Origin of the sequence: Mesomycoplasma lagogenitalium, from assembly GCF_029854295.1 — a bacterium.
In the GTDB taxonomy this organism is placed as follows: domain Bacteria; phylum Bacillota_I; class Bacilli_A; order Mycoplasmatales; family Metamycoplasmataceae; genus Mesomycoplasma_A; species Mesomycoplasma_A lagogenitalium.
This window is the reverse complement of the sequence record NZ_CP122979.1, coordinates 461373-692058: the sequence shown is the minus strand read 5'-3', so window position 1 is coordinate 692058 and position 230686 is coordinate 461373. Positions and strand designations below refer to the sequence as shown.

Sequence of the window (230686 nt, the reverse complement as noted above, 5' to 3'; positions counted from 1 at the left end):
ATTTTCACAGAATCAGTGTAGAAAAAGTTGAACACAATAAACAAAATGACTGTTATTTTGTTTATTTGAATTTTAATGAAGTTTTAGAAATCGATAATTTTAAAAATTTTTATAAAAAAGTTAAAGAAGCGAAATTGAATTTTGATATTATTATCAATTACTTTGATAATTCTAAAATTGAATTTTTAATTAATAAATATTTTGATTATGCTTATTTTTTAACAACGAATTTTAAAAATTTTTTACATAATAAAAAAATCGAGTATAAAAACAATGTTTTTACTATTAATTTTTCAAATGAAATAGAAAAAAATAATTATCTTGAAAATTGCCAAAAAACTTGCGATATATTAAAAAAATGAGGATTTTCTAGTCAAAAAATTGAATTTAAACTTAATTCAGAATTAGAAAATGAAATTATAAAAAAACGCGAACAAGAAGCAATTATTGAACAACAAAAATGAGCAAATGAAGTTTCTGATAATTTGAAAAAAAATAATGGTGAATTTGAAAACTATCGTAAAAGTTTTGATTCATTTAAAAAAAATAAAAGTTATATTGAAATGTCGATAAAAGAAGCGATTTCAACTGAAGAATTTAATATTATTGTTTCAGGAGAAATTTTTAAAAGAGATATTACAAAAACAAAAACAGGTCTTTTAATAACAATTTTAACAATTACAGATTATGAAGAAGCGATTAAAATTAAAATTTTTTCTAAAACAGATTCAGAAAAAAATGAACAAGAAAAATTTACTATTGGAACAGTGATTTCTGTTCAAGGAAACTGCATAAAAGATGAATATTTACGTTCTAAAGTAATTAATGCTAAGACAATTACAATTTTAGATATAAAAAGAGAAACAAGAAAAGATGATGAAAAAGTTAAAAGAGTAGAGTTATATGCAAGAAGTAATATGAGTGCAATGGACGGAATTGCCAGTGCTCAAGATTATGTTAAAGCAGCCAAGTCATTTAATCATAATGCCGTTGGAATTGCTGATCTTGATTCCGTTCAATCTTTTCCAGATTTTTATCATAGTGCTAAAAAAGAAAAAATTAAGGCAATTTATGGTTCCACTTTTAATGCTATTGACTTTAAAAATGATGCTGTTTTAAATTTAATTAATGAAAATGTAACTTTAAAAAATGCTTCATATGTTGTATTTGACTTAGAAACAACTGGTTTATCTCCTCGTTTTGATCAAATAATTGAATTTGGTGCTTCATTTATTAAAAATGGCAAAATTGAAAAAAGTGTACAATTTTTTGTCCGTCCAGATAAACCGCTACCAAAACATATTATTGAAATTACTAAAATAACCGAAGAAGATGTTAAAAACGCTATAAGCGAAAAAGAAGCGATAGAAAAAATATATGAAATTTTAGATAACAATATCGCCGTAGCTCATAATGCTAATTTCGATATAGGTTTTGTTAATGAAAAACTATATAAATACAATTTTAAAAAATTAAATATTTCAACAATTGATTCGTTGGTTGTAGCAAGAATGTTAAATCCTGAATCTAAAAAATTCAGATTAGAAAATTTAGCAACAAGAGTTGGAGTTATTTACGATTCATCTGTTGCCCATAGAGCTGATTACGATGCTGATGTTTTAGCTAAAGTCTGAATTAATTTTTTATCTGAATTAGAAAAGAAAAATATTTTAACTTTAGGTCAATTAGAAAATTATAATGAGCCATCATTACATGCTAAAAAATTTAGTGATGAAATTGTAGTTTATGCAAAAAATCAACAAGGACTAAAAGAATTATTTAAGTTAATCTCCTTTGCTTCGACTGAGAATTTTCATGGAGGTCCAAAATTATTTTTTGATAAATTACAAAAAAGCGAAAATATTTTAATTTCAACAGGAACTTTAAATTCACGATTAATTAAAAAATTAATTTATTCAACTACCGAATCACTTTATCAAGAATTAGATAAATATGATTTTATTATGATTCCGCCATTAAGAGATTTTGCTCATTTAATTAATCGAAATGAAATTGAGCAAAATGATTTAGTATGAGCATTAAAAGATTTAGTTTATAAGGCAAAAGAAAAAAACATTCCCGTTGTTGCAGTTTCTGATTGTCGCTACATAAATGAAAAAGAAAAAATATTTCATAATATTTATATTAATGCTAAGGGATTGGGCGGAGTAAGACATTATCTTTATAAATATAATGAAGAAGATCCAATTTATCCCACTCAAAATTTTTTAACAACTAAAGAAATGTACCGCGAGTTTAATTTTTTAGACGATTTTGAATTAATTAAAGAAATAGTTGTAGATAATTCCAATTTAATAGCAAATTTAATTGAAGATAATATTGAAGTTATTAAATCTAAATTATATGCCCCTATTTTTGATAATTCAAAAGAAAATTTAGAAAAACTAGTTTATAAAACTGCTAAAGAAAAATACGGAGAAATTTTGCCCGAAATTGTCGAAAGTAGATTAAAAGCTGAATTAAATCCGATTTTAAATTATGGTTTTGATGTTGTTTATTGAATCAGTCACAAATTGGTTGCTAAATCATTAAATGATGGCTATTTAGTAGGTTCAAGAGGATCTGTCGGTTCTTCGCTAGTAGCAACAATGGCAGGTATTACTGAAGTAAATCCACTTATACCTCATTATATTTGTAAAAATTGTAAAAAAACGGAATTTTTTACAGATTCACAATATCAATCAGGATTTGATTTGCCTGATAAAAAATGTTCTAACTGTCATATTTTTTATGATAAAGATGGTCAAACAATTCCTTTTGAAACTTTTTTAGGTTTTAAAGCTGATAAGGTTCCTGATATTGATTTAAATTTTTCAGGAGATTACCAAATGTTTGTTCATGATGAAGTGAGAAAATTATTTGGTGAACATCATTCATTTAGAGCCGGGACAATTTCTACTAATGCTGAAAAAACCGTTTATGGTTATGTAAAAAGTTATTTAGAAGAAACTAAAAAAGAATTTTCACCAGCATTTATGGAATTTTTAGCAAGTAAAGCAAGTGGTGTTAAAAGAACAACAGGTCAACATCCAGGGGGAATTATCATAATCCCAAAAGAATTTGATGTTGAAGATTTTACACCAATTAATTTCCCTGCAAATAAAGATTCATCCAACTGAAAAACAACTCATTTTGATTTTAATTCAATTCACGATAATGTTTTAAAGCTCGATATTTTAGGACACGATGATCCTACGGCAATTAAAATGCTTGAAGAACTAACTAATGTAAAGGCTACAGACATCCCTAAATCTGATCCTAAAATTATTTCCTTATTTTCTTCAACAGAGGCACTTAATATTCGCCCTGAAGATATTTCTGGAGAAACAACAGGAGCAATGGGAATTCCTGAATTTGGTACATCTTTTGTTAGAGGGATGTTAAAAGCAGCTAAAGTAAATAGTTTTGCTGATTTAGTAGCAATTTCCGGATTATCTCACGGAACAGATGTTTGAAGAGGAAATGCAGAAGATTTAATAGTTAAAGAAAAATTGTCTTTTAGAGATATCGTTTCTTGTCGTGATGATATTATGGTGTTTTTAATAAGAAAAGGAATGGATCCACTTTTAGCATTTAAAATTATGGAAAATGTTAGAAAAGGAAAATCATTAACACCAGCAGAAGAAGAAGCGGCAAAATCACACGATATTCCTCAGTGGTACATTGATTCGATGAAAAAAATTAAGTATTTATTTCCTAAATCACATGCTACCGCTTATGTTTTAATGGCTTGAAGAATTGCTTATTATAAACTTTATTATCCATTAGCTTATTATGCAACTTATTTCACTACTCGTGCTGATGTTAGTGAAATAAAAACTTTAGTAGCAGGAAAACAGGTTATTAAAGAAAGAATTAGCGAACTAAAAAGACGTGAATTTACTAATAAAGCTGAAGAAGAATTGACCGTTAAAGAAAAAGATTTAATTACTATTTTATCAATAGCTGAAGAAATGTATGCAAGAGGAATGATAATTCAAAATATTAATTTAAATAAATCCAAAGCTAATAAATGGATTTTAGATTATGAAACAAATAGTTTAATTCCTCCATTTTCCGCAATTGATGGATTAGGAATTGTCGTGGCTAATTCAATTGAACAAGCTAGAGATGAAAAATTATTTTCATCAATTGAAGATTTAAAAAGTCGTACATCATTAAATAAAACTTTATTAGAAAAAATGAGAGAAATGGGAATTTTAAAAAATTTAAATGAAACTGATCAAAATTCTCTTTTTTAGTTTATAATTATATTAATATTAGTAATTTATAAATAAGGTTGCTTGTTTGCAACCTTTTCTATATAAAATTAAGGAGAAAAATGACTTTATTTGATAATATAAAAGAAAAATTCCATGAAATTTTAGATATTTACTTTGAAAAAGAAGGAAATTTAAATTTTTTAAGAATTAAAACTAACTTAACTACTTTAGTGGAAATTGAAAAATTATCAAAAAAAATTTCTGATTATTTGGATGAAAATTACGATTCAAAAGAAGAATATTATTTAGATATTTTTTCCAAAGGTGCTGAACAAGAAATTTTGTTAAAAAATTTAAATGATTTTATAAATACAGATTTGCAAATCTGATTTAATTCTCAAGATTTTATATTAGGAAAACTGATTGAAGTTAAAGAAAAATCCTTTATTTTACAAGTTAATAAAAAGGGAAGAATAACAAAAGAAGAAGTTGAAAATGAAAAAGTTCATTTAATTAAAAATTATATTAAATTTTAGGAGGGTGATATATGGCTAGAAAACAAGTTAAAGCAGATACAAGTAATAAACTAAAAAAAGATTTTTTTAAAAATTTAAAAGAAGTTGCTGAATTTAGAAAAATGGATATAAATAATGTTGTAAAAATATTAGAAGATGCATTTATTAAAACGATCACAAAAGATTATGATGCTGATGCTGAAATTAAATTAATTGTTGATTTTGATTCTGAGGATTTTAGATTAGTTAATGAAAATGCACTAGTAGTTTCAGACGAGCAATATAATAATGATATTAAAGAAAATGAAGGAATTCAAACTTGTATAATTTCAGTTTCTAATGCTATGAAACAATATAATAAAAAAGTTGAGGAAGATGATTCGATTCAAATTGATATTTTATTTGAATCATTGCCAAAAAGTGTATTTATTCCAGTACAACAACAATTTAAACAAAAAATAACTGAATTAGTGAGAGAAAAATCTCGTGAAAAATATTTACCATTAATTGGTAGAATTGTTAAAGCAAAATTAATTTCCAAATCACATGCTGGATATTTATATGAAATCGAAGATGAAGATAAAACAAAAGCTTTTATGCCTAAAAATCTATCTTCTAAGAAAAAAAGTGAAATGGGAATTGTTGAAGATGTTTATTTACATGCAGTACTAGAAGAAACAAAAGATACACAAATTATTGTTTCTAATTCGTCTAATAAAATTTTAGAAGAAATAATTAAAAGAGAAATACCTGAAATTAACTCAGGTGAATTAAAAATTGTAAGAATAGCACGTCAAGCTGGTTTAAGATCAAAAGTTGCTATCTCTTCTTTTGAAGATGGTAAAACAATCAATGACATTGGAACTGTTGTTGGTAAAAAGGGAAATCGAATTGAATTGATTTCAAATGAATTAGATAATGAAAAAATTGATATTATTCAATATTCTGATAAATTAGTTGAATTTGTTTCAAATGCACTTTCACCGGCTAGAGTTATTTCTGTTTTACCTTTAAAAGCAAAAAAAATTGACAAGTTTTTAGTAGTTGTACCAGACAGTCAACATACTCTGGCAATCGGTAAAAAGGGTATAAATGTAACATTAGCTGCTGAATTAACTAGATCAAAAATTGATATTATTCCTTATTCTAAATCAATATTAGATAAAATAAAATTAATTTGAAATGGAAACGTTTCTTCAATTGAAGAAATTGATGAAATTGAAAAAGATGCAAAAAATAAATCACAAGATCAAAAAAGAAATAATAAAAAACCTAATATTTATAATAAAAGTGCAAGCAGAAGTAAAAGATCATTGAATTTAATGGAAGAATTTGATCGAGATATTCAAAAATACAACGAAGATTTTGGAAATATTGAAGATCAAAATAATGCATTTTTAAAATCGACAAATACTATGGATTTTAATAATAAAAAACAAGAAGTTTTTGATGTTGATGATATTATGCAAAGTGCAATTTTCAATTTTGAAAATGAAACTAAAAAAACTAGCGAAAATCAAACTTATACACAGGAAGAATTAAAACAGATTCAAGAAGAAATTAAAAACTATAAAATGGACAATGATTTAGCAGCATTTGCTGGATTAAAAGATTTAGATTTCGATATTAATGATGCAGATTGAGACGATGAAGAATAATTATTCAAGAAAATGTATAGTTACAAATGAAATTGTTTTAATTGATAAATTATTAAGATTTGTTAAAACAAAAGAAAATCATATTTTCTTTGATAAAAATAAAGAAATAAAAGGTCGCGGTTCATATGTGAAAAATGATTTACAAATTGTTGAACTTTTATTTGAAAAAAAATTATTAAATCGTGCTTTTAAACAAAATATTACAAAAGAAGTATATGAAAAATTAAAAAAAGAAATTGAGGAATATTATGGCGAAAAAAATTAACAGAAAATCTAATTTAGAAGAAATAAAATCACAACTTGTTTCTGTTAAAACAGAATTGAAAGATGGAATTTTTATTTTTACTGGACCAATGACAATTGCTGAATTTACAGAAAAAATTAAAAAACCTGCAAACGAAGTAGTTGCAATGTTTTTTAAAAAAGGAAAAATGTATAATTTAAATCATTCATTATCTGAAGAAGAAATTGCTGAATTATGTCTAGAATATGGCTTTGATTTTCAAAAAGAAACAGAAATTAATGCATCAAATTTTATGGATGAAATTGAAATTTTTGATGAAGAAAAAGAGATGCAATTAAGAGCACCTATAATTACCATTATGGGACATGTTGATCATGGAAAAACAACCCTATTAGATAAAATTAGAAAAACAAATGTAGCTGATGGAGAAGCAGGGGGAATTACACAACATACTGGAGCTTATCAAATTGAATTTCAAAATAGAAAAATTACTTTCTTAGACACACCCGGTCATGAAGCGTTTACTGAAATGCGTTCAAGAGGTGCTAAAATTACCGATATTGTTGTTTTGGTAGTTGCAGCAGATGATGGAGTAATGCCACAAACAATCGAGGCTATTAGTCATGCAAAAAATGCAAACGTTCCTATAATTGTTTTTGTTAATAAAATGGATAAACAAAATACTGATATTGAAAAATTAAAATCAGAATTATCGGTACACAACATTATGTCTGAAGAATGAGGCGGAGATAATATGTTTATTTATGGTTCTGGTAAAACAGGTAAAGGAATTTCTGAATTATTTGAGGCAATTAACTTACAAGCTGATATTTTAGATTTAAAGGCAAATCGTAATCGTTATCCAATAGGTACAGTTGTTGAATCGAGATTAGATAAAGGTAAAGGAGCGATTGCAACTTTAATTATTCAAAATGGAACCCTTTATCCAAGAGATTTTATTGTTGCTGGATCAAAATATGGAAAAATCAGAACAATGGAAGATTCTAATGGAAAACCATTAGAAAAAGCATATCCGGGAACACCTGTTGTAATTACAGGATTAAATTATATTCCTTTAGCTGGAGACAGATTTTTTGGTTTTACAGATGAAAAATTTGCTAAAAATTTAGCTGAAGAAAAAGCATTTACAGATAAACAAACAATTTTAAAAGAGAGAAATTCTGTATCATTTGAAGATGGAATAAAACTAGTTAATATAATTATTAAAAGTGATGTTTTTGGTACTTCAGAAGCAATTAAATCATCATTAGAAAAATTAAAAAATGATGAAGCAGTTGTTAATGTTGTTCATTCATCAGTTGGAGAGGTAACTAAAGCAGATATTCTTTTAGCTCAAGCTTCAAATGCAATAATTTACGCTTTTAATTCAAATGTGCCAAGTTCTATAAAACAATTTGCTAATCAAGAAAAAATAGAAATTAAAGAGTATTCTGTTATTTATAAAATAATTGAAGAAGTAGAAGCGCTTTTAAAAGGATTTAAAGCACCAAAATACGAAGAGCGAAAAATTGGTGAAGCACTTGTTTTAAAATTATTTTACTATTCCAAAGTCGGATATATTGCAGGTTCTACAATGCTTGATGGTAAATTTAAATCAGGATGTAAAGTAAAAGTTTTAAGAAAAAACAAAATTATTCATACAGGTAAATTGGATTCGTTAAGAAAAGGACCTAATGACGTTAAAGAAGTGGCTTCAGGTATGGAATTTGGATGTCATATTGCTAAATTTGATGACATTCAGGTAGACGATATTATTCAAGCATTTGAGGAAGTATTGATTGAAGAATAAAAATGAATTTAATTAATTTAAGAAAAAAAGAATCACATTATTTATTGCTTCTATCAAAAATAATTGCTGAAGAAGTTACAAATGCCAATGTTATCGGTCCAACTGTAAGTGATGTTAAATTATCAAATGATGGTTCGCATTTAAAAGTTTATTTACAATTTTTATCAAAAGAAAAAAAGGGATTAATAGCAATTGAAAATGCTAAAGGATTTATTAGAAAAAAATTAGCAGAAAGAATTAATAGCAGAACTGTTCCACAACTACATTTTTTTATTGATGAAGTTGCAATTCATGCTCAAAATATTGAAAAGATTTTGCAAAAAATTAAAGAAGAAAAAAAATAAAATTCATTTAAATACAAAAGCATAAGTTTAACTTTTGCTTTTTTTGTTTATTTTTTATAAACTTTCATCAAAGAAATACATTTATAATTACTTTTTTAAAAAATTGTTATAATTTATTTATGTTTAAAGAAAAAAGACAACAAATTACTCTTACTAAAGAACAAACAAAAGTAAAAAATCGTTTATTATCTTATTCTATCGGTTGATTAGCTTTTGGATTATTAGTTACTTTTATGATTGTTTATGCTGTATTAACAATCGAACCTATTAAATTAAGATATTCACTATTAATAAATTATTTTACTGAAAATCCATTTTTATATTTCATTCATTTAATATATTTTTTAATTAATATTTTATTATTCCGTTTTATTTCGTATAAATCATACGAAAAAAATATATTCTTTCTTATTTTTGCATATATATTATTAATTTTGATACAATCAATATGAATTCCCCTTTTTATTTATTCACTTATTGATTATCAAAATATTGAAAAAATTTCTAAAATAATTTTAGCATTATTAATTCCAGTGGCAGCACTTTTAGTTTTTGGTATCCTCGGTTATTTTGGAATTATTAATTTTGTTAAATTTATTGTCCCATTTGCTCTTATAACTTCTATTTCAATCATTATTTTATTTTTTATTTTTCTAGGAACAAGACAAGATTGAATATATACAATAATCATTGTTATTTCGTTAATTTACACATTTACAACTATCGGTTATACCTTTAATAGAATTCAGTATGAAAGTTCCTATTTAATGAGCACTGGATTAGAAGATGGAGATATGAAATTATTAGTAGCAAAAGCCTCAATAAATTATGGATTTTTACTGTTATCAGCATTTATTAGAATTTTTATAGATATTATTATATTAGTAAGAGATTAAAAAATATTAAATAAAAATAAACCGTCATTTTAGCGGTTTATTTTTATAATCTTTAATAGTTTATTAACTTAATTTATCGTTTTCAAATCTAGTAAAAGAGAAATTTTATTTTTGTTTCATAAGTAAATAATTATTATTTTTATTATTTACAATAAAATCAAAAAATTTAATTCTGTTTAATTTTATTAATCCATGAATTTATAGTTGTTTCATCCATATTAACAACTGCATTAAAATCCGGAAGATTTTCCATTTGTTCTTGCTCTGCAATTAAATTTAATAATTCAGATTTTATTTTATAGTTTTCTAGTTGTTCTAAACTCAATTTAGAAAATGTTTCAAAATTTGGATAATTTTTACCATTTTTAGATACTAATTGGTAAAAGAATAATGAATATTGTCATTTTTTTATCTGATTTTTATCAGCACTATAAACTTCTTTTCAATTTGGTATTTTAAATGTTTCATCAACTAAATGTAATGGTGCGATAGCATAATTGCCTAATACATTATTTGTATCATCGACATTTTCTAAAGCATTTTTAAAGGTGAAAAATTGCACGATATTAGGAAGTGATGAACTATTTAAATGTTTTTTCATAATTTGATAAAAATCTTTATTTTCCTTTGTAAATGCTCAAATCAAGAAAGGGATTCCGCCATAGTTAACATTGCCTATATAGCGTAAAATTTTTTCATCCAAATCATTTAAATCTTCTTTTTGTAAATTTAAAATATCTAGTCAATTAAATGGATCTGTAAAATCTTTAATAGAACTTATCATTTTATTTTCTTTTAATATAGCATCCATTATTTTTCTTTTATCACTGAAATTATTTAATTGACTTTCGCTCAAGTTAAACACTTTTTTTCAATCGTCTATAACCAAAAAACCTAAGCATTCTTGTTTAATATTATCTGAAGCATAGTTTAAAAATTCGATTTTTGATTCATAATTTTTTATTTGCTCATCTTTAAAATTAATTATGTCTTTTCAACTTGGCAAAGAAATTGGACTATTTTTAGCTTTGATTGTTAAAACAGAATCTATTATTTTAATTTTTTCATCAATGTTATGTAATTGTTCGTCAGTGAAACTAAAAATTTCATTAGCATTTGGTAAATCATTTTTATTATGAGAACTATAAAATACAAAATTAATTATGATTTTCTTTATTTCTAAATTTTTTAGTTTTTCAATTTCAATACCAAAAATAAATTGGCGATTAGGTAATTTTTGGTTATTTTCCGGTTGTGAGTATCAATTTAGTAATTCAAGCCTTGAATAATATTCATTAATTTGTTTTAAATTCATATTAAAAACTTCTTCTCAAGTAGGTAAAAATGCTTTATTTGTTTGACTTAATATAGATGTTAGCAAACTTATTTTGGCATCTAAATTAGTTAATTGTTGCTCATTTAAATTGAAAATTTGTTTTAAATTTGGTAGATAATTTCTATCTATTTTTATCAATTCATCAAATTTATCAATTTTAAATTGAAAATCTTTTAAATCATTTTCACTCATATTGAAAATTTGCTGTCAAGTTAACAAATTGCTTGGATTTTCCTGTTTTAAAACATAATCTAAAATTTCAGTTTTAGTATCTAAATTATCTAATTGCTCTTTTGTAGAATTAAATACTTCTTTTCAATTTGGCAATAGTGTTTTGTATTTATGATTTAAAACAAATATTAAAAGTTTCTTTTTTTCATCTAAATTTTCTAATTGATTTCCACTTAAGTTAAATACTTGTTGAGAGTTAGGGAGATAAACTTTATCTTTTTGAGATGCAATAAATTCAAATACTTCAATTTTGCTATCTAAATTTTCAAGTTGTTGTTCACTTAAATTAAAAACTTCTTCCTTATTAGGCAAATTACTTTTATCATTTTGAATCGATACTCAATTTCATAATTTATTTTTAGTTTTTATTATTTCAGTATTTTCGTGATTACTAGTTGAATTTCCATTACTATTAGTTCCGCAAGAAATTGCACTATAAAAAATAGAAGAGATTCCAGAAATGGTTATTATATTGAATAATATTTTTCTTTTTATCATTTCTTTATTTTTGTATTTCATACAATAATTATAAAAAAATCGTACTATTTAACAAAAAAAAAAAAAAAAACAAGCAATTTACTACAAAAAAAGATAAAAAATAACAAACTATAGAAAAAATAACATTTTTTCACTTTTTTTAATTTTATTAATTGAATTAAAATTACTTGTTTATTCATCATATATCTTACTAGGAAAAATAATATTTTATTATTATAAAAAATATATTAAAGATTTTTTTATATGAGCATTTATCTACTTTTGATTAAATAAAAAATAGAGATATTTTTTCTCTATTTAATTAATGTTTATTCATTATCATTTTTATCTAAATATTCTAAATTAATATCTTCGTTTTTAAAAATTTGTTTATCTTCAATTTTTTCATTGTCTAAAAAGCGAGCAATTTTTAAACAGTGATGAGCTATTCTTTCTGTCGATCTAAAAAGATTGTATAAATTAAATTGTTTTTCATTCGTTTTTTCGTTATTGATATTATTTCTTGAATTAATGTTTTCTGTTTCTAATTTAATAGCTATTGTTTCAATATTTTCTTTCATTTTCCTAATAAATTCAACTCTTTTTTTATCAGAATTATCAACTTGTTTTACAACACTATCGATTGAATTTTTAATAAATTCAACTACTTGTTTTATTCCGTTTAAATTATGATTATCCAGTTTAAATTTATTTTCTAATTTACCATTTTGAATTTTTTTCATTTCCCTTGCAATTGATAAACAATAACTTAAAATTTTATCTAAAGATCGTGAAGTTAAGGTTAATGATAAATGATTTTTTACTTCATATTTATTAAGTGTATTAGGATTGATTTTCATTAAATACTCATATATTAAAATTCTTGCATTTTCAATATTTTCAAATAAATTTTCCAATTTTTTAATGTATTTTTCATCACCAGTAATTAAATATTTATCTAAAACTTCTACACCTTTTTTTGACATTAATGATTGTTTATATATAGCATTTTTAGCGGCATTTAATGCTAATGAGGAGTTAATTTCAATTAAATTTACTGGCAAATCTATTATAAATTCTTGTTCTACATTTTTATCTTTTACAATTTTGTTAACAAAAATTTCCAGTTGATTAATTAGTCAAATAAAGATTCCAACTAAAATAAAGTTGAAAAATAAATGTGCTAATGATAATTGTAATGATTTACTATCAGTAATTAGTTCAATAAAATTAGAAAAATAAGTTAAAGGTCATAAAAATGGCAGTAAAATTATAGAAATTACTAGATTGGTAAACCCTCAAACAACAGCGATTTTTTTAGATTCGATGTTTTTAGTGGTAAATGAAACAATTAAACCAGTAATTGTTGTTCCTAAATTAGCACCAAAAACTAGTGCGATAGCAGAATTTAATTCTAATGCACTACCGCTAGCTGTAAATACTGTTTGATATAAAGTAATTGTCGCTGATGAAGATTGAAGCAATGAACATAGTAAAAAAGAAAATAAAAAGGCAGATCAAGGATTAATTCCAACAAATGCTAAAATATCTTTAAACACTTGTTCTTCAACTAATCTTTTTGAAGCACTAGACATTAGTTTTAAAGATAAAAATACTAAACCGATTGAAAATAATACTAAAAATAAATTAATTAAATTTTCTTTTTTAGAAAACATTGTTCCAAAAATCCCTAGAACAATTAATAAAATAAATCATTCAGTAAAGGCGAATTCAGATTGGAAAGCAACAACTAGCGATGTAGTTGCTGTTCCTATATTAGCTCCTAATAAAAAGGCAATTGCAACTTTTAAATTAATCAATCGCGCAGCTAAAAGCCCCATAATAATGGCGACAGCACCATCCGATGATTGAATTAATGTGGTTATTAAAATTCCGGTTACCATCGCAATTCATCTATTTTTAGAAATTATATTTAATAATTTTTTGGTTTTTTTATTTCCCACATCTTTTAAAGAAGTTGATAATTTTTTAGTAGAAAATATAAATAGTCCAATTGCGGCAATTCCGCAAATAATTGCTAAACTTAAATCACTAAATTTCATCAATAATAGTTAGTTCATTTAATTATAAATTATTTAAATAAACCGCCCATTCCTCCCATTCCGTTTTTGGACATTTCTTTCATTCTTTTTGATAATGTTTCAAATTCATTTACAAGTTGATTATATTCTTGCACAGTTCTTCCAGAGCCTTTTATTATTCTGTTTTTACGAGAAGTATTTTTTAGTAATTTCGGATTTTTTCTTTCTTGCATAGTCATTGAAGAAATTAAAATTTCATAAAGTTTAATTTTTTGATCTGCACCTTCTACTTTGGATAAATCAATATTTTTAGGCATTCCCGGAATCAATTTAATTAATTTAGAAAATTTTCCCATTTTTTTCATTTGATTTAATGAATTTAATAAATCATCTAAATCAAAATTACCAGACATTAATCTTCTACCAATTTTTTCAGCTTTGTCTTTATCAATAACTTCTTCAGCTTTTTCAATAATTGAAAGAACATCGCCCATTCCTAAAATTCTATTTGCCATTCTGTCTGGATGGAAAAGATCAAAATTGTTGATTTTTTCACCAGTACCAATAAATGCAATTGGAATGTTTAATAATTTGGTAATTGAAAATGCAGCACCACCTCTAGCATCAGAATCTAATTTAGTAATAATTGAAGAAGTTAAATTTAAATATTGGTTAAAAGTTTTAGCGACATTTATTATATCTTGCCCAGAAAGTGAATCGGCAACAAATATTATTTCACTTGGTTTAGCTATTTTTTTAATATCTACTAATTCTTGCATTAACTTTTCATCAATTGATAGTCTACCAGCTGTATCGATAATTACTAAATCATAAAACTCTTCTTTCGCCTTTTTCATTCCGTTTTCAACAATTAATTGTGCATTATTATTGTTTTTTTCAAAATAAACATCAACATTAATTTGTTTTCCCAAAACAATTAATTGATCCATAGCAGCAGGACGATAAACGTCAGCAGCAATCATTAACACTTTCTTTACTTTTTTTCTTTTTAAAAAATAACTTGCTAATTTAGCTGTAGAAGTTGTTTTCCCCGAACCTTGAAGTCCAGCCATCATAATTACTGTTCTTGTTTGTTCTAATTTAATTTCTTTAGTTTTACCTCCAAGAATTTTTATTAATTCATCATTAACAATTTTTACCATTTGCTGACCTGGATTTAATTTTCCAATAATTTCAGCACCAATTGCCTTTTCTTTAATTTCTTTTATAAATTCTTTTACAATTACTAAATTAACATCAGCCTCCAATAATGCTAATTTTATTTCTCTAGTTATTTCTAATAAATCCTCTTCTTTTAAAGAAGTTTTATTATTTGCTTTTTCCATAGCCTTTTGTATTCTTTTTCCTAAAAAATCTATCATATTATGTAAATTATATAATGTTTGTTTTTAATAACAAGTATAAAATCAAAACTATTTAAAAAATTTTTTAGTAAATTTTTATATAATTAAAACTATGAAAAAAGAAAGAGTACAAAAACTCATTTCCCAAGCAGGGATTGCTTCGCGACGAAAGGCTGAAGAATTAATTAAAGAAAAAAAAGTAACTGTTAATGGAAAAATCGTTCAATTAGGCGAATTAGCAAGTTTTGAAGATGAAATATTAGTAGATGGTATTCCGCTTTATAAACAAGAAAAAGTTTATTATTTAATTAATAAACCGGAAAAAGTTATTTGTTCATTAAATGATCCGCAAAAAAGAACTATTATTACAGATTTAATTGATGATACTAGATTTATTTTTCCAGTTGGAAGATTGGATTATAATACAACTGGAACAATGATCATTACTAACGATGGAGAATTAACTCAAAGACTTTTGCATCCTAAATACGAAATAAAAAGAGTTTATCGTGCAAGGTTAAATGAACCACTAACTAAAAAACAACTTGATTTTTTAAATAGCGATAAAGTTATGTTAGAAGGAAAGCAGTCACTTCAAGAAGTTAAACAGGTTGATAATAAATCATATATAATAACTTTATCGGTTGGAACTTATCACCACATTAAAAAATTGTTTGAATTATTTGATTTAAAAGTACAATCTTTAAATAGAATTGAATTTGCTGGATTAAGCCACATTGGCTTAAAAAAAGGCGAATATAGAAAAATGAATATAAAAGAAATTAGATGATTAAAAAAACTTGTTAATCTAATTTAAAAAGGAAAAAATGGGATTTGAAAAATTAAATATAAGCGAAAAAATGCTTGTTTCACTAAAAAAAATGGGATTCGATGAACCGACAGACATTCAAAAAAATACAATTAAATTAGCACTTTCTGGAAAAGATATTATAGGTCAAGCTCAAACGGGAACTGGTAAAACAGCAGCTTTTGCAATTCCGATTATTGAAAACACAGACATTAATAATAAAAAAATTCAGCATTTAGTAATTGCTCCAACTCGAGAATTAGCTACACAAATACACAGCCAATTTGAATTAATTGGTAAAAATGAATTTAATATCAATGTAGGTCTAATTGTTGGTGGTATTTCTTATGATAAACAGCTACAAATGCTTAAAAGTCATCCGCAAATAATTATTGCTACTCCTGGAAGATTAAATGATTTAATTGAAAATACATCAAATAAAAAAATGGATCTTTCAGAAATTAAATCATTAACACTGGATGAAGCTGATGAATTATTAAAAATTGGTTTTTATGATGAAATTGTAAAAATAATAGATAAACTTCCCGAAAATAGACAAAATTTCTTTTTCACAGCAACATTTGATAAAAAAACTAAAAAATTAAGTGAAATGATAACAAAAAATCCTGTTGCCGTTTCCGTTTCTCAAGGATTGAGCACTAGTGTTACCATCAAACAAGAATTTGTGGTGATGAAAGAAAATGCAAAATTAGTAAATTTAATAAAATTTTTAGAATTTAATTCGCCAAAATCTGTTGTTGTATTTGGTAGAACCAAAAAAAGAGTGGATGAATTAAGTGATGCTCTTAGAGAAATGGGTTATAAAGCATTAGGTATTCAAGGTGATATGCAACAAAGAGAAAGAAATTTTGTAATGGATAAATTTAGAAGACAAGAAATTTCGATATTAGTTGCAACTGATGTTATGGCTCGAGGAATTGATGTAGATCATGTTGAATGAGTAGTTAATTTTGATTTACCACAAGAAATTGAATATTATACTCACAGAATTGGAAGAACAGGTAGAGCCGGAAGAGAGGGATATTCTCTATCTTTTGTAAAGTTAAATGAAGTTCTTCATATGGAAAGAATTGCAATTGAAACCAATTCAGTTATTGAAGAAATTGAAATTCCTTCGGATTTACAATTAAAAACAGTGTGAGAAACCAAATTATTTAAAAAGTTAAATTCAATTTTAGAAAAAAATAACAATGCAAAATATACAAACATTCAAGACGATCTTTTTGCAAGATTTTCTCACAAAGAATTAGCCATTTTATTGGCGGAATATATTTCTAATACTAAAAATAATAGACGAGATATAAAATTAACACCAGAACCAAGTGTTGTTTTGAAAAAAATAGAATCGTTTAAAGAAATAAAAACTAAAAGTAAAAAAACAAGAAAAAAAGAAAAATTTATTGATAAAAAAATTAGTTCTATAGGAAAAAATAAAAAAACTAAAAAGAAAGCATTAAAATATTAATATACAATCAAACAGTGAATAACTGTTTTATGGGAGTTTAGTATAATGGCAGTACAATGGATTCCAAACCCATTGGTAAGGGTTCGATTCCTTTAACTCCCGCCATTTGCAAAAGCACCAAAATTAAAAAAGGAGAACTATGAAAACAAAATTTAAGGGAATAGAATATTCTTTAGTAAATGAGCTAATTAGTAAAAATGAAAAAATATCATTATCATTAACAGATATTCATTTTGAAGATGTTCAATTAAATAAATTTGAAAAATTAACAGTAATTTCTGCATTTCCTTCAATAAACACTTCAGTTTGTGATTTACAAACTAAAGGAATTGCAAAATTAGCAAATGAATTTCCAAATGTAAGATTTATTTCAATTTCAATGGATCTTCCTAGTGCAATTTCACAATGAAAAAGCGCAAACGATTTGGAAAATATGGAAATTTATTCTGATTATAGAACAAGAGATTTTGGATTAAAATCAGGTTTTTTAATTGATAAAATATTTTTATTAAACAGAGGATTTTTAATTATAGATAAAGATTCAAAAGTTTTAGAAGTATCAGCAAATAATGATGTTCATGAACAAATTGATTTTGCTAAATTAAAATCTTTAATTATAAAAAATTTAGGTTAATAACTTTGTTATTAACTTTTTATTTATAAAAAAATTTGTAATATATATTTTTTTTAGTATAATTATAAAGTTATGGCGGATGTGGCGAAGTGGCTAACGCATCGGGTTGTGGCTCCGACATACGCGGGTTCGATCCCCGTCATCCGCCCCATTTTTTAAATTTTCTATTTTCAATTAGATAATTTAAAAAATGGTTTTTTTTATTTCGTTTTATAATTAAAGTAATATAATTTGTATGTTAAATATATTTGAAAGGAAAAAAATGAAAAAAATTGCAATTAACGGTTTTGGTAGAATTGGTAGATTAGTTTTTAGAGCAATTCAAAAATTACATAAAAATGAAATGCAAGTTGTTGCTATTAACGATTTAACCGATGCTGCTACATTAGCACATTTATTAAAATATGACACAGCTCATGGAAGATATGAAGGATCAGTTGAAGTTAAAGATGGAAGTTTAGTTGTTGACGGACAAGAAATTAGAATTTTAGCTGAAAGAGATCCAGAAGTATTACCATGAAAAGAAATGGGAATTGATGTAGTTGTTGAAGCAACAGGATTTTTCACATCAAAAGAAGGATCTGAAAAACATTTAAGAGCAGGAGCTAAAAAAGTTTTAATTTCAGCACCAGCTTCAGGGGATTTAAAAACAGTTGTTTACAATGTTAACCACGAAACATTAACAAAAGAAGATAAAATTGTTTCTGCAGCATCATGTACAACAAATGCATTAGCACCAGTTGTTCACTTTTTAGATAAAGAATATGGAATTGAACGTGGATACATGACAACAATTCATGCTTACACAGGAGATCAAAGATTACAAGATGCTCCTCACAAAGATTTAAGAAGAGCGAGAGCAGCAGCATCTAACATTGTTCCTTCATCAACAGGAGCAGCAAAAGCTATTGGGCTAGTTGTTCCATCATTAAAAGGAAAAATGGATGGTATTGCTTTAAGAGTTCCAACAATCACAGGTTCATTTGTTGATTTAGTAGTTGAACTTAAAAAACAACCATCTGCTGAAGAAATTAATGCATTAATGAAAGCAAATGAAAGCGAATCATTCGGATACAATGATGAGCCAATCGTTTCATCAGATATAATTGGAGAAACACATGGATCAATTTTCGATGCTACTTTAACAAAAGTTATGTCAGTTGATGGAAAAAATCTATACAAAATTTACACCTGATATGATAATGAAGCATCATATGTTAATCAATATGTAAGAGTATTGAAATTATTAAGTTCATTATAATAATTTTGGCAATTGAAAAATGGAAATTTAGGTTTCCATTTTTTTTTATTTTAAATAAACTATTGTATATTTTTTATATGTATTAATTAAATGCGAACTATTTTCTTTATTTTCAAAGTCATTTTTAATATTTAGCTAATTATTTAGCAATTTTACTATGTATAAAATAAATTAATATGATTTAATTTTAAAAGATTTAGTTTTTTTATTTTAAAATAATTAAATTGTGCTATAATGATTAATGCCTATAAATAAAATAATAAAAAATAGTTTTGAAATTTAAAAAAATATTATATAATTAATAGGCTTAATATATAGCTAAAGTGCCGATTTAGCTCAGCGGTAGAGCAGCTGGCTGTTAACCAGTTGGTCGCAGGTTCGATCCCCGCAATCGGCGCCATGGCCCATTGGTGAAGCGGTTAACACACATGGTTTTCATCCATGCATTCACGGGTTCGAGTCCCGTATGGGTCACCATTTTCGGAAGATTAGCTCAGTTGGGAGAGCATCGCCCTTACAAGGCGAGGGTCGTGGGTTCGAGCCCCTCATCTTCCACCATGCCGTCTTAGCTCAGCAGGCAGAGCAACTGACTTGTAATCAGTAGGTCGTAGGTTCGATTCCTATAGACGGCACCATTTATGTTTGTTGGAAATTTCTTAGGAAATTCAAGGTTCGATTCCTTGAAAACATACCTCATTATGCGCGAGTGGTGAAATTGGCAGACACGCTAGATTTAGGCTCTAGTGCTTTGCGGCGTAAGGGTTCAAGTCCCTTCTTGCGCACCATATAATTTTAATATTACCTAGCAAAAACATTTTGTTTTTGCTTTTTTAACCCTTTTTTCCAATTTCAAAAGGATTTTTAGGTAAAAATTAAATTATTTTTTACATATAATAATTATGATTAAACTTTTATACAAAGAAAAAAATGTTTCTTCTTTTCAAAAAATAAAAACTTTTGCAAAAGAAAATAATATTAAAAAAATCGGTCATTCAGGAACATTAGATCCGATGGCTACTGGCTTATTATTAATAGCTACTGATGAAGATACAAAATTATTAAATTATATTGATAAGGAATTTAAATCGTATATAACAACGATGAAATTCGGTTTTAAATCAGACACGCTTGATGCTGAAGGGAAAATTGAAAAAATTGTTAATTTTCAAAAAGTAACTTTATCAGATGTTAAAAGTGCACTCAATGCATTTACTGGCAAATACTGACAAACACCTCCGAAATTTTCAGCAAAAAAAATAAATGGAACAAGAGCTTATCAATTAGCAAGAAGTGAAAAAAATTTTTCACTTAATAAAGTAGAAGTTGAAATAAAAAGCATTATTTTTTTAGATTTTAATTTTGAAAAACAAGAATTGAAATTTGAAGTTGAAGTTTCTAGAGGAACTTACATAAGAAGTTTAGTTCAAGATATTGCTCATTATCTTAATGGTGAAGCAATTATGACCGAATTAGAAAGACATAAAATAAATAATTTATCAATTGCTGATTTAAATAAAAATGAAATTAATCCTTTAATTTTGATTAAAAACATAAAAACAACATCAATCAATTTAAATGAATTAATTTTACTTTTAAAAGGAATAAAATTAAATACTGAATTAGATAATCTTGATAATACTATATTAATTTTTAATCAAAAAATTGTCGGTTTTGCAAAAATTGAAAATAAAAAATTAATTAGTACTAAACTTTTTGGAAACAAAATAGAAAAAATATTAAAGGAGTAAAAAATGAAAAAATATAAATTAGTTTCGTTTGACATTGATGGAACTTTATTGCCTTATGCAGATAAAGATTTTTATCCCGAAATAAAAAACATGTTTAAAGAATTGAAAAAAAATGGATATACCGTTGTAATTTGTACAGGAAGAGAAATGGTTACTATCGGTAATCTTTTAGATGGTATTGAAGTTGATTATTTTTTAGGAGCTAATGGTACATTTATTTATGATTGTCATAAAAAAGAAATAATTCACGAAGATAAAATTTTCTATTCAGATTTTATGGTGTTAAGCGACTTTTTAGATAGCAAAAATGTTGATTATAGTGTTATGACAAACAAATATGGATTTTTCTCAGAAGGACATAGTTTTGATAGTTGATTTTTAAGAGATCATACAGATAAATTTAAATGACTAAATGAATTAGATTCTAACGATAGTCTTCATATTATTACTATTAAAACTGAATCACAATCATTAATTGAAGAAACTAGAAAATTTTTAAAAGATAAAAAATTAAAATTAGAAATAAATTCAACTTGATCAAAAGGATTTTTTGTCGGTCCTGTAAATAGCAATAAAGCTAGAGGATTAGAAAATTTAGGAAATATAATCAATGTTTCATTAGATGAAATGATAGCATTTGGAGATAGTTCAAATGACTATGAAATGATTAAAGAAGTTGGTTATGGAGTTGCCATGAGCGATTCTCCAGAAAATATTTTATCTGTTGCTAAAGATATTGCTAAAACCGCAGAAGAAAAAGGGACTTTATTAAAATTAAAAGAATTAGGAATAATTTAAAGTGTCTAACGTTTATTTATATAACGATAATAAAATAAAAATTGAAGATTCAGCATTTATTCTAGGTTCATTTGAAGCAATTCATAAGGGGCATTTAAAATTAATAAATAAAGCAATTTCCGAAAATGAAAAAGTAACCATTTTAATTTTTAAAAACCCAGAAGAGTTGCCAAAAAATAATAACTTGCTATTTATGGATCTTAATTCGCGAATCCAAATTTTAGCCAATTTAAAAATCGATAATATTTTGGTTGTAAATTTTGATGAAAAAATAAAAAATATGTCTGGAATTGATTTTTTAAATTCTTTAAAATTAATGGGGGCACAAAAATTTTATATCGGCAAAGATTTTAAAGCTGGTAAAAATGGTGAATTAAATTCGGAAAAAATTAAATTAAATTTCAATGAAACAGTCGTTGTAGATTTATTAGAAAATAATAATGTAAAAATTAGCACATCGATTTTAAAAGAAAATTTAGTTTTTGGAAATTTTTCTTTTATAAATGAAAATTTAGTGGCTAATTTTTTAATAAAAATACGGATAAATTTTAAAAATCAAATTTTTTTCTTAGAAAAATTTCATAATTTACCTCCTGGTTTATACATTGTAAAATTAATTTATAATAATAAAAAGTATCACGGTTTTATTCATATAAACTTTGATAAAAATATAAAAACTCAACTACATTTATTTAATCAAGATTTTTCAATTGCTGATATTGAAAATTGTTTTTTAGAAATTATTAAAGAACATCGATTCATTATTTCAGAATCAACTAATGTTGTAAACAATCAAGAAAAAAGTGAAATAAAAAAATTCTTTTTGAAATAAAAATATTTTAAATTTTTAACCAATATTTAACTATTTATGGCTGTTTTTTAATAAAATCAATAATTGTATTATAATTTTTAATTATGGAATTAATTAAATATATAAGAGATGTGCAAGATTTTCCTAAAAAGGGAATTCTCTTTAAAGACATTTCTCCATTATTAGCTGATGGAAATGTATTAAGAAGTGTAATTGATCAAATGTCTGAATTGTCAAAAGATGCTGATATTATTATTGGTCCTGATGCTCGCGGTTTTTTGTTCGGAACTCCAGTAGCAGCTATGCTTAAAAAACCGTTTATTATGGTTAGAAAACCAAATAAATTACCAGGACCAGTGATTTCAATGAAATATGATTTAGAATATGGTTCAAATATACTTGAAGTTCAAGAAGGAATGATTAAACCAGGACAAAAAGCTATTATCATTGATGATGTTTTAGCAACTGGTGGTACAACTAGGGCGATTATTAATTTGGTTGAATCTCAAGGTGCTACAGTAGAAAAAATCGTTTTATTAATGGAACTAGAAGAGTTAAAGGGCAGAGAGCTGTTGGCGCCATATAAAGTTGAATCTTTAATAAAAATTAAAAAATAATAATATAAATATCAAAATAACAGATCTTCCAAAAAAAGAAGATCTGTTATTATTTAAATGATTTTTTATACTTTTATTTTATATAAAATAAAATGTTAATAATAAATTTTTGTTTTTTAAAAAATAATATATAATTCAAAAGAGTATTTCTAAAATATCTATACTCCTTGATCTTAAATAGATCCTGATGACCGAAAGGAGCCAAAATGGCAAAATATGAAATTATGTTAATTTTAGCACCAACTGAAGATTTTTCTTTAGCAACAAAACTTGCTAAAGAAGTGTTTAAAGACGGCGTTAAAAAGGCAGAGAAATTAGAAAGAACACATTTAGCTTACCCAATTAACAAATCAACAACTGGTACATATGTATTATTAAATGTTGAATCTGAAGAAAGTGTTATTTCAGAGTTTGTTAGAAAAGCAAATATTCAAAAAACAATTTGAAGAACTCTTGTTATTAATTTAGATTCAGAAAGAGGGTTAAATCGTAAAGCTAAACCAAAAAGAATGAAAAGATCCCTTTCTTCATTTAAGAAAAATCAATCTAATTCTGAAAACTCTTTAACAGAATCGAAAAAAGAAGATTCTGTAGCAACTAAAAAAACTGTTAAAAAACAAAAAACTGTAAAAAAATCAGAATCAACTGAAGAAAGTAAATAAGAAGGTGTTTTATGAATAAAGTTATTTTAATTGGAAGAATTGCAAGTAATATTGAATTACAAAAAACCAAATCCAACATTAGTTATATAAGAATCAATGTTGCCGTTTCTAGAAGATATTCTTCAAACGACGGAAGCGATATTACTGATTTTATTCCAGTAGTTGCTTGAAGAAATACAGCAGAATTTATTGCAAAAAATGCTGCTAAAGGTTCTAGAATTTCTGTAGAAGGAAGTTTTGTAAGTAATAGTTTCACTAATAGCCAAGGACAAAATGTTACTTCTAATGAAGTTTCTGCCGAAAATATTAGTTTATTAGAAACAAAAGAAACTACAGAAAGAAGAAAAAATAATTCTTTTGGACAAAATAGCAATAATTATTCAACACCTAATACTTTTAATGAAAGTCAACCAACATTTTCAACAGTTCAACCTCTAAATGTTAAATCGGAAATAAATAAACAAGAGTTAAATGACGAAGATGAAGCTGATTGAGATGTTGATAGTTTCATTTAATAGAAAGGAAAGATATGATTAATAAAAAAGTTAAAAAACAGTTTAAGAAAAGACCATGCTATTTTTGTTTAGAATCAATTGAATATATTGATTACAAAAATACAGAAGTTTTAGAAAAATTTATTAGTAATCACGGGAAAATTCACCCTTCTAGACTTACAGGTACTTGTTCAAGACATCAAAGATTGTTATCAACAGCGATTAAAAGAGCAAGAATTGTTGCATTATTACCATTTGTTGCTGAAAGAGTAAGAAAATAAATAATTTAAAATCTTTAGTGTTTGAACTAAAGATTTTTTTAAATTAAAAGGAGAGAATATGTCATTAAAAGCAGGAATAGTCGGACTTCCTAATGTAGGAAAATCAACATTATTTTCAGCACTAACTAAAATGAAAGTCGAATCGGCAAATTATGCTTTTACCACTATTGAACCAAATATTTCAATTGTGGAATTAAAAGATAAACGTTTAGACAAATTAGCTGAATTTGTTAAACCTGAAAAAATTTTACCTACGACTTTCACATTTGTCGATATTGCAGGTTTAGTTAAAGGTGCATCTCAAGGCGAAGGGCTGGGAAATAAATTTTTGTCCAACATCAGAGAAGTGGATGCAATTATTCAATTTGTTAGGTGTTTTGACAATAAAGATATATTACATGTGGCTAACGAAATTAATCCTAAAAACGATGTTGGAGTTATTAATTTAGAGTTATTATTAGCAGATATGCAAGTAATTGAAAATGTATTAAAAAGAATTGAAAAAAAGGCATTAAATTCAACTGATAAAAATTTAAAAGCAGAATATCAAGTGGCTTTAAAATTAAAACAAGCATTTAGTCAAAATCAAGCAGCTCGTGATTTATCATTAACTGAAGAAGAGCTGAAAATTATTAAAGGATATCAGTTATTAACCTTAAAACCGATTTTATATGTAGCTAATATTGATCAAAAAGACATTGAAAATCCTTTAAATAATAAACATTATCAATCATTAGTGCAATTAGCAAGTGAATTTAATAATTTAGTTTTACCAATTTCAATTCAATTAGAATATGAAATTAGTCAACTTGAGGATCAAGATAAGCAAATGTTTTTAGATGAATATAAACTAGAATATTCAGGATTGGAAATTTTAACAAGAGAAGCCTTTTTTTTGCTTAATTTAGCAACTTATTTTACTGCCGGGGTTAAGGAAGTAAGAGCCTGAACATTTACTAAAGGAATGTTAGCTCCACAATGTGCTGGAATAATTCATAGTGATTTTGAAAATAAATTTATTAAAGCAGAAATTATTTCTTATGATGATTATGTTTCATCTGGCGGTGAAAAAAATGCTAAAGATCAAGGAAAAATGCGTTTAGAAGGAAAAACATACATAATGCAAGATGGAGATATTTGTGTGTTTAAATTTGGTAAATAATTATGAAAAATAAAGTAAAAGATAAAATTATTTATTATGATAGTGATGATTACCATATCAATAATTTTAAACAAATGAAATTAACAAAGTGAGTTTATTTACCAGTTTTTGGTACAGTACTTTTTTGATTTATATATAAATTATTTTGTGATGTAAATTTAATCGATCGTTTAAGAGCTTATAAAACTAGAACAAAATTTGCAATTTTTTATCTAATCATTCTTGCTATTTTTTTAATATTTATTGCGATGTTATTAATTTCATTTACAACTAAAGTATTTGATCATTTTAATAAGTTAAAATATGTAATTGTTTGCATTCCGTTGTATATAGCTATTTTTGCCTTTTCAATATTGCCTTTAATATTTAAATGGCAAATTAATTGACTAATTATTAGTAATAAAAATTTAGTTGTTAATAAAGATAAAATTTATTATCGTGTGTGAATTGAAAATGATTTAACTTATTTTGAAAATCTTGCTAAAAATATTAATGCTAAATTAACTAAAACTTTTTTAAGTGATAATTTTGAAAAAAATGAAAAAGGGATGATTATTAATAAAACTGGCAAAAGCAGAATTGAAATATTAGAAGAAAGTGCACAAAATATTTTAGATAGTCCTACAATGAATTTTGCTACTGGTGGTTTATTTGGTTTATTAATTTTAAGATTTATAAGATTTTTTGACTACTATTTTAGTTCAATTATTATTTTGCAAAAAATTAAAAATGATCATAAAAAATCATTATCTAGAAAAATTAATTTAATTTTAGCATTTAGTAAATTTTTAACTTGAATAATTTGAATATTTTTTATTACTTCACTTATTTTATATCATCAAAATGAAGGTTGAATTACTAATTTTGATAATTTACAATTTTCTTTATTTTTAATAATTTACTTAACAACATTTGTTTTTATTTCTATATTAAGAGCTCAACTAATTAAAAAAATGATTGTTCAAATGTGCATACATACATATAAAATGAGTTAATTAAATTATGAAAAAGCGAGTAAAAAATAAAAAAATTAGTTATTTTTCTGCAATTATTTTAGTAATGGGCTCATCGATTGGAGCAGGAATTTTTTATAAATCACAAGCAGTTTTAGAAGGAAACAACCAATCATTATTACTTTCGATATTATCGTGAGTTATTGCAACGATTTCGGTAATAATTTTAAGCATTTCATTAATTGATATTACTAAAAAATCAGATAAAAATTCTAATTTATCAATTGTTGGATGAAATAAAATTGTTAATAACGATTTTATCTATAAATTATCAAAAAACTTTTTTATTTATATTAATATTCCCTTATCATTTTTTGTTTTACCTTTATATTCATTTTTATCGATTCAACAAGGTTTAGAAGTTTATAATATTGCAGTGTTTGGCACTAAATATGATTGAATAATTTGACTAACAATTGTTATAATTGTAACTTCTATTATAACAATATTAGGATCATCATTTTTAAATTTTGGTAATTATTTAAATCAAATTACTTTTATTTTTAAAATCATTTCCATTTTAGCAACTTTAATTGTTTCAGTTGCTTTTATGATTAATGAAAAAAGCGAAATTCACTTATTTGCCATAAAAGCTGATGAAATAGACTTTTCACAAAATTTCTATTCTGGATTTAAATTAATTCCTTTTGGCGGTTTAGCAATTTCAATTCTATCAATTTTTTATGTCTATGACGGCTTTTATTCATCATTAGGAATACAATCAGAATTAAAAACTCCCAATAAGGTGCCTTCAATTTTGATTTTAGGACTATCAGGAGTACTAGTTATTAATTTAATTATGGCAACTTTTATGTCATCAAACGGGAAGGCGAATTTTACTGAATTTAGTTATTTTTTAAAAAAACACGATTTAAAATGAATATATTCAACAATAAATTTTGCAATGGGAATCGGAGTTTTAGGGATTGTAAATTCTTTCTTTTTATGAAAGCCACGATTAATTGAAGAGTTAATTATTAATAAAGAAATGATATTTTGAAAGAAATTTATTAATAAAGCAAATAAAAAACGTCCTATTATTGGAGCGATTTACACATTAATTATCGCTATTCCCTTCACTTTATTATTAGGTGTTATTGCTTCTTTATTTTATGTAGGCAAGGGAGATTATATTAATTTAGGTTCAGGTATGGATGGTCTTTATTCATTTGTTGATATTGTCGGTAATTGAACTACCTTATTTATTTTTGGATTTTTAATTTTAGCAATTATAGGTGATTTAATAACTAAATGAAAAAATAAAGAAATTGTTAGTAAAAAACAAAAATCTGCCTTCATTTTACAAGTGGTAGCTACAATTTTTGTATTTTTAATTTTATTAATAAACTTTTTAATGCCTGTTGTTGATTTAGTAATTATAATTTACCAAAAACAATTTGTTAATACTACTTTAAATTATGATCAATATCAAAAGCAATTAATATCAGCAATTACCACAATAATGACAATGATATTAATTTGTTTAATAATTTTTATTCCTTCAATAATAGAATATAAAAAACAAATTAAGAAAAATATCTATTATTAAAATATATAAAAAAAGATTATCTTAAAAAGCGGAGATAATCTTTTTTAATTCATTAATTATTAACTTTCGTTTTATTATTTAAACTCATTATTTAATGGTTTAATTTTTTTGTTCTAACTCAAGCTTTAATAAATATATTTTCCAATCTCATAATTGACTACTATCCATATTAAGAATTTGTTCTCTGTTTGGTAATTTAGTTTTATTCTGTCTTTAAAAGCAATATAATGAAACCATTTTTTTATATCAATTATCCAATTGATCGCTATTCATATTAAGAATCTCTTCTCTACTAGGTAATCCGGTTTTATCATTCTGTCTTAAAATGCGATCTAATAAATTCATTTTTTATCTCAATTATCCAATTGATCTCAATTCATACTAAAAATTTCTTTTCAAGTTGGAAAGTTAGTTTTATCATTCTGTTCTAAAATGCGATTTAATAAATTCATTTTTTATATCAATTATCCAATTGATCGCTATTCATATTAGAATCTCTTCTCTACTAGGTAATCCGGTTTTATCATTCTGTTCTAAAATGCGATTTAATAAATTCATTTTTTCATATCAATTATCCAATTGATCGCTATTCATATTAAGAATCTCTTCTCTACTAGGTAATCCAGTTTCATAACTTTGTCATAAAATGCGATCTAATAAATTCATTTTTTTATCTCAATTATCCAATTGATCTCAATTCATATTAAGAATCTCTTCTCTACTAGGTAATCCGGTTTTATCATTCTGTCTTAAAATGCGATCTAATAAATTCATTTTTTTATCTCAATTATCCAATTGATCTCAATTCATACTAAAAATTTCTTTTCAAGTTGGAAAGTTAGTTTTATCATTCTGTTCTAAAATGCGATTTAATAAATTCATTTTTTTATCTCAATTATCCAATTGATCGCTATTCATATTAAGAATCTCTTCTCTACTAGGTAATCCAGTTTCATAACTTTGTCATAAAATGCGATCTAATAAATTCATTTTTTTATCTCAATTATACGATTGATCTCAATTCATATTAAGAATCTCTTCTCTACTAGGTAATCCGGTTTTATCATTCTGTCTTAAAATGCGATTTAATAAATTCATTTTTTTATCTCAATTATCCAATTGATCGCTATTCATATTAAAAATTTCTTTTCAAGTTGGAAAGTTAGTTTTATCATTCTGTTCTAAAATGCGATTTAATAAATCCTCTTTTTCATATCAATTATCCAATTGATTGCTATTCATATTAAGAATCTCTTCTCTACTAGGTAATCCAGTTTCATAACTTTGTCATAAAATGCGATCTAATAAATTCATTTTTTCATATCAATTATCCAATTGATCTCAATTCATATTAAGAATCTCTTCTCTACTAGGTAATCCGGTTTTATCATTCTGTCTTAAAATGCGATCTAATAAATTCATTTTTTTATCTCAATTATCCAATTGATCTCAATTCATACTAAAAATTTCTTTTCAAGTTGGAAAGTTAGTTTTATCATTCTGTTCTAAAATGCGATTTAATAAATTCATTTTTTTATCTCAATTATCCAATTGATCTCAATTCATACTAAAAATTTCTTTTCAAGTTGGAAAGTTAGTTTTATCATTCTGTCTTAAAATGAGATTTAATAAATTCTTTTTTTCATATAAATTACCCAATTGATCTCAATTCATATTAAGAATTTCATCTCTACTAGGTAATCCAGTTTCATAACTTTGTCATAAAATGTGATCTAATAAATCCATTTTTTTATCTCAATTATCCAATTGATCGCTATTCATATTAAGAATCTCTTCTCTACTAGGTAATCCGGTTTTATCATTCTGTTCTAAAATGCGATTTAATAAATTCTTTTTTTTATATAAATTATCCAATTGATCGCTATTCATACTAAAAATTTCTTTTCAAGTTGGAAAGTTAGTTTTATCATTCTGTTCTAAAATGCGATTTAATAAATCCTCTTTTTCATATAAATTACCCAATTGATCGCTATTCATACTAAAAATTTCTTTTCAAGTTGGCAAGTTAGTTTTATCATTCTGTCATAAAATGCGATTTAATAAATTCATTTTTTTATATCAATTATCCAATTGATCGCTATTCATATTAAGAATCTCTTCTCTGCTAGGTAATCCAGTTTTATCATTCTGTTCTAAAATGTGATTTAATAAATTCATTTTTTCATATCAATTATCCAATTGATCGCTATTCATATTAAAAATTTCTTTTCAAGTTGGAAAGTTAGTTTTATCATTCTGTTCTAAAATGCGATTTAATAAATTCATTTTTTCATATCAATTATCCAATTGATCGCTATTCATATTAAGAATCTCTTCTCTACTAGGTAATCCGGTTTTATCATTCTGTTCTAAAATGCGATTTAATAAATTCATTTTTTCATATCAATTATCCAATTGATCGCTATTCATATTAAGAATCTCTTCTCTACTAGGTAATCCGGTTTTATAACTCTGTTCTAAAATGTGATCTAATAAATCCATTTTTTTATCTCAATTACCCAATTGATCTCTATTCATATTAAGAATCTCTTCTCTACTAGGTAATCCGGTTTTATAACTCTGTTCTAAAATGCGATCTAATAAATTCATTTTTTTATCTCAATTACCCAATTGATCTCTATTCATATTAAGAATCTCTTCTCTACTAGGTAATCCGGTTTTATAACTCTGTTCTAAAATGCGATCTAATAAATTCTTTTTTTCATATCAATTACCCAATTGATCTCTATTCATATTAAGAATCTCTTCTCTACTAGGTAATCCAGTTTTATCATTCTGTTTCAATATGAAAATTAATAAATTCATTTTTTTATCTCAATTATCCAATTGATCGCTATTCATATTAAGAATCTCTTCTCTACTAGGCAATCAAGTTTTATATTCCTGTAAAAACGTGCAAATTCATCGACTCATTTTTTCCTTTCAATTATCCAATTGATCGCTATTCATATTAAGAATCTCTTCTCTGCTAGGTAATCCAGTTTTATCATTCTGTTCTAAAATGCGATCTAATAAATTCATTTTTTCATTTTAATTATCCAATTAATATCTATTCATACTAAAAATCTGTTTTCAAATTGACAAGTTAGTTTTATCATTCTGTCTTTAAATGCGATTTAATAAATTCATTTTTTTACCTAAATCATTCAATTGATTACTTTTAATGTTAAGAATCTCTTCTCTAGTTGGGTATCTAGTTTTATCGCCTTGTTTTAAAATAAAATTTCATAAGACATCTTTTGGATTGTCATTTTTTTATTATTGAGGTTATTTTCAGATTTATCCAACTGATTATTTTTATTAGCATTTTTATCATCTATTGTTTGATTGTTTGGATTTTCCAAAGTTTTATTCGATTTATTATTACCGCTACCGCCGTTGTTATTATCAGCGAGTTTTAAATCTTCATTTTTATCTTCTTTTCCATTAGAAGAAATAGTATTACAGAAGTTGTTATATAAATAATTGGACTAATTGCAGAAATTATTAATCCGTTTAAAATAATTTTCTTTAATTTTATTTTATCTTTCATAATATCTTTCATAATTTAATTATAAAAATAAAATACAGTGAGCAAAAAAAAAAAAAAAAAGACACTTTTATTATAATTTTCTGTGTCTTTTATATATTTTTGGAATTATTTTTTTTAAATGGTAAATTGCTAATTTTTCTATTTTGAATAATATTAGTTATAAGCATTGTTGGAACGGCGATAAATGTTCCTAAAATAATTAAAAATATTCTTAAAATAATTCATTTACCATCTAGCGGATAAGAAATAATTATGATAAATAAACAAATCATAAATGGCAAATTATAATTAAAAAAAGTTATGGGTAAAACTTTTAAATAAATTAATATAAATAAAATTAAAAAAATTAAAATTAAATAACCTATTGATATTAAAATTAAATATTTATATTCAATAATTTCTTTTTTATAAATTTCAGGAGAAAAAGAAATAAAAATTGCTATTGCTGGAAATAATACTATAAAAATAGTGAAAATAAAATTTGGTATTTTAGTATTTTTCATTATTTTTTATAGTGTAATTTATGAATCATTTCTAATAAAAACTCGTTAAATTCAACAGTGTAAGAATTATTTTCTCCATATCTTCTGTAAGTAATATTTTGATTTTTAACCTCTTCATCACCGATGATTATTTGATATTTAGTTTTCATAATTTGTGATTCGCGAATTTTACGGTTAATTCTTTCATCTCTATCATCTAGATCGACATTAAAATTTAAAAAATCTAATTTGTTTTTAATTTTTTTAGCATATTCTAAATGCTTAGCATTTTCAATTGGAATAATTGTAAATTGTCTTGGACTAGCTCAAAATGGTAAATTACCTTTTGTTTGTTCTAAAAGTATAGAAATAAATCTTTCATATGTTCCAATTAATCCTCTATGAATTAAAACGGGAGTTTCTTTTTCATTATTTTCATTAATAAAACTAATGTTAAATTTTTGTGGAAGTAAAAAATCTAACTGTAAAGTTGACATTGTTATTTCGTGATTTAAAACGGTTTTTACTTGAAAATCAATTTTTGGTCCATAAAATGCTGCTTCACCAATTTTTTCTTCATAGTCAATATTAAGTTCTTTTAAAACGGTTTCCAAATCCCGTTCTGCTTGATTTCACATTTGATCATCATTAAAAAATTTTTCCTTATTTTCAGGATCTCTTTTAGAAAATGAAACGTAATCTAGTTTAATATCAAAAAGTGATAAAGTTTCTAAAATCATTTTATATAAATGTTTAAATTCAGAAACAATTTGATTTTTTCTAGCAAAAACATGCCCTTCTGTTAAGTCCATCGCTCTAACTCTTTCTAAACCAGTTAAAGCACCAGATTTTTCATAACGATACAATCTTGATTGTTCGGAATATCTAATTGGCAATTCACGATAACTTCTTTTTTCTCTGTCAAATAAAATAATATGATGAGGGCACGTCATCGGTCTAGCAATCAGTTTTTCATTTTCAACTTCTAGCGGTTTAAACATATCATCTTTATAATGTTCTAAATGACCAGAAATTTCATATAATTCTTGTGCTCCAAAATGCGGTGTTAAAACTTCTTTAAATCCATATTTTTTATCAAAATATAAAATTCTTTCTCTAATTGCATTTCTAATTTTCATTCCATCTTCTAATCAGATAGGAAATCCTTGTCCTGATAAATGCGAAAATGTAAAAATATTTAATTCTTTACCGATTTTTCGATGATCTCTTTCTTTTCTTTCTTTCAATAATTCTAGATATTCATTTAACTCTTCTTTAGTTTCTCATGCTGTTCCATAAATTCTAGTTAATTGCTCATTATCGCTATTTCCTCTTCAATATGCTCCGGCAATTGAAAGTAATTTAAAATGTTTGATTTTTGAAGTTGATTCTTCATGTCCTCCAGAACAAAGATCTTCAAATAAAATTTGATTATTTGAAGGATTTACTAGCGAATAAAAAGTTGCTTCTTGATTTTTTTCAACAATTTCATCGTACAATTCTTTTTTAAATGGTTTATCAGAAAAATCATAATTTTCACCAGCTGTTTTAACCATTTTATACCCTCCGCTAGCGAGGTTTTTCATTGTTTTTTCGATTTTAATTAATTCTTCATCGCTTAATGGTTTTTCAAATTTAAAATCATAATAAAAACCTTCTTGAGTAGCAGGACCAAATCCTAATTTAACATTTGGATATAATTTTATAACCGCTGCTGCTAATAAATGACTTGTTGTATGATTTAATTCTTTGTTAAATTTCATTTTATAATCCCATTCCCTTTTTAATTTCGATAATAGTGTTTTGTGCAATTTTTTGAGCTTTGTTTTGTCCGATTTTTGCTCAATAATTTACTTTTTTTCTTGCTTCTTGATATTTTGATTGTAAATCGGTTAAAAACTCTTTAACCTTTAATGCTACTGCTTCTTTAAATTCTTTATAATTTTTATCTTTAAATAAAATCTCAGTCTCTTCCAATGTGGTGTCAGTTAGGCAACTATAAATAGTTAGTAAATTTAAAATCCCTGGTTTACTTTCGGAAATATATACTTTATTTTCCGAATCAGTTACTGCTTTTAATATTTTTTTATAAGCAACATTAGGATCGTCTAATAAAAAAATTGAATCGTTTAAATTAGAATTTGATTTTGACATTTTTTTAGTCGGATCAACTAATCCCATTATTTTTGCTCCAATTTTAGGTATATGTGTTTCAACATTATTAAAATTCATCTTATATTTTTTATTTAGTCTTAGTGCGATATTTCTTGTTAATTCAACATGTTGTGTTTGGTCAATACCAACGGTTACTACTTTTGGATTATATAGCAAAATATCAGCAGCCATTAAAGTTGGATAAATTAATAATCCTGTAGGAATTGAATATGTTCCATTTTCTAGTTTTACTTTATTAGATTTATCTTTAAATTGTGTCATTCTTGAAAGTTCACCCATCGTTGTATTAACTAAAACATATCAGTTCATAGTAGTATGTTCTTGCACATCTGATTGGTAAAAAATTATACTTTTTTCTGGATCAATTCCACTCGCTAAATAAAGGGCAAAAACTTCTTCGCGATTTTTAGCCAATTCTTCTTTGCTAATAGGTAAAGTTATGGTGTGCAAATCAGCGATGAAAATCATCATTTGATATTTTTCTTGTAACTCTAATGAATTTTTTATTGCACCAATATAATTACCCAAAGTTAATTTGCCTGTTGCTTGTATTCCGCTTACTAATCTTTCTTTCATAATTATTAAAAATTATAGCACATAAATTATTTAATTATAATTATTAAAACAACTAAAAAAATAAGTTTTTTTAATAAAATAACGGAAAATTTAAGAAAGTGTTATAATTTGTAATATTTATATCAAGGAGCGAGAAATGATAGAAGAATTAAGAAATTCCCTTTTAGAAAAAATATCTCTTATTCCAGGTATTTATGGTTTTACTTCGATAAATTCAGATGAATCAGAATTATTAGGAAAAAGTGAATGAGATAAATCTATTATTATCATAAAAGGAAATAATGGTTTGAAAATTAATTTAGCTGTTATAATTCTATTTTCAATCAATACAAAAGCAACTATTAAGGAAGTTAGCTCTCTTGTCGAATATTTTTTAACAAGTAATAATTTAAAATTAGAAAGTTTAAACATTCATGTAAAGGGGGTTAAATTATAATGAAGATTTTAAATGGTGAACTATATGCAAAAATGCTTATTTCAGGAGCTAATAATTTATCTAACTATAAAGAGAAGATCAATGCATTAAATGTTTTTCCTGTGCCAGATGGAGATACAGGAAGTAATATGGCAACAACTGTTACTTCTGGAATTAAGGGAGTATTAGAGTTAAATGATAAAAATTTAGCAAATGTTTCCCACAAAATTTCAAGAAATATGTTACTTGGAGCAAGAGGAAATTCTGGAGTTATTTTATCGCAAATTTTTAGAGGATTTGCTGATTCTTTTTCCAATAAAAATGAAATTAACGGATTTGAATTAGTTGAAGGTTTTAGAAGCGCTACAAATAAAGCATATTTATCAGTTTTAAAACCGATTGAAGGTACTATTTTAACAGTTATTCGTGAAGTTACTGAAAAACTAGAAAAAACTATTACACCTTCAACAACAATGGAACAAATTTTTGAAATTGCAATCGATAGAGCTAGAATAAGTTGTGATAACACCAGAAATTTATTACCAGTTTTAAAAGAAGTGGGAGTAAACGATTCTGGTGGAGAAGGTTTATTTTTAATTTTTCAAGGAATGCATCGTTTTTTAATTGGTGAACCAGTTGAACTAAGCAATGAACAAATTAATATTTCTGATTTTGTAAGTGATACAGAGGTATATGATGGTGAATTCGGATATTGTACTGAATTTATTTTAGAATTAAGTGATCCTAAAAAATTTTCAAAAGAAAAATTAATTAATCAAATTTCTTCAATTGCTAATTCATTAGTTGTTGTACAAGATGAGGATTGAGTTAAAATTCATGGACATGTATTAAAACCGGGTAATTTATTAAATGCGGCTCAAAAATATGGTGAATTTATTAAGATCAAATCTGAAAATATGACAATTCAAGCAAATGAATCTAAAAATTTAGCAAATAGCTCAAAAGACGCAAAAAAAATTAATTCAGGAATTGTTTCATGTAATACAGGTCAAGGAATTATTAACACAATGAAAGAAAATGGGACTCACTTTATAATCGAAGGAGGACAAACAAACAACCCTTCAACAAGCGATATTATTAAAGCGGTTGAAAAAGTTAATTCCGATACTGTGTTTATTTTACCTAATAATTCTAATATTATTTTAAGCGCTCAGCAAGCAGTACAAACAATAACTAATAAAAAAGTTATTATTATTCCGACAAAAACCCAAATTCAAGGAATTAGTGCTATTATGAATTTTAATGAAGATTCAGATTGAGAAGATAATAAAGAATTAATGGAAGATGCAATTAAATCTGTAGGAACCGGAGAAGTAACAGTTGCAAGTAGAACTACAGAAATGAATGGTATAAAAATTAATCAAGGCGATTATTTAGCAATTGCTAATAATAAAATTGTAGCAACGGCACATACATATGTGGATGCAGCTAAAAAAACAGTAGATTATTTAATTAAAGATAATTCAGAATTAGTCACCATTTATTATGGAACCGAATCAACCGAAGTGGATGCTAGTGATGTTGCAAATTACATTGAATCAAATTACGATACAGAAGTTGAAATTAAAAACGGTGAGCAAAAAATTTATCACTTTTTAATAGGAGTTGAATAATGGAACAAAAAATAATTGCTTTTGATTTAATGGGAACAGATGGTGGTGTTAAACCTGGAATTGATGCTACTTTAACATTTTTAAAACAAAATCCCGATTATAAAATCGTTTTAATTGGTGATGAAGTTGAAATTAAAAAAAACTTACCTGCTGATTTTAATAAAAAACAAATTGAAATAATTAATGAAAAAAATGTTGCTAAAATGAAAGATAATAATGCTAGAACATTATTGAAAGAAAATTCTTCTATGATGAGTGCTTTAAATTTAATAGCCGAAAATAAAGCAAGCAGCGTTTTATCTGCTGGTGATTCTGGTACATATTTGGCTCTAGCAACATTAAAATTAAAAAGAATTAATAATGTTTCAAGAGCGGCATTTATGCCTATGATACCTACATTAATTGAAAATAAATATTTTTTACTTTTAGATGCAGGAGCAAATTTAGAAGTTAAACCAGAGTATTTTGAGCAATGAGCATTAATTTCTTCAATTTTTTATAAGTTTTTATTTAAAAAAGAAAATCCTTCTGTGGGAATTATCAACATTGGAACTGAAGAATACAAAGGATTTGAATATCATAAACAAGCAAATGAACTATTAAAAAATAATTTAAATGTTAATTATAAAGGATTTATTGAAACAAGAGATTTATTGCAAGGAAATATCGATATAGCACTAGCTGATGGATATGCTGGAAATATAACTTTAAAAACAATGGAAGGAACTGTTTTAAATTTTTCTAAATTAATGAAAGAAAAATTAATGAAAAACTTTTTTAGAAAAATAGGAGCATTAATTTTAAAATCAGCTTTTAAAGAAGTGAAAGAACGTTTTGATTATCGAAATGTTGGAGCAGCTTGAGTTATTGGAGTAAATGGAATAGTTATAAAATCACATGGTTCTTCAGATGCTAAAGCTTATTTAGGAGCATTAAATCAAATTAAAATCGCAATTGAATCCCAAGTTCTTACTAAAATTATAAAGGCACTAGAATAATGACTAAAATAATTGAGTTTTTACAAAAAAATAATATTAATTATAAAAATTTAGATTTATATATTCAAGCATTTACTCATAAAAGTTATAGTAATGAAAATAGAAATGAAAGCCACTATGAAATTCTTGAATATTTAGGCGATTCATTAATTAATTTTAAAACTTCATTACAACTATATAAAAAATATAAAAATTTTGATGAAGGACAAGCAACTATTAAACGTTCGCAAATAGTTGATACAAATACATTAGCAAGTATTGCATTAAAATTAAATTTAAATAAAATTGTAAGAATATCTAAAGGCGCAAATGAAATTATTAACAATAAAAAATTTAATGCCGATCTATATGAAGCGCTTGTGGCAGCTATCTATTTAGATAAGGGAGAAAAAGAATTAGATATTTTTTTAGAAAAAACTCTTTATAATTTAATTGATAATAATTCAAAAAAAACACAAAAAGATCCAAAATCTGAATTTCAAGAAATTGTTCAGTCATTAACAAAACAAACTGGTACATATAAAGTTTGAAAAGAAAATGATTTATTTTTTGCTGAATTGCATTTTGATGGACAGATTTATGGTAGAGGAAAAGGAACAAACAAAAAAAATGCCGAAACAGAAGCGGCAAAAAATGCATTAAAAATATTTAAGAAAGGTAGTTATGAAGTTAATTAAGGTAGAAGCACAGGGTTTTAAATCATTTGCCGATAAAGTAGTACTAAACTTTGATGGTGGTGTTGTTGGAATTGTTGGTCCTAATGGTTCAGGTAAATCAAATATCAATGATGCTATTAGATGAGTTTTAGGTGAACAATCATCCAAAGCTTTGCGAGGAAATAGCATGGAAGATGTTATTTTTGCTGGTTCAAAAACCGTTAAGGAATTAGACAAAGCCGAAGTTATTTTAACATTTGATAATTCAGATCATGCAGTTTCAGTTCCGCATGATGTTTTTACTATTTCTAGAGTATTATATCGGGGAAAAGGTGGAAACGAATACTACATCAATGGCGAAATTGCTAGATTTAGAGATATAAAAGAAATTGCGATGGAATCAGGAATTTCTAAATCTTCACTAGCGATCATCTCTCAAGGAACAATTAGTGATATTGCAGAAGCATCTCCTGAGCAAAGAAGGGGAATAATTGAAGAAGCTGCTGGAACATCAAAATATAAAGCAAGAAAAATTGAAGCATTAAGAAAATTAGAAACAACCGAAGAAGCTTTAGATAAAGTTAGAACAATTATTTCTGAGTTAGAAAAAAGATTGGTGCCATTAAGAAAACAAGCAGAAAAAGCAAAAATATTTATTGAAAAATCAAACGAATTAAAATCGGTTGAAATCGGATTATTAGTAGAGGATTTAAAATTCTTTAGTGATAAAATGACTTTTTTAAATAACGAGCTTTCATCTGTTAATGAAAAAAAAGATGAATTAGAAGCTAAATTATCTCTTTATTCAGCTTCGATAAAAGAAAATAGTAATAGCAAATTAAAATTAGAATTAGATGCTGATAAATTACAAAGTGATTTATCTAAAATTGAAGAATCGTTGCATCAATTAGAATTAAGACAAACAAGAATTAATCAAAGAAGACAAGATATTCTTAATGGTGATATAAAAGTTACTCCAGAAGAAAAAATTGAAACTTTAAAACAGGAGTTATCAGAGAATTTCGCTAGAATTAACCATTATAAAGCATATGAGGAAAAAGCTGAAGCTGAAATTGCTAAAGCAAAAGAATTATCATTAAATTTAGATAAAGAACTTTTTTCATTAGCTTCTACTAAAACAACAGTTTCTAATCGTTTAGAAACATATAAAACCAAATTACAAGTTTTACAAGATCATAAAAATAATAAAACCAATTTATATAAAGGTACTAAAACTATCGTTGAACATTCATCATTGTTTAAAGGATATAAAGGTACAGTTGCAGATTTAATTCAAGTGGAAAAAGAGTTTGCTAAAGCGATTGAATCAATATTAGCAAGTGCTTTACAACATATAGTTGTAGATACATCAGAAACTGCAGTTAAAGCTGTTAACTTTTTAAAAGAAAACCGTGGTGGATGAGCCACTTTCATCCCTTTAACTTCTATTCAACCAAAAGATATGCGTCAAGATCATTTAATGGCTCTCCAAGGGCAAAAGGGATTTGTTGCACTTGCATCTGAATTAGTTGATACAAAAGAAGAATTTTCAGTTTTAAAAAGATTTTTACTTGGTAATATTGTTGTTACACAAACAATCGAAGATGCTAATAGAATTTCTAAATTATTACAATTAAAATATATGGTAGTATCACTAGATGGTGATATTGTTAGAGTTGGTGGAGTTATGTCTGGTGGAGCGAAAGAAGATAATCAGAATAACTTACTTGAAATTGATAGAAATATTAGTGAATTTGAAAAAGCTATTCCAAAATTAATGGAAGAAAAATCACAACTAGAATTAAAAGAAGTTGAATTAAAAAACAAAAAGCAAGAATCAATTTCTACAATCAATGAATGATCAATGGAATTAAGTAATACAAAATCTAAAAGACTTGATTTAACTGACCGTAATGATGCTTTAAAAGTTCAATATGATGCAGTTAGTTCGCAAGCACTGGAATTTTCAAAAACTGATGAAATTACTGATGAAATTTCTAAACTAACTGAAAAGAGAAATGAAATATCAGCTAATTTAAGAATTAAAAGAACAAGAATCTCTTCTTTAGCTAGTGAAATTGCTCCCTTTGTTAGTCAAAAAACTGAAGTTGAAAATAGTTTATATGAATTAAGTAAAAATCATTCTCAGTTTATTAATGAAAAAAATAAAGTGGAATTTATTTTACAAGAGAATCAAAAAAGATTAACCGAACATTATCAAATGACTTTAGAAATGGCTCAATCATATCAAAAATTAGAGATAGATTTAGAAGAAGCAAGAGTTATTGTTAAAAATTTAAAACAAGATATTAAAGCACTTGGAAATGTTAATCTAGATTCAATTCAAGAATGCGAAGAAGTTGAAGAAAGATACAATAAATTAAAAGAAAATGAAAACGAATTAAGCGAAGCAAAAAATACTATTTTAGATGCTATTGCTGAAATGGATAAAATCATTGTTAATAAAATTCAAGAAACTGTGGATATTGTTAATAAAGAATTTAGATATGTCTTTCAAACTATGTTTGGTGGAGGAGATGCACAAATTCAATATACCGATCCACAAAATATTTTAGAAACGGGAATTGATATTATTGCTCAACCACCGGGAAAATCTGTTAAGAATTTAAAATTATTTTCCGGTGGAGAAAAAGCTATTATTGCTATTTCACTATTATTTGCAATTATTAAAGCTAAACCAATTCCACTATGTATTTTAGACGAGGTAGAAGCTGCACTTGATGAGGCAAATGTTATTCGTTATGCAGAATTTTTACAGTCATTAAAAGACAAAACACAATTTATAGTAATTACTCACCGTCACGGAACAATGACAAAAGTTGATCATTTATTTGGTGCAACTATGCAAAAAAGAGGAGTTACATCATTCTTTAGTGTTGAATTAGCAAAAGCTAAAGAATTGGTTGTGGAAGAAAATAATTAACAAAGTAATTTTATTTAAAAATTATTATAAAAAATAGACCATTTATTTAAAATTATAATGGTCTATTTTTATTTTTTATTAGCAGATTTTTTAATAAATGCATTAAATAATTTATGCGGAGCTAAAGGACGAGCTGTAAATTCTGGATGATATTGCACACCAATATAAAAGTCCTTACTTTTATCTTCGCAAGATTCAACTAATTTAAGTTCAGGATGGTATCCAGAAAAACTAAAATCTTCATCTTCCAAAATTGGAATATATTTTTCTTGCACTTCATAACGATGTCTATGTCTTTCAAAAACATTTGTTGTTTGATAATATTTTGCAATTAATGAATCTTTTTTAAAAACAGTTTCAGATTCTCCTAATCTTAATGTTCCTCCGATTTGATCATCCGCCTTTTTACCTTTAATAAGATCCAAAATATAAGTTTCTTGTTTATTTTTATTTGCAAACTCTTTACTTGTAGCATTTTTAATTCCCTTTAATCTGGCTTGAGCTACAGTCATCGCTTGCATTCCTAAACATATTCCTAAAGTGGGAATATTTTTTTCTCTAGTATATAGAGCGCCTAAAACTTTTCCTTCAAATCCTCTAGCTCCAAAGCCGGGTAAAATAACAACTCCGTGGGCACCATTTAGCATTTGTTTAATATTATTTTCATTTAATAATTCAGCATCAATATAATCTAATTTAATATGATAATTTAAATCAATGGCAGATATTTTTAAAGCTTCATTAATTGATTTATATGCATCAGAAAAAGCTGTATATTTACCCAACATCTTAATATTTAAGGTTTTTTTCTTATCCTTTTCTACTTTATTAACAAATTTAATTCACTTATTTAATTTAGGTTTTCTTTTTTTCATTTTAAAATAATTTAAAATAATACTAGCGGTGTTTTCATTTTCTAAATATAAAGGCATCTGATAAACATTTTCTAAATCCGGAGCAGAAATAACATTTTCTTTATTGATAAAAGTTGCATTTGCCACTTTAATTAAAATCGAATCTGGCAGAAAATGATTTGCTCTTAATAAAATCATATTAGGTTTAATACCCATTCCCTTTAATTTATTAACCGAATCTTGTGTGGGTTTGGTTTTAAAATCTTTTGATGTTTCTAAAAATGGTACATAAGTAACATGAACAAAAAATGTATTTTGTCCATTAAATTCACTACCCATTTGAGCAATAGCATAGATAAAAGGATTAGATTCAATATCTCCTACAGTTCCACCTATTTCAACAATTACAAAATCACTTTGATATTTTTGTTCAATGTTTTTTATAATAGAAATAATTTCATCAGTAACATGAGGAATAAATTGCACTGTTTTACCATAATACAATCCTTTTCTCTCTTTTTCTAAAATATTAGAGAAAATTTTTCCGCTTGTATAATTAGAATCTTTGGAAAAATTTTCATTAATAAATCTTTCATAGTGCCCCAAATCCAAATCAGTTTCTCCACCATCAGCAGTTACATATACTTCACCATGTTCGTAGGGCGACATAACTCCTGGATCTAAATTTAAATATGGATCTAATTTTAAAACAAAAACACTATATCCTCTAGCTTTTAAAAGATTTCCAATTGAAGCAGCAGCTACTCCTTTCCCTAATCCTGAAATAACTCCTCCAGTAACGAAAATAAATTTTGACATTTTTCTCCTTTAAATTAAAATTAATAAAAAATAGATTCCTAACTTTACTAATGGGTTAGAAATCTATTTTTAAGTTTTATTTCTTAAAAATTTTTATAAATTCATCAATTTCATTTTGTTCAATATTTAATACCCCAAAGGCAACCGCTTCTACTCCTGTGTGAATTGCGATTGTATTTGGAATTGTAAATACCTCAATTTTTTGTGATGAATAATTTTCAAATTCATTTTTAATTTCTTCAATTTCTTTGTTTCCTGAATGAATAATAACAGTTTTATAATTTTTAGGTAAACTGTCAATAGTATCTTTATAGAAATTAAATAAAGCTTTTCTAAAAATTCTTCCTTTTCCTTCTTTTTGAAGGGAACCATCTTCTAGTTTTATTACTGGAACAATTTTTAGTAACTTAGCAATTGCCGCAACTGAAGGCGATAGTCTTCCTCCACGAACAAGAGCATCGTTAAATTTAGGAACTAATAAAAATTTTCCTTCATATTCTTTTTCCAACTTAGAAAAAGCTACTTGATAGTCAACTCCATTTTCTATATCTTTTTTAAATCTGATGATATCTAAAACTGTTAATAAAGTCAATTTTTTAGATTTAACTATATCAACATTTTTATAACTTGCAAATGTTGATTTTAAATTCGCATATTGAGAAGAAAGATTATGACTAATAGGATAAATTACTACTTTATCATATTTTTTAACTAGTTGATCAACAACTTCAATTGCTTTTCCAACTGGTGTCATAGAAGTAGAAACTTGTGAATCTTTATCTATATATTTAAGAACTTCTCCAGAATTTAAATCTATACCATCTTCATATTCTTTACCACCAATATTTATATATAGCGGTAAAAAATAAATCCCCATATCTGCACACATTTGTTTTGTTAAACCTGATGCAGAATCTACTATAATTGCTATTTTCATACTTATTATTATATATTAATTTTTTAAAATAAAAATTATCATTAAAATATTTTTAGAAAATAATAATTAAGATTTTAAAATATGAAATAAAAATTTTTGTTTTTTCTTTTAGTTAAATTATTTATAATTTTATTTATAGAAGTGGAGAAATATGAAAAAAAATATTATTAAAGAGTTAAAAGAGCGTGGCATTTTAAATAATATTAGTAATGAAAATAAATTACTAAATATGAATGAAAATGAAGTAATTTATGCAGGTTTTGATCCAACCGCTACATCGCTTCATTTGGGTAATTATATTCAAATTTGCACTTTATTACGTTTGCAGAAAATCGGCATTAAAGTAATTGCCTTAATTGGGGGAGCAACAGGAATGATTGGCGATCCATCTTTTAACGAAAGCGAGAGAAAATTACTCGATTTTCAAGAAGTGGAAAAAAATAAAAATTTTATAAGTCAACAATTATCAAAATTTAATATTGAAATTTTTGATAATTTATCTATTTATAAAAATATGTCAATTTTAACTTTTTTAAGAGAAGCAGGAAAATTTTTAAACATTAATTATATGATAGCAAAAGATTCTGTTGCAAATAGGCTAGAAACTGGCTTATCATTTACCGAATTTTCATATCAATTAATTCAAGGATGAGATTTTAACTATTTATATGAAAATTATAATGTAGTTGGGCAATTGGGGGGCTCAGATCAGTGAGGAAATATTACTAGTGGAATTGAAATAATTAGAAAAAAACACGGAGACAATCACAAAGCATTTGCCTTAACTACTAATTTATTAACCGACAAAAATGGAGTCAAATTTGGAAAATCAACAGGCGGAGGTTCGCTGTGATTAAATAAAAATCTAACTTCTGTTTACAAACTATATCAATTTCTATTAAATCAAGATGACGAAGATGTAGAAAAATTATTAAAATACTTAACATTTTTATCATTAGATGAAATTAAAAATTTAATTAATAAGCATAATCAAGACAAATCACAAAGATTAGCTCAAAAAACTCTTGCATTTGAAATAGTTAAAGATATTCATAGCATAGAAGAGGCGAATAATTCTGTAAAAATAACTGATATTTTATTCAATAAAAGTGATTTTAATCTTTTAAATGCTGATGATTTAAAACAATTAGAAAATTCTGTTCCGTTAATTGAGGTTAATGAAAATGAATTAGTTATTGATATTTTACTAAAAAATAAAATAGTACAATCAAGGCGAGAATTTCGAGAATTTATTACTCAGGGAGCACTATTATTAAATAATCAAAAAGTTTTAAATGAATTTGAAATTATTAAAAATAATCTTTTTGATGGAAAATACGCCTTATTAAAAAAAGGAAAAAGAAATTATTTTGTAATAAAATTTAAAGTAGGAAATTATGAATCAAGAAATTGTTAAACAATTAGAGCAAGAATTAAAAATTAGTGAAATTTATATTAACCGTGTTTTAGAACTTTTAAAAGATGAAAATACAATCGCTTTTATTGCTAGATATAGACAAGATTATACAAACGGATTAGACGAAAATCAAATAAAATATATTTCCGATAGATACGAATATGTTTTAAAATTGGAAGATCGTAAACAAGCAATTATTAAATCTTTAACAGAAAAAGAAATTTTAACACCAGAGTTAGAAAACAGCATTAATCAAGCTACAAAATTGGTTGAATTGGAAAATATTTATAAGCCATATTCAACAGGAAGAAAGACTAGAGCTAATATCGCCATTGAAAAGGGATTAAAACCGCTTGCAGATTTTTTACTAAAACTTAAAGTAAAAGCTGATTTTAAAAAAGAGGTTGAAAAATATATTAATAAAGAAAAAAATGTAAATTCATATGAAGAAGCATTAGATGGGGCGCAAGATATTATAGCTGAAATTGTTTCAAATGATACAAATTCTAGAAATAGTTGAATTGATTTAATTTATAATCATGGAAAAATTGTGACAAAGCTTAAAAATGCTGAAGCTGATACTGAAAATAAATATCAGATTTACTATGATTTTTCTAAGCCGATTAAATTTTTACAAGGCTATCAAATAATGGCGATCGACAGAATTAGTTCTAAAAAAATTATTAGCTATTCCTTTGAATATAAAAGTGAATATTTAACAGATTTTTTAGTAAATAAATATACAAAAAAGGTGGAGTGAGAAGGAAAAATATATATTGAAAATGGAGTTAAAAGCGGATTAAAACGTTTATTAATTCCTAGTGTTGAAAATCAAGTTTATTCTGAAATTTTATTAAAAGCTCACGAAACTAGTGCTCAAATTTTTGCTAATAATTTAACAAAATTATTGCTCCAAAAACCAATAAAAAATAAAATAGTTTTAGGATGAGATCCTGCATATCGAACAGGTTGTAAATTAGCAGTAGTTGATAAAAATAATAAGGTTTTAAAAATCGATGTAATTTACCCTACTAAACCTAGAGACAAAAATGATTTACAATTATCTGAAACAACTTTATTAAATTTAATTAAAGAATATAAAATTGATTTAATTGCCATCGGTAATGGAACCGCAAGTTGAGAAAGCACTCAATTTGTTGCCCAATTAATAAAAAAACACCAATTAAATGTTCAATTTATTATAACTTCCGAATCTGGTGCTTCAATTTATTCAGCATCAGAAAATGCTCAAAAAGAGTTTCCTGATCTTTCTGTTGAACAGAGATCGGCAATTAATATTGCTAGAAGAAATATTGATCCATTAGCTGAATTAATAAAAATTGATCCTAAGAGCATCGGTGTTGGTCAATATCAACATGACATTTCTAAAAAAATGTTAAAAGAAAAGTTAGATTTTGCTGTTTCTAGTTGTGTTAATAAAGTTGGTGTAGAAATTAATACTGCATCAGCAGAATTATTAACTCATATTTCGGGATTGAATTTAACAATTGCAAAAAATATTGTTAATTATATTAATAAAAATAAAATGATTAAAAATCGAAAAGAACTTTTAAATATTAAATCATTTAACGAAAAAATTTATCAGCAAGCAGCGGGATTTTTAAGAGTTAATGATTCTGATGAATTTTTAGATAAAACCTCTATTCACCCAGAAATGTATGAAAATGCTTATAAGATTTTAAAACATTTAAATATTAATGAATTTAATTTAGAAAAATTAAATAAAATTAATTTAAATTCAGAAAATATTGAAAAAATTTCTAAAGAATTAAAAATAGATTTTTACGAAACTAAATTAATTTTGGAAAATTTTCAAAATCCTTTAAGAGATTATCGTGATGATTTAGATGATCCAATTTTAAGAAATGATATTGTTAATTTTGAAGATTTACAAATAAAAATGAAATTCAAAGGTATTGTAAGAAATATTACAGAATTTGGAGCATTTATTGAAATCGGATTAAAAGATGATGCATTTTTACATATTTCTAAATTTACAAAAGAATTAATGATAAATGACATTATTGATGTAGAAATTGAAAGTATTAATAAAACAAACGGCAAAATAGCTGTTGATTTAGTTAAACAATAGAAAAGCATAAAAATGTGCATAAAAGCAAAATAATAAATGGTTAATATTTATTTTTAGTAAAATTAAGTTTATGATTTTGCAAATTAATTTCATTTATTGTATTTTCTAGTTTTAAAAATTTTAATAAAAAATAGACCTTCTAAAAATATTGGCGGTCTATTTTTATTATTTTTTAATTAATTATTACCTTTTAAAACTTGTTCTTTATCTTCTTTTCTAATAGTTAATTCTTCTTTTTTATTATCATCAATTTTCTTTTCAAACTTAATTATTTTATATTCATTACCTCTAATTTTTAAACCATTAAAATCGAATGTAACATTTTTTTTCACATCACTATATGTTATTTCTGAACTATAATCAAAATATTCAATATTACCGTTATTATTTGATTTTTCAACAAAATCTCCACTTACAGTGTTAAATTGTCTAATAGTTAAAATATAAATTCCGTTTTGTTCCAATGAGGTTACAGTTGCAGATAAACTTAAATCTTGTTCTTGACCATCTGCTTCAGGATTTTTATGAACAACGTCAATGTGCGAAATGTATGCAGAAGTTGTATGTCTATTAATTAAATCCAATGATTCGTGTGTTAAATCGATGGCATTTTCTTTGTTTTCGCCAAAAGTAATTTTTGAAATTAAATAAGTTTCTAATGAATTTAAATCATTAAGTTTTAAAATAATATTTGCTTTATCACTGCTGTTTGCAACTAAATCATTATATGAAAATTCATATTCTTTAAAATCTTCAAAATAGATGTATTGTCCATCTTTTAATTTTTGAACTGAAACTCAAATTTTCTTATTAGCAAAAATTTCAGGATTTGCTAATTTTATTGTTACATCCAATTCCTTAGCACCGTTAAATTCTGATTGTTTAACACTGGCATTTTCTGCTACTGGCAATTTGGCAGTTGTAAATTCATATAAACCTTCTTCATTTTCACCAATAACTTTAATTTTTTCATATTCTCCAAATTTTTGTTCATGATCTCTTGTAGAAACAAAAACTCTAAATTGATATTTAGTTTCTGGTTCTAATCCATCAAGTCTTACCACTGATTTATTTTTATGCATTTCATTGGCAACAATTTTCATTTCTTTACCTTGACTAGCAATATCGATAAATTCACTATCAGTAGCTTTTTTGTATTCAAATTTATATTTATTATTTGAATTAAAAACTGCATTAGCATTTTTATCAATTGTAAAATTTAAATCAACAGATCTTGATCATAGATTGGTAGGCGAAACAACAACTGCTTTTTCATTGTCATTAGAACATGAAATTGCATTAGACATTAAAAAAGCAGATGATATTATTGAAACAGATGCTAATTTAAATATTTTTCTTTTTTTCATAATTTTCCTTTAAAATTTATATTAGTATAAATTATATAATAAAAACACTCTTTTTGTTAGTTTTTGAACAATTCTTTACCAATTTTTATGTAATTTTCAATATTTTTTTTAAATTGTTTAAAAGAATTTTGGTAAAAATTATTTTTTGATAAATCAATATTTGAATTTAAAAGAATTTGAAGTGGTCAATCACTACCGCCTTGTGTTAAAAACTTTGTAAAATAATTTTCAATTTCACTAATTCCCTTTTCTTTATATCTAGTGAAAAAATGATTGGCAACAATATAACCAATAGCATATTTATAAACATAAAAATCATAATAAAAATGCGGAACAGCTATTGCAAAAACTGAATTTTTATAATCTCTATTTTTTGACGAAAAATATTGTTTTTCAATTTCGTTGTAAACCTGTTCAAAATCTTTAAAAGAAGAAAGTGCATGATTATTATCGATCAAATTATAAATTTGAAATTCGTAATTCGATCAAAAAGTTTGTTTTATAACGGTAGAAATAAAATCACTAATGCTTTGTTCAAGAACCTTAAATTTTATTTTTTTGTTATTTGAATTATTAAATAAATAATCATTTAACATTAGTTCATTAAAAGTAGAAGCAATTTCAGCTAAAATTATTGGATAATCTGCTAATTCATAAGGTTGATTTTGATTTGAAAAATAAGAATGAAGAGAATGACCTATTTCATGAGCTAATGTAGAAACTGATTCTCAAGTATTATTTCAGTTCATTGAAATATAAATTTTGTTAAGTCCATAAGTATTATCAATTGAATAAGCTCCGCTAGTTTTATTTTCAACATTAAAATAGTCAATTCATCTGTCTTTAAACATTTTTTGACAAATATTTATATATTCTTCTCCCATTGGTTTTAATGCTTTTAAAATAATTTCTTGTGCTTGTTCAACTGAATAATTATTTTTTACTTTAACTAAATCAACGTTCATATCATATGATTTAGGAGTTTCATTAAATTTCTTTTGGTAAAAAAGTTTTTTATATTTATAAAATTTAGTAACTAATGGCTTTAATTTTTTAATGTTTTCATAAAGATTTAATAGAATATCACTATTAACTTTATCATCTGATGTTAGAAAATTAACAGCTGATTGATATTTTCTTTCTTTTGCTTCAACAGAAATTTTTGTAAATTGATTTTTTAAAATTCTCGTTAAACTTTCACGATTTTTATAAAAAGCATCAAGATAATTGTGATAAGTTGTTTTTCTAATTAATTTATCTTTGGATTTTAATAACTGGAAATAATTGCCTTCCGTAATTTTAATTTTTTTGTTTTTTGAAGAAATAGCATAGCCAAAATCCATTTCTACATCGGTCAAAATTTGAAATATTTCGCTAAAATCAGCATCAGCTTTAGCTACTCTTAGTAAATATTCTTCAATTTCATCACTTAATTTATGTTGTTTAAATTCAATTAATGCTTTAATATCATTTCTGTAATTTTTAAATTCGGGTAAATTCATTCATAAAGTTAATTTGTCAATGTTTTTTATAGCACGATTAGTTTCTGAACCTAATTCTTTATTAATTTTATCTAACTCAATTTCAAATTCTTCTGAAATTTTATTAAAATAGGGATCGACATTATTAATGTTTAATTTATTTGAAACATAATTATAAATTTTGTTATATAAAAGTTCATTTTGTTTTTCTATATTTTTAAAATAAAGAAAAGATTCTGCAGTTTCATACTTAGAATCTTTATATTTTATTTCATCTTTTTTTAGAAAAATATATTTTTCAATTAATTTTTCAATTGTTTGATTTTCAAGTAGATCTTCTAAATCAAATTTATATTTTTCTGGAATATCTTTATATTTTTTATAAAGCATTATTTATTTTCTCAAAAGGAATTTAAAACTTCTTGAACTTGTTCTTGATTTTCACATTTTAATGCTTGGTGAACTAACTGGTGTGCATCTTTAAAATTAATTTCGGAAATTAATTTTTTAGCTTCTAAAATACTTGTTGAAGACATAGAAAATTCATCTAATCCCATTCCTAATAACAACGGAATTGCATTAATATCTCCAGCCATTTCCCCACACATTCCTGCTCATTTACCAGCACGATGTGCTCCATCAATTGTCATTTTAATTAATTTTAAAATTGAAGGATTTAATGGTTGATATAAATAAGACACTTTTTCACTCATTCTATCAGCTGCCATTGTATATTGCATTAAATCATTTGTCCCTATAGATACAAAATCAGCATATTTACAAAATTGTTCAGTTAAAACAGCGGCTGCAGGAATTTCAACCATCATACCCACTTCAATGCTTTCTGATACTTGATGACCCTCTTCTTTCAACTGATTGTAAACTTGATCGTAAATAGCTCTTGCTTGCTTAAATTCATCGATAGTTGCGATCATCGGGAACATAATTGCTAAATTACCATATGCCGATGCTCTAATTAATGCTCTTAATTGTGTTACAAAAGTTTCTTTTTTATCCAATGATAATCTAATTGCTCTATAACCTAAAAATGGATTCATTTCTTCTGGGAATTTAAAATATTTTAATGTTTTATCCCCACCGATATCCAAAGTTCTAACAACAACTTGTTTATTGCCCATTTTTTCTAAAACAGCTTTATAACTTTCAAACTGTTCTTGTTCAGAAGGTCAATTTTCTGCATCCATATATAAAAATTCACTTCTAAATAGTCCGATTGCATCAGCATTAAATTTACTTGCTCCTTCAGCATCTGCAACAGAACCTATGTTTGATGCAATTTTAACTTTTTTACCATCTTTTGATGCAGAAACTTTATTTAAAAATTTTTCTAACTCTTTTTTATGATTTAAAAACTGATTATACTCTTCTTGAAATTTTTCAATTTCTTGATCATCTGGATTAATAATCGCCATTCCTGTTTCACCATTCATTGCTACAATATCACCATTTGATACTAACTCAGTTATATTAGTTAATCCCAAAATTGCAGGAATTTCTAAACTTCTTGCCATAATAGCTGAATGCGAAGTTCTTCCACCAATATTAGTTAAAAATCCTTTAACAAAATTTTTATTTAATTGCGCAGTATCAGATGGAGTTAAATCATCGGCAACAATAATAACTTCTTCATCAATAGTTGTTAAATCAGTTGTTTCGATATTTAATATTGCTTTTATAATTCTTGAACTAACATCCTTGATATCAGCAGCTCTTTCTCTCATATATGGATCATCAAAACTAGCAAACATTTGTGTAAGTTGTTGAGACACCTTATCAACAGCATATGCTGCATTGTAATTTTCATTTTTAATTAAATTTTCAACTTCTAATAACATCTCTGGATCTTTAGCCATTTGAATATGGGCATCAAAAACTTCCAATTCTTCTTCACTAAGAGTTTTAGAAGCTACCATTTTGATTTTTTCAATTTGTTCAACTGATTTTTCAATAGCTGAATTTAAAATATTAATTTCTTTTTCTGAATCTTCTATTTTTTTTGAATCTATTTCAATTTCAACATTTTCAATTTTAAAAATTTTAGCTATAGAAACACCGTTTGATGCACCTATTCCATTTATTTTTCTACTCATATTTCCCCTCTTTAAATAATTTGTTATTAAAATTATAATATTTTTATTTTAAAAAATAAAAAAATCGAATTATTTTAAATAAAAAAACAGGAAGTTCCTGTTTTTTTATCTGCTAATTAAATTAGCTTCTTCTAATGTTTCAACAAGTTTTTCAATAGCTTCTTTTTCATCTTCGCCATTAGCTTCTAAAGTAATTTCTTGTCCTTGTTTTGCTGCTAAACTCATAATGTTTAATAATGATTTAGCATTAGCTGAATTGGTTGTTGTTGAAATTTTAATATCAGATTTAAATTTAGCTGCCACTTTTGAAATTTGTGAAGCAGGTCTAGCATGTAATCCAATAGGATCAGAAATTGTAACTGTTACTTTTTCCATTTTGTCTCCTTGTTTATTATTTTACAAAAATAGTAAAATATCAATTATTTTAATAATAAATATTTTAACATAATTTATTATAATAAAGGTTTAAAAATTTCAATAAATATTTTTTTAAAAAAATTGATTTTTTTATTACTTAGTAAAGAAGTTGATAAAATAATTCTTTTTTCTTTTCGATATTCAATGTTTTTTAAAAAAGAATCTACAAATTCACCAGATAATAAAATATTAATTTCAAATTGTGAATATAAACTTCTTATATCTAAATTCATTGTTCCAGTATAAGCAATTTGGTCGTCAAAAATAATTGTTTTAGAGTGACTAAAGGAGTTTTTGTATTTGTATATTTTTGCTCCGTATTCTTCTAGTTGTTTAGCAAAATACAATGTAAATGGTTTAACATAATTTTTATCGTATTTTTCTGGAATATAAATTTCGATTTTTTTACCAGAAATCAGCGACTCTTTTAAAGCTAAAAAAATTCTTGTAGTTGGAACAAAATATGGAGTAAAAATTTTTATCTTTTCTTTAGCATTATATATCATCTGAATTAATGCAGATTCTAATAAAGAAACATCAATTTGTGGACCACCTTCAAAAACAATTCCATAATTGTCTTCCTCATTAATTTCTTGTTTGTAAAAATAATTTTCAATATTTTCGATTTTATCTTTATGTCATCTATTTCAATCATTAATAAATGAAAACATTAAATCTTGAGTAATTTTTCCTTCCATTCTCAAATTTGTGTCAAATCAAAAGCCGTATTTTGAACTAAAATTCGCATATTCATCACTTATGTTATTACCACCGATATAACTAATACTACTGTCAATTATAAAAATTTTTTTATGAATTCTGTAAAAACTACTTGAGGAAATAAAAGGAAAAATTATTTTATTGTATCTTATGAATTTAATATTAGCCTTTTTTAACAATTTTCAATCTTTAGATTTAATTTTAATTGTTCCTCACCAATCTAAAATTAATTTTATTTCTACACCATTTTTAGCTTTATCAATTAAAATATTTTTAATTTTATTTCATATAAAATCGTCTTTAATAATAAAAACCTCAATGTAAATGACTTTCTTTGCATTTTTTAAATCATTTAATAATTTTTTGTAAAATTCATAACCATTAAAAATTGTTTCTTGTTTAAAAAAATTAGCTTCTGTTTTAAAAGTGGAACTAATTTTTTGAAAATAAGGTTCTAAATGAGAAAATTTATTATTTTTCTTAATTGTATTTTTATTTGAATATACCTTCGCTAATTTTAAATATTTTTTTTCTGAAATTCTTGTTTTATATTTTCTACCAAAAATCAAAAATAATATTTGACCTAAAAAAGGCATAAAAATAATAATAAAAACCCAAGAAAATTTTGCATCAATATTTCTTTCTTGAAGCAAAATAAATACAATAAAAATCAAATTAAATAAATAAAAAGAAAAAATAATGATTAGTATTGATTTGTCAGAATGTCCTGCATTAGAATATTTTACTAGCAGAAAAATAAATATCGATAACAAAAGAATTCAAAATGATAAAAATAAAAAATTTAAAAAATTAATAATTCAATTTTTTTCCGACATATTCAGTAAATTATACCAAATTTATAAAATAAAAAAACTGCCAAAAGGCAGTTGTTTAATAAATAAAATATACTGGCGAAGAGGAAACTTTAGTTTCTTTTTGTTGAGGAGAATCTCATTTTTGAACTAATCCTTCTTTTGTTTTGATTTCACCATTTGTGCTAGTTAAAGCTTTAAAAGACCCTACAAGCGATGCTATTCCACTAATAATAACTGGAATATATGGAACTATTGCTGCAAAACCAGCTCCGCCAATTATTTCACTTTCTTGCTCGGAAAGTTTTGTAAATTTATTTGTCATATTTTCCTTTCGTTATTTGTTTTTTCGGAAGAAAATCAAAGATAATTTCATTTTCCTCCACACATATATGTCATTTTTTTGCTATTTTCATCAAAAAATGGAAAAATTTAGGAAAAACAGGCAATTTTTCCTAAAAATTTCGTAAATAAAATCAAATATTAAATAATATTTTTAAAATAAATTTTGATTAAAAAATAGAACCTTTAAATTAGGGTTCTATTTTTTAATCAAAATTTTTATCGTATTTTTTTATATCGTCTTCGTGAAAAGATTTTAGCATTTTTATGTCTTCTTTTATTTCCTTAATATCCTGGCTGTGTTGTGTTTGAACTGCCTTGATTTCTTGAATGTCTTGCCCTTGTTTTATTTGAATTTCTTCAATTTTGTCTAATCTTTTATTTATTTTTTTGATATCTTGGCTATGTTGAGATTGAACTGCCTTGATTTCTTGAATGTCTTGCCCTTGTTTTATTTGAATTTCTTCAATTTTATCTAATCTTTTATTTATTTTTTTGATATCTTGGCTATGTTGAGATTGAACTTTTTTAATTTCTTTAATCTCTTCACCTTGTTTTTGCTGAACATCTTTAAGAATCTTGATATCCTTAGAATTTTCGCTTGTTTGTTTTTGCACATCCAAAAGTACTACTTGCATATTTACAACAAGATCGTAAACTTGCTCAAGTGTAATTTTTTTCTTTCTATTTCTATCTTCTTTCATTTCACTCCCCTCTCCAATAATTATATATTTTATTTGACTATTTTCTAAAATTTTTCACTCAACTTTTTTAAATTTTCGAAGACCTTTTAATGCTTCTTTTTCAGAGATGATAATATTATTTTTGATATTTTTTTCCATTTTTCCTCCGTATATAATGTCAATTTTTTGCTATTTTTGTCAAAAAAAGGAAAAATTTAGGAAAAACAGGCGATTTTTCCTAAATTATTAGATAAAAAATAAAACCATTTTATTTTCAAAATAAATTTTTAGAAAATGTTAAAATTATATTTATGAAAATTATCGATAAAACAAACGCTTTAGAAATTTTAAAAGATCCTAAATATTTAAAAGAAAGTGTTTTAGATCTTTCTTCATTGAGTGAACTAAAAGAAATTAAAGCAATGGCTTTTGCTGGCAAAAAAGAAAAAATAGATAAAATTATTTTCCCTGAAAATTTGCAAAAAATTGGTTTTGCTGCATTTATGGGCAATAAAATAAAAGAACTCATTTTTAATAGTAATTTACAAACAATAGAAGAATCGGCATTTGAAAGAAATGAAATTACTAAAATAGATTTGCCTTTGAAATTAAATGAAGTTTCTTCGTTCGCTTTTGCGCATAATAAACTTAAAAAAGTTAAATTTCATAGGTATATTTCTTTTATTCACGAAAATGCTTTTCTAGAAAATGAAATTAATACAATTACTTTTGATAAAAATGAAATTCTTTTTGATTTCAATCCATTTTGAAATAACAATATTCAAAAAATTATTATAAAATCTAACAATTTAATTAGAATTTCTAATAATATTTTCGAATATCATAAAATTAATATTTTTAAACTAGAAGATTGTTCTATTGAAAGATTCTATGAAATTAAAGATATTGAATTTTCGTTAGTTGATCATTTATTTAAATTTGAAAATTTTATTAATTTAAAACAAATTGAATTAATAAATGATTCTTTTTCTAAAGATAAAACTTTAAATCTATATTTTTACTTTTCGGGTCAAGAATTTAAAATATATAGTCAAGAGGCAATAGAAGAAATTGGCATATAATATTTTTATTATTTAAATTGAAACAAAAAAAAAAAAAAAAAAAGTAGCAGTTTAGTCATTGAATAGTGCTACTTTTTTAGTTAAACTATTTTAATTATTTTTTTTAATCAGTAAACTCTTGTTATTATTCAGATTCTTCATAAGAATGTTTTAGTAATTCTTTTTTTATATTTTTGATATTTATATTTTTTTCAATTTTGTCTTTGAGAATATTGTGATTAACCCCTAATTCTTTCAAAATTAAAAATCTCATAGCTTCATTAATATATTTGCATAAATATATTAGAGAATAAAAATTAAGAATTTTTCCGTTGAATTTTAAATCGTAATGAGTATAAAAATTCCTAGTATTAATAAATTTTTCGATCAAATTATTTATTATATTTTTATTATTTAAAATACCATCGCCTAAATTAGGAAACTTCTTTTGAATTTCTTTAAAAAATAATTTAGTTTGTTTTCTAAAACTCGCATTATTGGAATATTTAAGTTTTTCTTTTAATCACTTTTTATCCTCTTTATTTTGACTTTTCAAAATTCTATTTATTTTTTCATTAAATTTTTTATGATTCTCTTCTAATAAAACATTTCTTGTGTTTCTCATAAAACCTTCGATGGAAGAAGAAACATTTTTTATTAAATCATAACTATTAATATTTTTATTCAGCTTACTTAAATCCGTATAAATAGAATTTATGGAAATTTGAAGTCGATTTTTACATTTTATATAGTTATTATAAACATTTAATAAATCTTTTTTTACATCTTCTAATGAAATGATTTCTCATAATTTTAAATAACTATTTTCTTCGGTCATTCTATAATTAAATTTTCAATTAAAAACTTTCGCTATATTTTTATTTGATGAATTTACAAATGTCATATTTTTAATATCAACATCTTTGTTTATAAATAGCATTAACAAAGTTTGTATGTTGTTAATTTTTTCTAAATTTTTATAAATTAAATCAATCGATATTTTTTGTTTTTGAAAATTAAAACATACTGTGTAAACGAAATTAACTTCCAAAATTTTATTTTGATTTAAATTTGTATGAATATTTTTGTTAATTGAAATTATTTGACCTTTATTAGTTGATTTTCATAAATTTCCGTAATCAAAATTCAATTTAAGGTTTTTTTTATTTTTTTGATATTTTCAGCGATTATTATCGTTAACTCAAAAGTTTAATTTTTCTATTTCAAATAAAACTTTGTCCACTTCTTCATTTTTCTTGTAAATAGATTCGTATTCAATAAGAAATTTACAAGAAAGATGAACTCTAGAATATCCTATCATAAGAAAAGATTCCACTTTATCTAAAAAACAGTCATTTAATTCGTAGTATTTTCCATTTTCTCCCCTACCTTCTAGTTTTATTCCGTCAAATTTAGTTTCATTTATAAAAAAATCAAGATAAGAAAGCTCTAATATTACTATATTTTCATTTCTTTCGTCTATTAGAATTTTCCCGTTTATTAAAGTGTTTTTATCTGGATAGTAAAAATTGCATTTTGTAATTATTATTTTATCTTTTTTCATTTTTTCTATTATTTATAATTTATTTATTTTTTTGCTCAACTTTTCCAATTAATTCAAAAACTTTTGTTACATCATCTATTTTACCTATAAAAGTAATTAAATCTTCTTTTTGTAATTTAAAATTTCCATCAGGTAAATAGTGATTTCCATTTCTTTTTACCATAACAACTATTACATTATTAGAAGTAAAATTAGCTTTTTTAAGTGTTATGTCAAAGTATTTGCTTGAAATTAATTCAGTTGATCCAACAACATATCCACCTCCAAGTTCTTGTAAATCATTTGTATATTTCATAAAACTTTTATTAGTAGCTAATAATGCTGTTCTTATTCCGGCTTCCTCTTCTGGTCTAACGATAATTGGAACTCCGATTTGTTTTAAAACTCTGGCATGACGATGATTGTTAGCTCTAGCGATAATGTTAGTAATTTTTAATTCTAATAGTGCGGCAATAATTTCAATATTTTCAGTTAGAGCAACAATTACAGTATCAATATCATCAATCCCAATTGCTTCAAGTGTTTTTAAATCTGCAGCATCAGCTATATATGTAGATATTGCATAATCTTTAATTGGAAGTAAATTTTTTTCTTCTTTATCAATAACTATAACTTGCTTATTTAATTTATGTAGTTGAGCAATTATTGCATGACCAAATCTTCCAGCTCCAATCACACAAATACGGTCGTTTTTTCTCGCCATAAAATCCCCTTTTATTTTTTTTAAAATTAATTTAATCATTTTGTTATAAAATTATAAAATAAAATTATGAAAAAAAATAAATCAAAATTAAAAAATAAAAAAAATCTGAAAAGCAATTTAAAAAATATAAATGAAAAAATAAAATTTTTTTTCATTTTTCTTGCTGAATTAAAATACAAATTTAATAAAAAAGTAGGAAAAATAGGATATTTATTTATTACTTATTTTTTAATTACAATTATTGGTTCATTACTTTTATATTCAAATTTCTCTCAAACAAAACCCGGGACTATTAACTATATTGATTCGCTTTTCGCTTCTGCATCTGCATTTAGTGATACTGGTTTATCGACGAAAATAACGGCACAAGATTGGACGATGTTTGGTCAAACGGTTATCGCGATTTTAATACTTGTTGGTGGAATTGGCGTTTTTGCTATTAAGGTTTATATTATTAATTATATTTTTGGGTTTAAACTAGGAATTTTTCAAAAGGAAGTTTTATCTCTTGAAAGAAGATCTAATAAAATTGGAGAGCTTAAAGATGTAATTATTGTTTCGATCACAATAATGTTTATTTTAATTGTTTTTTCAACATTTATTTTCTTTTTTATTTTTTATTTTAGTGATGGTAATTTCGAAGTTTATGACAAAAATTTAAATCCCCAATACAATTTTAATTTATCACTAAGATTTGCAACATTTCATTCAATTAGTGCGCTAAATAATGCTGGGTTTGATATTATTGGAAATCATTCATTGGCACCTTATTATTCAAATTATCTTTTACAAATTTGAATAATGATATTATTTATAATTGGTGGAATTGGTTATCCTGTTATTTATGATTTATATCTTTGAATTGTTTCAATATTTAAAAAAAGCGAAAAAAAACACAAATTTTCTTTATTTAGTAAAGTTTCACTAATAACATATTTTACTTTATCGCTTTTAGGAATTATTTTAGTAATTACTTTTGAAACAACAAGCAAAAATGCAAATAATTTTTGAAATTTAAAAACCTCTAATGCAATTTATTGAGGTGATGGAATAAGTAAAAGTTATGATTATGGAAATGGTTTTAACAAAACATTTGCAATTATTTTTATAGTATTTTCTACTAGAAGTGCGGGATTTACAACATTTGATTTATATAATTTAACAGATACATCGCTAGCCATTTTATCAATTTTAATGTTTATCGGAGCATCTCCCGCATCCACTGCAGGAGGGATTAGATCAACCACTTTTGCAATTATTATTTTAAATTTATTTTCTATTATGAGAGGGAAAAAATCAACCCATATTTTTAAAAGAAAAATTAAAGGCGAAACAGTAAATCAAGCATCAATTGTTTTAATTCTTTCAATTTTATTAAATTTAATATCTTTTGGAATTTTAAATACATCATTTATTACTCATGGAGGTAATTTATTAACTCATGATTGAGAACATCAACCCACTGAAAGAGTTTATGGTTCGATTCATATCTTTTTTGAGGTTACATCAGCATTTGGAACTTCAGGATTGACAACAGGAATAACTGATAAATTAAATTATATTAGTAAACTTTCTTTATTATTAATTATGTTTATAGGACAATTAGGAATTTCTTCAACTATACTAGTTTGAGGAAGTAATAACAGCAAATTTTCAAAATATGAATATCTTGAAGAAGATATTGCTATTGGATAGGAGGAAAAATGGAAATATTTTATGCAATTTTAGTTAATGTAGTGGCATTAATTATTTGTTATTTTATAGGTTCTGTTAATGTTTCAATAATATTTAGCAGAAAAAAAAGAAATGAAGATATTAGAAATAAAGGTTCATTTAATGCTGGATCAACAAATGCTTTAAGAGTTTATGGTTCAAAAGTGGCATTACCGATTTTTATTTTTGACATTTTAAAAGCTTATATTGCAATAATTATTGTATGATTAGTGCATCATTATACAAAGGATTCTGTATTGGCTTTTAGTTTTTTAATTCCTCAAGCTGCTGGTTTAGGAATTATAATCGGACATATTTGACCAATTTTTTTCAATTTTAAAGGCGGGAAAGGTGCTGCTAGTTTATTGGGATTATTTTTTGGTTTTAATTTAGTGATAGTATTAATTGGAATAATTATTTTCGTTTTATTGGTATATTTTACAAGATATATTTCTTTAGGTTCGATCGTTGTTCCATTTATTTTAATTGCTTTAGGTTTTATTCCTTGATTTAGTATTGGACATATTTCTTGATTTAATTGAAAAGAAATTGAATATTTATATTGATTAAACCCTTTATTTATTTTAATATCACATATTTTTGTTGTTTATTCTCACAGAAGTAACATTAAAAGATTGATAAATAAAAATGAAAATAAATTTAAATTTAAAAAATAATGTAAAATTAGTTTTATGAAAAAAATATTTAACAATTTAATTAAAAACAAAACAAGTTTAATAATTTTTGTTTTTGGTGTTTTTATTTTGTTAACTTCTATTATATTCATGATTTGAAATATGGTAGATTTTAAAGATAACGTTATCACCGAAAACACAACTAAATTATTAATGAAAGATGTTTTAAAAAACTTTAGTTCATTTTTTTATTTTACTTATCAAAGTAACATTATTTTAGGAATTGCTTTAATTTTAGTTGCATTATTTATAGAAAATAAAAAATATTTAAGATTTTTATTTTCTGCAACAACCTTAATTACAATTACCTTTATTATTTATTGAGCTTTAATTTCTTGAACAAACGATTGAAATGATGTTCCAGAATCAATTAGATCCATAATAACACATGCAATTAATCCGATTTTAGGCTTTGTCGCTTTATTTTTAATTAAAGAAAAAGTGTTGGTAGATCGTAAGTTATTTATTCATACCGGTTTTTATGTTTTAGGATACTTTTTCTTTGGATTTATACTTTATTTTGCTACATATGACTATATTGTTAAAAATACAGGCGCAACAATTTATTCGTTTTTAAATTTTAACAAACCCTTATTTTATTCAGGTGGTAATCTAGCATTAATTATTTTCTTGGATTTAATAATGTTTATCATTGCTTTAACTATTCCTTTTGGATTAGCATACTTTTGAAAATGAGCTTATAAAATTAAAATCGACAATAAAAAATGTTATTTTCTAGATATTAAAAATAAAATGTTTAAAAAATAAATAAATGAATAAAAGAATATCAAGCTATCTTGATATTTTCTTTCATAATTTTTTTAAAAAATGTAAAATATAAATAAATTAATAAAAGGAATTTATATGTTTTTTAACTACAATAAAATTAAAGAAATAAACTGGAAATTACAAACAATCAAATTAATTTCTAATATTAGTGAATTTAAAGGTCGACAGGAACTTTATTTAAAAAATCCTACTGAAAATTTAAATAAATTAATTAAAAATGCCAAAAAAAATACTATTAAAGTTTTTTTAGAAACTAATAATTTTATGATTTTAGAAAAAGAATATAAAAAAATATTAAATAAAAATTATCATAATTTACTAGTGGATGTTTATAAAAATTTTTTAAATCAAAATAAATTTTTTAAAAATACTCCACTAGTATCAAGCGAAATAGTTGAAATTTTTAACTTACTTTTTAAAGATAAAATTAAAGAAAATAATCAAAGGATAAATCCATTTGCATTAGAAGCCTTGTGCGATAATTTAAATGTTTATTGCGAAGATAAAAATATGGAAATTTTAATTTTAATTGCTAATTTTTTATACGACTTTATTTCGCTTAATATTTTTTTAGATAAAACCAAATTTATTAGTGCATTATTAACTAATATTTTACTTTTAAAAAACGGTTATTATATTGGTAAATATATCAGCATTGAAACGAATATTTTAAGTAATTGAAAAATGTTAAATTATAAAAATAAATCTTTAACTGAAATAGATAATCGAATTTTATTTATTAATAATTTATTAAATATTATAAATCAGTGTTATTTAGAATTTGAAAATAAAGTTAAATATTTTGAAAGAAAAATTTCAATTAGTAAAAAGGTTGAAAAAATTATCGCTAAAAAAATTACAAAGTTTACAAAAGGAGATATTTTAAAATTATTGCCAGAAGTTAGCAACTCTTCAATCCAAAAAATTTTAAGTAAATTAGTAAAAGCTAATGTTATAGAAAAATTTCCTAAAGGCAAATATACCTTTTATATTAAAATAAATAATTAATATATCTAAAATAATATTTATTTCTAAAAAAAAAAAAAAAAAGCCGAATTATAGTATATATACAGTATAATTATTATACTTATTTAATTATTTTTAAAATTATGGACTTTAAACATAATTAAATAAGAAAAAAATAAAATGAAAGGAGAAAAATGAGTATAACTAAAAGGGAAAATAAAGTTAAAGTTAACAACAAAAACGGTTCAACTAAATTGAAGTTAATTTTGTCTAAAATTTCCGGAGCATTTATGCTACCAATTGCTGTTATGGCGATTGCCGGATTTTTCTTAGGTGTCGGGGCTACAATAGTTTCACTAGGAAAAGATAATGAAGGCGTAAGAGTATTCGGTTTATTTATTCAAAATTTAGGTGACCCGGTTTTTGGTGCTTTACCTATACTATTTACTGCAGCATTTGTTGTTTCGTTTACTAACGATGCGGGTTCTGCGGTATTTTCCGGAATTGTAGGGTATTTCATTTTTTTAGGACTACAAACACCATTTATAACAGAAGTTAAAGGACCATTATCCGATAAAAATTATGGATATAATGTTCTATTTAGCGCTGGTAGAGATTTAGATGCTTCAAAAGAAATTGTTAAATCACAATTCGGTATCTTATCACTACAAACTTCGATTTTTGGTGCGATTTTAGTGGGAATGATTGTTTCATATTTATACAATAAATTTTATACAATTCAACTTCCACAAATTATTTCGTTTTTCGGTGGAAAACGTTTTGTTCCTTTAATTTCAATAGTTGCAATGATACCATTGTCATTGGTATTTTTAATCTTTTGACCATGAATAGGAACAGCATTAAATTACTTCGGTAATTTATTAAATAGAGCTCCAGGGGGGCTTGAATCATTAGCATTTGGATTTATTGAAAGATCATTAATTCCATTTGGATTACACCATGCGTTTTATGCTCCTTTATGATATTCAGGAGTTGGGGGAGATGTAAATTCTCTATTAGCTCCTAAAATAGCATCAGGTGAGTTTGGAACTATTAACGATTATAATCCTGATGTATTAAAAGATGTATCATATATTACAGCTCATCAATTATTAGATCTAGTTAAATTAGAACCAGAAAAATGACAAGGTGATTCACGTATTTCTAATGCCGCAATTGGGCTAACAGGAAATAACATTGCTTATAATTTAAAAGATGCTTCAGGTGAATTTAAAACACATTATTTACCAGTATTTAAATTCTTCCAAGATGTTTTAGGACTAAAAATCGGAAGATATATGCAAGGTAAATATGCATTTATGCCATTTGCATTACCTGCAGCAGCTGGTGCTATGATAATGGCAGCGCCTAAAGAAAATAGAAAAATGGCAATTTCAGCTGTTGTTCCATCAGCACTAACATCAGTTGTTACAGGAGTTACTGAACCAATTGAATTCACATTCTTATTCTTAGCACCTTATATGTTCTGAGGATTCCATGCTGCTATGGCTGGATTAGCATTTATGTTTATGAACTTATTTGGAGCACATATTGGTATGTCGTTCTCAGGTGGTTTATTAGACTTAATTATTTACGGAATTGTTCCAGTATTAAAAGGAACACAATTCTGATGAGCAGCCGTTATCGGTCTTGTTTATGCACCAATTTATTACCTTGTATTTTACTATGTAATAAAATGGAAAAATCTTGAAACACCAGGTCGTGGATCAAATGTTAAATTATTTACAAAATCCGATTTTAATTCTAAAAAATCTGATTCAGTAGATAAAACTAAAAAATCAAATTTATCAAGTACTGAAAAAGAAATTGTATTAGCATTTGGAGGTTGAGATAATATTACAGGATACAACAACTGTGCTTCTAGATTAAGATACGATGTTGTTGATGTTTCTAAAGTTAACGAAGAAAGATTGAAACACGCAGGTGCCAAAGGTGTTAAATTTGCAGGTGGAAATCATGTTCAAGTTATTTTCGGACCAATTGCTGAGCAATTAAATTCTAAATTAAGTGCTAATAAAGGTGCAGATTTAGGAGAAAGTATTTTTGACAAAAAAGAAGAAACTAAAAAAGTTGAAGTAAATAGAGTAAACTTAGTTCAACAACAAAAAGTTGAAACTAAAGTTACACCTGCTCCTGCTCCAGTTGTTAAAATTCCAGCTGTGCAAAAACCAGTAGCAGAATCTAAACCAGTAGTTGAAACAAAATCTGTAGTTGAATCTAAACCGGTTTCAGATGGAAAAGTTACAAGTTTAAAAGGTGTTACATTTGGAATTGTTAGACCAATTGACAAACTTGAAGACGGAGTATTTTCTGAAAAAATGTTAGGAGATGGAGTTGCTATTTCAGTTCCAAAAAATATAAGAATTGCAAAAATCTATGCACCATTTGATGCGGTTGTGGCTTCAGCATTTCCTACTAAACATGCTTACGGTCTAACTTCAAAAGAAGGAATTGATGTGTTTATTCACATAGGAATTGATACTGTTAAATTAAGCGGAAAAGGATTTACTTCATTTGTTGAACAAGGTCAAAAAGTTTCAGAAGGCGATTTAATTGCTGAAGTAGATATGGAATATGTAAGAAAACATGTACCTGTAACTGATGTAATTTATACAGTTTTAGATAGTTCAGTAAAAAACAAGATAGAAAGTATTGAACAAGGAAGATTAACTCACGATAGAGTGGTAATGAGAGTTAAATAATTTCAGTTAATTAACAAACTACTAATTCATTTGGTAGTTTGTTATTTTTTTTACTATTTGTGATATTATTAAATTAAGAAAGGAGTATACAATATGAAAAAATATAATAAATATAATGAAATACCGGAAAAATATAAATTTGATTTAGAGGATATTTTAAAAAATAAATCTATTGAAAAAATGATAGAAGAATTAGACTTTTACACCGAAAGATTAATTTCTAATAAAGATAAGCAATATGAAAATATTGAAAACTTTTTAGAATATAAAAAATATTATAAAGAATATAAAATTTTCTTTTATAAAATATACAATTATATTTCTAATAAAAAAAATACAAACATCGTTGATCCATATATAAATAATTTATCAGGGATTTTAACAAATAAAAATGCTGAATTTATTAAAAATTTAGGTTCAGAAGAAAATAGATTTTTTCAAAATATTGAAAAAATTAATGTTTGAAAAGAAGATCCAAGATTGAAAATTTATAAAAAGGATATTGAACTTTCAATTGAAAATAAACAATATAAATTAGATGATAAAGTTGAAAATTATTTATCACAAATTTCAAAAGGAGAAATTTCTTTATATGAAACATTTTCAATTTTAAAAGATTCTGAAACTAAATTTAAAAATGTGTTTGTTTCTAAAACTAAAAGTCAAGAATTAAATTTAGGAAATTATCGTCAATTTTTAAAAAATAAAAATGAAGATATTAGAAAACAAGCATATAATAACTTTTTAGATGCTTATTTAGAAAGAAAACAAACATTTGCTTCATTATTAGAACAACATTTAAAAAATCTTTCTTCGCTAGCTTTAAGTAGAGGATTTAATTCATTAGTAGAAAAAGAAATTTATAAAGATAGAGTAAATAAAAACCTTTTAAAAACTGTTTTTGAAGCCGTTCAAAAACATAAAAATTTATATGATAAATACGAAAAAATCCAAAAGAAATTTTTTAAACTTAAATATAATAAAAAAATGCAAAAATGAGATAGTTCACTACCTCTAGTATCGGTAAAGCAAAATTATTCAGTTGAAGAAGCTCAAGAATTATTATATAAAGCAGTTGAACCGTTGGGAAATGAATATTTAGAAAAAGTAAAAAGTGCTATTGAACAAAGGTGAGTAGACTATCTTCCTGTTCAAAGCAAGCGTAGTGGAGCTTATTCAATTGGCGGTCATTATGAAATAGATAAAAAATATATTTTAATGAATTTTGATGGAACATTAGATTCGGTCTCCACTTTAGCACATGAAATGGGACATTCAATGCACTCGTGATATTCAGATAAAAGTCAACCATTTGAATTAGCTGATTATCCAATCTTTTTAGCAGAAATTGCTTCCATTTTTAATGAATTAATGCTTTTTGACTATCTATTTAAAAATAGCAAGAGTGACAAATTTAAATTTTATTTATTAGAACAATCAATTAAAGATTTTCTAGGAACAGTTGTTCGTCAGTGCAAATGGGCTAACTATGAATATAAATTATATGAAAAAATCGATTTAGGTCAATCGGTTAAAGGTTTTGAAGCACTAGAAAAAATTTATGTAAATGTAATGAATAAATATACTGACAATGAAAAAGAAAAAATCGGTAATAAATCTAACATTTATGCTGTGATAGTTCCTCATTATTATTATAATTTTTATGTATATAAATATGCTATTGGTTATATAGTTGCAAATGTATTTTTTCAAAAATATAAAGAAGAGGGACAAAAAGCGCTTGAATTATATATTAATGAATTTTTATCATCAGGATCAAAAGATTTACCTTTAAAAATTTTAAAAGATGCACAAATAGATCTTTATGATCAAAAAATTTATGAAAAAGCTTTTAAAATTTTAAGTGACAAAATTAATCTTTACAAAAAATTAGGTGAAAGAATTTTCAAAAATAAAAGAGGTGAATAATGCAAGATCAATTAATATTAAAATGAACATTTTTTTCAATTTGAATAGCGATAATTTTAATATTTATTATCATCGAACTTTTTACAAGCGGTATATGATCTGGATTAACTAGTTTATCCGCAATTCCTTCGGCAATATTTTCAATTTTTCTACAAGGTCAATGATGAGCCATTTTAATTCAAGTTTTACTTTTTTTAGTTTTATGAGTTTTAATTTACTTTTCATTATATAAATTTTTAAAATCAAAATTAAAAGCAACTAAAGAAAATATTAATCGTTTAAAAGGGTTTGTAAATGGGGAAAAATATAAACTAGTTGAAGATTCGTATGAATTTCAAGAAAGTGAAAATTCATTTGGAAAAATTAAAATCGATGGAAAATATTATCGAACTTTATCAAATGAAGGACAAGGAAAAATTGAAAAAGATTCGTGAGTTATAATAAAACAAGTTAAAGGTAATATTTTATATATAGAAAGGGGATAACATGGGATTAGCATCAATAATAACATTAGCAATTGTTTTATCAATTTTATTAATATTAGTTTTAATAGCAATTATTAAGTCAATTAAAATTATTCCACAATCAGAATTTGCAGTTGTGGAAAGACTAGGAAAGTACCAAAAAACATTAGGAAATGGAATTAATTTTTTAGTTCCATTTGTTGATAAAATTGTATTAAAAGATAATTATAAAGAAAAAACACTAGATTTTCCAGAACAAGATATCATTACTAAAGATAATGCAGGAATTCGTGTAGATTCAGTTGTTTATTTACAAATAACCGATCCTAAATTATATGCATATGGAGCTGAAAAACCAATGAAAGCAATCGAAAATCTTTCAGCAACCACATTGAGAAATCTTTTAGGAGAACTAGAGTTAGATGAAACTTTAACATCAAGAGATACAATTAATTCAAAATTAACATTAGTATTAGATGAAGCGTCAGATTCATGAGGAATTAAAGTTCATAGAGTGGAAATTAAAAATATTACACCACCAAAAGATATTCAAAATGCTATGGAAAAACAAATGCGTGCTGAAAGAGAAAAAAGAGCAAATATTTTAGAAGCAGAAGGTTTAAAGGCTGCGGAAGTATTAAGAGCGGAAGCGGAAAAAATTTCACAAGTATTAAAAGCTGAAGGACAAAAAGAAGCAGAAATATTAAAAGCGCAAGGACAAGCACGTTCAATTGAATTATTAAATAGTTCGAAAATATCCAAAGATATTTTAACTTTTAAATCATTAGAACAATTAGGAAAATTAGGAGACGGACAAGCTACTAAAATTATTATCCCTCCTAATTTAGCAAGTGTCGCTTCATCAATGAGCGTAATTTCTGAACTTTTAAAAGACGAAACTATAAAATAAGTAAAAATGAATAAATTAATGAACAAATTGACCTAAATATCATTAAAAATGGTTCAACTTGTTCATTTTTTTCGTTCAAAAAATTCATTTTATCTTTAAAAAAAGTAATTTTTTCAGTTTTTGAAAAAAATTGCTTTTTTTTTTTTTTTTTTTTGTTTAACAGATAATTAAATTGTATAGAAATATACAAATTAGGAGGAAATAATGGCAAAAAAGATTAAAGGTATGACATGAAAACAATTAATTGCTTTAATTATTTTGGCAGCAGCAGATGTTTTTGTTATTGCAGCGCCTTATTACATTAAAAATATTATACCTAATCTTCATACATATTTACATATTAGAGAAGATCAAGTTTCAAGATTAACCTCAATTATTGGTTATGTTACTCTAATTACACAACTTCCTGGTGGATTTTTAGCAAATAAATTTAGTTCTAGGTGACTATTATTTATAGCTGTATTTTCAACAGGAGTTTTAACATTTTGATTTGGAGGGACAATTTTAAATGCTCAAAATTTAGATCCTGAAAATTTAATGTTACAATATTCATTTATTTATGCACTATGGGGTATTAGTACCACTTTAGTATTTTGAACACCTTTATGAAAATTAGTTTCACAGCAAACAACCAAAGAAAATCAAGGATTTGCATACGGAATTCAAGGTGCTGCCAATGGATTGATTGGGTTAGTTTTAGTATTTTTACTAGGGTTATTAATTACAAATGTTTGATACCCTGCAACTCAAGAATGAGATGAAAATTCTAAAACATTAGTAGGTGGTTCTTCAGTTCCATTTGGTGTTTATGCCTTTTTAATTGGTTCATTTTTAGTAATTACTGCATTTTTAGTTCTATTCTGTGTTCCAGAAAAACCAATGGAAAAAAACACTGAAAAAATTTCATGGGAGAGATTTAAAAAAACTGTTAAACAAGTTTTAAAAGCATCAGCAAATTGAAAATTATGAATGCTTTCTTTATTTGTTATGGGAATGTATACATTCCAAAGTGTTTTCGCTTATTATTTAGTTCAAATGATTAATAATGCCTTTTTAGCACCGGCAATTTTAATGACAGTTCTAGGTGGAATTAGAACTTACGGATTGAGAATGGCAATTTCAACATTTGTAGGAAGATGAGCAGATAAATTTAAATCATATTTACTATTTTTATTATTAACAACAGGAATTGGAATTCTTATAGTTGCAATAATCATCATTCTTCCACTATTTGGATTGGGAGATAGTACTCAACAAAATATTTGAATCATTGTGATTTCATCAATTTTATTTTTACTAGCAGGGGTTTTATCTTGAGCAATGGTAACTTTAAGATATGCACAAATTGGTGAAATTGAAATTGAAAAAAATTCATATGCATCAAGTGTTGGAATTCTTTCTTTTATCGGATTTTCAACCGATGCTTGATTATATGAAGTTACAACCGCAGTAGGTAAAGCATATACTATTGAAGGAGAAACCAATACTTCATTACTTGGATATCAAATAATTTTAATTATAACTTTATCAATTGCACTTTTAGGAGTTATAGCAGGAATCGTTGTACATATTGCAAATACAAAAGAACTTAAAAAATTAGGAAAAACAAATTATAGATGGAGAACATTGGAAAATGCCTAAAAAACAGTTAATTTTAGGACACAGAGGTTATTCTGCAATTGCGCCAGAAAATACAGAATTAGCTTTTGAAATGGCTTATCAATATAAATTTGATGGCGTGGAATTAGATGTTCATTTAACAAAGGATAAACATTTAGTAATTATTCACGATGAAACAACTAATAGAACAGCATTAACAAAAAAAGAAATTGAATTTTCCACTTTAGATGAATTAAAAAAAGATGATCATGGTTTGTTTTTTAAATTGCAAACACAAGTTCAAAAAATTTTAACACTAGAAGAATTTTTAGATAAATATTTAGATTTATATCAAGTTATTAATATTGAAATTAAAACCGATCAAAAGGAATATAAAGGAATTGAGCAAGAATTACATAAACTTAGCGAAAAATATGGTCAAAAATATTTTGATAAAATTGTGTTTTCATCATTTAACTTCCAAACATTAAGAAATATGAGAAAGTTAAATGATAAATATCAGCTAGCATTTTTATTTTGAACAGAAACTCAATTTAATAGTGTTGATTTAAATGAAATTAAAGAAATTTGTCAATTTTTAAATCCATGAACAGTTTTATATGATAAAAATAAGAAAAAATATCAGCAAATCGGTTTACCATTAATGCTTTGAACCTTAAAAAATAAACGTAAATTTGAAGAATATTTAAATGATAAACATGTTTATGCTCAAATAAGTAATTATAAATTTGAAAAGTAATTTTATTAAGGAAAAAATGCACAATCACAAATACGATATAGTAATTATTGGCGGAGGAATTATCGGAGCTTCCATTGCCTATGAATTATCACAATATAAATTAAAAACACTTTTATTAGAAAAAAATCCCGTGTATGCTGATGAAACTTCAAAGGGAAATTCAGGTGCAATTCACGGAGGATTTGATCCAGATCCTGGTAAAATTGAAGCGAAATTAAATGTTTTAGGTAATCAACTTTGAAGAGAAAAAATTTTTCAAGATTTAGATTTTCCTAAAGCACAAGTTGATTCGTTGATTTTAGCATTTAACGAAAAAGAAATGGAACATGTTCATATGCTTTATGAAAGAGGGTTGACTAATAAAGTTCCAAAAGAATTTTTAAAAATTATTTCAAAGGAAGAAGTTTTAAAAAGAGAGCCCAATGTTAATCCTAATGTTGTTGGAGCTTTATTATGTACAAGTTCATGAGCAATTGAACCGGTTCGAGCAACTTATGCATTTTTAGGAGCAAGTGAGCAAAATGGCGTTGAACTAAAAAATAATAGTGAAGTAACTGATATTAAATACGAAAAAGATGAATTTACAATTACATTAAAATCAAATGAAAAAATTCAAGCAAATGTAGTAATTAATGCAGCAGGTCATTATGCAGATGTTTTAGCAGAAAAAGCTGGATATGGTGATTTTAAACAAACAACTAGACGTGGAGAGTATCGAATTTTATCAAGATCAGAAGCTGGAATTGTAAATTCTATTTGTTTTAAAGTTCCAACTATTCATGGAAAAGGTGTAATTGTTGCACCAATGCTTGACGGTCGTGTTTTAGTTGGCCCAACCGCTCAAGAAAATGTTGCTAAAGAAGATACTAGATTAGTGACAAAAGAAAAATTTGATTTAATTGGTGAAATTGGAAAAGAAATTGTTCCATCAATTAGATTGGAAAAAACTGAAATTACTTTAGCAGGTTCTCGTCCAATTGATATAGAAACAAATGATTTTGTTATCAGATCAGCAAAAGAAAATGTTAAATTCATTAATGCAGCAGGAATGCAATCACCAGCACTGGCATCAGCACCAGCAATTGCGATCGAAATTGCAAAATTGGTAGAAAAAGCTGGATTAAAATTAGAGAAAAAATTAAATTACAACCCAAAATACAAAGTTAGATTCTAACTTATATATCTACTCCTTTTTATTTATAAATTATTAATTTAATTAATTTTAAAATGTTAATTTTTCTTTTATCTAATCAAAAAAACCTTATAAAATTTAGGAAAAATCGCCTGTTTTTCCTAAATTTTTTTATTTTTGACAGTTTTTTTAAAAAAAATGACATTTATATAGGGATAAAAAATATTAAGGAGGTAATAATTAACAATAAGTGAAAAAGATTAAAAAAAATTTTAGTTTGCATTTTTTGTCTTACTTTAATTAGTATGCCGGTTTTGTTTATTGTTTTTTCTAATTCCAGAACCAACGTTGACAATTTAAAACAAAATCAAATTCTTGTAAAAGTAAGTGGAGCAGTTGAGCATCCTTCGGAATTATTTTATAAAAAAGGAACAAAGTTGCGTGCAATTTTGTTTAAATTAAAATTAAAAACTTCTGCTAATTTGAAAAATATTGATTTAGATCAAGTTATTAATGAAGATAAAGAAATTTTTATTCCGTTTTTAGATAATTATCAATCAGAAATAAAAAAGAGTTTTAAAAATGTTAATCAAGATGATCTTAAAAAATTAAAAATTCGAAAAAATACAATAGAAAATATTTTACTTTTTTTAAATAAAAATACGGAAATATTAACATGGGAAGATATAGAAAAAATAAATGGAGTTGGTGAAGTTACTTTAAAAATACTTCAAGAAAACTTTATACTTGATTAATTTTGTTATTTTCTATTTTTTTAACTTTACTTTTTTATGAATTTTGAAATTATTGATTTTTAGCTTTAATTATTTTATTTACTATTATTTTAGCTATTTGGAAACAATGATTAAAAATAACTATTTTAATAGTTGCAATTTTAACTTTGACTTTATATTATTTTTTTATATACAAAAACAATGTACTTTTAGATGAAAAAATTGATATTAACACACATTTTCAAAAATTAAATCAATCGGAATTTACTTTTAAATATAAAAATTTTGACATTTTAATAAAAGATAAAAATATTAGCGAAAATTATATCTATAACGGTCAATTTATTATTGAAAAAATTGATTTTAGTTTACAAACAAATAGTAAAATGATGTATTTAAAATCTAAAAATATATTTTATCAAGTACAAAAAATTAATTTTATTAAAGAAATTAAAGTTAATGATTCAATTATTTTAAAAATTAAAAATTTTTTAAATAATGATAAATTTTATTATTCAAAATTTGTACCTCTTTTATTAATTGCTGAATATGGAAACGATGAAAAAGAGCTTTTAGACATTTTGAAAAAAGTAGGAATTTATCATATATTTGTTATTTCTGGTTTTCATATTGTATTAATTAAAACTTTAATTGAAAAATTTTTTAAATTATTAAAAATGAAAAATGGTTATGGATTTATAACATTTACAAGTTTTACTTTAATTTATTTAATAATTTTAAATTTTCCAGTTTCCGCACTAAGAGCATTTATTTTTTTACTTTTTAAGGAATTTAACAAAAAAATTTTAAAAAATAAATTTACAAATATTGAATTATTAACATTTATTGCACTAATATTTTTTATTAATAATATATTTGTTATTTACTCATATTCATTTATTTTAAGTTTTTTTATAACTTTAATAATTTTATTAATCAATCAAATAAAAATTAAAAATAATGTGTTTAAATTACTTTTAATTTCAGTTTTAGCAAGTATATTTTCAACGATAATTTTAAATTATAATTCATTAGCACAATATAATTTACTGTCTTCTATTAATTCAATATTAATAGCGCCAGTTGTTTCAATTTTATATATTTTATGTTTTTTATGTTTTTGATATGTTGATTTTTTAGATATTTTATTTAACATCTTTTTCATTTTTTTAAAATATTATGCAATGTGACAGATATTTATCGATGTTTCACTTCACTTTGTACTTTCTAGCTCGATAATAGCACTATTTTTTATTGCTATACCTTTAACATTGACTATTAATTATGAAAAATTCAATAAAAACATCGATAAAACAATAGCTAAATTCTAAATTGATTTACTAAAATAATTAAATAAATAAATTTTAATATTATGTATAATTTAAATTGATAAATAAGGAGAATTATGAATAAAAAAATTAAAGTAAAAATAGTTGAATATGAACCAAGATTTAAATTTGAAATTTTAGATGATGCAAAAAAAGGTGATTTTTTTTACATCGATGAATATAAAGACGAAGATATTGAAAATTATTTAAGTTCGTTAAAAAATAGTATTGATTCGAAAGTTGCTAAAAATGCTAAAGATATAGCGGTAAAGGAATTTAAAGCAAGCGATGAATATATTAGTGGGATTTCAAAAATCAATGAGCAAAAAATTATTATCGATAATCTAAAATCCGATTTAAATAAAGCGGAAATAGATGCTATTAATAAATTTAAATCAGGAATTGAATATGAAAATAAAAATAAATTAATCGAACAATTAAAAGAAAATATTTTAAAGTTGGAAAACGAAAAAAAAACTTTTGATTTAGAAAAAGAAAAAATTATGCTCGAAGCAGTTAAAGAGTATAAAAAAAGTGATGAATTTTTACAAATTCAAAAAAGTTTGCAAGAAAGCAAAGAAGAAAATATTAGATTAGAAGAAAGTAGAAATAACATTAAAAGTAAAATGTTAGCCGAACATAAATTAGAACTTACTCAACGAGATTATAATACACTTATAAAAATAAGTGAAGCTGAAAAAAAACTTGATGAATTAACTAGAAATCGTTCTTCAAATATTAAATTGATTGGCGAAAATTTGGAAAATTGAATTTTTGCTCAGGTACAAGAAGCAATTTCGTTTGAGGAAAATTGCAATTTTTACAAAGACAATGAAATTATTGAAAACACAAAAGCTGATTTTATTTTTGATGTCTTTAGTAGGAATGATTCTAAAAAGTTGTTAGGTAGAATTTTAATAGAAGCAAAAAGTCAAGGAGAAACTGGTAATAAAAAAAATGTAGATTATTTACCTAAATTGAAAAAAGATAAAGATAAAAAAAATGCCGATTTTGCTCTATTAGTTAGTGAACTAGAGATGGAAAAAGAATTTTTAATTTCTAAAGCTCACAATTATGAAAATATTTATATCATTAGACCAGCATATTTAATTTCTTTCCTTTCAGTAATAAAACATTTTATTAACGAAAGAGAGAAAATAGCTGATGCAGAAATTCTATTTAAAGAAAAAAAGGAAATTTTAGAAGAATTCGATTTATTAAAAACTAGTATTTTAAATAATTCTATTAAACACATTGAAAAACAAGCTAATACTATTTTAAAAAATGCGGAAACAATAATGGAAAAATCAAGGGAAATTAAATCATCCATTTCATTAATAGTCGATACACATTTTGGCACTGTGAAAAATAAAATAGAAAAATTTACAATTCAAAAATTAACAAAAAAAATAGAAAAGCTAAATGATGAAAAATAAAAAAGAATTTAATTTTTATCCAGAAAATTTAAATGAAATAATTGGACAAGAACATCTTAAGTTTTTATTAAAAAAAATTATTGAATTAAAAGATAATACTTCTTTTATTTTTTATGGTGAAAGTGGAATAGGGAAAACTTCTACAGCAAAAGTTGTGGCAACAAATATGAATATGAAATTTGATACTTTTAATGCATCAATTGAAAATAAAGAAAGTTTAATTAGCAAAATCAATGATAATGAAATTTTAATAATTGATGAAATACATCGCTTAAATAAAGATAAGCAAGACATTTTACTTTCTTTTTTAGAAAACAAAAAAATAATTATTTATGCAACTACTACAGAAAATCCATATTTTAAAATCAATCCTGCTATTAGAAGTAGAATGCAAATTCTTAAATTTGAAAAACCAAATCTTAGCGAAATTAAAAGTTCATTATTTAAATTAGTTGAAAAGAATTTTAAAAATAAAATTGAAGAAAATGTTTTAGATAAAATTATTCATTTTTCTAATTTTGATATTAGAAATATTTTAAGTAATTTAAAACTTTTAATGAAAATTTCGGAAAACAAAAAAATTTCAAATGAGTTGATTGAAAAAATAATTCCTAATATTAATTTTTATAGTGATAAAAATGCCGATGCTCATTACAATAATTTAAGTGCATTTCATAAATCATTAAGAGGAAGTGATGTTGATGCATCACTTTATTATGGAATGCTCATTATAAAAACGGGTGATTTTGAAGGTTTATATCGAAGAATTTTATGTGTAGCATATGAAGATGTGGGATTGGCAAATTCAATAATTGCACTAAAGGCAAAAAGTGCAATTGATGTTGCTGAAAGAATAGGTATGCCAGAGGCAATTTTGCCATTGGGAAATATTATTATCGAACTTGCTTTAAGTCCTAAAAGTAATTCTACATACTCAGCTACAAAAAGGGTTTTAGATTTAATTGAAAGTGGCAAAATCTATGATATTCCAAATCATTTAAAAGATGATCATTATAAAAATGCATCTAAATTTAATCACGGTGTAAATTATAAATATCCCCACGATTATGAAGATAATTATATAAAACAGCAATATCTACCTAATGAGTTAACGGATGCAAAATTTTTTGAATTTTCTAATAACAAAAACGAAATGAAAATAAAAGAATATTGAGATAAAATCAAAACAAAAAATTAAATATGTTTATGTTTTAAAATATAAAAAAATATTTTTAAAAATTTATTAATTTTAATTTTTATATTTGTTAAAATTTTTATATAAATTAAATTATAAAAAAAGGAGTAAAAGTGAAAAATCTTGCATATAAGGCATTTTATAGAACATATAGACCAAAAACTTTTTCAGAAGTTCAAGGTCAAGAGTATATTATAAAAACTTTGGAAAATATTATAAAAAATAATCGTTTATCACATGCGTATTTGTTTTCTGGTCCTAGAGGAACTGGTAAAACTTCAGTTGCTAAAATTTTTGCTAATACTATTAATTGTATTCATAAAAATGATATTTTAAAACCTTGCGATGAATGTGTTATTAACATCGATAGAACGCTGGATATCATAGAAATGGATGCCGCTTCAAACAATGGTGTTGATGAAATAAGAGAATTAAAAGAAAGAATACAAAATCTTCCTTCCCACTCTAAATATAAAATTTATATTATCGATGAAGTTCATATGCTTTCTAAATCAGCTTTTAATGCACTTTTAAAAACATTAGAAGAACCTCCTAAACATATAATTTTTATTTTAGCTACAACCGATCCGCATAAAATTCCATTAACTATTTTATCTAGATTGCAAAGATTTAATTTTTCGAAAATTAATAGTAATGTAATTTATAAACATTTAATTAATATTTTAGATAAAGAAAATATAAAATATGAAAATTCAGCAATTTTAAAACTTTCAAAATTATCTGATGGCGGATTGCGTGATGCATTGTCTATGGTAGAACAAGTTTCAATTTTTAATGATCAAAATATTACAAACGAAGCACTTGAAAAAGTTTTCAGATTGGTAGCTCATAGTAATTTAATTGAAATTTTGAATTTAATTGAAAAACAAAATTTTTATAGCCTAATTCAAAAAATTAAACAAATTTTTGAATTAGGAGCGGATATTAATTTACTAGTTAATGATTTAATAACTGCAATAAGAGATTTTTTATTATTTAAAAAGATTAAAAAAGCTGAATTGTCAGAATTGCTTCAAAAAGAAGAGATTGAAAAAATTAATTTATCATCTAATTTTGCATTTAAAATTATGGATATTTTAGTAGAATTGGCAAAGGAATTGCGTTTTTCGGAATTTCCATTTCAATTATTGGAATTATCACTATTAAAATTGGCGGATTTTGAAAAAAGTGGCGAATTATTTATAAAGCAAAGTGAAAATATTTTAAAAGAAAATGAAAATGATTTTACTCAAGAAATAATCGAGCCAAAACAGGAATTAACAATTGATGAAGTTCTAAACATTCCCGAAGTTAATAATGCTATTAATTCGCTTAATCTTAAAAATACAATAAATAATAATATTTTTAATAATGATAATCATAAGAAAGAAAGTGAAGAATTTAATTTAATTGAAAAAAATGAAATAAATGAAAATGTTTTTGAAATTAATGAAGAATTACATCAATTAGATCCTTTATTTGAACCCCCAAAAGAATTGTCTAATGAATCAAATGGAAATAATACAAATTTATTTGAAAAAGACTTTTTTAATACTAATGAAAAAAACATTGTTCAAGAAAAAGAAAAAACTAATGTTTTTGAAACAGAAAATTGAAATACAGGAAATTACAATTTAAATAATTCTGTTGATGAAAATTCATCAGTATTTTCTAAAGATTTATTTGACAGTGGTTTAATAAAAAGAACAACAGAAATTATTACACTAGACAATGATTTTGAGGCAAATAAAGAATTAACCAATGAAAGTTTATTAAATGATAAAAGCTTTGAAAGTGTAAATAAGGATAAAATCTATCAAACTAATCAAATTTTATTAAATGAATCGGAAACAGAAGATAATTTAGATAAGGAAATAATTAAGCCCAATGAAGCACATCAAGAAATGAATGTATCAAATAAACAAACATTGAAACTTGATTTAGACAAAGATGATCTAGATTTAAATTCAATTATCAGTCAAAAACAATTTAGCGAAAGCATTAATAAAGATCAAATTGATAATTCTGTTTTATATTCAGATAGCAAAATAGAAACAAATTTACAACAAGAAGCGTTATCTAGCGAGTTAAATGTTTTTGATGAAAAAATAGCAGAAGAAGATTTAAATGAAACATTTGATGAACCTGAAATTATTAAAAATGAAATAAATGTTTATCCCGATTTATCATATGATACTAACTTAGATAATAAAATAAACAGCGATGATCAAAAGGATGAAATTTTAAATCAAACTATTGATATGTCCCTTTTTGCCTTGAGCGATACACAAGCATTTGGAAATAATGTTTTAGAAGAAGATATTTTAACTGTTGATGAAGTTATTAATCTTTTTGGTTTATATAAAAAAGCTGGAAATTTAAAGGATTTTAAAGAAAAAAGAAAAGAGCAATTAGCTAATTTGGATTTATTTTCTTACTTTCCAGAATATAAAGAATATATCGAATGAATGTCGGAAGTTAAATGTATAACAGCTAGTGAAAATTTTATTTTAGTTTCTACAGAACCTGAAAAATATTTTGCAATTTGAAATTTAAATGCTCATAAACAAGATGTTAATTTTAAACAATTTTTAAAAGTTGTTTTTGGCTCAGAAATTCATTTTTTTGCAATAACCAAAGAATTATTTAAAATTGCATCAGAAAAATGAAAAAGACTTTTACTAACTAAAACACTTCCAGAACATTTTGAGGATTTACCTGAAATAAAACAAAAAACAGAGCATGAATTAAATCAGGAAAAAATTTCGTTTATTTTTGGAGACAAATTTAAAAAATAAATAATATAATTAAAAAGAAAAGAGGTTAATTATGAATATACAAGAAATGATGAAACAAGCTAAAAAAATGCAACAAGAAATCGCAAATAAACAAGATAAATTAAATTCAACAGAATTTACATTTGAAAAGCAAGGTGTTAAACTTGTTGTTTTGGGCAATCGTCAAATTAAATCAATTGAAATAAATGAAGTTTTGGTTGATCCTGATGATAAGGAAATGTTAGAAGATATTATAATTTTAACAATTAATGAAGCAATAAAAGAATTAGATAAAAAACACGATGAACTAATGCCAAAGGGTATGGGAATATAAATGTTTGGACCGGAATTTGAAAAATTAATTGAAAGTTTAAAGAAAATTCCAGGTATTACTAAAAAGCAATCTGAAAAAGTTGCTTTTTATATTTTAAATTTAGATTACCAAACTTTAAATGAACTAATAAATTCAATGAAAACAGTTAATCAAAATCTTAATAAATGCATTACCTGTAATTTTATTACAAAAAATATACAATGTGACATTTGTTTAGATGTATCAAGAACTAAAAAGTTATTATTAATAGAAAGCAATAATGATGTTATAAAAATGGAAAATAATAAAATTTTTGACGGAAAATATTTTATTTTTGATTATAAAAATAGAGAAGAATTAAATCAAAATCTTGAAAATTTATTAAAAAGAATCCAAGAATTTTCTGAAATTATTATTTCATTTTCTCCAACAATGGAAGGACTTACTTTTACTAATTATTTAGCTAAAATTTTATTAGAAAAAACAAACAAGAAAATTTCAAAAATCAGCTTTGGAATTCCAATTGGTTCATCAATTGATTATATGGATGAATTTTCTATAAAAGAATCAATAGACAATAGAAAGGAAATTAAATAATGTTTATAACTTTTGAAGGATTAGATGGTTGCGGCAAATCAACAATAATTAAAATGCTTAAAGAATATTTAGAAAAAAAATATCCAGAAAAAAATTTTGTCTTTACCCGCGAACCGGGAGGAGAATCGGTTAAAGAATCGGAAAAAATTCGTGAAATAATTTTAGATAGTAAAAATGACATTTCAGCAATGGCAGAAACACTTTTATTTGCCGCATCTAGAAGAATCCATTTAGAAAAAGTAGTTTGACCTAGTTTAAAAAATAATAAAATTGTTATTTGTGATCGTTATATTGATTCATCCATCGCTTATCAAGGAGCGGCTGGCGGTGTTGGTTCTGATAAAGTGGAGCAAATAAATGAAATTGCCACCGACAAAACAGAGCCAAATTATACTTTTTTATTAAAATTAACTCCAGAAGAATCTAGAAAAAGATTAATTGCTCAAATTAATCACAATGATGATCGAATTGAAAAAAAATCCACTGATTATTTTCAAAAAATTTATGATCAATATGAAAAAATGGCAAAAAAATACCACAAACGTTTTATTAGTATTGATGCTTCATTAACTCCTGATAAGGTATTTAAAAAAGTGCAAGAAAAAATTGATGAAATTTTAAGTAAAAAAATAGAAAAAAAGGCAATATATTAAAAACTATATGGAATCCAAAAAAATAATTGAAAATGTTTTTAAAAACCAAAAATTTTTTCATTCTTGATTATTAAGTTCTTATAGTGATGAGCAATTATTTGAAATTTTATTTTTTCTTTGTTCAAAAGCCAAAGGTCATTTGATTGATAGTGTTGAAAAATTAAAAAACAATGCTTTTGTTATTGATGGGACAAATGTTCAATTAACAAAAGAAAATATTGAATTAATAATTAAAAAAAATTCATTTACAAATTTTAATGAAAATGATTTTAAACTATTTATTATTTTTGATATTGATAAAGCTCACATCAACGCAATCAATGCTTTATTAAAAACAATTGAAGAACCCTTTTCTAATACGCTAATAATAATGACAACCAAAAATATTAAAAGAGTAATAAAAACAATTATTTCTCGTTCATTTGTAATAAATTGCAATAATTTTACTAAGCTGGAAAAACACCTTAATGAAATGTTAATAAAAAATAATTTTGATAAATATCAAAATTTAATTATAAAATTATCTAATTATGGATTGGAATTTAACGAACAAAATTTTGAGCAATATAAAAATAATATTAATGATTTTATTAATGCAATAGAAAAGGAAAAATGATTTTATTTAAATAATTTTTTAATAAAAAACTGAACTTATGACAATAATGAAATCTTTTTAAAACTAATTTCAATTTTTCTTACTGAAAAATTATTTAATCAAAACATTTACCTTCCTAAAAAAGCTTATAGTTTTATTATGAAAAAAACTTATTTAACTAATCATAAAATTGCAAAAATCTTAGTTGCTATTAATGAATTTGAAAAAAAGTGTGAATATAATATTAATTTTAAATTGCAAAAATCAGCTCTTTTAGTAAAAATAAATAATATTGTTGAGGAAATTAATGAATAATAAAATTTTTGTAATCGGAACTCCGATTGGAAATTTAAAAGATATTAGTTTAAGAGCCTTGGAAACACTTAAAGAAGTTGACATAATTTTGTGTGAAGATACTAGAGTTAGTTTCAAGCTTCTTTCTCATTACGACATTAAGGATAAAAAATTAATTTCTTATCATAAATTTAATGAAAAAGAGATTACAAATAAAATAATAGAATATTTTAATTCAGGACATAAAATAGCATTAATTTCCGATGCAGGAATGCCGAAAATTTCAGATCCAGGGTTTTCTTTAATTAAAAAGTGTAATGAACTAAAAATTAATTTAGAAATAATTCCAGGTCCAACGGCTTTTGTGTCTTCGTTTGTTATTTCACCGTTTGAAGGTTCTTTTACTTTTTTAGGTTTTTTAAAGGATAAAAGTTCACAAAGAATTAAGCAATTAAAAGAATTAAATGAAGGAATTTATATAATTTATGTTTCGCCACATAAATTAATTGCAACAATTAATGATCTGGAATTAGTATTTAAAGAAAAAATAAAAATTTTTCTATCTAAAGAAATTACAAAACTTTATGAAAAGCATTATTATGGAAATGCAAAAGAAATTTTAGAACAACTTCCCGAATCCATTAAAGGCGAATATACTTTATGTTTTAAATATGAAAACGAAAAAATTAAAAAAGAAAAAGTGAATAAATATCAAAAATTTTCAAAATTTTAAATAACATAAATTAGGTAAAAGTAAATATTGATTATTTTAATATTTTATATATTTAATTTTATTTTGATTTAAAAATAATAAACCAGATACTAGTTTACTAGAAAATAAAGAACAATAAAAATTACACACTATAAAAATTATTATTATAAATAACCCTCTAATTAGAGGGTTTTATTAATTTAAAAACAATAAATTTTAAAATAGCTAAATAATTATTTATAAACTTAAAATGTTATATAATTAAATTATGTTTTTTTTATATGGAAATGAAGATTTTTTAATTCAACAAGAAATAAAAAGAATCGCTAAAAAATTTAGCGATTATCAAATTGTTAATGTTAACGAAAATAGTGATTTTATCTCGTTTTTAAGTAATATTGAAAATAATAATCTTTTTAGTAGTAAAGAATTAATAATTGTTAAAATTGATAATTTATTGCTAAAAGAAAAAGAGGAAAAATTAAATTTAATTATTGATTTTTTAAATAAAAATAACCATAATGATAAAAAGTTTATTTTTATAGAAAAAACAGAAGAAAATATTAATAAAAATAAAAAAAATTTACTAAGAAATTATTTATTAAAAAATGCTCAAACACAAGAATTTTTGAGCATTAAAAATAATGAAATTTACAAATACATAATGAAAATTGTCAAATCTAAAAATGGTTTTATTTCGGAAATTGATGCAATAAAACTTTCGACACTATTACCAAATGATTTATACTTTATCACTAAAGAAATTGATAAACTCATTAGTTATAATCCTACAATTAATTTGTCAACAATTGATGCATTAGTTATGAATAATTTCCAAGAAAATGATTTTGCATTTATTGATGCAATTAGCGAAATGAATTTTGAAAGAATTTTATTTTTATATAAAAAAAATGTTTCAATGGGTCAATCCATAAATGTTTTAATTTCACAAATTTTTTCATTTTTTAACGATTGCTTTATAGTTGATAGTTTATTAAAAGAAAAGAAAAACGATTTAGAAATTTCAAAAGAATATTCATTACATATTTTCAGAATTAAAAAAGCTCATATATTTATAAAAAAAGTAGGAATTAGTAGCATTAAAAAATGAATAGAAGAACTTGCGAATATCGATTATGAAATTAAAGCAGGTATACTGGATGAAAAAAATGCTTTTGAAGCGTTTTTATACAAATTTTTAAAATGGAAAGGATAATTATGAAAAAAAATGTTCGAAAAGTTTATTATGAAATTTTTCCTCGATATTTTTATGATTCTAATTCATCAGGAGTTGGTGATTATTTAGGAATTGCTGAAAAACATCTATATTTTAAAGAATTAGAAATTGATAATCTAGTTTTTCCTTCAATTTTAGAAAACTATGAGGAATTAAAGCCAAGAAGTTTTATCCAAAAACATTATGGATCAATTGACGATTTTAAAAAAATGGTTCAGCTTTTAAAAATGAAAGATATTAAAATTAATATGATTTTTGATTTTGATAAAGCAGATTCTTACTTTAAACAATTTGAAAATTTGCAAACTATTTTAAAAAATGATGTTAGCGAAAATGAATTAAAAATAAAAGATGAAACTATTCAAATGGAAAATCAAGATGTAACTAAAGTTATTGATGTTGAGTGAATGGTTCAAAGTAAAATTGAAAAATTTTTAGAAATAATTAAATTTTATAATTTTTTAAAAATTGATGGGATTATTTTTAAAAATATATACAAAGTAAATTTTCCAAAACTTTCTATTGATGAAAGTTCGCATTTAGTTATTAATAGTTTAATGGAAAAAATAAAGGAAAATATTAGTGATATTAATTTAATTGCCATTTTAGACTATAAAACTTTTTATCAACAAAATACAGAGCAACTCAATTTATTAAAGTTTGATGAATTTATCTTTGATTATTTTAGTGAATTTTGATTGAATGATCAAGACTTTAAAATTGAAATTAAAAAATACAATTGATTGAAAATGCTTAAATTTGCTCTAAAAATGCAAAATCTTTCTAAAGATTATTCAACTTTTATTTTTAACAACTGAGAATATGGAAAAATCGCTTCTAGATTATCAAAAAAACAAGGAACACTAGAGTATTTACAGAAATTTATTTTAGGATTTTTCATTTTATTTGACAGTAATTTCTATCTTGTACAAGGCGATGAAATAGGACAAGAAAATATTTTAAATTCAGATGTAAAAAATAAAAAAATTCATCCAGAAATTTCTCAAGAAAATAATAAAGTTAATTTTGCCTGAAATAGCAATAAAGCGATGGGATTAAACGAAAAAGAAATTAGTTATTATTTAACTCCTAAAAATTATTTAAAAAATAATCTTTTAGAAAATTATAAAAATAAAAATTCAGTTTGATGATGAGTTAAAAATTTATTATATTTTAAAAAAATGTATTTTACTAATTATTCTATTTCTAAAAAAATTATTTTTTCAATGTACTTTTATCCTGATGTATTTAAAATTAAGTTAAATAATTTTGAATCTCATATGATTTATTTAAACTTTTCTAATAAAAATAAAAAATTTTTACATAATATAGTCGGTAAAAATTTTGTTGTGAAATATGATAGTTATAATTCAGAAAACATTAATAATACTAAAATAAAAGAACTAAAACCCTTTCAAATTATCATTTTAGAAAAAAATGAGAAAAAACTTTAATAATTTTTAAAATGTTATATAATTTAAAAGTTACCTAATGTAACCATTCCAAAAAGGCTTACAAGCAGAAATGCGCCTTAAGGATGAGCCACTATAAGGAGGACGTAATGTTTGCAGTAATTAAAACAGGTGGAAAACAACTTATTGTTAAGCAAGGAGATACAATTTTTATTGAAAAAATTGATGCAAAAGAAGGTGAAAAAGTTTCATTTTCCGAAGTTCTTGTAGTTGATAAAAAAGTTGGAACACCATTTGTTAAAGGTGCTGTAGTTGAAGGTATTGTAGAAAAACAAGGAAAAGCAAAGAAAATCGTTGTTTATCGTCACAATGCAAAATCTACACATAAAAGAAAATTGGGTCATCGTCAACCATATACTCGTGTAAAAATAACAGAATTGAAAGGATAATTTAAAATGGCAAAAACCAAAGCAGCTGGATCAACCAGAAACGGTAGAGATTCTATAGGTAGACGTCTAGGAGTTAAATTAAGTGATGGTCAATTAGCGAGTGCAGGAGCGATTATTGTTAGACAAAGAGGAACAAAGATTTTCCCAGGAAACAATGTTGGTCGTGGTAACGATGATACACTTTATTCACTCATTGATGGATATGTAAAATTCGAAACAAGAAGAAATAGAAAATTTGCTTCTGTTTACGAAACAAAAAATTAATTTTTAAAAAAACAAAATGCTAGATTATTTAAATCTAGTTTGTTTTTTTATTTTTATTTAATAAAAATTTGGTATAATTCATATCATTTACGAAAGAAAAAGGAGAAAAATGTCATATAAAATAAGAAAATTCGGTCATTCTTCGGAAAGAAGAGATTATTCAAAAACTAAAGTAACATTAGAGACACCAGATTTTTTAGAACCACAGAGAGAATCTTTTGAATGATTTTTAAAAGAGGGAATTGAAGAATCGTTAAATAAAATTTATCCAATAATTTCAACAAATGGAAAAATTGAAATTCAATATGTTCCAGGCACAGTGAGAGTTGATGTTCCTGAAAATGAATTTAATGCAATAAAAGAAGCAAAGCAAAAAGGGACATCATATGTTGGAAAAATTTATGCCCTTTTAAGAAAACATACAGTAGAAACTGGGGAATTAGACGATAAAGAAGTTTTATATGGTGAAGTTCCTTTAATGACAAGTGGTGGAACATTTATTATAAATGGTTCAGAAAAAGTTATTGTAGCTCAATTAATCAGATCAGCAGGAGCTTATTTTGGTAAAAATGTGCGTAACAAACAAGCAGATGATTTATTTAACAAAGTTGAAATTTTACCACAATTAGGTTCATGAATTGAAATTTTTCATAGAGTTACTGGTAATTCAACAGATACAGTAAAAATAAGAATTGATAAACATAAAAACATTCCATTAGTAACATTTTTAAATGGTCTAGGTTTGAAAAAAGAAACTTTTACCACTTTATTTGGTAATTCTGAAGTTTTACAAGAATCGCTTAAAAAGGAAAAAGTTGATTCAAGTAAAGAAAATCTTGAAACCATTTATCGTATCATTAGAAAAGGAGATAGAATCACCGATGATGCCGTTGCTAATTTAATTCCTCTAACTTTATTTAACGATCGTAGATATAATCTTTCAAAAACTGGTAGATATATGCTAAATAGAAAGTTAAATTTAGTAGAAAGAATTTTAGAAACTTATCTAGCACAAGATTTAGTTTCTGTTAACGGAGAAGTATTATTTAAAAAAGGTACTTTTATTACTCCAAAAATTGCTTTAAAAATTCAAAGACAATTTGATAATGAAATTTTACCAACAACAGAAATTCCGGATATAACACCGGAAGTTTATGGAAAACAACTTGAAGCTCATAAAAATTTAATTAATAGAAATAAAGTTGTAATGGTAAAAGTGTGACCAAATAAAAAATCACTAGAATTAAACAAAGAACCAATTTTAGTTATTGCAAATGATCCAACATCAACTGAAATGCATTTATTAATTTCCGATTTAATCGCAACAGTTTCATACTATTTTAATTTAATAGATAATTTAGGAAAAGAAGATGATCCAGATTCACTTGTAAATAAAAGGGTTGTTGGAGTTGGTGAATTATTACAAAATCAATTTTTAATTGGATTAACCAAATTAGAAAAACACGCTAAAGAAAAACTTTCTTCAAAAGAATTGGAAAAAATTAATCCTAAAACAATCACTAATAACAAACCGATTTATAATCAATTTAAATCATTTTTTAACACTTCAAAATTATCGCAATTCATGGATCAAATTAATCCGCTTGCAGAAATAGCAAATAAAAGAAGAGTTACATCATTAGGACCTGGAGGTCTTAATAGAGATACAGCCCAATTCGAAGTTCGGGATGTTCATGCAACTCACTATGGAAGAATTTGTCCAATTGAAACACCCGAGGGACAAAACATCGGACTTATTTTAAATTTAGCATCTTATTCAAAGGTTGATAAACACGGATTTATTCAAGCACCATATTATCCTGTAGAAGATGGAATTATTAATTATGATAAAGTTGAATGATTAACCGCTGTACAAGAATATGGTTTTACTTTTGCTCAATCTTCGATTGAAGTTGATGAAAATAATAAAATAATCGGTGATTTAATTACAGTTAGAAAAGATCATCAATATTTAATGGTTAAACCAACAGAAGTTGATTATATTGATGTTGCTTCAAAACAAATGACATCAATCGCTTCAAGTGCAATTCCATTTTTAGAAAATGACGATGCTAATCGGGCATTAATGGGTGCTAATATGCAAAGACAAGCAGTTCCATTAATCGATTCAGAAGCGCCACTAGTTGGAACCGGGGTGGAATATGATGTTGCAAAATATGCGGCAACAAATTTAAGAGCAAAAAAAGCTGGTAAAGTAATTTTTGTCGATTCACAACAAATTAAAATTCAAGAACAAGAAAAAGGCGAAATTACTAATTATAATTTAAGAATTTTTGAAAGATCTAATCAAGGAACAGTTATTACTCAAAAACCAATTGTTAAAGTTGGAGATGTTGTTGAAGCTGGCGATTTAATTTGTGATGGTCCATCAACAAAAGACGGGGAACTAGCATTAGGAAAAAACGTTTTAGTAGCATTTACTACTTGAAATGGATTTAATTACGAAGATGCAATTATTATTAGTGAAAAACTAGTAAAAGATGATGTTTATACATCTATTCATATAGAAGAACAAACAATTCAATTTAGAGCTTCTAAAGCAGGAGATGATATTTTAACTTACGATATACCCAATGCATCTACTCGTTCAAAAAGACATTTAGATGAAAACGGTATTGTTCGTATCGGTTCAGAAGTAAGTACTGGAGATATTTTAGTAGGTAGAACAAGTCCTAAAGGGGAAGATAATCCTACACCAGAGGAAAAATTGATGAATGCTATTTTCGGAAATAAAGCATCTAATCAAAAAGATACATCATTAAAAGTTAAAAATGGTGATTCAGGAACTGTTATTGATGTTCAAATCTTATCAAGAGCTCAAGGTGATGTTTTAGAAGATGGTATTGATAAAATTATTAAAGTATTTATAGCTCAAAAAAGAAAAATTAAAGTCGGAGATAAAATGGCAGGTCGCCACGGAAACAAAGGTGTTATTTCCTTAGTTTTACCAGTAGAAGATATGCCTTATCTAGAAGATGGAACACCGGTAGATATTTTATTAAATCCACAAGGGGTTCCTTCAAGGATGAATATTGGTCAAGTGCTAGAACTTCATTTAGGAATGGCTGCTAAAAAATTAAATGTTAAATTCGTTTCTCCAGTATTTGATGGAGTGAAAAATAATAACATAACAAGCGTTTTAAAAGAAGCTAATTTACCAACTTCTGGTAAATTTAAATTATATGATGGAATGACAGGAATTCCTTTTGATAATGAAGTTTCAGTCGGTGTTATGTATATGCTTAAACTTCAACATATGGTTGATGATAAAATGAACGCTCGTAGTGTTGGTCCTTATTCTTTAATTACTCAACAACCTCTTGGTGGTAAATCACAAAATGGTGGACAAAGATTCGGAGAAATGGAAACATGAGCGCTAGAGGCGTTTGGTGCTACTACTGTTTTACAAGAAATTTTAACTTATAAATCAGATAATATTCAAGGAAGAAATATTCTCTATAATGTTTTAGCAACGGGAGGAAGAATTCCAAAACCAGGAATGCCTGAATCATTTAATGTTTTAGCATATGAATTAAGAGGTTTAGGAATTAAATTAGAAGTTCATAAAAAAGAAAATTATCAAGAAGCAGATTTTTCTGAGGTTGAAAGAGAAATTCAATATGATTCAAATGAAATCAGTCTTGAAGATGAATATTCTCCAGATATTATTAAAGAATATTTATCAAAAAATAATGATTATGATGATTATAATGATGAGGATGGTGAATATTAATGAACAAAAACAAAAATAATAAAATTACAAGAAAATATGCGACAATTGATGAAAATTCAATTGATAAAATTTCACTTTCACTCGCAACTTCTGAAGATGTTTTAGAATGATCAAATGGTGAAGTTACAAAAGCTGAAACCATCAATTATAAAACTTTTAAACCTGAAAGAGAAGGATTGTTTGATGAATTAATTTTCGGACCAGTTATCGATTATAAATGTTCTATTTGTGGTAGAAAATATAAAAAATCTAATGAAGGAACAAACTGTTCAGCAACTGAATTATGTAAAAGTTCTAAATCTGAAATTTTACCTAAAATTTCTCGTAGATCAAGAATGGGACATATTGCATTAAATTCACCAGTTGTACACTTTTGATTTTTCAGAATCGACCATTCTATTATTTCTAAGTTATTAGGAATAAAAACTGAAGATAGTAATAAAGCTGTTTCAAAATCATCTTTAGAATCGTTAATTTACTACAAAGCCCACATTATTTTAGAATCTGGAGGGATTAAAGCTCTTCCTAAAAATCAAATTATCGAATTAAATGAAGCTGGTGTTATTTATAAAGATGCTCTATTAGAAATAAGGGAAAAGTATGAACCAGATACCGAAGAATATGAAGAGTTATCCGAAGCACTAAAAGATTTAAGTGAAAGAGCGACTTCGAAATTAGGAAAAGAATATGGAATTGATTTTTATGAATTAAACGAAATTATTGAAGAATATTCTGATGCTAAAATTTCAACAGGAGCTGAAGCGATTAAATATCTTTTATCTAATATTAATTTAGAAGAGGAAAGAGATAAAATCAAGACATTAGTTGATGAAATTCAAAATTTAAGTCCTGAGAAAAAAACATCTACCAAAATCCAAGAAAGAGATAAACTATACAAAAGATTACAAGTTATTAATTCTTTTATTAATTCAGGGCAAGATCCTCTTTCAATGTTGATAACTAATTTACCAGTTATTCCCGCTGATTTAAGACCATTAATTCAATTGGATGGAGGAAGACATTCAACAAGCGATATAAACGAATTATATAGAAGAATCATCATTAGAAATAATCGTTTGAAAAAATGATATGAAAATGATGCCCCTATTTTAATTATTCAAAACGAATTAAGAATGATTCAAGAAGCTGTTGATGCATTAATCGATAATCAAAGAAGAAGTCCAGCGCCAATTTCTGCAAAAGATGGAAGACCATTAAAATCGATTTCAGATGCTTTAACAGGTAAAAAAGGGCGTTTTAGACAAAATTTACTTGGAAAAAGAGTCGATTATTCAGGTAGAAGTGTTATCGTTGTTGGTCCTAATTTAAAAATGCATCAAGTAGGAATACCTCGGGAAATGGCGGCTAAATTATTTGAACCATGAATTATTAGAAGATTAATTGAACAAGAATTATCATCATCGATAAAAAGTGCAAGAAAAATGATTGAAGAATTAAATCCAATTATTTGACCACATGTTGCAAAAGTAATTGAAGGAAAATTGGTTTTATTAAACCGTGCTCCTTCATTGCACCGTCTATCCATTAGAGCTTTTGAACCGGTTTTAGTTAGAGGTCGTGCAATTAAATTACACCCACTTGTAACAGCTGGATTTAATGCCGATTTTGATGGTGATCAAATGGCTGTTCACGTGCCAATTTCTCCAGAGGCAATTAGGGAAACAAGAGAACTAATGTTTGCTAATAAAAACATTTTAGGTCCAAAAGATGGAGAACCAATTGTTAACCCATCGCAAGATATGATTCTTGGGTTATATTATTTAACTAAAGAAGATAAAAGCGAAAAAGGAAGAAAAGGTGAAGGAAGATTTTTTGGAACTTATAATGAAATGCTTCGTGCACACGAAGTTGGCGCGGTTTCACTACATGCAAGAGTTGCTCTTCCTTTTTCAGAAGTAAAAAAATCAATTGAAATTTCTTCCAATGGTTATATCATTTCAACAGTTGGTAAATTCATTTTTAATAATGCATTTCCAGAAAATTTCCCATTTGTTTTTGATACTGATGTTGATAATTTATATTTAAATCAAGAAAATCAAATTGCTAAATATGTGGCTCCTAAAGGAACGAATTTAGCAGAATTTATTAAGCAACTTCCATTTAATGAACCTTTAAATAAAAAACATATTGCTAAAATTATTAGACAAACTTATGATAATTTTGACATTGTTGTTTCAATGGAAGATGTTGCTTCAGTGGTAAAAGAATTAAATTTTGATAATTATAAAAATTCATTAGAACTATATTCGAAATTAATTGATTATAAAAATGAAAAAATTTCTGCAAAACATGCAACTAATTTAGCTAAATTTACTGTTGAAGAATTTGAAAATATTTATAAAAAAATTAAAATTAGCAATCACAATATTGATCGTGAATTAGAAAAAGAAGAAAAAGTAACATTATTAGAAAAAATTTGATTTAAATACACAAATTTAGTTGCTGAAATTCTAGATGAAATTAAAGATTTAGGTTTTAAATATTCAATGTTATCTGGAACATCAATTTCTATTGGTGATATTAAATTAGCACCTAAAAAGGATGAATTTATTTTAGAAGGAGAAAAATATACCGCTGAATTAAATGATTTCTTTAAAATGGGAATGTTAACTGATGATGAAAGATATATTTTAACAATTGATAAATGAACTAAAATTAAAGATGAAATTCAAAAAGATTTAAACAATGTTACAAATAATGAACCAGATAATCCAATTTTTATGATGATGAAATCTGGAGCAAGGGGAAATATTTCCAACTTCGTTCAATTAGCAGGAATGCGGGGATTAATGGCGAATAACGTTAAAACCTTAAAAGCCGATGCTGAAAACGAAAGAGTTGTGCGTTCAACTGTTGAAGTTCCTGTTAAAAGTTCCTTTTTAGAAGGATTAACTTCTTATGAATTTTATTCTTCAACTCACGGTGCTAGAAAAGGGGGAACTGATACAGCACTTAATACTGCTAAATCGGGTTATTTAACTCGCCGTTTAGTTGATGTTGCTCAAAATATCGTTGTAACACAAAGCGATTGTGGTTCAGATTTTGGTTTTGTTGTTAAAGAAATTATTGATACTAAAACTAACTCTTCAATTGTTTCACTCTTTGAAAGAATTGAAGGAAGATATACTAACTCACCAATTTATCATCCTGAATCTGGAGAATTAATTGTAAATTCAAACAAATTTATTACTCCAGAAATAGCAAAAGAAATCGTTGATGCGGGAATTAAAGAGGTTGAAATTCGTTCTATTTTAAGTTGTCATACTAGAAATGGTGTATGTAAAAAATGTTATGGAAAAGATTTGGCAACCAATAGAATTGTTGCCATTGGAGAAGCTGTTGGTATTATAGCTGCTCAATCAATCGGTGAACCGGGAACTCAATTAACAATGCGTACATTCCATACAGGAGGAGTTGCCGGAGTTGAAGATATTACTGGTGGATTTACTAGATTAATTGAATTGATTGATGCCTATGATCGTCCATGAGGAAAACCAGCACAAATTTCACCAGTAAAAGGTTATGTTTCTGCAATTGAAGAATTAAAAGATAAAGCAGGTAATATAACAGGTGCAATTTTAGTTAGAGTTAAATATAAAGATAATGAAGACAATGAACTAGAAAAAGTATTCCATGTGCAACCTAACCGTAAATTAAGAGTTAAATTGCATGATAATATTATTCCAGGACAGAAAATAACTGAAGGTCCAATTATTTTAAAAGAGTTATTAAATTTCACTGATGCTCGTAGAGTGCAAAATTATTTACTAAAAGAAGTTCAAAGATTATATAGAATGCAAGGAATTTCAATTAGTGATAAATACATTGAAATTATTATTCGTCAAATGCTTTCTAAAATTTTAATTACTGATGCAGGTGATTCTAATTTATTTGTTGGATCATTAGTGGATGTGTTTGAATATCAAGAAGTTAATGGACAATTATTAACAGAAGGTAAAAAACCGGCATTTGGTCAAATCGTTATTAAAGGAGCTAAACAAACTCCGTTATTATCAGATTCATTTTTAGCCGCTGCTTCATATCAAGAAACTTCCAAAATTTTAGTTCACGCTTCCATTTCTTCACAAGTTGATAAATTAGAAGGACTAAAAGAAAATATTATTGTTGGACACAGAATTCCAGCTGGAACAAATTCAAAATATGAACCTAAATCCAAATACGATATTCAAGATCCAATCAATTATTTTAAAGATTAATTAATTTAAATATAAAATCAGACTGTATTAAAACCAGTCTGATTTTTTTAAAAAATATATACTTTTTCATAACCGCCATTATTAAATTTTCTTTTTAAAATCGATTATCATCAAATAAAAGCAATTTATTACAATAATATTCATACTGCTTTTCTCTCAATTTAATTTCTTGTGGTAATAACCCCTTTGAATGTTCAATTGCCTTTTGAAATTTATCTAAAATATTAACAATTTTATTTTGAATTTCTAGAGGTATAATTGGAATTAATAAGTTTTCTAGTTGAACTTTTCTAATACCCTTTAAGGTACTACCTTTTAAATCTTTAAAAATTTGATTTTGAACTATTGAAGATCTTAAATAATGCATCAAAAACTTTGGTATTATATTATTTTGATTTATTTTAATTGCATAAGTAGATTCGCTAATATCAAAATTATAAGGTTCAAAATCAACAAGTGCAACTTTTCCTACTGTTCCTATACCAGAAAATAGAATATCATTTTTCTCTAATTTACTTCTTTTATTAATTAATTTTCTAGCAGCTTCTGTTATTTTAGCAGTTTTATTAATATCAAATATTATTTCTTGGTTTTCCGAATAATCTTTTGTTGTTATGTATCAAGCTACTAATTTTTCATTTGATTCATCATTTAAATTAAAATTATTTCTTGGATTTAAACCGGTATTAATGGAATTGGTGATTGTTTTATCACATAGTTTTAAATAAATAATTTTTTTATAAATTTTATTTTTTATATATTCAATTGCCTGTTCAAGCAAAATTCAATAGGAATTAGGTATTTCTATTGAATTTTGCTCTCTCTCTCTCTCTCTCTCTCTGAAGTTATGTCAATATTAAATGAAAGTAGTTTATCACGATAATATTCATACTGCATTTTTCTTAGCTCGATTTCTTGTGGTAATAATCCCTTTGAATTTTCAATTGCATCTTGAAATTTATCTAAAATAGCAACAATTTTATTTTGTAATTCTAGTGGCGGCAATCAAATTTCCATATCTAAAATTTTACTCATATCTGGATGCTTAATTCCCGAACCCCTGTAAAATTCTTTTACTTTTTCAATATTATTTTCAAAATAATAATACAAAAATTTATTGCTTAATATATTTTTATCTATTGATGTTGCAATTCGATTATCGCTTGTAATAAACTTGCCATTATAATATTGAACAATGGGATTTCCGCCTCCGGGGATGTAAACAATTTCTCTATCAACAATAAAGTTTTTTACTTTATTTTCATTTGCAAAAATGTTGCTTTTATTAGTTGTTAAAATTTTTATTTTGCCATCTTCATCTTTTAATTTATTAATTTCATTAGCTAAAAAGTATTTATATTTATAAACATTTTTTTGTTTATATGATTTAACTCCAGAAAATTTTTTATCTCAAATTGTTAGTTCTCAAATAAATTTTTTATTAATAGAATTAGAATATTGGTCTAATGAAATTTCTGCTTTTTCAGGCAAAATCTTATTTGAATTTATACTAAATTCATTATGATTTTGCGTGTGTGTGTGTGTGTGTGTGTCGAGGACTAAATTATATGTAATTTTGTTTAAATACTCTTCACTCAATAATTTATCACGATAATATTCATATTGTTTAATTCTAGAATTAAGTTCATTATTTAATTCGTTTTTTAAATTAGAAAGATTATCAAGAATTTGCACTATTTTTTCCTGAGTTTTTAAAGAAGGTATTGGAATTTTTATTTTTTTTAATTCCGAAGTATTTAATGCGGGTATAGCATTAAATGTACATATTTTGCGGATAACACCCTGATAATTTAAAAGTAAATGATATAAAAATCGTGTATTAAGATATTTTTGGTTATTAATTGACACCGAATAATTTAAATTACCTCTAAAATATCTACCCGTTTGATAAGTAATGCTTCCAACTCCAGAACCTCTAGATGTAATGCCGATAGGATCGTTTTCTACATTTCAAAAACTAATATATCCCAGCGGTGCCATTCCGCTGTTAATTACTGGATATATACCGGGATTTTTTAAAATTACTTGTTTACTTATTGTTTCTCCAGATTTTATTTCACAAACTTCGCCTAATGTTTTTCACTCTATTTTTTCATTTTTTAACAACTGCATAAACTTTTTCATTATTTAATTTTAACCTAATTTAACCTATTTAAAAAATAAATTAAAAATTTATTGTTAATTTTTAACTTAATTAAATTTATCAATAATAAAGTAAATAAAAAACACCTTTATAAAAAGGCGATTTCATTTATATGCAAAAATTATTTTTTAAAATTAAGTAATTTATCTCGATAATATTCATACTGCTGTTCTCTTAATTTAATTTCTTGCGGTAATAATCCCTTTGAATTTTCAATTGCATCTTGAAATTTATCTAAAATAGCAACAATTTTATTTTGTAATTCTAGTGGTGGCAATCAAATTTCCATATCTAAAATTTTACTCATATTCGGCGATTTAACTGTTGAACCTGTGTAAAATTCTTTTATTTTTTCAATATTATTTTGAAAATAATAATACAAAAATTTATTACTTAATATATTTTTATCTATTGATGTTGCAATTCTATTATCATTTGTAATAAACTTGCCATTATAATATTGAACAATGGGATGATCACTTGCTCAAGGTATGCAAACAACTTCCCTGTTAACAACAAAACTTTTTACATCATTTTCATTTACAAAAACGTTGCTTTTATTAGTTGTTAAAAATTTTATTTTTCCATTTTCGTCTTTTAATTTATTAATTTCCCTAACGGTAAAGTATTTATATCTATAAACATTTTTTTGTTTATATGATTTAACTCCAGAAAATTTTATATTTCAAATTGTTAGTTCTCAAATAAATTTTTTATTAATAGAATTAGAATATTGATCTAATGAAATTTCTGCTTTTTCAGGCAAAATCTTATTTGAATTTATACTAAATTCATTATGATTTTGCTGTGTGTGTGTGTGTGTGTGTGTCGTGAGTTAAATTATATGTAATTTTGTTTAAATACTCTTCACTCAATAATTTATCACGATAATATTCATATTGTTTAATTCTAGAATTGAGTTCAATTTTCAATTTTTGATTTAATTCATTTTTTAAATTAGAAAGTTTATCAAGAATTTGCACTATTTTTTCTTGAGTTTTTAAAGAAGGTATTGGAATTTTAATTTTTTTAACTATTCCCGTTGTTAAAGATTCTCTAGTAGCTTCTTTCTTAACATATTTTTTTCCAAAATTTTGTAAATACAATCCAATAAATTCAGTTAACACAAAATTATTTTTAGAATATAATAATCCACAATTATCTGTTATTGAAAACTTACCATTTCTTAGAAAAAATACACCAGCATCGCCCACTATTGTAAATGTTATATATCTTCCATCAAAATCATATTCATCAATTCTTCCAAATTCTCCATTATTTTTAACTTTGCCAGAGTATAGTGGAAATTTTCCATTTTCTTTTATATTAAAATATTTTGCACCTTTTTTCCCGCTTAAAACTTCACTAATTTCACCTATTGTTTTTCACTCTACTTTTTCATTTTTTAACAATTGCATAAACTTATTCATTATTTAATTTTAACATATTTAAAAAAAACAAAAATAAATACTTAAAATTAATAACTAATGTTAATTTCATTTATTAAAAATAAAAAAGGCAGTTTTATGCCTTAATTTTATTTTAATTTTTTAAAAACTTAATTTTTAAAGATTGATTATTAACAATATTGTTTTCGCTATAATTTGGAAATTTTGTGGAATTAACGTTAATTTTAATAATAAATTCAATATTTAAAAAGTTATTTAATCCTATTTGCTCTTTTTCGACATTGATAATTTCTATTTTAAAATTAGAGGTTCTAATAGTCGGATCATAACTATTTTTAACAATATCATCAATTGAATTAAAAAGATTTTTAATTTTTGAAATTGAAGTTAAATATTGTCATTTTTCATTATTATTAGTAATTTGATTAATGTTGTAAATTATTTGATCTAGTGATAAATCGGTGTTTAATCCAAAAAAAGTATTAAAATTTTTTCATTGTTCTTTTGAATAATTAACAATTAAATTTTGATAAACTTTAAATAAATCTTTTGAATTAGAATCATTATAATCATTAAATCCACCTAAAAATATCGGAGTTGAAAAATTTTTATATTTTGCTTCTGTTTTAGAATTATTTAAATTATCAAATCAATAATTAATTCGATAATTCATAAATCCTAACATTACATTAGAAGTAGTTTGGTGTGGTTCATATAAATTTCTAACATCTCTATATTTAACAAAATAAATTTTTAATTGACTTTCATCATAATTTCTAAATGCAGGGTCAATATCTAGAAATTCATTTAACCTTTCGTCTTTTAGATTTATTCAAGTTGTTGGTGTTCCAAATGAATAAGTTAAATCATTTTTATCAATTTCAGTAAAGATTTTATCAAAATCTAATGTCGATTTAGTATGCCCGGCTTTGGAAATTTTAATTAAATCAGCATAAAAACTAGGATCTTCACTTAAATTTCTTAAATAATTTACATTATATAAATTGCTAAAATTTAAAACTCTTGTCTTACTTTGATTACCATTAGAAATTAATTTTAATTCAAAAGAAAGAATTCCATCTCTTTCGCTATTATTATTATTATTTAAATAAGAGATATTTAAATCAATTGAATCATCAATATTAATTAAAGAACTTAAATTGGTATAATTCATTAAATTTGATTTATCAACTAAAGTTTTTTTCGCTTGTGAAGCTCAAAATCTTTTTGTTAAATTAATATTTTGATTAATTGAATCAATTAATTGATTTAATTGATCCACAGTTTTTGTTCCATTATTATTTGTGTTTCTTGAAAAAGTTCGATCATAATTAAATTGTTCATTATTAAGAGCGAAATAGTTAATTAAATAATTACTATTTGGTTCTAAATAAATTTTAAATTTATAAATTTTATCTCTTTTTTCAATAAATGCTGGTTTAATAATTGAATCATCATTTTCTTTTTTAATTTCTAAAACAGGATCACTTAATTTATAATTTTCTAATTGATTATTTTCATCGTTAAATTCAACATTAATAATACTATAATTATTATTGTTGCTATCAATTTCTAAGCTAACATTATTAATAGTTGGTTTTTTAATAATTTGCTTATAATTTATTTCTGTCGTTCCTTTATTTATTTTATCCAATTTAATTATTTGATCATCACCAGTTACCTTTTCAATATAAATTTTGCCGTCTAATTTTAAATTATTAATTTGTGCTACTCATTGGTCATTAATTTTATTAGCAGCTAAAATTCATTGTCCGCCAAAATTAGACGAAAGATAAAATTTTACTTGATTAAATTCACTTGAAGATTCACTTTTTGAAATAACAGTTTTGACTGTTAGTGTTTTTAAATTATTATCATATTCAATTACATTATTTTTGTAAAGATCGGAATTTAAATTAGTATTAAAAGTTTTATTAACATTATCTTTTGGAGTAACTAAAACTCTTGGAACATCAACATTGGATTTACCTTCTTTATCAATTCTAAATTCTAAAATTTCAAAATTAGCATTTGCTGGCAATTCATAAAGAGTATAATTAGGATCATCAGGATCTAAATTATTATTATAAAATTCTTCTGGAGCACTTGAATCATTGATATTTAATTCTATATTTTTAAGTCCATCATTTTCTTTTTTGATAAATGGTTGATAATAAAATTCTTTATTGTTAGATAAATCTTTTAATTTAATAAAACTAAAATATTGGTTTTCGCTCATTTTAAATAAACCTTGAACATTTTCAAGACTTAATGAAAGAACGTTTCCATTATTATCAATTTCGGTAAAAATAGAATCATAAGTAATTTTATTTTGATAAACTTTTGTCGTAAATTCTAAACTATTGTCATTTGTATTTATTCAATTATTACCTTGTTTTACTACATTTTCAAGGCTTATTTTTTTATTATTTAAAAATAATTCCTGAATTTTATAATTTTCACTAAAATCAAGATTTTCGATATTGAATATTACATAATTATCATTTATATTATAAGGTAAAGATTCGCTAAACATCTTTTTAGTTAAATTGTGAGTGTAAGATAGCTGAAAATCTTTAATATTATTATTTGCCAATTGATATTGTGAAAAAGCGATTTTAATTGTTGCCATTTCGTCAGTTAATTTAATAATTTCAACACTTTGAGCAACAAAATTATCACTTAAATTAGCATTAGAACTGTTTTCTTGACTTTCATCAGAACTATTTATATTTTCGGTATCATTTTGTGAGTTGCTATTATCATTTAAATTATTTGAATTATCACCTTGATTTAAAGAATTTTCTTGATTTAAATTATTTAAATTATCTGTTTCTTCATTTGAATTATTATCATAATTTTCATCAGATCCCTGATGATTATTTATATTTTCTTGACCGCTTTGAAGATCGTTATTAGCATTTAAATTATTTAAATTATCTTTATTTGGATTATCAGATGAAATTTTTGGTTGATTAATTTCTGGTGAATTATCAGTTTCTTTCTTTTCATCCTCTTTTAATTTATCACTTGGATTTTCTAATTTTGGAAAATTGTCACCCTTTTCTAGCTGATCATTTTGATTTGAAGAATTAAAACTAGGATCTGTTTTTTTATTTACTTCTCCCTTGTTAATATTATTTTTATTCTCATCATTATTTAATCCACTTTCATCGTCTGACTTACCGGTTTCATTTTTCGGGGCTACTAATTGGTTATTATGTTTTTTATTAGTTAGTAATAAACCAGTAGTTATTCCCCCGCCAATTAATAGAATAGCTAATAAACTAGATATCAAAAAAATTTTTTTATTTTGCTTTTTCATAATCAAAAATTATATTTATTTTTAAAAAATTAAAATTAAAAATAGAAATATATTATTTTTTCTAAAAAAAATCGCTCATAAATCACTTTTTTTATTTTTTTAATTTATTTAGTAAATGGTAAAAAGTTTTAATCACTTTAAAGTTTATAAATAAATTTTGATATTTTAAAAATAATATAGATATGATTATTAGTAATTTTTTATATAATTTAAATATTAAAATTAAGGAGAAAATATGGATTTTAATAAAATTAAAACTTTTGAAGATTATAAAATTGCTAAAAATAAATTTTTTGGACCCGAAGGAGAAATATTTAGTTTAACTAAAGATTTGAAAACCGCTTCAGCAGATAAAAAAGCGGAAATAGGTAAAAAAATTAAATCTTTAAAAGAAAAAGCTGAAATTGAATTTGAAAAGGTTTTAAAAAGAATCGAATTACAAAAAGTCAAAGATAAAATTGAAAACGAGTGAATTGATATAAACCAACCAGTAGAAAATAATAGTTCATTACATCCTATTACACTTGTTGCAAATCGAATTAGAGAATGATTTTTAGAAAATGGTTATTTTGAATATTTTGATTCCGAAATTGTAAGTGATGAATATAATTTTGAAAGATTAAATATTGAAAAAGACCATCCTGCAAGAGAAATGCAAGATTCTTTATATATTAATGAAAATTTACTTTTAAGAACTCATAATACAGGAATTAGCGCAAAAATGCTGGAAAAATATAAAAATCAAGCATTTAGTCAATTTGCTATCGGAAAAGTTTATCGAAATGATGAAGATGATCAAACTCATTCACATCAATTTACACAGGTGGATTTTGTTAGTGTTGGATATGTAAATTTTCCTAATTTAATTTGAACATTAAAATCATTTTTATCATATGTTTTAGAAACTGAGGTTGAAATAAGATTAAGACCATCATATTTTCCATTTACTGAACCTTCAGCCGAAGTTGATGTTTTATATAAAGGTAAGTGAATCGAAATTTTAGGATCTGGAATGTTGCATAAAAAAGTATTAAAAAAAGCTGGTTATACAAATGATATGAACGGTTTTGCTGCTGGAATTGGGTTGGAAAGAATAGCGATGATTAAATATCAAATTAATGACATAAGAGAATTATATAAAAATGATTTAAGATTTTTAAATCAATTTAGAAAGGATAAATAATGCTTTTTTCATTTAATAAATTAAAAGAAATTGCTAATTTAGATATAAATATTTCAATTTTAGATGTAGTAAATGCAATTAATTCAATCGGTTTTGAAGTTGAAGAATATAAAAAGTTAAATGAAATTAAGGGAATAAAATTTGGACATATATTAAATATTTATAAAAATCCCAATACTAATAAATTAAATGTTTGTGAAATTGAATTTAATGACAAAATAAGAATTATTCAAACAAATGCCGACAATGTTAAAAAAGGCGATTATTTAATGGCTTTTGTTCCTGGATCTAGCAGTAAAAATATTATTTTTGATAAAAAAAACCTACAAGGAATTGAATCGGAGGGAATGTTAGTTTCATTAAACGAATTAGGTTTTGATAGTGATTTAGTTTGAAGCGAATATAAAGACGGAATTTTTACTTTTAATAAAGTAGATTTAAATTTAGATCCTATTGAATATTTTTCACTTAATGACTATATAATTGATATTAAAGTTTTATCTAATCGTTCTGATGCTAATTCTTATTACATTATGGCTAGAGAATTAGCCGCTTATTTTAATAGCGACTTTTCTGAAATAAAAGAAAAAAAACATACATTTGTAAGCGATTTTAAAATTAATGATTTTAAAAATAATAAACTTTCTGGTCTAGAAGTTAATTTAGATTCAAATTTTTCACTTTCTATTCAAGATTCGCTACTAATTGTTAAATCTGGTATCAAGTTAATTTCTCCAATTGTTGATTTAACAAATTTAAATTTATTATTTTCAGGAATGCCTTGTCATGCTTATGATAAAGATAAAATAGTTTCTCCGATAAGTCCAACAATTTTTAGCGGTGAATTTGAAATATTAGGTGCCAAAATTGTTAATTTTCAAAATGCACTAGGAATTAAAGATAAAAATGATTCTATAATTTCTTTAGCAGGAATTATGGGAGGGGAAAAAACTTCTGTTACAAAGGACACAAAAAAAGTTATTTTGGAAATAGGTAACTTTTCGATCAAGGATATTCGAAATAGTGCAAAACAACTTAAAATCGAATCCAATTCCTTTAAACAATCTTCTAAAAAAATTTCAAACGGAACTATGGAAATTGCTTTTAAATTTTTTTCTAATTATTTAAAAGATTTTTCTGCTCCTATTAATTTTTATAAAACAAAAGAAAAAGAAATTGATTTTGATATAGAATATATAAATAGAATATCTGGTTCAAAAATTTCTGAAACTGAAAAATTTCAAAAAGTAATTAATTCATTAAAAATTTTAGGATTTAAATTTCATTGTAAAAAAATTATTGTTCCAAATTATCGTCATGACATTGAGGATATTGATGATATTTTAGAAGAAATTTTAAGATTTTATGGATATGATAATTTAAAATTAGAAAGACCATTTACTAATTCATTTATAGTTAATGAAATTAGTTCTCTAAAAAATGAAATTGCAGCAAATGGTTTTCAGGAAGTTTGAAGTTATTCATTGATTTCAAAACACAAAAACATTTTAAATCCATTTAACTTTGATAATTCAATTTCTCTAGAAACTTTCGTTTCAAAAGAACGAGAAGAAATTAGAAATTCCTTAGCCATTTCACTTGCTGAAATTATTGAGTACAATCAAAAAAGAAAGATTGAAAATATTTCTATCTTTGAAATAGGAATGGTTAATGAATTGAAAAATGTTCTTTGTTTAGCTACTACTAGCAAAAGTTTTACTAATTTAAAAACTATTTTAGTAAATTTGTTTGGAAATAATTTTAAATTTCAACGAACAACAAACGAACAAATGTATCATTCAGGTGTTAGCGCTCATATTTTTTATGAAAATGAACTAATTGGTTGAATAGGGAAAATTTCTCCATATTTAAGTATTAGCGATGCATTGTTTTTAGAAATTAATTTAGATAAACTTTCAAAAAAGGAAATCAATTATCAAATTTATAATAGCGAACCGCTAAAAACACGTGATATTACTTTTGCAATTGAATTAAAAGAAAGTATTAACGACAAAATTGATGATTTAAAATCATTATACAAAAATATTTTTTCAATTTCCATTAAAGATGTTTTCATTAAAGAGAACGAAAAAAGAGTTACAATAAACGTTGTTTGTGATGAACAAGGAATGAAATTAATTGATGATAAATATAATAAATAATTAATAACTTTCAAAATATTAGATAATAAAGCATTTTTTATAAAAAATAGATAATCTTTATTAATTAAAGTTCTATAATTTTAAAAATCAAAGGAGAAAAATGTCATTCGAAAAAGAACTTGAAACTAGAATTGCATCTATGAATGCAAATAATACAAAAAAAACTATTTTATTAATCGATGGAGAAGATAAAAGAGCAATTGCAGCAAGTAAATTAATTGCTCAAACAGAATTAGTAAATGTTATTTTATTAGTGGAAAATAATTTAAAAGATTTACCTTCATATGTTAAACAAGAAATTGTTTCAAAGGAAAAACAAGAAGCGTATGCAAAAATGTTTTTTGAATTAAGAAATGGAAAAGAAACAATGGAAAATGCTCAAAAGGCATTGACGACTTTACCATTTTATGCAATGATGATGCTTAAAAACAAAGAAGTTGATGGAGTTGTTGGAGGATTGAATTTTACAACTGCCGATATTTTAAGAGCAGCATTTAAAGTAATTGGACCTAAAAAAGGAATTAAAACAATTTCTTCTGCAATGATTATGCACAAAGAAGATCAAAAATACATTTTTTCAGACATATCTGTAAATATTAAACCTTCTTCAGAACAACTGGCTGAAATAGGAATTAATGCAAATGATTTTGCTAAAAGTTTAGGCTTTGATCCAAAAGTTGCATTTTTATCTTTTTCAACAGACGGATCAGCAGTTAGTGAAGAATCGGCTTTAGTAGCTAATGCAACACATTTATATAACGAAAAAAATGTTGAAAAAAATGCAATAGGAGAGATTCAATTTGATGCAGCATTTGATAAAGAAGTTAGAAAAAGCAAATACAAAAAAGATTCATATTCAGAGGATACCAATGTTTTTGTCTTCCCAGATTTAAATGCTGGAAATATTGGTTATAAAATTGCTCAAAGATTAGGAAATTTTGGTGCAATTGGACCAGTAATTACAGGAATTGCAGCACCTGTTAATGATTTATCTAGAGGTTCAACAACTCAAGATGTTTATAATACAATTTTAATAACTGCACTACAAAGTGTGAAAGGAAATGAATAAAATGAATAAAAAAATATTAGTAGTTAATGCTGGTTCTTCTTCAATGAAATGATCGTTATTTAATAAAAAAGATTTTTCAGTAATTGCTAATGGAATTTCTGAAAGAATCGGAATTAATGATTCTTTTTTAAAAATGTCGTTTAACGATCAAGAAGTAAAAGAAACTGTAGATTTAAAAAATCATAAAGATGCAGCAGATGCAACTATTAAAATGTGAACAGATAATCAAGTGATTTCTTCTTTAGAGGAAATTGAACTAGTTGGTTTTAGAGTAGTTCATGGCGGAACATATTTCAATGATTCGACAAAATTAGATGAAAAAGCTATTAATTTAATTGATGAATGCTCTAAATTTGCTCCATTGCATAATCCTGGAGCTATTCAGGCGATTAAAGCTTTTAAAGAAGTTTTACCAAAAGCAAAATTAAGCGCTAGTTTTGACACTGCTTTTCATAGTAGTCTTCCAAAAATTAATTATCAGTATCCAATGAACAAAGAATTTGCTGATAAATATGGAATTAGAAAATATGGAATGCACGGAATTAGCCATAAATTCATTACTTTAAAACTTCAGGAAATATTAAAAAAAGAATCTGTAAATTTTGTTAATTTACATATCGGTAACGGAGCTTCATTATGTGCTGTAAAAGATTCAAAATCTTATGACACTTCAATGGGATTCACTCCTCTTGCGGGAGTAATGATGGGAACAAGAAGTGGGGATATTGATCCGGCAATTCATGAATATGCAACAGAAGCTGCAAATATTTCTTTAAAAGAATTTACTAATATTTTAAATAAAAAATCTGGATTATTAGGAGTTTCCGGATATTCATCTGATATGAGAGATTTAGCAAATAAATATCAAGAAAAAGATGAAAATGCAATTTTTACACTAGAATTATATTCCCAAAAAATTGTTGATTATTTAGTAAATTATATTAATAAAGTTGGAAAAAATATTGATGCTCTAGTGTTTACAGCCGGAGTTGGAGAAAATTCTAGTTTAATGAGAGAACTAGTTATAAATAAACTACAATTACCAGCTTTAAATATTGAATTAGATAAAGAAAAAAATTGAACAAGTCCAAAAAACATTAAAGAATATTTATTGATTTCATCTAAAAATTCTTTAATTCCAGTTTATGTAATAAGAACAAACGAAGAATTATTAATTGCTCAAGATGCATTAAAATTAAATTCTTAATATTTTAATAATTAATTTATGTGAAAATTTATAGTTTCAAGTTCCGGTAAAAGTAATTGATTGAATCATAATGAAATAGAAATTTGTTTCATTGGAAGATCGAATGTTGGTAAATCTTCATTAATTAATGCTTTAGCAAATCAAAAAATCGCCAAAACTTCTAACACTCCAGGAAGAACCCAGTTAATTAATTTTTTTAAAAATAGTAATAATAAAATAATTGTCGATCTTCCGGGTTATGGTTATGCTAAAATGTCGAAAACTAATGCTCAAAAAATGTTTGATATGATTGAACAATATTTTACTGAAAGAGAAAATTTAAAATATGTGTTTTTACTTTTTGATTCTAGATTAGGATTATTAGAAAATGATTTACAAATGATCGAATTTTTACAATCATTAAATCATAATGTTATATTAGTAGGAACCAAAGCAGATAAATTAAATCAAGCTCAAATGCATAAAATTAAAAAGCAACTAGAAAAATTTAATAATTTACAATTTAGTTACTTTGTATCAAGTTTGAAAAATAAAAATATTAATTTATTAAATCAGCAAATTGACAAAATATTTTCCGATAATGAAAATAAAATATAAATACAAATTATAAATAATTAATTTTAAATTATTAGCTAAAAGTTATATAATTTAATTGTTATTTATAATTTTTTTATTATAAAGAACCAAAAAAATATTTTAAAGTAAGGAAAATAATGAAAAGAAAATTTGGAAGAATTTTTATGATTGTTACTGATTCATTGGGAATTGGTGATGATGGAAGACAAGCAGAATTTGGCGATCAAGGTGCCGATACATTATTCCATGTTAGCGAAAGCGGACTTTTAGAAATTCCTACATGAAAAAAATTAGGAATTGGTGAAGTTACTAAAGTTCATAATTACAATAAAAAAAATAAAGATCATTTAGCATACATGGGAAGAATTATTGAAAAATCGAATGCTAAAGATACATTAGCAGGACATTGAGAAATGATGGGAATTGAAACCAAAATCCCAAATCCTCAATTTGTAGAAAATGGTTTTCCTGCAGAATTAATAGAAAAATTGGAAAAAGCATTTGATGGTAGAAAAATTATCGGAAATCGTGAAGCTAGTGGAACAGTAATATTAGCAGAATTAGGAGATCAAGAAATTAAAAATGGTGATGTAATTGTTTATACTTCTCCAGATTCTACTTTACAAATTTGCGGACATGAACAACATATGGGACTTGAAAATCTTTATAGATATTCAAAAGCTGCTAGAGAAATTTGTTCTTCAAGACCCGAGTGAAATGTAGCAAGAATTATTGCTAGACCATATGTTGGTGAAAATGGTAAATTTACAAGAACATTTAATCGTCATGACTATGCAAATAAACCTCCTAAAGCAACAATTTTAAATCAATTACAAGCAAAAGGTGTAAAAACAATTGGTGTTGGAAAAATTAACGACATTTTTGTAGGTCAAGGAATTGATCAAGTTTATCCACCTGCTAGTGATAATGAAAATATGGATGTAGCTATCGAACTAGCATCAAAAAATAGTACAAACGAATTTATTTTTGTTAATTTAGTAGAATTCGATTCTCATTATGGACATAGAAGAAATCTTGAAGGATATGCAAATAATTTAAATTCCTTTGATATTAAATTAACTAAATTAATTAATGCTTTAAAAGAAGATGATTTATTAATTATGACATCCGATCATGGAAATGATCCTTCATTCCCTGGAAGCCACCACACTAGAGAAGCGTTGCCTTTAACAGTATTTTCAAAATCATTTACTGGTAAAAATAAAAATCTTGGTGTTTTAAACGGTTTAGGAACAACCGGAAATATTGTTGCTAGAAACTTTGATTTAGAATTAATTGATACTGGTGATGATATTTTTGATAAGTTAATATAGTTTTTTAATTAATAATTTTTAATAATTAAATAGAAAATGAAGTAATTTTGTTTTCTATTTTTTATTTTTTAGTTTAATTCAAATTAAAAAAACATAAAAATACAAAAAATATATTTTGTTTTTAAAAAAAATTTATTAAAATATTAGAGTAATTATTTTTAATATCGCAAAATAAAACATTAAAAATTAAAATAAATTTTGTTATTTCATTTTCTGTGGTATAATAATTACTGCAATTTAAAAGCATAGATCTTTCAAAACTAGATACAAAAACCATAATACATTCAAATCAATTTCAAGAGTTTGATCCTGGCTCAGGATGAACGCTGGCTGTGTGCCTAATACATGCATGTTGAACGAAGCAGTGCTTGCACTGACTTAGTAGCGAATGGGTGAGTAACACGTACCTAACCTACCTTTAAGATTGGGATAACTATTGGAAACAGTAGCTAATACCAAATATGGGGTTCTTTCGCATGAAAGAGCCTTAAAAGAAGCCCTTAAAGCTTCACTTAGAAATGGGGGTGCGGAACATTAGTTAGTTGGTAGGGTAAAGGCCTACCAAGACGATGATGTTTAGCCGGGCCGAGAGGCTGTACGGCCACACTGGGACTGAGATACGGCCCAGACTCCTACGGGAGGCAGCAGTAGGGAATTTTCCACAATGAGCGAAAGCTTGATGGAGCGACACAGCGTGCAGGATGAAGGCCTTCGGGTTGTAAACTGCTGTTGCAAGGGAAGAAAAAATAAGATAGGAAATGATCTTTAATTGACGGTACCTTGTTAGAAAGCGATGGCTAACTATGTGCCAGCAGCCGCGGTAATACATAGGTCGCGAGCGTTATCCGGAATTATTGGGCGTAAAGAGTTCGTAGGTTGTTTGTTAAGTCTGAAGTTAAATACTGGAGCTCAACTCCAGCCCGCTTTGGATACTGGCAAACTGGAATTGCAAAGAGGTTAGCGGAATTCCTAGTGAAGCGGTGGAATGCGTAGATATTAGGAAGAACACCAATAGGCGAAGGCAGCTAACTGGTTGTATATTGACACTGAGGAACGAAAGCGTGGGGAGCAAACAGGATTAGATACCCTGGTAGTCCACGCCGTAAACGATGATCATTAGTTGGTAGAAAAATTTACCGACGCAGCTAACGCAGTAAATGATCCGCCTGAGTAGTATGCTCGCAAGAGTGAAACTTAAAGGAATTGACGGGGACCCGCACAAGCGGAGGAGCATGTGGTTTAATTTGAAGATACGCGTAGAACCTTACCCACTCTTGACATCCCTTGCAATGCTATAGAGATATAGCGGAGGTTAACAAGGTGACAGATGGTGCATGGTTGTCGTCAGCTCGTGTCGTGAGATGTTAGGTTAAGTCCTGCAACGAGCGCAACCCTTGTCTTTAGTTACTAATATTAAGTTAAGGACTCTAGAGAGACTGCCTGGGTAACCAGGAGGAAGGTGGGGACGACGTCAAATCATCATGCCTCTTACGAGTGGGGCAACACACGTGCTACAATGGTTGGTACAAAGAGAAGCAATATGGTGACATGGAGCAAACCTCAAAAAACCAATCTCAGTTCGGATTGAAGTCTGCAACTCGACTTCATGAAGTCGGATTCGCTAGTAATCGCAGATCAGCTACGCTGCGGTGAATACGTTCTCGGGTCTTGTACACACCGCCCGTCACACCATGGGAGTTGGTAATGCCCGAAGCCGGTTAGTTAACTTCGGAGACGACTGTCTAAGGCAGGATCGATGACTGGGGTGAAGTCGTAACAAGGTATCCCTACGAGAACGTGGGGATGGATCACCTCCTTTCTACGGAGTACAAAGACATCTTTTTAATTTGGCGTATTTCAAAATCCTTTATTTAAAAATTAATTAATATAAAGTAAAGGTTATTATGGGCTTAGCCAAAAAGTTTTGTATCTAGTTTTGAAAGATTTATCTTTTAAATTCAATAGTTCTTTGAAAACTGAATAGCAAATATTTGAATAATTTCAAAATATTTCAACAACGACATTAAAAAATAAACCGAGTCTAACTGTTAAAGTTAGCAAAATAAATTAGATACCTTAGATATATAAATCTAAACAATAGGCTTAAAAAAATACAAGTTATATTAGCTTTTAAATAAGTAAGAGTATATGGTGGATGCCTTGGGTCTGGAAGTCGATGAAGGACGTGAATACCTGCGATAAGCCTCGTGGAGCTGGATTGCGCTGTGATACGGGGATTTCCGAATGGGGGAACCTAACTAGATAAACTCTAGTTGATTTATAATGAATCCATAGTTATAAATGCGAGACACGTTGTGAACTGAAACATCTTAGTAGCAACAGGAAAAGAAAATAAATAATGATTTCGTTAGTAGTGGCGAGCGAATGCGAAAGAGCCCAAACCATCAATTAGATGGGGTTGTAGGACATTCTATATAGAGTTACAAAAATTTATTATAGTTGAAAAAGTTGGGAAGCTTTGACAAAGAGGGTGATATCCCCGTAAACGAAATAATAGATTCTCTTGAGTGTATCCTGAGTAGGGCGGGGCACGTGAAACCCTGTCTGAATCTGCCGGGACCACCCGGTAAGGCTAAATACTAACCAGACACCGATAGTGAAACAGTACCGTGAGGGAAAGGTGAAAAGAACCCCGGGAGGGGAGTGAAATAGATTCTGAAACCGTATACTTACAATTAGTCAGAGCCCGTTAATGGGTGATGGCGTACATCTTGCAGTATGGGCCGGCGAGTTATGTTAACATGCGAGGTTAAGTGGAAAAAAACGGAGCCGTAGGGAAACCGAGTCTTAATAGGGCGCTTTAGTATGTTGATATATACCCGAAACCAGGTGATCTATCCATGAGCAGACTGAAGCTTAGGTAAAACTAAGTGGAGGGTCGAACCGTAGTACGCTAAAAAGTGCCCGGATGACTTGTGGATAGCGGTGAAATTCCAATCGAACCTGGAGATAGCTGGTTCTCCTCGAAATAGCTTTAGGGCTAGCGTGTAGTGTTAAGCATTGGGGGTAGAGCACTGAATATGGAATGGCGGCGCCTAGCTGTACTGACTATAATCAAACTCCGAATACCAGTGTGTATTACTATGCAGTCGGAACATGGGTGATAACGTCCGTGGTCGCGAGGGAAACAACCCAGATCGTCAGCTAAGGTCCCAAAATTATGTTAAGTGAGAAAGGTTGTGAGGTTTCCTAAACAACTAGGATGTTGGCTTAGAAGCAGCCATCATTTAAAGAGTGCGTAATTGCTCACTAGTCAAGAGATCTTGCGCCAATAATGTAACGGGACTAAACATAATACCGAAGCTACGGGTACGAAAGTACGTTAGAGGAGCGTTCTAAGTGGCGGTGAAGCTAAACCGCGAGGATTAGTGGAGTACTTAGAAGTGAGAATGCCGGCATGAGTAACGATTCGGAGTGAGAATCTCCGACGCCTATTGGGAAAGGTTTCCTGGGGAAGGTTCGTCCACCCAGGGTTAGTCAGGACCTAAGATGAGGCAGACATGCATAGTCGATGGATAATAGGTTAATATTCCTATACTTCCTATAAAAGTGATGGAGTGACGGAGAAGGATAATACTACCACTTATTGGATTGTGGGGTAAGCAACAAGAAGGATAGTTTGGCAAATCCGGCTATCATAACTTTGAGTTGTGATGCATAGTGAAAGAGCAATCAAGTAGCGAATTGTATGATTTCATGCTTCCAAGAAAAGCTTCTAACGCTAATTTTATAGGAACCTGTACCGAGAACGGACACACGTTCCCAAGATGAGTATTCTAAGGCGAGCGAGAAAACCAATGTTAAGGAACTCTGCAAAATTATCCCGTAAGTTCGCAAGAAGGGATGCCTACTTTAAGTAGGCCACAGTAAAATGGGGGGGGTGACTGTTTATCAAAAACACAGCTCTCTGCTAAGTCGCAAGACGATGTATAGGGGGTGACGCCTGCCCAGTGCCCGAAGGTTAAGTGGAGCTGTAAGCATTAGCGAAGCAGTAAAATGAAGCCCGGGTGAACGGCGGCCGTAACTATAACGGTCCTAAGGTAGCGAAATTCCTTGTCAACTAATTATTGACCTGCACGAAAGGCGTAACAATCTCCCCACTGTCTCAACATTGGACTCGGTGAAATTATGGTCCCAGTGAAAACGCTGGGTACCCGCATCAAGACGAAAAGACCCCGTGGAGCTTTACTATAGCTTCGTATTGAAAATTGGTCTAACATGTGTAGGATAGGTGGGAGACTTTGAAGTAAGGACGCCAGTTCTTATGGAGTCAACCTTGAAATACCACCCTTGTTATATTGATTTTCTAACTTGCTTCCATTATCTGGAAGGAGGACAGTGCGTGGTAGGTAGTTTGACTGGGGCGGTCGCCTCCTAAAAGGTAACGGAGGCGTTCAAAGTTACACTCAGTATGGTCAGAAACCATATGAAGAGCGCAAAGGTAGAAGTGTGATTGACTGTGAGACCTACAAGTCGAGCAGGTGCGAAAGCAGGACTTAGTGATCCGGCGGTACATTGTGGAATGGCCGTCGCTCAACGGATAAAAGCTACCCCGGGGATAACAGGCTTATCTTCCCCAAGAGATCACATCGACGGGAAGGTTTGGCACCTCGATGTCGGCTCATCGCATCCTGGAGCTGGAGTCGGTTCCAAGGGTTTGGCTGTTCGCCAATTAAAGCGGTACGCGAGCTGGGTTCAGAACGTCGTGAGACAGTTCGGTCCCTATCTGATGTGGGCGTTGGAATATTGATGAGAGCTGCTCTTAGTACGAGAGGACCGGAGTGGACGTACCACTGGTGCTCCAGTTGTTTCGCCAGAAGCACAGCTGGGTAGCTAAGTACGGAAAGGATAACCGCTGAAGGCATCTAAGCGGGAAGCCTCCTCAGAGATTAATGTTCCCTTGAAATTCCTTATAGACGATGAGGTTGATAGGTTGGAAGTGTAAGTGTAGTAATACATTCAGCTGACCAATACTAATAAATTGATTGATTTAATAGCTAAATATTTAGGTATTTAATTTATAGAAAAACAAAGTTTAATTTGCTATTCAGTTTTGAAAGAACTAGGCTCCTAAAAAGGAGTTTTTTTATTTTTAAAAATAAAAAATTCAGTTATAATCAATATATGGATAATTCATTTAAAAATTTTTGCCAAGCAATTTCATTTGAATTTAATGATAATTTTCAAAATGTTGTTGTTGATTATGTTGAATACGATAAAAATAGTGATTTTTATCTTGTAAATTTATCACTAAATAATCCATTAGATATTTGGGATTTTAAAAAATTTTATCAAAAAGTACAACAATCACAAATTAAATTTGATTTACGAATTAAATATCAAAATATTGATAATTTAAAAGAAAAAATAAAAGATTATTTTGAATATGCATATTTATTAACAAATGCAGTATTTGAATTTTTAGAAAATAAGCAATATACTATTGAAAATAATAAAATGATTATATATACAAATGATAAAAAAGAAGTAGAGGAACAGAAAAAACATAATTTTTCAAAAATTTCATTTTATTTAGAAAATTGGGGTTTTAATAAAATAGAAATAAAATTAGAAGAAAATAAAAGCATCAACCAAGATGAAGGTCAAATAATAAAACATAATAGTCATTTTAAAAATGAAGTGGATGATGATTTATATCAAAATGTTTTGATTGAACAAGTTTTAAATAGTGATTATTTTAAAGTTAAAGTAGTTGGAATGATAGTGGATCAACAAATAATTAAAAACAAATCAGGACTTTGAATAATCATTTTAACAATAACTAATAATAATCATAACATTAAGGTAAAAACATTTGCAAAAACGGAAAAAGAAAAATCTGAAATTCAAAATTATTTAAATGGACTAAATGTTTTTGTAAAAGGTAAATATATTCAAGATAATATTTTAAATGAAAAAATTATTAGTGCTAATAAAATAAAAATAATCAGTTAAAATAAATTCAATTTTAATAATCACATCATTTTTATGATGTTTTTATTATTTTAATTTAAAATACAAAAAAGTGCCTATTTAAGGCACTAATTATAAAATTAATTTAGTTATTTATTAGAATTATTTTTGCTTTTCACTCTATCCATATAATCTCTCAATGCTAAACCAACACCATTTTGATTGTATGTGCTAGTGTGAAATTTTGCAATTTTTTTAGTATCATCCCCAGAGTTTTCCATAGCATAAGAAAAATCTGAAATTTCAAGCATTGTTCAATCATTAGGACTATCACCTATAGTCATTGCATTTTCTATTTTTTCATTAAAAACATTTTCACTTAATCATCTAGCTGCTTGTCCTTTTGAAGATTTTTTCATTGTGATTTCTATGTGTTGCTTTCTCATATAAACGATATTAATATCTAAATCTTTTATTTCTAAATAAATATTTTTAATATTTTCTTCAGTATCAAAAACTTCCATTTTTACAACATTAGGATGTGGCTTATCATTTAGTTCAACCATATCTCTTGTGAATAATGAATAATCATAACAGTAATCAAATTCTTTTTTAACATTAGCTGTAAAAAAACGATAATCTGTTCAATAATTTATATGAGATTTATATTTTTGAGCAGCTAAAATAATTTTATTTTGAATATCAATGGGAAATCTATTAATATAAATAAATTTATCTTCTTTAGTATCTAAAATAGCACTACCATTTGAAGTTATTAAATATCTAACATTTAAATCGGCAGCTAGTTTACGATGTCTAGCGAATGCGGGATTACCCGTTGAAATAACAAATTCTCCATTATTTTTTTGAAAATTTAATATATCTTTTTTTAACTCTTCAGAAACAGTAAAATCTCTTCCATATATTGTTCCATCCACATCGGAATAACAAATCATTTTTTTTATCATATTTTTGATTATATCACATTATTTATATAATTAAAGTTAGTTATTTACTTTTATTTTTAAAAAACTTTTTATAAATTTTTATAAAAACAATTGATAACACAGGTGTTATGATTAAAAAAACAGATAAAATTCATCAATAATTTTTAACTTGTTGATTTTTATTTAACAATTCCCTTTTAATATTATTAAATTGTTCATTAGTTAAATAATTAATAACAGTAAATTGACTTTTGCCTTTTATCGAAGGATTTTTAGATGAAATAATATTGAAATTTAAGTAATTATTACCAATATTAGAGATAAGTTTTTTCAATACCTGCTCATTATCAATGTTTTCAATTACATAATGTTCATCATATCTTAATGAAATATTGGATAATTGCTTTTCAATCATTTGTTTAATTTTTTGTTTTAAATTATTTAAATTGGTTTCACTAATTTTTATCTCATTAATTTTCACATATGATAAATCAATTGTAGTTTCAGAATTTGAGGATTTTAAATAAACTCTAAAAGTTAAATCACTTTTTATATGCTGATTTTTTCCTTTTATTTTAAATAAAATTCACTTATTTTTATTAATTTTTAATTCCAATACTTTATTGTTAAAATTTTCAATTATTAAATCTTCAGGAATACTAATATTATATTTAGATAATTGAAAATTAACATTATTTAAAATTAAATTACTAAGTTGATTAATGTGATCATCTTCCAATTCAATGTCATCAATTTTTAAATCTTTAATATTATAATTAATAATTTCAGTTCTTTCTTTATTTAAAAAATTGAAAATTTTTAAAACTTTAGCTAAATTATTATGAGACATTGATTTTAATTTAATAAATGCAAAATCATTTTCACTTTGATTTGTTAAATTTGCTATTTCATCAATTTTCGTTTCAAAATTTTCAATAACATAATCAACTTTATATTTATATTTTTTATCAATTGTGTTTTCGAGAAATGAAATAATTTCATTTTCTATTTCTTGTTTATTTTCAATTCCATTTAATTTTATTTCATCAATATTAATATTTTTAAAAATATTTTCGCTTTTAATAAAATTATAGTTCGATAAATCTAAAGTTAATATTTTTTCATTATTTTTAATATAAAATTGTTCATTAAATTGTTCGATAATTTTAAAATCAAAAATCAATTTGTTATTTTCGATAGTTAAATCATAAAATGTTTTATTTTTATTTTCAAAATTAAATCACTGATCAGTTATTCAATTATTTTCAAATTCACTAAAACTTATATTATTAAGATATTGTTTAATATGTAAATAATTAAAACTTGGAGTGATTTTAGTTTTGCTTTCATCATTTAACAATTGCTTATCAGCATCGTCTTCGTTTTTTCAAACGATTGAAATAATTTCATATTTTTTTGCTAATATATAATCACCATTTAACAACTCTTTTTTAATATTAAAATGAATTTCCAATAAATTTTTGTTTTCTTTATGTAAATTAAATCTATATTCAATTAGATTTTTATTTTCAAAATCCATCAAATAATCATTTTTATTTAATAAATTAATATCAAAATTTTCTTTATTTTGTAATAGGAAAAAATCTTTAATTTTTCTTTCATTAATTAATGGATTAATTAAAATAAAAAAATTTTGATCGGTTGTTAAATGACTATAAGCATCATTTATGTATTCTTTTCAAAATTTTATAATATTTGAATATGATAATTTATAAATTTCTTTTTCAACTATATTTTTCTTTTTTATTAAAAAATTTTTCAAATTCATTCCTTGTTTACTTTGAAAAAATGCACTAATTTTTGAATTAACATAAATTTCAGAAAAAGTTTTTTTAGGACTATAATCACCTATTAAAATTAGTTTATAAGCATCCATCCCATTTTTAGTTCGGTAACTAAAAAGCCACAATCCAGAACTTGAAAAATAATTGTTTTGACTATTAGTGATTAAAACTTTTTTATTCATTTTTTTATTTTCTTCTAGTTTAAAAGAATTATATTCATTTTTAACTTTAAATAATTGAATTATTTCATATTCCTGATTGATTGTTAAATTAACTCCCTTTCCCGCTACAATTGCTTCAGCAATAAAACCAGTATTTATATTTTCGATATTTTTAACCAGTTTTTTATTTTCATCAATAGGATCTTGAAAAAATCTTGTATTACTTGGTAATAAATTTAAATTATCTGAATAATCTACTCAAACAATTTCCGACTTCAATCCTGTTTCTGGATTAATTAAAGGATCGTATTTAGGATTTTTAATTGCATCACCGTTTTTATCTTTATAATTTTCTCCATTTTCATCGACTAAAAAAGGAGTGATTAATTCTTTTTGTTCGGGATGAATATTGGGATTTCATGCAAATCATTTGGCATTTAAATTACTATAATTTTTCGAAATTTCAATAATCATTGTTCAACGGTAAATTTCTTTTTTATTTTCTCCATAAATATCTTTTTTATCAAATGAAATTAGTTCAATTTTATAAATATTTTCATCTGAATCGTGATCATTAATATAATCTAAATCGTAATAAAAATTTTTATCTAAAACATCAATTGGTTTATCATTTATTAATAAAATTTCATTTTCAGCTTCTGCTGCTTTAAATATTAATTTTACTGGAGCATTATATATTCAATGTCCACCAAAATCAGATGATTTATTTAATGGATTTTTTGAATTTTCTTTAAGTTTGGGAATATCATTTTTTAAATTTAAGGTTTTTATATCTGTAAAATCTAAATATTTACTTGGAATAATTATTAATCTTTCGTTAATATTTTTATTTTCATATTTATCAGTATTTTTATAATTAATAGTTATTTTATCATCCAGAATCAATGTTTGAACTTTATTTTGAATTTTATCAACATATTCAATATAAAATTTAAGATACTCATAACCTCTTATATACCGAGTAGAATATTTAAATTTAAAAAGATTTTTATTATTAATTTTTAACTTATTATCTCAAAAATCCTTAATTTTTTGTTCCAAAAAATATAAATTAGAATTAAAATAGCTATTATCATTTTTTGTATAAAGTCCATTTAACGAACCTGTATCAGAGTTTATTGTAATTTTTTTATGTGGTTCTATAAATTCGCTATTAAATGTTTTTTGAATAGCTGATATTGAGTTTAATAATTCTAACTGTTCTGTTTTTAGTAAATCATAATTAACATCAACTTTATAAGAAACCTTTACTTTAAAACTTTTTATTCTACTATATTTTTCATAAATATTATTAGTTTCATCTGTGTGGATTTTAAAATTCAATTCGATTTTTAAATTGCTTATAAATAAACTTTTTAAATATTTTCCAGCAGAATTATATTTCATTTTATATGCAGCTACTTTTTCTTTTAATTTTTTAAAAACAAAATCAGATAAATTCAAACCATAGCTTCCATAGTCAGAAAACTGAAGTTTATTATTATTGGGATTATCAGATTCTAGTCCAAAGCTAAATTGTAAATTATCAACAGAATTATCTAGCGCATTAATTTTATTATTGGTACTTTGAATTGCAAAATCTCCATTATCATAATCTAAACCATTAGGTCTATGCTTAGAACCGATATATTCTTTTCTGCCTCAATTAAATAAGGAAATATGCCCATATCCTTCAAGTCCCATAGCAATATTGATATTTGCTCCATAAGTTCCTGAATTTAAAATATTTTCTCAATTAAAAAGAGGGGCACCTCCTCTTTTGCTTGTATATTCATGATTTGCAGTTTTTTTATTTCAATAAATTCCGTTATAAAATCTAGTAAAGGGTTTATTATAATTATCAATTGAATTTAAAGGTCGATTAGCTAAACTCTTATTTAAAAGATTATATATTGATTTTTCATCGTTATAACTATCATTAAAACTATAATTTAAATTTATTTTAGAATTTTCTAAATTTTCTTTTTCTGTTTTTACTAATGCCGAAAGCGATCAAAGCGGAGTTGTTAGTGGTAAAAAAGAAAAAAGAAATTTTTTATTTTTCAACTTTTTCCTTAAAAAAGAATTTCTTTTCAAAATCATTATACATAAATTTAAAATAAACTTTCTTTTTCTGAGAACTGACTAACAAACATTCACCTCTTCCTGAATTTAAAAGAAAATCAGAATCATATTTATTTAATAAATTAAAACTTTCATTGTTTTCCGGGCTATAAATATTATTAATTAACTTAATGTCTTCGCCTGGCAAATTAAAAAAGAATTTATATTGAATATTTTTTAATATTCCACTAGTTTTATTACTAATAGCTTGAGTAATCCCTAAATCTGTAGGATTTTGAGTGGCTAAAACTAACGAACCTTGAAATTTCCTAATTGTTTTTGCACTGTCAAAAACAAAATCTAAAATTTCAGTATGCTTTTCGCCCATAAATTTGTGAAGTTCATCAAAAACTAATAAACTTTTTTTATTATTAATAAAGTGATTTGACATTATCTTTCCATTAATTTGATAAAGAATTAAAAAGAAAAAGGCACTAATATTAGTTAATGTTGAATTTTCAACAAAGGCTTTAGTATCAATTACTGTAAAATCATGATTTAAATTAATATTAGTATAGTTGTTGTAATTTTTTTCATAAATTCCATTATTTTGAAAATTAGTTTTTAATCATTCGCTTAGTTTTATTTTTTCTTTTTCATATACCTTTTTATAAACATCATTAAAATGTAAATTATCAATTTCTTTTATAAAATCATCAAATATAGGAAATTTTTTATTTTCTAATAAAAGTAAATTTTTAATATTATAAAGGTTAAATTTTTTGTATAAAGATTTTAAGGACATATTAATAATTGTCTCTTTTTCTTCAGTTCAATTTGGAATTAATATTTTAATTCAGTTCATAAAAAAGGTGATATGATTAGAGATTAATATTTCATTATTTACATTTTTAGAATAATTATTGTTAGCTAAAATTTGTAAAGGATTAATTGTGGTATTCCCTACTCCTAAATCTATTCAACTAATATTAAAAATGTCGCTAAAATCTTGATATTCTCTTTGAGGATCGATAATAATTACCGAACTTTTATTCTTTAAATAATTATCTAAAATTAACTTTTTAATTGCGGTAGTTTTTCCTCTACCTGATGTCCCAAAAAATATACAGTTTGAATTAGTATGTAGTGTATTTCTTTTTCAAATATCTAAAATAATCGTTTGTTTTCTATTTCTTCCAACATAAAAAGAATTTTTATCGATGTTTTGTTCGTAAACAAATGGTCAACTGTAAGCAATATTTCTAGATACCATCTCAGTTGATTCTTTTAACTTATCATTATTTAAAAATGAATATGTATAATACCCTTCAATTTGTCGATAATTTAATTTATTAACTTTGCATTTTTCAGTTTTTAAATCTTTGTGAAGTGAAAATTGAATTTTATTTTTTAATTCTGCTATATTGTTTGCAAAGTTTGCAAACAAAATTGTTGATCGAAACAATTTTTGATTTTCAACATTAACAAGCATCATTGTTTCATTAATTGCTTCCATATTTTTAATATCTTTTTTATTTCGATAAAGCGATTTTTTATTAAAGGCAATATTTGTTAAAATCTTATTATTTGCTGCATTTAAAATTTTTTCATAATCATCAGTTTCAATATTTTCTAGATGTCAAACAATTCATGAATCATTTGAATTGAAAAAAGTTTCAGCTCACCCGATATTTAAATCTATTGAATATTCTCCGATGGTTTCGATTTTTCCACAAATACCATCAACAATAAAATGGTCTTTTTTGAACTTTATTTCATTAGGGAAAAAATCATTATTTAAATTTTCTTTTTTATAAGGATTATAAAATTTAAATAAAAAATCAGATGTTTGCTTTTTATTTAAAGCATTAGTATTGATTTCTAATTTATCAAGTAGATCAGCAAAATTTTGAAAATTTTCTTCTAATGTTTCAATATTATGAGAATAAAATATTGCATAGTAACGATCGCTTGATTGATTTTTTTCTAAATCTTGAAATTCTTTTTTATTTTCGTTTAAATAATCTATTATGTTATTTTGAATATTTTGATTTTTAGTTTCAAAAGAAATTTGTGAATCAATGTCATTTATTTTTTCACTTAAATTATCGTTTAAATTCAACTTAATAAAACTAATTTTATAATCTATACTATTAAAAATATTTATAAATTGATCAAGAAAATATTTTTTCTCAGATATATTTTTATTTCAAATATTAATTCCTGTAAATTCAACAATTTTTAAGTATTTATATTTACTTAAAATTAGATTTTTTAATTCTATATTTCCTTTTTCATCAATATTTTTAAAGTTATAAAGCGATTTTATATTAGCATTTTTTGATTTTTTTGAATATATTTTATTTTCTGTTCAATATTTAAAAATTCTTCAACAAGTTATTCATAATCGAGCATTATGTGAAGGTATATATATCATTAATGGTAAGGAAAATAATATCAAAATAACAATCAAAGAAATTGAAATAATTTTTTTATGCTTTACATAGTTAGGAATAATAAATCATCCAACTATCATTATAAAAAATATAAGCGAAAAACAAAAAATAATATCTGATAAATATAAATTAGTATAAATCAAAATTTTATTTTTTTTAATACTTTTTGGTTGTAACATTTTTTATCCTTTCTAATAAACTGTTTTTATTTTCAAAATTATTTTTCTTATAATTATTTTCGAAATTTAAATTTGAATAAAAAGTTTGTTTTCTGTCAAAATCGCTATCTTTAATTAAATTTTGATTATTTATCACTTTTTCATTAAATACTTTATTTCAATCTTCAAAGCTAGTTTTAGAATAATTTTTAACAATTGAATTTAAAACTGAATTTTGCTCAATTATTTGTTTAAATTCATTTATGTTATCTTTATTTTTATATTTTTCTTCTAAAATTTTTGAAACTAATTTGATTATTTGTAAACACCCAATTGCACCTCCTACAGTTAAGATTGACCTTAAGCTTAATTTTTCAAAATGTCCTAATTCTTCAATGTTATTGATTCATTGATTTAAAATTAGTGCATAAAATGCAAATAATTTGATAGCAAAAATATATGAAAAAATCACTACTATTTTCGATAAAAACATCTTTCTTCATATTAAATATCTTTTTCCTTTATCAATCATAATTGATGAAAAAACAAAAGGAGAAATTATAAATAAAAATAAATATTGAAAAGTTTTATTAGTAAGATTGAGTGCTGCTTTTATAAAAATAATAATTAGCGAAATGCCCACTATTGAAGAGAAAAATATTAATTCACTTGAGCTGATTTTTAAATTCTTATATGCTTCAAAGGGGATAACATCAAAATTATCGTATGCACTTTTTTGCCAAAGATTTTCATCAATATTATCTGGTTTTAATAATTTAAATAATTCTTGACCGACATTTTTTTCTTCCCCAAAAGGAATTAATGCAACTTCAAATAATTTATATGAAATTGAAAGAATCATAAAAGTAATTAGTGGAATACTAAAAATTAAAAAAATTGAGGGGATAATATTTTTTAATACGCTCATTAGTGAAGAATTTTCACTACCTCTGTTTCTTTCAAATGCTCATCTTAAAATACAAGATATAAAAATTATTAGAAAAACTATTGAATTTAATATCATAAATGCAATTAAGAAAATAGGTAATTGTATTTCAGAATATTTTAAATCTTTTTCGCTATTATTAAATAATAAAAAATTAATTAATGGCAATTCCATTCATTTAAATAATTTACTTAACGATGATAAAAAACGAAATGGAATTGTAATAAAAAGATATCAAAATCCTTTAAAAAATTGATAAAAAATTCTATCTACTATATCGAACATATTTTAATTTATTGAACTTGAAATTTGTCCAGAATTACTTGCTGCCCTTGTGGTAATATCGACTGCAAAATTAACACCGATTGCAAATATTATTACAATCACAACAAAAATAACTAAAATAATTATTAAATGAATAATATTACTTTTTCTTTTTTCTCCACTGGAATAAACGATTTTTATTCCAGTATAAATTGCTGCTATCATTAATAAAAGTCCAACAAGACCTGAAAATGCTGATAGAATAATAAAACCAATTGAATTGGTTTGCTGAGCTAATTCATTAATAACTTGTGAGTTACTAGAACTATCGAATAATTTGAATTCCACTATCTTCCTCCTTTATCATCGTGCACATCTTTAATTGAAGTAATTAAAGTTGCTCCTTGTTTTATTAATTGTGCATTGCCATCATTTTCTTCAAAATCTCCAGGATAGCAAAATATATCTTTTCCTAAATTTAAAAAGTTATTCACTAAATTCATTATTCCACTATCGCTATTAGAAGAATAAATTACTAAAGAGCTTGCTAGTGCTGCTACAATGCGATTTCTATTTTTTAATTTTGTTTTTGATAAATTTACATTTTCTGGATATTCAGAAATTACCAAGATATTTTCATTAACATCAACTTTTTTAGCAAAATAAGGATTATTTAAACCATTAGCTGATATGTAAATAATTTTTCCGTTATTTTTTAAAAAATAGTCATTTATTGGTACATCTAAATTTTTATAATAACAAGTTATTAAAGTGTGTCTTTTAATAACTTCAGGTAGTGATTGATTTAAATACTTTGTTACCCTTTCATTATTTTTATCGCCAGAAAGCGCTATTTTATATTGCTGATTTAGCAAGTTTAAATTTCCTTTGTAAAATATTACAAATGGCGGTTTTGCTAAATTCTTAAACTCTTGTGGATATAATTCATCCATAATAGTTACTGCGTTAATTTTTTTGGTTTTTATTTGCTCTTCTAAATTAGAAATTTCTTCATTTGAAATTTTTTCTTGCCGCTTTAATGCATCTAAAATATCTGCGAAATTTCCATGGTATTTAATTGCAAAATATATTAGTATTGTTTCCATTTTTTCCTCCGCATATAATGTCAATTTTTTGCCATTTTTGTCAAAAAAAAGAAAAATTTAGGAAAAACAGGCGATTTTTCCTAAAAAATAACCACTAAAAAGTAAAAAAAATGAATAACTTTTGAATAGAACAATCCCATTTTAATCGCAAAATTTTATTAAAAAAACTTCCTTATTTTAAGGAAGTTAATTTATTTTAAATGTTTTTAAAAAGGTTGTAATTTAATTATAATTACTACTTTTTATAGTTTTTTATATCGTCTTTATGAAAGGATTTTAGCATTTTAATATCTTCTTTAATTTCCTTAATATCCTCCCCTTGTTTCACTTGAGTTTCTTCTATTCTATCTAATCTAATATTTATTTTCTCAATATCTTCCCCTTGTTTTACTTGGGTTTCTTCTATTCTATCTAGTCTAATATTTATTTTTTTAATATTCTCATTATGTTGCACTTGAACAGCTTTGATTTCTTTGATATCTTGGCTGTGTTGTGCTAAAACGACTTTAATTTCTTTAATTTCTTCGCCTTGTTTTTGCTGAACATCTTTAAGAATTTTGATATCTTTAGAATTTTCATTTGTTTGTTTTTGCACATCCAAAAGTACTACTTGCATATTTACAACAAGATCGTAAACTTGTTCAAGTGTAATTTTTTTCTTTCTATTTCTCTCTTCTTTCATTTCACTCCCCTCTCCAATAATTATATATTTTATTTGACTATTTTCTAAAATTTTTCACTCAACTTTTTTAAATTTTCGAAGACCTTTTAATGCTTCTTTTTCAGAGACGATAATATTATTTTTATTATTTTTTTCCATTTTGTCCTCCATATATAATGTCAATTTTTAGTGATTTTTGCCAAAAAAAGGAAAAATTTAAGAAAAATAGGCGATTTTTCCTAAAAATTTAGTGTTGAAACACATAAAAACTTTTGTAAAAAATAATCACACTTAGACAGTGGATTTTATTAAAAAAAGACCTTCTTAATTTGAGAAAGTCAGTTTATTTTTAAAAAGGATGCAACTTAATTATTCTTATTATTTTTATAGTTTTTTATATCGTCTTTATGAAAGGATTTTAGCATTTTAATATCTTCTTTAATTTCCTTAATATCCTTTCCTTGTTTCACTTGAGTTTCTTCTATTTTATCTAGTCTAATATTTATTTTCTTAATATCCTCTCCTTGTTTCACTTGGTTTTCTTCTATTCTATCTAGTCTAATATTTATTTTTTTAATATTCTCATTATGTTGCACTTGAACGGCTTTGATTTCTTTAATTTCTTCGCCTTGTTTTTGCTGAACATCTTTAAGAATTTTGATATCTTTAGAATTTTCATTTGTTTGTTTTTGCACATCCAAAAGTACTACTTGCATATTTACAACAAGATCGTAAACTTGCTCAAGTGTAATTTTTTTCTTTCTATTTCTCTCTTCTTTCATTTCACTCCCCTCTCCAATAATTATATATTTTATTTGACTATTTTCTAAAATTTTTCACTCAACTTTTTTAAATTTTCGAAGACCTTTTAATGCTTCTTTTTCAGAGACGATAATATTATTTTTATTATTTTTTTCCATTTTGTCCTCCATATATAATGTCAATTTTTAGTGATTTTTGCCAAAAAAAGGAAAAATTTAGGAAAAACAGGCGATTTTTCCTAGAAATTCATTTAACAAAAAATAATTTATTAATAATTTATGCTAAAATTTTTCTATGAATTACAAAAAATATTTTAATTATTTAGTTTCATGATTGAAAGAAGAAGTTGAAAAAGCCAATATGAAGGGGGTTATTGTAGGGCTTTCTGGGGGAATAGATTCATCTTTAGTTGCAGTTATTGCCAAAAAAGCCTTTCCTAACAATTCTTTAGGTGTAATTTTACCAATTAACAGTATGAAAAATGATAAAGATGATATAAAAAAATTAGTTTCAAAATTCGAAATTGAAAGTATAGAAATTAATTTAAAATCCACTTATGATATGCTTTTATCACAAATTCCTTTAAATGACAAATTGGCAATAGCAAACATAAAACCAAGATTAAGAATGACGACTTTGTATGCGTTAGCACAAGAGAAAAAATACTTAGTTTTGGGTACAGATAATTTTTCTGAAATGTTTTTAGGATATTTTACAAAATATGGCGATGGTGGAGTTGATTTGCTTCCGATTGTTCAATTGACTAAGTATCAAGTTAGACAATTATCTAAAGAATTAAATATTCCTGAATCGATTATTTCAAAAGTTCCGACTGCAGGTTTATGAGATGGACAAAGTGACGAACAGGAATTAGGATTTACTTATGATGATTTTGATCAATATTTAAAAGATAAAAGTAAATTATCAGAAAAAATTATTAATTTAATAGAAAAGCAACATAAAATAACAGAACATAAAAGAAGTCCTCTTCCAAGACCTAAAAAGCCAGAAGATATTTTATAAAAAAACATCGAGAATTGTTCGATGTTTTTTTATAATTTTTTTTAAATTAATTAAATTATTTGCTTTTTTAATGCTAAATATTATTTTTTTATAAAAGCAAAAAAATAAATAACTTGTCAAAAAAAAAAAAAAAAAAAGTAGTTTTTGAAAATTAAGTTTTAAAACCATAGCATATTAAATATTATTATTTATAATTTTAATAATATTAAAAGGAAAGAAAAAGGGCGGATGAAAAGTAGAGGATTTAAAAAAATATTAGCAATAATAACTTTAGGATTTACTGGAGCAGCAATTGGGTCTACTACCATTGTTCCATTTATTTGACGTAATTGAAAAACAATTCAGTATTATGATGTTCTAGACATTAGTCAAAATAGCGAAAAAACAACAGATACTTCTGTATTTTTTTCATTTGAATTTAGCGATAAACACTTATTTAATTTAGAAAAAAATCAAATTAGTGTTTCAATTTTAGAAAAACCAAATAGCGATGATGAAAAAGTGGTTCAAACTGGTTTTGCTAAATATATTTCTGGATTAAGAAGATGAGAATTTCAATCAGATTTAGTTAATAAATTAAAAGCGGGTGAGAAATATAAAATTAAATTTAATTCGGATGATGAAAAGAAAAAAATTAAAATAATTAATAGCGATAAAGCATTTGTTTATACTAAAGCAAATGTTTTAGCATTTGAATTTAAAACTTTATCTCCTTCTGAAAAAGAAGTTAAAGTTAAATTTGCAGATAATGTTAAGTCATTAGAAAATAAAATGGCAGAAATTAAATATCATTTTCTAGTAGATGATGGAAATGGGAAATTAATAAAAACTGATCAAACAACAAGCGAACCTTCTCTTATTAGAAATGGAGAATCGATATTTATATTAAAAAATTTACAACCATCAAGAAATTACATTATCGAAAGTGTATCATACATTGATAATAAGCAAAGTAATGGTTTAACAGCAACAAAATCAGTTGAAATTCCTTGAGATGAAAAAATTAATGAAAATGTATTTACAGGTGAAAAAGCACTTTTAACTCCTGAAATACCTTTATATGCATCAAATATTCAAAAAGTTGATTTAAAGACCGATAGTGCTACTGTGTTAGTTTCATTTACTAAAAATACAGGCGAATCGCTTGATAATTTTTTCACTGGTAGAAAAGCAATTTTAGAATATAAACTTAAAGATACAGAACAAATTTTTACAGCCGAATCACAGTTAAATGGAAGTGTTTCTAATTTTGAATTAAGTGAAAAAAATAATCACAAACTTCAATCAGGAAGTATTTATGAAATTATTTCAGTAAAAGTGGAAGGTGCTAATGTTTCATGAAGACCAACTATTAATAAAAATGATTTTTTAATAAAAACAAAAATTGGAGTAAATAGTTTAACAATAAAAGATATTCATAGCAAAGGGGCGACTATTGATATTGAAATTATTAGTCAAGATAATAAAGATGATATTGCCGATTCAAAAATTTTACTAGATATTGTTCCAAACTCTAATTACTCTATACCTGAGGTCGAGTTGAAATTAAAACCGGGAACAAATAATGTTTATATTGCTTCTTTAAAAATTGACGGATTAAATCGCGGTTTTACTCACACTGTTAATAGTGTAAAAATAAAAAAACCCGATAATCCTTTTAAAGCAGAAATTTTAGATTTTACAAATGAGTTAATAAGTGAAAGGAATAGACAATTTACTACAACTATCGGAACAGTTGAAATGAATTTACAAGGAAAAATTTTAACTAATTATAATTCAGCATCGATGAAATTTACTTTTGATTTAGATAACAGATTTATTAATGGCAAAAATTTAGTTTTAAAATATGTAAAAACTTCCCCAAAACATGCAGTTAAAGTATTTTTAAATGTAGATGAGAATAAATTTTGACCTACTTTATTTAAAGGAGATGAATCTAGAGGGATTTTTAGTGCTGTTGCTAAGGCTGAAAATAATTCTGTTTCATTTAATTTAGGTGGCGATTTAAATGAAAATAATGTTAATGGATCAAATCCTTTATTAGAACCAGGAACTATGTATGTTTTACATTCTATTGAATTTCAAGACAAAAATTTTCAAGAATTAAATGGTGCTAATTTTTCAATGGCTTTTGCAAATCAATCAAATCAGTTATTTTTAATTCCGCCTAGAATTAAATCAATAACTTATTCAGATATTACTGAAACAAGTGCAAAAGTCAAAATATACTTTTCTGACGATGCACAATATCTTTCTGTAGATAAAACTACTTTAAATTATGATGTATTATATTTTTATGATGAAAGACTTGTAAAGCTATTTTACCAACCAACTAATTTGAAGATGAACCCAGTTTCTACACGGATGTTTTTAGTTGATAATTACAGAGATAGTGTAGAGTTTGAATTGACTAATTTGCAAAAGGGGACCGACTATAAAATTACTGATCTCCATACTTTTAGAGAAGCTGATTTCTTTTACAAAGATGATCTTTTATTAAGGGAAGATAACGGATTTAGTACATTAGCAAATAATTTTGAGGTTCAAAGTATAAATATTAGTAAAATTTTAAATTCTAATAATAGTGTTAATGTTAATTTAGGTTTTAATTTAGCAACTGATTTAATTTTAGTGAATAAAGATGTTAAAGTTACTTATCAAGAAATTTTAAATAATTCAAATTCTAATACTAATGAATTTACTAAAAGTTTTACTACAACCATTAATGAAAATGGTGAAATCAACTATATATTAGATAATTTAAATCCTTCTTCATCATATAAAATTATTAAAATTGAAACAACTTCAGGTAAACAATACAACTTTACTTTCTCTGATTTAATTAAAGATAAATTATTATTTTCTACAAAAGATACAAATTAATAATTGCCTTTTATGTATTTAAAAATAAACTTGCATAAAATAAAGGAGAAATATGAAAATAAAAAATAAAAAAAGTTTGATTTTAGGAGCAACATTTGGTTCAAGTTTAGGAATTGCTATTGGTTTAACTCCGCTTTTACTAAAAGATTTTGAAAAAAGCGAAGTTATTAAAGTACAAGAATTTCGAAGTTCAAATGTATTTAAAAATGGAGCGACTATTGATTTTAAATTAGATAATGAATCCATGTCTGAAAATGTTTATGAAAATTTGAAAAATAATCCTGATTTAAATATTAATATTTTAGAGCACTTTTCACAAAAAATTTATGATACTCAAAAAATTAAATTTGATGAAAATAAAAAAAGCTATTCAGTTGATTTAAAAAATCTAGAAGCAGGAAAAATTTACACTTTTCAAATTTTAGATTTAAATAGAGTAAATTATATTTTTGATATTCACCAAAACTCTTCATTTATAATCACCAAACCAGAAGTTAAAACAATTAATTATCAATTTAATCAAAAACAAGTAGATATTAAAATGCTATTTGCTGACGAAGGACAGGAATTAAACGATCAAGAAGTAGAAATTACAATCAAAAAAGCAAGTGATCCCAATGTTATACTAACTACAAAAGCAAAAATAACTTTAACTGAAGAAGTTGATCAATTATCTAATAAACATAATGTTACTTCTTTAACAGCTAAATTTGAAAATTTAGAAAGAAATACTGATTATTATATTGATAAAATTACTACAAGTACAGATGTAATTGCAATTAATAAAAATGCTAAATCAGAATTTCGTACCGCCATTGCCAGAACTGAATTACAAAAAATTAATGTTGTTAGTCGAAACGAAACATCTACTACATTAGATTTATATTGAAATAACGAAGATCAAGATGTAGAAAATAAATTTATTAACATTTATTATGCTCAAAGAGAAAAAAATAGTGATGGTTCATATAGCTATAAAAATCTTAATGTTTTAAATAAAGTGCAAATAACTAAAGTGATTGAAAATAATTTAAATAATGAAGTTGAAACATATAAAACTACAGTTAACATTGATAATTTAATTCCAGGAACTTCATATGAAATTATTAAAACTTCTTCGTTAGGTAATTTAGAAAATTCAGAAATTGTTCAAGCGGTTGTTCCGCAAAATATCCAAGATCAATGAGTTTTTTCAACAAGAGCTGTTGTTGAAAGTATTAAAGTTGATACAGAAGTAGAAAAATCAGCATTTATAACAGTTAAATTTAAAGATGATTTAGCTACTGAAAATAATCAGACTATTTATTTAAAATATAAAGCAGAAAACGAAAGTAATGATCAAATTAAAACAGTTAGCGAATTAGCAGTTGGAAATTTTGCTCGTTTTAATTTAACTGGCTTACAAGGATTAGTTAACTATTCAATTTTAGAAATTGGAAAATTAGAAAATTTAGATAATAAAAGTACAACTTCATTTTTATACAAAGATACATTCGATGAAAATCAAAAGCACTTTGTTCCAATAATTTATGATACATTGGATGCATTAATAACTAATATTGAATTTGATAGAAATTCAATCGGTGAAACAAGTATTAAAGCAATTGTTGATTTTGATTCTAGCAAGCAATTTTTAGTAGGGAGAAAAGCAAGAATTAATTTTTCAAAGTTAATAAATAATCAGTTAGAAACTTATCCAAATAATGAAAATCCTAATAAACAAGAAGGAATAGAAATTAAAAATGAAAATGGGCGAATTTTTGCTGAATTTTTAATCGATAATCTACAAGGCGGAACAACATATGTTGTAAATGAAGTCTTTTTAGATAAAGATCCAAGTAAAAATGTTGCAGAAAATAATTTAAAATTAAAATTTTCGTCTAATATTAACGGCGAAAAAAGAAGATTTACCACTAAAGGAATTTTGGATAATATTTATTTTGAAACAAATTCGGATAATAATGTTAGTTATTTATTTTTAGGTTTTAAAAATTCATTTCCTAATTCAGATGCTTTATCGTTTGAGAGAAAAAATGTAACAGTCGAACTTGTTGATATTGATAATCCAAATGAAAAACCATATCAATTAAATGCCACAATTTTAAATAATTCTATTTATTTTCATTTTGATTTTGTGGAAACACGTGACAGACATTTTTCTGATCTTTTTCCAAATTTTTATCTACTTCCAATAAATAAAGTTTATAAAATTAAATCGGTTATTATAAAAAACTATAATACTTCTAAAAATGATGGGGAACTATTAAATGTTTCTCCTTTAATTTTTGTAGAAAAAATAAGAGTTTTCAATAGCAAATCTAAGGCAATTGTTTCAGAAGTTATTTCAAATCCTATTACAACCAGTCAATCAAGTTTATCAATCCAGTTTGCCAACCAAAATAACCAAGATAAATTTCGGAAAATTATGGAAGATATTAATAAAAACGAAGATAAATATCCGCAATTTGCACCCAATTATTACGAATGACGAGAAAACAAATATCCTAATATTTATTTTGATTCAGCATTTGTTAATAATTCAACATTAACTTTAAAATATCGTAAATTAGGCTCTTCTATAGTTAGCAGTGATGTTAAAAATGAAATAATCAACGAACAATCAACTGCTAGTTTTACTTTTGATAATTTAGAAATTGGTACAAAGTATATAATCGATAGTTTAGAAATTAAAAATGATAAAACTAATTCAGTAACACAAATTTTTTATAATGATCTTATGGTATCTGAAAAAGATAAAATTTTTACAACTAAAAATGGTATAAAATCACTTGAATTTTCTAACATTGAACAGCAAAAAGTAAGAGTTATTATTAATTTAGCAGATGCAACCAATGAATATGATGAAAAAGAATTTAAATTAACATATAAATCAATTACTGATGCAGGCGAGCAAGAATTTACTGTAGATTCAATTCCTAATATTCATGGTAGATTAATTCTGGATTTAATAAATTTAAATCCAAAAACAAAATATAAAATTGAAAAAGTGGAAATGTTTAATAAGCAGTCCTCTTTATATGAAAATGTTCCTTTTAGTAATTTAATAAATGAAAATGATAAAGAATTTACAACCTTAAATTAAAAATATTTATAAAAAAATATCGAGTAATTCTCGATATTTTTTACATCTATAAGCCGCGTTCTGTCCTTTATAAAAAAGTGTCAATTATTTATCTAGATTTTTACATCTTTTGCTTTTAATTCATTTTTTAAAAGCAAATTCCCCTACCTTAATTTGGGTTTCTAGCTCATGGAGTTTACCGCGTTTCACCTTAATTTAATAAGCTCGTCTCTGTGGCACTAGTCGTCTGGGCTTGGATTTATTAGATCCAACATGAACACTACTATCAATCGCAGATAGTGCTAGCGCGGACTTTCCTCTATTTTTTCAAATAGCAATTGACCGATGTATTTTTATTTTATCATATAAATGATTTATTTTTAATTTATTTTTTATTAATTTCTAGTTAAAAATAAACTTTCAATAAAGTGTTTCATATCATATTTTTGAAAAAACAGAAGAAAATCGAATATTTTTCCCAAAAAAAAAAAAAAAGGTTTTTTCGCGATTTCATCATAGGGGTATTTTATATTTTTTGCTATCGTTTATAATTTTTTCAAATATTGAAAGGGATGAATATGGCAAGAGAAAAAAATAAGAGATTTAAAAAATTATTAGCAATAATAACTTTAGGAGTAACGGGAGCAACAATCGGAGCTTCAACTATCATTCCGTTTATTTTGCGTAATTGAAAAACAATTCAGTATTACGATATTTTAGACATTAGCCAAGATAATGATAAAACTACAGATACATCTGTAAATTTTTCATTTGAATTTAGTGATTCGCATTCATTTGAACTAGAAAAGAAAGAAATTAGTGTTTCACTTTTAGAAAATCCAAATAGTGAAGAGGAAAAAGTTGTTCAAACTGGATTTGCAAGATATATAGCAGGATTAAGAAAATGAGAATTCCAATCAGATTTAGTTAATAAATTAAAAGCTGGTGAAAAATATAAAATTCAATTTAATTCTAAAGACGAAAAGAAAAAATTTAAAGTACTTAATGAAGAAAAAGCATTTGTTTCCACAAAAGCAAATGTTTTAGCATTTGAATTTAAAACTTTAACTCCTTCAGAAAAAGAAGTTAAAGTTAAATTCGCAGATAATGTTAAATCGCTTGAAAGTAAAAAAGCAGAAATTAAATATTATTATTTAGCAGATGATGGTAATAATAATTTAGTAAAAACAGGTCAAACAATAAGTGAACAAGCAATTATTGATAAAGGCGAATCGACTTTTGTATTAAAAAATTTACAGCCTTCAAGAAATTATATGATTGAAAGTGTTTCATATATTGATGATAATAAAAATAATGGAATTTTAACATCAAAATCAGTAGAAATTCCTTGAGATGAAAGAATTAATAAAGATGCATTCACAGGTGAACAAGGGCTTTTAACACCAAAAATACCTTTATTTGCTTCTAATATTCAAAAAATAAATTTAGAAACTAATAGTGTTAATATTTCTGTCGTATTTACTAAAAGATCGGGAGAATCACTGGAAGATCTTTTAACTGGCAAAAAAGCAATTTTAGAATATAAACTCAAAGGAACAGATGAAATTTTAACAGTTGAATCCCAACTAGAAGGAAGTATTTCTAACTTTGAATTAAGTGAAAAAACCAATCATAAACTTCAATCAGGAAGCATTTATGAAATCATATCTGCTAAAGTTGAAGATGCTGATGTAACTTGAAGAGAAGGAATTAAAGAGGAAGATTTTTTAATTAAAACAAAAGTTGGAGTAAGTCATTTAGAAATAAGGGATATTCATAGTGAAGGAGCAACTGTTGACATTGAAATTATCAATCAAGATAATAAAGACGATATTGCTAATTCTAAAGTTTCGTTAGATATTTATCCAACTCCAGATCATAGTGTACCTGAAGTGCAATTAAAATTAAAACCAGGAACAAATGATGTTTATATTGCTACTTTAAAATTCAACGGATTAAATCAAGGTTTTTCATATACTATCAATAATATTAAAATTTGAAAACAAAATAGCCCACTTAAAGAGGAAATTTTAAGTTTTTCAAGTGATACAATTGATGAAAGTGCTAGAAAATTCCAAACTCCTATCGGAGTTGCTGAACTATTTTTACAAGGAAAAATTAAAAGTGATCACAATTCAGCATCAATGAAATTTGTTTTTAGTCCTGCAAATAAATTTATTAATGGCAAAAATTTAATTTTAAAATATATAAAAACCTCACCTGAATTAGTATCTAAAACTTCTTCCACAAACGATGAATATATAAAAACATTAGTTAAAGGAGATGAAACTAAAGGTATTTTTACTGCCGTTGCAAAAGCGGAAAATAACTCCGTATCATTTAATTTAGGAGGCGATTTAGTTATTAATAATCCAAATGATCAAGATAAAACAAATGAATTTAAATCAACAACCCCTTTAGATCCTGGTACTATGTATGTTTTACATTCAATTGAATTTGAAGATAAAGAATTACAGCAATCAACTGGTGTTAATTTTTTAATTACAACTCCTGAATTAGTTGATAAATTATTTTTAACTTATGCCAGAATAAAATCTATTAGTTATTCAGAAATTGGGCAAACAAGCGCAAAAGTAAAAATAGATTTTTTTGATGATGCAAACTTTTTTACTACTGATAAAAATGATTGTTCTTACGATCAAAAATGTTTAGAAAAAGACAGATACTTAAAATTATTTTATCAAGCAACGAATTTACAAATTCCTGCATCATCTACAGAGTTAATACAAATTTCTGATAAAAGTGTTGAATTTCAATTAAATAATTTGCAAAAAGGAGCAAGTTATAAAATTATTGATATTCAACCATTTAGAGAAACAAATTTATTTTATAAAGACGATCTTTTATTAAGATCAGATAACGGTTTTACAACTTTAACTAATAATTTTGAAGTTCAAAGTGCTACAATCGATAATATTTCACACAATAGTGCAAATATTAGATTAGGATTCGATTTAGCAACTGATTTAGTTTTAATAGGAAAACAAGTAAAAGTAACTTATCAAGAAAAAATTATTACTCCCGCTTTAAATGCACCAGTAAATGGAAATCAAATAGCTGTAGAAAATTCAGAAAAAAGTTTTATTACAACTATTGATGAAAACGGAGAAATTAATTATAAATTAAATAATTTAAAAGAATCATCAAACTACCAAATTACCAATATTGAAGCAATTTCAGAAGAGAACTACGATTTTAATTTTTCTGAAAAAGTTAAAGAAAAACTATCATTTTATACAAAATATGTGATTAATCAAGTTAAATTCACTAATCACGCTGATACTTATGTTTATCCAACATTTACCATTAATTCTTTTGATAAAAATGCTTTAAATGACTTGCCAAATACAATTCCAGTTACTCTTTACTATACTTCTAATAATGGAATAAATAGTACTTTTTCTACTACAATTACTAAAGGGCAAGAATTTTATACAACTGAACAAATGATTGGTAATGATAAAGTTTATTCTTTTGTTATTAACTTTAAATGAGATGGTTTAGAAAAAGCGACAACTTATAAATTTGAAAACATATTATTAAATAATCAACCTATTAAATTGGCTGAAAATATTTTCGATTCATCTTCCGCTTATTTTAAAACAACTAGTCAAAAAGCAACAATTATTAATTTCCAACAAATTAACAATAGTCATACATCCGTTTTATTAGAAGCTAATTTTAATTCAGCAGTCGATTCGTTTATGAATGGTCAAGAAGTAATTGCAAGTATTTATGTATTAGAAAACGAAAGTGAAAATAATGCAGATGTAATTAGAAAAAGAGAAGTAAAAAGTCAAAATGCAACTGTTGATCAAAACGGATATTTAAGATTTAATATTGATAATTTACAGCCAGGAACAAAATATTTTGTTGAATTTTCAACAAACAATTTAGCAAATAATTCTACTTTTATTACTTTCGATCAATCTCTGAGTCAAAAAAATAATGAATATAATGCAATTTATACTAAACCAGAAGTTAGTGACATTAAATTTTCTGAAATAAGTCATTCAAGTGCTAAAATAACAATTAAATTCAAAGATGATAAAAACTTATATGATAATAAAAGTGTTTTAATTTCTTTAACTAATAAAAAAACTTTAATTACTAACGAAATTAATTCTCAGTCAAATAATTTATCTTCTGCAATAGCAAATAAAACAATTGAATTTAATGTTAATGATTTAGAAAAATATAGTGATTACCAAATTTCTTCTATTAAAGTGCAGTTGGGAAACGGAATTTATGAAGATGTTTTAATTAATAGTTCAGTTAATAAAGAATTTTCTACTCCTTTAGGTTCTGTATCTATCGCTACAAAAGAGGCTATTCAAATAACTCAAAATAGTGCTAAAGTTTCCTTTACTTTTTCTGATAGCGATTATTTTTTAGTTAATGAAAGTGTTGATTTACTTTTAAGTAGTAGTAAAAATGATACTGAAAGTGAAATTACAAATGTTAATTCAACTATCGAAAATAAATTCGGGAAATTAACCGCTAGCTTTAATTTAAATGATTTACCTGAAGGAACAATTATTAAAGCTAGTTTATCATTTAACAAAAATATAAATAATCAAAAAGTTATTCCTTTAAATAATGAAATTACTTTTACAACTTTAGGAGTAATTGATAAAATTAAATTAAGTAATATAACAGAAAATAGTGCAACTGTTAAAGTGGAATTTAAAAATGATAATCAAGAATTAGAAAATAGCTTTAATAATAAAGTTGCAATTATTAAATTTGCTTCTGAATTTAATGGAACAATTAAAACAGCAACAGCTACTATAGTAGATAATCAAGCAACATTTAATTTAACTAATTTAGAAAAAGTTACTAAATACATTTTCCAAGATCTTCAAATTCAAAAGGATAATACAAATAATTATCAAGAAATTTTATTAAGTGGTGCATTTAATAATCCTGCACTTGTTCAAGAAAATAGTACTGAAAGAGTTAAAGAATTTACCACCTTTGCTACAAGTGCAACCGTTGTTTCTATCAATTCTATAGCTAATACAAAAACAACTTCCTCATTAGATTTAGCTGTTAGTTTTAACAGAATTACTGATGCATTTTTAGCAAATAAACAAGCATCAATTACTTATAAAAATAAAAAACAACCTTCGCAATTAATTACAAGCGACAAAGTGCTAATCAACCCTGATTCTAATTCGGCAATTTTTAGTTTAACTAATTTACCTGAAGGTGATGTTTTTGAAATTGATTCTGTTAATATTGATAATATTAATGTTCAAATGCAACCAAGTGTTGAAAAAACATTTGCTACTTTACCGGTTGTTTCTAATGTACAATTTACTGTTCCTAATTCAGATGCAAGCGATAATCAAATTGGTATTAAAATTACTTTTAATGATGATTTAAATTCATTAAATAATAAAAGAGCAAGAATTTATTTAGTTTCAAAAGAAACTCAAATTCAAAACGTTTATACTTCAGCAGTTGATATTAATAATAATTCAGTTTCATTTAGTATTACTACTGGATTAAGTAAATTAAATAACTACATACTTGATAGTGTTGTAATTGATGGAATTAATGTTCAATTTAATAGTAGTTTAACTAATCCATCAACTAGAACATTTAAAACAACAGCTAAAAAGGCGACTATCGAAGATATTAGAATTATTAATTCAGCAAAAGATCAAATTGATATGGAAGTGGTATTTAATCCAATTACCGATTGATATTTATTAAATAAAAAAATAAAAATGAATTTTTCTGGAGATTCAAAAACTTTTATAACTAAAGAATTTACAATAAATTCACAAGGAGTTGCATATTTTAGCATCAATAATAGTGCTATAACTAATGGCTCAACTTTAGAATTTGGTCGAACATATACAATTGATAGTTTTGAACTAAACGCTGATGAAAATGCTGATAATAATACAACAATATTAATTAAAAATAATTTAACAAAACAGTTTTCTACTGCTTCAATTGTTCAAAGTCTTAGTTTTGAAAATCAAAGCGAAAATGCCTTGACTGTGTCGGTAAATTTAGAATCACAAGATACTACATTATTAACTAAAAAAGCCTATATTAGTTATTTAAATTTAGAAACAAACACTTTATCGCAACAAGAAAGTGCAAATTTTATTGATGGTTCTAATAATGTTAAATTTAATTTAACCAATTTAATTAAAGATGTTCCTTATACAATTTTAGGTATTTCTATTGATCGTCCAACCGCTTCTTATTTAGATTTTAATACTTCAATTAGTGAATCACAAAAATCCTTTAGAACTGTTCCTGCTACTGCAACTATTACCTCAATTGTTTATAGATGATTAGATGATGAAAAATATAGAATGTTAGTTACATTAAATTTTGATTCAACAGTTGATGCATTTATGAATAATAAATCATTAAAATTAAAATATAAAAAAATTGAGCCAGGATTTACAACTGCACATACTGATTCAATTACTGTTTCACTAAAAAATAGCCGTAATATTGTTGTTAGAGCTTCATCAATTCAATTTGAATTACAAGGTTATGTCGATCAAAATACAGGAGAAGCAATTTATAATTCATCCGTTTCTAATCCTTCCAGTTCCAATATTAATAAAATTTTATCTTCCTCCTTTACTAATGATTTACAAACAACAGAAGCTAATTTTAAAGGACTAGTTCCTGGTTCGCTCTATGAAATTGAAGAAGTTACAATGGTTGATCCTATGCAAGAAGGAAATGTTAATATTCTTTTTGCAAATTCCATAACTCAAGCTGAAAAACAATTTACAACACCCGCTTCTGTATTAGATTATTATGTTGATCCAGGTAATGCTCTTAATGATGAGGTAGAAAATGGCTTTAATGCTACAATTTATGCAACTTATAGTTCGCAAGTTGATTTAACTACTTTACCATTGTCTGATATTAAAATTGGTTTATTTAACTTAATTTCCACTAGATATGAAGAATTTAATGCTGAACAAGTAACTAAATTGCAATCTAATAATCAATCGGGTAATGTTTATCGTGTTAAATACCGTACTTTATTGCAAAAACAAGCAAGATATGAAATTGCTAATTCCACCATTCAATCAAAAAATGTATTACAATCAAAAGTAATTAGATTAAGAAATCAAGATGGTCCTGAAATTACACCAAGATTTAATACTCAAGGAAATAAAGTAACAGTTTCTCAAATTGAATATACTCAAATTGAAAAAAATCGTGTTAAAGTATTAATTTCTCTTGTTCCAGCCAACGAAAATATTGCTAGAACCGATGGAACTTTATCAGTCACTTATGCCCCTACAAATAATTTAAGTTCTCAAAAAACTATTAATAATTTAAAAGTTGATGCTAATTCTCAAAAAATTGAATTTACTATTGATAATTTAAATGAATCAACAAGTTATACAATTAAAGCATTAAATTTTGACGGATTTACTTTAAGTGGCAATACACCAGCAAGAACTGCAGGAAGTGCAACTTTTAATCCATCTGTTAAAAAAGAATTTTATACCAAATCAGTTATAGAAAGATTTGAAGTATCTAATGTGCATGAAACAAGTGCAACAGTAAAAGTATTTTTAAGTGGAGATGTATCCCATTTAAATAATAAAAGTGCAATTATTAATATTTCTAAAATTAATGATGCAAGCTCGCTTTTATCATTCGCCTCTAATGCAACATTTAATAGTACAGATAAATCGATTGAATTTAATTTAGATAATTTAGAAAAAGAGCAAGAGTATAAAATCTTAAATTTAAATTTTGACTCAGTTTTATATGATTGAAAAGCAAATGTTACTGAATTAGAAAATAAATTTAAAACTATTGGAGAAACTTCTTATATTAATAATTTACAATTTACTGTTAATGGCCCAAGTAAGGCAAACGAAAATAATGCAGTAATAGTAAAAGCGAGTTTTTTACCAAGAGATATTTATATGAATAATCGGCAAGTAGAATTAAACTATCAATTATTAAATAATCGAAATCAACCAACGGGAATGATGCTAAAAGCTAGTGCTACTGTCAATAATGGTAGTGCGACATTTGATTTAACTAATAGTATTAAAGATGGAGAAAAATACATTGTCCAATCAATGGTAAATGTTAATCCATCGCCAGGACAAAGTGCTTCGACTATTACTATAGATTCTAATATTAATAAAATATTTAATTCTTATTCAATTGTTAATGAAATTTCAGCAAATCCTGATGAAGAATTTGCTGTTATAACATTAACATTAAAAGATTATGATGGCAAAAGAAATGTTTCTAAACAAGTTTCCGTTACTATTAATAATATTCAAGAAACATTTACTTCAACAATTGAGGGAAATCAAAGTTTTACCTTTGTTGCTCGTAATTTAGCTAAAGAAACATCTTATACAATAAATTCTGTTTCAATTGATGGAAAAACACTGAATTTTTCCGATACTGCTGAAAGTCAAAAAACTTTTACTACATTAGGAAATAGTGCATCAATAGTAAAAATTGAGCAAAAAGAATTTACAATAACTAGTTCAAAAGTAAAAATTACTTTTGCTAATAAAGATAAATATTTAAATACTAAACAAGTAAAACTGAAATATAGAGAAGTAAATGCAACTAATAACGGTGCTGAAAAAATCAGTAATTCAGCATCAGTTATTACACTTGAAAATGATCTACCGGTTGTTGAATTTACTTTAAATTCTCCAGAAATAAGTGATTCTAAAAAATATGAAATATTAGATTTAGTTTCAGAACCAGATTCAAATGCTATTGACTATAGCATTTCTCCATTGATTAACAGCATTGCTCCCGATTCTATTTATTTTGAAACTAAAGTAAAACAACCACAAGTTCATTCAGTAGAAATTGTTAAAACAACAAACCCTGAAGGTTTTGAAAATAGTTATTTATCAACTGTTAAATTATCATTTAACGATCCACAAAATATCGTTAATACTAACTTAATTAATGACTGAACTTTTGATTTATTTAATAATAGAAACAATTCAAATAGTAAATCAAAAGTAACTGATATTAATTTTGTTAATCGCCGATTTGAAAGAGATGAACAACAAGGAAAAACCAATGTCTTTTTTGATATTAAAGGTGATGCTAAAAAATGATTAGCTATTGATAATTATCTTGAAATAAAAAAATTTACTTACTTTGATAATTTAAGTAAAACAAATTCAGTAGAAAGTGTTGGAACTGTAAAAGTTTCTGGTGATGTTAGTGTTCAATTAAACAACAGTAATGCTTTAAAATTAGTAACACAAGAAGATTATTTAATTGATTCAGTAAATGGAATTATTTCAACAGGATTTGATTTTGAATGAAGAATTAAAGTTTATGATCCAAAACGAATTTTAACTAACTTCGGAACTGAATTTGGTGGTTTTGGTAATAATCGGCAAATTCAAAATGCATCAAATAATTCAATTAATTTCCAAGTTCTTGCTAAAAGAGGACTTTTAAATTTAAAAGGTATTGGTGGAGGGCGTGGAAAAACTAATACTACATTAGAAAACACCGATCCATTAGAAAATTGAGGAATTGCTTACAATAATAAAGTTCCAAAAAGAGGCGATCCTATTTATGATAAATATGATAAATTGACAAAATGAGAAGATGGTTATTCACTTCCTGATCCAAATGAAAAAGCTTCAAGAATGTACGGAGATAATACAGGAACTAGAATAGAATTATTAGCGCCTAATATAACACAATGAAAATTTACTAATTCAAGTGATTGATTAAATGTTTCTGAATATTTAAAAAGAGATATTGTTTATATAAAAAGAAATGCTTCAGATCAAAATTATGCCGATTTAAAAATTCATATAACAGCTGGAAAAACTAACTTTTTAACAGCTAAAATTCTTAAATTAGATTTAGATTTATTTATAATCAAAAATCAAAAACCATTATTTGCAAGAAGAACAAATAAAACTTGAGAAACATATGCATCACAAAGTGTTACAGGAGAAGGTAAAAACTTTTTAGGTTCTGACTATCGTTATATAACTAGTGGAATTAATAAAAGATGAGAGTTAGGACTGGCACCTGTAATTAGAAATGATAATGGTGTTGTTGACCAACAAGCCTTTGGGCTCTTGACTACTCAATACGATAATGTAACTGGAGATTATACTGTTATTATTAAAACTCCTACTTCAAGTAGAGATGATGGAAGTAGATGATATTCAGCACCGCCAATACAATTATTTACAATGTTTATAAATGAAGAGGGAGATCTTTATATTTTTGGTGGTAAAGATGGTAAGGGATTAGATATTTTCCAAAATGGATTCGCCAATAAAGGAAATGGAAGAGATGTTACTGGAATAGGATTAAGATTTAATTTAAAAACCAATTCTATACCAGATAGTCAAAAACCAAAAAATGGTGAAAAATTAAGATTTGTAGGAGTATTTGGAACCCCTTATTCAAACGATATAACTCAAAGGGCAGATTTTATTTACTTTTTCAACTGATATGATTTAAATTTAGCATATTCAGAAATAACTTACACAAAATAAGGGAGAAATATGAAAAAAATAAAAAACAAAAAAGGCTTAATTTTAGGTGCAACATTAGGTTCTAGTATTGGAACGGCTGCCGGTTTAATTCCGCTTTTACTAAGAGATTTTGAAAAAAATGAAGTTATTAAAGTGCATGAATTTCAAAGTTCAAATGTTTTTCAAAATGGTGCAACTATTGATTTTAAATTAGATAATGAATCTATGTCTGAAAACGTTTATGAAACTTTAAAAAACAATCCAGATTTAAATATTAATATTTTAGAGCATTCATCAAGAAGAATTTTTGATACTCAAAAAATTAAATTTAATGAAAATAAAAAAAGCTATTCAGTTGATTTAAAAAATCTAGAAGCAGGAAAAATTTACACTTTTCAAATTTTAGATTTAAACAGAGTAAATTATACTTTCGATATTCACCAGGACTCTTCATTTATAATTACTAAACCAGAAGTTAAAACAATTAATTATCAATTTAATCAAAAACAAGTAGATATTAAAATGCTATTTGCTGATGAAATGCTAGCATTAAATGATCAAGAAGTAGAAATTACAATAAAAAAAGCAAGCGATCCTAATGTTGTATTAACTACAAAAGCAAAAATAACTTTAACTGAAGAAGTTGATCAATTATCTAATAAACGCAATGTCCCCTCTTTAACAGCTAAATTTGAAAATTTAGAAAGAAATACCGATTATTATATTGATAAAATTGCTACTAGTACAGATGTAATTGCAATTAATAGAAATGCTAAATCAGAATTTCGTACCGCCATTGCCAGAACTGAGTTACAAAAAATTAATGTTGTTAGTCGCAGTGAAACATCTACTACTTTAGATTTATATTGAAATAATGAAGATCAAGATGTAGAAAATAAATTTATTAACATTTATTATGCTCAAAGAGAAAAAAATAGTGATGGTTCATATAGTTATAAAAATCTTAATGTTTTAAATAAAGTTCAAATAACTAAAGTGATTGAAAATAATTTAAATAAGGAAGTTGAAGTATATAAAACTACAGTTAATATTGATAATTTAATTCCAGGAACTTCATATGAAATTATTAAAACCGCTTCGTTAAATTATTTAGAAAATTCAGAAATTGTTCAAGCAGTTATTCCGCAAAATATCCAAGATCAATGAGTTTTTTCAACAAGAGCTGTTGTTGAAAGTATTAAAGTTGATACAGAAGTAGAAAAATCAGCATTTGTAACAGTTAAATTTAAAGATGATTTAGCTACTGAAAATAATCAGACTATTTATTTAAAATATAAAGCAGAAAACGAAAGTGATGATCAAATTAAAACAGTTAGCGAATTAGCAGTTGGAAATTTTGCTCGTTTTAATTTAACTGATTTGCAGGGATTAGTTAACTATTCAATTTTAGAAATTGGAAGATTGGAAAATTTTGATAATAAAATTACAACTCCGTTTTTATATAAAGATACATTTGATGAAAATCAAAAACATTTTATTCCAACAATTTCCAATATTTTAATAACTGATATTAATTTTGATAGAAATAAAACTGGCGAAACCAATACTAAAGCAACTGTTGATTTTAATCCAACTCATGAATTTTTAGTTGGAAGAAAAGCGAGAATAAATTTTTCTGAATTTGCTAGCGATCAAGCAATAATTTATCCAAATAATGAAAATTCTGCTAGAGTTGAAGGGATAGAAATTAAAAAGGAAAATGGACGAATTTTTGCCGAATTTTCAATTGATAATTTACAAGGTGGGACAACTTATGTTGTAAATGAAGTTTTTTTAGATGATGATCCAAATAAAAACATTGTTGAAAATAGTTTACAATTAAAATTCTCTTCTTCTATTAGTGCCAATAAAAGAAGTTTTACTACTAAAGCCGTTTTAAATGATATTTATTTTGAAAGTAAAGATCCGCTTGTTGATTTATCATTAAATTTTAAAAACTCTTTTGCACCTTCTGATCCTTTATCGTTTGAAAACAAAAGGGTAACAATTAAATTTGTTGATATTGAAAGTCCAAATGCTCAAGAACAGCAAGAAACAACAACAATTTCAAATAACTATGCTAGATTTGAACTAAAAAATTTAAAACCTGATAAAGTTTTTGAAATTAAATCAGTTAGCATAGAAAATTATAATACTTCCAATAATAATGGAGAATTACTGGATATTTCCCCTTTAATTACTCCTGAAAAAAGAAGATTTTTCACCACTGCTAATACAGCGGTAATAGCTTCAGTTACTTCAATGGCAAAAACTATTAATAATTCTAGTTTAACTATTCAATTTGTTACTGAAGATTTAGGACAGCAATTTTTAAATACAATTAAAAATGATGGAACAAATAATAATCAATATGCCCAGTCCTATTTTGATTCAACATTTATTAATAATTCAACATTGATATTAAAATATCGTAAAGTAGGATCATCAATTGTAAGTGATGATGTTAAAGAAGCGATAATAAATGATCAATCAACCGCTAGTTTTGATTTTAGCAATTTAGAAATTGGTACAAAATATGTTATTCATAGTTTAGAAATTAAAAAAGATCAATTTAATAATATAGGTAAAAATGTACCCAAAGTTATTTATAATGATGCAACAGTTTCAGAAAATGATAAAGTTTTCACCACCAAAAATGGTATTAGATCAATTGAATTTGATAATATCGAACAGCAAAAAGCAAGAGTTATTATTAATTTAGCAGATGCAACTAATGAATATGATAAAAAACAATTTAAATTAACATATAAAACAAATACAAATACAGGTGAGCAAAAAATTACTAGCGAATTAGTTACCAATATTAATAATCGATTAATTTTTGATTTAGCTAATTTAAATAAAGTAAGTAAATACACAATTGAAAAAGTAGAAATGTTAAATGAACAAACATCATCCTTTACGTCTCTCCCGTTTAATAATTTAATAACTGAAAATAATAAAGAATTTTGAACAAATTTTACTAGTGCAACTGTACAATCAATTAATCAAACTAATAAATCGTTAAATAGCGCAACTGTTGAAGTTACATTTAATAATGAAGATGAAGCTATATTTACCCACAATTTCCCTTTAAAAATGAAATATCGTTTATTATCGGGTGTTAATAATGAAGTAGATTTAGAAGCTGATGGAACTATTAATCAAGCAGATAAAAAATTTACTTTTAATCTTGATAATTTACAAGATGGTTCGACATATTATATAACCGGTTTTGTTTTAAAAACCAAAGATAATGATAATATCGAAATCATTGATGATAGAACAATAGCAGTTAATTATATTTCATTACCAGAAACTCAAAAACAAATTTCTACTACTGCGACATGAAATTATGTTAATGTAGAAACATTTTATGAAGCATCAGCGGTAATTTATGTAAGTTTTAAAGATTCAAAAAGAGAAATAATTAATAGAGAATTAAAAATTGAAGCACAAGAGGTTGACGATAGTAATATTCCAACTGGACAAATTTATTCTAGTGTTGCAAATTCTGAAGGTGGATTATATATTTTCAATTTAACAAATTTACCTAAAACTAAAAAAATGAAGGTAATAAATGTTAAATATAATGATAATAATCAAGCTATAGATAAAACTACTGATCAAGAAAAATTAGCTGAATTAGAAACAAATTCATTTTTCACTGTTAAGGCAACAAATATTAATATAACTCAAATTCAAGCAAGTAATGAAACAGATACAAGTGTAAGATTTACTTTAACAATTGATAGTAAAGATAATTTTGCAAATAATAAACAGGCAATATTAAAATATCGCGGTTTAGATTCAACAGAAATTCATACTTTTGATCAACCTAAAATAACAATTGCAAATAACCAAGCAATTTTTGATTTAAATAATTTAAAACCAGGAAATCGTTATGAAATTGTTGATTTTATAGTTGATGATTATCAAACAAATATTATCAATTTACCAACTAGTGAAAAAATTGCTTATACAACTAATGTAGTTGAAAATTATCAAGTTTTACAAACTTCAGACACTAGTGTTAGATTAGTGGTATCAATTGCTGATTTATCTAGAAGAAAAAATGATTATAATGTTAAACTTTTTTATAAATTAAAAAATGATGTTAATAACACAATTATTGAAACTAATGCAGTAAAAATTAATAATGGAGTAGCAATTTTCAATTTATCTAGTTTAGCAAAAGCATCAACATATGTAATTGAAAGAGTTGAAATTTCCGATGCAAATAATTCAAATAATTTTTCTACTTTAAAAGAAAGTTTAGCACCAACAGTATCTAAAGAATTTACTTTAGTACCGCAATTAGTTACAATTAATGCACTAAATGTATCGGTAAACCACGATAATGCAATTGTTATAATTGAAGCACCAGAATCTGATGCATATTTAGAAAATCGGCAAGTAACTTTAGTTTGAAAAAAACAGGGTGATCAAAACTTTAGTCGAGCAACTAGTAATTATGCTATTTCAACAGTTAATGGCTCTAAAAAAGTTAGTGCAACATTTAATTTATCAAATTTAGAAGCTGGATCAATTTATTCAATTAATAGCCTTGAAACTGATCAAATTGAAAAAACAGTTTTTGATTTAAATATTAGTGATGAAAGTAAAAAAATCATTACTTTACCTGAAATTTCCAAAATTTCATCATTTGCTTTTTCGGAACTAAATTATAAAGTTAATTTAATTTTAAAAGATCCACTTTCAGGTACAGGCGATTCTAAATCATATGATAATCGACAATTAACTTTAACTTACTATGAAAAAACTAATCCAAATACAGAATTTACAGTAAATAGTAATGTAAATCTTTCTAGTGCTGAATTTGATATTAATAATAATTTAGTTAAAGGTAAAACATATGTAATAAAAAGCATTAGAGAAAATACTAATTCAACTGATTTAACTTTTAATGCTTCAATTGATCAAGCACAAAAAGAATTTACTGTCATTCCTAAAACAGCTAATTTAGAGTTTATTGAATATAGTAATATTACTAATAATTCAGCAACTGTAACTCTTAAATTTGCAAAATCTGAAGATGGTTATTTATTTGAAAAGAATAAAAGCACTCAAATTGAATATCGTAGTAGTGATCATGATACTAATAAACTTTCTAATAGTGTTAATCCAACAGAAAGTGGTAATTATATAACTTATAGTTTTGATTTAAATGATTTAGGCCATGGAGCAAATGTTAGAATTATTAAAGAAATTATTCCTGATATTACCATTTATACAAAAGGAACTGCAACTAACAAAGAGTTTAATACTTTAGCAACTGTTAATTCAATTAGAAATTATAAACACGAATTAGAAAATAAATGAAATGTTGAATTAACATTAAAAGATTTATTAGCTTCTTCAGAAAATAGCAATTTAAAAATTGAGTATTTTAAAGTAGCTGAACCGCAAACTATTTTAACTTCAAATCTTTCAAGAGTTAATTCAAATAAAGCAAACTTTGTTTTAGAAAATTTAGAAGATTTTACAGATTATAAAGTTAAAAATGTATATTTAGTTGCAAATAATAATCAAAGTCAACTAGAATTAGAAAATAGCATTCAAGAAAGTGATAAAACATTTAAAGTAATTCCACAAAAAGTAGTAGTTAGTGAAGTTGCTAATCGTCAATCAACAACTAATAGTGCATCATTTTCGCTATATTTTGATGAAAGTGATAAAAATTATTTAAAAACATATACTAATATTACTTTAAATTACCGTTTAAAAGGAACAGAGCAAATTAAAACAATTAATTCAGTAATTAGCGAAGATCCTATTAATAATAAATTAAAAGCAGATTTTAATTTTACTGTTAATAATGATGGTTTTATTCAAGGTTCATATGAAATGGTTTCACTAAATTTTTTAAATGATAATTTTACATCGGATGTAGTTAATGTAAATAATCCACATCGTGTAAGAGTTTATTTTGGCGAAACAATCAATTCATTAGATAGAACATTTTCAACTGTTGCCGATGTAAAAGAAATTAGTAGTACAACTAGTGATCAAAGTGCAGAAATTATAGTGCAAATTAACGATCCATCACAAATATATGTCGGTTTAGAAACTAAAATAGTTTATACTATTAATAACAATAATCAAGAAATAATTAGTGAACCAAGTAATATGAACGTTGGTCAAGCAGGAAAATCAGAGGCAGTTATTTATTTAAATAATTTAGAAAAAGCACAAACTTATTCAATTAAAAAAGTGTTATTAAACCAAGTGCCAATGCCTTTTGACCAGCAATTTAATAATGATCAAAAAATATTTAAAACAACTGCTAAAAATGCTACTGTTGTTGCAAAAGAAGTTAATAATACTTTGGAAACTGAAAGTGCTACAGTAACATTAAAATTTGATTCAGTTGATAAATTTATTGTCGGAACCACTAATGTAGTTCCTAACTTAGCTGCCCAGCAACTCTATTTAATTTTCTCCTCAAATACCACAGGACAACAATTTAAATCAGCGCAAACAACAGCCACTTTAAATAATAATGATGCTCAAATTACTTTTAATTTAACTAATTTAAATCCTGGTGATAGTTATACCATTATTAGTTTAACAGAAACAGAAAATGGCATTTTAGATCCAAATAATGTTAAATATACATTTAAAGATACTGTTGATTTAAATTTCAAAACTAAGCCAGCAATTGGAACAATTAATAAAAATACTGATGTAGAAAAAACTGCTAGTTTAACTTTCCAAGTGATTGATAATGATAATTTAATTAATTTAAATCAACAAGGAGTTGTTAATTATAAACATGTTGCAACTAATCAAACTTTCACTCAAACATTTAATTATGATCAAAGAAATTCATTTACATTAGAATTAAATAATTTACAAAAAAATAGCGACTATGAAATTACTTCTGTTTCTATTGGAAATGAAAATTATGATTTTGCTTCAACAGCAAATAATGAAATGAATAAAAGATTTAAAACTAATTACAAAACAGCTGATGTTACAATTAATGCTAATAATGATTATCAAGAATCAACAGGTAGATTTACTTTAAATTTCGGTCAGTATGATGATTTTTTAAATGATGGTTGAAATGTTAATATTAAATATACAACTAGATTTAATATTAGTGAAATTATTTCTTATCCAACTCCTGTTTCAATTCAAAATAAACAAGCAGTATTTGATGTTTCGAATTTAAAAGGCGGAGAAACATATGAAATAACTGAAGTAATTTTCTCTAAAGCTAACGGTTCATTTATAACTGCTAATTTAACTAATAAAAATAATGATGTAGCTTGAATTAAAACAAAAGCAAAAGTTGCAAGAATTAGAACAATTTCTAATTTCCAAGATACGACAGTTAATACTTTCAATAATTCACAAGCAATAGTTGATGTTGTTTTTGATAATAATAATTTAAATTTAGCAGCTAATGATAATGTGTCCATAACCGTTTTAACTTCAAATAACATTCAGTCAACAGGATCAAAACACCAAACAACAGCAACTACAGCAGTAATGGTAGATAATAATAATAATAATAATAATAATACAACCGCATCCTTTTTAATAACAGATTTAGTTCCTGGATTAGAATATAAAATTGTTAGCATTTCAAAAGTAGGCGGAACTACAATTGCTTTTAATGACGAAATTAATTCAGACACCCATGAACAAAGAAAATTTAGAGCATTTGTTAGCAGAGCATATTTAAGAGATAATGAAAATATTGAATATAGCAATATTACTAACAATTCAATAACTGTAAAAGTTCCATTTAAAGACGATTTTGTTGTTGAAAATCAAAAAGCTTGAGTAACTTATACAAAAAACGACGGTTCATCAGAAGTTTTCCGTTCAAATGAAGTAAATATCAATTCGCAAACAAAAGATGCCACATTTAATTTAACTAATTTAGATGGGGGAATTGAATATCAAATTACTGGTATAACTGTAATTCCAGCATTTGTTAGTGTTGCTTCAAGTGATTTATTAACTCATAATGACATTTTTAAAACAAAACCTGAAATTTCAGCAGTTGTTAGTGAACCAATTAATCAAACTAGTCAAAAAGTTAAAATTAGATTTTTTGATGCTGGTGATTATATTGATAATAAAACCTTTAAAATTAAAGTAGTTAAAAAGAACAATCCAGCTCAAGCATATTATGCTAATGCTAGTGCTAATACTAATGCTGAAGTTGATTTTACAGTTACAGGATTAGAAAAAAATACCGAATATCTTGTATCAGAAATAACTGATACAACAACAAATGAAGTTATTCAATTTAGTAAAATATTTGCCCCTGGTAGTGAATATGCTTTAACAAAAGAATTTAGAACAGTTATTGATAATATTGATGTTACTTTCAGCGGGCAACAAGATTCTGATATAAAAATTGATGGTTCAAAAGTTAAATTCACCTTTGATGCAAGTGTTGGCCAAAAACTTTTAGATAAAACATTAAGTTTAACTTATCAAAAATTAAGTACAGGTGCTCCAACTGGTAATTTTATTACTTCGCCAATTAATATTCGCTTAAACCAAGCAAATATTAATAGTAATAGTTTTGAATTTGATTTAACCAAAGAATTTGATAATCTCGAATCTGGAACTGAATATAAAATTATCAGAATTAATGATTTAGCTCAAAGTTATGAAAGAGTTTCATTTACTATCAATAAAACAAATAATTCCCATTATGATTTTTCAACATTTAGAGCAGAGCCAAAAATTTTAACAATTACTCCTTTAAAACCTGAGAAAATATCACTAGTTGATGTTGGAGATGATCAATATTCATATTCTAATAAATTTAGATTTACTTTTGATGATCCTAATCACTCTTTAAATTGAACCACTGTTAATAGTTGATCAGCAACAGTTTCATACACAGAAAACGGAAGACAAATAAATATTCCAAATAACAGAATAAGAATTAGTCAAGAAATTCCTAATACATTAAGTCCGAATATGATTGTTGATATTATTAGCGATGATATAAGAACATATATTGGTAAAAAACTAACATTTACATTTAGAGATATACAATATACTAAAAAAACTAATAATACTCTTTCTTCAAAATTTAATGTAAATACCGATTACAAAAATGATCCATTAACATCATTGATTAAAACTCAAATTGTAGTAGAAGAAATTTTATATCCAAGATATAGTGGTTCTCAATGAATGGGATTCACTTTAAGAGTATATGATCCATTACAAATATTACAAAATACTCCTACTAATAATCCTTGAGGTACAGCTGATACTTGAACAAGAATAACAAGTCCTTATCCAGTTGCTTTGGGACTGGAAGTAACTAATGCTTTTGGTTCTGATGGTTTTACATATAATAGTGATGGTGCACCTATAGGCAATGGTTTATTTGCGGGCGAATGAGAAAGATGAAGAAGTACATGAGGAATAGGTAAAAATAGTAATTTTAGATTAAGACAAGATCACAAAAGATTCCGTGGTAATTTTAGTAACTTCTATGGTTCGGTTGATAGAATTTCGATAAAAAGGGAAAAAAGCAATCCAGATAAATATGCTCATTTGTCCATTTTATTTAATATGGATGCAGCTGGTTCTGCAAATCCTCCACAAAATACATTTGCTAAATTGTTAAGAATTAAAAGAGATTCGGTTATAAGTATTTTATCTTTAGTTGAAAGTAATGCAACAGGAAATCAAGATGGATTTTTAACAGATGTAACAAGCGGAATAACAGTATTATCTGAAAAGTTAAATGAAAATTATATGTATATAAATCCTACTTTACCTGGATGACATTCTAATAATAGAGGTTTAGGTGTGGATTATGCTAAAGCTGTATTCACAAGTCATGGCGATAAACTTAATATTATTGAAAGGCCTTTAAATTTAAATTCGAATATAGATAATAACGGTCAATATCTTAGAATTACTCGTACCAGTTTTGACCAATCTAACAATCAATTTACAGCGCATTTTGAAGGTCCATGACCTGACGATTATTTTAAACATACAAGTTATGCAGTATTTATCGATCCAACTACTGGTAATTTATATTTTGCAGGTGATGAAAATGCTCATGCTTTACCACTTGTAAGAACAGCTGCTTATTCAAAAACTTATCATTTAAATATTTGGTGATTACCAGGCGATCAAAAAGCACCTATTAATAAAGAATTAAGATTCATCGGTTTATGAACACAATCTAACGATTTGCATAATAGGGTTTTCAATGTTTTAGTTGATGAAAGACATTATGACGATGTTATGATCAGCATCCGTTTAACACATTAATTTTATTTATAAATGATACAGCATTAATTTGCTGTATTTTATATTATTTTTTAATTTTTTTGTAAAAAAATAAATTTTTTTTTATTTTTAAAATTAGATTTTTACAAAAAAGATAATTAAGGCAATTAATTTATATTTATTGGCTATTTTTGGTATAATTATTTTATTTTAATAAAATTACTGGTTTATTTTTTTGAACTCACTTAATCAAAAAAAAAAAAAAAAAGCCCGAAATTTTAAGTAAATTTATGATAAAAATAAAGGAAAATATTATGGAAAAGCAGAAAAGTAAAAAAACAAGAAAACTTCTAGCAGTTGTTTCACTTGCACTTGGCGGGGCAATAATTGGAAGTTCAATTCTAACCCCGTTTTTTGTTCTTAAAAATTGAAGATCTATTCAATATGACATCGTTGATATTAAACAAGATTTTGTAAACACCACCGATAAAAGTCTTTCGTTTAAATTTCAATTCAACGATTCCGATACATTAAAGCTAAATAGAAGAGATATTAATGTTGCATTAATTGAAAATCCTGATGATCAAGAAAAAAGGAAAGAAGTTCAAACTGGAGTTGCACAATATTTGGTCGGCGAAAGAAGTTGACAGTTTCAATCTGATTTACAAAATAAATTAAAAGCAGGAACTAAATATGAAATTGTATTTAAAGGTCCAGAAAGAAAATTTGGTGAAGAAAAATTAAAATTCAATGTTGTTAACTCTGAAAGTAGATTTATTTTTACTAAAGCCAATGTTAAATCATTTGAATTTGAAAATATTAGCCCATCTGAAAAGAAAGTTATCGTTTCATTTTCAGATGATGTTAAATCACTAGAAAATAAAAATGCAACTTTAAGATATTATTATGTTACAGTTGATTCAGAAGGAAAAGAAATTAAAACTCAAGATAGTAAAGTTTCAGAAAATGAATCTGCTAAAATTATTGATAATAAAGCAACTTTCGTTTTAAAAGGTTTAGTACCAAATAGAAAATATGTTATTGAATATGTTGCCTATTATAATGATGGTAAAGATAATGGGATTTTAAATAATAATGATATTTTAATTCCATATTCAGAAAATGTTGTTGCCGATACTATCAATACTTTTCAAACAATTAATAAAAAGATTTATGCAAGTAAAATTAGTTACCTTAATGTATTAACTAATAAAGCGCAAGTAATGATCGGACTTTCAAAGGCGAATGATGAACCAGAAACATCATTAAATGGTAATCGTGGTGTATTAAAATATAAATTAAAAGGAACAAATGAAATAAAAGAAATTGAATCACAGTTGATTCAAGATACTATTATTTTTGATTTTAATGCTTCAAATGAACAAAAAACTCTTTTAGAAGGAAGTATTTACGAAATTATTTCTGTTGAAATTGATAATGCTGATGTCGAATGATCGCAAACAGTTATTGATTCAAAAAATAAAATTAATGCTGTTAATAGCAATAATCAATTATTTTTAGAAACAAAAGTCGGAGTTTCTAATGTTTTATTATCAAATGTTCAATCAAGAACAGCAACTGTTACTTTAGAAATTATTAATCAAGATAATAAAGATAAATTGGAAAATTCTTCAATTGAAATTTCTTTAGATCCATTTAATGAAAAAGCAATTGCTAAACAAACATTAGTGAAAAAACCAAATACTGATAATGTTTATGTAGCAACATTTAACGTTGAAGGATTATCACAGGGAATCAATTATGCAGTTGATCAAGTTAAAGTAACATTAAATGATCAAGAAAAAACTGTTTTAAATATTCCATTTATCGATAAATACAATGAAAAAAGTTCTAGATCATTTACAACATTAGTTACTGATGCTGAAATTTTAATTCAAGGAACTATTGCTGTTACTCATAATTCCGCTTCTGTAAATATGGTATTTAATGCTGAAAACAGATTCATCAATGGAAATGTTGTTGTTTTAAAATATCAAAAAGTAAATCCGCAATCAACTGAAATTTTTACTCAAGAAGCAATCGCTGCTGCTAATAGTGTTAAATTCAATTTAGGAGGTGACGTTGCCTTTAATACCGATTCTGTTCCAAGTCCTTTAGATTCTGGTACAGTTTATAAAATAGTTGGTGTCGAGTTAAAAGATAGCGATATTTCTTTAAATTTATCATCTCCTGAAAATGTAAAAACATTTACAACAAATTCAAAAATTAATAAAATCGAATATCAAGACATTAGTGATACAAGTGCAAAAGTGAAAATTACTTTCTCCGATTGAAAAAATACTTTATTACAAGAAAAAAATGAAAATAATGAAATTGTTCCTGTAGAAAGAAAAGCAAAAATTATTTATCAAGTTATTGGACAACAAAGTTCACCAAGTTCTACTGCCTTAGTTAAAATAACTGAAGAAGGAGTAACTTTTACTTTAAATAATTTATTAAAAGGAATGCAATATCAAATTATTTCAATTCAATTAGATCCTGAATTAAATACATTTTATTCTGAAGAAATTTCTTCAAGAACTGATAATCAATTTACTACAACTGCTAGTGATTTTATCGTCGGTGAAATAAATGTTGAAGCAATTAAGGAAAAATCGGCTGAAATTAAAGTGGCATTTGATTTATCAACAGATTTAATTTTAGTTAATAAATCTATTAATATTCACTATAAAGTTGAAAATGCTCCAGATGATCAAGAAATTGTAAAAATGACAACTGTCGATGAAGTTGGTGAAGCAAAAGTAGTTGCTAATGATTTACAAGAAGGAACAAAATATGTTGTAACTAGAATTACTCCAGTTGCTCCTGATAAATATAATTTTACAATTCCAGAAAGTGCTAGAAGTAGTAGAGAATTTTACACTAAAGCTGCAATTTCCAATTTAACTGTTAAAAATATTACAGAAAATTCAGCAGAACTTCATTTTGAAATTGTTAATAGTGATCCTGAATTTGTTAAAACAAATAAAACAGTTAAAGTTAATTATGTAACAAGCGATGGAATTGCTAATTCTCTTGAAACTCAAGTAGAAGCAGATAAATTTGCCGCTAAAAGATTTGTAGTTAAATTATCTAATTTAAATAAAGTTACTGATTATACAATTGAAAGAATTTCACTAAATGGATTAGAATTTTTAAGAACTGCTAATTTTAATGATGCATCTAATAATTTTAGAACTTCAGCAACAAGTGCTAAAATTATTAATTTAAGTCAAACTTTAAATAGTGAAAATGCTGTTAATTTTGAAATGAGTTTCGATGCTAATGTTGATAGTTTTATGAATCAAAAATCAGTTATTGTGCAATTGCAAAAAGAAAATGCTATTGGACAACCTGTTAATGAAATTAAAGAGTTTAAAGCTCAAGTTAATGAATCTATCATTTCTTTCCAAGCAACTAATTTAGAAAGCGGAAGCAAATATAATATTATCAATTTAAAATTAGAAACACCAGAAACTCCTGAAGTTAATATCGCTTTTGCCGATTCAGTGACTCAGACAAATCGTTTTGTGTTTACTAAACCGATTGTTCAATCATTTGCATTTGATAATATCGGTGAAACAACTGCACAAATTACTGTAAATTTTGCCGATTCACAAAATGAATATCAAAATAAAAATGTTCGTATTACTTATCGAGACAAAAATAATATTTCTGATATATTTGAAATTAGTTCATCAACTAGTTCGACAACTATTAATAATAATTCAATTTCTTTAAATCTTAGTTCGTTAAATAAATTTACAAGTTATGAAATTGTTTCTGTTAAAGTTGAAGTATCAACTAACAACTATGAAGAAATTACATTAAATGAAAATATTAATAAAGAATTTAAAACTTTAGCAAATAATGTTAATGTACAAGCTAAAGTAACTGACATTAGTCCAACAAGCGCAAAACTAACTTATACTTTTGATAATATTGATTGATATTTAAAAAATCAAACTGTTACACTTACATATAATCATCACAACGAGGAAAATAAAACATTAGAAACACAAGTTGTGGAAAAATTTGGTGTTTTAACTGCTGAATATGATTTAACTGACTTACCAGAAGGTTCTACAATTAATGTTCAAGGACTATCGGTAGCAAATATTAACTTTAATAATGATGAAACTCAATTTAATACTTTGGGAGTTATTAAAACAATAAACATTAGCGATATAAATGAAACAAGTGCAAAAGTAGTTGTGGAATTTCAAAATGAAGATAGCGTTAGAACATTTAATGATAAACAAGCAACATTAAAATTTGCTGCTCAAGAAACTGGAACAATTAAACTAGCAACAGCAACTGTTGTAAATAATCGTGTTGAATTTAATTTAAGCAAATTAAATAAAATAACCGCTTATAATTTTGTTGATTTAAAAGTTGAATTAGATAATTATTCAACTGAAATTCCTTTATCAAAAACTTTTACTGAAGATAATAAAAATGCTATTGATACAAAAAGAGAATTTAGTACAACAGCCACAAGTGCTACTGTAACTTCATTAGTGGAAAATAGCATTAGTAAAACTACAAATTCAGTATCTTTAACTTTCAGTTTTGATCGAATTATTGATGGTTTTTTAGCAAATAAACAAGCAACATTAACATTTGTAAATCGTAGCACTATGCAAGAAACAACCACTAGTGCTCAAACAATCAATCCACTTACAAGTAGTGTTACATTTGATTTAAATTCATTAGAAGAAGGTGGAAGTTTTGCTGTTAAATCGATTAATGTTGATAATGTTGCAATTGCTTTTGCTGATACAATTAATAAAAACTTTTCTCTTTTACCAGTAGTAAAAACTATTAATAAAACAATTCCACAAACCATTGAAAGTGATAGTCAAATTGGATTAAGATTTACTTTTAATGATTTATCCAATTTATTAAATAATAAAAGAGTACTGCTTTCAATTTCTTCAACTCAAGGATTTCAAGCAATATATACTTCTGATGCTAATGTAGCAAATAATGAAATTAGTTTTAATTTAACTAACTTACCAAAAAACAATAATTTTAAAATTGATGAATTATTAATTGATGGAAATGCTATTAATTTTGTTTCAACATTAGATGAAAGCGATAAACAATTTACTACTAGCGCAAAACAAGCAATTTTATTAAATTCACAAATGGTAAATAATGCTAAAGACAGAGTTAATTTAATATTAAATTTTGATACTAATAAAGATTGATATTTAGTTAATAAAAATATTCAAATTACTTTTAAAGATTCACAAAATAATTTATATCAAACATCGAATTTTGCCATAAGTGAAGATGGAATAGTAAATGCTAATATTAACAGTAGCACTTTATTAAATAGTAAAGAATTAATTTCAGGTGAAAAATATTACATTGAATCAATTTTAGTACAAGATAATGATCTTAATACCAATATTTCATTAAATTCTCAAAGATGAGAATTTGAAACAACACCAGTTATTAACAGTGTTACAATTCCACAAGTTTCTGAAAATCCAACAATTAAAGTTAAATTTACAAATTACGATCTAACTATTTTGGAAAATTGATATGTAAATAATAATCAAACAGGAGAAAATGCTGTTTATGTTTCTTACACCAATAAAAATACAGGTCAAATTTATAAAGAAAAATTAACAACTTTAAATATTGATAAACAAGATAAATCAATTTCCTTTAATTTAAATCCACAAAATTTAGTTAAAAATGGAACTTACAGTTTTTTAGGAATTAGTTTAGGAACAAATGTTTCGCCAATTGTTGATTTTGAACCAACTGTAACTGAACAATCGAAAGAATTTAGAATTTTAGCAACTTATGCAACTGTAACATCAATTAATTATAAATATTTAGATGAAACTAAAACAAAAATAGCAGCAATATTCCATTTTGATAGTACTATCGATTCATTTATGAATGGAAAAGCAGTAGTTTTAAAATATTCAAAAATTGACGGATATAATAATGAAACCATTCATCAACAAGAAATTGTTATAGATAAACATAATAATAAAAATATCATTGTTAGCGGATCAACTGTACAATTTATTTTACAAGGAACAATCGATAGTACAGGAGCTCAACAAGCAAGTAGCGGTTCAATTCAAACAGCTACTAATAGTTTTCAAGATACAGCAAATAATGGTCAATATATAAATACAGAATTTCAATTAGAAACAAATGCTAATTTAATGGGATTAATTCATGGATCAAAATATAGAATTAATTCTTTAGAAGTAGCTTCTAATTCTTCTGCTGCTAACACTGAAATAAGATTTAGTGAAGGGGCAGAAAATGAAAAAGAATTTTGAACTGAAATTGCCGTTATTAGTTTTGGAACAGATAATAAAGGCGAATTTCAAAGTGGTGCTACACCGATTATAACTGTTAATGTTAGATCGACTCGAGATCTAACATTGAAAGCAAATAATGCATTTAAAATTACTTTATTAAATACTGATACTAATCAATATATTTCATTAAATTCCTCTTATATTTTTAAAGCTAGTGGAACTGATAATATTTACACTGTTCAATTTGCTGAAATTTTACAAAAACAATCTAGATTTAAAATTGTAGATATTTTTGTTGATAATAACAAAATAATTAAATCACCATTATTTACTTGATCAAAAGATACTAAACAATCATTTTCCGATCAATTTACTACAGCAGGAAATCAAACTTGAATTAATGAACTAGAATTTAGTAAAAAAGCAGCAAATTCTATTCAAGTGACAGTCGGTTTTGTTGCTGCTAATGAAAATTTAGCAAGATTAAATAAAACATTTAAAATTAAATATAAAAACTTAGCAACTCAAGTTGAACAAGAAACACAAGATATTGCAATTGACCAATCTTCTAATAAATTAATAGCAACAATTAATAATTTAGATGAAATGTCAACTTATGAAATTATTGATATTATTGTTAATAAAGTTGATGCAAGCGATACAGTTGTTGGTTCAATTGCACATAATGCTAATTTTGTTGTAGAAATACCATTTAATAAAGTATTTTCAACAAATCCAAGTGTAACTAACTTAACATTTAACAATGTATCTGATGCAAGTGCAAACATTTTAGTTACTTTAAGTGGTGATACTAAATATTTAAATAACGAACCAGCTACTATAACTATTAATAAAGTTAATGCTTCAAGTGATCAGACACTAGTTAATAGTCGTTCATTTACTGTTGATAATTTTGTTTCAGCAAATAATACTATTAATTTTTCATTAGATAATTTAGAAAAATTCACCGATTATCAAGTAGTTTCACTTACAATTGCTAATGAAACTATTAAAATTCAACCAACTATTACTAAAACATTTAAAACTACTGATAATTTAGCTACAATTACAAATATTAGTTATAGCAATATTGATAATACATCAGCAAATGTGATTTTAGATTTTGCAAATTCTGATCAATTTTTAAATTCGCATCAAGTACAAATTTCATTGCAAAAATTAGATGATAGCAATCAAGTTGAAGGACAAGTTATTACTGCAAGTGCAACAGTTAATGATAATAAAGCAACAATTAATGTTACTGGTTTAAGTGCTGGTGAAAGATATAGAATCGTTGCTTATAATCGTGTAGATAAACCTACAACTGTATTAACTAAAGTGGCTAATAAAGTTTTAAATGAAGAATTTGCAACATTAGCAATTATTTCAAACATATCAATAACACCAAGCGAAAGATCGGCGACAGTTGTTCTTACATTCCGCGATCGTGCTTTATCAACAGTTGCTGGAAAAATTGCTAAATTAACTTTAGCAAGAGGAGATGAACTTTATTCTCAAATTGATAGTAATTTAACTGCTACTTTTGTATTAAATAATTTATCTAAAGAAAGTGCTCATTTAATTAGTTCGGTAGATATTAATAATAAACAAGTGCTTTGAGATAATTCATTAACTAACAGTAAAACAGTTAATACTTTAGGTAATACTGCTACTATAACTAAAATTGAAATAACTAATACTTCAGTTGATGCTGCTACTGTTAAATTAACAATGGGAAGTTATTTTAAAGGTATGGGTTCAGCTTCAGCGGAATACGTTGATAAATATTTAGCTAATAAAAACTTAAAATTACATTATGAAAAAGTTAATCAACCTGGTGTAGCAATTTATAGCAATACTGTTGCTCAAGTAATAACTGAGTCATCAACAAATGGTCAAGTGCCTATTGTAACATTTAATTTAAATAATAATGATTTAACTTCTGGTACTAGATATATAATTAAAGGCTTAGTAGATTCAGCAAATCAAGATGCAATTGATTTTTCAATGTCTAATGTTATTGAAAAATCAATTCCAGAAACTAAATTATTTGAAACTAAAGTTGCAATGCCTACAATTGCTAGTGCAAGAATTTTACAGACAACTAACCCTGAAGGACAAACAAATACTTATTTATCAAAAGTGGAATTAGTATTTAATGACCCAACTCACTCATTAAATACTAACCTGCTTAACTCATGAGAATTTAAATTCAAAAATAGTAAATCAGGAGCAGAAAAAGAAGTTTCCAATATTTCATTTGTTAATAGACAATTTACAAATGATAAACAACAAGGAACTACAACCGTTACTTTCGACATTAAAGGATCGGCTGTTGATTGAGTAGGGATAGACAATAAATTAGAAATTAAATTTAGCTATTTTGAAAATATTGATAATAATGTTTCAATTTCATTACAGAATTTTATTGGTACACTCCAAAATGGAAATGATATTATTTTAAGAACACAAGAAAACTTTTTATTAGATTCATTAAGTGGAATTATTTCTACAGGAATGGAAATGGAATTTAAAATTAGAGTTTACGATCCTAATAGATTGTTAACAGATGCAGGAACTGAAACAGGTTCTTATTCAAGAGCTGGAATTACCAATGTTTCACGCAATACAACAGGAAATTCGCTTGATTATAATTTATATGCTAAAAAAGCAAATCTTAATGTTAATGGTGTTTCAGTGAATCAAAATTCAAGTTGATGATTTGGTAATGAAAATCGACCTACATTAGCTTGAATAAATTCGGCTCAAGGGAATGGAACTCCTCACGGTTGAAATAATCTTATAGGAAATTCGCCTTCAGGAGATAATGTAGCTATTTTAAATACTTGAAAATGAGCATCTGAAGATCAACCAAATTGAATTAATATTAATCAAAAAATAAATAAAAAGATTTTATATATAAAAAGAGATAATAGCGATCAAAACTATGTTAATGTTGCATTTTACTTAGCTGGTAGTTCTGGAAATGAAGCGGGACTTTCATCAAAATTATTTAAATTCGATATTTCACAGTTATTTATTCAAAATCAAATTCCTTTATTTGCTGAACAAAGTTCTAAAATTTGACAAATTTATCATTCTGTAGAAATTACTGGAAGTAGTTCTAATATGGCGGGTTCATTCCATAGAGAAAATCATCCAAATAATGTTCCTAACGAAAGAGATAGAGATCCATTTTCATTTGGACCAGCCCCTATAAATGTCAATGCTACAAATGGAACTATAGATAAAAATGTATTAGGATTAAAAGATATCATTTATGATGCTAATACAGGAAAATTAGATGTTCAAATTCATCTACCTGAAAATCCAGCTAAACAAGGATTGGAAAGAAAAATAATATATACAAAACAGGGGAAATCAAGTTCTAAAAATGGATATGATGTTTTAACCGGTTCATATTCTTATGCTCTATTTTTAAATGAAAAAGGAGATATTTATATGTTTGGTGATGGTGCAGGTAGAGGAATAGACATAGTCGATGAAGCTACTTATGATGACGCTGCAACAACAGCAACAGTTTCTTTCGATCTTAAAGCAAATATTATTCCAATAGAACAAAGACCTAAAGAAGGTGAAAAATTAAGATTTGTTGGTTTAGTATCGGCATTTTTAGGTGGAGATTCTAAAACAGTTCACAAAGGACTTATGAATTTATGAAATTGATCAAATTTTGAAAATCAATATAAAGAAATTGTTTATAAAGTATAATTTTATAAATTTATAAATAAATAGGAGAATTTATATGACTAAAAAACGAAAAATAATTATTACATCACTTTTAGTGGGTGCAATAGCAGTTGGATTAGGTTCAACTATCGTTGTTTTTTCTAATAATAAAGAAGTTACTTCAATTAATGGAAATACAGAAACTGCTAAAAAAATTGAAATTAATACTTCTTCGATTCCGAAAGAAGATGATCAAAATAAAAAAGATAAACCAAATACTACTAATACTAATAATGACAGCAACTTAAATAAAGAAACAAAAAACGAAATTAGTAGTGATAATCAAACAAATGAACAAATAGTAAATAATAAACAAGAACAAAAAACAAACGAACTAAAACAAGAAAAAGAATTATCAGAAAATAATTCCAATAACGATAATGATATTGATAAAAGTAAAAAAGATTGACAAGTAGAAAGTGATAATCTTAATGCTGCTAGCAATAATGAAAAAACAAATGAATTAAATAATCAGCAAAAAGAAGATGAAAAATCAACTGAAGAAAAAATTGATTTAGTAAAACAAGCAATAGCTAAAAAAATGGATTATCAAGCTGAAATTGATAAATTATTAGATAAAAGCATTTTACCTTCCCAAGCTAATATAAATGATGGTAAATTTACTTATATCGACCAAGAAACTGGTGTTTCATTTATTGCTAATAATGTTTTCCAAGCAAATGACAATGAAGGAACTATTGTAATTAACTATAAAGTTCAAAAAGAAGAAGTTGTAGAAAGTGTTGATTTAACATTTAATGGATTTGATAAATTAGTTGCCCAAGATATTGATTATCAAAATACTAATCGTTCTAAAATGTGAGAAATAAGTGCTCCTGAAGATCAAAATTGAAAAGGTTCATATGGAAAGGAAAAGACATTTGAACCAACAAACATTTTAGGAACTGAAGGAAGAGATTTTTGATTTGTTTATTCGCAAGATCACTCTCAAGACATTATTTATCAAGTGGTTAAAAAAGATCATAAACCAGTTTATGTAGGTCAACTTGAATTACTATTTATGTCGCGTGGAGATTATTATGGAAAAGTTAAAGATTTTTATAAAGTTGAATATAAAACTGATATTAATGGTCAATGGATTGAAGCAAATGTTGAACAAAGAAATATTAAATCAGTCAATAAAGGATTAATTGCTCACAAATTAGAAACAATTGACATTAAAGCAGAAGTGGTCGCAATGAGAGTAGTGTTTTTAAATGAACATAAACCATCAAGTGTAACTCATATTTCTAGTTTTATGCCAATATTAAGATTATCAGAAGATAAAAGAGCAGTTAATAATGCTCTTGAATTAGTGCCATTATTAGAACAAGATGATTTAAGATTTGAACAAATCAAAAAAGAACAATTTAAATTTGTAAGTCCTGAGGCAGTGAATTTAAAATATGAAGTACTTAATTTTGCTTTAAACGAAAGTAAAGAAGATATTACAATTAATGTTAGAGTTTCAAAAGGAAAAGAAAGTAAAGAATATCAAATCACTAACTTTAATAACTTTAAAACCGAAAAACAATATCAATTTGAGCAACAATTAAGCCAAGAATTGCAAAATGCAATTCAAAATGTTGTTGTAATTGTTAAACCAGAATCAAAAGAAAAAGAATTATCAACATATTCAATTAATGATTTTCAACTTGAAAATCCTAACAGTAGTTTCACTTATAAAATCAATAATGTAACTGATATTAGTGAAAATCAATCTACTGGAATTAAACAAGCAAAAATAACAGGTACAATTGCTCAAAATAATATAAGTGTTGAATTTAAATACAATGTTACTTGACAATTTGAAACTGATTTAGAAAAAATAGCTAAAGCAATAAAATCTAAAGAATATGAAAATGAAATTAAAAAACTAATTAATTTTAATTTATTACCATCAGAAGTTAATGTAAATCAATTGTTTTCTTATATTGATAAAAATGATAATGTTAATTTTAATTTTATTAGCATCAAAGAAGCTAATGACTATGAAGGAAAATTAAAATTAAATTATCAAGTTGTTAAAAATGATAAAAATATTGATTTAGTTGTGGAATTTAATAATTTAAATAAATTAGTGTTACAAGATGCTGATTATCAAAATACTAATCGTTCTAAAATGTGAAATATTAATGCAGATGAAGCTGATAGTCAATCATATGGGAAAAACAATATTTTTACACCAGTTGGTAGTTGAGGGACAATTGGTCAAAACTACTGATATGTAAAGAGCGATAATTCAAAGGACATTACTTTAGAAATAACTAAAAAAGATAATCAACCAATTTATGTTGGAGCATTAGAATTAATTTTTATGAATTATAGTGGTTATTTTAAAGAAAAAAGTAATTTTTATAAAATCGAATATAAAACATCAATAGATAGTGAATGACAACAAGTTAACACACAATTAAAAGAAACTAAAAATGAATCGATTAACGCAATACCACACACTAGAGAAAAAATAAAAATTGCAAATAATGTTGTTGCAATAAAAGTGGTATTTACAAAAGGCAACCAGCCTTCTTCATATGTTCATATTTCTAGTTTAATGCCAATGTTAAAAGAGAAATAGTTTCTTATAGTAATAGGAGAAAAAATGGGAAAGAAAATAAAAAATAAAAAAGGATTAGTTTTAGGGGCTGCACTTGGGTCGGCAACAGGAATAGCATTAGGATTAACTCCACTTTTATTTCAAAAATTTAATAAAAATGAAATCATTAATGTTGTTGATTTTAATGCATCTAATATAGGGTTAAATAATGCTAAAGTTAAATTTAAATTAGATTTAGAGCCACATATTGATGAAGTTAAAAAACATTTTAGCGAAAATCCAAAATTAAACATTAATGTCGTTGAAGCTAATACTGATAGAATTGTCGATACAAGTGTTGCTGATTTTAATATACAAGATAAATCCTTTTCTATTGATGTTAAAAATTTAAATCCAGGAAAAATTTACAGTTTTCAAATTGTTGATTTAAAAAAGGTTAATTTCACTTTTAATATTGATAAAAATTCATCTTATATTATTACTAAGCCTGAATTAAGTGCTATCAATTATAATTTGAAATTAAGAAATGCTAAATTAGATTTTATTTTCCAAGATGATGAGCAAATTTTAGTTAATAAATTAGCTAAAATTACCGTTGTTAAAACTTCAGATCCTACAAATGTAATTAATCTTGAAGGAAAAATAGTAAAACAAGTTAAAACAGTTGTAGAAACTAATGCTAAATACAATGAAGTTTATTTATCTTATGAACTTACTAATTTAGAAAGAGATACAGAATATATAGTTAAGGAAATTATCGTTGATGATCAACCAATTCATTTCAATAATAAAGTTATTAACGAATTTAGAACAACTATTCCTACAACAACAGGAATTGAACTTTCTAAAACAAGCTCAACTACAAGTTCATATCAAGGAGAATTAATTTTAGAAAATTACGATTTAGACGTTGAGAATAAAAATGTCAATATTTTGTATTCTCAAATTATTAAAGATGAATTGGGAAATAAAGTTTCATATGAAAATCCGGCAATTTTAGAAAATCAAACAATTGTTAAATTTAAAAAAACAGTTAACGGTAAAGAAGTTGATTTTTATAAAATTTTATTAAATTTTGAAAATTTAAAAGAGGGAACAACATATGAAATTACTAAAATTGTTCCAACTAACATTTTAGATCCTGAAAATAATGTAAATGTTATTTTACCAAGAAGCGATGAAAATAAATGAGTATTTTCAGCAACTCCTGTAGTTTCGCAAATTGCTTCTAATACAACAATTGAAAAATCCGCTCTTATTACAGTTAAATTAAAAGACGATGGAATTATTTTAAATAATAGAAATTCTTATATTAAATATGTTAAAACTTCAGAATTAAATGATCCTAATGCTAAAGTTCATATTAGTGAATCGGATATTATAGGTAATTTTAGTAGATTTTCATTAAATGATTTATCAGGATTAATTGAATATACAATTACTGAATTTGGAATAGTTATAAATGAAAATAATACTAAAGTATATAGTCCAATTGAATTTAGTAATTTATTTGATGAAAATCAAAAGAAATTCATTCCAACATTATCAAATGTAATAATTGATGATATTCTTGTTGAAAGAATAACTGAAAGTTCAGCAAATTTGAAAATAAAATTTGCTGCTAATCAAGAATTTATTGTTAATAGAAAAGCTAAAATGATTTTTAGTCCTTCTGGATCAGTTGAAGAAATAACTACTCCTACCGTTAATGAACAGGAAGTATTAATAACTCAAACTAATGATGAAATTATTGCTAATTTTAATATTAAAAACTTAATGGGAGGAACTAGCTATTCAATTTTAAAAGTTGAACTAGAGCCTGATCCTACTAAAAATAGTGCAGAAAATAATATCAAGATTGATTTTTCATTAAATTTAGATGGTTCAAAACGGAAATTTACAACTGAACCTACAATTGCTGATATGGGTTATAAATCATCAGATGCTTCAGCGACTTTATGATTCGCTTTAAATAATTCATTTACAAGTAAAAATGAAAGTTTTGAAAATAAAACTTTAACTTTCAAATATAAAGAAAAAGATGTGCAAAATGCAGTTGAACAAAGTTTTTCAACAGTTATTACATCTAATTTTGCAATTGCTGATTTGAAAAATTTACAACCAAATAAAACTTTTATAGTTACCTCAGTTGAAGTAAATGGACATGAAACTTCATTAAATCCAGATAATAATTTACTTGAAGTTTCACCATTAATTACACCAGAGAAAAAAGAATTTTTCACTACTGCTACAAGTGCAACGATTGCAAGTATTAACTCAACTGCTCAAAGTCAAGATAGTGCTCAATTAGTATTAACATTTGATGATAATTCGAAATATCTTGCAAATGAAACTTTAGTTTTAAGATATAGAAAAATTGGTTCAAATACAGCTTCAAATACCTTTGAAGCAATAATTGATCAAGACGGAAGAGCAACATATAATTTTTCTAATTTAGAAATTGGAACAAATTATATAATTCATAGTTTAGTTATTAAAAAATCACCAACTGATCCTGTTAATAAACCGCAACCAAAAATTATTTATGATGCAGAAAAAATTAACGAAAGTCACAAAGTATTTAGAACATTAAATGGAGTTAGATCATTTGATGCTCAAACTTTTATCGAAAAAGAAGCGAGAGTAATTGTTTCACTTGCTGATGCTTCGTTAGAATATGCAAATAAACAACTAAAAATTGTTTATAAGCAAGAGGGAACAAATGATTCTATTACTTCTAGTGCAGTTGATATTATTAACGGTAAAGCGATTTTTGATTTAGCTAATTTAAAGAAACTAAAAACATATGTAATTGAAGAAGTTAAACTCGTTGATCAAGCGAGCGAAACTACAATTACTAACATTAATAATTCAATAACTGAAAATGATAAAAAATTCATAGTTAATGCTCAAAGTGCTAAAGTAGTTTCAATTAGCGAAGTTGTTAATTCTCGTACTAAAAATAGCGCAAAAGTTCAAGTCCAATTTGAAGATGAATTTTTAAAAGAAAATCAGTTTCCTGTTTCGGTTACTTATCGTTTAAAAGGACAAAAAGTTAATGAGACTCCCGTAAATGGAACTTTAGATCCTAATACTGGAATTTATACATTTGATTTTTCTAATTTAAAAGAAGGATCAGTTTATTATATTGTTAGTTTTAATTCGCAAAAAAATGTTAATGCAATTGATGGAACACCAATTTTAAGAAAAATTGCTATTGATTTAAATAGTATAAATGATGAAAATAAAGAATTTTCAACTAAAGCAACAGTTAATTCAATTACAGTAAGTACTGCTGAAGAAGAAAAAGCAAAAGTTTATGTAAGATTAAATGATGCTTCTTTATCGCTCGCTAATAAAGAACTTGAAATAAGTGCAAGAAAAGTTGCTGATGCTAACAATGGTGCTGCAATCACTTATAAAGCAAGAGCTACTTCGGCATCAGGATTATACATTTTTGATTTAGTTGATTTACCAAAAACTGAACAACTAGAAATTGTTGAAATTAAGACAGTTGATACAAGCGAAAATATTGATTTTGGTAGTGAAAAACTAACTGAAATTAATCAAAATAAAGTCTTTACTGTACTAGCTAAAACTGCTTCTATTGGGCAAATTGCTTATTCAGCAATTGATAAAACTTCAGCTACAGTAGCAATTACTTTTATTGATAAAGATAGTTATGTTAATAATAAATCAATTAAATTATTATACCGCGGACAAACTGATCAAAGCATTTTAAAATCTAATGATCCGGCTGTAGCAATTAATAACAAAAGTGCTTCATTTAATTTAACTAATTTAAATCCGGGAGAAAGATATGAAATTGTTGGATTTGAATTTAGCGATCCAATCGATTTGCATTTAAAAGATGAAGTAAAAGTTGATTTAGCACAAAGAACATTTGTAACATCATCAGTGGTTAATAAATACCAATCCATTCAAACATCAGAAACTTCATACCGTGTAATTGTTTCTATCGCTGATGTAGCAAAAGTTAAAAATGGTTTTTATGGAAAAATTTCATATCATAATAATGCAAATGCTTCAGTTTCTATTAGTTCTCAGCCAGTAGAAATAATTAATGGTATTGCTATTTTCAATTTAACAAATTTGGTTAAATCAGGAACTTATACAATTGAAAAATTTGAAATTAGCAGTGATACAAATCAAACTACTTTTAGTACCCTAGAAGAACTTCCAACAGCAGGAACAGAAAACGGTAAAAACCTTAAAGAATTTACTTTAAAATCTACAAGCGCAACAGTAGAAGCAATTAGATCAACTACAACAGAAAATAGTGCTGTGTTAACTGTTGAATTAAATGAAAATGATAGTTATGCTGTTAATTCAACAATGACTGTTGAATTAAGAAAACAAGGGGATGCAAATACAACATCTTCAACAACGGCTACTATTAATTTAACAAACAATAAACCAACTGCAGTTTTAAATTTCACTAATTTAGAGCCAGGAACAGTTTATAATGTTCATTCAATTGCTATTAATGATGTTCCAAAAATTATTCAATCCGATTCACTTACTGATTTTGACAAAAGTGTTGCAACAACTCCAAATATTGCTTCACTAGTAGTTTCTAGCATTAATGAAACAGATTATCGTGTTATTTTCATTTTAAAAGATCCATTATCTGGAACAAGCGATAGTCGTACTTTAGATAAAAAAACTGTTCAAATTACTTATTACAATAATGCACAACCAGATCAATTATTAACTAAAGAAGCAATAATCGATTCATCGGTTGCAACATTTGATTTAACTAATTTAGTTAAACAAGCAGAGTATAAAATTACTAAATTAAAATACAAAGATGCAAATGCTAATGACGATCAATATCAAGAATTAACTTTTGCCGATACTATTAATGATAGTCATAAATCATTTGTTGTAATTCCAAGAACAGCTTTAATTACTGACATTGAATTTAATAAAATTAATCAAGATAGTTTCAATGTTATAGTAAAATTAAATAAAAATAATGACGGTTATTTAAATACTAATAATTGAAAAATGGCATTAACATATAAAAATTCTGATTTAGCAGATGCTAGAACTACAAATGCTGTTAGTTCAACTAGTGATGCAAATAATGTAATTTATACTTTTACTTTAAATAAAGATACAGATAATATTAATTACGGAACCAATACAAGAATTTTATCACTAAATGCATCTAATGATGTTCATAGTGATATAGCAATTAATGTTAAATTTGATCCATCAATTAATAGCGATAAAAAAGAATATAATAATATTCCAAGTGTTAAAACTATTAGAGATAGTGCTCCAACAAATTCACAAAATGAACAGCAGTGAAATGTTTCTATTAATTTAAAAGATTTTTCTTCCATTACCAATAATAAACAATTAAAAATTAAATATTATAAAGCAGATCAGCAACAAACAGTTTTAACATCTGATGCTGTTAATATTGATGCTAATTTAGCAACAATTACTTTAAATAATTTAGAAAAATTTGCAGATTATAAAATTCAAGAAGTTATTTTAGTTGACAATCAACAAGAAACAACTTTACCATTTGAATCAACTATAATTGATAATCATAAAACATTTAAAGCAATTCCTGTTACAGCTCAAATTAGTGAAATAACTGAAAAAACTTCTACTTCAAATTCAGCATCATTTAAATTAGTGTTTGCTGATGTTGACAAAAATTATTTAACAACTTATAATAAAATAACTTTAAATTATCGCCAAAGAGGTAATAGTACAATTTTATCGAAAAATGCTACTATTACTCAAGGAAATAATAATAAATTAGAAGCAAGTTTTAGTTTTACTATCGGAACTGATAATTTTGAGCAAGGAAATTATGAAATTCTTTCGGTTAACTTCGAAAATGATGATTTTATCACTAATGTTCATAATGCTAATAATCCACATAATGTTTTATTCACTTTTGCCAATAACTTATCAACAGTTGCCGATCGTATGTTCGCTACTTCAACAACAGTTAAATCAATTACATCAAATACAAGTGATACAAGTGCAAATCTTTTAGTAAGAGTTATTGATAATTCGCAAATGTATGTTGGTTCAAGAATTGCTGTTGTTTATGCCACAAAAGCTGAACCAGACACTGAATATACAAATAATGAAGTAACATTAGAAACAAGTGTTGAATCAGGATATTCAGATGCACAAGTTGTTTTAAAATCATTAAATAAATTAGATAGTTATATTGTTAAAAGAATTTTAATTAATTCAGTTGAAATACCATTTGATAATCAATTTGATTCTAATCAGAAAAATTTTGCAACTACAGGAACAACTGCTACAGTAACTGCTATAACTGGAAATGAACAACCAACTTCAATTAGTCAAGCAACTTTAACATTAACATTTGATAATGCTGATGGATTTTTAAAAGGAACAAATAGAGTAACTCCTAATGTCGGTGCAAAACAATTGTATTTAAGTTATAATTCAAAACAAACAGGAATTAGTTCATGATCAAATGTACAATCAGTAGTAGATTCTAATGGACAAACTCAAATAACATTTAATTTAACTAATTTAAATCCAGGAGATACTTATACAATTAGTTCTTTAGTTACTCAAACAGATAAAGATAATGGAACTTTAAATGAATTATTAGTTTCTTTTGCTGATCATTTGAATTTAGAATTTAAAACAAAAGCAAGCATTGGCACAATTAGTAAAGAAATTATTAATGAAACTAATGCGAAAATTACAATGAAAATTGCTAATAGTAATCGTTATTTTAGAGCTCAAAGTCCGGCAAAAGTTTATTATAGAAAAGTTAATAATGGACCAGAGCAATCGGTTGATTTTACTTACGGCGATTCTTCTTCAAATATTCAAAATAACGAAGGACAAATTTCTGTAACTCTTAATAATTTAATTAAAGATGAATTATATGAAATTACCAGAGTTGAAATTAATAATCAAACTGTTGAATTTGATAGTTCAATTACTACTGACACAAAACAATTTAGAACACCTTTAGAAACATTAGATGTAACAATTAATGGAACTGATTTAAATGCATCTAATTCTGGTCTTTTTAAAATTTCAAATGAAAATCCTTTAGAAGTAAATGTTAATAATGGCTGAAGTGTTCAAATTGAATATGTAGCTGATGGAAATGTCGATCCAAAAAGAATTGCTTCTCCAATAGATATTAATAATCAAGAAGCATCTTTTAGTATAGATAATTTATTAGGTGGTACAACATATAGAATAACTAGAGTTATTTATAGAAAAGGTCAAAAAACAATTGAAGGCACAATTAACGCTTCAAGTAATAATAAAATATCTACATTACCAGCAATTAGTGAAATTACTAGTTTTTCAAATGCCGAATCACAAGCAACAGTTACTTTAACATTAAAAAATAATGCCGTTGATAATAATATTCCTGTTAATTCACAATTAACCATCGATGCATCATATCAAACTTTAAATGGCTCAAAACACACTGTATATGCGACTGGATACTTAAATTCAGATAATACTGTTACATTTAATTTTAATAATTTAATTAAAGGTAGAGACTATACATTAGGTTATATGGATCGTTATGATCTTGTAGATTTTACTCCTGTAGCATATGAAGAAAAATTAGAAAACTCAATTAATGAATATAGAAAATTTAGATCAATAGTTACTTCGACAGAAATTGAAAATGTTCAATTTTCTAATGTTCAAAGAAATAGTGCAAGAGCTTTAATAACTTTAAAAGATGAATTTGTTGTAGATAATCAACAAGCAATTATTTTATATAAAAGAGTTAAAACCAATGAAATATTTAATACCGCACCAATTGCAATTAATAATAAAAAACAATTAACTGTTGATTTTACTAATTTAGTGGCAGGAGCTAAATATGAAATTATTGGTGGAACAATTGCTCCTTCTTCAGCTAATATAGTTATACCGCAATCAATTAGTACAGTTAAAACTAATTCATTTACAACAGAAGCTGAAATAATTTCAACTTCTGTTGAAGTTATTGATGATAATAATGCTAATGTTACTTTAACAATTTCAGATGAAAATAATTCATTTTCAAATAATGGAAGATTTTCATTAAAAATTCGTGAAAAAGATAATCCAGCAGCTCAAGAAATTATTGCGCAACAAGTTGCTAGCGTTGATGTTGAAGAACAACCAACATTTGCCTTTGGAGGATTAAAAAAATTCACTTCATATGTAATTACTGAACTTACATATGAAGAAAATAACGTGCAAAAACAAGTTGCATTTAATCAATTATTTGATGCTGGAAATGAATTAGAAATTACAAAAGAATTTAAAACTAAAGCGACTTTTGCAAATGTTAATTTTACAGTACAAAACTTTAATAACGATGTTACTACAACATCTACAAAAGTTGCATTTCAAGTTACTAGTGATGACATTGTTTTTTCTAAAACTAAAAACGTTTCATTAACATATGAAAAATTAAATAGTCAAGATCAAGTAGTCGCTACTATAACTTCGCCAATTAATACTACTGTACAAGAAAATGGTTTAATTGAATTTTTCCTAACTGAAATAAGTGACCAATTAGAACACGGAACTAAATATAGAGTTAAATCAGTTAATGATTTATCAGCTGATAATATTAAAATTCAATTTAGAGTTAATAATGCAAATAATGCAATATTTGAAACTAAAATCAAACAACCAACAGTTACTTCTATTATCGTTGATAAAACTGAATATGATAGTCAAAGTGAAGCAATTTATCCGTATAAAACTAAATTCTACTTTAATTTTGATGATCCGAAAAATGCTTTAAAATGAGATGAAATCAGTTCATGAACTGTTTCCGCTACTTTAAAGAAATTTAAAAATAGTGACACAGAAAAACAAATTGATTCACAAAATATTAACATTTCACGTAAAAATAGTGATAATGTTTTAGTTGTAGAACTAAAATCTGACGATGTAAGAGAATTTATTTCAAGACCAATTGAATTTACCATTAATAACTTAACTTATAAAGAAAGTATTATGGCAAATAATCAAACTAAAGTAACTGTTCCAACTATTAGTCAAACAAATAGAGGCGGAAAACTAGTTGCTGAAATTAAGCCGGAAATTTTTGTCGAAAGTATTTCTACTAGATTTGACGGAAATGATAAGCAAGGAATTACATTAAAAATTTATGATCCGAAAAAAATCTTGAAAAATAGTTCAGGAGACAAACAGGGAATTGTAAAGAATATGTATTGAACACCAAATAGCGCTAGAATTCTCCCTTATCCATTTAGTCCAACTTGAGAAGCGACCCAAGCATTTGGAGCACAAATTAATCAATGAACTCAAAATCAAGATGGAACAACAATTAATAATGGGGAATTTATTACTCCTACTTCAACTAAAGCTACAAGTAATTTTAAATTAAAACAACCAGTAAGATATGATTTAGCATCAACCGACACATTTAGTGTTGGTTATGCACTGGACTGAAAATGAATGCAAGTTGAGCAAGCGGGTGATGATGATTATGCTTATCTAACTATTTTCTATGAAATGGGTAAAGATTTAAATAGTAGTTTAGATATGGGTAAATATATCGGTTATAATTTCAAATTAAAACAAGATGATTTAACTAATATAAATAATTTAGTTGCCATTTTAAACTGAAGAGTCGATTCGCAAAATCAAAATATTACCGATACAACCGAAGGAACTACATTGTTAAATCATTCACTAATTACTTATAATTATCCTCAGAAAGTAGAAAATGATCGTACAACTTTAAGAGAAGCATACACATTAACCGCTAGTGCTTCTGAAACTCAAAACGGGTTTACACTTTTAAAAGTGATAAAACGGGATGCATCTTGAAATGAATCAGAAACTTCTACAATAAAAAATACTACTTATCGTAACTATATTTCATTAGATTCAGCATCATTTGATACCAATACAAATGAACTAAAATTTACATACTATATTCCAGATAGTATCGTAGCATCTTCTGTAATGTCAACTCATAATGGATATGCTGTTTTACAAGATGATGAAGGAACATTATACTTTATCGGAGATACTAATGGTGATCCGGTTTCATTATATCCAAGAGAAGAAAATGGAAAATATACAATTACCTTTAATGTTAATTCTCAAGCAGTTCCTAAAGATGAACATGCCCCAATAAATAAAAATTTAAGAATAATCGGAATTTGAACACAAGAACCTAAAAGCAATTCATTACAATCGAATGTAACAGATGGTCATGTATTCACTGTGTTAATACATTATGATCACTATGCTGATGTTCAAAAAACAATTAGATTAATAAAATAATTATAAAAATCAGGACAACCTGATTTTTTTAATAATAATTTATTTAATTAATTTAAATGATAAGTCCATTATTTTTTCTATATATAGATATATGCAATTAAACAAACAACAGTATTTGTTTAAATTTTGTTTAAATTTCTTGGTAATTTAATTTTTTTTGATTATGATTATGGTATGATAAAAAAGACAGGTAAAAAAATTAAAGTCTCTGAAAAAGAGGCATTAAAAACTTTAGATAAATATGAAAACGTTGAGTGAAGTATAGAAGAAAAGGAAGGAGAAAGTTGTATAGTTATGGCATATGCAAATCAATTAAAAACACAAGAAACTAGTGAGAAAAAAATCACACTTAAATCCTTATATAATTTAGTTCTTAATATGCAAAATGTACTTTTAGATGTGCAAAAACAAACTAATGAAAATTCTGCTGATATTAAAAAAATCAATAATAGGCTTGATAGAGTTGAAGCAATTCAAGAAAAACAAGCACAAGATATTAATAAAATAAAAGATATTTTAGCAGAACACAATAAAATTTTACAAGAACATAGCAAAGACATCAAAGAAATTAAGAAAGTTCAAGCTGAACACAGCCAAGATATTAAAGAAATTAAGGAAATCCAGGCTGAACACAGTAAAATTTTACAAGAACACAGCCAAGATATTAAGGAAATTAAAGAAGATGTTAAAATGTTAAAATCTTTCCACGAAGATGATATTAAAAAATATAAAAATAAAAAGTAACATAAAATTTATAAGATATAAAAGATATTTAAAATAAAAAGAAAAATTCCTCATATTAAAGAGGAATTTATTTATATAATTTTTACTAATTTTTCTTTTGAAGTTTCAGAGCCACTTGTTTTGTCTCTGTAAATGTGGTAAATTTCAATTGGAACATTACTTTCTGTATGAATTCCTTTTTTCTGTTGTCTAATAAAGTGTTTTATATCTTTTTCTATGTCCTCTAAAGAATGGCCTTGGGCTATAACTTTTTTATTTGATTTTAAAACTGCTTTGTATTGATACATATTTTTACCTTCTTTCAATTAAATTATAATATACTTTTTAATTAAATTATTTTTTTTACTACTAATATTAAAAATTTCATTATTTTTATAATAAAAATAAAATATTTTTGAAATTTTTGAAAATTTAATATAATTAAAATTATATTTTGTTAATAATTTAGGAGAAATATGGCAGGACATTCAAAATGAGCTAATATAAAGCATCGTAAGGGCGCTCAAGATGCAATAAGAGGGAAAATTTTTGCAAAATTTTCAAAAGAAATAATGGTAGCAGCAGCTAGAGGTGGAGGAGATATTGAAACAAATCCCGCATTAAGGATGGTTGTTTCAAAAGCGAGAGCAAAATCAATGCCTAAAGCAAATATCGAAAAGGCAATTGCTAAAGCAACTGGTGCATCGAAAGAAGGAGCAGATTTTAAAGAAGTTATTTACTCAGGAACATTAGCTGGAGGAGTAACATTTTTAGTAATATGTTTAACTGATAATATGAATAGGGTAGTTTCCAATATTCAATCATTATTTAAAAAAGCTGGTGGTCAAGTCGGAAAACAAGGGTCAATTCCATATGTATTTGATCAAAAGGGAATTTTAGAAATTGAAAAAAATAATATTGATGAAGAAGAATTGATGATGTTTGCATTAGAAAATGGTGCTGATGATTTTAAAAGCGAAAACGAATTTTATGAAATTTATTGTGAACCATCTAATTTTTTAAACTTAAAAAACGCATTAGATCAGCAATATAATTTTGAATACAAAACAGCGGAAGTTACATATATACCAAATCAAGAAATTGCTCTAGACGAAGAAAAAACTAAAAAACTTTTAGAACACATTGAAAAATTTGAAGATGATGAAGATGTTCAAGAAGTATTTCACAATATGGATCTTTCGATTTTATCGGATGTTGAAGAAGAATAAAATATGAATAATCAAAAAAACAGAAAAAAATATCGATATGAAATTATTTCGATTTTATATCAATACGAATTGTTTAATGAAATTATTAATTCAAAAGAAGTATTTGAAAAACACGAACTTTCTTCACAACAATTAAAAACTATAGAATTTATAGAAAAATATTACATTTTTTTAAAGAAAGTAATTTGCTTATTTTTAAAAAAGGACTGAAATGAAAATCTTCCATTGATTCGAGCTATTTTACTACTAGGTTCATTTGAACTGCTTTATATTGATAAAAAAATTGTAATTAATGAATTTGTAGAAATTACCAAAGACTACACAATGGAAAAAGATGTTGATTATAAATTGGTAAATGCTATTTTAGAAAAAGTTGATAAGGAATATGAAAAAAACAATCATAAAAAATCTAATTAAAATCCATTTAATTAAATCAAGGCAATGAAAAGCATATAAAAAAATTTTTAAAAGTAAAAAAATGAGATTTTTCATTTTAAATTTATGTTCAACTTTTAAATTAAATTTAAAAATTTTGAAATTAAAAGAAATGGAAAAGTCACTTATTGATAAATTTAATGAATTTATCTTTATCGATATTTTAAATTTAGTATATAAAAAAGTAAAATCAAATCAAGAACAAAAAGAGAAAATAATTAAATTAACTTCGCATTTTTTATATTTAAGAGTAAAAATTGAAGTAGAAGAAAATTTTGCAATTAAAGAAAAATTAGAAAAAGAAAGTCGGGAAATTTTTAATTTAATTGCAATTATTTTAATGGATATAAGTAATGATTTTAATTTTTATTTACAAAATATTTTGAAAGTAATAGGTAAGTAATGAAAAAAAAATTACTAGATTTAGTAAATGAAAAAGGTTATGAAAATGGTGAAACTTTAATAAGAATTGGTAAAGTTTTAGTTAATGATCAAATAATTTTATTACCACATTTAAAAGTTGATATTAATAGTGTAATTACTGTTAAACAAACAAAAAAAGAGTGAGTTTCAAGAGGGGCATATAAATTATTAAAAGCAATAGAAATTTTTAATTTGGATTTTGAAAATAAAACAGTTTTAGATATCGGTTCATCAACGGGCGGATTTACACAAGTTGCTTTAAAAAATGGTGCTAAAAAAGTTTATGCACTTGATGTTGGAACAAATCAATTAGAATATTCTTTAAGAAATAATTTAAAAGTAATTGTAATGGAAAAAACCAATTTAAAATCCATTAATTTCAAGAAGTTTAATGAAATTATGGACATAATTGTATGTGATGTTTCATTTATAAGTTTAAAAGAGGTTTTTAAAGTTATAAATGAAATAACTGATTATAATACACAAATAATGTTATTAATTAAACCACAATTTGAAGCAAGTAGTAAATATGTTGAACAAGGTGGTTACGTAAATCCAAAACACCATCCTTTTTTAATTAATCGAGTTTCTCAATATGCTTTAGAATATAGTTTTAAGTTAATAAATGTTCATCAATCACCTATTACAGGTAATAAATCTAAAAATATTGAATATTTAAGTTTGTATGAAAGGATAAAAGATGAAGAAAAATTATCGTAAATTATTTCCAATGCTTAATAATCAAATTGTTTATTTAGATAATGCTGCTTTAACTCAAAAACCAATTTCAGTAATTAATGCTGGTTCACAATTTTATAAAAAATATGCTATAAGTACACGAACATCTGATTCAAAATTAGGAATTATTGTTCAGCAAAAAGTTGATTTAGTGCGCCAAAAAGTTGCTAATTTATTAAATGGTTCACCTAATGAAATTATTTTTACTTCCGGAACCACACAATCGCTGAATTTATTTTCATTAATGGCAAAACAATTATTAAATGTAGGAGATGAAATTTTACTTTCATATTATAATCACTCTTCCAACATTATTCCTTGACTAGAAATAGCCAAAGAATTAAAATTACAAGTTAAATTTTCTAAAAATTTAGTTGCTGATATTAATCATAAAACTAAAATCATTGCCTATTCTCAAGTAACAAATAATATTGATCAACATTTTGATAGTGATTCAATTTATCAAAAAGCCAAACAATTTAATGCTATTGTAGTAAATGATGCTGCTCAAGCGATTGCTCACGAAAAAGTTTCTTTTGCAAATTCGGACATAATTGCATTTAGTACAAATAAATTATATGGACCAACAGGTTTGGGTATTTTAGCTATAAAACAAGATATTTTACAATCAATCAATCCTGTCATTTTTGGCGGTGGTTCTGTTGAAAAAATGATTGATGTTAATTCTTGGTGCAAAAAACAAACAATCGAGGCATTTGAGCCAGGGACTTTAAATTTAGCAGCAATTTGACAATTTGAACAGGCATTAAATTTAATTGATGAAATTACTATCGATGAAATACAAAAAATTAATTTAGAATTAGCTAATTATTTATACGACCGTTTACTAACAGTAAAAGGAATTGAAATTTTTTCTCAAAAAGGTGATTTTATAACATTATTTAGAATTAAAAATTATGCTCCACAAGATATCGCTTCTTATTTGGGACATAAAGATATTTATGTTAGAAGTGGTAATTTTTGCTCCAAAGCACTTTCTTTTGCCGAATTAGAAAACGATTATGTTCGAGTATCATTAGCGTTTTATAATAATAAAAATGATATTAATAAATTAGTTAAAGCATTAAAGGAGGGAGGAGACTTTTTAAGTTTTATTTAATAATGGATAATAATACAAAACGCCAATTAATAATGAAACATTATCTTCATCCGGAAAACAAAATATCAAAACCATTAGATGACTATCAAAAATTTTACATTCATAGTACTAAGTGTGTTGATGAAATGGATTTATTTATTAAAAAAGAAAATAATATTATTGTTGATGCAAAATTTTCAGGCACCGGTTGTGCTGTTTTTTTAGCATCAACTGACATTTTTTTATCATTAATTAAAAATAAAAATATAACTTTAATTGAAAAAATTATTGAAAATTATCATAATTTAATAAATCAAACTAAAGAATCAATAGATTTAAATTTATTAGAAAATTTAGTAATTTTTTCTGATGTAAAAACTCATTTAAATCGTTTAGAATGTGCTAGTTTAGTTTATCAAATTTTAAAAAAGGCAATTTAATAAATTAAATGTTTTTAAATAATAAAAAAAATGTTATAATTCAAAAAGCAATATATGGAGATAATAACTGTATTTAAATTAATTTAATTACTTAATTTGTTATTTGAATATATAAGTCCTTCAAATTATTGCAATTAATAAAATATAAGGAGGTTTAATGAATTCTTTTAGAAAAGAAAAAGAAAATATTGTTGCTGAAGTTAAAAATAGTTTAAAACAATCTTCATCATTAATTATTGCTGAATATCGTGGATTACATGTATCAGAATTTGAGCAATTAAGAAAACAACTAAAAGAAGCTGGAGTTAAAATTAAAGTTTATAAAAATAGACTTTTTAAAATAGCTGCAGATGAATTAGGTTATTCAGAATTAAGCTCAACTTTAGTTGGTCCAAATGTTTTTGCATTCGGTGGAAATGATGCTATTGCACCAGCAAAAATAATTTCTAAATTCGCTAAAAAACACCCTGAAGTTATTCTAAAAGGTGGTATTTACGAAAACAAAATCATTGATGCTGCTGAAGCAAATCAAGTTGCATCATTACCAAGTTATGAAGAAGCGCTTACAATGCTTGCATCTTCATTGATGGGTTCATTAAGACAATTATCAGTTGGACTAAAAATGTTAGTCGATGAAAATAAAATATTAGCAGAAGGAGAAAAATAATAATGGCTAAATTAACAAAAGAATCATTTATTGAATCATTAAAAGAAATGAACATTAAAGAAGTTATGGAATTAGTAGAAGCAATGAAAGAAGAGTTCGGAATTGACCCTTCAGCAGTTGCGGTTGCTGCAGCGGCTCCTGTTGAAGCAGCTGAAGCTAAATCAGAAGTTAATGTTACATTAAAAGCTGATGGTGGACAAAAAGTTAATGTTATTAAAGTAGTTAAAGATCTTTTAGGATTAGGATTAATGGAAGCTAAAAAATTAGTTGATTCAGTTCCTGTTGTTCTAAAAGAAAATGTTAAAGTTGCTGAAGCTGAAGAAATGAAAGCGAAATTAGAAGCAGCTGGTGCTGAAGTTACTTTAGGATAGTTTCTTTTAATTAATAAAATTAGTAGACCTTTACAAAAATAAGGTCTATTTTTATATTTGTTAAATTATTTCACAATAATAAAAACAAATATTTTCATTTTTTCTATAAAGGGTTATAATATTATTATTTAATTTGTATTAAAAGGAATAATTATGAAAAAATCAAGTAAAAAAATTTTTAAAAATGTTTTAATTTTTGGAACACCTATTGCCATGGTAGCAATCGGTGCAGCAATAGCGGTACCTATTTTAATAAATAAAAAAAACGACAAAAAAGCCGAAGTTAAAAAAAGTCGTGATTTAGAAATTTTTAAAAAAGAAGGAATTTGGAATGTTAAATATAAATTAAAAAATAAAGTTAACGATTTAAATAATATTTCATTAACTATTAAATATGACGAAACAAAAAATAAAAAAGTTGAAGCACAAATAATAAATGAAAATAATGAACAATTTCTACTTTTTACTCTTGAAGGTGATGATTTGGTTAATAGTAAAAGTGATTTAGAAGTTATTTTTCCAGAAAGTTCAAAAATTACTGAGAATTTAAAAATTGATTGACCTTTATATGAAATAAAGGAAAATAACGGTAATTCACTTACTTTAAATATTAATAACCATATTAGTAAAGAAGTTTTTACAGTTTTAATTGAAAATGTTAAAAATTCTAATGAAAATAGACAATATGAAGTAAAAGTTATTGATAATCAATTAAAAATTAATATTCCAAGCGATCTTAATCCTGGAAAATATATAGTTAAAAGTGTTAATTTTGGAATTTCTAACAATTTACTTGATAATAATTTTATTTCCCAAAATCGTGATAAATTAACTTTATCAAATTATAATTTAGGAAAAATAAATAATGATATTTTAGAAATTGATTATAAAAAATTAGAGCTTCAAGAAAATTCAAAATTAGCATTAGTTTTTAAAGATAGAAACAATAATATTAAAATAATAAATGCTATTTATGATGAAAATATTGCTAAATTTAATTTAAATGAACTAGATAAAAAAAGAGAATGAATCATTTTTGATTTGATAGAAAAAGAGGAAAATAGTTTTGAAAAATCAATTGCTAATTTTTATGATTTTAATTCTCAAATAAGAATAATTCAAGCAACAGAAAAAGAAGTAGAAATCATTTCTCATTATGTAATTAATAATCAAAAAATTATTTTTGTAGTTAAAGACATAAATAATGAATTAAATTTTAATAATGAAAATGAAATTCAACTAAAAGTAAATAAAAAATCATCAGGTAAATTTACTTTAAAAGAATATTATTATGATTTACAAAATAAAATTTTAATATTTGATTTTGTAAATAAAATTTCGGATAAACTAGAAAATAATGATACTTTTGAATTTACATCAAAAGATAATAAAATTAAATTTATAGTTAAAAATAATACAATTAATAATGTTTATCCATCACTCGATAATTCAATTAAAGTTAAAGGTGATTACCAAAATAATTTAACTTTTACTTTAGTTAAAAAATTAAATGAAACTGCTACTAACGAAATTAAAATTTCTTATTTAAAATTAAATTCTAAATTAGTAAATCAAGAAGAAGCAATTTGAACAGATTTATCAAAAGATTATCAATTACAATTAACTGATAAACAAGATGTACTTTATTTTTTAAATGCAATATTAAAAGAAAATAATAGTGAAAGACAGATTATTGATTTGGACTTTGAAAATAATCAATTACTAAAACCTGAATCCATTTTTTTAACTAAAACTTTAACTTCTGTTAATATAAATGAAAATAAAGTAAAATATTCATTAAATTTAACTGATATATATCAACTAACAGATGACTTTTCAAATAATCATCAGTTATTTGAAATTATATTAGAACATAATCAAAAAATTAAAAAAGTTTATGCTTATAGCAATTTAAATAATCTAGATATTTATATTGATAAAACTAAATTTGCAAATTATAAAATCAAAACAATTAAAAAATTAAATAATAACAGCTATGAAAAAAATGTTGTTATCAATGTGCTATAAAAAGATAATAAATTATATTAACATCTTAAATTACTAAGATGTTTTTTATTTATTTAAGTAATTTAAATTTAAATACATAATTGTTTAATAAAAAATAAACCATCTAGTTAAAATGGTTTATTTTAGTTAATTAAAGTTAGTTAATTGATAATTTAAATCCAAAATTTTTTCACAAAATAATTTTATAAACAAATGAGCTATTTCATAAAAAGGATATATTTTACAAATTAATTCATAATTAAAAATGTCAATAGGTTTATTTAAATAAAAAGAAACTATTTGATTTTTCTTTAAAGTTATTTGTTTATCATCTGGTAGATAAAAAATTAAATCATTTTGATTTTTAGAAAAATAATTTCAATAATAAATTTGATCATTTTGCATAGTTATTTGTAAAAAATATTGATCTGTTAAATTGATTTGTTGATTAAATATTTTTTCTATTTCTGATTTTGACACTATTTTAATGCTATGAATTTCAAAATTTAGATTGTCTTCAGGAAATTTATTAATTAAATAAATTAAATCATTAACACTTTCTAAATAAATTTTTAATTTATTAATTCTTTTAGTGGAACTAAAATATTTTCATTTTCAAAAGCCTAAAATTATAAAAATAATATAAAGTAAAGAAAAAATAGTTGATAAAACAATTCAAGTTATAATCAGTTCTTTAATATTGTAATCCAAAAATAAAGGCGAAAATGCAAAATAAAGCATCATTAACCATGTAAATATAAAAAAGTGAAATCACTTAATATTTATTTTATTTAAAAATAAAGAAATTTTTGTCTCATTTAAAAATTTATTTTTTTTAAATTTATCAATCATTGTAAATTCATCGTTATTTTTTTCAAATTTTAAATTATAAATAAAATAATTTTCCATTTCTTTTTTGTTATTAAGTTCCATTTATTTAGCCTCGATTATTAAATTGTTTATTTTAGCAAAACTATCATTTATTTTATTTATAATTTCTTGATTTAAAAGATTCAATTCTTCTTCATTATTACTGTTAAAATCATTTCTAGTTAGTAAAACAATTTTTGATAAGTTTATATTATCATTTAGTTCAATTATTTTTTCATCTATTATTAAAACACTTTTATTTTCGTCAATTAATGAAGATCCAAAATAGATTTGCAAATCATTTTTGGTAGTAATTCTAATTCAAGAAAAATCATCTTTATTATTGATATTTTGATAAACTAAATTTTCTGTTTTATCAATAAATTGAATTTCATAAAAGGAAAGATTATCTTTATCCACTTCATTAAAAATTTGTAAAATAAATTTAGAATTTATTGAAAAATAAAATTTTTTAATTGCCATTTTTTTTGGGAAAAAATGCTCTCTCATATAAACGCAAGTTATAAATAAGGGCAAAATTATTACCGCAATAACGAGCATTAATGAAATTTTAATTGTCGGATCAATAGTTGAATTAGTAATTCGCTCTATACAAACTGAACAAATAAAAAGCATTAACATCGAAATTCAAAAAAATAAATCTCTATATTTATATCTAATTTGTTTTCTTCTATTTAAAAAATGTCATTTTTTAAATTGTTCATAGTTATTGTTAACATTATTCTTTTTCATATATAATTACGCCTTTAATTGTATTATAAAAAAAGTAAAATCATTAATGATTGAAAAGCCAGAAACTATATTATCAATTATTTCTATAATTTTGCCTATAGGAGATGCTCAAGCTGTGTTGCTTAAAATGATTTTTTTGCTTCACATTTTTTCTAAAAAATTCGATATACTTTCAGTTATTTTTTTAAATAACTTATCCATAATTTTAATTCTTTGATTTATAGTTTTTATTTCCTTGAGTGGAAACATATTTTGTAATTTATTAACAATATTATTTGATAATTTATTTGAAACTGAATTTATACTGTCGTGAAATAGTTGTACACCCTTACCAGCGGAATAAGATACAAAAAAATCTCTCATTTTTACTCCTAAATCAGCCGATATTACATATACATTATCCTTTATTCATTGATTTATATCCTTTATTTTTTTATTTATTAAAAAGGAAAAATCATTTACTTCTTTTGATTTTAAAAAATTATCAACTTCAATAATTTTATTTTTTATTTCGTATTGATTGTCAAAAGAAATTTTTACAAAATATGTCATAACTCCCGCTTGTACAGTAGCGGCAACAGCATGAGCAGCCATAGAACCAAATGTTCATGCTGATATCCCTATGTAAACAGCGGCTAAAGCTCATGCAGCGGTTGTTAATGCTGCTGATGCAATATTGAGCCCTTCTACTATTTTTAAATATTCTTTTGTAGCGTTATTTTTTCTTCTTATTAAGTCAATTTGTTTATTAAATTCGTTTTTTAATTCTTCTGAAATTTTATCTAAACTGTCTTTTATTTCTTTTTTTGAAATGTTTGATTTGTTATTTTTAATATTGATTTCATTTTCTTCTGTTCCTGTTGTTTTATTATAAGTAATTATATTGATATCATTATAATTAGTATCACTATTTAAAGTTGTATCTTCATCATATGATTTCAATATTTTTTTGTATTCTTCATCATTTTCATAAAATTTTATAATTTCTTCTTTTGAAATTTGTCCATTTTTAATTTTAAAATATGCATTTTTAAATTGCAGTTCTCTTTCTGTCGTATTTATAAATTCATTTTCATATATAATTTTTTCAACATTTTCCTTTTCGGTTGTGCTTTCTCATAAGAAATTTTTATTAATAGAATTTATTTCATAAGAAATTTTATCCATTAAAAGTATTTTATTTTTATCTATATTTTTAGAAAAAACAGAATCATTAATATGAATTCTATGTTGAATTTTAGGTTTGTCGATTTCTTTGTTTATATTTAAGACTTGTAGCGGTTGTACAATATTTACTGAAGATAGAACTTCTCCGTGATTTAGTATTAATTTTGATATTTTCATAGTGATATTATAAACCATTTTTATCTTTTTGATTTTTTTTAATAAATTTTAAAATTAAAATAACAAAGATATATATTAAAATCACAATATAACCACTAATACCTGAAAAGTTGATATTTTTAAAATATTTTAAACACATACTTATTATTCTTGTTATTAGTTAACTAATCTAATGTAAAATGCTTCTTTTAGTATTTTATTTCTTAGGTTTAAAAATTTTTGACAAGCCATTATTGCCCTTTATTAAAACCGATTTTTATATTTAGATTTTAAATATTTATTGCAGATATATGAAATTATAAATTTAATAAATAATTTAAACATAGACCCAAATAATAGATATAAAAAATCACATTATTAAAAACATGAATCATAATAAAGCCCTTTTAGTAGATTTTACCTTTTCTTGCTCACTATCTTCTCTTTTGGAATTAATTTTATATTTGATTGCATAAAATATAATTATTATTGCAACCACAACTATAAATAATGCATAAATAGTTCACCATACTGAAGCACCAATTTGTAATAGTGCTTTAGTATTTTTGGCAATATTTCCAACCGCTTCACCTAATTCGTTGCTAGTTTCATTATTAAATAAACTAACCATTTTTCCTCCTTTTTTGTTTAAAATTTAAAAATAAAAAATTTACGAAAAAATACACATTTAATCTCAATGTGTTTTTCTCCGTAAATTCTCAAATATATAAATTATATTATACCATAAAATGAGTGAAATAGATTAATAAAATTATTAAATAAAAAAATCGCCTTAAATCAGGCGACCTCTTGCTGGGTCGGCGAATTTACAAAATGGCTTAAGGCTGGCTCGACTTTTGAAGAGTTTATAGTAACTAAATCTACTTATAAATTATAACAGATTTTCATATTTTTCAAAGAAAAAACACCCATAGAAGGTGTTTTCATTTATTAAATTAATAGTTATTTATAGTTTTGCAAGATTTTTCATACATCTAACATATTTTTTTCAAGAACCTTTTTCATTTCTTTCATAATTTCTCCTTTTTATTGTTCATTACACCCTTCGAATCAATTTAACATAAAAAAGTAGTTTATTTTTTATATTCAAAATGATATATTTGAGAATATTTGTTTTCTAACTTTTGCTTTACAAAATTTTCTAACTCTTTTTTACTATAACTTTCTTTAAATCTACCATTATTTAAATCATTGTAAATTTTATCTCAAGTTTTAGGTAATGTTTTAATTTTTAAATTGTAATATGCATCACTATCTAAATCACTTTTATCATTTACATATATTTCCATCATTTCTAGTTCATTAGTTAATAAATTCATTCACTCAATAAATAATGTTTTATCATCTTGGTCTTTCATTCACATCATATCATCACTTCAATTTAAATGATTTGTTGGTTGTAAAAATTCAATTATGAATTTTTTTAATTTACTTAAACTATTAGATTTATCAAAATTAGTTTTAAGTTGCTCTTTAAGTGATTTATTTTCATCATTTATTGAATATAAATCTGCTTGATACAGTGCATAGTAATATAAAATATATATTTGAGTTGATGCAAATGTATCATAATATAAATAATTAGTGTAGAAAAAGGCGGTTAAAATATTTATTTCCCTTTTATTAATCTCGGGATTAAAAAAATCATCATCAACATTTCTATTTTGTACATTTCTTTTATATCCATCTTCCATTTTGTCAATTTGTTTGTTTTTAACTTGGGATTTTGGATCGTTTTCATTTACTTTTTCATTATTTAAAGATTTATATTTACCATTTAACAAATCAGTTTTTCAATCTCATAGATACGGAAAATCTTTATATTTTTCACCAGAGATAGTATCAGCAATTGCTTTATATGTTTCAACCACTTTTTGTTTATAAATGGATTTATAATTTACACCTTCTTTTTCTTTATCACTAAATGTTTTTTCAACCATTTTCGGAACATTTACTAAATATAATCATGTTGGATAAAAACTTCCCATTTTTTCAAAATTAGGTTGCTTAAACTCAGTTGGCATTTCACTACTTTTATTTATAGGATTTGAAGTTGAAGGTTCTGTTTTTGGTGCTTGTGAATTGTTAGGATTATTATCTTTTTTATCATTATTAGTGCCATTTTCATTATTCTTTTTATCTTTTTCTAATAAATCTTGCATTGGTGCAGAAAAAAATTCACAACTAGTTGTTGCAACAACAGCACTAACTGGTAATAAAATTCCTAAACCCATTAATAATTTTCTCATTACATTTCCATCCCTAAATCTTCTTCTTGCTTTAACTCTTTAAGATATTTTTCACTTAACAAATCTTTATCATATTCCAATTCATCAATAAATGCTTGATTTTTTTCAAAATCAATTGTACTAATAAATTTTTCAATTTCTCTAGGATAATATTCCTCAATTTTCTCTACTACAGAATTAAATATTTTTAATTCTTCTCTTTGATTTTCATCAAAATAATCAGGTTTTCCTTGATAAACATCTAAAAAATTTTCAAAAAATATTTCATATTTAGTTGAAGAATATTCCATTTCTGTTAGCGATTTATGATTAATTATTTGTTGCTTTTTTATTAAATAAATTAAATCATTTTCATTAAAATATTTATTTCACTTCATTAAATATTTATCATTTTTTGTTTGTTGATAATCATCTAATAATTTATGATTAGGAACATAGATATTTTTTATTTCAGTTTTCTGTTTATTATAATTAAACTTAATTTCTTGTAATGATGCTAATTTGTTTTCGATATTAAAATAAGATTTTTCGACTATTTCTGCAAACTTTGATGTAGATAAATTAGCAGATGTAATTTTTTTAAATTTACCATATTTTTGTTCAATATCATATAAATCATATTCATCGACTTGATAAATTACCGTTGTATCAATGTACATATCTTTTTTAACTCCATTTTTATCAATAATAGCATATTCTACTTCACCAAATCTGATTTTTCTTGTTTTATTATCTTTATCAGTTGCGCTTCTAGCTAAAAGATAAAAAATATTTCCCACTTCAGTTTTATAAATGAAAACAGGAAGTCTCCTATGTTTTAGACCAAAAGAATTTGTTAATATATTACTTTTATTCGGTGGAAAATATTGATTTAATTTTTCTGAATAACTGGCATTTTCTTTCATAATCACTCCTTAAATTTACATTAATTTATATCTATATAAATTATATCTTATATTACTTTATAAAGAGCAATACTTAAATAAAAAAAAAAAAAAAACTTGTTCTAGATCGTAATCATTAAAATGACTTTAAAATTCTTTGTTTAAATTATTTAGCTTAGTTAATTTAGCATTTTCATTTTATTAAAAAGTTAAAATAGTTGTGCCAACTTTTAATACATTAAGTAATTCTAAATTCATTTTAATAAAAATATTTGGGCGATTAAAACATTTAATTTTTAGAAATTAAGTATTCTTTATTACTAAAAAATAACGATTTTTAATCTTTTAAATTTTTTATTTAATTAATGTTTTAAAACTATAATATTGATTTTAATATTAACATTTCAAATAAAAAACACTCAAAGGTGTTTTAATTTATTTAATTGATAGTTATTTATAGTTTAACAATATTTTTCATACATCTAACATATTTTCGAAATTAGGTTATCTAAATTTTATTGATATTTTATTTCTTTTCTAATAAATTTACATTGATGCAGCAACTTTTTTAACTAGCAATAAAATATCCAAACTCATTAATAATTTTCTTTTTATTACATTTTCATTTTTAAATTTTATTCTTGTTACAACTCTTTTTTATATTTTTCACTCAGTAAATCTTTATCGTATTTCAATTCATTGATAAATGCTTGATTTTTTGTAAAATCAATTTGATTCTGTATTTTTTTAATATCTATTTTATAATTTTCTTCATAATATTCAATTGAATTATCATATTTTTCATAATCTTTTTCTGAACTAAAATCATCCTTTTGAAGGTCAAAACAAGTTCTAAATATTCTTTGATATTTTTCGTATATAGTTAATGTATAATCCATTTCTGTAAATGATTTATGATTTTTTATCTGTTGTTTTTTTATTAAAAATTTTAAATCTTCTTTGTTTATTTTTATGTTTTTATGATTTATATTATAATAATCTTCAATCATTTTATGATTTGGGGCATATATTAGTTCAAATGCAGTTTCATTTTCTTCTTTATTGAATTTTACATCATACATTACTGCTAAATTATTTTCAATATTCATATATGTTTTAGTTATTAATTCACCATATTTTTCTGGTTTTAAATTAAACCCCCATATTTTATTAAATTTACCATATTTTTGTTCAATATCATATAAATCATATTTATTAATTTTATATACTCTTGAAGTATCAATATAAATTTTCACTTCATCATTATTTTTGTCGATAAAACTATATTCAACTTCCTCTAGTGCTTTTATTTTTAACTTTTCATTATCTTCAATAGCACTTTTTGCTGATACATAAAACACTTCTTCCATTTCATTTTTAAAAAGAAAAATAGGATGAATAGCAAAATTTAATCCTAGCGAATCTGGTAATAAATTCGCTCCTGTTGGTAAAACATATTCGCTAAATCTTTCTAACAAATATTTTTTCATAATCACTCCTTAAATTTACATTAATTTATATTAATATAAATTATATATTATATCGCAACATAAAAGGTGACATTCATAAAAAAACATAATATTTTTTGAAATATTCTTTTTTAAAAAAATAATTTGCAATAGTAAAAAATATTCTCTAGTTAGAGAAATTTTATTATTTTTTAAATTTTTAATTAAATAAAAAATGCAACTTCTTGTTTTTTGATTTTTAACAAAAGGAAAAATATTTTGTTAGTTAAAAAAGTTGCATTTTATATTTTAATTTGAGTTTAATTTTTTGGTCTTTTATCTAAAACACTTTCTTGATTTTTTAATTTATTAATTTCAAAATTAAGCATTTTAACTTCTTGTTGAAGTTTTTGAACTAATTGTGCATTTTTTTGATTTTCTTGCACTAATTCATTTTGATAATTATTAATAGTTTTAAGTTCATTAATAATTGAATCTAAAAAAACATCCACTTGTTCTGGATCATATCCATTAAAACGGCTGTTAAACTCTTTCTCTAAAATTATTTTACTTAGTTTATCTATCATTTTTTATTTCCTTAAAATAGTTTAAAATAATTGCACTAGCTGATGCAACATTGAGTGATTCAAAATTTATTTTTATAAAAATATTTTGATCAATTAAATAATTTAGTTCCTTAGAAATTCCGTTTCCTTCATTTCCAAAAATAATAATCATTTTTTGGTCTTTTAAATTTTTGATTTCACCAATGTCTTTACTTTGATGATCAACTAGTGTTCCAAAAATATAATATTGATTTTTAATTTTTTCTAAAAATTGTTTTAGTTCATTTTCTTGAATTATATTTATATGAAAAATAGCACCTTGAGCTGCTCTTAAAACTTTTTCATTATATAAATCTACACCTTTAATTATGACGGAATTAAAGCCAAAAGCAACTGCGTTTCTAATAATAGTTCCCAAATTTCCTGGATCTTGAATATTATCTAAAACCACCACCTTTTTACCTAATTCAAAATTATAAGTCATTTTTTTGCAAATGGCGATAATATTTTGTGGATTTTTAGTATTACTTAATTTGTCGATAATATGTTGTTCAACATAAATCACATTTATTGATTTATCAATTTTAAAATTAATATCCGATGTTAATATTTCTACAACTAAATTCTTTTTTAATGCTTCTTGAATATTTTTTCAATTTTCAATAATAAATAAATTGAATTTATCACGATATTTTTTTAATAATAATTTACTATATTCTTTAATTTTGGGATTCTGTAATGAACTAATGATCATTTTTAATAAAATCTTTCCCTTTTTGAACTTCATAAAGTGATAAATTTTCAAAATTAAGCTGCCTCATTACTTCATAAGCAACTAAAACTACAGAATTAGCTAAATTGATAGAACGATTTTCTTTTACCATCGGAATTCTTAAACAAGCATTTAAATCTTTTTGCATAATTTGTTTTGGTATTCCGGTTGATTCGGTTCCAAACATTAAAAAAATGTCATTTTGAAATTCTTTTTCTTTTTTAAAGTTTATATCAGCATATGTTTGTTGTCCATAACGGGTAATATAAAATATTTTTTTATTTCCATATTTTTTTTCAAATTCTTCATAATTATTATGAACTTCATGTCTAATGTCCGATAATCTTTTTCCTGCTGCTGGTCTTTTTAATCATTTAGGTTCTAAATCGAAGGCAATTGGACGAATGATGTGTAATTTAGCACCTATTGCAAAACAAGTACGAATAATATTTCCGGTATTAGGACTTATTTCTGGTTGATATAAAACTATATTAAGCATTTTACTCCTTATTAAATTATTTTAATTAGATATTCTAAAGCAATTATAGATGATTTTTTAATTCTTAAATTGATATCATCTTTGGAAAAAATATTTTCTCCTATTTTATCAGAAACAGCTTTTACAGACATAAATTTAACTTTATTTTGATCGCAAATTTGAGCAATAGCAGCACTTTCCATATCGAAAATGAAAGCTTGAAATTTATTTGCAAATAACTGTGCTTTCTGTTTTTTAAAGATAAAGGAATTAGATGAACCAATATTGAAATTTTTTATTGATAAATCAGTCAAATTATTAGTAAAATACTGTTTTTCTCCTGGAGTTTGCCCATCTAAATATCAAGGAGTGAATGTATCGATAATATAAAATTTTTCTGGAATAATTAAATCATAAATTTCAATATTTTCTCCATAACCACCTACAGCACCAAAATTATAAACAACTTTAATATTGGTGAAAACAGAAAGTAAAATTGCTGTTGTAGCACTAGCATTAATTAAGCCAATTCCTGAATGAACTAAAGTTAAAAATTTTTCATTTTTTTGATAAATAAAAAATTTTTTATTTAGTATTTTAATTGATTTTACTTTTTTTCAACCGTATTTTTTAATGGAATGAAGCTCATTTTCATCAGCAATAATTAGGGCTTTAAAAATCTTTTTTAAGTCAATGATCATAAATATTTACTTGCTCTTGCGATACTTCTACCTTGGCTAAATTATACTCTTTTATATGATTAATAACTTGTTGAAACGCTTTATCAAAATTTTCAAATGCTAGTTTTCTTACTTTTTGAATTCCCTCTCATTTTCTACCTTGACAAAGTTTATCAGCCATAAATACAATTTTATCTAAAGTATCCATTTGATAGTCTAATGAAGTGTGAACACTAATTGCTCTAACAATTTCTGGATTTTGAACTCGATAGTATTTATCAAGTCATAATGACGCAGTTGTTTGATGGAGTTTATAATCCGGAACAGTTTTTTCATCAATATTATTTTCTGTTAAAAATTGGCGATGTAATTCTATTGGTCATCGTTTAGTTAAATCATGAACTAATCCAGAAAATCAAGCAATTTTTGCATCATAATTTAAAAATTTTGCATAATCAGCAGCTAGTTGGGCAGTGACGCGGCAATGTTTATTTAATTTTGCATCCATTGTGTTATTAATAATATCTAAAATGTAAAGAAAATTTTTACCAATATATTTAATAACCGAATCTTCTAAATTAGCAAAATTACCAAATTTTACTTCGGTAGATGAATCTTGGTATATTTCATTTTCAAGTAAAATGCAATTAAATTTTTTTAAATTTTCTTTATTAACTTTTTTATCTCTTTTAAAAACAACTATTTTAGTACTTTGTGCAATTGTTTCAATTTCTTTTCATTTATGTAATTTTGGAACATTATCTGAACCGATAATTAAAAATAATTCTTGATTTGGAAATTGTTTTTTAAAATGATTTACAGTGTCAATTGTATAACTAACTCCCTTTCTTTTAATTTCAAATAGTGAAATTTCACTTTTTTCAGGTTTTACCATTTCAATCATTTTTACCCGATCTTCTCAAGGGGCATAAACTTGTTTTTGCTTAAAGGGACTTTTAAATGCAGGAACAAAAAATAGTTTATCTAAATTCAATTTTTCAATTGCCATTTTGGCAATTTTTATATGTGCTTTATGTATAGGATCAAATGATCCTCCAAAAATTCCTATTTTCATAATGTATAAATTATAAATTAAAATGAAAAAAGTGGAAACTGAATTCCACTTTTTAATTCACCTTTTTTGTTAAAAATTTAAAATTAACTTCTAAGACATCGTCAATAATTAAATTATTTTAAAAAAGAAGGTAAATCGTCGAAACTTTCATCTTCTTCATTTTCCAAATTTTCTTCACCAGGAAAATCTTCTTGATAAAATAATTCATCTCACTTATTATTTTCTTTATGAAAATTAATTTGTTGAATTTCTTCTTTTTCCAAAGTTTTTTTGTCTTTGTCAATTCCAGAAGCAACTATGGAAATTTTTATATCTTTATCTTGAGTTTCGGTATTAATTAGTCCTTGGATAATATTACTATTAATTCCTGTTGCTTTTTTAATTGTATCAATAATTAAACTAATTTCATAATATGTAACATTTGATCCTGTTATATTAACAATAACATCTGTAGCTCCGATTATTGAACTTTCTAAAATCGGTGAAAATAACACTTTTTCCACTGCTTTTTGAGCACGATCCTTTCCAGAACCATCAGCAGAGTTAATGATTATTTCGCCTTTATTTTTTAAAATTGATAATAAATCAGCAAAATCGACATTTTGTGTTCCGACTTTATTTGTTATTTCGGAAATCATTTCAATGGTTTTTTCTAAAGTTGTATTACTATATTTTAAAGAATGTTCGCTTGCTAGTGCTCCAAATGATTCAAGTAATTTATCATTTGAAACTATTAAAATTGCATCAACTTCTTTTTTAAGTAATTCTAGTCCCATTTTTGCATTATTAAAGATTTTTTCTCCTTCATAAGCAAAAGGAATTGTAACAACTGCAATAGTTAATAAAGCGGTTTTTTTAGCTATTTCCGCTATTACAGGAGATGCTCCTGTTCCAGTACCTTTTCCCATTCCGGCAGCAATTATTACTATATCAGCATCTTTAATTCTATTTTCAATTTCATCTTTACTTTCAAGAGCGCATTCTCTTCCTTTTTGCGGATCATTTCCTGCACCAAATCCTCTTCTTTTTTCAAAATCTCCTAAAGGAACACTGTATTCAGAATCAAATTGAGTTAATGCTTGTGAATCGGTATTAAAAGCAATGTATTCAACATTGGGTATTTGTTTATTCATTAATGCTTTTATTGAGTTATTACCACATCCACCAACACCTAAAACTTTAATTTTTAAATTTGATTTATTATGCATGTTTTTCTTTCTTGCTAAATAGTTTTTGAATTAAGAAAAGTAATTTATTTTTTTTGAAAAATAAATCTTCAATTTCATATGGCTGAGTATTTATTAATGTATTATTTTTTTTCAATTTATTATTTAATGTATTTTCAATAAAATTTAAACCTGAAAGAATTAAGTTTGAATTTTTTGAAATATTTAAGTATTCTTTTGGATTATGAACTATTATTTTATTGTTAATTAATTTTTTTGAAAATGTATTTTCTAAATTATGAAAATTAACTAATTTTCCGATTAAAACGATTGGAAAAGAATCCTTTCCTATTTCGTTAGTAAATTCATATATTTCACTTGCTAAATTTATTAAAAATTCCTCTATATTTTTATTAAATTGTTCAAGTGTTAATTTTTTATCTAAAATTAGTGCTTCAGTTTTTGTATTTTCCAAAATCTCGCCATAAATTTCGGAAATTTCTTGTCATTTTTTAAAATCTAAATCACTTTTAGAATTAATTTGACTTTCAAGTTTTAAATATGAATTTTCAAGTTTTTTGTATTTTAAAATATTACCATTTTTAACGGCAGATATTCATGATACATTTTCATCAAAATTTACAATGATTTGTCAATCATTTATTTTCGATTGTTCGTTTAAATAATAAATTGTTGCATTTTGTGATGTAAAAATATTATTTACCTTAATATTTAATTTGTCAAATAGATTAATTAAAAAAGAATAATACTCGCTATTTATTGAATATTTTAAAAATGAAATTTCAATTTCGTTTGCATTTTTATTAAGTGGTAGTTTTGAAAAAACTTCAACTTTATTATTTCAGTTAATTTTATAATTAACCGGTAATGTAGAAATCATTTTTTGATTATTTTGATTATCTTTTAAAACAGAATCATATATTTTTTGTGTTTCATTATTATTTACAATTTTTTTTGAATTTTGAATACTTCTTTTTTCTTGAAAAGATGCAGAATGAAAAGAGTATTCACTATTATCTAGAAAAATAAAAATATTTTTAATTTTTGTTTTTAAATTTTTATTTAATAAATTAATTGAATTTTGAAAAAAATCATACATTTCTTTTTTCTGATCATTTTCAGTTTCAAAAATTAAAACATTGTTATCTTTTATATTTTCATATGCCAATAATGAATAATTTTTATTTTCGCAAATTTTTGCAATAATTTTTATATCTCTTTTCATTTTTGCCTTTCACTAACTTAATTTTGTAAGTATTCTTAATTTCGCACTTCTGCTTCTTTTATTTTTTTCAATTTCTTCTTTAGAAGGAAGAATAATTTTCACTTTTCAATCTTTTTTTTCCATAATTGGTAAGCGATGATCTGTTTTGTTTTTAATTAAATTTCCAAAAAAATTTTTAACAATTCGATCTTCTATAGAATGAAAAGTTATTATTGCTAATTTTCCATTAGAATTTAATAAATTTAAAGAATCGTTTAAAGCGATTTTTAGTGATTCAAATTCATTATTTACAGCAATTCGTATTGCTTGAAAAACGGCTTTAGCAGGATTTTTCATCCTTACTATTTTAGCTGGTAATGAATTTTTGATTATTTCAACTAATTCCAATGTATTGTTTATGGGTCTGTTTTCAATAATGCCTTTCGCAACTCTTTCAGGGAGCATTACATCTGCATTATTTTTAAAAATTTTTATTAATTCGCTTTCATCATAATTATTTATAATAAAATGAGCATCGAGTTTTTGATTTGTATCCATTCTCATATCGAGTCTAGCATCTTTATTATAGGAAAAGCCTCTTTCGGCTTCATCTAATTGCGGAGATGATACTCCTAAATCCATTAAAATTCCATCAACTTTATTAATTTTTAATTCCTCAAGTTTTTGTTTAAAGTTTTTAAAATCAGAGTGAATTAAAGTGAAGTTATTTGAAATTTGTTTTAATAAGTTATCACTTTTTTTTATAGCTTCACTATCTTTATCAAACGAATAAAGTCATCCAGTTTTTATTTTTTTTAATATATTTGATGAATGCCCTGCTCTTCCTAATGTTAAATCAACATAGATTCCATTGTTTTTTATTTCTAATTTTTCAATTATTTCATTTAGTAAAACAGGATAATGTTTCATTATAATTCGACCCCACTTTCAAATAATTTATTTTGAAGTTCATCGATTGAATTTTCATCCATAAATTTTGATTGGTGTTCTTCATATCTTTCTTTTGGTCAAAGTTCTATTTTTTCTCCAACCCCAATTAGATATGCTTCATTTTTGATAGCAACAAGATTTAGTAAATTTTTAGGTAAAACAACTCTTCCAACTTTATCACAAGATGCCTCTGTAGTATTTCCGAAAAAGAATCTAGCAAATTCTCTTAAATTTTTATTTAAAGAATTATTAGCTTTCATTTTTTCTTTAATACGATCAAATTCGCTTTTAGAGCGAATTTCAACAATCTTATCTAAGCCTAAAGAAATGTAAAAAACTTCTCCCAACTCCTCTCTGAATTGAGAAGGGATGATAATTCTGTTTTTTTCATCTATTGTTTTTAAATGGTTTCCAAACATACCACTCCTTACCACTATCTACCACATTATAACATTTTTTTAACCCTTTTATGAAATAAAAAAAATATTTTTTTCTTTTTTTGTTCTAAAAATGAAAAAAAATTAATAATATAAAACTCATGAAAATAGTTAAAAAGTGTTTTTTTAATATTTTTTTTTATTTTTTTTTATTTTTTTGAAAAAATATGCTTTTTTAAAATTTAGGAGTAAAATATTTTATGACTTGAGAGATCTTGTCTAAATGAGGTGATGTTGAAAGAAAAAATAAAGGACTTTTCAAGTACTATATTAATATATCTATTTATATATATACTGGTACTAATTATTTTTTTAATTTTAACACTATGAAATCATTCGCTTCTATTTGGGTGAATGTTTTCATTTATTTCTGTTTCCTTTTCTTTTTTAAATAAAGTTGCAATTGCAAATGGTATTTCAAAAAATAAAGGAAAAGGCAATAAAAAAAGTAAAATATTATTTTTATTTAATATTATATTAGGAATGTTTTTAGTTTTATTTCATGGGCTAATATTAATAACAATAATATTTATAAATAAAAGTTTTAGTATTGATAAAAATATTTATGCTTTTTGACCGATTAATATTATTTCTTATATTATAGGAATTTCATTAATTGTTCCATCAATACTAATAAATTTAATATTAAATAATATAAAGGAGAGGAAAAGAAATGGACAAAGACAGTTTTTTATCTAATTGAAATCAGCCACAACTTTTTACTCTTTTTGTTATGGTTTTTTTAATTTGTATAATATCCTTGATATTGTATTTTCAAATTAAAAAAACAAAAAAAGACAAAGCACCAAATACAGCAGTTTATATTGTTGAACAATATTTTGGAATTGTGGATAAATTGGTTGATGAAAGTTCTAATTCAGGAAGAATAGCTAAATTTAAACCATATTTATTTGGACTTTTAACTTTTTTACTATTTGGTAATTTACTTTCTGTTATCGGTCTAGAACCGGTAGGAAGCACCATTTCAGTAACATTAACATTGGCATTAATTTCGTGATTAGGAATTTATGTAATTGGTATTTCTTATCAAAGATTATCATTTTTCAAAAAATATATTAATCCACTTGAAATTATTTCAATTCCAGCACCGCTTATTTCACTTTCCTTTCGTATGTTTGGAAACATAATAGGTGGTTCTACACTTTTAATTATATTTTATGCAGGTTTACAATTTATTTGAAATTTATTACCTATAGGTAGTTTTGCCTTATTTAATTTACCGGCTGCCATTTTCTTATCACCATTAGTATTTTATTTAGACATTTTTGGTGTTGTTATTCAATCATATGTATTTACACTATTAACTACAATGTTTTGAAGTTCAAGTGCTGACGGGGAATAAATATAATAGAAAAATAAAAACAAAAGGAGAAAAAATGACAAACGAAATTTTAGAAATAGCTTCAAAACTTGATGAAAAAGTATCAGGTAATTCAACAGGAATTGGTCTTGTTGCAATCGGAGCTGGTTTAGCGATGGTTGGAGCACTAGGAGTTGGTGCTGGTCAAGGATATGCTGCAGGAAAAGCAGCTGAAGCAGTTGGAAGAAATCCAGAAGCTGAAAAGAAAATAAATAAATTAATGATTATCGGTTGTGCTATTGCTGAAACATCTTCAATTTATGCTTTACTTGTTGCAATACTTTTAATATTTGTTTATTAATTATTTATGGAATTAAAATTATTTAGTTCAAAACCAGAAGTGGATCCTGGAAATGATATTAGCAATTTATTTAAAGGAATTTTTCCAAATCCATGAGTGATGTTAGCAACTTTTATAGCACTAATAATTGTTGTTTTAGTATTATATGGTTTAGTTTTTAAACCAATAAGAAAATCAATTAGTGAAAGAAGAAAGTTTATTCAAGATAACATCGATGAAAGTATTAAAAATCGCGAATCATCAATTGAACTTGAAAATAAAAGAAATTTAGAACTTTGAGAAGCAAGAATTGCTGCAGCAGGAATTGTTAATCAAGCAAAAATAGAGTCTGAAAAAATTGCAAACGAATATATTGTAAATGCAAAAAAAGAAGCAAAAAGAATCATTGAAGATGGGCACAAATCCGTTGCTCAACAACAAAAAAAATTTGAAGAAGAATCTAGAGAAGAAATTATTTCAGTTGCTACTAAATTAGCATCAAAAATATTAGAAAAACACGTTAGTCACTACGAGGAAGAAGAATTGATTAATAAATTATTAAACGAGGTCTACGAGTAAAATGACTAAAAATTATTATTTAGGATATGCAAATGCTTTGTTTGAAATCGCTAATGAAGAAGATAAATTAGATTTATTTTATGAACAATGTCAAATGTTGGAAAAAATTTTTAAAAATCATATAAATTTAATTACTTTATTAAAATCGTTTAATGTTTCAAAAGAAGAGAAAGAAAAAATTATTGATAATATTTTTGAAAATAAAATTGATTTAATGCTTATAAATTTTATTAAATTATTAACTAAAAAAATGCACATTTTTGCCATTAGCGATATTTTAAAAGAATTTGAAAAAATTGTTTTAAAATCTCAAAATATTCAAAAAGGAATTGTTTATTCAGTTAATAAATTAAAAATTTCCAAAATGAATGAAGTAAAAAAATTCATCGAAAAAAAACTTAATAGCAAAGTTATTTTAAAAAATGTTATTGATAAATCGTTAATAGCGGGAATTAAGATTGTTATTGGAGATTATATTTTTGAAAATTCAATTACTTCTCATTTAGAACAAATTAAAAATTATGTACTAAAAGGAGGTGAATAGTGTCTTTTAATAAAGCTAGTGAAATTTCGTCATTGATTAAAAATCAAATTAAAGAATATGGTAAAAAAATAGCATATGATGAAATTGGAAAAGTTATTTCAGTAGGAGATGGTGTTGCTTTAATATCAGGACTAGAAAAAGCGGAATTAGGTGAGCTTGTTGAATTTCCTAATAATGTTTATGGAATGGTCTTGAATTTAGAAGAAGAATTTGTCGGTGTTGTTATTATGGGACGTGAAAATGCCGTTTCAGAAGGCGATGAAGTAAAAAGAACTTATAAAATCATCTCTGTTCCTGTTGGAGAACAAATGGTTGGAAGGGTAATTAATGCTTTAGGAGAACCAATTGATGGAAAAGGAACAATTGATTTTTCAAAAAGAAGAGAAATTTTTGTTAAAGCACCTGGAGTTATGAAAAGATCGAGTGTTAATGAACCATTAAAAACAGGGATATTAGCAATCGATTCTATGGTTCCAATTGGTAAAGGTCAAAGAGAATTAATAATCGGAGATCGTCAAACTGGAAAAACAGCAGTTGCTATTGATGCCATTTTAAATCAAAAAGGACAAAATGTTAATTGTGTATATGTAGCAATTGGACAAAAAAATTCTACTGTAGCACAAATTGTTGATAAGCTTTCAAAAAGTGGGGCAATGGAATATACTACCATCGTTGTAGCAGGAGCATCAGAATTAGCGCCATTGCAATATATAGCACCATATGCTGGAGTTTCCATTGCTGAAGAGTGAATGAACAAAGGAAAAAATGTACTAATTGTTTATGATGATTTATCCAAACATGCTGTAGCATATAGAACATTATCATTATTATTAAGAAGACCGCCGGGAAGAGAAGCATATCCTGGAGATATTTTCTATCAACATTCATATTTACTTGAAAGAGCGGCGAAATTAAGTCCTGAATTTGGTGGAGGATCCATTACTGCACTACCGATTATTGAAACTCAAGCAGGAGATATTTCTGCATATATTCCTACTAATGTAATTTCAATAACTGATGGACAAATTTTTATGAAAGAATCATTATTTAACTCTGGGCAAAAACCTGCAGTTGATGTAGGATTTTCAGTTTCTAGAGTTGGTTCATCCGCTCAAACAAAGGCGATGAAATTTGTATCTTCTTCACTTAAATTGCAATTAGCACAATATAATGAGATGAAATCATTTGCTCAATTTGGTTCTGATTTAGATGAATCAACTAGAAGAATTTTAGATCATGGTGCTAAAGTTTATGAACTTTTAAAACAATGACAATATGTACATATCGATCAAACGGATCAATCTATTATCCTTTTATCTGTTAAAGATAAATTAATTAATCCTATTCCTAAAGAATATATTTCACAATATAAAAATGAATTAATTAAATTTATTAATAGTGATACAAAAGCTTTAGAATTAAAAGCTCTTTTACTTAAAGATAGATCATTTTATGATGAATTACTTGTTGAATTCAAATTATTATTGAAAAAATTTGTACTAGATTTTATCAATAAAATTCCAAATTATGATCCAAATCTATATCCTAAAATGCCGGAGTTTTAATGGCGAGTTTACAAAAAATTAAAACTAGAATAAATTTAATAGAAAATACAAGAAAAATTACAAAAGCAATGGAATTATTATCTAGTGCTAAATTAAGAAAAATGAAAAATAATCATCTTTCTATTCAAGAATATGTGCAAACAATTAATGATATTTTAGCTTCACTTTTTCAAAATTCTAAAGATGCTAAAAATGTTATTAAATTAGATAATAATAAAGGAAAATTATATATTATAATAACCTCAGATTTAGGTCTTTGTGGAGGTTATAATACAAATATTTTTAAATTAGTAAAAAATCAGTTAAAAGATGAAGATAAAATAATTATTTTTGGAAACAAGGGCTTTATTTTATTTAAAGATTATGAGCAACAAATAATTCAAAGTCATTTAAATTATGGTGATGATTTAAATTATGTAGTTGTTTCAAAGGTGCTTTCGCTAATTGAAAAAATGATAGATAATAAAGAAATTTCCGCAATTAATGTTGTTTACACAAAATTTATTAATAGTGTTACATATGAACCAATTAATTTTCAATTATTACCAATAAATTATGAAAATTTTGCAAATAAATCAGTAAAAAATAACACTTTAAAAGCATTAACAGAATTCGAACCATCAGCATCTGTTATTGTAAAAAATATCGTTCCATTATATTTAGGATCATCAATTTTTAGTTTTTTAGCTGAATCTAAAATTTCTGAAATGTCATCAAGAAGAAGCGCGATGGAAAATGCCTCAAATAATGCTGATGAAATAATTTCAAATCTTGAAATTGTCTTTAACAGAGGAAGACAATCATCCATTACTCAAGAAATTACTGAAATTATTGGTGGAACTTCATCAGAATAAAACGAAAGAAAGGAAACTATGAAAAAAAACGTTGGAAAAATTGTTCAAATTTTAGGTCCTGTTATCGATGTTAAGTTTGAAAATGGGCAAATTCCTGCACTTTTAAATGCATTAGAAATAAATTTGAAAACAAAAAATTCTGAAAAGAAAATTGTTTTAGAAGTAGAACAGCATATTGGTGATGATGTTGTAAGAACAATTTCTATGGATATGACTTACGGTTTATCAAAAGGTTTAGAAGTAATTGATACAGGACAACCAATTTCTGTTCCAGTTGGAACCGAAGTTTTGTCCAGAATGTTTAATGTTTTAGGTGAGCCAATTGATGAATTGCCTGCGCCTGATACAAAAATAAAAATGCCAATTCACGCTCCTGCACCAACATATGAAGATCAAAAATCAACATCAGAAATTTTAGTAACAGGAATTAAAGTAATCGATTTATTAATCCCTTATGTTAAAGGTGGAAAAATTGGTTTATTTGGTGGAGCTGGAGTTGGTAAAACGGTTTTAGTTCAAGAACTAATAAATAACATCGCTACTCAGCATGGTGGATTATCAGTTTTTGCTGGAGTTGGTGAACGTTCTCGTGAAGGAAATGATCTTTACTACGAAATGAAAGCGGCTGGTGTTTTAGATAAAACAGCTTTAGTTTTTGGTCAAATGAATGAACCTCCTGGAGCTCGTATGCGTGTTGCTTTAACAGGTTTAACAATGGCTGAATATTTTAGAGATAAAATGAACCAAGATGTTTTATTATTTATTGATAATATTTTCAGATTTACACAAGCGGGTTCAGAAGTTTCTACTTTATTAGGACGTATTCCTTCTGCAGTTGGTTATCAACCAACATTAGCAACTGAAATGGGACAATTACAAGAAAGAATCACTTCAACCAATCAAGGTTCTATAACTTCTGTCCAAGCTGTATATGTGCCTGCTGATGATCTAACCGATCCAGCTCCTGCTACAACTTTTGCTCATCTTGATGCAAAAACAGTTTTAGATAGAAATATCGCTGCTTTAGGTATTTATCCTGCTGTTGATCCGCTAGCATCTGGATCGAGAATGCTTGATCCGCTAATAATTGGAGAAGAACATTATTCAGTAGCTCGTCAAGTTTTAGAAATTTTACAAAAATTCAAAGAACTACAAGATATTATTGCTATTCTTGGAATGGATGAACTATCAGAAGAAGATAAAAAGATTGTTTCAAGAGCAAGAAGAATTAGAAACTTTTTATCTCAACCATTTTTTGTCGCTGAAAAATTTTCTGGTATTAATGGAAAATTTTTAAAACTAGAAGATACAATTAGAAGTTTTAAAGAAATTTTAGATGGAAAACACGATAATTTACCTGAAGAAGCATTTTTATATGTTGGTTCAATAGAAGAAGCTGTTGAAAAAGCTAATAAATTAAATAAATCATAATGAAGAAAACGAAAGTTAAAATAATTACTCCAAATGGAACTTTTTTAGAACAAGAAACAGAAATTGTAACTTTAAAAACAACCGAGGGATACAAAGGAATACAATATGGTACACAACCATTTGTTTCTTCGATTGTTCCTTCGAAAATGTTTGTTGGATGAAACACTTCAAACGAACAAAAAATTATTTATATTAATTCAGGAATTGTTTATGCTGAAAGTGCATTTATAAATATCATTACTGATTCAGTTTCTTATTCGCCTTTCACCGATTCATCTCAAAGTTTTGACATTTATAATGACAAGTTAAAAAATTCTAATCATATACAAAATATTCAAAAAGAAATTTCGATAAAAAAAGAGTTAGAAAAAAATAAAAAATAACAATTAATCATAAATTATAATAATCGAAAATATTAGATAATATAAAAATAGATCTTTAGTTTTTAAGATCTATTTTTATATTAAAAATTATTAATTTATTGCTAATCTATTTAAAGATATTGATTTTTTAAAATATGGTCTTTAAGTATTTTGTTTTTCAAATTTAGTGAACATCAACAATAAAGTGGTAGCCCTATAAATAAAATAATATAACCAAGTAAATTTAAGCCAAAAGATAATAGAAAATAAAATAATTCATTTTTAATTACTGGATTAAGATAATTTTTAAAAAAGACATAACCACTAATTGTATGAGATAGTAAAATTATAAAAATAATTAAATAAGCATAAAAAAATATTTGTTTTGATTTTTTTGAATTAAAAAAAGCTATGAAAGTTAAAAAATTAAGAGGAATGAAATAGTCTAAAAAATATATTGCAATTTGATTTGTAATTCCATCAATATAAAAAATTCCACTTAAAAAGAAACCTGAAAATATTGGAGCAATAATTATTAAATATATGTTAATTGCGACAAAAGCAACAGAAAAACCAAAAATTATTGCTGACATAAATAAAATAATTTCAGATAATTTAAAAATATTACCTAAACCATTAGGTAAATCCGGAACAATCATTTCAATAAATTTACTAAAAATCACTAAAGAAAGAACAACAGAAATAATAACCAATTTTTTAATTGATATTTGTTTTTTCATTTTTTTCTTTCTACTAACGACAGAAAAAAGCACTTCTTACGTTGGTGTTAACCAAATCAAGTTAAAAGGGTATAATCTCAGCCAAGTGGCACCCCTGTGCGTTAGCAATATAATTTTACCATTTTATTTCCCTTTTATTTAATTTTTTAAGAATTTGATTAATTTTAAAAAATGCATGAGAATTTTGAAAACTGATATGATAACTAAAAGGCGAAGGATGAGAAAGATTGATAATTATTTGTTTTGATAAATCAATTTCATTAATAATTGACTGAGCTTTTTTGCCTAAAAGTAAAAAAATTAAATTACTATAATTTTGATTAATAAATTTTAAAAAATTACTAGTAAAAATTTCTCATCCTTGATTAGCATGCGAATTAGGTTTATCTTTTTCAACTGTTAATACTCTATTTAAAAGTAAAACACCTTGTTTAGCTCATTCATCCAATTTCCCGTCCTGTTTTTGGAAATTAGGATAATCTCTTTTAATTTCTTTATAAATATTTAGTAAAGAAGGGGGTAATTTACTATTTTGCGTAGAAAAAGCCAAACCATCAGCTTCATTTTCGCCATGATATGGATCTTGTCCAATGATAATCAATTTTAAATTTTGAAAATCAGTTATTTTTAAAGATTTGTAAATATCTTTTACAGCAGGGAAAATAATTTTAGTTTCTTTTTGCTTTTTTAAATAATTCATTAAATCTATATAATAATTTTTATTTTTTTCCGAAGTTAAAAAATCAACTATATCTTTTTTACTTAACATTATTTAATTATATTAGAATTAAAAACTTTTATTTATTTTTTATAAAAATAAACAACTTTTTTATATAATTAAAAGTATTATGAATAAAGAGAAAAATATCCAAGAAATTATTAATCATTTAAAAAGTGCTGGATTTGTGTTTCAAGGTTCAGAAATCTATGGTGGATTAGCTAATACTTGAGATTATGGACCTTTAGGTTCACTATTAGCAAAAAATTTAAAGGATTTTTGATGAAAAGAATTTATTATTAAAGAACCAAATAACTTTGCAGTTGATACTAAAATATTAATGAATCCAAAAGTATGAGAAGCTTCGGGTCATGTCGCAAATTTTTCTGATCCTTTAATTGAAAATAAACTAAATAATAAAAGATATCGTGCTGATCACATTGTTGAACAGTTATTTCCAGAAATTGATATAAAAAATATGTCAAATTTGGATTTAGAAAATTTTATTAAAGAGAATGTTAAAGAATATGATAATAGTAAAACTGATTGAAGTTCAATTAGACAATTTCACTTAATGTTTGAAACTCAACAAGGAGTTGTTGTTGATAAAAAAGATCTTATTTATTTAAGACCAGAAACTGCTCAAGGTATTTTTGTTAATTTTAAAAATGTTCAAAGAGCAACCAGAGCAAAATTACCATTTGGTGTAGGTCAAATAGGTAAATCTTTTAGAAATGAAGTGACACCGGGTAATTTTATTTTTAGAACAAGAGAATTTGAACAAATGGAATTAGAAATTTTTTCTTATCCAGAACAGTCATTTGATATTTATAAAAAATATTTAGAAAAAGTTTGAAATTTTTTATTAAAACTAGGAATTAAAGAAAAATCTATTAGATTAAGAGAACATCAAAAAGAAGAATTAGCTCACTATTCGCAAGCAACAAGTGATATTGAATTTTTATTTCCATTTGGTTGAGGAGAACTATTGGGTGTAGCACACCGGGGAGATTTTGATTTAAAATCTCATATGCTACATTCAAAAGAAAATTTAGAGTATTTAGATCCAGAAACTAATAAAAAAATTATTCCCCATGTAATTGAGCCATCAATCGGAATGGATAGACTACTTTTAGCATTAATAGTTGATAGTTATGAAAATGAAAAATTAGAAAATGATGATACAAGAATAGTTTTAAAACTTAATAAAGAATTAGCTCCATATAAAGTTGCGATTTTACCGCTTGTAAAAAAACTTTCTAAAAATGCTGACGATATTTTTCAATTTTTAGTTAATAATAATATTAGTGCAACTTATGATGAAACTGGTTCAATTGGAAAAAGATATCGTAGACAAGATTCTTTTGGAACATTCTATTGCATAACTGTTGATTATGAAACATTAAATGATAATAAAATAACAATTAGAAATCGTGACACAATGAAACAAGAAAGAATCGATATTGATCAAATATTAAATTATATAAAATAAGTGAATTAAAAGGGAGAAATATGAATGAAAATATAAGTAAAAAAATAATAGAAAATGTAGATATTGTATCGGCAATATCTTCTTTTATTCCTTTACAAAAAAAAGGAAATAATTATGTAGGAATTTGTCCTTTTCACGGTGATAACAATCCTTCATTAACTGTTTCTCCAAGCAAAAAAATTTTCAAGTGTTTTAGTTGTCAAGAATCGGGAACTGTAATTGATTTTGTGATGAAATTTAATTCCTTAAATTATATTAATGCAATAAATTTATTAAATGAGCAATTTAATTTAGAATTAAATTTAAATCAATTTAAAAATAACGAACCTGAATATACTGATTATCAAAGAAAAATGATTAAAGCAAATGAAGATGCTAATTCATATTTTAAATTATCATTATTTCAATTAATAAATCAAGAAGATAAATTAAATTCGTTTATTAAATCTAGAAAATTAACAGAAGATCTAATAAACGAATTTGAAATAGGATATGCTTATGATTCTCCTAATTTTTTAAAAATAATGAAGATGAAAAATAATAGTGAAGATATATTAATTAACAGTTCATTAATAACTGAAAATAACTCAGTATTTTTTAAAAATAGGGTTACATTTGCTATTAAAAACGAAAATGGCGATACCGTTGGTTTTTCTGCTAGAGTTTTAGAATCTGATGCTAAATCAACAAAATATTTAAATTCATCACAAAATAATTTATTTTCAAAATCAAAAATTTTATATAATTTTCATAATGCTAAAAATCATATTCCTCTTAATAATGAAATTATCATTTGTGAAGGTTTTATGGATGTAATAGCTTTATACAAAGCAAATTTTAAAAATTCAATTGCATTAATGGGAACTGCATTAACTCAAGATCATGTTGATTTATTAAAAAAATATAATGTAATTTTGATGCTAGATGGTGATCGCGCCGGAATTGAAGCTACTAAAAAATCATTATCAATTTTAATAAAAAATAATGTTAAAGTTGAAATAGTGAATAACGACACAAATTTCGATCCTGATGAATATTTAAATAAATTTGGAAAACAAGAGTTAATTAATTTAATTAAAAAAAGAATCTCACCTTTATCCTATATGTATAACATTTTATCAACTAATGTCGACATAAATAATTTTATTACTGTTGATAATTTCATTAACGACTTATTAATATTTTTGGAAAATAGTGATTGAAGAGAAAAAGAAATCTATTTAAAAAAAATTGAAACTGATTTAAAAATACCTGCATTAATTATTGAAAAAAGTATTAATAAATATAAAAATAACAAAATTATTAGAGCAGAAAATAGTTTTCAAAATGACAATAATAATTTTAATAAAATAATTTTAAACAATAATATTCATAATAAATTTAACATTGAATTTAATAGAAAAAGAGCGGAAATAATTACATCAATTGCCTTAATTCCACAAATGAGAGAACTTTATCTTAAGCAAAAAGATGACATTGATTTCAATGTTAATGATAAAAAAATAATTAATGATATTTTAGCAACTAATAATAAAGATGAAATTTTAAAAAAATTAAATAAAAATAATCTTTATTCGACTATTACATTTAACGACGAAAATGATTGAGACAGCGCAATTTTAGATTACAATGATAAAATATATAAAAATCGAAAAATTGAAATAACTAAATTAATTAAAGAAAAAGAAAAAGAACTTGAAAATGAACAAGATCCAGAAAAAAGAAAAATTTTAAACAGCAGAATTGACCAATTATTAAAAATTTCTATTAATATGAGTGAAAAAAATAAAGTTAAAAAGTAAAATATGATATAATTTTTATATTTAATTTTTATTATTAAACATTATAAAAAAATTATTAAGAAGTGGAGAGTTAAATGTCTGACAAAATCATAAAAAATAATAAAAACTATGAAATTTTAGTAGAGGCACTGAAAAAGGAGTTAGAAAAGAAAAAAGGAAAAAAGAACAAATTTTTAACTCAAGAAGAGGTTTATAAATTCATTAATTCTAAAAAATATTTCGTTGATGATGATGAGGCGGATGATCTTTTTTCATTATTATTAAGTGAAAAAATTTTAAAACCCGAAGTTGATGAAGGCGATCTTGAGGATGTTGATGAAGATGATTTTAAAAAAGAATTTAAAAGTAGTTCTAAAAAATCAAAAAGCAAGAAAAATGTAATTGATGATTTAGATGATATGGATTTTGATGATGATGATTCTGATTTATATTTAAAAGACTATGATAACGACGATGATTTACTTCTAGAAGATGGCGAGGAAGAAGATAATTTTAATTTAACTGATTCACAACTAAGAAACAAATTAACTGAAACAAATGACATTATTAAATGATATATGAGGTGAATTGGTAAATATGGTAAATTATTAACTCCAGAAGAAGAAGTAAAACTAGCTAAAGATATTAAAAGAGGCGGAAGAAAAGGGAGAAAAGCCCGTCATACACTTATTAATAGAAATTTAAGATTAGTAATTAATAATGCTAAAAAATATAAAAATAGAGGATTAGCTTTTATTGATTTAATTTCTGAAGGTAATGCAGGAATTTTAAAAGCAGTTTCTAAATATGAATTTGAAATGGGATATAAATTTTCCACATATGCCACTTGATGAATTAGACAAGCAATTACAAGAGCAGTAGCTGATCAAGCGAGAATTATTAGAGTTCCTGTTCATATGGTTGAAACAATCAATAAATTAACTAAAATTGAAAGAGAATTACAGCAAGAATTAGGTCATAAACCAACTGATGAATTAATAGCTGAAAGAATGGAAGATGATTTTACAGCTGAAAAAGTACAATATATAAGAAAGATCAACATTGATCCAATTTCATTAGATAAACCAATTGGAAAAGAAGATGATTCATTTTTTTCTGATTTTATTAAAGATGAAAGTGTTATATCCCCAATTGATTTTGCTGCTTCACAAGAACTGGCATCAATTTTAAATGAAATGTTGCAAAATAATTTAGAAGAAGATGAACGAAAAATGATTATGAAAAGATATGGTGTTGGAGAGGATGAAAACGGCAACAAATATCGTATTCATAGTTTAGATGAATTAGCTGATGAACGAGGAGTTACAAAAGAAAGAATTAGACAAATTGAATCGAAAATTTTAAAAAAATTAAAACATACCCAAAAGAAAAGAAAATTAAAAGATTATATGCAAGGTGATTAAATGGTTAATAGCAAAGAAATTATCGCTTTTCTTGATTCAAAATTTCCACAAGAAATTAAAGAAGAATGAGATACAGTGGGTTCTTCTTATTTTTTTGATAAAGAAATTAAAAAAATTTTAATTTCACTCGATTTAACAAAAGATGTTTTAAAATACGCATTAGAAAATAAATTTGATTTTATTTTGAATTATCATACTTTTTTATTTTATAAAGGATTTTTAAAAAATACATTTGAAAAAGAACCTCATAAAAAACAAATGCATAAGTTAATCAAAAAAAATCAAATTAATGTTTTTTCAGCACACACTAATTTCGATTTTTTACCAAATACCGGTGTAAAACAAATTATCAATTTTTTAAAATGAGATGCACATATAGAAAGTTCAGATCGCTTTAATGCTTTGGTAAAATTAGAAAAAGCAACAAAATTTAATGAAATAATCAATGATTTAAAAAATGCTTTTAATTTTAATTCAATGCAAAGCAATGTAAAAAATAATTTAAAAGTTCAAAAGATTGCCATTTTGCCAGGATCAGCAGGAATTGAAAATCTTTTAAAAATCAAAAAGCAATTTAAAGCGGATTTATATATTACATCCGATTTAAAATGAAATGAACTTTTAACTGTTAATGAACTTAAATTAAATTTGCTGATAGTTCCGCATTTAATTGAAAAAGTTAACTGCAATTATTTTAAAAAAATATTAGAACATAAATTCAAAAACTTAATAATTGAAATAAAAGATATAAATGAATTTATTTACAATTTATAAAGGAGTAAAATGATTAAATTAGGATCTCATGTTTCATTTAAAAAACCTAATTATTTATATGGTGCAATAGAAGAATCATTAAAAAATGGCGCAAATTGTGCGATGATTTATTTAGGAGCTCCACAAACAACATTAAGAACAAATGTAGAAAATTATAAATTGTACGAATATTTAAGTGAATTTAAAGATTTAATTTCTCCAACTGATATAGTTGTACATGCTCCTTATATTACTAATGTAGCAAATCCAGAAAAATCTGAATTTGCAATTAATTTTTTAATCGAAGAAATTGAAAGAATGAATTATATTGGTGCAAAATATTTGGTTTTACACCCCGGTTCACATACTTCATTTACTAGACAAGAATCAATTGAGCAGTTAATTAAATCAATAAATTATATTTTAGAAAAAACTAAAAATGTTGAAATTATTATTGAAACAATGTCGGGTAAAGGGACTGAAATTGGAACTAATTTTGATGAATTAATTTATATGATGAAAAACATTAAAAGCGATCGAAAAGGAATTTGTTTAGATACATGTCATATTTGAGATGCAGGATATAATTTAGAAAAATATGATGAATTCATTAATCTTATAAAAGAAAAAGGTGTTTTAAAATATTTAAAAGTAATTCACTTAAACGATTCAAAAAACCCCTTAAACTCCCATAAAGATCGCCATGCTAATATTGGTGAAGGATATATAGATAAAAAAATATTAAAAAAAATTGTTCATGATCCTCTATTTGATAATATTCCAATAATTTTAGAAACCCCATGAAAAGATGAAGGGCCAATTTACGATCAAGAAATTGAATATTTACTAAAACTTGATTAAAATAAAATAAAAAACAGATTGCTTCATTTAAGTCAATCTATTTTTTTTTTTTTTTTATTTAAATTACTATTTTATATAAGTGCAAAAAGTCCAATTATTATTCCTGCCATAGTAGGGGCTAAAGTGGGGATTCAGGAATACGATCAATTAGCACCAATATGTTGATCTTTTCGCTTTTTTAAAATAGTTAATTCCATTAATCGATAAATAATTCTCGGACCTAAATCCCGAGCTGGATTTAATGCAAAACCTGTTGACGATCCAATTGCCATCCCTATTACAACGACAAGAATTGATACAGGAATTGGCCCCAAGCCAGAAAGAATTTGTTTATTAATACCTCTTTCAGAGGCTAATAAAAAACCAATTAACATCATAGTAGCAATCAGCTCATAAGAAAAATTAAAAATAGTAGCTTTTTCTTTGTTTGCAAACGCTGGAAAAGTACAATGAGAATTTCTAATAGAAACTAAATCTGTAACTTGAATGTGTTTTCAGTTAATGAAATTTAAAATAATTTGGGCACTAAAAGCACCTAAAAATTGAAAAATAATTAATAATAAAAACAACGGTTGTTTTTGATAAATAGAAAAATAAATAGAAATTGCAGGATTTAAATGTGCAACACCGTTTAAAGAATAAGCAATAATAATTGCTATAAATAGTCCAAAACCACAAGTGAAAGAAATTAATAATCATTTAGATGATGAAGAACTGGCAAACATTTTTTGAGCTGAAGTACTATATCCTACACCATTAGCGAAAAATACTAATATTAATGTACCTAAAAATTCTGGTAAAAACTGATCAATTATATTCATTTTATTTCACCCTTTTTAAAATCTAATAACTAAAGTAAAAATTTAAATATTTTTAATTTGATTTTTTTATTATTCAATTAATAAAATCATGTACCATAATCATTGCCATTACATCATTTTCACAATATTTTTTTAGTTCTTTTTTCACTTCATTTCATTCTTTATCACCAATAGAACCGATATATCTAGCTATCGCCTTACTCATAGCACTTACTCCATTTTGAATTTCTAATTCTGAATAAGGAGTAATTAAATGATTTAAATTAATATTGTGTTTTGTAATATATTTTTCAATTTTTTTAATACTATAAAATCCTTTTAGTTCGGGAATAAAAATAAAAGGTAAATTTTTATTTTTTTCAGAATAACCACTAAAAAAATCGGCTAAATCAATTGTATTATTTTTAATTCACAAAACATAATCTTTGATTTTTAAATAATTTTTCGGATCTTCATTTTCAATTATTTTCAACATTTCTCTAATTCTAGTATTTTCATATCCTTGATTAAAGACAACATAATAATCGGCTTTATTTGCATAAATTCTTGTAATTATTTCAACAAATGTTTGAGCTGAAATTTTTTGAGGATCATAAACAACATTTTCACTATCGAATGTATTTTCAGTTATTTTACCTTTATATGTTTCTTTAATTGAAAGTTGAAAAACCATTTGTTGATATGGCTGAATTCCGTTCATTGGTGAATAAGGAAGTGAAAAACCTTCAAAATCATATCAAATAATTCTTTTATTAATATTATTTAAATTTTCTAAGTGTTTTTCAACTTCGCTGTCTTTAAAAACTAAAATTTTATTTTCTTTAAGCATTTTATATAAATAAAAATCTTGAAGTTGATTATCGATTGAATTAAAATGTTTATTATTAATTAAATCAATAATTTTATCTTTTTTAAAAATTGTACCACTATAACCATATAAAGATGGTTCACTTATTTTTAATAATTGATCAAATTGACTGTTAGAGTCAAAAATTGTATTATCTAATTCGCTAATTTCTTGATAATCACTAATTTTTTTAGCTTCATTAATCTGCTCAATGGCATCATTTATTTCTATGATTTGGAAAAAACTATCTTTTTTAGAAACTCCTTCAATAGTTCTTGAAGAAATAATATTAAAAAGATTGTTATCAAAATTTCTAAAATTATTTGAAAATTTTTTATATTCTTTATAAGTTATTCCTTGTTGGGTCAATAATGTTTTATAAAAAAATAAATCATTAGTTTTTTCTAACTCTTTTTTTTGCTTGTCGGTAAAAACTTTTTTACTTTTATTAGTATTGATACAAAATATTTCAGTAAAGTCTTTTGCATCTTTTATCGGATTTTCGTTTATTTTTATTAAATAATAAGAAATATCATCTATTTTCAAACTTTGTTTAGTAATTCAAAAATCTCAATAAGGTTTTAAAATATCTTTTCTTTTAGTGGAAGTTGATAATTTAAGATTTGATAATTTATTTTTTTCTAAATCGATTAATGTTGGTTTGGCAATAGCATTTTTATATTCAAAAACTGGATATAAAATACATTTATATTTATTTGCTAAAAGTGCTTCTTTTGTTTCGATTATTGCACTTTCTGTTGTCTTAGATCTAACAACATAAACATTTTCTATACCATATAAATTGGTGATTTTATTTTCAAATGCTCTTTCAACTTCTAGAAAAACTGATGCTCTAGTTTCCACCATACTTACATCTAATTCGCTTTCGATATCAATTTGATGATTAAAATCTCAAAATGTCTCTAAATTTTCTTCGCTATCAATTTCATTATTTAGCTTATCAATTGGTAATTTGTTTCAAATAAAATACTTTTGACTAGTATTAAGTTTTAAAAAATGATTATATGTTATATACTCTTTATTCACTTATTTTAACCTTTCCTAAAATTTGTCATTTTTTTAATAAATCATTTCACTCCTGTTGATTTCTGCATTCTAAATAATCTAGTAGTTCACCATCAATTTTTTGATTATATTTAGGAGAAATTCCTAAATTAGTATAATGTGTATATCATTTTTTTATTTTTTGAATATCATCTTCAATTTGAGCAACATTAGTTTTGAATTTATATGTTCTAATTTTTCTTTCTTTTATTGGGTAATTTTGGGGATTATCATAATCTTCAGGATGCAAAAAGGTAGCAACAATAGCAAATGTGTCACAATTCATTAAATATGAATAAAGTTGTGCTTGTTTTAAATAAGCAACAGGAATTTCACCATTTTCTCATTTTTCAAGATTTTTAATTCCTGTTGTTTTAATTTCTAAAATCATATTCAATTTTTTTATATATCCATCAGGAATTCCGCCGATAATATCATCTTTTCCCTTAAAATAATCATAAGCATATTTTTCTGGTGGAAAAACTTCAATTTCTTGTTTGGATTTTTCTCTAATTACATTTATTACCATCGGTTCGATTGCAACCCCAGCATCAATATATTTTGTATCTAAAATTGGCATATCCAATTTTGCCATTCTGATAAATGCTAAAAATTCTGATTTATAGGCATCAGTTTGCAAAACATCACCAATTGATGAACCTCCAATTTTTTTAAACCCATTTCATGTTCCCATATTTTTTAAAAGATTTTGATGGAAATTTTGCTCAAGTTTTACTACTTGATTTTCTTTATCAATAAAATAATGAATTCCATTGTAATATTTTCTTTCTTTTAATTTCATGTTGCTCCTTTATATATTCGATAAATAATAACTTATTTTAATAACTGATTATTAGTTTTTAAACTTTTAATTGGTTCAAAACTGTGTCGATGACATTCTAAAATTCCGTTATTTAAAATTGCATTTTTATGTTTTTTTGTTAAATATCCTGCATTTGTATTAAAACCGTATTCTGGATATTTTTTATGAAGTTTTTTCATATATTCATCTCTTGTGTATTTAGAAATCAATGATGCACTGGCAATTGTGAGAGATTTTTGATCGCCTTTAGTGATATTTTCTTGTTTTTTATTAACATTTAATTTGATGTAATCAGTTAAAATTAAATCATATTTAGTTTGAAATTTAGATAAAGATTTTTCCATTGCCAATTTAGTTGCATTTAAAATATTAATTTCATCAATAATTTTTTCGCTTATAAAAACAGTATGATATTCAATTGAATTTTCCTTTATTAAATTAACTAAATCAAAATGCTTTTTCTTATTAATTTTTTTAGAATCATCAATTAAATCACTATTAAAATTATCTTTTAAAATTATGCAAGTGGCAACAACCGGACCAGCTATGCATCCTCTCCCCACTTCATCGCATCCTACAATAATTTTTATATCTTTATTTATAAAACTTTCATCGAATTTCTTTTTCACTTTTAAATTATATAAAAAATAATGACTGATTTAGTCATTATTATAATTTTATTTATATTTATCAGGATGTTTTTCCATCATTAATTTTATAAATTCTTTTTTAGGCATTGATCCATATTGATTCATTAATTCAACACACTCTTGATATTCTTTAACTGCTCATTCAATTTCTTCAAATCCGTTAACAGAAGTAATTCCAACTTTTTTTCAATTTTTGTAAGTACTGAAAAAAATCTCCACTTCTCTTAATCATCATTTTGGTAAATCGTTTAAACTATTGATATTATCTAAACGGTAATCATCTTCATGAACAGCAATTAATTTAGTATCAGTTTCACCATCATCAATCATTTTCATTGCCCCAATAATTCTTGCATTTAATGCAACTCCTGGAACAAAAGATTCTTCAGAATATACTAAAACATCTAGTTCATCTCCATCTCAATCTAATGCTTCTCTTAGTGAACCGTAGTTTGCTGGATATCTAAATCCATCTCTTAAAATTCGATCAACAACCATTTGTTGATTTTCTCTATCATATTCATATTTTATATTTGAACCCTTTGGGATTTCAATATTTACTGTAACAATTTTTTTCATAAAGTTATTATACATAAAAAAATGTCCTTTTAAACAAATTTAATTATATTTATGGGTAAAAAACGGTAAATATTATATAATATTTAAATGGAAAATAAGGAAAATAATAACTTACCTGTAAAAAGCGAAATTTGAAAATGAATTAAAAATATTTCAGATAATCCAAAACCATTAATCGTTCCAGAATTTCAAAGAAAGTATATTTGAAACGAAGAAGATGTTTCAATTTTTTTAAAAGATATATTAGAAAGTAGAAACTATAATTTCATAGGAACCTTTGTTTTTAAAATATTTCAATTTCAAGAAAACACTTTTACAACCATCAATGAATTCCATATAATCGACGGGCAACAAAGGATTACAACTTTATTTTTAATTTTCATTTCTTTTTTAAATAATATTGAAAAAGAATTGGATTCTGATTTATTTAAAAACATAAAAAAAGTCATTTATTTAGATAATTCAAATAGTAAAAACGATTCAGAAGATCTGCAAATAAAATTACAATTAATAAAAGATGATCAAGAAAAATTAAACGATTTATTATTAAAATTAAAAAATGGATATGGTAATTATGATGAATTTTCTGTTATTGATAAAAACTATAAAGTAATTAACGAGTTAATTTCGAATTACCTAAAATATAATAGTAAAGATTCACTATGAAAAAAACTTTCATCAATTATAATATCGGTTATAACATTAGAAGAAGGTATTAATGCACAAGAATTTTTTGAAAAAACTAATTATTTAGGCAAAAGATTAAATGAAATTGACTTAATTAAAAATTTTATTTTATTTGATAAATACAGTAGTAAAAATGGTAATATTAATAACTGAAAAATAATTGAGGAAAAATTTAAAAATCAAAATGATTTAGAAAATTTTTTTATGGACTATTTACTTGTAAAGTCATCAAAAAGAATTAAGAAAAATGAGATTTATAAAAAATTTAAAGAATATTATAAAACAAAACACAATAATAACAAAAATATTTTAGAAGATATTAAATATTATTCTAATCTTTATACGAAAATTATATACAAAGAAAATAATGAAAATGAACTTTTATATCATTTTAAAGAAGTGGGGGCTAATATATTTTTCCCGCTAGTTTTAATATTGTTAAAGAAAAGAAATGAATGCTTAAAAGATAAAAATAAAATTTTTGATATAGATAAGATTTTTAAATTATTAATTAGTTACTATATTAGAAAATCCGTTGCAAACCAAATTATTAATACAAATTTTGTTATTTTACTATTTTCTAAATTAAAAAATATAATAAATTCAAATGAAAATAAAATTTTTGATGCATTTGTGAATGTTTTCAAAGAACAAGAAAATAATGAAAATAAATTCATAATAAACAATGACTTCGCTTCTTATTTGAGAAAATGAAATGGATATAAAATAGAAAAAAATAAAAAAATAACTAAATTTATTTTAATTCAAATTGAAAATAATAAAAATAAAGAAAAAGTATTATTAGATAAAAATATTACAATTGAACATATAATGCCCCAAAGTAAAAGAAATTTTGAATGAAAAGAAGAAGTGGGCAAAAATTTTGATGAAATTCATTTTAAATACTTAAACAATTTAGGTAATTTAACTCTTACAGGTGTTAATTCAGAATTAAAAGATAAGGGATTTGCAGAAAAAAAGGAAGAATATAAAAAATCAAAATTTAGAAAATTAAATGAAGATATAATTAATCAAGATAATTGAAATGAAAAATCTATTATAAATAGATTAAATAAACTCATAGCTGAAATAATTCATCATTTTCCTAGTTATTTAGAAAATGATGAATATTCAAATTCCGTTATCGAAAATAAAGTATTTAAAAATAACGAAAATGAAATTTTATCAAATAACAATCAAAATAATTTTGAAAACTTTTTTCCAAAAATTGATAATTATAAAAAGGATGATGTTTTAATTAATGAGAATTTAAGTATTTTATTAAAAAATGATTTTGATAGTAAAGAAAATCAAAAAATTTTATTTATCGAGTCTAATCTTGAAAAAATTAAAGGAAAAAAGGCTTTATATTTAAACTACAAAAATTATAAATTTAAAATTTCTTCTTTTGCTAAAGCATATAATTTTGTTTTAGAAATACTATTTTCATTAGATGAAGAAAAAATGTACAAATTTGCTAAAATAAATAGTAAAACAATTTTTGATAGAACAAAAACTAATAAAAAAGAAAATATTAATTATATAGATTTAAAATTTTCTAATTTAACTTTTTTTGCCAATTTAAATAGCGAAAATACATTTAAAAAAATTATCAATATTTTGCAATTTTATAAAATCAAAAAAAATGATTTTAGTTTAGAAATAGGTGATCAAAAACATAAAAGAGATGAAAATGATTTTGAAAAATTAATTAATTTTGTAAAAGAAAATGAAAATAATAAATCAATTAATCAACATTTAAATAAATCGCCAGAAAATATTATAAATAACGAAAAAAATCAAATAATTACTTTTTTCAAACCTTATACTAATGATATTAAGGGAAAAAATGCGTTATATTTAAATTATAAAAATTATAAATTTAAAATTTCTTCTTTTGCTAAAGCATATTATTTTGTTCTAGAAATTTTAAATGTAATTAATTTTGAAAAAATGAATGAGTATGCAATTAATTGAAAATATGCATATAATAAAAATGAATATAAAAAAGTTAAAAATAAAAAATATTTCGACATTCAAAACTCCATTTGAACTTTTTATTTAAATGGAAGTTCTGAAGATATTTTCCGAAGAATAAAAAATATTTTAGAGTATTTTAAAATAAATGAAAATGATTTTTCTTTAGAAATAAGTGATAAAAGGTCTAAAAAAGTTTTTGACGATATTTTAAAATTAGAAGAATTTAAAAATCAAATAATAAAATCTAATTCGAAAAATAATCAAATTAGTTTTGATGAAAATGTTTTTATAAATGATAATTTAAATAAAATAAAAGAAAATAATTTAGAAAACAAATACATTGAAATAAATTTTTTAAAAAAATACAAAAACAATTTGATAATAAACAAAAAACCTTTATATTTCACTTATGAAAATAATAAAATAAAAGTTAATAGTTTTATAAAACTAATTAGTAATATTTTCGATATTTTAAATGCAATAGACAAAGAAAAAATGATTCAATTTGCTAAAATAAATTATAAATTTATTTATTTAAAATCGCAAAAAAGTGATAAAACTAGTCATAAATTCATCGATATAAAAGATTCTGATTATAAATTTAATGGTTATGGAAGTTCAAACAAAATTCTTAATAACATTAAAAGAATATTGAAATTTTATAATATCAACAAAGAAACTTTTTCGTTAGTTCTAGTAGATAGAAATTATTCTTTTAACAATAATGATAATGTTTATGCAAATTTAGATTTATTAATTAAAAAGTTAAAAAATAATAAAAAGACTAAATTTTTAAATTTATCTTTATTAAAAGAAGTTAAAAATTTAAAAATTATCTCCTTTTCTTATAAAAAAAATAAATTACTGATTAATTCCTTTAGAGAGTTATACATTTCTTTTATGAATCTTTTAGAAAAAATAAATATTGATAAAATTTATGAACTAGCTAAACAAGATTTTGTTTTTACACTAGATATAAATAAAAAATTTTACAACAGTGCCCAAATCAATAATTCTAATATAATTTACGACATCAATTTATCAGCTAATACTATTGTTAATAAAATGAAAAAACTTATATCAAAATTTAATTTAAATGAACAGGATTTTATTTTAGAAATAGAAATAAATGATTAATTAAAAATCTCCTATGTTTTAGGAGATTTTTAATTTCTATATATAATTCTATTTTATTTCTATAAATTTACTATAAATATAAGGATCAATTAGTTTAACTTCACCACGAGTTGAAACATAAATTTCCTGTTTGCGATGATCACTAGCTACCGTTAAAGTTAAACCATAAGCTAAAACGGATTTTTTGTCAAAAATAACCGCAAGTTTTTTACCACTTTCAATTGTTGAATCTGGATAATAATCTGAGGTGAAGATTTGAACACCTCTGTATCTTTTTCCGGACTTATTATCATATTGCGAGTTAATGAATCCGGGGTTTCTTTGTTCGTTTACAAATTCTCGTGTTAAATGGTTTAATGTATCTGGGTGCATAACAATAACGAAACGAGAAGTTATGTCGGTCCCATATCTTGCCTTTGTATATTCAATTAATTTATTAATATCACTAAATTAGAATTTACCTGTTTCAGCTGTTAAGATTTTTGCCTCTTGTGTTAGACCGCCTTCATATGTTTCATTTGTAGCCATAGGAGTATCCGCATGTTGGAATAAACTTTCATAAAATCTTTTTCGTACTCCCTTGTAAATCGATTCTTTAGCATTTTGGATCTGATTGTCTCAAAGTTCTGGTTCTTTTGTTAAAGCATTGTTTTGTAATGGGATGATAGGTCATCTAATTGGCGATAAACCAACTGTAAAAGTTTGATTCTGCAATGGTGTTGATTCCGCTCCTTCCGCTATTGGTTCCAAGGCTGACTGAGAACCTATAAAGACCGCCTTTCTAACATAATTTGAACCCTCAAGCGGATGTCTTTGGGCTAATTCATTTAATTCAGGAAATACAATGTTTCACTCCGAAATTATTCCAGGCATATCTAGTGTTTCAATTAATGCTAAATCTTTTAAATCGATTGTTTTGTCGAGAGTTCTTTTATTAAGATTTAGTGCTAAAGGGGTTACTAATTTGCTTTCCATTATTCTGCTATCATCTAAAAAGTACAATTGAGAATTAAAGAATCTAATCTTTTCACTTTCTGTTCATTTTATTCCATTTTTTAGTTTGTTTCTTAAATTTATAAAATCACTTTCTGGATTATCTGAAAATGATTCAACTTGTTTAATTTTTTTTAATTTTTCGTCCATATTTCGGACCTCCTCCTTTTTAACTTAATAAATATTTCTTCCTTGCGGACTTATAATTCTTTAAACTAAATTAATTAAAATATTTATTCATATATATTATAACACAATTAATTAATATTTTTATATATTATATTATTATTAAATACATAAAAAAATGTTAGTATAACTAACATTTCGGTGCTATAAACATCTGGCGGAACAGACAGGATTTGAACCTGCGCGAGAGTTACCTCTCCTAGTGCATTTCGAGTGCACCCCCTTCAGCCTCTTGGGTACTGTTCCAATATTTTAATTATACCTTATTTTATGAAAAAAATAAAAGTTAGCAACTTTGCTAACTGGTACATTAATGTATATGGTGCTCAGAACGGGACTTGAACCCGTATGCAATCTCTTGCACTAGAACCTCAATCTAGCGTGTATACCGTTTCACCACCTGAGCATAATGGCGGAACAGACAGGATTTGAACCTGCGCGAGAGTTGCCTCTCCTAATACGTTTCCAACGTATCCCCTTCAGCCTCTTGGGTACTGTTCCAGTATTAATAATTATAAACTTTTTTATTATTTTTTAAATAAATTTATTTCCAATAATATTAATATGGATATTTTTTAACATTATTGCATTTTTTTAAAAATATTGTTTATATCGGATATTACAATCTAAAATGCAATATTTATAAAAATTATATATTTTTTAAATATTTAATTAAATAAAAAAATCAACACAATTTAAACCAAAATATTTTTCATCAATTTAAATGGTGTTGCATTTTATACTCAAATTTAATAATAAAGTGTTTGTCATCTCATTTTAAAGGGAGTTCTTTTATTAATTTTTTATATATTTCTTTAGTTTTTTTTAATGTCATTTTCTTTTGCCATTTTCCTAAATTTTAAATTAGGAATAAATTCTTTAAATAATATTAAACATACTAATATTCCATTAATAATAATTGCGATTGATGCTCAAATTAATAATTGAATCATTTCTATTACCGTAACTGCTATACCATCTTCAATTTTATATATTGATAAAAGTCCTGCTATTAATCAATATATAAATCAAGATACCTCTACAAAAAATACTAGTGTTTTATAAAATAGTGAAAGTCCTTTTATTTTCTTTAAATAAATTGCTTTAATTACTTGAGGTAAAGAAGCAAAAGCAATGCAAAAACTTGCACAATTAATTAATATACTGCTAAAAATTTCATTATTTAATAATAAAATTTTTGCAAATGATAAAATAGCTATTAAAATAACCATTAAATAACTTATTATTAATAGTAAAGTAAAGAAAATAAAATGCTTATTTTTTGTGTATTTATAAAATAGAAAAATTAAAATACTAATTAAACTAATATCAACAAATGATGCTAAAAATGAAAAATATGATGTTTCATTTCTTAATAATGAATATAAAATTCACAAATAAGAACCAATTCATAAAATCCAAAAAGCAGAAAAACTTAGATTTTTTATTTCTTTTGTTTTTCAAGTTTTATATAACTGTGGAACAGTTGAAAAAGGTGTAATTAAAACAGCAATAATTCCAAATAAATATTGTGTTGTTACCATTAATTTTTTTTACCTTTTGCCTCTTTTTCAAGTTCACTATCAGTTTTAAAATCTAATGTTGAATTAATATATAAAAAATCATCAGGATTACGATTTAAATATTTTCCTTCTATGATATTAATAACTGATTTAATTGTATCTTCAATCTTAACAAAAACACCACTTTCTTTAGTAAATTGACTAGCGGTTGAAAATCTTTGGGTAAAAAAGTTAGTTAGTTGCATTGCTTTACGAACAATTACTCAATTTTCATATTCTAATTGATCAATTCCTAAAATTAAAATCATATCCTTTAATTCTTTATATTTTTGTAAAATTCTTTTAGCTTCAATTACAGCATCATAATGTTCTTTACCGATGTTGTTAATATTTAATAAATTTGAATTTGATGCAAGTGGATCGATAGCAGGAAACAATCCTTCTGAAGAAATATCTCTTGATAAAACTAAAGAAGAATCAAGGTGATTAAAAACTGCAACCGAACCAGGATCACTTATATCATCCATAGGTAAAAATATTGTTTGAAATGAAGTTATAGAGCCATTTTCATTTGTATTTAGTCTCTCTTGAATATAAGATACTTCCGATTGCAATGTTGGTTGATAACCGGCTGATGAAGGTTTTTTACCTAATGATGCTGACAGTTCATTTCCCGCTTGAATAAAACGGTAAATATTATCAACAAATAGTAAAACATTTTCTTTTTCCACATCTCTTAAATATTCAGCGGCAGTAATTCCCATTGGTAAAATTTTATTTCTTGAACCGGGAGTTTCGTTCATTTGTGAAATGAAAATAATTGATTTATCTAACAACTTTGATTTAGACAGTTCATAAATTAATTCTTGCCCTTCTCTAATTCTTTCACCAACACCAACAAAAATAGCTGTAACATCGTGTTTATCAGTTTCTTTATAAAAATTAGAAAGATTAAAAATTAATTCTTTCATCAACACTGTTTTACCAACTCCGGCACCACCAAAAATTCCTAATTTAGTTCCATCAAAAATTGGTACAAAAAAGTCAATTGCCTTAATCCCTGTTTCTAAAAAATTTCTCTTTTCAATTTTATAACTTGGCGAACTAATGGTTGAATCAATATCAATATATTTAAAATTTTGGCTAAAATTTAAATCTTTTCCTGTAATATCAAAAACTTTCCCCTTTGTATTTTTACCAACAGGAACTTGCATTTTTTTACCTTCACAAATTGCAATATCATTAATTTGAATTTCACGATCTGCAACAATAATAATCGCCCTTACAACAAGTGGAGAAATAATTTTTTCAATCAATAAAACAGTTTTTTTATTATGTAGATAGATAACTTGACCTATTTCTAAATCAATTTTATATGTTGATAAACTGGAAAATTGTACTTCGATAACATCAGATCAAATTTTTACTATTTTACCTTGCATTTGTTTCTCCTAAATATTCAGCTATTTCTTTTTTATTAATTTCTTTAAATGTATATCTGGTATTAATTTTAATATCATAATTACGATATTTATAAAAGTCATTTAAAGCACAATGAACAAAGTCTCTAAATAATTTATCATCATTAACTTCATTAAATTCAATATATTTTTTAACAGTTTTAGCTAGTTCATTTTTCTCAAATAGTTTTAAAATAAAATCCAAGCTCTCTTGTGAATATGGATTATTATTAAAAGTATTTCAAATAACAATTTTTCCTAGAATTAAAATCATATTTTCATCATATAAATTAAAGTCAGTTTGTGTTAAAAAATTATTTAAAATTTTTCCTCGACTTAATAAGGAACTAATTTCTTTTGATAAATTAAATTTTATATCTTTTAAACTAATGTTTTTTTGATAATTATTATAAATTTTAAATAAAGATTTAGAAATTTTACCAATTTCTGGTTTTTGCACAGCACTTCCTGTTCTAGAAACTGAAACTGAATAGTTAATTGCTGGAATAATTCCCTTATTAAAAAAATCGGTTGATGTTACTATTTGCCCGTCGGTGATGGAAATAATATTTGATGAAATAAATGAAGTAATATCTCCGCCAATTGTTTCAACAATTGGTAAAGTTGTAATTGAACCTTCATTTTTAAAATTTCCAGATCTTTCTAACAATTTCGAGTGAATAAAGAAAATATCTCCAGGATATGCTTCTCTTCCTGCTGGACGATCAATTAATAAAGAAATTTCACGATAAATATTAGCATGTTTGGTTAAATCATCTAAAATTAGTAAAACATCATAATTATTTTTAGCTAAATTTTCAGCATGAGCCATCGCAATATAGGGTAATAGAAATTGCTCATAGGAATTATCACTACTTGCTGCTATAATCATAATTTTATCTAAAATATTATGATTTTTAAATAGTTGATAAACTTCTGAAACAGAAGTAGTTTTTTGTCCTATAGATGCATAAATAACTTTTAATTTTTCATCATTTTTATTGTTGATAGCTGCTGATAAAGCAATTGTTGTTTTTCCTGTTTTACGATCACCGACAATTAATTCTCTTTGCCCCCGACCAATTGGAGTAAATAAATCAATTCCTAAAATCCCAGTTGTTAAAGGTTTATTTAAATAAATTCTTTCGTTAATTCCTCTTGCTTTATTAAAAATTTTAGCAAATCCAAATGATTTACTTTCACCATTTTTTAAATTATTTTGAGTTACTATTTTATTATTAATATCAATTATATTTCCGAAAAATTCTTGTTTTGTTTCAATGAAATTATTTTCAATCGGCAAAATTTCTTGACCAATTAATAATTTATTTTTTTGATTAGAAATAATTAAATTAGCACTTGTTTCATTTGCTGAAAGCACAAATGCTTTAGTTTTATCATTAATTTTAAAAAACTGATTTTGTTTATAATTAAATCTTCCTTCAACTTTAATAATAAAGTTATTAATAGATTTTAAAATTACTTTTTCATTCATTTTTACTCCTTTATTTTAATAAATCAATTAATATGTAAATTGCAACTATTAAAGCTGAAATTGTTATTGAATTTAAGCTCAATAACATAATTAATTTTTCCTTAATTTTTCTTTTGTTATTAATAAATAAATATATAGTAGCACTCAATCCGATTGCTGTTATTAAAAATCCAATTGAAACTATTGTTCATAAAATTGTTTTTTCAGCAACATTTTTTACTTTTTTAATATCAACATCATTTAATGCATTAATCAATTTTTCTTGATTTTCTGGTGAAATATTTTTAAGCTCATCAAGAGTTTTTTCAATCATTTGATCGAATTTTTCCAATTCTTTAGTATCAAAATTTTCATTTTGAATATTTTTATTTAAAAATTCATTAATTAATTCTTTGTTTTTATTTATTATGTCAATATTTTTTTCAATTAAACTGGAATCAATTTTTTTATTTTCTTCAAGGTTTTTAATAATACTTTCCACTTGAGTGGCAATTGATTTATCAAAAACTTTACTAAATAGATCGTTATTTGTTTTTAAAAGATTTTCAATTTCTTTTTTATATTTTTCTTGTAAATACAGCATTTTTTGTTCACTATCTAGTTGTTGAAATTCTTGATCATTTTCAACTTGATTTAAAACTTTTTCAAAATATTTTTTAGAACTTTGATCAGAAACAAGAGCAGATGCCGCTAAAAATAACAACTTATCTTGATTAGTTAATTTATCATAATCAGGACTATTGATTAATTTTCTATATAAATCCAGTGAAGAACTGGATACTTCGTTATATAATTGCTCCTTTTCACTTTCGGTTAATTGTGAATTAGAATTAATTATTTTTCTATCCGGATCATTTTCAATTTTAAAACCGCTTAATTTAGTTTTATAAATTTTGCTATCAATACCATTAGAAACTTCCACCTCTACATCAGCTATAGAACCATCACTATCAATGACTTTATTAATACTTTTAATTTTATAACTATAACCTTCTGGATCACCGTTAATTTGGGCTATAGTTTCTAATGGCGAAAAAAATCTTGCATCATCTGCTGTAATTTCTTTACCTTTACTGGTAATTGAAACAGGTAAGTTTTTTGCTAAATTAATATCTAATAATTTACTGGATTTAATTTTTTGAAATAAATATTCACTCTCTTTTTGGTAAAAATAGTCTTCATTTAAATCGATAAAATCAAATTTAAAATTTTTTGGATAATTAACTGACACTTGATAATTTAACATTACTTGTGTGTCGCTATTATTATAATCGTTGATTTTTTTCACACTGAAA

At 24.9% G+C, this 230686-nt stretch carries 160 protein-coding genes, 10 tRNA genes, 2 rRNA genes, 1 other RNA gene and 1 riboswitch (2 of these 174 only partly in view); of the genes, 105 read left to right on the top strand and 68 right to left on the bottom strand.

Going from position 1 to position 230686, the window contains the following annotated elements; all coding sequences use genetic code 4:
* The 7 genes from QEG99_RS02830 to QEG99_RS02800 all read left to right on the top strand — a co-directional run.
* Positions 1-4262, top strand: partial view of a PolC-type DNA polymerase III gene (locus QEG99_RS02830; protein ID WP_280101684.1) — the 3' portion only. Its footprint begins 55 nt before the window's first position; only the last 4262 of its 4317 coding nucleotides appear in the window; the start codon falls outside the window, past its left edge; its stop codon occupies positions 4260-4262.
* A gap of 80 nt (positions 4263-4342) precedes the next feature.
* Complete coding sequence (locus QEG99_RS02825) at positions 4343-4759, top strand: LSm family protein (protein WP_280101683.1); 417 nt, start codon at positions 4343-4345, stop codon at positions 4757-4759.
* Between the two features lie 11 nt (positions 4760-4770).
* Positions 4771-6396, top strand: a complete 1626-nt coding sequence (locus tag QEG99_RS02820) for a NusA N-terminal domain-containing protein (protein ID WP_280101682.1) — start codon at positions 4771-4773, stop codon at positions 6394-6396.
* Positions 6386-6661 carry a YlxR family protein gene (locus tag QEG99_RS02815; protein ID WP_280101681.1) on the top strand — a complete coding sequence of 92 codons (276 nt, stop codon included), beginning with the start codon at positions 6386-6388 and terminating at the stop codon, positions 6659-6661. The genes QEG99_RS02820 and QEG99_RS02815 overlap by 11 nt, the downstream gene beginning before the upstream one ends.
* Positions 6645-8450, top strand: coding sequence for a translation initiation factor IF-2 (gene infB / locus QEG99_RS02810; protein ID WP_280101680.1), 1806 nt, complete (start codon positions 6645-6647; stop codon positions 8448-8450). Before QEG99_RS02815 ends, infB begins: the two co-directional genes overlap by 17 nt.
* 2 nt (positions 8451-8452) lie before the next feature.
* Positions 8453-8794, top strand: coding sequence for a 30S ribosome-binding factor RbfA (rbfA, locus tag QEG99_RS02805; RefSeq protein WP_280101679.1), 342 nt, complete (start codon positions 8453-8455; stop codon positions 8792-8794).
* Between the two features lie 119 nt (positions 8795-8913).
* Positions 8914-9690 (top strand): MAG0110 family membrane protein, encoded by a 777-nt coding sequence (locus QEG99_RS02800; RefSeq protein ID WP_280101678.1) that lies wholly within the window; start codon positions 8914-8916, stop codon positions 9688-9690.
* A gap of 166 nt (positions 9691-9856) precedes the next feature.
* Here the strand turns inward: QEG99_RS02800 and QEG99_RS02795 are convergent, their stop codons facing one another.
* The 3 genes from QEG99_RS02795 to ffh form a co-directional block, all read right to left on the bottom strand.
* Positions 9857-11776 (bottom strand): hypothetical protein, encoded by a 1920-nt coding sequence (locus QEG99_RS02795; RefSeq protein ID WP_280101677.1) that lies wholly within the window; start codon positions 11774-11776, stop codon positions 9857-9859.
* 287 nt (positions 11777-12063) lie between these two features.
* Positions 12064-13797, bottom strand: a complete 1734-nt coding sequence (locus QEG99_RS02790) for a Na/Pi cotransporter family protein (protein WP_280101676.1) — start codon at positions 13795-13797, stop codon at positions 12064-12066.
* 29 nt (positions 13798-13826) lie between these two features.
* Positions 13827-15158, bottom strand: a complete 1332-nt coding sequence (gene ffh / locus QEG99_RS02785) for a signal recognition particle protein (RefSeq protein WP_280101675.1) — start codon at positions 15156-15158, stop codon at positions 13827-13829.
* A 94-nt stretch (positions 15159-15252) separates the two neighbouring features.
* Here ffh and QEG99_RS02780 point away from each other — a divergent pair, with 94 nt between their 5' ends.
* The 21 genes from QEG99_RS02780 (at position 15253) to QEG99_RS02680 (ending at position 28464) form a co-directional block, all read left to right on the top strand.
* Positions 15253-15957, top strand: a complete 705-nt coding sequence (locus tag QEG99_RS02780; RefSeq protein WP_280101674.1) for a pseudouridine synthase — start codon at positions 15253-15255, stop codon at positions 15955-15957.
* 10 nt (positions 15958-15967) lie between these two features.
* Positions 15968-17434 carry a DEAD/DEAH box helicase gene (locus tag QEG99_RS02775; RefSeq protein ID WP_280101673.1) on the top strand — a complete coding sequence of 489 codons (1467 nt, stop codon included), beginning with the start codon at positions 15968-15970 and terminating at the stop codon, positions 17432-17434.
* Between the two features lie 31 nt (positions 17435-17465).
* A tRNA-Trp gene (locus tag QEG99_RS02770) sits at positions 17466-17539 on the top strand.
* A gap of 34 nt (positions 17540-17573) precedes the next feature.
* Positions 17574-18068, top strand: coding sequence for a redoxin domain-containing protein (locus tag QEG99_RS02765; protein WP_280101672.1), 495 nt, complete (start codon positions 17574-17576; stop codon positions 18066-18068).
* Between the two features lie 75 nt (positions 18069-18143).
* Positions 18144-18219 (top strand) — tRNA-His (locus tag QEG99_RS02760).
* A 111-nt stretch (positions 18220-18330) separates the two neighbouring features.
* Positions 18331-19329 carry a type I glyceraldehyde-3-phosphate dehydrogenase gene (gene gap, locus QEG99_RS02755; RefSeq protein ID WP_280101671.1) on the top strand — a complete coding sequence of 333 codons (999 nt, stop codon included), beginning with the start codon at positions 18331-18333 and terminating at the stop codon, positions 19327-19329.
* Between the two features lie 325 nt (positions 19330-19654).
* Positions 19655-19729, top strand: a tRNA-Asn gene (locus QEG99_RS02750).
* 1 nt (position 19730) lies between these two features.
* Positions 19731-19806, top strand: a tRNA-Glu gene (locus QEG99_RS02745).
* Positions 19807-19811: 5 nt separating this feature from the next.
* A tRNA-Val gene (locus QEG99_RS02740) sits at positions 19812-19887 on the top strand.
* Between the two features lies 1 nt (position 19888).
* A tRNA-Thr gene (locus tag QEG99_RS02735) sits at positions 19889-19964 on the top strand.
* A 65-nt stretch (positions 19965-20029) separates the two neighbouring features.
* Positions 20030-20114, top strand: a tRNA-Leu gene (locus tag QEG99_RS02730).
* 114 nt (positions 20115-20228) lie between these two features.
* The gene (gene truB, locus QEG99_RS02725) at positions 20229-21077 is read left to right on the top strand and encodes a tRNA pseudouridine(55) synthase TruB (RefSeq protein WP_280101670.1); all 849 of its coding nucleotides are present in this window, start codon (positions 20229-20231) and stop codon (positions 21075-21077) included.
* Positions 21078-21080: 3 nt separating this feature from the next.
* A complete protein-coding gene (locus QEG99_RS02720) occupies positions 21081-21875 on the top strand; it encodes a YcsE-related riboflavin metabolism phosphatase (protein ID WP_280101669.1) in 795 nt (264 codons plus the stop codon).
* Position 21876: 1 nt separating this feature from the next.
* A complete protein-coding gene (locus tag QEG99_RS02715) occupies positions 21877-22707 on the top strand; it encodes an FAD synthase (RefSeq protein WP_280101668.1) in 831 nt (276 codons plus the stop codon).
* A gap of 83 nt (positions 22708-22790) precedes the next feature.
* The gene (locus QEG99_RS02710; RefSeq protein ID WP_280101667.1) at positions 22791-23303 is read left to right on the top strand and encodes an adenine phosphoribosyltransferase; all 513 of its coding nucleotides are present in this window, start codon (positions 22791-22793) and stop codon (positions 23301-23303) included.
* 206 nt (positions 23304-23509) lie between these two features.
* A complete protein-coding gene (gene rpsF / locus QEG99_RS02705) occupies positions 23510-23965 on the top strand; it encodes a 30S ribosomal protein S6 (RefSeq protein ID WP_280101666.1) in 456 nt (151 codons plus the stop codon).
* An 11-nt stretch (positions 23966-23976) separates the two neighbouring features.
* Complete coding sequence (locus QEG99_RS02700; protein ID WP_280101665.1) at positions 23977-24480, top strand: single-stranded DNA-binding protein; 504 nt, start codon at positions 23977-23979, stop codon at positions 24478-24480.
* A gap of 17 nt (positions 24481-24497) precedes the next feature.
* Entirely contained in the window at positions 24498-24740 is a 243-nt protein-coding gene (gene rpsR, locus QEG99_RS02695; RefSeq protein WP_280102363.1) for a 30S ribosomal protein S18, read from the top strand.
* A 58-nt stretch (positions 24741-24798) separates the two neighbouring features.
* Positions 24799-25902 carry a redox-regulated ATPase YchF gene (gene ychF / locus QEG99_RS02690; protein WP_280101664.1) on the top strand — a complete coding sequence of 368 codons (1104 nt, stop codon included), beginning with the start codon at positions 24799-24801 and terminating at the stop codon, positions 25900-25902.
* A gap of 2 nt (positions 25903-25904) precedes the next feature.
* Entirely contained in the window at positions 25905-26897 is a 993-nt protein-coding gene (locus tag QEG99_RS02685; protein ID WP_280101663.1) for a hypothetical protein, read from the top strand.
* Between the two features lie 7 nt (positions 26898-26904).
* Positions 26905-28464 (top strand): amino acid permease, encoded by a 1560-nt coding sequence (locus tag QEG99_RS02680; RefSeq protein ID WP_280101662.1) that lies wholly within the window; start codon positions 26905-26907, stop codon positions 28462-28464.
* 213 nt (positions 28465-28677) lie between these two features.
* Here the strand turns inward: QEG99_RS02680 and QEG99_RS02675 are convergent, their stop codons facing one another.
* From QEG99_RS02675 to trpS, 7 genes are all read right to left on the bottom strand, one after another.
* Positions 28678-28809: a hypothetical protein gene (locus QEG99_RS02675; RefSeq protein ID WP_280101661.1), complete on the bottom strand. Its 132-nt coding sequence runs from the start codon at positions 28807-28809 to the stop codon at positions 28678-28680.
* A 69-nt stretch (positions 28810-28878) separates the two neighbouring features.
* A complete protein-coding gene (locus QEG99_RS02670; protein WP_280101660.1) occupies positions 28879-31506 on the bottom strand; it encodes a hypothetical protein in 2628 nt (875 codons plus the stop codon).
* 191 nt (positions 31507-31697) lie between these two features.
* Positions 31698-31829 (bottom strand): hypothetical protein, encoded by a 132-nt coding sequence (locus QEG99_RS02665; RefSeq protein WP_280101659.1) that lies wholly within the window; start codon positions 31827-31829, stop codon positions 31698-31700.
* A 53-nt stretch (positions 31830-31882) separates the two neighbouring features.
* Positions 31883-32029: a hypothetical protein gene (locus QEG99_RS02660; protein WP_280101658.1), complete on the bottom strand. Its 147-nt coding sequence runs from the start codon at positions 32027-32029 to the stop codon at positions 31883-31885.
* A 77-nt stretch (positions 32030-32106) separates the two neighbouring features.
* The gene (locus QEG99_RS02655; RefSeq protein WP_280101657.1) at positions 32107-32520 is read right to left on the bottom strand and encodes an MAG3450 family membrane protein; all 414 of its coding nucleotides are present in this window, start codon (positions 32518-32520) and stop codon (positions 32107-32109) included.
* Positions 32520-34262 carry a threonine--tRNA ligase gene (thrS, locus tag QEG99_RS02650; RefSeq protein ID WP_280101656.1) on the bottom strand — a complete coding sequence of 581 codons (1743 nt, stop codon included), beginning with the start codon at positions 34260-34262 and terminating at the stop codon, positions 32520-32522. The genes QEG99_RS02655 and thrS overlap by 1 nt, the downstream gene beginning before the upstream one ends.
* 1 nt (position 34263) lies before the next feature.
* The gene (gene trpS / locus QEG99_RS02645) at positions 34264-35250 is read right to left on the bottom strand and encodes a tryptophan--tRNA ligase (RefSeq protein WP_280101655.1); all 987 of its coding nucleotides are present in this window, start codon (positions 35248-35250) and stop codon (positions 34264-34266) included.
* Between the two features lie 136 nt (positions 35251-35386).
* On the opposite strand from trpS, the gene QEG99_RS02640 reads away from it, so the two are divergent.
* Genes QEG99_RS02640 through QEG99_RS02620 form a run of 5 tightly spaced genes read left to right on the top strand, consistent with a single transcriptional unit; the run spans position 35387 to position 41897 of the window.
* A complete protein-coding gene (locus QEG99_RS02640; RefSeq protein WP_280101654.1) occupies positions 35387-35686 on the top strand; it encodes an Asp23/Gls24 family envelope stress response protein in 300 nt (99 codons plus the stop codon).
* Positions 35686-37299, top strand: a complete 1614-nt coding sequence (locus QEG99_RS02635) for a DAK2 domain-containing protein (RefSeq protein WP_280101653.1) — start codon at positions 35686-35688, stop codon at positions 37297-37299. The genes QEG99_RS02640 and QEG99_RS02635 overlap by 1 nt, the downstream gene beginning before the upstream one ends.
* A complete protein-coding gene (gene plsX / locus QEG99_RS02630; protein WP_280101652.1) occupies positions 37299-38297 on the top strand; it encodes a phosphate acyltransferase PlsX in 999 nt (332 codons plus the stop codon). The genes QEG99_RS02635 and plsX overlap by 1 nt, the downstream gene beginning before the upstream one ends.
* Entirely contained in the window at positions 38297-38974 is a 678-nt protein-coding gene (rnc, locus tag QEG99_RS02625; RefSeq protein ID WP_280101651.1) for a ribonuclease III, read from the top strand. The genes plsX and rnc overlap by 1 nt, the downstream gene beginning before the upstream one ends.
* Positions 38961-41897: an AAA family ATPase gene (locus QEG99_RS02620; RefSeq protein WP_280101650.1), complete on the top strand. Its 2937-nt coding sequence runs from the start codon at positions 38961-38963 to the stop codon at positions 41895-41897. The genes rnc and QEG99_RS02620 overlap by 14 nt, the downstream gene beginning before the upstream one ends.
* A gap of 68 nt (positions 41898-41965) precedes the next feature.
* Here the strand turns inward: QEG99_RS02620 and QEG99_RS02615 are convergent, their stop codons facing one another.
* Both QEG99_RS02615 and QEG99_RS02610 read right to left on the bottom strand, forming a co-directional pair.
* Positions 41966-43570: a CTP synthase gene (locus QEG99_RS02615; protein ID WP_280101649.1), complete on the bottom strand. Its 1605-nt coding sequence runs from the start codon at positions 43568-43570 to the stop codon at positions 41966-41968.
* Between the two features lie 76 nt (positions 43571-43646).
* Positions 43647-44507 carry a DegV family protein gene (locus QEG99_RS02610; protein ID WP_280101648.1) on the bottom strand — a complete coding sequence of 287 codons (861 nt, stop codon included), beginning with the start codon at positions 44505-44507 and terminating at the stop codon, positions 43647-43649.
* A 151-nt stretch (positions 44508-44658) separates the two neighbouring features.
* On the opposite strand from QEG99_RS02610, the gene tyrS reads away from it, so the two are divergent.
* Entirely contained in the window at positions 44659-45924 is a 1266-nt protein-coding gene (tyrS, locus tag QEG99_RS02605; RefSeq protein WP_280101647.1) for a tyrosine--tRNA ligase, read from the top strand.
* Positions 45905-48037, top strand: coding sequence for a Tex-like N-terminal domain-containing protein (locus QEG99_RS02600; RefSeq protein WP_280101646.1), 2133 nt, complete (start codon positions 45905-45907; stop codon positions 48035-48037). Before tyrS ends, QEG99_RS02600 begins: the two co-directional genes overlap by 20 nt.
* A gap of 176 nt (positions 48038-48213) precedes the next feature.
* On the opposite strand, the gene QEG99_RS02595 is transcribed toward QEG99_RS02600, so the two are convergent.
* The 7 genes from QEG99_RS02595 to QEG99_RS02565 form a co-directional block, all read right to left on the bottom strand.
* Complete coding sequence (locus tag QEG99_RS02595) at positions 48214-49404, bottom strand: fibronectin type III domain-containing protein (RefSeq protein WP_280101645.1); 1191 nt, start codon at positions 49402-49404, stop codon at positions 48214-48216.
* A 56-nt stretch (positions 49405-49460) separates the two neighbouring features.
* Positions 49461-51275 (bottom strand): oligoendopeptidase F, encoded by a 1815-nt coding sequence (gene pepF / locus QEG99_RS02590; protein ID WP_280101644.1) that lies wholly within the window; start codon positions 51273-51275, stop codon positions 49461-49463.
* Positions 51275-52996, bottom strand: coding sequence for a phosphoenolpyruvate--protein phosphotransferase (ptsP, locus tag QEG99_RS02585; protein ID WP_280101643.1), 1722 nt, complete (start codon positions 52994-52996; stop codon positions 51275-51277). Before ptsP ends, pepF (QEG99_RS02590) begins: the two co-directional genes overlap by 1 nt.
* Positions 52997-53101: 105 nt before the next feature.
* On the bottom strand, positions 53102-53371 hold the full coding sequence (locus QEG99_RS02580) for an HPr family phosphocarrier protein (RefSeq protein WP_280101642.1): 270 nt from the start codon (positions 53369-53371) through the stop codon (positions 53102-53104).
* Positions 53372-53448: 77 nt separating this feature from the next.
* The gene (locus QEG99_RS02575) at positions 53449-54969 is read right to left on the bottom strand and encodes a phospholipase D-like domain-containing protein (protein ID WP_280101641.1); all 1521 of its coding nucleotides are present in this window, start codon (positions 54967-54969) and stop codon (positions 53449-53451) included.
* A gap of 55 nt (positions 54970-55024) precedes the next feature.
* Positions 55025-55270, bottom strand: a complete 246-nt coding sequence (locus QEG99_RS02570) for a hypothetical protein (RefSeq protein WP_280101640.1) — start codon at positions 55268-55270, stop codon at positions 55025-55027.
* A 223-nt stretch (positions 55271-55493) separates the two neighbouring features.
* Positions 55494-56129, bottom strand: a complete 636-nt coding sequence (locus QEG99_RS02565; RefSeq protein ID WP_280101639.1) for a hypothetical protein — start codon at positions 56127-56129, stop codon at positions 55494-55496.
* Positions 56130-56281: 152 nt separating this feature from the next.
* Between QEG99_RS02565 and QEG99_RS02560 the strand changes: the two genes are divergently transcribed.
* Positions 56282-57052 (top strand): leucine-rich repeat domain-containing protein, encoded by a 771-nt coding sequence (locus QEG99_RS02560; RefSeq protein WP_280101638.1) that lies wholly within the window; start codon positions 56282-56284, stop codon positions 57050-57052.
* Positions 57053-57176: 124 nt separating this feature from the next.
* Here the strand turns inward: QEG99_RS02560 and QEG99_RS02555 are convergent, their stop codons facing one another.
* Both QEG99_RS02555 and QEG99_RS02550 read right to left on the bottom strand, forming a co-directional pair.
* Entirely contained in the window at positions 57177-58595 is a 1419-nt protein-coding gene (locus QEG99_RS02555; RefSeq protein WP_280101637.1) for a HEPN domain-containing protein, read from the bottom strand.
* 19 nt (positions 58596-58614) lie between these two features.
* Complete coding sequence (locus QEG99_RS02550) at positions 58615-59298, bottom strand: potassium channel family protein (RefSeq protein ID WP_280101636.1); 684 nt, start codon at positions 59296-59298, stop codon at positions 58615-58617.
* Positions 59299-59364: 66 nt separating this feature from the next.
* Here QEG99_RS02550 and QEG99_RS02545 point away from each other — a divergent pair, with 66 nt between their 5' ends.
* The 27 genes from QEG99_RS02545 (at position 59365) to QEG99_RS02415 (ending at position 94966) form a co-directional block, all read left to right on the top strand.
* Complete coding sequence (locus tag QEG99_RS02545) at positions 59365-60993, top strand: TrkH family potassium uptake protein (protein ID WP_280101635.1); 1629 nt, start codon at positions 59365-59367, stop codon at positions 60991-60993.
* 8 nt (positions 60994-61001) lie between these two features.
* A complete protein-coding gene (gene plsY / locus QEG99_RS02540) occupies positions 61002-61688 on the top strand; it encodes a glycerol-3-phosphate 1-O-acyltransferase PlsY (RefSeq protein ID WP_280101634.1) in 687 nt (228 codons plus the stop codon).
* Between the two features lie 15 nt (positions 61689-61703).
* On the top strand, positions 61704-62474 hold the full coding sequence (locus QEG99_RS02535) for an MAGa3780 family membrane protein (protein WP_280101633.1): 771 nt from the start codon (positions 61704-61706) through the stop codon (positions 62472-62474).
* A 96-nt stretch (positions 62475-62570) separates the two neighbouring features.
* Positions 62571-63503: a hypothetical protein gene (locus QEG99_RS02530; protein WP_280101632.1), complete on the top strand. Its 933-nt coding sequence runs from the start codon at positions 62571-62573 to the stop codon at positions 63501-63503.
* A gap of 152 nt (positions 63504-63655) precedes the next feature.
* Positions 63656-66184 (top strand): PTS sugar transporter subunit IIABC, encoded by a 2529-nt coding sequence (locus tag QEG99_RS02525; RefSeq protein WP_280101631.1) that lies wholly within the window; start codon positions 63656-63658, stop codon positions 66182-66184.
* 93 nt (positions 66185-66277) lie between these two features.
* Complete coding sequence (gene pepF / locus QEG99_RS02520; RefSeq protein WP_280101630.1) at positions 66278-68113, top strand: oligoendopeptidase F; 1836 nt, start codon at positions 66278-66280, stop codon at positions 68111-68113.
* A complete protein-coding gene (locus QEG99_RS02515; protein WP_280101629.1) occupies positions 68113-68598 on the top strand; it encodes an NfeD family protein in 486 nt (161 codons plus the stop codon). The genes pepF (QEG99_RS02520) and QEG99_RS02515 overlap by 1 nt, the downstream gene beginning before the upstream one ends.
* 1 nt (position 68599) lies before the next feature.
* Positions 68600-69487, top strand: coding sequence for an SPFH domain-containing protein (locus QEG99_RS02510; RefSeq protein WP_280101628.1), 888 nt, complete (start codon positions 68600-68602; stop codon positions 69485-69487).
* 204 nt (positions 69488-69691) lie between these two features.
* Positions 69692-71128 (top strand): MFS transporter, encoded by a 1437-nt coding sequence (locus tag QEG99_RS02505; RefSeq protein ID WP_280101627.1) that lies wholly within the window; start codon positions 69692-69694, stop codon positions 71126-71128.
* Entirely contained in the window at positions 71121-71846 is a 726-nt protein-coding gene (locus QEG99_RS02500; protein ID WP_280101626.1) for a glycerophosphodiester phosphodiesterase family protein, read from the top strand. Before QEG99_RS02505 ends, QEG99_RS02500 begins: the two co-directional genes overlap by 8 nt.
* Positions 71847-71862: 16 nt before the next feature.
* The gene (gene glpO, locus QEG99_RS02495) at positions 71863-73020 is read left to right on the top strand and encodes a type 2 glycerol-3-phosphate oxidase (protein WP_280101625.1); all 1158 of its coding nucleotides are present in this window, start codon (positions 71863-71865) and stop codon (positions 73018-73020) included.
* A gap of 263 nt (positions 73021-73283) precedes the next feature.
* Positions 73284-73733, top strand: coding sequence for an MAG0490 family ComEA-like DNA-binding protein (locus QEG99_RS02490; RefSeq protein ID WP_280101624.1), 450 nt, complete (start codon positions 73284-73286; stop codon positions 73731-73733).
* Positions 73655-75043, top strand: a complete 1389-nt coding sequence (locus tag QEG99_RS02485; RefSeq protein WP_280101623.1) for an MAG0480 family ComEC-like protein — start codon at positions 73655-73657, stop codon at positions 75041-75043. Before QEG99_RS02490 ends, QEG99_RS02485 begins: the two co-directional genes overlap by 79 nt.
* 74 nt (positions 75044-75117) lie before the next feature.
* Positions 75118-76476, top strand: coding sequence for a DUF2130 domain-containing protein (locus tag QEG99_RS02480; protein WP_280101622.1), 1359 nt, complete (start codon positions 75118-75120; stop codon positions 76474-76476).
* Positions 76466-77674: a replication-associated recombination protein A gene (locus QEG99_RS02475; protein WP_280102362.1), complete on the top strand. Its 1209-nt coding sequence runs from the start codon at positions 76466-76468 to the stop codon at positions 77672-77674. Before QEG99_RS02480 ends, QEG99_RS02475 begins: the two co-directional genes overlap by 11 nt.
* A 110-nt stretch (positions 77675-77784) precedes the next feature.
* Positions 77785-80469 (top strand): DNA polymerase III subunit gamma/tau, encoded by a 2685-nt coding sequence (gene dnaX, locus QEG99_RS02470; protein WP_280101621.1) that lies wholly within the window; start codon positions 77785-77787, stop codon positions 80467-80469.
* Between the two features lie 31 nt (positions 80470-80500).
* Positions 80501-80782 carry a YbaB/EbfC family nucleoid-associated protein gene (locus QEG99_RS02465; RefSeq protein WP_280101620.1) on the top strand — a complete coding sequence of 94 codons (282 nt, stop codon included), beginning with the start codon at positions 80501-80503 and terminating at the stop codon, positions 80780-80782.
* Positions 80783-81358, top strand: a complete 576-nt coding sequence (locus tag QEG99_RS02460) for a toprim domain-containing protein (protein ID WP_280101619.1) — start codon at positions 80783-80785, stop codon at positions 81356-81358. It abuts the gene before it with no gap.
* Complete coding sequence (tmk, locus tag QEG99_RS02455) at positions 81358-82011, top strand: dTMP kinase (RefSeq protein ID WP_280101618.1); 654 nt, start codon at positions 81358-81360, stop codon at positions 82009-82011. Before QEG99_RS02460 ends, tmk begins: the two co-directional genes overlap by 1 nt.
* A 7-nt stretch (positions 82012-82018) precedes the next feature.
* Positions 82019-82921 (top strand): hypothetical protein, encoded by a 903-nt coding sequence (locus tag QEG99_RS02450; RefSeq protein WP_280101617.1) that lies wholly within the window; start codon positions 82019-82021, stop codon positions 82919-82921.
* Positions 82914-83633, top strand: a complete 720-nt coding sequence (gene rsmI, locus QEG99_RS02445; protein WP_280101616.1) for a 16S rRNA (cytidine(1402)-2'-O)-methyltransferase — start codon at positions 82914-82916, stop codon at positions 83631-83633. Before QEG99_RS02450 ends, rsmI begins: the two co-directional genes overlap by 8 nt.
* Positions 83634-83880: 247 nt before the next feature.
* Positions 83881-84828, top strand: a complete 948-nt coding sequence (holA, locus tag QEG99_RS02440; protein ID WP_280101615.1) for a DNA polymerase III subunit delta — start codon at positions 83881-83883, stop codon at positions 84826-84828.
* Between the two features lie 2 nt (positions 84829-84830).
* Positions 84831-86303, top strand: coding sequence for an alpha-amylase family glycosyl hydrolase (locus tag QEG99_RS02435; protein ID WP_280101614.1), 1473 nt, complete (start codon positions 84831-84833; stop codon positions 86301-86303).
* 107 nt (positions 86304-86410) lie between these two features.
* On the top strand, positions 86411-86710 hold the full coding sequence (gene rplU / locus QEG99_RS02430; RefSeq protein WP_280101613.1) for a 50S ribosomal protein L21: 300 nt from the start codon (positions 86411-86413) through the stop codon (positions 86708-86710).
* A gap of 6 nt (positions 86711-86716) precedes the next feature.
* Positions 86717-86974, top strand: a complete 258-nt coding sequence (gene rpmA, locus QEG99_RS02425) for a 50S ribosomal protein L27 (protein ID WP_280101612.1) — start codon at positions 86717-86719, stop codon at positions 86972-86974.
* Positions 86975-87083: 109 nt separating this feature from the next.
* Positions 87084-90728, top strand: a complete 3645-nt coding sequence (rpoB, locus tag QEG99_RS02420) for a DNA-directed RNA polymerase subunit beta (protein ID WP_280101611.1) — start codon at positions 87084-87086, stop codon at positions 90726-90728.
* Entirely contained in the window at positions 90728-94966 is a 4239-nt protein-coding gene (locus tag QEG99_RS02415) for a DNA-directed RNA polymerase subunit beta' (RefSeq protein WP_280101610.1), read from the top strand. The genes rpoB and QEG99_RS02415 overlap by 1 nt, the downstream gene beginning before the upstream one ends.
* A gap of 94 nt (positions 94967-95060) precedes the next feature.
* On the opposite strand, the gene QEG99_RS02410 is transcribed toward QEG99_RS02415, so the two are convergent.
* The 5 genes from QEG99_RS02410 to QEG99_RS02390 all read right to left on the bottom strand — a co-directional run bounded on the left by QEG99_RS02410 (position 95061) and on the right by QEG99_RS02390 (position 101864).
* Positions 95061-95747, bottom strand: a complete 687-nt coding sequence (locus QEG99_RS02410; protein WP_280101609.1) for a restriction endonuclease subunit S — start codon at positions 95745-95747, stop codon at positions 95061-95063.
* A gap of 23 nt (positions 95748-95770) precedes the next feature.
* Positions 95771-97111: a restriction endonuclease subunit S gene (locus QEG99_RS02405; RefSeq protein WP_280101608.1), complete on the bottom strand. Its 1341-nt coding sequence runs from the start codon at positions 97109-97111 to the stop codon at positions 95771-95773.
* Between the two features lie 140 nt (positions 97112-97251).
* Positions 97252-97896 carry a restriction endonuclease subunit S gene (locus tag QEG99_RS02400; RefSeq protein ID WP_280101607.1) on the bottom strand — a complete coding sequence of 215 codons (645 nt, stop codon included), beginning with the start codon at positions 97894-97896 and terminating at the stop codon, positions 97252-97254.
* Positions 97897-97924: 28 nt separating this feature from the next.
* Positions 97925-98560, bottom strand: a complete 636-nt coding sequence (locus tag QEG99_RS02395) for a restriction endonuclease subunit S (protein ID WP_280101606.1) — start codon at positions 98558-98560, stop codon at positions 97925-97927.
* 112 nt (positions 98561-98672) lie between these two features.
* Positions 98673-101864, bottom strand: coding sequence for a hypothetical protein (locus tag QEG99_RS02390; protein ID WP_280101605.1), 3192 nt, complete (start codon positions 101862-101864; stop codon positions 98673-98675).
* Between the two features lie 235 nt (positions 101865-102099).
* Between QEG99_RS02390 and pheS the strand changes: the two genes are divergently transcribed.
* From pheS to QEG99_RS02345, 9 genes are all read left to right on the top strand, one after another.
* Positions 102100-103047 carry a phenylalanine--tRNA ligase subunit alpha gene (gene pheS / locus QEG99_RS02385; protein WP_280101604.1) on the top strand — a complete coding sequence of 316 codons (948 nt, stop codon included), beginning with the start codon at positions 102100-102102 and terminating at the stop codon, positions 103045-103047.
* Complete coding sequence (locus QEG99_RS02380) at positions 103047-105209, top strand: phenylalanine--tRNA ligase subunit beta (protein ID WP_280101603.1); 2163 nt, start codon at positions 103047-103049, stop codon at positions 105207-105209. The genes pheS and QEG99_RS02380 overlap by 1 nt, the downstream gene beginning before the upstream one ends.
* Positions 105210-105309: 100 nt before the next feature.
* Positions 105310-106278 carry a phosphate acetyltransferase gene (locus QEG99_RS02375; RefSeq protein WP_280101602.1) on the top strand — a complete coding sequence of 323 codons (969 nt, stop codon included), beginning with the start codon at positions 105310-105312 and terminating at the stop codon, positions 106276-106278.
* Position 106279: 1 nt separating this feature from the next.
* Positions 106280-107485, top strand: coding sequence for an acetate/propionate family kinase (locus QEG99_RS02370; RefSeq protein ID WP_280101601.1), 1206 nt, complete (start codon positions 106280-106282; stop codon positions 107483-107485).
* Positions 107486-107503: 18 nt separating this feature from the next.
* Positions 107504-108082, top strand: a complete 579-nt coding sequence (yihA, locus tag QEG99_RS02365; RefSeq protein WP_280101600.1) for a ribosome biogenesis GTP-binding protein YihA/YsxC — start codon at positions 107504-107506, stop codon at positions 108080-108082.
* Positions 108083-108198: 116 nt separating this feature from the next.
* A complete protein-coding gene (locus tag QEG99_RS02360; RefSeq protein WP_280101599.1) occupies positions 108199-109395 on the top strand; it encodes a phosphopentomutase in 1197 nt (398 codons plus the stop codon).
* Between the two features lie 291 nt (positions 109396-109686).
* Positions 109687-111214 (top strand): 16S ribosomal RNA (locus tag QEG99_RS02355).
* Between the two features lie 309 nt (positions 111215-111523).
* Positions 111524-114414 (top strand): 23S ribosomal RNA (locus QEG99_RS02350).
* Together the 16S and 23S rRNA genes form the textbook arrangement of a ribosomal RNA operon.
* A gap of 126 nt (positions 114415-114540) precedes the next feature.
* Positions 114541-115371: a hypothetical protein gene (locus QEG99_RS02345; protein WP_280101598.1), complete on the top strand. Its 831-nt coding sequence runs from the start codon at positions 114541-114543 to the stop codon at positions 115369-115371.
* A 107-nt stretch (positions 115372-115478) separates the two neighbouring features.
* Here the strand turns inward: QEG99_RS02345 and QEG99_RS02340 are convergent, their stop codons facing one another.
* The 8 genes from QEG99_RS02340 to QEG99_RS02305 form a co-directional block, all read right to left on the bottom strand.
* Entirely contained in the window at positions 115479-116297 is an 819-nt protein-coding gene (locus tag QEG99_RS02340; protein ID WP_280101597.1) for an HAD-IIB family hydrolase, read from the bottom strand.
* Positions 116298-116337: 40 nt separating this feature from the next.
* Positions 116338-120309, bottom strand: coding sequence for an Mbov_0399 family ICE element protein (locus QEG99_RS02335; RefSeq protein WP_280101596.1), 3972 nt, complete (start codon positions 120307-120309; stop codon positions 116338-116340).
* Entirely contained in the window at positions 120299-122941 is a 2643-nt protein-coding gene (locus QEG99_RS02330; protein ID WP_280101595.1) for an Mbov_0397 family ICE element conjugal transfer ATPase, read from the bottom strand. Before QEG99_RS02330 ends, QEG99_RS02335 begins: the two co-directional genes overlap by 11 nt.
* A complete protein-coding gene (locus QEG99_RS02325) occupies positions 122919-124151 on the bottom strand; it encodes an Mbov_0396 family ICE element transmembrane protein (RefSeq protein WP_280101594.1) in 1233 nt (410 codons plus the stop codon). Before QEG99_RS02325 ends, QEG99_RS02330 begins: the two co-directional genes overlap by 23 nt.
* Before the next feature lie 3 nt (positions 124152-124154).
* Positions 124155-124478, bottom strand: a complete 324-nt coding sequence (locus tag QEG99_RS02320) for an Mbov_0395 family pilin-like conjugal transfer protein (protein WP_280101593.1) — start codon at positions 124476-124478, stop codon at positions 124155-124157.
* On the bottom strand, positions 124478-125236 hold the full coding sequence (locus QEG99_RS02315) for a DNA-processing protein DprA (RefSeq protein WP_280101592.1): 759 nt from the start codon (positions 125234-125236) through the stop codon (positions 124478-124480). The genes QEG99_RS02320 and QEG99_RS02315 overlap by 1 nt, the downstream gene beginning before the upstream one ends.
* A gap of 235 nt (positions 125237-125471) precedes the next feature.
* Complete coding sequence (locus QEG99_RS02310) at positions 125472-126056, bottom strand: hypothetical protein (protein WP_280101591.1); 585 nt, start codon at positions 126054-126056, stop codon at positions 125472-125474.
* Between the two features lie 206 nt (positions 126057-126262).
* Positions 126263-126817: a hypothetical protein gene (locus QEG99_RS02305; protein WP_280101590.1), complete on the bottom strand. Its 555-nt coding sequence runs from the start codon at positions 126815-126817 to the stop codon at positions 126263-126265.
* Between the two features lie 136 nt (positions 126818-126953).
* Here QEG99_RS02305 and nadE point away from each other — a divergent pair, with 136 nt between their 5' ends.
* The 3 genes from nadE (at position 126954) to QEG99_RS02290 (ending at position 133668) form a co-directional block, all read left to right on the top strand.
* Positions 126954-127682, top strand: coding sequence for an NAD(+) synthase (nadE, locus tag QEG99_RS02300; protein ID WP_280101589.1), 729 nt, complete (start codon positions 126954-126956; stop codon positions 127680-127682).
* 228 nt (positions 127683-127910) lie between these two features.
* A complete protein-coding gene (locus tag QEG99_RS02295; protein WP_280101588.1) occupies positions 127911-130565 on the top strand; it encodes a hypothetical protein in 2655 nt (884 codons plus the stop codon).
* 52 nt (positions 130566-130617) lie between these two features.
* Positions 130618-133668, top strand: coding sequence for a fibronectin type III domain-containing protein (locus tag QEG99_RS02290; RefSeq protein ID WP_280101587.1), 3051 nt, complete (start codon positions 130618-130620; stop codon positions 133666-133668).
* A gap of 44 nt (positions 133669-133712) precedes the next feature.
* Here QEG99_RS02290 and rnpB read toward each other — a convergent pair.
* Positions 133713-133997: RNase P RNA component class B (rnpB, locus tag QEG99_RS02285), an RNA gene on the bottom strand.
* Between the two features lie 228 nt (positions 133998-134225).
* Here rnpB and QEG99_RS02280 point away from each other — a divergent pair.
* The 6 genes from QEG99_RS02280 (at position 134226) to QEG99_RS02255 (ending at position 178094) form a co-directional block, all read left to right on the top strand.
* Positions 134226-144191, top strand: a complete 9966-nt coding sequence (locus QEG99_RS02280; RefSeq protein ID WP_280101586.1) for a hypothetical protein — start codon at positions 134226-134228, stop codon at positions 144189-144191.
* A 9-nt stretch (positions 144192-144200) separates the two neighbouring features.
* Positions 144201-154463, top strand: coding sequence for a DUF1410 domain-containing protein (locus tag QEG99_RS02275; RefSeq protein WP_280101585.1), 10263 nt, complete (start codon positions 144201-144203; stop codon positions 154461-154463).
* Between the two features lie 272 nt (positions 154464-154735).
* A complete protein-coding gene (locus QEG99_RS02270; protein WP_280101584.1) occupies positions 154736-164449 on the top strand; it encodes a hypothetical protein in 9714 nt (3237 codons plus the stop codon).
* 34 nt (positions 164450-164483) lie between these two features.
* On the top strand, positions 164484-167045 hold the full coding sequence (locus tag QEG99_RS02265; protein WP_280101583.1) for a lipoprotein 17-related variable surface protein: 2562 nt from the start codon (positions 164484-164486) through the stop codon (positions 167043-167045).
* A 24-nt stretch (positions 167046-167069) separates the two neighbouring features.
* Positions 167070-177350 carry a hypothetical protein gene (locus QEG99_RS02260; RefSeq protein WP_280101582.1) on the top strand — a complete coding sequence of 3427 codons (10281 nt, stop codon included), beginning with the start codon at positions 167070-167072 and terminating at the stop codon, positions 177348-177350.
* Between the two features lie 174 nt (positions 177351-177524).
* On the top strand, positions 177525-178094 hold the full coding sequence (locus tag QEG99_RS02255; RefSeq protein WP_280101581.1) for a hypothetical protein: 570 nt from the start codon (positions 177525-177527) through the stop codon (positions 178092-178094).
* A 71-nt stretch (positions 178095-178165) separates the two neighbouring features.
* Here QEG99_RS02255 and QEG99_RS02250 read toward each other — a convergent pair whose 3' ends face one another.
* Positions 178166-178399, bottom strand: coding sequence for an MAG6790 family protein (locus QEG99_RS02250; protein WP_280101580.1), 234 nt, complete (start codon positions 178397-178399; stop codon positions 178166-178168).
* Positions 178400-178549: 150 nt separating this feature from the next.
* Between QEG99_RS02250 and QEG99_RS02245 the strand changes: the two genes are divergently transcribed.
* The 9 genes from QEG99_RS02245 (at position 178550) to QEG99_RS02205 (ending at position 185503) form a co-directional block, all read left to right on the top strand.
* A complete protein-coding gene (locus tag QEG99_RS02245; protein WP_280101579.1) occupies positions 178550-179302 on the top strand; it encodes a YebC/PmpR family DNA-binding transcriptional regulator in 753 nt (250 codons plus the stop codon).
* A 3-nt stretch (positions 179303-179305) separates the two neighbouring features.
* Positions 179306-179719 carry a transcription antitermination factor NusB gene (locus tag QEG99_RS02240; RefSeq protein WP_280101578.1) on the top strand — a complete coding sequence of 138 codons (414 nt, stop codon included), beginning with the start codon at positions 179306-179308 and terminating at the stop codon, positions 179717-179719.
* Positions 179688-180140, top strand: coding sequence for a hypothetical protein (locus QEG99_RS02235; protein ID WP_280101577.1), 453 nt, complete (start codon positions 179688-179690; stop codon positions 180138-180140). Before QEG99_RS02240 ends, QEG99_RS02235 begins: the two co-directional genes overlap by 32 nt.
* Positions 180140-180880 (top strand): TlyA family RNA methyltransferase, encoded by a 741-nt coding sequence (locus tag QEG99_RS02230; protein ID WP_280101576.1) that lies wholly within the window; start codon positions 180140-180142, stop codon positions 180878-180880. Before QEG99_RS02235 ends, QEG99_RS02230 begins: the two co-directional genes overlap by 1 nt.
* Positions 180861-182018: an aminotransferase class V-fold PLP-dependent enzyme gene (locus tag QEG99_RS02225; RefSeq protein ID WP_280101575.1), complete on the top strand. Its 1158-nt coding sequence runs from the start codon at positions 180861-180863 to the stop codon at positions 182016-182018. The genes QEG99_RS02230 and QEG99_RS02225 overlap by 20 nt, the downstream gene beginning before the upstream one ends.
* A 2-nt stretch (positions 182019-182020) precedes the next feature.
* On the top strand, positions 182021-182437 hold the full coding sequence (locus tag QEG99_RS02220; protein ID WP_280101574.1) for an iron-sulfur cluster assembly scaffold protein: 417 nt from the start codon (positions 182021-182023) through the stop codon (positions 182435-182437).
* 157 nt (positions 182438-182594) lie between these two features.
* On the top strand, positions 182595-183104 hold the full coding sequence (rplJ, locus tag QEG99_RS02215; protein ID WP_280101573.1) for a 50S ribosomal protein L10: 510 nt from the start codon (positions 182595-182597) through the stop codon (positions 183102-183104).
* 2 nt (positions 183105-183106) lie between these two features.
* Positions 183107-183475 (top strand): 50S ribosomal protein L7/L12, encoded by a 369-nt coding sequence (gene rplL, locus QEG99_RS02210; protein WP_280101572.1) that lies wholly within the window; start codon positions 183107-183109, stop codon positions 183473-183475.
* 153 nt (positions 183476-183628) lie between these two features.
* On the top strand, positions 183629-185503 hold the full coding sequence (locus tag QEG99_RS02205; RefSeq protein ID WP_280101571.1) for a hypothetical protein: 1875 nt from the start codon (positions 183629-183631) through the stop codon (positions 185501-185503).
* 126 nt (positions 185504-185629) lie between these two features.
* Here QEG99_RS02205 and QEG99_RS02200 read toward each other — a convergent pair whose 3' ends face one another.
* The 16 genes from QEG99_RS02200 to mraZ form a co-directional block, all read right to left on the bottom strand.
* The gene (locus QEG99_RS02200; RefSeq protein ID WP_280101570.1) at positions 185630-186415 is read right to left on the bottom strand and encodes a hypothetical protein; all 786 of its coding nucleotides are present in this window, start codon (positions 186413-186415) and stop codon (positions 185630-185632) included.
* Positions 186416-187105: a hypothetical protein gene (locus QEG99_RS02195; RefSeq protein WP_280101569.1), complete on the bottom strand. Its 690-nt coding sequence runs from the start codon at positions 187103-187105 to the stop codon at positions 186416-186418. It lies immediately after the preceding gene.
* Positions 187106-187111: 6 nt separating this feature from the next.
* Positions 187112-188449, bottom strand: a complete 1338-nt coding sequence (locus QEG99_RS02190; protein WP_280101568.1) for a hypothetical protein — start codon at positions 188447-188449, stop codon at positions 187112-187114.
* A 316-nt stretch (positions 188450-188765) separates the two neighbouring features.
* Positions 188766-189059, bottom strand: a complete 294-nt coding sequence (locus QEG99_RS02185) for a hypothetical protein (protein ID WP_280101567.1) — start codon at positions 189057-189059, stop codon at positions 188766-188768.
* 463 nt (positions 189060-189522) lie between these two features.
* Complete coding sequence (locus tag QEG99_RS02180; RefSeq protein ID WP_280101566.1) at positions 189523-190698, bottom strand: hypothetical protein; 1176 nt, start codon at positions 190696-190698, stop codon at positions 189523-189525.
* A complete protein-coding gene (locus QEG99_RS02175; RefSeq protein WP_280101565.1) occupies positions 190698-191603 on the bottom strand; it encodes an Mbov_0400 family ICE element protein in 906 nt (301 codons plus the stop codon). Before QEG99_RS02175 ends, QEG99_RS02180 begins: the two co-directional genes overlap by 1 nt.
* A 623-nt stretch (positions 191604-192226) precedes the next feature.
* Entirely contained in the window at positions 192227-193072 is an 846-nt protein-coding gene (locus QEG99_RS02170) for an Mbov_0400 family ICE element protein (RefSeq protein WP_280101564.1), read from the bottom strand.
* A 278-nt stretch (positions 193073-193350) separates the two neighbouring features.
* Positions 193351-193617, bottom strand: a complete 267-nt coding sequence (locus QEG99_RS02165; protein WP_280101563.1) for a DivIVA domain-containing protein — start codon at positions 193615-193617, stop codon at positions 193351-193353.
* Positions 193607-194383 (bottom strand): TrmH family RNA methyltransferase, encoded by a 777-nt coding sequence (locus QEG99_RS02160; RefSeq protein ID WP_280101562.1) that lies wholly within the window; start codon positions 194381-194383, stop codon positions 193607-193609. Before QEG99_RS02160 ends, QEG99_RS02165 begins: the two co-directional genes overlap by 11 nt.
* On the bottom strand, positions 194340-194867 hold the full coding sequence (locus tag QEG99_RS02155) for a tRNA (cytidine(34)-2'-O)-methyltransferase (protein WP_280101561.1): 528 nt from the start codon (positions 194865-194867) through the stop codon (positions 194340-194342). The genes QEG99_RS02160 and QEG99_RS02155 overlap by 44 nt, the downstream gene beginning before the upstream one ends.
* 11 nt (positions 194868-194878) lie before the next feature.
* A complete protein-coding gene (locus QEG99_RS02150) occupies positions 194879-195547 on the bottom strand; it encodes a phosphorylase family protein (protein WP_280101560.1) in 669 nt (222 codons plus the stop codon).
* Complete coding sequence (locus QEG99_RS02145) at positions 195519-196601, bottom strand: nicotinate-nucleotide adenylyltransferase (protein ID WP_280101559.1); 1083 nt, start codon at positions 196599-196601, stop codon at positions 195519-195521. The genes QEG99_RS02150 and QEG99_RS02145 overlap by 29 nt, the downstream gene beginning before the upstream one ends.
* Positions 196602-196714: 113 nt before the next feature.
* On the bottom strand, positions 196715-197809 hold the full coding sequence (locus QEG99_RS02140; protein ID WP_280101558.1) for a cell division protein FtsZ: 1095 nt from the start codon (positions 197807-197809) through the stop codon (positions 196715-196717).
* A complete protein-coding gene (locus QEG99_RS02135) occupies positions 197802-199013 on the bottom strand; it encodes a hypothetical protein (protein WP_280101557.1) in 1212 nt (403 codons plus the stop codon). Before QEG99_RS02135 ends, QEG99_RS02140 begins: the two co-directional genes overlap by 8 nt.
* Positions 199014-199025: 12 nt before the next feature.
* Complete coding sequence (rsmH, locus tag QEG99_RS02130; protein WP_318034596.1) at positions 199026-199922, bottom strand: 16S rRNA (cytosine(1402)-N(4))-methyltransferase RsmH; 897 nt, start codon at positions 199920-199922, stop codon at positions 199026-199028.
* Positions 199922-200362 carry a division/cell wall cluster transcriptional repressor MraZ gene (gene mraZ / locus QEG99_RS02125; protein ID WP_280101556.1) on the bottom strand — a complete coding sequence of 147 codons (441 nt, stop codon included), beginning with the start codon at positions 200360-200362 and terminating at the stop codon, positions 199922-199924. The genes rsmH and mraZ overlap by 1 nt, the downstream gene beginning before the upstream one ends.
* A gap of 372 nt (positions 200363-200734) precedes the next feature.
* Here mraZ and QEG99_RS02120 point away from each other — a divergent pair, with 372 nt between their 5' ends.
* From QEG99_RS02120 to QEG99_RS02080, 9 genes are read left to right on the top strand one after another with little or no spacing between them, the layout of a single operon-like run.
* The gene (locus tag QEG99_RS02120; protein ID WP_280101555.1) at positions 200735-201079 is read left to right on the top strand and encodes a hypothetical protein; all 345 of its coding nucleotides are present in this window, start codon (positions 200735-200737) and stop codon (positions 201077-201079) included.
* The gene (locus tag QEG99_RS02115; RefSeq protein WP_280101554.1) at positions 201054-201743 is read left to right on the top strand and encodes a F0F1 ATP synthase subunit A; all 690 of its coding nucleotides are present in this window, start codon (positions 201054-201056) and stop codon (positions 201741-201743) included. Before QEG99_RS02120 ends, QEG99_RS02115 begins: the two co-directional genes overlap by 26 nt.
* 34 nt (positions 201744-201777) lie before the next feature.
* Positions 201778-202062, top strand: coding sequence for an ATP synthase F0 subunit C (gene atpE, locus QEG99_RS02110; protein ID WP_280101553.1), 285 nt, complete (start codon positions 201778-201780; stop codon positions 202060-202062).
* A gap of 6 nt (positions 202063-202068) precedes the next feature.
* Positions 202069-202620, top strand: coding sequence for a F0F1 ATP synthase subunit B (atpF, locus tag QEG99_RS02105; protein WP_280101552.1), 552 nt, complete (start codon positions 202069-202071; stop codon positions 202618-202620).
* 1 nt (position 202621) lies between these two features.
* Positions 202622-203164, top strand: a complete 543-nt coding sequence (locus tag QEG99_RS02100; RefSeq protein ID WP_280101551.1) for a F0F1 ATP synthase subunit delta — start codon at positions 202622-202624, stop codon at positions 203162-203164.
* On the top strand, positions 203164-204729 hold the full coding sequence (gene atpA, locus QEG99_RS02095) for a F0F1 ATP synthase subunit alpha (RefSeq protein WP_280101550.1): 1566 nt from the start codon (positions 203164-203166) through the stop codon (positions 204727-204729). The genes QEG99_RS02100 and atpA overlap by 1 nt, the downstream gene beginning before the upstream one ends.
* A complete protein-coding gene (gene atpG / locus QEG99_RS02090; RefSeq protein WP_280102354.1) occupies positions 204729-205583 on the top strand; it encodes an ATP synthase F1 subunit gamma in 855 nt (284 codons plus the stop codon). The genes atpA and atpG overlap by 1 nt, the downstream gene beginning before the upstream one ends.
* A gap of 18 nt (positions 205584-205601) precedes the next feature.
* Entirely contained in the window at positions 205602-207014 is a 1413-nt protein-coding gene (gene atpD, locus QEG99_RS02085; protein WP_280102353.1) for a F0F1 ATP synthase subunit beta, read from the top strand.
* A complete protein-coding gene (locus tag QEG99_RS02080; RefSeq protein ID WP_280102352.1) occupies positions 207014-207397 on the top strand; it encodes a hypothetical protein in 384 nt (127 codons plus the stop codon). The genes atpD and QEG99_RS02080 overlap by 1 nt, the downstream gene beginning before the upstream one ends.
* 110 nt (positions 207398-207507) lie before the next feature.
* On the opposite strand, the gene QEG99_RS02075 is transcribed toward QEG99_RS02080, so the two are convergent.
* Positions 207508-208116, bottom strand: coding sequence for a hypothetical protein (locus QEG99_RS02075; protein ID WP_280102351.1), 609 nt, complete (start codon positions 208114-208116; stop codon positions 207508-207510).
* A 16-nt stretch (positions 208117-208132) separates the two neighbouring features.
* Positions 208133-208222, bottom strand: a riboswitch (TPP riboswitch).
* 9 nt (positions 208223-208231) lie between these two features.
* On the bottom strand, positions 208232-208885 hold the full coding sequence (locus QEG99_RS02070) for a uracil-DNA glycosylase (RefSeq protein ID WP_280102350.1): 654 nt from the start codon (positions 208883-208885) through the stop codon (positions 208232-208234).
* Positions 208886-208961: 76 nt separating this feature from the next.
* On the opposite strand from QEG99_RS02070, the gene QEG99_RS02065 reads away from it, so the two are divergent.
* From QEG99_RS02065 to QEG99_RS02045, 5 genes are all read left to right on the top strand, one after another.
* Positions 208962-210326 (top strand): glycine--tRNA ligase, encoded by a 1365-nt coding sequence (locus QEG99_RS02065; RefSeq protein WP_280102360.1) that lies wholly within the window; start codon positions 208962-208964, stop codon positions 210324-210326.
* Between the two features lie 20 nt (positions 210327-210346).
* Positions 210347-212128, top strand: coding sequence for a DNA primase (dnaG, locus tag QEG99_RS02060; protein WP_280102349.1), 1782 nt, complete (start codon positions 210347-210349; stop codon positions 212126-212128).
* Positions 212129-212202: 74 nt separating this feature from the next.
* Positions 212203-213531, top strand: a complete 1329-nt coding sequence (locus QEG99_RS02055; protein WP_280102348.1) for an RNA polymerase sigma factor — start codon at positions 212203-212205, stop codon at positions 213529-213531.
* Positions 213532-214305 (top strand): Nif3-like dinuclear metal center hexameric protein, encoded by a 774-nt coding sequence (locus QEG99_RS02050; protein WP_280102347.1) that lies wholly within the window; start codon positions 213532-213534, stop codon positions 214303-214305.
* A gap of 9 nt (positions 214306-214314) precedes the next feature.
* Positions 214315-215145 (top strand): deoxyribonuclease IV, encoded by an 831-nt coding sequence (locus QEG99_RS02045; protein ID WP_280102346.1) that lies wholly within the window; start codon positions 214315-214317, stop codon positions 215143-215145.
* Positions 215146-215216: 71 nt separating this feature from the next.
* Here QEG99_RS02045 and QEG99_RS02040 read toward each other — a convergent pair whose 3' ends face one another.
* From QEG99_RS02040 to QEG99_RS02020, 5 genes are read right to left on the bottom strand one after another with little or no spacing between them, the layout of a single operon-like run.
* Positions 215217-215966 carry an MIP/aquaporin family protein gene (locus QEG99_RS02040; protein ID WP_280102345.1) on the bottom strand — a complete coding sequence of 250 codons (750 nt, stop codon included), beginning with the start codon at positions 215964-215966 and terminating at the stop codon, positions 215217-215219.
* 52 nt (positions 215967-216018) lie between these two features.
* Positions 216019-217860 (bottom strand): DUF2779 domain-containing protein, encoded by a 1842-nt coding sequence (locus QEG99_RS02035; RefSeq protein ID WP_280102344.1) that lies wholly within the window; start codon positions 217858-217860, stop codon positions 216019-216021.
* The gene (locus tag QEG99_RS02030; protein WP_280102343.1) at positions 217853-218680 is read right to left on the bottom strand and encodes an MAGa7180 family putative nuclease; all 828 of its coding nucleotides are present in this window, start codon (positions 218678-218680) and stop codon (positions 217853-217855) included. The genes QEG99_RS02035 and QEG99_RS02030 overlap by 8 nt, the downstream gene beginning before the upstream one ends.
* A 32-nt stretch (positions 218681-218712) precedes the next feature.
* Positions 218713-219330, bottom strand: a complete 618-nt coding sequence (locus QEG99_RS02025; protein WP_280102342.1) for a ribonuclease HII — start codon at positions 219328-219330, stop codon at positions 218713-218715.
* A gap of 48 nt (positions 219331-219378) precedes the next feature.
* Positions 219379-219930, bottom strand: a complete 552-nt coding sequence (locus tag QEG99_RS02020; protein WP_280102341.1) for an inorganic diphosphatase — start codon at positions 219928-219930, stop codon at positions 219379-219381.
* Between the two features lie 87 nt (positions 219931-220017).
* Between QEG99_RS02020 and QEG99_RS02015 the strand changes: the two genes are divergently transcribed.
* Entirely contained in the window at positions 220018-223734 is a 3717-nt protein-coding gene (locus QEG99_RS02015) for a DUF262 domain-containing protein (RefSeq protein WP_280102340.1), read from the top strand.
* A gap of 48 nt (positions 223735-223782) precedes the next feature.
* Here QEG99_RS02015 and QEG99_RS02010 read toward each other — a convergent pair whose 3' ends face one another.
* The 9 genes from QEG99_RS02010 to QEG99_RS01970 form a co-directional block, all read right to left on the bottom strand.
* Positions 223783-224106 carry a hypothetical protein gene (locus QEG99_RS02010; protein ID WP_280102339.1) on the bottom strand — a complete coding sequence of 108 codons (324 nt, stop codon included), beginning with the start codon at positions 224104-224106 and terminating at the stop codon, positions 223783-223785.
* A 78-nt stretch (positions 224107-224184) separates the two neighbouring features.
* Entirely contained in the window at positions 224185-224877 is a 693-nt protein-coding gene (locus QEG99_RS02005) for a hypothetical protein (protein WP_280102338.1), read from the bottom strand.
* Positions 224878-225068: 191 nt separating this feature from the next.
* Positions 225069-225159, bottom strand: a tRNA-Ser gene (locus QEG99_RS02000).
* Between the two features lie 74 nt (positions 225160-225233).
* A tRNA-Leu gene (locus QEG99_RS01995) sits at positions 225234-225319 on the bottom strand.
* Positions 225320-225323: 4 nt separating this feature from the next.
* Positions 225324-225414: transfer RNA gene (locus QEG99_RS01990), tRNA-Ser, on the bottom strand.
* A gap of 314 nt (positions 225415-225728) precedes the next feature.
* Entirely contained in the window at positions 225729-226457 is a 729-nt protein-coding gene (locus QEG99_RS01985; protein WP_280102337.1) for a SemiSWEET family transporter, read from the bottom strand.
* Positions 226457-227878, bottom strand: coding sequence for an MSC_0618 family F1-like ATPase beta subunit (locus QEG99_RS01980; protein ID WP_280102336.1), 1422 nt, complete (start codon positions 227876-227878; stop codon positions 226457-226459). The genes QEG99_RS01985 and QEG99_RS01980 overlap by 1 nt, the downstream gene beginning before the upstream one ends.
* Positions 227868-229391, bottom strand: a complete 1524-nt coding sequence (locus QEG99_RS01975) for an MSC_0619 family F1-like ATPase alpha subunit (protein ID WP_280102335.1) — start codon at positions 229389-229391, stop codon at positions 227868-227870. Before QEG99_RS01975 ends, QEG99_RS01980 begins: the two co-directional genes overlap by 11 nt.
* Positions 229392-229401: 10 nt before the next feature.
* A protein-coding gene (locus QEG99_RS01970) for a hypothetical protein (RefSeq protein WP_280102334.1) crosses the window boundary here: on the bottom strand, positions 229402-230686 show its 3' portion. 1067 nt of this gene lie beyond the right edge of the window; the window shows 1285 of its 2352 coding nt (coding positions 1068-2352); its start codon lies off the right edge, out of view; it ends in the stop codon at positions 229402-229404.